Below are 190,404 nucleotides of genomic sequence, written 5' to 3' on the forward strand. Positions count from 1 at the left end.
TTTCTTAATTTTTGGACCTATGCTTTAACTTAATGACATTGACCATTCGGTAGCCCTTTTGTTATTAAACTATCGTGTCCCGACTACTGAAAGGCCGCAGGACATGATTATGCTAACAGTAAAAACGGCAAACATGCTGTTTCTTTGTTATTGATGCACGAATTACTTTTCATCCATATTTGCTTGTATAACGTCCATCCAATTTGGATTATGCATCATTTCCGAAGAATCCCCATAAAATGCCTTCATGGCTTCCCGATCATCAAGCAGCTGATATCTCAACCAAGCCGTCAAGTAACCTCTATGATTGCCGCCATTTCCTTCAATCGCTGTATGAGCTGCACCTTTTGCCATCCCCATCATAACAGGCGTGCTTGCGTTAGTACTATGCAAAGCTAATTGATTCGTTGATACCGGTGAGATTAGAAAATCTCGTGTACCGCCCATAATGAGGAAAGGAACGGTAATACGTGCTGTATCGTACACGTCTTCTGGATCACAATGCTTCAAATTTGGAAGAGCGATGGATACAACCGTCTTAATCAACGATCCACTTACATAGTTGGTATGAGCATTAATAACCCCAGTAGACCCTTGAGAATGTCCAGCTACACCAATATGTTCCATTTGTATTTTTTGATAAAATAAGCTGTTTGCTAGTTGGTTTTCATTTCTCAAATAATCAATAGCCTCCACAATTTCTTTGCCTGTTCCTGTTGTCTTGCTATAGGAATCTATTACAATGAATCCCCAGCTAGTAAGATGAGTTAAGAGCTCATCATAACGATCTGGCGTGGCATCTGTTCCATTTCCCCAAGAAATAATAGGATAGGATTCGTCTCCTTGAAATGCTGGGTAGTATATTCTAAATAAAGCCTCTCCGCTTGTATTCTTAATTTCTTCTACCTTTACTTGATAGCTTCCTTGCTGTGCATACCGCTGCTCAATGCTCCCTTCTGCAAGTTCTGGTACATTAGAATGAATGATTATTTGCATGAAAATTGTTATTGGAACTGCAACGATAAGGACTAAAGCTGACAACCAAAAAATCCACTTTCGTTTTTTCAAAACCGACATACACGTGACCTCTACGATAGTCTATAGGTTTCTCTATCGTTTTCTCTTATAAAATATGAAACTAAAGGGATATACGTGAAAGATGTAGTTATGTTTCATTATACATGATGCTATATTGAAATCATGTTTGGGTTCCTGGTAGTGTACGTTCATACCCGCCGATATGCTTTTTTCTAGCAGATTCAGCGGTTCCGAAAAATTTTACTTATAACAAAAAAAGCCGCTATTTAAGCGACTTTCAATGTTTATATGTTCTTGTCGTCTATATACTGTTTCGATTGCTCTACTCCTTACTTCATTTCAGCTACGCTAACAGCGACCTGTTCAATTTGACTGCTGCTTAGGGAACCGTCAGGGGAGCTGATCGTCACCGTCCGGTCGTTCAGTTGGAAACCCAGCAACGGCGTTTCGGAAGGCGTATACCACTTCGCGCTAACACCGTTAGACAGCTTAACCTCCTTGGATATATACCCGGTGGAATAATCCCGTGGCGACACATTCACTGTCATATGCTTATAGATCAGATTGACTCCATCGCCCGTAGCTGCTGCTTTAACGTAATTGTCATTTTTGGCCATTTGCTGTGGAGCATAGGCCGTCTCAAAGGATTCAAACTTGGCGTATGCCTCTTTAATGGCCTTGATCTGTGCTTCACTGTAATTGATGGTCGTCCATTCATTTGCACTGCTTTCGCCATCATGTTCCGTCTCCAGCCGAATCTGCTGGCTAGCTGCATCGAACTCTACATCAATACCAGCCAGGTTAGAAATGACCCGCACCGGCAAATACGTCGTATTCTGATAGGTGATCGGCACCAGCTTTTTGCCGTTACTGTCTGTCAAAGACTGATCCGCACCATTTACGATGAAGGTAATGCCGTGATTCAGATAAGCATTGATCTTCTCCAGTTTGCTTCCAGCATACACGCCGGCGGCTCCCGATAAAGTCATTCCCAATACGATGGCGGTCAATAGTGTTTTTTTCACAACGAATCTCTCCTTTTTTTGAACCATATCATTTTTTGAAATCCACAACATGCGTAACGATTAGCTTTTCTTTATCGTCCACGGTAATGCCCAACCTCGTGCCCGAAGGGTTCCAGCTCAGCGGGTATACCGGATAGTACGATAACCCTAGCGGTGATACCTTGCCGGAGATTGTATCAAAGATATAGATCCCATTCATGCCACCCTGATCCTCGGTATAAACCGCGAAGGCCAGCTTGGAGGAGTCGGGGGACCATGACTGATGGGACAGTAAATCGCCCTTGCCGATCAACAAACCTTGTACATGACCACCCGTATCGTAGATGAGTAGGCGCGAGTCTTCCTGCCCGCCGCTTCTTGAGGTGGAGACGGCAATCCGCTGACTGTTAGGCGACAGACTCAAAGTGGAGACATCCTTTGCGAGCAGAGTTGGCCGGGATTGTGTTGGGGTGAAGCTCTTCATACGACCCTTGGCATCGGTGTAATAAATCTTCCCGTTGCCCGCAGCAAATTCGGTGAAGTTCTCTACATCAGGATCCTGAAGCTCAATCTTCTTCCGGGTACCATCCACAGATATGTTCCATATCTCGCCCCGGTCCTTCATCGAGCCGGCGGCAAGAACATAGAAGTCATTATTAATCCAGCTACCTACTTCCATATAATTGTCGAACACGACCTTATGCCGCTCCCCTGTAGCCATATTTTTGATCTCGTTCACGGCCTTATATTTGTCCTTCCAGGTCTGAATGAAGCTGTATTTCCCATCCGGCGATAGATAAGATTTGATGACTTCTCCCTGATCCGCTCCTGTCTGTTCCTCGGTGCTCAGCCGCTCACCAGTTTCCAAATTAACTAGAAACCTATGGTAGCTAAATTGCGCTTCCTCCGTCGCGGTGGCCTGTTTCTCTACCGTGGTGACTTGGATCTCCAGTTCGTAGTCCGAGAACCATTTCTCGATATTAGCGCCATTCATCTGGTGTATGCGTTGCACGGCAATTCCCTGCTCAGCAGGCGGTTTTCTCTCTTTGACTACTGTCAGTTCACGTTTTCCTCCTGTCGCCTCAGAACCGGATTGGTCAGTTGTATCCGGCGTGCTACGCACCTGTTTACTACCTTCCTGTTCTGCATCACAGCCGAATAAGATACCAGTAGATAGCAAGGCCATGGCAATTAGACCGGCGATGTATTTCCCTTTGTTCATCAGGACCTCCTGCTCACAAAAATTATTCTGACCCGGGCCGCGGTTGTTCAAAGCTTCCCATGGCCTTTATTATAGAGAGACAATATTGCATAAGCATATCCGGCTTGTAACGAACTTGTAAACAACTCAGAAAGTCGGCATTGTCTTAATCGCGGCGAAAAGCCCGGATGATCACTCATTCCGGGCTATATCATTTGGTTTATATGTTGTCCATTCCGTATTAAAGGCATGTAGTAGTAGCTCCACCCTGAGACGTGACCCGTCAGGTCCTGTCTCTACAAGCTGTACAGTTCCGCCTTGCTTCTTGATCAGATTGTGAACTAAGGCTAACCCAAGTCCAGTTCCGCCGCTAGCTCTTGACCGGTCTCTACTGACCGTATAGAACGGATCGAAAATTCGGGATATGGCTTCCTTCGGGATACCGATTCCTGTATCGGCAACCTCTATGATCATCCGGAGTGCTCCGTCTGCTGACTCCGCGATGTAGTTCAGTAGGTGAACTTGCCCGCCTGGACGGTTATATTTGATCGCATTGTCCAGCAAATTGAGCATGATGTGCATCACGTTCTCAGGATCGGCCCACACTTCACCTTCAACAAGCGAAGTATGAATCGTAACCCTGCAGCTGTCCGCTTTCCCTTGCAGCCGGGCAACAGCTTCCTCCAGTAAGGGATATAGCGAAACCGCCTCCGCCTGTGTCTCAAACTCGTAAACGTCCATCGCTGACAATTGTAGTGCCTTCTCCACAAGACTGTACAGTCTCTGTGCCTCCGCATGGATGCGTCTTCCGGCATCGTCCAGCAAGGTAGGATCATCGCTGTACATCGTCAACAGGTCGGCGTAAGCAATAATCGAGGTTAACGGTGTCTTCAACTCATGGCTGATATTGCCGATGAACTGCTTTTGCTGCTGCTCCAATTCTCGTAGCCGCTCCACCGTTTCAAGGAGCTTTTGCTTTTCTCCATACAGAGCACCGACAGACGTGGAAATGCTGATGCTCATCTCATAGATTCCTTGTGCAAGCTCGCCTAGCTCATCCTTTCTGACTACCGAAGGAGCTGATAGATAATCGCCTTGACCAATTTGTAATGCCGCTCTGTTCAACCGGTCAATGACATTGACCTGCCGGAGGACATACAAGTAACCGATAAGGAAACCGACACCCAGCACGGTGGCACCGGCAAGAAGAAACAACTGGCGAATTCGGGCGTAAAAAGTATTTTGCTCGGCGAGCGAAGCATGAAACTGGACCGTGCCCAGCCGCTGCTCGGCATTGTACAGGGGAGCAAGGAACAACAGCTGATCCCCTTCGGTAATGTATGCCGACTGGCCCTGAGCCGTAAATTGCAGAGCATCCTGCACATCGGCACGAGGTTGAAACGGTAGCGAGGTGCCGGCAAATGAGCCATCCACCGTATACAGAGTTACTGCCATAGCGCTCAGTGCGCCCAAATCCACGGCCAGCCGTTGACCCGTCTGCATCATAAATTGATCCGACGGAATTCTACTTCCGGTCAAGTATTCCTCCCGCACGCGCAGATTGGCCGCTTCTGCCTGTCGGGTAAAAGATTGCTCCAGCATCGTCCGCTGGTTCTCCCGGATGCCACTCAGTACAAGCACGCTCAGGCAGGTTACGATAAACACGAGCAGCAGGGCGAGTAACAACGACATTTTCCCCTTCAGGCCCAGCCGAAATTTGCCGCCCATCTATGGTGACCCCGTACTTTTATAACCAATGCCGTAAACAGTTTGAATGAGTCCGTGGTGATTACCCAACTTTTTGCGCAGCCGCTGCACATGAATGTCCACCGTTCGGGTGCCACCCGTAAAACCCATATCCCACACTTTCTCCAGCAGAGCTTCCCGTGAATAGACCCGCCCCGGATTGCGCATCAGCAATACCATTAGATCAAATTCCTTCGGCGTTAAATCCAGCCGTTCGCCTTGAATATAAACCTCGCGGCTGAATAGCTCTGCGGACAATTCTCCCAGTCTCAGCACATCTTGCTGCTCCTGTTTCATTTGTTGGACATAATCTCCCCGGCGTGATAGTGCCTTGACTCTGGCCAGCAGCTCCCGCATATCAAAGGGCTTGGTCATGTAATCGTCAGCGCCTAGCTCTAATCCTAACACTTTATCGACAATATCGTCTTTGACAGTCAGTAACAGAATCGCTGGTCGCGGCCGACCATCCAGCTTGCGGCATACGTCATAACCGCTTAGACGCGGCATCATGACATCGAGCACCATCACTGTGGGCTGAAACGTCTCCACCTTGTCCAGCGCTTCCTTGCCGTCCGCAGCCATCTCGACCTCATACCCTTCCCTACGTAGCGCATAAGCTACAGCCGCCCGGATGCTGCTCTCATCATCTACCACAAGTATTTTGATCATGAACATCTCCTTGCATGCTTTGTACCATGTATTATACCAAACAAGAAGAAACGGTTGCACGACCCTTAATCTCCACGAACCAGACTTGAACCTGCCCGTTCATTAGTATAAAAAAGGCTACCACTCGGTAGCCCTCTTGTTATTAAACTATCGTGTCCAGTTAGTTAATAATTGCTCACTGTATATTAATCTTGATATATAGTCCAATCGTCAAAATTCAAAGTCAAAAACTTAATTTCCTGCTCATAATGAGATAAATGACCTTCTTCAATCATTTTCACAAAAGCTTCCTCTCCATTAGCTGCGCCTTGAGAAAGCGTTGCACACAAAGCTTGAAGGCGCTCAATAACCCACTGCTTTAGATTATCCGGGGCTTCCATACCATAATTTTCGAAAAACAGAGCAATCCGACGCCGCCGATTTCCAGCATGTAGATCGGGACTATAGGACACAGTCGCCGCATCGGGTGGAGCTGGCTCGAAACTGGCAAGCGGAACGGTTGTGTAAAGTGTATACGCGATATCCCAAATACGAGGGCCGGGACTTGCCATGTCAAAATCGATGAGCGCCATTGGATACTGGTCTTTAAAGACAATATTATACGGCGCCGCGTCGTTATGACAAACGACTTCATTTATTGCTGGATCTGGATAAGCGTTTTTTGGTATTGCTTCGGAAGCAAACCCTCGTGTTGCATCGTGGAATTTCCTCTGTAATTTCGCTATTTCTATAAGCGAAGCATCCGACCATATGTAAGGTGATATATCCGGATAATCATTTCCAGGAACCTCACCTGGGATAAAAGTAAACATTTCGCGCCCCTGTTCATCCTTGCCGAGAAAACGCGGGGCGTTGCAGAACCCGCTTTTTTCCAAATGAAGCAAAAGATCATTTACATACGAATTGTTGGTAGCACTTCGGCGAATGGTATCGCCTACTCGCACAACCTTGTTAACATTCCCGCCTGGTAGCACTTCTTCTATTTCACTCATAATACGTCCCTCCATTTCATAAAGGTATTTCTCACGATCCACCACCACGATCGTTCCCTTTAAATATCATCCGTTCAATTAAACAAGCACTGCCCATTAGAAAATAAATGTACCATAAATTCACTATTGTTTGTTGAAGTTAACTGCCAGTTAGTTAAACAAAAAAAGGTTGCCGAAGCAACCGCTATTCCACTATCGAGCTGCATAAAATGGCAGCCTCCTTTTATTTGTGTCAGTTTATATTTTTCGTTACACGTATTTTGCGGATTCGCTGTTTACCTACTTCCTCCACTCTAAACTGATAACCGTTGTACTCGAATTCTGATCGTTCCTGTTTTGTTGGAATACGGCCAAGTGTCCCGATGACAAAACCACTTAAAGTGTCGTAGTCATCTTCAGGAAAGTCAATTAATAAAATATTCTTCAATTCATCTAAGTGGAAAGTACCTGAGAACACATAGGTCCGTTCATCCACCTGCACATATTCAGCTTCATCTTCATCATGTTCATCAAAAATAAGTCCAACGATCTCTTCAATCAAATCTTCCATGGTAACGATACCAGCAGTCCCCCCGTATTCATCTAGGACTACCGCCATATGTACCCTGTTTTGTTGAAGTTCCTCCAGAAGCTCATCTGCTTTTTTTGATTCAATTACAAAATAAGGAGTCCGTATGACCGATTTGATATCCCATTCTTCTTGTTTGTTAGACACGATATATCTAATCAGATCCTTGGCGTGCAGAATCCCAATGATGTCATCGATCCCTTTTTCATATACAGGAAATCTAGTGTACTGCTCAGAAGCGACAAGATTGATGGCTTCAGCTCGCTGAATACCAGAATGAATCGCAATCATATCTACACGGTGTGTCATCAAGTCAGAAGCTGTTTTATTATCAAAATCAAAAAGATTATGGATGATCATCCGTTCACTTTTCTGTATTGTACCTCTCTCCAAGCCAGCATCAACCATCATACGGATCTCCTCTTCCGAGGCTTCTTCCTCTTCAGCATTTGGATCAACACCGAATAGTCGAACCGTTAGATTAGTAGATGCAGTCAAAAACTTCACAAAAGGAGAAACAGCAATAGATAATACATTTAGCGGAATGGCTACGATCATCGCAATTGGTTCTGCCTTCTGCATAGCCAGACGTTTGGGCACCAACTCGCCAAATACCAACGTAAAGTAAGACAATATTAGTGTAATCACGATTACGGACAAGGTGTCCAACAGATCAGGAGAAATCGTTACACCCAGTGAGAGTAAATAATCCACCAACACGTTGGAAAAACTGTCTGCTGCAAAGGCACTGGCTAAAAACCCTGCTAAAGTGATCCCAATTTGAATAGTGGCCAAAAATCCACTTGGTTCGGACACTAATTTATCAATGATAATTGCTTTCCGATTACCCTGCTTCGCCATAATTCTTATCTTATTTTCATTAATTGAAATTAAAGCAATTTCGGATGCAGCAAAAAAAGCATTTACCAAGATGAGAACAATCAAAATGATGATATTAAACGCCAATATAAGTCTCCTCCTAAGATGACAACAAGATGACAACAAGATGACAACAAATTCCACATAATTGTACATATTATGCACATTATTAATCTTCTCTAAATAATAATATAACTAATCATTATAACTAATTTCAAATTAAAAGGTCATTTTTATAAAAGATGTCGATGAACATCTAAGCCCATTTGAAGAAAGCATTTGCGATATGAAATGAAGGATACTAATTCTGATTATGTAGCCACTATACCTGGTCTAAGTACACCAAATAAGAGAGCTGCCCCTAGCACGGATTCCATTAGGTATAGGTTCTATAGGTTCTTGTTCTCTTACAGTTACAAAAACCCACTGATTCATTTCTGATCAGTGGGTTTAAACTTGATTTCCTCGGTTATTTTCTTTAACTTCGATCAAATTTAGCAGATACTATCGTTTTGTCCCAATCCACATATATGGTATATGAGCCAGGCTCTAAATTCGAAAACGTTTTTGTATCGGTGTACTCTTTTCCAGGCTCCAATTCGATGTAGTCTTTAATTGGAACTCCGCCTTCTTCCGCGAGTTGGTCATTCATTAGCAGCTTATAACTCGCTCCTCCAATAACAGTAACTTTTTTATCGCTTTGATTTTTAAAAGTATAAGTTATTGTTGTATCTGAGTCTATATTTACTACCTTAATGGAACCAACTAAATCAGGTAAAGACTCAGTTGTTGTCTTTGCACATCCAGTAAAAATCGTAGCCATCACTAAAACTAACATTAAGAGGAAGGCACGTATTTTCGTCATTAAATATCACCTCGTCATACTATGACGACAACTTCTATGAAATAGTTTCGAATGAATCATCATTAGCGACGGATATCATTCATCTACTTAAATACTTGCCTGTAAGTGAATGTTCTGCGCTTAGAAGTTGTTTGGGTGTGCCTTCGAAGATGACTTTACCACCATTTTTACCGCCTTCGGGCCCCATATCTATGATCCAATCGGCGTTTCTGATGACATCCAGGTTATGCTCGATCACGATAACTGTATTTCCGGCATCTACCAGACGATTCATGATATCCAGCAAATGAGTGATATCCGACATATGAAGTCCGGTCGTCGGTTCGTCCATGACGTAAATACTTCCCTGTTTATGCAGTTCGCTAGCCAGCTTGATGCGTTGGCACTCACCGCCTGATAGTGTGCTGAGCGGCTGACCGAGTGTCAAATAATTCAGTCCCACGTCACTCATGGCCTGAAGCTTGCGCACAACTTCTTTAATATCAAAGAAAGCGAGTGCTTGTTCAATGGTCATCTCCAGCACATCGGCTATTGATTTCCCGTTCAACTTGTAAGCGAGTACCTCTTCTTTGAAGCGTTTGCCGCCGCATACTTCGCAGGTTGTTTTTACACTATCCAAAAAAGCAACATCGGTATAAACAGCACCTAGGCCCTGACAATTTTCACAAGCACCCTTGGAATTAAAGCTGAACAAGCCGGCGTTCACTTTGTTGGCGGATGCAAAGGCCTTGCGCACATCGTCCATGATGCCCGTATAGGTAGCCGGATTCGAACGAGTCGAGACACCGACAGCAGACTGGTCGATCACAATCGCATCGGGATGCTTTTGCAAGAACACATCGTTGATTAATGTGCTTTTTCCGGAACCAGCTACGCCTGTCACTATAGTTAATACTCCCGTTGGAATATCGACGCTAACATTGTTCAAGTTATGCAGACTAGCGTTCACGACGGATAGTTTACCCGTGGCCGCTCGAAAATGCTCCTTAATCGGCATCGCTTGCTTCATATGATTGCCCGTCAGAGTATCTGACTCTAGCAGGCCAGAAAAGCTACCTTCATACATAATAGTGCCGCCACGGCTCCCGGCATAAGGACCGACATCGACGATATGATCGGCTACTTGTATCACATCGGGGTCATGTTCCACGACAATAACCGTATTGCCTTTATCGCGTAGTTTTTGTAGTAATTCATTAAGGCGATGTACATCACGAGGATGCAAACCAACGCTCGGTTCATCAAAAATGTAGACTACATCCACAAGGCTGCCACTTAGATGTTTGACCATTTTGACACGCTGGGATTCTCCACCGGATAAAGTGTCAGTTTCACGGTCAAGACTTAGATAATCCAAACCAATATCAACCAAGTGCTGCAGTCTGTCCGTCAATGCTTTAACTATAGGCGCTGCTACTGGATCTTGAATATCCTTTATTACCCCGATCAACTGGCCAACCTCCATGGAAGAGAGCTCAGCAATATTGTTACCGTTGATTTTACAGCTCAGAGTCGCTTGGCTGAGGCGAGCACCGTGGCAAAGGTGGCAGGGTCCTTCGATGATAAACGGCTCCACCTTTTTCTGGGTGCGCTCCGACATCGTTTTGACATCACGCTTGATGAACTTGTTGGTAAACTTTTCGATGAAGCCTTCCACTGTAATATTGATGGTCTTCCCGCCGAACTGCGTCCCCACTTTTTTTGCTTTGCCATACAGCAGTTCTTCTAGCTCCTCTTCGGAAAAATCGCTCAGTTTCTTGTCGGTATCATAGGAACCGGCCTGCACAGTCATGGTCCAATCCATGCTGTTCACCGCAGCGTCCGGCAGCATGATTGCCCCTTCATTCAGCGACTTTGACATATCTATCGCTTTACTCATGTCTACGCCTAGACTGCGACCGATCCCGTTGCAATCGGGACACATACCTTGCGGATCGTTAAAGGAGAACATGTTCGCTTGTCCAATGTGTGGCTTACCCACGCGGGAGAAGAGAAGACGGAGAATGGGTGAGATATCTGTAATCGTACCCATGGTCGAATGAGCACCGCCGCCTAAGCGCTTCTGATCGACGATCACGGCCATACTCAGGTTTTCGATCGCGTCAGCATCCGGCTGCGGTACACGCGGTAGAAAGGTGCGGACGAACATGGTAAAGTTTTCGTTCAGTAGACGCTGGGATTCGGCAGCGATGGTATCGAAAACGATCGATGATTTGCCAGAACCGGATACGCCAGTAAAAATAGTGATTTTGCGCTTCGGAATGCGTAAAGATACATTCTTAAGGTTATTCTCCCGTGCGCCACGGATTTCAATATATTCTTGGGTCATTAGATATCTTCCTTTACTCATACGGTTATTGTTCCAACACCTTTTCAAACTGGGCCCTCTCCTAAATATTATTACCTAGGGGCAACCGTTAATTTCACAATGTTCTTAAAGTATGCGACTTTGCGGACATAACACCCTCGCGTGTGATTTCTTAATTCGATATCATTTTAATTTAGTGTGACTTTCATCATAGGACGCCATTTGGTGTCGAGTCAACATCTTTATTAAAGTTCACATGTGTACTAGTCTCCCCAATAATGGGCACAATCGGAGTAATAACCTCTTACAATTCAAATAGAGCAATAGCTTAGAGCCGGATATTCCGGAAGCAATTGCTCATATATAAGATTAGCTTAGATCTGAATAATCCGTCATTGCTTTTAGGGATACGGTTATATTAGCAATTATCGAGATGTTTAAGCAGGTGTTTCAATTGTTGTATACCCTCGCATTGGGTAGTTATGATTGAATAAAGAATAGGTTTGAGTTCTGGGCAGATATTAAACTGCAGTGCGTTATTTGACATTCTTACAGCACCCTCATGGTGAGGAATCATTTCGCGTACAAAATTGGCATTTACACCATTGGTTACATGAACTGATCCCATTTCATAAAACATCGTTTGCGCTATCTTCTCGAATCTTCTCATATAATTAGATTGTTCGAAATCTTTATTCGTCAGCATTCTACATTTAGACTGGATAGATTGCATATTAGAGATACTTTTGGTTTGGGCTGAAATAATATTTGTAGTGATACTCTGTACTTCAAGATTTGTTGTGTACTTTAGTATATTCTTAGACATCTCAATCGCTGCTAGATGATGGGGAATCATCTGCTGAATAAAGTTTTCTGAGATACTATGCGTAAGCTGTACACTGGTCATCCTTCTAATCATGGTGTTGAGGATATAATAGTAAGTATTCAGGTAAGCTTGTGTCACATTGCTTAGTTTGTAGCTTCTAACCATTAGGTTTTTAACTCCTTTTTGGATAGTGTATGAGAAGTGCTATGGGTATGCTCCTAGGATTTGTTGAGCTATCGGTTTCGACTTGCACCGTTAGTAACATAAAAAAGACTGTCAAAGTGACAGCCTTGATCTTCATTTCTAGCACCTGATTGCTTAATGAATTGAATCCATTAACTCGAAGAAATATTTCGATTCATGAGTTTTATTAAGACTATACCAGGCATCTAATGTTTTTGGTGATAACACACCTAGAGCTTTCAAGACGTGTACTGAAAATTCTAACGGAGCTACACCAGACGCCGTGATCATTTTTCCATCGGTGACAGCAGACTCCATTTTGTAATACTTTTCGCCCGTGTACGTGGGACAGACCATTTTAAGGTATTCCAGATCATTGCTAGTATGCAGGCGTGAATTGAGCAATCCTATCTGGGCCAGTCCCATTGTAGCGCCACAAATAGCTGCAACCAAAATATCTTCTTTTAAGCACCGCTCGGCGAATTTTAAGATGGGTTGGTGAATGGTTTCTGTCCACGTCTCTCCACCCGGTAAAATCAATGCATCATTGGTTTCAATGTTGCACTCATCTAGTATGATGTCAGGCAATATTTTCAACCCGCCCATTGTAGTTACAGGGCTCTTTTCAATACCCACAGTAACAATTTTTGATGGGGATAGCCCCTTTTTAAAATATCTTCCCGAGTTTAGTTCGGCAGTTAAATAGCCTATTTCCCAATCTGCCATCGTGTCAAACACATATAGATATACCTTGTTATTCATCTGCAAGTTCTCCTTATTTTTCAATTCATCAAGTGATTCCATCCATTCATCCATAGGTAATCAATGATCATCATCATTATAAAAAAACTTCACTGACATCTGCTGTCAGTGAAGTTTCTAAAGTTGATAATATTCCATTAACTCCGACGCAACGGCAACAAGTTGTTTTTTTAGACTCTGTGGTTCGATTACTTGAAGCGATTTTCCATAGGATAGGAGAAAATAAGGGACATAGTTGTGAATGGTTTCTTCCTCAAGTAAAAAGATGGCTTGATTTGCTGTCCGCTCTTTCAGATGATGCCCCAAAAACCAATGCAGGCATAAGTCATCCAATGCCTCTGCCCTGCCTCCGATAACTAAAGAAATTAATCCTTCCTTGCCCTCTAAATCAGGTAACAGATTTCGCATAAAAAATTCACGGGCCGAAAAAGCTTCGGAACGCTTAAAGCTAATCTGGGTAAGCGTGATTTGTAGTATCCGATCTACCCGAAAGCTGCGAATCTCATTTCTTAGGTGGCAAAATGCAACAATATACCATTTATTGTTCCAGTAAACCATGCCATAGGGGTCTATCAACCTAGTCTTGGGTTGTTCTTCACGGCTCGTGCGATAATCAATTTCTACTGAGAATTCGTTTGCTACTGCCTGCTCCAATTCCGCTAATACTGGCTGATCAGAGGGGTCTCCCATGCGATTTATAACATCAAATCCTGCTAAATGACGGTTAAGTATACTTTCTTGCTCCTGATTCGAATACATTTTCAATTTTGATGTCGCATTGTCTAATGCTTCACTCAAAGGGTATCCGGCTTCTTTTGCAAACACAGCAGCATGAAGAAGTGCCTTTTTCTCTTCAATATCAAATAGCAAAGGCGCTCTGATAAAATTATTCAGCAAGCTATAGCCGCCATTATGACCTGCATCGGATATTATAGGCACACCACTGGCACATAGAGCATCAATATATCGATAAACTGTCCTTATATTTATTTCTAACTGTTCGGATATTTGTTTTGCTGTCAATTTCACGCCCGAATTCAGCATCCATAAAATTGCTAACATATTATCGTTTTTTGGCATGACATGAACCCTCATCTTCTATAAAACTTTTATATATTTGGCTCAAAACCAAAATCAGCGGTTGATGTCTCGTAGAGGGAAGCAGCATTACGTTTTGGAGGATGTTACCATCACTGTTAAAGGAGGATTTCCTAAATTGAATATCATATGGTAGAAATCCTCCTTTAAAGGTGAACGCTTCGCTTGTTCACATTCCTCCAAAACTCCACTGTTGTATTCGTAATGTCAACCACAGATTTTTTGACTGAGCCTAATATTTTATAAAAAATATTATTAGTCACTATCATAGCATAGCTACTAACGTATACGAACCTTGTCGCCATCCTCCAGCGGGATCAGAATTCTTAAAAATCTAACGTTTGTTGACTATAGTATCAAGTTTGTTATCTAGAAGCATCTTATGCTCCTCTTATACAATGAATGTAACAAGTACATTACAAGCGATAAAACACCATAAGGAGTGACAGATATGAGCTCTAAAGCCGAACAAAAAGAAAAACGTAAGCGCTTACCTTTCCGTTGGCACAAGCAGGATACGGAATTAACCCTCTTGGCATTACCGACGACGATTTGGTACATCCTGTTTTGTTTCTTGCCAATGTTCGGGATTATTATTGCCTTTAAAAACTTCAGAATTAGCGGCGGATTCTTAAGCAATGTGTTTAACAGTCCATGGGTAGGATTCAAAAACTTTGAGTTCCTATTCAAGTCGAATGACGCTTGGATCATTATTCGAAACACCATTGGCTACAATATTATTTTTATCATACTAGGCATTGTGCTTCCCGTTCTGTTCGCTATTATGATCGGACTACTCCACAGCCGCAAAGCAAGTAAAGTTTATCAGACGATGATGTTCCTCCCCTACTTCTTATCTTGGGTTGTCGTATCTGCAGTCGGTTGGGCGTTCCTAAGTTTTGATAAAGGGATTATCAATTCAATGCTCGTCAGTATGGGCGGTGATCCTATTAACTGGTATATGGAACCATCGTACTGGCCATTCTTTCTGATTTTCTTAAATGTCTGGAAAGGAATAGGCTATGGAATGGTCATTTATCTAGCAACCATCACAAGCCTTGACAGCACATATTATGAAGCAGCTATTATTGATGGCGCTTCCATTTGGCAGCAGACGAGATATATTACATTGCCCATGCTCAAGCTAGTTATCGTCATGATGTTCATTTTGTCAGTTGGACGTATATTCTACACCGATTTTGGTCTGTTCTATCAGGTTACACGAGATTCCAACTCTCTGTTCAACGTGGCTACCACCATCGATGTCATGGTCTATAAACAATTAAAAACCGCTACCGTAGGGATGGCATCTGCAGCTGCCTTTGTTCAGTCCGTATTAGGTTGTGCAACTATTCTGACCGCTAACTGGATCGTACGCAAAATTGATTCAGATAGCGCGATGATGTAAGGAGGTATGACGATGAGAATTAAAACTACTACTTACGACTCTGGTCTTGACAAATTTAACCGTACTAGCAATGTCACGAACCTCTGTTTCAATTTGGTATTTATCATTTTGGCGCTGATCTGCGTCATCCCTGTAGTTGTTGTTCTCTCTATTTCACTTTCCAGTGAGGCCTCCATACGGGAGACAGGATATCATATATTGCCGACTGTCCTGTCAGGAGAGGCTTACGGCTATATTGTTAAACAAGGATCGATGATTCTACGAGCGTTCGGCGTATCCGCACTTGTTACAGTGGTGGGTACTATACTCGGTGTATTCCTTACCACCTCCATGGGATATGTAATTTCTCGCCCAACATACAAACTGAAGGGCTTTCTAACCTGGGTGGTATTCATCCCCATGGTATTCAATGGCGGGCTGGTATCCAGTTACTTCATTAATTCAAATCTATTAGGACTAAAGGACAGCGTCTGGGCACTTATTCTACCGCTGGCTGTCTCTTCATTCAACGTCATCATCTGTAAAACCTTCTTTAAAAGTACGATTCCCGATGGGCTGATAGAGTCTGCTGAAATTGATGGTGCGAGCCAGCTACGAATCTTTTTCTCCATCATACTACCTATCTCCTTACCGGTAATTGCTACAATTGGACTGTTTCTCTGCTTCGGTTACTGGAATGACTGGTTCCAATCGATGCTTTATATCGACAACCAGAACCTATATTCTCTGCAAGCACTACTTAATAGTTTGATGAGCAATGTTGATGCACTCGCAAAGAATGCCGCAAGTATGGGGGTTAGCTACGCATTACTCGTCGCAACAATGCCGAAGGAATCTGCCCGCATGGCTGTAGCCATTCTCATTGTTCTGCCTGTAGCTTTCGCCTACCCTTTCTTCCAGAAGTATTTTATTTCTGGACTAACGATCGGCGCTGTCAAAGGATAACTACGAAATAAGCCAAGCTTGCTTGGTTTATGATAGATCACCGTAGAGTTATTACGGTGGCATAACTTACTAAAAGGGGGAAATGGAATGAAAAGATCTTTCAAGTTCATCTCTACACTGTGCGTACTGACACTAATGTTGACCGCTTTAGCAGCTTGTGGTGGTTCAAAGAATGCATCTACTACAGATGGATCTACGACGACAAACAACACACCAAAGGAAACCACAACAGACAATAAGGAAATTCCGACTTTGGTCTGGTGGACCATCGGCGGTCAAGTACCGAATAACTTCAGCAAAGCAGTTGAAGCCATGAATGAATACACGGCCGAGAAAATTGGTGTGAAAATTGACATCAAGGTAGCCAGCTGGGGTGAATGGGACACCAAAATAAATACCATTGTGAATACTGGCGAACCATTCGACATTATGTTCACAAACAGTGGTAAATACAGTAAGCAAGTGGCTATGGGTGCTTTCGCCGATATCACTGATCTAGTTCAAAGTGAAACACCTGACTTATACAAAAGTATTCCTGAAAAGGTATGGGAAGGTACAAAAATTGGCGGCAAGTATTATTCCGTTCCTACCTATAAGGATTCAGCCCTAACACAGTACTGGGTATTCGATGATAAATATGTGCAAAAGTACAATATTGATATCAACAATATCAAAACACTGCAAGATCTTGATAAGCCTTTGCATGATATGAAGGCTGAAGGCAAGAACTTCTACCCATTGCCAATGACACAAGGTGAAGGCTTGAATGGTTTCTTTAACGAATATGACGATTTAACACTAGGCTTCGCTCCAATTGGAGTAAAAGCTGACGATGCATCACGTACGGTTGTCTCTGTTCTCGAGCAGCCTGATGTTATTAACAACCTCAAACTCTTGCATCAGTGGTATCAAGATGGCATCATCAATCCTGATGCTCCGACTAAAACGGAGAACGACAAAGGCAGAGCATTCTTTGCAGCTCAGGCATTTCCAGGTGCAGAAGTAAGCTGGCAAATCAATGATGCTGTTGATAAGTATGTTATGTTCCAACACTATGGACCTATTTATACAACGAGTACAATTCAAGGTTCCCTAAATGCGATTTCTGCTAATTCCAAATATAAAAATGAAGCTATTAAGTACCTTGAATTAGTCAACACAGATCCAAAATTGCGCAATATGCTAGCATTTGGTGAGTTAGGTGTAGATTACCAAAGTATTGATGGTGAAAAGGTAATCGAGCGTATTTCTGATACTTGGCCGCTAGCTGCCTACACACAAGGTACATTCTTTGATCTAGCGGTTACAAAAGGTGCTCCTGTAGATCAGTGGGAACAGGTTAAGAAACTGAATGATGCAGCGACATCTTCCTCTATTCTTGGTTTCGCATTGGATGTTGCCGATCTTCAGACAGAAGTGGCGAATTGCCAAGCAGTATGGGATAAATACAGATATGAACTCATTACAGGGGCATCCGATCCGGAGAAAATGGTTCCTAAAATTACAGCTGAATTAAAGTCCGCAGGTATGGACACGATTATGAAAGCTGCTCAAGAGCAAATTAATAATTACTTCAAGTAAGATTACATTCATGAGCATCCCCTATTGATTCACTCGATATGGGATGCTTTTTACTTACTATCTATGAAGCTATGTTTAATCATGTTAAAGTGGTATAGTAAACGCTTACTTTAAGGCGACCTACTGTAATTGAGGTGTCCTATGAGCTCTTTTTTGCAAATCAAAATTTATCGTCAAAAGTTTATTGCCTATATCATCTTCGTCGTGATCATTGGAATCACGCTTGGCATTCTGACCGTTGCAATGCTACTGAATCAATGGGTTGCTGATTCCCGTATAGAGGCTACTAATGCTTTCGCTGGTGTAGAGAATGAGCTACAGTATGATGCAGACCGAATTGAGGCATACATGCAGCGTATATACTCCAATCATAGTCTAGTGGATGATGCTCGTAGCTTTCTAAGCAGCAGTGCTGAAGGCTACTTAACCAATAGACTACAAAACAGCCAATTCTCACAGCCTTTGGTATCCTTCCCAGAGGATATTAAAACCTACTTGTACAGCTGGGCGCAAGGTGAAATTACACAGATTAGTCTACATACCAACCAGTATGGAAATGTCGTACGATTTAACGATAACGGAATTGAAAGTTTCATGTTCGGTCTTCCCAATACGGATGAAGTTTTTCACGATACAATTCTAAAGGGATTCGTATATCGCAAGAAGCTATCGGATGTAGCGCAGGGCTCTCAGGAATTCGGTGAGCTACGTTTCTTGGTCAGTAGTGATCAAATCTTCAAGTCTATTCAAAATTATCGATTGGGTAAGGCTGCTGCAGTCAGTGCTTCTGGTGACGTATATTTAATCGGGAATGATCAGGACCAAGACTTGATGGAATTGTCCCGCCAAGCTGCGGCAAGTGGACGCAGTCATGGTTTTATTTCAAGAGGTCTTTTTAAGCAAAAATATTTTGTTACCTTCCCCTCCACCAAGTTCAATTTCAAATTCGTTAGCATTATTGATTTATCTATGTTGATTAGTCAGCATGCTAGGATGCTTCAAACCATCTTTCTGATCGGATTAGCGACTATGATAAGCGTACTTCTACTTATTGCGTACAATTTACGTGATGATGCTCTCTTCCTTCATCGTATTATTCAATCGATTGGTCGCGTGAAAACAGCCAATTTTACACTTAATCGCCCTGCTCGTTATCGTCGAAATGAATACGGCATGATCGCAAGAGAATTAGACGATATGATTCAACAATTAGAGAAGCATATACGTAACGAATATTTACTAAAGCTGAAACAGCAAGAAACCGAAATGAAAGCTCTTCAGAACCAAATTAACCCCCATTTTCTTTACAATACATTAGAGGTTATCCGCTCCACTGCCCTTGTTAACCGGGATAGGGACACAGCTGACGCAATTGCTACTTTAGGATCGCTCTATCGTGAAATGGTCAAAAAGGAGAATATTATTTCTATTGCAAGTGAGCTGGAATTACTGCAGAAGTACTTAGAGATTATGGAGTTTAAGTATCCAGAACGTTTTTATTATCAAGTCAATGTAGAGCCTGCATTACTTAGGCTCCCTACCGTGAAATTTTGGATGCAGCCTCTGGCAGAGAATTTTTTCCTCCATGGGTTTAGCGCTAGTAATGAATTTAACCTCTATATAGTAAATGGCTGGGAAGCTGAAGACCATTATGTATTAGAATTTGTGGATAATGGGCGTGGTATTCATGAAGAGCGTTTAAAAGCAGTTCGAAGTACTCTCTCTAACAATGATGATACTTCATCCAAGAGTATCGGGTTACGGAACGTCAACACGCGACTTCAATTCTTCTATGGGAACAGTTTCTTTATGAAGATTGAGAATAATAATGAAGCTGGAGTCAAGATCTCAGTAAGGATTTCAAAAGAGGTGACCTTAGAATGTACAAACTGCTGATATTGGATGACGAACCTCAGATTTTGGAAGGGATGAAGCGCATCCTAGACTGGGAACAATACGGCTTCAGTGTAATCGAAACCTGTGAATCTACTGAGGAGGCCATCTCCAAGGTTGTGGAGTTGATGCCAGATGTCGCAATTTTTGATGTCTGCGTTGGCAAGAATCTTGGATATGATGCGATACGCAAACTCAATGAGCTCCATATCCCTACGAAATATGTTATTATGAGCGGCTATAGTGAATTTAAGTATGCCCAGGAAGCTCTTCGCTGTGGAGTCAAAGACTATCTACTTAAACCTGTAGAACGTACAAAGCTACAGGAAGTTATTGAGAAGATTATTGTTGAAGATCTGGGTGGTACGGTAGGTAACATTAGTAGCGAGCGTTTGAAGAAGGATCCGGTACTGGATGTTAGTTATGACAACATATCCAAGCTAGTCAACCGCATTCTGCTGATGATCAAAACGGAATATGCTCAGAATATTACGTTGAAATCAGTAGCAGAGCGTTTCCAGATGAACAGTACCTACCTAGGACAATTATTTCTTAAAGAAACCAAAATGAAATTTTCGGAATACCTAATGGCTTACCGAATGCTTCTTGCCCAAGAACGAATTCAATCGACAGGTGAGAAGATTTCTTATATCGCTTATTCCGTTGGTTATAACAATCTCAATTATTTCTATACTCACTTTCATAGCTTCTTCGGCAAATCCCCCTCTGACCTGCGGGGAAAAGGTTAACAACGAACTCGGCAGAAAGGAGAATATATCGATGAAAACGCACCTTAGACACAGATATATCTTCATGATAATCAGTCTTATACTGTTAATCACAGCGAGTATGACCGGTTGTTCCCTAGAGTCCAATAAGAACAATGATGTTACATATGTTGGTGACACTGTAAATCTGATTTATTACACAATTGGAGAGCCCGATAAAGATCTGCGGCTCGTAAATGATAAAATCAATGAAATCATGGCTCGTAAGATTGGAGTTACGATTACCTATATCAAGGTTGGATGGCAAGAGTATGAAGATCGACTGAATACGCTTATATCCGCAGGAAGTTCTTTCGACATTGCTTTTGCACCCAATTATCCAAGCACCGCTGTGCGTGGGTCATGGCTTAAACTTGATGATTACCTTACAGGTCTGGGTAAAGATTTGTACGATAGCGTAGACCCAACATTTTGGCAAGGGGTACGTATGAACGATGGAAGCATTTACGGTGTACCTACCAATAAAGAGCTGTCCGTGCGTGATCATTGGATGTACCCTGCATCAATAGTGGAAAAGTATAATATCGACATTACCCAATACAATACCCTGGAATCGCTCGAACCGCTGCTCCGGATGATTCAACAGGAAGAGCCTTCATACTTGCCCATGGAATTGGATCGAGATTCGCATAATTTCTTCGCTCTCTATGGCTACGAATATATTGTGAACAATAAAGTTCCCTTGATGGTGAAATCACTGGACAGGGGCGCTCAGGTAGTAAATATCTTCGAGACAAAGGAAGCACGGCAAGTATTAGACACTTTACGTCATTATTATAAGGAGGGCTTCATCAACTTGGACGCAGCACTGCGGGAGCCTGGAGGACTTAAGCGTGGGGATAAAGTATTCTGGAAGTCCTCTGGTGGTGGTCCACTCCCTGAAACTTCTTGGAGTAAGGATCGCGGCTACAAGATTGTATCGACTCCCGTAACCCCCACTGTCGTCACTACGGAATCAGTCCGTGGAGGAATTATGGCTGTTAATGCTAACACGAAACATCCCATTGAATCAATCAAGTTTCTGAATCTACTTAATACCGACCCTGAAATAAGAAACTTATTTAATTACGGTATTGAAGGAGTGCACTACAACCTAGATGAACAAGGACAAATAGCCTTAATTCCTAGTAAAGATAGCAACGGCGACTTGATCCCGAATGCACCAGCGAACTATACCGGGGTACAATACACACAAGGGAACTGGTTTATCCTAAAAACCATGGGCGGTGATAATCCGGAACCCCTCGATAAATGGGATCAATTCCGTAAATACAACGCTGAAGGTATCAAGTCCACCGTGCTCGGCTTCACTCCTGATCTATCCAAGATGACCGCCCAAACCGATAACATCCAGATGATTTGGAAGAAATACTATCCAAGTCTCATGACTGGCTCAGTCGATGTAGACACGATCCTCCCCCGGTTTAACGAAGAGCTAAAGCAAGCAGGCATCGACGAGGTACTTAAGGAAGTGCAAACGCAGTTGGAAGTGTGGCGGGATCATAAATAAATTGTGCCTTCTTCTTTGTTAGATCGTTACAATTTTCACCTTAAATCAATCGTTTTTATTATTTTTGCTGGAACGCCTGCAACAACAGTATTGGGCGGAACATCTTTCGTGACGACAGCGCCGGCGGACACGATCGAATTTTCTCCAATCGTAACACCAGGCATTACCATCGCACCTACACCTATCCATGCGTTTTTCTTGATTACGATAGGTGTAGATATAGTAGATCGTCTTTTAGCTGGATTCAGAGGGTGGTTAATTGTAATCAAATTCACTTTCGGTCCAATTAGTACATCATCTTCTATCGTTATACCGCCTCTATCCATAAAAGTACAAGCGTGATTGATAAACACATTTCTACCTACTCTGATATTTTTGCCAAAATCCGTGTAGAAAGGCGGAAGAAGATCAAACGTGTCATCGACTTGTACTCCCGTCAACCTGGAAAACAATTTTCTGATCTCTTCCGCTTCATGGTATGAGTTGTTCAATTCTGCGGTAATTTTTTGTGCTTGGTTAATTACATCTCGAATTTTATGATACCCTGGATCCTCCAGCGAAATTTGTTCGCCTGATTTATCACGTTCAAAGATATCTTCTGACTTCATTTTGTTTGATCTCCCCTTGATTTTGAAATAGATAAAAAAACCTTTCTAATAGCTCATATATAGAAAGAGATTGACGGAATTTTTTTATGATCAAAAAGTTCCGTCAGTCTCTTTAATTTGTTATAAATTCACTTTTTCATGTTGCTAATCTAGGTAAAGGACGAATTCGTATTTATTCCCTGTTAACTGATCATGATAGAATACAATTTTACGATTTAATATATCCAAGTTTTGTTGCAATGCCTTAATTTCTTGTTCTACGAGATGCTTACGCTGTTCAAGTAGATCCAGCCTTTCAGGAATCGTATCGTCCCCCATTGCACGCCACTGGGTATACTGTTTTAACTCTGTCATCGTCATACCGGAATTTTTCAAATGAAGTAGGAATTGAACCCAACCAATATCATGATCCGTATATTCCCGTAAATTATTTTCATTTCGATGAGGAGTAAGTAATCCTTCCATTTCGTAGTATCGGAGCGTGCTCTTGTTTACTCCGACGATTTCTGCAAATTCGCCAATTGAATAAGTCATGCTCCTCACCCCGATTAGATCATTTGCTTCGTTGGACGAATCATGATTTCGCTAACTGCCACAGTCTCAGGTGTGCTAATTGCATAGGCTATAGCATCTGCGATATCGCTCGATTTTAATCCGAAACCTTCTGTGCTTTGATTATTCTTCAACCACTCTTGAGTTTCAAGATCTTTCGATGTTAGATATAATTCGGTATCCACGGCCCCTGGAGAGATAATCGTGCTTCGAAGATTATTCTCACGTTCTTCTTGACGTAACCCTTCCATGATGGCACGAACAGCAAATTTAGTTCCACAATATACAGCAGAACCCGGATATACGACATGTCCAGCTATAGAGTCCGTCGAAATGATATGGCCCGATTGTTGTTTTTTCATGACAGGCAGAACGGCAGCTATGCCATTCAGTACACCCATGATGTTGATGTCTAACATTTGACGCCATTCATCAAAACGTGATTCCGACAGTGGCGCAGTTGGCATGACTCCAGCATTATTGAAAAGAACATCTACACGACCATATTTTCCAATTGCTAGATCGATTACGGCTTGGACTTCCTCCTTGTTAGATACATCCGCAACTAGATATGAAATTTCAGCATTTGGTAATGATTGCGCAAGTGCTTTTAAACGATCTTCACGACGGGCTGCAATGACTAATCTTGCCCCTTCTTCTGCAAGTTTCTTGGTGGTTGCTTCACCAATTCCACTTGACGCCCCCATGATAACAACAACTTTTCCTTCAATAATTGCCATGATGATTTCCTCCTTGATTTTGGATTCAGTTACACTTTACAACTTGAAGTTAACTTTAAGTCAATCGTTAAAAACCAAATAATCTCTTATCGATCGAATACCTACTTTGGCTGGAGTTCAGCCTCTCGTTCTAGCAATTTCCCGTCGTAGTCTTCAATTTTTCCAGCTAATCTTTGAATTGTTTTGTCAATCTGTATTCTTTTTTGTATTTGTTTTTCTCTTTCGTCAATTAGGATTTTTTTGCGAGCCTCTATGGTATGATTTCCTTCAATAAATAGTGTTGTATATTCAATTAATGCCTCTATCGTCAAACCCGCGTCTCGCATACATTTGATAAATTCAATCCAGTTGATATCATCCTGGTCATAATCACGCACGCCACTTTCTTTACGGTTAACCGGTGGAATCAAGCCTACGCGTTCGTAATATCTCAGTGTCGCAGCTGTTAACCCAAACTGATTTGCCACTTGCGTAATATTCATTATCTTCACCTCTCTTATCTCTTGCCACTCTATCACTTAAAGTTAACTTTAAGTCAATGTTAGACAATTCCATATTGCTGGATATGATTTATTCATTATGACTTGCGTTAAAGTGTACTTTAAGGTCTATACTTCGTCTTGAACATATTAAACAAGGTGGAGGTAATAAATCTATGGCTGAAAAACAAACAGCGGGACGAGACCTATTAGGAGAATTTGCACCAAAATTTGCTGAGTTAAACGATGATGTCTTATTCGGTGAAGTTTGGTCTAGAGAGAAGGAATTATCTCCTCGCGATCGCAGCATGATTACAGTCTCAGCATTAATTGCGGGAGGAAACTTCGAACAATTAACTCCACATCTTCAAAAAGCGAAGGCAAACGGAGTGACAAAAGAAGAAATTGCAGAGATCATAACACATCTTTCGTTCTATGCAGGATGGCCTAAAGCATGGTCCGCATTTAACATCGCTAAAGAGATTTATAAAAATTAAAAAGAAAGTAGGAATTAAAATGAAGAATACTGAATTAAGCAACAGTACCATCTTTCCGCTAGGACAAAAAGTCGAAGCGAATTTTATTGGGGATGCTTACTTGCAAATGGTGTTTACCGATGCAGCTCCACTTAATGCTCCGATCGGGAATGTAACCTTCGCTCCAGGAGCTCGCAATAACTGGCACTCTCATAAAATTGGGCAAGTTTTGATGATTACTGGTGGTGAGGGTTGGTATCAAGAAGAAGGAAAATCAGCTCAATTGCTCTTACCCGGAGATGTAGTAAATATCCCGCCGAATGTTAAGCATTGGCATGGCGCTACAAAAGACAGTTGGTTTGTACATCTAGCCATTACACCGGGAGAAACAGAATGGTTAGAACCTGTTGATAGCGAACTTTATAATAAATTATAAGAAAGAAACGCATCGAGTCTATGGATTCGATGCGTTAATCTTTTTATATGATTATCTTAACTATTGTTTTGTGAACCAGGAGCACAAAGCTCGCGGCTCTTTCTTCTCAGTGAAAAAATATTATATAATGATGAAATGAACTAAAAGGGGGACTATCATGGAAGATAAAAAAGTCCACGTCGATTTAATTGCGACAAAAAAATATATTTATCTCCCCTGCGAATTTGTTTGTTCTAATCTAAAACCAGAAGAGCAAAATGCGGAGTACGGTGCCTATATATTTAAACTGAGTGGTCTCTCGATTCGTTTTCGAACTGCCAAAATTACACCAACGAAAATAGGTCAATTCGTTACTCTTTGGGAAAGAGTGGGCAAAAGACCTATCCAGCCTTATGATGTTTCTGCTCCGATCGATTACTTTGTTATTAGCGTAAGACAAAATGATCACTTTGGACAGTTTGTTTTTCCCAAACACATTTTATTTGAAAAAGATATCTTATCAAAAGACGGAAAAGGTGGAAAAAGGGCTATACGAGTCTATCCACCTTGGGACAACCCGGTGAGTCTTCAAGCTCAAAAAACACAAAAATGGCAATTGGAATATTTTTTAGAAATCAGGGCGAACATACCTGTGGATCTAAACCGAGCTCGACTGTTATATCGTTAAAAAGCAAAAGAAGCCGAGTCGGCTTCTTTTGTTCCTTAGTGGCAAAAACACTTGGTATATCAGTGGTAGCAATTAAAAACTCACTCTTCTATATACTCAATTTTTGCTGAAGTATAACTGCCAGTTCTTCGACTGTATCCCAAACAATTGGACGGATATCTTGTAGTTGTACAACAAGTTTATCGGCTTCGCTGCTATTCACGGTCCATATCACGGGTATGTTCATTCCGAGCGCATAACCAGCCGCAAAATATACCCCTGGAGATTGCCCGGTAAGATCCGCAATAATCAGCTTATTGTCCGCGATAAGCTCCAAGGAATAATCTTCGTGACTATGAGTTTTTGATTGTGTAAGTAAGCGTGGAAGATAACCACATTGCTCTATTCTTGGTAACAACCCTTCTTGCCAATCCATGCGTAAATCTTCATCATCTGACATGAGAATCATACATGGTTTTAATTTGTTACCTCCGGCACTTGCGACGGCTACACGCCATCCCTCATCCGTAAGCTTATAGGTTACGCCTTCCCTGACCAATAGCTTCTCATTACTCAGCTTATCAATGATATATACTAGTTCTTGTAGACTTGGGGAGTACGTCAAGTTATAGTTCCTAGAGAGTGGTTGAATGACAATCGGTTCCCCTGGACCTTTGGAATGTCTGTGCAGATACTGCAGTAGACGGTTTCCTTTATCTTCAATAGTCACTGGTATTTCCGGAGAATTCACAATGGATTCCAAATCATTAGCCGTTATAGTAACCTTTTCATCACAATCTGTCAGCTCTCGTATATATGCCGATACTACATGAAGCATTTTACGTTTCTGTTGATGCGGCAGCAAATTAATAGGTTTGTAACTGTCTCTCAGTAGGGTGTAGAACCTGCCGGGCGAACAGGAACAACCTAAATATCTATCGTAATCGCCTTCCGGTTCTATCGAAACAATCTCATCGCAGAATAAACAGTGTTTCTTAATCATGACAAGTCTTCACCTCTTTTAAATTGATATCTCTCTACCTTACCAATATTTTTCTAAAAAGTAGACATGAAGATATTTCCTGTTGCGCTCGAACTAGTGCGTATGTTCCAAGACAAAAAGTCCTTGGCAAACGTGCCAAGGACTACTCTGCTTTTATTATATTTCGAAAATTGTGTTAGGGAAGATCTTCCCCATGAACTCGTCGTGCAAAATCGACAAATTGGAACTTATCCAACCTATGTCTTGATTCTGTAAACTGAAATAGTGTAGTGTTTTCTAGAAATACATAGTTTTTGACCACAACAATGTGGTTGAAATCGTGTAAATCCAGCAGTCTTCGATCTTCAGCTGTAACTTCCTCTACAGAAATTTCTTTCTTCGCATAACTGATTTTTAATTGAAGCACTCCCTCTAAATACTCATAGATTGAGTGACTGGCAATTTCCTCGCTTAACTGTTCAACAATGGATGATAGAAAGTAATCCTTGTCTAAGATGATCCGTTCGCCTTCAATCTCTCTCGCCCGGGTTACTCTCCATACAGGCTCATTTGCAGGGATGTGAAGTTGTCTTGCGACTTCAGCATTTGCTGGTACCCGTTTGACCTCATCCACATGGGTTTTCGTATCCCAACCAAACTTCTTGGACATTTGCTTGAATGAGATGAGTCCGGTAATCGGGAAGTCCATTCGTCCAATGTCCAGCACATAAGAGCCTTTCCCTCTAACTTTATGAATGTATCCATACTGCGCCAGCAAATTTAGCGCCTTGCGTACGGTCTCTCTAGAAGTGCCGTATTCGACTGTAATATCATTTTCTGAGGGCAGCTTGGTCCCGGGAACCAATTGTCCTTTTTGAATCTTGTCAGAGTAATCATTAAAAATCTGTAAATAAATGTTTTTATTCAATGTAATCACCCTACTCATTCTAACATGTATTTAGCATAAATCCAGCACACCCGTTGCTAAATACGCGCTAGATGTAAGGATCAATACAAATTAATCTTTTAGGTAAACTTTCAATATAACATCCTTATCGCTTTGTAGCTGAGATGGATCCAGCACTTCGACTCGCTCTATTCGATCCTGGCCATCCGGCAGAATAATTGGTGTAATTAAAGGGTAACCGGCATTCGTAATCACGTCACGGTCAAATTCCAAGAGAAGCTGACCAGCTTTGACTTGATCTCCGGTCTGAACGTGGGACGTGTATCCTTCCCCTTTCAGCCCGACGGTATTAATACCAACGTGTATCAGAATTTGAATTCCGGTCTCATGCTCTAGGATGACAGCATGTTTACTTTTAATTACATGAGCCACGACACCATCAAACGGTGCAACAACCTTTCCATCCTCAGGTTCGATTGCAATGCCTTGTCCCATCGCTCCACTGGCAAATGCCGGATCAGGCACTTTCTCGAGTGTCACTCCATTTCCTGATAAAGGAGCTTTAATATATAAAATCGATTTTTCGTTATCTTCTTTTGTAGGAATAACTTGTTTAATGGTCTGGTCCGGCTCAGGCTGACGATTTGAATTTTTCTTTGTCTCGGTATCCAATTTTTGTCCATTGTCTACTGACTTATTAACTTTCCACTTGCCGTAAATTACCGTTGCAATGAATGGTACCACCAGTACGATGGCCATCCCCAGGAAAAATACACCCCATTGATTTGGGAAAATAGAAAGGAATCCTGGAATTCCGCCCACACCAATCGAGGTGGCACGAACATGGTTGATGGTCAGCAGTACACCTGCTATAGCCGAACCGATCATACCAAAGACAAACGGAAACTTATGTCTTACATTTACACCAAAGATAGCTGGTTCTGTAACGCCTAGAAAAGCTGAGACCGAAGAAGTAACGGCTAGACCTTTACTTTTCTGCTCCTTGAATACGAACATCATAGCCAGCGCCGCTGCACCTTGCGCGATATTGGATAGAGCAAGCATCGGCCAAAGGAATGTACCTCCTTGGGAACCGATCAATTGAACGTCTACAGCCAGGAATGTATGGTGCATACCTGTAATAACGAGAAGGGAGTACAATCCTCCATAAATTAAACCACCAAGTGCTGGTACAACATCAAATATATACACCAACCCTGTTGTGATGGCGTTTCCAGCAGCAAACGTAACAGGTCCGATCACAGTAAATGCAAGAAAACCAGTTATTAGTAAAGTGACAGGTGCTACAATTAACAGTTTGATTGAGTCTCGTACCCTTTTATTCAGGAAGGTTTCAATTTTAGCCAGAAAATAAGCCGATACCAGGACGGGAAGAACTTGGCCTTGATATCCGATTTTATTTATTTCGAAGCCAAACAGATTCCACACTGGTACCGATCCATTGGTCTTCGCTTCAGCATAGCTGTAAGCACTTAACAAATCAGGGTGAACAAGAATAAGGCCTAGCACGATTCCCAACAAAGGACTGCCACCGAAACGGACGACAGCTGACCATCCAATAAGGGCAGGTAAAAATGTAAAAGCTGTACTTGCAATAGTATTGATTATTGAGGCAATATCTGCCCATTGGGGATAGACCTGTATCAATGATTTTCCTGCGAAAAAAATACCGGAACCGGTCAATATATTGTTAATTCCCAGTAGTAAACCGGCAGTAACGATGGCAGGCAAAATTGGAATAAATATATCGGACAGCGTTTTGATAGCTCGCTGGATCGGGTTTTGTTTGTTACTTGCGAGATTTTTTACATCGTCCTTAGATACTCGTTCCGCTCCCGTAATTTGAATCAATTCTTCGTAAACCTTATCAACAAGACCTGGCCCGATAATGACTTGGTATTGACCTTGCGTAGAGAAATGTCCCTTGACCAAATCATTGTTTTCTAGCGCCGCTTCATCGACTTTGCTTTCGTCTTGTAGTGCAAAACGCAGGCGAGTAACACAATGCGTGGCCGCTTCAATGTTCTTTTTCCCGCCGATGGCTTCAATGATCTTCTCTACGTTTTTTTTATTAACTTCCATTTACCTCACTCCTCTGCATGAATTTTCTCGATAGTTAACGAATGATCCACATAAAAGCTGCATATGGGCTAAGTGTAATCTGCTGACGAAGTATTTTTTCTTCACCTGTGTTTCCGATTAAAAGCTCGATGCTTTTGTGACCAATGCTTTGCCAAAGCGAATCCGGCAATTCAAACGAAGCCTCGTCACCGCTGAAATTTGACATGACAATCAGCAATTCGTTCTCATTGTTGCGGATGTAGCTATAGATTTGTGGATGGCCACCATCGAAACGCTGATAATCTCCATCCGTAAATACCTGAATGTTTTTGCGGAAGGAAATCAGTTTACGGTAATGATGGAAAACCGAGTCTGGATCTGATAATTGTTTCTCCACATTCAATAGTGGGTAACGTTCATCCACCTTTATCCATGGAGTGCCAGTTGTAAACCCGGCTTGCGGACTGTTGTCCCAAAGCATAGGTGTACGAGAGTTGTCTCTAGAACGTTCCTTGATGATGGCAAACGCCTCTTCTGCTGTTTTGCCTCTCTCCTGCAAGATTCGGTACATATTAGTGGATTCAATATCCCTGAATTCACTCATATCCTTCCACTTCGGATTGGGCATCCCGATTTCTTCACCTTGGTAGACATACGGTGTCCCCTGTAAACCATGAAGAGTGGTCGCTAGCAGTTTTGCGCTTTCGACCCAATAAATATCATCATTCAAAAAACGTGACAATGCTCGTGGTTGATCATGATTGTTGAAGAATAGTGCATTCCAACCTCCGCCCTGCTGTATTCCGATTTGCCAATCGGTAAGCAAACTTTTGAGCTGCTCGAAGTCATAAGGCATGAGTTCCCATTTGTTGTTATTCGGATAATCAACCTTCAAATGGTGGAAGTTGAACGTCATCGAGAACTCCTTCTCTTTTGGATTCGAGTAGCGGATGCATTGTTGAAGAGAAGTAGATGACATTTCGCCAACCGTAACGATGTTATAAGGCGTGAAGACCTTTTCATTAAGCTCTTTAATATACTCGTGAACACGGGGCCCATCCGTGTAATGAATACGTCCGTCACCAGGAGCGATTGAACCGTCATCATTAGGAAACTCTTGATTTTTAGATATTAGATTGATTACGTCCATGCGGAAACCTTTGACACCTTTTTGAGCCCAAAAAGTCAGTAATTTAACAACTTCTTCTCTGACCTTCTCGTTCTCCCAGTTCAAATCAGCTTGCGTCTTATCGAACAGTGTGAGGAAATATTGTCCTGTGGTCTCGTCGTACTGCCAAGCAGGACCTCCAAATTTGGACTGCCAATTGTTAGGGACTCCGCCATCCGGTGCCGGATCTCGCCAAATGTAATAGTCACGATATGGATTATCTTTCGATGATCGAGAAGCCTTGAACCATTCATGCTCTGTTGATGAATGGTTCACCACAATATCGATCATCAGATGCATGCCTCGCTTTTTTAATTCCTGTACCAACTCATCAAAGTCTTCCATGGTACCAAAATCAGGATTGATACGACAATAATCAGCTACGTCGTAACCGTTATCATTTTGGGGACTGACATAGACTGGTTGCAGCCAAACAATATCGATACCCAACTCTTTCAGATAATCAAGTTTGCTAGTTAAACCTTTGATATCTCCTGATCCTGTACCTGTAGTATCTTTAAAGCTTTTAGGATAAACCTGGTATACAGTTGATCCTCTCCACCAATCATGTTGAGTTAGAGTGTTCACAGTGAATTTCACCCCTAATTAATTTAAATATATCTTGTATATACAAGTAAAATGATTTTAACCCTGTATATACATGTTGTCAAATGGATTTTCTACCAATCTATTATCCATCAAATCAAACTTATTGATATTTTACCCCTATCTCATGTTTTTAAAGCTGCCGCTCTGTTGGAATTATCTCTACAAATAAAAAAGCCGCTATAGTAGCGACTTTAAATGTGTGCATGTTTGTGTCATTCGACCGATACCCGTACTAAGTTTTCCTTGATGCTAAAAGACCATTTCGCCTCATTAAACCACTAGTTTCAGAGATATACTCACCTTAAATAAGTCACCGTCTGTTTTAATATCAAGACTGCCTTCATGAATGTCGACGATTGATTTCGCAATGGCTAGCCCAAGGCCAGAACCTTCGGTATGACGCGAAGTATCTCCACGTTTAAACCGTTCAAACAGCTCATCTATATTCTCACTAAGCTCATATTTCGATACATTCTTAAACGTAATCATCACCTGAGTGTCGAGTCTACGTACGGTAATATAAACGCGCGAGTTCTCTAACGAATATTTCAGGACATTTCCAATTAAGTTATCAAAGACACGCCACAGCTTTTTCCCATCTACTAAGGCGTAAACTGGCATATCCGTGTAAGTAATCCGGAATTGCAGACTGGACTCTTGAATAGTGTCATCATATTCCGCTAGTGACTGTTGTAGAAGCTGAACGAGATCCACTTTTTCCAAGGTCAATTCCATATTTCCACTGGCCATTTTCGAAACTTCAAATAAATCATCAATTAACAGCTTTAATCGCTTGGATTTCATATCAATGATTTCGAGATAGTCTAACCTGTCCTCATTCGATATCCCTTCCGTTTTTAATAATTCTGTATAAGTAATAATAGATGTTAGTGGTGTCCTTAGGTCATGACTTACATTGGTAATTAACTCTGTTTTAAGTCGTTCGCTCTTTGCCTGCTCATTCTGTGACGTCTTTACCCCTTGCTTTAACACGTTGATATTGCTAGCGAGCATTGCCAGAACAGATTTCCCTGACACCGGCAGATCCTCCCCTAGATTTCCAACAGCCAATTCATTCGTTTTATTTACGATCCGGTTAAAATGTCCAATACTTTTGATCAATACCACAATAATTGGAAGCCCTATGAACGCGAGCAATAATATATATATTAAAAGAAAAAATGGATCTGCGATAATCATGATCGCTGCAAAACCTAAACCAAAAACTGTAGCTAATACAATAAACAGCTGCATGCCCGTGCTTGTATTCAGAAAAGCGTCTTTCAGACTACGTTTTACTTTATTGAAGAGCAACTTTATACTCTGTCCTGTTTTATAAAAGAGCGCCTTTTCCCATACTTTCTTTACATTTTTCCGATCCTTAAATTCTAAAGTAAGTAATTTCCCTTGGACAAGGGTAAGAAACCAAAGGACCGATCCAACTGCCATACAGGTAATTATATCCCGACCGTAAACAAATGGATTTTCAATGTCATAAAAGATTTGTTCATTAATAAAAATCAGAAAGATAGCGGCAAAAAATCCTATGATAGCGAAGAAAATAACTCTCAAGTCTAGGGGAACCTTATTATAATAAGCCCTCCATTTTTCAATTCCAGCGAGAATAACTTTCGCTTTTTTCAGAAGATAGAAACACAAAATAAGAACGACGATGCTGGCTAAGGAATACATCCACCATATGATTTGTTTCTGCTTGTAACGTTCGTATTCGATCATAGCCCAGTTTGATGAGGACAGGGATTTAGATACTGCAATCTGTCCTTCGAATGGAATAAAAGAATTTTCCAGTTCATCAAATCCTGCAAAGCTATAATACATCGAATAATTACTAGGTATAGAATAATCGGTAATATACAACATATTGTTAGGAGTCATAAAGTTTTTTACTGATTCTTCATCTGATTCGTTCAGATTTGTATAGAATTTTCCGGTTGCACTGTTTTCAAAATAGAAATATAAAGCTTCTTTGTATTTCAAATATTCTGGACGGTAATTTTCTCGTTCCTTGTAGAACTCCTCTAATATCTGTTCTTTCTCCTTTATAATCTTTGCTAAAACATACTCATCACTCTTGAATACATTGATAATATCGTCTATTTTCTCATCTCTCTCCTCAAGGTAGATATCCGCAGCCCCTTGGTTCTCCATTACTAATGCTTGCTGAATAAGATCTTCGTACTGAGCATTTATGTTCGTAATTTGATCAGTTAGATACCCAGAACGATAACGATGCTCATTAATTTCATCTTCAGTGACAATTATTGATCTTTTGGCTTCCTCCAAAGTGATATTATTTAGCTCGAATAAGTTTAAATCTCCAGTGAATCGAGCGAGCACGTTTTGAAATTCAGAAGTGTGGAAATAGTCCCGCTGAATATAATTGTTACCGAAAGTAACAAAGGATACGATCCCGCTTAGGCCAAAAGTAAACATGATAGCCCAAGCAGCAATGACGAATTTATTTTTCCATTTTGTAGCCAATTCCCCATACCACCTTTAAATATCTTGGATTTTTCGGATCAATTTCAATTTTCTCGCGAATTTTTCTAATGTGGACGGCTACCGTATTTTCTGCGTTATAGCAAGGCTCGTTCCATACCCTTTCATAGATTTCACTGATCGAGAACACCCGGCCGGCGTTTGTTATTAGTAATTCGACAATTCTAAATTCAATCGGAGTAAGCTTCACAAGGTCTCCATGAACTGTCACTTCTTTTGCTGATTTGTCTAATGTAAGCCCATTTAGATCAATTATTTTTTTGATACCTTCATATGTACCGAGAGTAATATACCTTCTCAACTGGGATTTAACACGGGCTACGAGCTCCATTGGATTAAACGGTTTTGTTACATAATCATCCGCTCCCATATGGAGGCCTAATATCTTATCTGCATCCTCACTTTTTGCACTCAAAATAATGATAGGAATATTCTTCTGCTCACGAATTTTATATGTAGTCGAAATCCCATCCATATTGGGCATCATAATATCTAATATAATCAGATGGACTTGGTGTTCATTAATAATTTCTAAAGCTTCCATCCCATCCTTTGCTTTTAACACCGTAACTCCTTCATTTTTCAAGTAAATCGCTATGACGTCCCGTATTTCCTTTTCATCATCCACAACAAGTACATTAAAATCTTCCATTTCTCAACCTACCTTCCTACTGCGATACTTCCATAGTTTAATTATAGAACGAAAGTCTTAACAAAGATTTATGATAATAATGAAGAACTTCTTAATATTTCTTGTTAACAATACAAAAAAAACCTCCAAGGTATCTCCATATCTTACGACATGGTTCCATTCTCTTGAAGGAGTTTTATTAAATCGTATATAGATTTATAAAGAAAAGCACGCTGTAAATTGCTCTCTAAAGAGGTTTGCCTTTCTGGCAGGATGATTTAAATGAGCGAATGTTTGCAAGGTTAGAGATTTACAAACACCCTCGGCTTTCCGGCCGACCGTGACAATTTTAACTTCTGGAAAGATAATTAACACTTGTTTTAAGATCTCCATCCCCCAATTAAGTTCTTCACGAGTCGGAGGACGATTCCCCTCAACCTCGTCTGTCGGATGAAGCGGGAAAGCATTCCATAAGACCGGGGGCTTGGAAAGTGAGTTTATGGACCCCCATATTATTGTGGATGAAGCCTCAGCTTTATTTCCGTCAGCAATAAATTGGGTATTAGGAAAATGTTTGTTCAGGCTGCCATCCATGATAAGTCGTTGAGATGTAAAGGGTATTCCTGTTTTTACGCAGCCGTGGATACCTGGAGCTTCACCGAGGAGCATCCATTCTGGATTATGTGAGTTTAACGCTTTGAAATACTTCTTCAGATTCTCCTGCTTTATTGGCGAATCTACATAAAAATTACCGACATTTTTGAAGTTATTCTTCGAGACTAAATGCTGAATTAGGGTTTGAAGTCGTTTTTCGAAGATCTCCTCTTCATGAACCTCCGGGTGAAGCCGATCATCCCCCTGCGGAGAATACCCCTTCTTACTATCAATACGAAGATCTACGTCCCTCTTAAATTCGATCACTTGCTGCTCGTTTTCCACACGATATTCCCCCTCTCCTTTATTAATATGAGGGGGAGATATTAAACATAACAAAGGAAAATAGATCGTCCTAAAACGATCTACTATATATCACGGAAAAAGGTTCATTAGATGCTTAACTGTATGTGATTTTATTAGAATATATTAACTTTACATATTATGGTTTAAATAATACAATTTAGTAGTCATAAATTAAATTCTAAGGGGAAATTATCTATGAAACGTCATTTCAAAGTAGCACTTCTGCTATCTATCATGCTACTTTCAATTACTGGTTCCGCCTTTGCTAAAGATGTAGTAGTTCTAAACATTACTCCTGCACCATCTGTTATCATATCTAATGAATTGACTGTTGTTTCTGACACCATTGAGGTTAATAATCTACAAAGAAACGTTACAATTTCAAGAGACTTTGCAGCAAGTGAGAATATTCCCGCATCAATTATCTATAATAAGGACTACGGAACCCTAGGTAAATGGAGTGGCATTCTATTCAGAACAAATTCCCCTGCTCCTGAACCCACTATAGGTGATGGACTTAGATTTTATTACTCTGGTACCCTTTATAGGAACGCCGACTAATAATTACGCATAAACGCTCTCATCGATTTTCGCCGAATCGTATTGATTAAGCTTTCGGACTGCCCCACGCGAAAGTTTCAAGTTCACGGATACGTCGAAGAATATCTTCTTGGGTATTCATCGAATGATTCTCGCTTTTCTGCAACTGCATGATTTTCTCCTGGAGTGTTCTAATAATCTGGTTATAGAGATCATAATCCTTAATGATTATATCCAAGAACTCATTAACCTGGTTTTGATCATATCCACGAAAAGTGCTTTCAAAAATTTTGTCGTGTATCTCCTGGAAGGTAAGCTTAATCCCCATTTCTCTTGGTTTAAGAGTTGCGATTTTTTCAAATTCCATCGAACAGAACATCCCCTTTAAAAGACTTGTGATATCTCAACATCCATATAGAATTTATTGTTATCAATAGTAACTCGTTCTAGCAATTCGACAAGAGGATCTTAATTCCTGCAAACTTTGATTTACTTATATATCAGCAATAATAAACGCATCTGTTTTCGGAATAGATGAAAATTTCCTCGATAAAAACTGTACATAAATAGGATGTACGGTATAAAAGGAGTATATGTATGTATAACCTAGTAATTTAAAATTAGCGTTATCCAATGTTGTTTATCATGCCTCTTTATATTGGTGTTTTTATGCTAGTTCATAGTGGTTATTTTGTGTTTGCCGCCAATTCGACAAGCAGCACTAGAGCTTCATGTTAGTTTCATCACCGTAAAGAAAGCTTGGGAAGAACTCGAGCGAAGTGGTTTGATCAATACATTATCAGGTAAAGGTTGTTTTGTAGCCAAGTTCTCATCCGATGAAATGCTTCAAATGCGTAACGAAATGATCTTAAAGCAAAGCGACGTTTCATACTACAAATCCTTTGGCCTCACCCAAGATGAAGTTTTTGAACTGTTGAAAAAGAATTATTAACCGCCTACCCGATACATTCTCATGTGAGATCAATAAATTGGATTTCCTGCAAGAAGCGGTGTAGCATTAACACCGGTTGCACCCGTGAAGGAAGTTTCCGCGGTTCGATACGAATAGCGGTGAATGGAATGGAAAGCTCTCGTGAAGGGAGCTTTCTTTCATTGGTTACCCCTTTGGCTTTTGAGATTTTTCAACGTTACCTATTTCGTGACCGAAATTGGGATTGCAGAACGTGATGACAAATCTGTAGGCTTACGCATTTTGCTTCCATTAGAAAGTTATAATAACTTTGCCTTGTGAATGACCAGTAGAAACTTGATGTAATGCCTTATTAATGTCATCAAATGTATAAGTTGAATCAATTGAAGTTGTAATATTCTCATTTTCAATAAGACAAGTAATCTCTTGTAACTGTCTTCCATTGGCTTGCACAAATAAAAAGTGATATTCTTTGTTATCTCTAGCTGCTAATCGGTCTAAACGAGCACCCACTAAACCAAACAACATTTTTTTCCACATTGGAAAATTATTTTCAACGGCGAAGCGATAATTTGGTAAGCCTTTCAATGATACTAATTTTCCTTGAGGTTTTAAAATATCAAGTTCAGTTTTTATTTCATTTGTACCCAAGGTGTCTATAACATAATCTATATTGGATAGAACCTCAGCATAGTTTTCCTCTTTATAATTTATAAATTCATCTGCCCCAATCGACAGTGTACGTGATCGACCTCTTTCACTGCCACTTGCAATAACGTATAACCCCATTGATTTAGCAATAGGGATTGCCATAGCACCGAAGCCGCCGGTTCCCCCAGGAATAAATAGCTTTGCATTAGGCTGAGCATTTAATACGTCCTTCAATGCTTGATAAGCTGTTAATGCAGTAAGGGGAACCGCAGCCGCTTCAACAAAGGATAAATTTTTAGGCATTTTAGATATAGCGTCATCTTTGACCGCCACATATTCAGCAAAAGCTCCTATTTTATTCACTGGCAACCTTGTATAAACTTGGTCGCCAACCTGAAAATCAACAACATCTTTACCAACTGCCTCTATAACACCAGATAGTTCATTGCCTAATGTTAATGGGAAATCATAATCAGCAATCATTCGGATACTTCCATTCAAAATAAGAATATCTAAAGGATTTACACCTGCAGCTTTCACTTTAACGAGTACCTCATGGTTATTGATTTCTGGTATTTTCACATTATTGATTTCCAATTGTATTTCTTTTGAGTATTTCTGCATTTGAGCAGCTCTCATGTTCTTTCAGCGTCCTTTCTACTTAAAAATCTTATGGCGTACAATTTTTAGTTGTACGCCATTTCTGGATTCACTTATTCTTACTGCTGTTGAGAATTTAATTCTTCCATTTTAGGATAGTCTGTATAACCTAAGCTTCCGTTACCTGCGTATAATGTTTTAGGATCAACTTCATTTAAAGGAAATCCCTTTTTAAGACGTTCCACTAAATCCGGATTAGCTAATGACCAGATACCGACTGGCACTACATCAGCAGTCCCGTTATCAATATCTATACTAATATCGTCAAGTGCCCGTCCTGCTCGATTAACCAATAATGGATTTGTCCAAATCGAACGAATTTTACGTAGCAGTGTTTCGTTCCCTAAATGCATAACATGGAGGTATGCTAAATTAAACTTAGCTAATTCTTTTACAAGATGGAGATAAACCTCCGGTCCTTGTTCGCCTTCATTAATCCCACCAAGAGGTGTTCCTGGTGAAATACGGAAGCCAGTTCTTTCTGCTCCAATTTCTTCAACGACTGCTTTCGTTACTTCGATTGCAAAGCGAGCACGGTTCTCCACAGATCCTCCGTATTTATCGATTCGTTTATTCGAATTTTCTCCAATAAATTGATTGATTAGATAACCGTTGGCTCCATGAATTTCAACCCCATCAGCACCTGCCTTAATAGCTGCTGCGGCTGCTTTACGGAAGTCTGCAATAGTATTTCGAATATCTTCTTCACTCAGCTCTCGTGGGACGGGTATTTCCTGCATTCCTTTAGCAGTAAACATTTCTACACCAGGTGCGATCGCAGAGGGTGCAACTGCTTGACGATGATGCGGAGTATTGTCGGGGTGCGAAATTCGTCCCACATGCATTAATTGTATATACATAAACCCATCTGCTTCATGCACTGCATCCGTAACCTTTTTCCAACCTTCTATTTGTTTTTCAGTATAGATACCAGGTGAATTTAAATAACCTTGTCCATCATCAGATGGTTGTGTACCTTCACTAATAATTAAACCCATAGATACTCTTTGAGCATAATAAAGGGAGCTTAATTCTCCCGGTGTACCGTCCTTTTCCGCTCTACTACGTGTCATAGGTGCCATTGCTAAACGATGAGGTAATTCCATATTTCCAATTTTAGTTCTACTCCACAATTTGTCCATTTTGTACACTCCTCTTTAAATTAAGTTAGCATCGAAATTGTCATTAAGAAAGATATGGGTATAGTGCAGGAACGCCCCCTGCAAGTCCACTTTGTATCTTTCGGCTGTCGTCATCAGCAATAATTTCAAAGCTGCCAGATTCTATGCCATCAACAGCTATTTTTGCGATATCTGCAGGGTTGGATTTTGGAACTTCTAAGCTGCTTGTCATATCTGTCTCCATAAAGCCCACATGTAATCCTGCTACTCTTATATTATGAGGATACAGATTTAGACGTAAATCGTTAGTCAATGCCCACTCTGCAGCCTTTGCAGCTGAATAAGCACCCACAGTTCCTGAACTAAACCAAGATAATGCGGAAAGAACATTCAATATGGACCCTCCCCCATTTTTTTCTAGTATCGGTGCAAAAGTACGAACCATGGATAATGTACCGAAGAAATGCGTATCAAACTCCAAATGTATTTTTTCTACATCATCGTCCAGCAAAGAGGCGCCAGTCGATGATCCTGCATTGTTGATTAAAAGCGTAACATCCTTAGCGAGGATAGCAGCTGCTGCAACTTCTTGAGGGTTGGTAATATCAAGCTTTACAGGTGTAACGCCTGGAATATCAATGGTCTCCGGATTTCTTGCGCCAGCATAAACTTTGGCCCCTCTGGATAGAAGTTCAAGGGTGAGATGGCGGCCAAAACCTCGGTTTGCTCCAGTCACAAATGCGACTTGTTCAGAAATTTTCATTTTATTAACTCCTTTTATTCATTGTTTGAGTGCAAATCCTCATAAAACTAAGCAAACTGTGACTCACTTTTTTAAAAGTTATAGGTATAGAATATTCTTACTATATGGGAATGATCATTCTAAAATACACACAAGAATAGATCATTCATGAAAGTACTTTAGCAAGGAAAGAAATACGTTTTGAGAACGATCATTCTAAAAAACACAAAAGAATGACCCTTGTAAAGAGAGCTTTAAACAAGGCAAGACTCAATTATGAGAACGTTCATTCTAAAATATGCATAAGCAAATTACTTATAAAAGTTTAATGGATAAATCGGCTATACGGTGTAACTTTTCTTTAGGTATGGTAGTTCTTGTCATTACCCTTAACCCAACACAAACAGCATGCAGATGTTCCGCTAGATCATCGGCATTATAATCCGAGTTAAATTCTCCATCCTGCTGGCCCCACAGAATAATATCTTTGAGCAGCTGCTCTGATAATGTGAACGATTCAGTGGACTTCAAATCCACATCGGCATCGCGCATTGCCAATTCCACCGCTGAATTCACCATCAAACAGCCTGAGGGTGAATCTTCTTCACCATATATCATGAAACTAAAGATAAGCTGAAGTGCCTCAGTTGCAGTCTTAGAGCGTTTAACTTCACCCGTAAGCTCAGCATTCACTTTATCGCGAAATCGGTCCATTGCTTTCAAAAATAGCGTATGCTTGTCGCCGAATGTGTCATATATACTTCTTCGATGAACTCCCATATGCTCAACAAGATCTGTCAAAGATGTCTTCTCGTAACCCTGTTCCCAAAAAAGCTTCATCGCCCTATCTAATACTACGTTCTCATCGAATTCTTTGCTTCTTGCCATTCTTCTATTCCCTCCCTAATAGTCAATATAACATATTGAGAACGATCGGTAAAGAAAGACTCGCTATACATCAAAATGAGCCGATTGCAATGGCCGCTGCTTTCCTTTGTTATTCAACTATCCTTGCCCGTTGAGAAAAGGGCTACCACTCGGCAGCCCTTGCTCTGTTGAACTATCGTTACCCGTTAGAAGTGTCCCTTTATCCTATAATTTGGAAATCCCGCTTGGTATTATGCCTGTGTGTTGAATGGTACGAATCTGAGAAGTTGTTATCCGGAATCCAACCAGAATAAACGACGAGGTTACATTGTTAAAGTTAAAAGCTCGTAAGTCTGAGATGTTCTGGCTACCACGGAAAATCCGAAAATTCCCTGTAAAGTTACGGCCTGAAAAGAGTACTAATGTAACTTGACTAGGAATTACAACATTTCTTAGCCGAAAACTGGAGATGATGTTGTTAAAACCGAATAATCCCAGATTTGAAACTGCCACTCCTCGCCTAAATGTTAGACTTCTTCTAGTAAAGTTAAAACCCGAGAAAAAAGTAACTCTAACATTTCGATTAGATATTAATCCCATTCCTTTCACTCTCCTATACATAAGATAGTAACAATGTATGAATTGGTTAATATATTTGCTTGGACTTATACTATTAATCTGGAACTCTTCCAGATATCATATCCTGCCCAATCGCAACGCGGCTTCCAGTACATGTCTGCCCTAAAGCATAGCAAAAGCGATGGATCCGTTCCATCGCTCGTTGAGTTAGACCGTATATATATTCGCCAATGGCGCTTGAAAGTATAAATTATTTCTGAGACCCTAATCCAAATTATATTTTTTTAGTTAAGGGGAATAAAATACAATCTTTAATTGTCTCACTATCTGTCAAAACCATCAATAGACGTTCAATTCCGAATCCCCAACCAGAAATTGGAGGCATTCCATATTCCATAGCCAATAAGTAGTCTTCATCCATTTCCATTGCTTCTAAATCGCCACCACTTTTCAGAGTGGCTTGTGTCTCTAATCGTTTTCTCTGTTCAACAGGGTCCACTAATTCTGAATACGCATTGATAATCTCTGCACCATTGACTACTAATTGGAATCGATCTGAAATTTCTGGACTGTCATTATTTGCTCTTGCTAATGGTGATAGATCAATAGGGTGTTTGATTAAAAATGTTGGTTTTATTAATTGTGGACGACACATTTTTTTATATAGAAGATCAATAAAGTTCCCTCTACCTAAAGTCTCGATATTCTCATGTTCTAAATAAATATCTTTTCGTTTTGTTTCTCTATATAAGTCATTTACATTTGAATACAAATCAATATCGATGCCCGTATCTTTTAGAATTAAATCTCTAAATGAAACAACGTTCCACTCTAATGAAAAATCAATTGTTTGTCCTTGTATTTTAATTACTGTTGTATTAAATGTTTGTTTAAGAACATATAAAATCATTTCACGCATGAGTGCCATTGTATCTTCATAGTTCCAATAAGCTGCATAACCTTCAACCATTGTAAATTCTTGAAGGTGTTGAGGGCTGACTCCTTCATTTCTAAAGCATTTTGCAAATTCAAATATTTTTGTAAAGCCGCCTACAATTAGTCTTTTTAAGTAAGTCTCTGGTGCAATTCGCAAATTCAATTCCGTATCTAACGAGTTATGATACGTTCTAAATGGGCGTGCTAAAGCACCCGAGGAAGTGTGTTGTAACACAGGTGTTTCCACCTCTAAGAAGTTTTTTTCTTCTAAGAATCTACGAACAGCACGCACTAACTTTACTCGCATTAACATACGATTTTGTGTTTCTTTTGTCATCATTAAATCTAAATAACGTTGTCTATAACGTGTGTCTATATTGCTTAATCCATGCCATTTATCTGGTAGTGTGTGTAATGCTTTCCCAAGAAAAACATAATTTTCGATACGAAGCGTTTTTTCATTTGTTTTCGTAGAATACATATTTCCTTCTACACCAATAAAATCACCTATATCGAAAAAGTGGATGAAATCATTATAAGCCTGCTCCCCAACCTCTTCTTTTTTCAGAAGAAGTTGTAAATTACCTTGTATGTCTGAAATTGTGATGAAACTAAATTTATTAAACTGACGAATCCCCATGATTCTTCCTGCAACTAGAACCCCTGATGTCCCATCCTCAAGTGAAGATGCTTCGTAAAGTTCGTAATTTCTCGTAAATCTTTCAGGATATACTGGAACCCCCTGCGATCTTAAAGACTCTAATTTTTCTATTCTAAGGGTTGTTTGTTCATTACTCATTCTTATCCACTCCAATTTTTATAAGCTTATTTTCGCTTGTAAATTCGCGTATATACTTCTAAACGACAAAAAAACTCCCACCCCCAAGATTCTTCATCTTGAGGACGAGAGTTATTAACTTCGTGGTACCACCTCAGTTTGTTGATAAGTTACCATACCAACCTCTTCGGGTACGGCAATTAAAATAATTGATTATACCCTATCTCTTTAACGGGAGATCCCGTCGCAGCATCACTAAGAACGTTCTTAGATCCGTGCGAAGCTCCAAGCCCTTTTTCATTAAGATCATTATTACTCCTTCCCACCTACCGGAGCTCTCTGGAAATAATTAATCAAAATTACTCTTCTCTTCATAGCCGTTTATTCTATATTATATAATTTAAAACATTTTAGCCTAGAAAAATAGTTTAGTCAATTTTGGCTACGTTGTATAGATATTATTCGACATCCTGCTAGTTTACTGTTACGCTTCCTTCCCGCCATGATTTACATTCGTTTCAGCAAACCTACCCGTTAGCGTAACAATCAGGCACGTAGTTTATCATTCGTTCTTCTCATATATGTCAGCTTAGGTGTTTGAATCTTTGATTAGATCGTCGCAGAAAGCCGCAACGTCACTGCCTGTTACTTCGAACACACCTTTCCCCAAGACCGCTCCCTCTTCAAAAAGATCAATAATCCCCGAGAGCAAACCCGTCCAGTCGGTTAGTTCAACAGTGCCGACTTTAAAGAGATATTTTTGAATTTCTTTATAAACAATCTGATAATCTTGCGGGAGCGCTTTGACACGCGACACATGCGCTCGCCACTTTTTTTTGCCTACGATGATATCGTTTATGCTCATTTTATCCTCCCTATTTACCTAATTTTTTGGCGATATTATTATTGAGTTGCTCGCGCCACTTATCGCGATAAGACTTTGCCCCTTCTTCACCAGCCAGCGCTGAACAGAAGCCTTTGATATCGTCACCTAACACCTCTTGAACACGCTGACCGTCAGCCGCAGTTTCTTCGAGCAGCCCAAGCACACCGTCAAGAATTGGCATGAGGTTGCGACCGGTGAAATCTGAGTACGAAAAAAGATTGGTATTAATTTCGGCCCATGCCGTTTGATAATCAACTGGCAGCTTTTTGACTCGAGATTCAAAAATTTTAAAATCTTTAGTCATGTCGTTGCCCGTGATTTTTTCCCAAAAATTCATTATATTTCCTCCTTTAACTCGTTAATTTTTGATGATACGAACTCCCACTTTTCCCAGAACCTCAGCAGTTCCTCGCTTCCCGCGTCGTTAATCGTGAAAAACTTTCGCGGCGGTCCCATATCGGAGGGCTTCCTGGTGATCTCCACCAACTTGTTTTTTTCAAGCCGGATTAGGATGGTGTACACCGTTCCGTCCACAATATCTGTAAATCCGAGGGCATTCAGCCGTCGTGTGATTTCGTAACCATAGGTTTCTTGGCGACTTATAATTTCAAGGACACAGCCCTCAAGGACCCCTTTGAGCATTTCAGTTAGGTTTTCCAGCACACTCACCTCTTTCTATTCTGTATCACTGGTATGCAGTAATACTTACTACCGCTATAAAGTAACACTTAGTAGCTGATTTGTCAATAACGTTTACTCCGACACGACTCTTACATTTTCAACTTTCCTGCCAGTTTGTTAAATCATCGATCATCGAATATATTCTTAGCCTATTCAATAACACAAATGTTCCTACATAAATAAAGAAAAGCCTGATTTATCAAGCTTTTCTTCACTTCATTGCGTTATGTTCGCACTTTTATGTCATGTCATTGGACATCTAATGAGCATACCACTACGGCTTCCTGCGATATATGTTTTAATTGGTTCTTTTCCACGTCCACCACTCCACATCAAAAAAATCACCACTTTTGAAACGTTAGTATTAAATGCTTCTTCTTTGTTATCCCTAACGAACATCTAACCATACAGCACAACCATCATGAATGTGAAGTTAATGGAATTAAGAAATGCTTTGTTCCACCGTCACATGTCGGACGAACAAACAATGTATCATCACTCTCTGTTATGAACTCAGTTTGAAGGTTCTCATTATCGTAATCTGGTGTAAAATAAAAATGAATAATCTCTGTGTCAGCAGAAACTATACTGTTTAAAATTATATCGTAATCAACTTTTTGTTTGCTGATGATATCAAAAATATGAAGATGTTTATCATCCTGCTTAAAAATTACAATGGTATCAACATCTTCGATATAATAAATCGCATCATTAAATGCTAATATGAAGTAGAACATCAATAGATGTTCATTATTCTTCACACCCATTATTGAGGATACAGGTGTTCTTTCCACAGCAAACTGCTCCATCATTCGGAAATCGACTGTGTTATCCGTATCTAACATACGTATCGAATGTGTAGTTGCCGTTTGTGCTTTTAGATCTGACTTGTTTAGTGAGAAGCTACTTTCTTGCACTGTTCCAAACCCAAATCTAGGATAAAAATCTAGAACCGATTCATTCGCAAATAAGTAAATAATGTCGAATTCTTGTTCATATTTCTTAATAATATGATTCATCAGCTTCCCTGATAAGCCTTGGTTACGGTAGTCGGGATGCGTCATAACTGTACCCACTTGAATGGCTGTGTACTCTTTACCATTAGATACAAATTGCATTTTGTTTATGGAAGCATTTGCGATCACTTTATCTCCATCAACGTATGAATAACATATATAATTGTCGTTCCAGCATCCTTTTTCATACCATTTTTTGAAATCCAGTCCAAATACTATTTTAGCCAATTCATTAAAGCTTTCCTTATATGTTTCTATGTCCTTGTAGTCACTTACCAATTGATAATCAGTCATATAAACCTCTCACAATTTCTTTAGTTTTTGTTAGCCACTTATCAATGCTTATAATATGACCTCCTATCAAGTATACTTTCAATTTGTTCCGCCATCAAAGACTTTAATCTATTCTTACTCTGAACTCCCTCCGCAAAATTCACATGATAATACGTCATTATCCCCCCCATTGTTTCACACTTGTTTTCTAACAAAACCCGAAAGTCATAATTAAAGTTCAAAACTAAAAAGAACCAGGTCGTATGACCGGGCTCTTTTACATTTGCGATGACCTTATCGCCATCAACGTTTGAATTACTTATATGTTCAATGTGCTTGTAGTCACTTACTTAGTGATGTTGAATCATCTTTAAGAAGCTTCTTGATCGTGAGTCCGAATAAAACACAGCAGGTCAGTGCCGCACAGAAATCCGCAATCGGTTCAGCAATAATAACCGCATCAGTTTTCGGACTAATAAATGTGGGAAGCAAGTAAACCAATGGAATAAGCAAGATAATTTTACGCAAGATCGCAATGAAAATAGAAACTTTAGCTTGTCCCAGGGCAATAAAAATCTGCTGGAAGGCAAGTTGAATACCATAAATACATGTGCCTAAGAAAAATATCTTCATTAATCTAGCTGTCAGCTCAATAAGTTCAATATCATCAGTAAAAATCATAATGGGAATCTCCGGTATAAAGATGGCTACTCCCCACATGACCAAACCAAAAGCCGCGCAAAAAACACTACTATATTTAATAGTAGATTTAACACGAGCAAAATCGCGGGCTCCATAGTTATAGCCAATAATAGGCTGTGCCCCTTGTGCAAAACTAGATAACAGAAGCGCAAATATTTGCATAAGTGTTCCCAAGATCCCCATGGCTGCTATATAGAGATCACCCCCATATTTACCGAGAGATGTGTTAAATACAATTTGGATTAAACTTTCGGTCGACTGCATAATGAAGGGTGAAAGTCCCAAGGCTAGTACACTTGTCACTACCTTTGGGTTAATCCGCATATTGGCCAAGCGCAGGCGCATATGGGCACGTTTGGAGGTTAAAAACCTCAATACCCAAATAGCTGAAATGAATTGTGCAATAACAGTAGCCAGTGCTGCACCCTTGATTCCCATATTCATCCCAAAGATGAAAACGGCGTCGAGAATAATGTTTACCACTGCCCCAACACATATCGTGAGCATGGCTGTTTTAGCATAACCTTGTGCTGCAATGAATGGATTCAGTCCCATAGATACGAGTACCGCTACTGTGCCGATTAGGTATATGCCTAAAAAATCGTTAGCAAACGGCAATGTATCTGGGCTTGCGCCAAATAGTGTTAAGAGTGGTGACTTAACGATGAGAAAGACAGATGTAATAATTACGGATGCAATTAACAACATTAAGAAACAACTACCTAGCAGTTCTTCTGCTTTTTTATGTTCGCCTTCACCCATCTTTATGGAAGCTAAAGGTGCCCCGCCAACTCCGATTAGTGACGCAAATGCTGTAATCACCATGATAATTGGAAAAGATAATCCAATAGCCGATAAGGCTAGCGTTCCATTTTCAGCCATTCTTCCGACGAACATTCGGTCAACTAGACTGTACATGGCATTTATCAACTGCGCAACGATGGCAGGAGTAGCCAGTAAAAAAATTAACTTGGGAATACTTTCGTTCGCAAAACGATCATTCATATGAATTTTCATTACAATGGTCATCCTTATTCACTGTGACTTGAAATCATTGCTAGGAGTTGTTGTGCTATACAGCTCCCCATTTGCCACGAATACTCTCAGCCTCTTTAACCATTCTATCTATCAGCTCGGCGACCGTAGGAATATCGTGGATCATGCCCGTCACTTGACCAGCCCAACCAAAACCGTCTTCTTTGATGCCATCATAAATCCACCGCTTATTGGCTTCACCGCTAATATAGTTTTTTAGCGCCTCATAGGTAGGTGTCACACGTTCAATTGCGAGAATATTATCGATGAAGTCGTTTCGCAACACCCTGGCTGGGGCACCGATAGAACGTTTGATCACCGTTGTATCTGACTCTGAACTCTCTACTAAGGCCATTTTATAAGAATCCGAAGCATCCACACATTCTTGGGTAGCGATAAAGCGCGTGCCCATTTCGATTCCTTCCGCTCCAAGTGCATGGGCGGCCATCCATCCGCGGCCATCTCCGATACCTCCCGAGGCAATGACTGGGATTTCTACCGCGTCGACGACCTGAGGTACGAGCACCATCGTTCCAACATCGTCACGTCCTAAGTGTCCCCCACCCTCTTGTCCGACAACAATCACAGCAGATGCTCCAAATTGTTCTGCTTTTTGCGCTTGTCGGCGTGAAGAAACGAGTACAAGTGACTTTATATCCGTGGGCTGCAGTAGCTCTAAAATTGCAGTAGGGTTCCCGCCCGTAATGGTCACAACAGGTACTTGTTCATCTATTGCAACTTGTACCCGATCCATATAGTTAGAACCATACATACCAATGGCAAAGTTAACTCCGAATGGCTTATCAGTTAGGGTACGAGTACGCTGAATTTCTGCGCGCAAGGCCTCTGCGTTTGGGAGACTCATCGCTGTAACTTGTCCCAATCCACCAGCATTCGAAACTGCAGCAGCAAGGTCTGCATAACCTAAATAGGCAAGTCCACCTTGAATAATAGGATATTTTATTTGTAATAGTTCAGTTATTCGTGTTGTCCACTTCATCTTTATCTCTCCCTATTTTCTTTATCGGTAGATGGTTCGAAATATATGGGATAATGGTTGGCACATCTTTCATTAAATATAGCCCGGCAATGATAGCAACTTGTTGTGTTCATGTACTCGTGAATCGTTAATTCCTTGTGGCAATTACCGCAAAGAATAGCCAATTCGTCGAACTGATCTTGTGTCCAACGCTCGATACAATGATCTGCGTGTTCTTCATGGCATTTGTAGCAAGGATAGTAGCGATTGCAGCATTTAAACTTAATAGCAATAATATCTTTTCCTGTATGATAATGAACACATCGTGTTTGATTATCCACGACAGATCCAAAAATGTCCATCTAAATTCCCCTCATATTTAATAATAGTAGGCTCACCGTAATTAAAATGAGTATTCCCCCTACTTTATAATCGATTTGCTGAAATTTCAATGGCCTAAAAGTAGTCCGCCCCTTGCCATTCCCATAAGCACGCGCATCAATAGCATAAGTCAGTTGTTCGGCGCGTTGAGTGATCGTGAAGAGTAAAGGAATAAGAATCGGAACATAAGCCAATATTCGTTTCGGTAGCTTTAAAACCGTAATATCATATCCCCTAGCCTTTTGTGCTAGCAGAATCCGATCAAGCTCCTGCACAATGGTTGGAATAAATCGAATCGCTATTACGATCATTAAAGAAAACTGCTCTACAGGTACGTGTAATTTGGATAACGGTGCTAGTAACTTTTCTAGACCATGGGCTAGCGATAACGGTTTTGTGGTTAATGTTAATATAGAGGCGAGTAAAATAAGTAACATGATACGCCAGACGATACGTATCCCATTGTACAGCCCTTCCACTGTCACCTCAATGAATGACCAGGACCAAATGACGGTTCCTTTCGTGGATACGACATTATATATAAAAGTAAAAATCAATATAAACAAGATAGGCTTTAACCCTCTCACAAAAATGTGAAATGAGATTTTGGATAGCAATAATATGCTAACAACGAAGAGAGTTGCGACTACATAGCTAATGAACGATTCTAGCGTTAGGAAGCTTAGCATGATCATGATCATACTTATAATCTTTGTCCGAGGGTCCAGACGATGAAATACTGAATTTGTCTCCACATACTGTCCAATTAATACGGTTTTCGCCATTTAGAAGCTCCTTGATTGCAAGAATGGCCGCACTTGTTCGATAATAACCTGCTCCCTACAACTTGCAACTTCAATTGTCTGGCCGGATAGTTCCTCCACTAACTTCAAAAGTTGCAGAGGTTCTGGTAGTGACAATCCGACTTCTTCCAGTAATTCCGACTTCTCTAGAAACAAAGTGTTGGTGTCATAATGTCCCATTAATTGTCCTGCGTGTAATACCATGACTTCATCCGAATATTCGGCAACATCATCCATCTGATGAGAAATGAAGAGAATGGTGCGATTATCTTGTTTCTGCCACTTTTTTAGCAGCTGTAGTAGAGCCGTTCGGCTTACTGGATCAAGACCTGCTGTAGGTTCATCTAAAATAAGCAGTTTGGGATCCATCATCAACACCGAAGCTATAGCCACACGACGTTTTTCGCCCCCGCTTAATTGGAACGGCACCAATGGAAGAATATCCTTGGTCAGACCCACTTGCGGCAGAATTGTCTCAATTAATTTCGCTATTTGCTGATGTGGATACCCTTGTAGCTTCGGAGCAAAGGCCAGCTCTTTGAAAACCGTTGTTTCAAATAATTGATGCTCCGGATACTGAAAAACATAGCCTATATTAGGAACTACCTTTAATTGTCCTTTGGCATCCTTATGAATAGGTTGCTGATTAATCAAATATTCTCCCTCTATGTTGGGAATCAGACCTTTCAGCACTTTAGCGAACGTAGACTTGCCTGCGCCCGTTTGTCCAATGGCGGAAATCCATTTGCCTTCTTGAATCGTACAGCTGACATTATGCAATGCCACCCGATCGACGTAGTTCACGCTCACATTACTTAATTGATAAACCATTCAGAAGAAATCATCTCCTTCCAATTTGCCATGAGTGGCGTCTTTAGTTGGAGCTTGTGATGTAGTCTCACTGCAAAGGGCAGTTCTAATTGATATTCTGTAACGGGTACTGTTTCAAAAAAGGACAATGGATCTCCATCAAATTCATTTCGTCCTTCATGAATGAGTAAAATACGCTCTGCAGATAGCACTTCCTCCATATGATGGGTGATGTGAATGATGGTCATGCCCTGAGTATGTAGCTCATGCATAATGGACAGCACCTGTTCCCTACCCTGTGGATCAAGCATGGAAGTAGCTTCATCAAAGATAATCATCTGAGGTCGCATGGCTAGTATTGCTGCAATAGCAACACGTTGCTTTTGACCACCGGATAGCTGATGTGGCATGGCCTCAAGGTAATCCTCCATCTGAACAGCTTGTAGTGCATAATCCAATCGGCTGCGCATTTCCTCTCTTGGCACACGAATATTTTCCAATCCAAAAATTACCTCATCCATAACTGTTGTAGTAATGAATTGGTCCTCTGGATTTTGGAATATAAAGCCTATTTGTGTATGGATCTTATCAAGGTCTACAGAGTTTGACGTATCTAGACTCTTAAATTTCACATGGCCTTCCTTCGGCAGTAGCAATCCGTCCATTAGCTTAGCAATCGTGGACTTGCCACATCCATTTGCTCCGACAATCGCTACAAATTCACCTGACTCTATTGTAAAGCTCATATCCTCTATGACAGGCAGTCCTTTTTTATAATAAAAATGGACGTGATCGAATGTAAGCATGATTCATCTTCCCTTCTGGTGCTGCCATGTCCCAAAAAATTCCTCGACGCTATTTGCGGAAAAGGCGGGTGTAGGCTTTTGCCACTTTGTCACCTTCGTACCGTTTACACCAAATATTTCACCTGTTAAATCCGGATCCGACTGTTCCAGCAGCAAGGCCACGAATCTAGCGACATCGTCGGGACTACCCACTTTCCAGAACTCGGGGAACGGCTCATTGCGGTTGGCGTACTTTTCTTTCACATGCTCGATGATAGGTCTGGTCATATCCGTTAAAGCGGCAGGGGCAATGGCATTCACTCTTATCTGATTGTGCTGTAGCTCGGCTGCTAGCGTCCACACGATACCGAGTATTCCGGCTTTGGCTGCGCTGTAATTCACTTGCCCAACGGAACCGGTCAATCCGGCAGTCGAAGTCATCAATAGAATGTCCCCACCATTGTGCATATGGGGTAATATCCGCTGAATACAGTAGAAGGCGCTATTTAAATGCACGTCTAGTACAGATTGCCACGCATCATCCGACATGTTCATCATTTTATGGTCATGCAAATTTCCGGCGGAATGAATGAATACATCAATACATCCATACTTTGCTATTATAACATCCACCATCGCCGTGACCTCTGACGGATCTGCCACATTGGCAACGTACCCGTTTGCCTCACCACCAGTTCGCTGAATCTCCCGCACAACTTCGTCGATTAGCGTTTGATTCATGCCGTTAACAATCACCTGATAACCGACTTGCCCAAGCTGTATGGCAATGCTGCGACCTATTCCCCTAGTCGCTCCTGTAATTACGGCTACTTTATTCATCACTGCCTCTCTTTCACTGAAAAATCTCCCAAAGCGATCACCTCGCCAGATTCTACTGTAATGGTCACTTGAATCGTGCTGTCACAGACTTCAAAGTCAAAGATCGCAATCGAATCTACTAATAGTGCCTTTTGGAATTTCATGCTATAAGATGAGATCCATTGTGATGGATGCTCGTTTAAATACATGGATTGTGCTAGCCCCATGATATACATGCCATGCGCGATAGGTTGCTTGTAGCCGACCTTGGCTGCGGCTTCAGCGTTCAGATGAATAGCAGCCGTGTCTTTAGAGACATCGGCGTATTGCCGGATCGCCGCAGCTGTAATTCTTTTATTCATACACCATCACCTACAGAGATTAATACGGTTTCCGCTGTGACAATGAGATCACCATCATACATACAAACAAGGCTATGAGTATACAATGTTAGCCCTCCTTGTCTGCCTGTTTTTTTCTCCACGCTCGTTAAAGTTAATTCACAGTCCAAAGTCATACCCGCTATAATCGGTGTCTCATAGGAAAAATGCTGCGAACCGTGAATCAAGGGTTCAATTTTGACCAGCCATGGAATATCGAATTCCTGCCAAAAAATAATGGGCATAGTTGCAGGTGCAATCAGATGTCCATTGATTGTCTGGATTGGCGCTTCGATACTTTGCGCATAGTGCGAAATCCATTCGGCTGTGATATAGAGCTGATGCCTGACCCTATTCATTCGATGGCCTCCACTAAGGTGGCGAGACCTATTCCTCCGCCAATACCTAGTGTTGCAAGACCTCTCTTATAAGGTTTATGTAGCATCTCTGAACATAATCTCGTCATTAAGATGGCTCCTGAGGCACCATAAGGATGGCCAATAGCAAGTGCACCACCTCCAAGATTGACCTTTTCCTCTGAAATCTGCAGCTCTCTTAATGAGGCTAATACTTGCGAAGCAAAGGCTTCATTAAACTCTACTATATCTAGATCTGCAATCGTCAGAAGCTGACGTCTTAGAACCTTGTGAACAGCTGGAACGGGACCCATGCCTAAATAATGCGGATCTACACCTGCAACCTGAGCATCCACCACACGTAAAATAGGTTTTAGTTGGAGTGCCCGGCATTTCTCAAGGGTCATGATGAGAACAAGAGCCGCCCCATCGTTAATAGGACACGCATTGCCAGCAGTTACGGTACCCTCTTCCAGAAAGATTGGTGACAGTTGTTGCAGCTTTTCCAAGCTAGTATTAGCTCTTGGACATTCATCGACGGTAACCCACTCACCATTCACTTGAACAGGAACAATTTCTTGCTGAAATCGGCCCGTTTGCTGGGATTCAAGCGCTTTTTGATGGCTCCTTAAAGCATATATATCTTGTTCTTCCCTTGAAATCGTATATAGTTTGGCAACATTCTCCGCCGCAATGCCCATATCGGGATCACCATAGGAGCTCGGAGTGAAGGGAGCGCGCGTGTAAAGCTGCGGTACACCCATTAGCGTCAGTGGCTTGGCCATTTTCCATGGTGCACGACTTGTACTTTCAACACCACCTGCTAAATACACCTCACCTGCGCCACTTTGAATGAGTCGTGCTGCTATATTGATAGCTTCTAGGCCCGAACCGCACTGCCGATCGATCGTAACACCTGCCACTGTGACAGGTAGCCCTGCTTCCAGCGCAGCAACCCGTGCAATATTACCACCTGGACCAATGACATTGCCTATGATGACATCATCAATCAAGTCTTTTGGTAATTTCGTATTTGCTACGATATCCTGAATAAGAACTGCTAATAATGCCTCCGGCTCAAGAACGCTTAATAGGCCACCCATCTTCCCAATTGGCGTACGTTTAGCCATGACAATGACAGCCTCTGTCATAGGATCACTCTTTTCGTGTAGTCTTTCATTGCCTGACGTGCCAATTTACCACTACTTGTATAGATGAACTCATCCACCGTGATAAGCTGCTTCGGGGCTTTGTAACTAGCTAAATACTGGCGACAGTAATTCTTTATTTCTTCTATAGATAAGCGCTGCTTACCGTTCCACTTCACGAGTGCCGTTACCTGTTCACCCCAGTATGTATCTGGCATTCCAAATACCATCACTTCGTGAATTTCCGGAATCTGTTCTAGCACCGCCTCTACTTCCTCGGGGAAAATATTCAGGCCACCTGATACCATTCTATTTTTAGCTCGACCGGCCATATACAAAAATCCATCATGATCCATAGAGGCATAGTCTCCAAGCATGAGCCATCCATCTCGAAAAACAGCTGCTGTTTCTTCAGGTAGTTGATAATAGCCTTTGAACATCATATCACTACGAATGTATAGCTGTCCTATACGGCCAGTGGGTACCTCCTGAAAATATTCATCACGAATCGATATTTGTACACCAGGAAAGGGCTTGCCTACTGAATTCGCCTTGTCTTCGGAACGAATATCTAAATAACTGATATAGCTCGCTTCAGATGAACCGTAATATTCATATAACTTTGCCCCGCCAAATACCTCCTGGCATCTATTCTTCGATGCCTCAGACCACTTCCCGCCCGAGCTAATCAATGCTTGAATTTGCGTCTGATCAGGGATGGCCTTCTTCATCAACGCTTCAATCATGGTTGGTACGACAAACAAAACAGCAGCTGGGATCTGCTCGCACAGCTGCAATACCTTTGATGCATTAAATTGATTAACTATATGAAAGGTCGCACCACTGTAAAGGCTCTGCATTAAGGTAAATAATGATAAAGAGTGAACCAATGGACCTGGGGCTAAAATATGCTCCATGTTGTTCAGTTGGAAGGCTTCCCTCGTCGCCTCAAAGCTTTTGATCCACGATAAATGTGTGCGCATATACCCTTTTGGCATACCCGTTGTTCCTGAAGTAAAACCAATAAATAATAATTCATTGGTGTCATCTATTTCAGCTTCTGGTTTTAAAGTATCTAGCCAGTTGTCATAGGAACCTATTTCTTCATCAGAAAAGGTGAAAAGTGAGATTCCACTATCCTGATTAATTAGAAACTCTGTAAATGTATTCTCTGTAAAAATCATTCTCGGCTGACACTGCTGTAAAATAGCGTTGATTTCTGTTGCACTCCATTTTGGATCCAAAGGAATGGGAACGCATCCTGCATAGATGGCTCCCAGAAAAACCTCCACGAATTCGATACGGTTCGTCGATAAGATAACTACCTTGTCATGGATGAGTCCATTTTGTTGTAATCCTTGTGCTATCTTTTTCATCTTCATTACCAATGACGAATAAGTATTGCACACTTGGCCGTCGGATAAGGCAACTTTGTCAGGCTGTTGCATTGCATACCGTAGTAAAGGTTCTACTAGATTCATTGCTTATCACACCTATTCAAAATTTCATTTACTATGAGTTATGCACTTTTTCCTCAATTGGGCTGATGCCTTTTAATTGTACTGCAATCACGGCAGCGATAATGGCTTTGATACAATCTCCAGGTAAAAATGCGATAGCACCCACAAGTCCGGCCCACACAGATGTATGTGTTATGAGAGCCATGACTGGAGCACCGATTAAGCTAATAAGTAGCACACCAAAAACCACATTAATGGCAATAACTTTCCATGTTTTTAACCTAGACCAAACCTTTTCTGTCATATATCCGATGCAAAAAGCGGCCACTGGCCAGCTTAGTAAGTATCCAGCAGTCGGTGATACTAATACAGCAAGACCTCCACGTCCTCCAGATAATAACGGTAAACCTAAAGCGACTATTACAATAAATAAAATTATGCTAAGCGTACCCGTCTTCTTTCCTAAAAAGCATCCCGCCAACATAACACCTAGTGTTTGTACGGTAATGGGTACTGGAATAAATCCTAGTGGAATCGGTGGAATCATACCTAATACCCCTAAAAATGCAGCAAATAGCGCAGCAAACACCATATCTTTTGTCTTCATCTTGTTGACCTCCATTGTTTATAATACTGTAATATTTAATCCCTACAAGAGTCGACGTCTATGTATTAGCTAATATGATAACTTGATATTTGTTTATTGTAAACCTGTATTTTATTTGGTGGTTAACAATAAAACAAGACAACGGTAAACGAGCATACAATTGATCGCATCACAACAAAAAAACCGTGATAATCACGGCCGTTTCTAGTGGGTTTTAACCTATTAGGTTGAGGAATCTGTTCCTCTAGCAATGAGCTTTTCTTAATCTTTAGGGTTCATTTCCGCTATAGATTCTCTTAATCTCTTAGGTAGATTGTTGACAACCAAATCGTAAGAGTGGTCAATCATGTCATAGACTTCCGACTCAGACAAGGAACCATCGATCATAACTGTATTCCAGTGCTTCTTGTTCATGTGGAACCCAGGTCGAACTGCCTCAAGTTGCTCTCTCAAGTTTGCCGCAATCACGGGGTCACATTTAAGGTTCAAGTGAAAATGATCCCCTTCATCCTCAAAAATAAGTGCAAACATTTTACCCGCAATTTTGATCACCATTGGATTGTCTCCAAAGGGATACTCTTTAGTTGCTCCGTTCTTCTTTAAACAGTAATCTATGATACTATTCTTCAAATTGGCCCTTCTCCTCTAGAAATTATAAATTTTTGTCATCCGACAATTGAATTGGAGGCTCACTGTTCACGGCTGAATAATCATGCCCTTGAAGATTGTATTATCCATTCTTCTAATTCAGGAATCATATCTGCATAACCTCTGAGTTCGTATATCGTTCCTATCACTTGTGCTGTTCCCAACTGCTGTTCGGCTTCATCTGTACACTCAATCCATAATGAACGCTTTAAGTTATATTCTAGCCATCCTAATTTCCCTATGAAACCATTATCAAAGATAACTTTCCAATCTGCATGAAGTGTTCCATATATACTTTTATATCCTCTTATAAATGCCATGAATTTCTCTTTGTCCATATTTCCTTCTGCATTTTTAGACCAGTACATTGCTGTCTCGATCATTTCAACCATTGCATTCATAAATCCAGCTGCTTCCCAATCAATAATCATGGGGTTATCGTTATGCCACATAACATTTTTGGGATCTAGATCTCGATGACTTATAATACTATCTGCTGCAAGGAGCCTAGCCGATTGATTTGCTTGCACAGTCCAATTGTCAAGATCATCAATGATTTCAAATAGGTGTTTAACCCACTCCGAGTCATTTTCCTGTCCTTTTTGCAGGTAGGATCTCCAAGCTGTTAGCTGAACATCATCTGAAAAATCATGAACCAATTCTAATTTAGAATAATCAGATCTATGTATTTCCGCAAGAATTGCACCGATCTTTTCACAGTGATATATATTGATCTCTTGAAGTTTCAGACTTCTACCCTCTACCCAATGAAACACTAGATAGAACTGACCTTCTATTTCATGAATGGATGTACCATTAACATGAATTGCAGGAAGTGCATTGATTTTCTTCGCTGCAATATTAGCGATTCGTTCTGCATTGATATAGTTCTGCATTGCCTCAGGTCTAAGCATAATCTGAGGGTTCAATGCTTTAATCGCATATTTCCCCAGCGTGGTTTCAACTGCGTACATTCGGTTTAAGAGTCCCCCCGAAATCTCTTCAGGTACACCAATTATCTCACCTAGTTCTAGAGTATTACACAGTTTTTCGAATTGTAAATTATACTGTACATCGCTCATTTTTGGTTTCCCCTTTAGGTTATTCAAATCAACAGACTAATTAATGATTTAATTTTTAGCTCAGTTAGGCTGGGTAATATATTGTCATACTTAAACGAGTTAAGGTTTCCCCAGTATTATAATAAGTGTGAGGTCTGTCTGCCTTAAATCTGATGGAGTCACCTTTTTTTATGGTATATTCACATTCATTCAAATGGATAGTTACTTCTCCTTCAAAAACAGTAATAAATTCCTCGGTGCCTTCTCTATGAGAATCAGAGCTTAATACCCCCTCTTTTTCGATTTCAACAGAGTAAATTTCAAAACGTCTATCCTCATGGAACGGAAACGAGGGATACACTCTACACCTTCCACTGTCTTCAGACAATACTTGGATCTCATCTCTTAAAATAACTTTAATATCAGGTTGCGGATTATTTATTAGGGACGTAAAGGAAGTCTTTAATCCATTAGCTATTTTCCAAATCGTCGTAAGAGTTGGGCTAGACTCGCCTCTTTCAATTTGCCCTATCATAGTCTTACTAACTCCACTTAATTCAGAGACCTTCTCTAAACTTAGTTTTTCCTTCTCTCTAATTGCCTTTAAATTTTTAGCGAGAATACGTTGAATTTCTTCCATAAAATCACTCCTACCTCATTTACAATATAGCGACCTTTATGTACAATATATAGCATTACGTTATACTGTCTATTTCAGTCATTATAACATACAACACGATTAGGAGGTCCGATAGTGCCATTATTTTCATTTTTGTTATTTGTTTTTGTTACCAGCTTTACTCCAGGTCCAAACAATATCATGGCGATGGCGTTTGCGAACAAATATGGATTAAAAAGAACAACCACATTCTGTTTAGGAGTCGGTGTCGGATTTTTTGTTATCACATTATTATGTGTTATTTTTAATCTTTTGCTTAAGAATCTAATGCCAATGATTGAATTTCCTTTGACCATTTTTGGCGTAGGTTATATGTTATATCTGGCTCTAAAAATACTTACTAGTAAACATAATGAAGACAGCAACGAGGAAGGTAATAAAAACTTTTTCTTAATAGGTACGTTGTTGCAATTTGTTAATCCGAAGGGTATTCTTTTTGGCATTACAGTAGTAGCAACCTTTATTCTTCCCTATTACACTTCATATTTTAGCTACCTTGTCTTCTCACTCTTCTTGGGAATTGTCGGTTTAATGAGTACATATAGTTGGAGTCTATTTGGTTCGAGTTTTCAAAAGATCTTATCGCAGTTCCGACAACAGTTTAATATTATTATGGCGGTGTTATTGGTATATAGCGCTATTTCAATTCTTTTCAAGTAAAGAAAAAAGGCAGTAACATTTTAGGGCTTAACCCATAATCAGTGTTTGACGGATTCAAACATCATTCTAAGGGAACTAGCAGCCCTTAATTTAAGTTTTGAGGGTCACAACAAATTCTAACGGAACTGAAAGACCTTATTCCTTCCAAATGAGCCCTAATGCATGAATAATGATGAAATAACGTCTGCTGGTTCCGTTACAATCCAGAATAGTGGAATAAACCGCAAATAACATCTCTGAGTTCCGTTACAGCGATTCGCAATCACATTCAATTGTTGGCCAAGCGCTAATTTTGCCTTTGAGCCCATTGTATCTTACTTATTTTGGTTATTCAAAAAAGGATTGATCTTATTAAATATAAGATCAATCCTTTTCTATGGGAAGAATAAAATTAGTTTATCAGTTCAGTATTCACAAACCCGCAACATGCTGTTGCAGCTGTTCTAACGTAACTCGATCAATGAATTTCTTGAATTTTTCTTTACCTTTGGCATTGGCCTTATAGTAATTAATCAATGTTGTCACAACGGGAACGAGTTGGTCTTCGGTTAAGCCAGATACAAGAGATTGAGCGATTGAAGTCTTAAGGCCTTTGGGTTCACCACCAACAAAAACCTCATAGGTATTTCGCATTTTGACAACGCTAATGTCTTTCAACAAAGGTTCACTCGTCCCAAGTGCACAACCAGCATAACCAATCTTAAGTGGCATTGGTGTTTCAATGCCTGCTATGGACTGATTTAATCGCTGTGCTACCTCCAGACCTGCTTCCTCAGCCCCCTTGCAAAAATTACAAGCGATTAAGCTTTTGGTCACAAAACCCGCCGGATATACTTCAAGGCCTGAACGCTCGAGCTGTGCTGTAATCAACTCTTGTTGATCAAGGTGAACTTCCAAATAAAGCTGTTTAAAAGGTGTCATTTCTATTTTCACATTCGTACCTAGGGCAGCTCCGATTGTAGCAAACTGTTCTGGCGTAAATAGACTTCCTCCCACCTGGATTGGAGGGGCTACTGCAATTTTCGTTATTTCTCCCATAACTACTCCCCTCTCAGTAGATGATTAGTTACGAATCTTCACACGTTGTAAACGAAGTGCATTAAGAACAACGGAAACCGAGCTAAGCGCCATAGCTGCACCTGCTACCCACGGAGCCAAGAAACCAAGCGCAGCAATTGGAATACCAAGTGTGTTGTAACCAAGTGCCCAGAAGAGATTTTGCTTAATATTAGTCATCGTTTTACGACTCATAAAGATGGCGTCCGGGATGCTGGATAGATCGCCACGCATCAAAGTTACATCCGCAGCTTCCATAGCAACGTCCGTACCCGTGCCGATTGCCATCCCAATATCTGCTGTAGCAAGGGCTGGAGCATCGTTGATCCCATCACCGACCATGGCAACTTTCTTGCCTTGGGCTTGTAATTTTTTCACTTCTTCCGCTTTGCCTTCTGGAAGAACTTCAGCAAGTACATGATCAATGCCAACCTGAGACGCGATCGCCTTGGCCGTCCGTTCATTATCTCCGGTGATCATGATGACCTTTATACCCATTTCCTTCAACCGGCTGACCGCAGCCTGTGAGGTTTCTTTAATAGTGTCTGCGACAGCTACCATACCCATGTACTCTTTATCTACGGCGACAAGCATCGCTGTTTTTCCGGATTCTTCTAAAGTAGACATTATGGTATATGCATGTTTTGCATCTACACCATACTTATCCATGAGACGTCTTGTGCCAATTAACAACTCTTTACCTTCTACAATCGCTTTGATCCCATAACCCGGAATGGCTTCAAAGGATTCTGTCCCTGGTAGGTCAATATTTCTTTCCAGAATGCCAGCAACAATGGCTTCTGCGAGTGGATGTTCAGAGTTTTTCTCTGCTGCACCCACAAGTCTAAGAAATTCTGTTTCGTTTCCATGGGTCAAAACATCGGTAAGTTCGGGTTTGCCTTTTGTTACTGTACCTGTTTTATCCAAAATGATGGTGTCAATCTTATGTGTTTGCTCTAAATGTTCCCCGCCCTTGAACAGAATTCCTAGTTCGGCTGCACGGCCGGAACCAGCCATAATAGAGGTTGGTGTAGCTAGACCGAGCGCACAAGGACAAGCGATAACTAGAACTGCGATTGCTTTCTCCAAAGCGCCTGCAAAGTCACCCGGTGTTACGATGAAAAACCATACTAAGAATGCAACTACAGCGATCCCAACAACAATAGGTACAAAGATTCCAGAGATGACGTCGGCTACCCGTTGAATAGGAGCTTTGGAACCCTGTGCTTCTTCAACCACTTTAATGATCTGCGCGAGAGCTGTTTCTTTACCCACTTTTGTTGCTTTAATCCGTAGCATCCCGTTTTTATTAATCGTTGCTCCAATAACGGTATCTCCAGCTTTCTTTTCAACAGGGAGACTTTCGCCTGTCAGCATAGATTCATCGATCGACGATGTGCCTTCCAGAACTTCGCCATCCACAGGTACTTTATTACCTGGACGAACAATAACAATATCGCCTGCAACAACATCTTCTACAGGAATACTTAGTTCTTGGCCCTCACGAACAACCAAAGCTGTCTTAGCTTGGAGACCCATCAAGGACTTAATAGCTTCTGATGTCCGGCCTTTTGCCAGGGATTCGAACAATTTCCCCATTAGAACCAGGGTAATCAGTACAGCACTCGTTTCATAATACATTTCTGGTCCGTGATGTGCGTTACCGCCTTCAATGGCCCAAACAATGGTCAGGTACAGGCTGTAAAAGTAGGCCGCTGAGGTTCCTAGTGAAACCAGAACATCCATGTTGGCACTGCCGTTACGTAGCGCTTTATATGCACCGACGTAAAACTGTCTTCCGATATAGAATTGAACCGGTGTTGCCAATATTAATTGGAACCATGGATTCATAAAGAGCTCCGGTAACCATACCCATGAAGTGAACGAAAAGTGGCTCACCATCGCCCACAATAACGGCAATGAAAGAATCGCGGAGACCAGAAGTTTACGCTTTTGTCTGGAAAGTTCTTTCTCACGTTGTTGTGATGGATCACCTTGTTCTTGCTTAGGAACGGCTTTGTATCCGAGCTTCTCCACCCGCTTCTGCATATCGGACACCGATACTTCAACTGGATTAAATTCGACACGTGCGACTTCCATCGCAAAGTTAACGTTAGCTGTGTTCACACCAGGTATTTTGTTTAACGTCTTCTCGATTCTCGTTGCGCAGGCTGCACAGGTCATACCTTCCAGTTGCAAATCTACAGTTTCTTTTGCCGTACTATAACCCAGTTTCTGAATACTCGCTTCCATCTTACTAACATCAACTTTACTTGGGTCATACGTTACTGTGGCTCTTTCCATCGCAAAGTTAACGTTGGCGTCTGTTACACCTTCTAGTTTGTTCAAGCCTTTTTCAATACGACTTGCACAAGCAGCACAAGTCATCCCTGTGATCTGTAGTGAAGTTTGTGATTGTCCCGTTTCAGTAGTTGCCATTCTATAAACACCTCGTTTTTTTAGACTTCGTATCCCTGTTCTTCAATAGCTCCCTTGATTCTATCTATAGTTAGCTTGTTTTCGTCGAATTCTACAGTAACAGTGTTATTCTTGAGATCTACTCTATTCTTAACTCCAAGTATTGTTAAAGCACCTTCGATTGAGTTGACGCAGTGTCCGCAAGACATTCCTTTTACACTTAGCACTACATTTTGCATGGACCATTTCTCCTTTAACTTGAGATTTTATTTTATAAAGACCTTTCTGATTAAGATAAGATACAGCGTGAACAAGTGGGTAAGTAAGCCACATATACTTTAGTGTCAACGAGGACGTTCACCGTTTCTCATCTCTACCGTAAATTTAGTATACCCCCCTACCCTATATTATGTCAAGTTTTAATAGCAAAAGTACGTCCTTACTTTCATCAAGCCCATTATATTTGTATACCCCAAAATGAGCTCACTTATCATGTGCAGAGAAAAAGCGATACCGTGCTCGAACCTTGATTCGGAAGCAAAATCAGCATGAATTATATTTGAATCAAACAAAAAAAGGATTCTTCCGAACCCTTTGATGTGCTGCATTATTTTATTAATTTTTTTATGGTCACAAGTAACTCATCAATAACTTCGTTCTCGCCATCCTGAATACGTTCGATGACACAACTCTTCATATGATTCTCTAACAGGAGTTTTCCTACACCGTTCAAGGCTGATTGAACGGAAGAGATTTGATTAAGCACATCATCACAATAAGTGTCTTTCTCAATTAATCCCTTTAGCCCTCTAACTTGTCCTTCAATTCTGTTGAGCCGGCTGATTAAATTGTTCTTGGTAGTTTCAGAATGATGACTTTTACGTATATCAGAGTTACATGATCCGTGCTCCCCGGTTAAATCTTCCATGCAACAACAACTCCTTCCGTCATATATAGATTATACTATAGCCCCCTATGCTATACAAAGTATATCTACCATGTACGACAAACTTATTAACGGTCCCGATTAACAATATAATTCAATAGGTGTTTCAGAAACACGATATTCCGGGGGATCTCTTGCAATGCTTCCATAGCTAGGCAGTAGTGTTCCCACATTTCTTTCCTGGCACCCTCATGACCAAGAATGGAGACAAAAGTTGAATTGTTATTTTCAACATCCTGGCCAATGGGTTTACCTAGTACGAGATGATCTCCTTCCAAATCAAGCAAATCATCCATAATTTGAAAGGCTATTCCTGCGTGATAGGCAAATTTTTTCAATGATGCTATTTCCGTCTCATGAACCTTAGCGAGAATGGCAGGCATAACTAGAGAAGCCTCAAACGCAATTCCAGTTTTGTAGAAACATATCGTATTCAATTGCTCTAGTGTCAATGTTTTTCCTCTAGAATGCAAGTCCATTTCTTGTCCCATACACATATCTCCTGCTTTCTGGGACGAATATTTAATCAGGGCTAAGACAGTTGTAGCATCGAACTCATTGAGGGATGATTGTTCTTCAATCGCCTTCTGAATCAGATACAGTCCGGTTAATTCCGCAGTGGCACTATTATGAACCTGATGCAGTGTTGGGCGTCCTCTTCGTGTAGACGCATTATCTTGCGATGGAAGATCATCAAAGATCAAAGATGCGGTATGCATATACTCTACTGATCTCAGAAGCGGCACAATCGCCGTAGGATGTAAGCCATATTCGTTAACGGCCATGACCCAAGTCAATATGGGACGTAGACGCTTTCCATCCCCTTCAAGACTATAATTTGCTGCATCGATAAGCGATTCTCTTATTGGAGCAATCCCGTTATACTTGGGAATCTGCAATTGGAGGTTGATTTGATGTCGGACTGTTTTGACCGTATCGGCGAAGGTTTCCTTCTCTTTCCGATTGTTTCTAAGAACGGACACCACCTGGTCCCGAAGCAGTTTATCGAAGAAATCCACGTCATCCGCTTTTTTAACCATGCGCTGGATGAGACGATTGAACTCCGGATTTCCGGAAGCAAAGATCTCCATGATTTCATTATACTTTTCAATCCCTAGACGTTGCTTACAACGTTTTAGACCGTTGATCGCACGATCCAGTACCACCTCACGGGTCTTAGCATTGGAGTGGTACACCGTATGGATCAAATGGGAGATGACAGCCCAGTATAATTCAAAAGGATTGATTAGGTCAGAGCGCTGACCACGATATTTTAAATAATAAGTATAAGGTGTTACAGCCCCGTCTCTCATATCATCAAACATATCCGCAAAATCATCAGCTAACTGGTTATAGATGCCATAAAAGAATGTACGCTGTTCAAAGCTCTCATCCTCAGGTGCACTCATAACAGAACGTACAATCAACCTCGAAGAAGAGGACTTTAAAATGATAGGTATATAAAGCTCTTCATTGGTGTAACTCGCATTCGATAGATCCTTAACACGGTCGATATCCTGAGAATGAAAAAACACGTAAGACTGCTCGAAAAATGTATGCAGCTTATCCGGTGGCTGATAGCTCTTAATATACTCAAAAGCCTCTCGAAGCTCTGAGTGTACATAATGTATAAACTCCTTGTTATCTCCATCCCACTCTCCTATTTCCGGTACCGTTCCAGTGAGAATCGCAGTTTCAATCATACGGGAATATTGTTCTTTCTCCGCAGGATGTAAGACCCCAGAATCCAGAAGATCGTCAATAAAAGGATAGGTAAGTCCATAGGAATACCCCAGTCGGATGGCTTCATCAAGTCTCAGGGCGCGTTCCGCAGGTGATATGTTAGCATCCATCTCTTCAACCACATGTAGAATAACTCCGATAATGATTTTGATCAGTTTGCGCTGGGCATGCTCTGCATTCATTTCCTTCGGGAGATGGGCAGATACTTGCTTAAGTTTATTTATCACCCAGATTGTGGCGTTTTCTACACCTTCCTTCTGTGCCCATCGATATACCCCAGCCAAACTTATATAATCAGGTTGGTCACCTTCATTTGTTCTGGTGGACCGAATTAAGTGTTTTTTTACATCGGCAACTACACGCTGAATCCTGATCTGTGTATCAGAAGAATCCAGAGCTTTGCCTAGATCCCGCATGTACATATAGGAAACACTTCGATCCAAGTATCCATCTAATTTTCCGGTATAATTTAGCCATTGAATATATCTATGATAATCCGTAGAATCAGGTTGTCTCTTTCCTCTCGAGAATAAAGATAGCAATGAATGATGAGAAATATGGTCTCTTTTCCACAATTGAATATCTTCTGTTAACGTAGGTACATAAGTCTTTGTGATGACCTGATCATAAAGTAATGCAAAATACTGAGCTGCCTTCTGCTCAGCTTCCCGATACCATGTATCGGCATGTTCTGTAAATACCACATTCATACGATGGATTACCTCAACTTTTAGTTTTATTTAAAATGTATTCATTAAACACGCAAGGGTTTCTCCAGGGGTGAAAAATGATTCAAATTCAAGCAGCACAAATTCATCGGCTCATGTTCTTATCTTTATACGTAAAAGAATCTATTGGGTTACGCAAATGTAACGAAGTTAAGTTGTTAAAATTATACTATTGAGTTGCGTATTTCCTTAATCATCCATTTCTTGAACAAATAAAAAAAAGGAGCCACGAAACATGCTCCTCAACTTTAATTGAAATGGTTCACTCATGCTCTCCATCCATGTGAATACTCGTTCCCGAAACCATGAGATCAAGTGCAAGACTCTGTAGTCCATATAAATAATCTTGCATCCAATTACTTAGCGTAAGTTCTGGTAGGTGTTCGGTGGGAATATAAGTGGCACTCCTGTTAGTGATTTGATTAAGCATAGACTCATCTACTTCATCGGAATGAAAAATAATGGTCCGAGGGTTAAGCATAGCGGTAAATGTAACTACCATCCGACTAATAGCATCTATTTCCTGCTCTTGTTGAAGATTTGTTTTGTCTAATTCTGTTCTTCTCTTTAATGAGTCCCCAAAATTCCGGTCATCATACTGAGGCACGAAAGCAATCTCCCCTGAGAAAAATGAATTACCTCGTATTACATCGCCATTGACGATAATACCGGCACCAGGACCATTTTGTCCGAGATACAAATAGACTAGTGACGGATTATGCTCAATTTTATTGTTATTGCTATATCCGAGAACTGCCGCATTCATATCGTTCTCTACGACAACAGGAATAGAGAAACGCTCCTCAAAATATCCTTTCAAATCAAAATGATGAAACTGCTCATAGTTCGGTATATAAATGATTTGCCCATCCTTGACTGAGGCAGGAACGCCGATTGCGATTGAACTAATCTTGGGGTGTTTCTCTATAATTTCCTCAATATGCTTAGTAACGTCTGATGCATCTTCCATCAATAAGCTTGCTATCTTCCCCTGGTCCTTCAATTCTCCCAAACAATTAAAAACAGTATAATTCGTTTCATTTTTCTCTAAAAATATGGCTAAGCCCAACATAAATTCAGGATTGTAGCGATATCTCTTTGCTCGTCTGCCACCGTTAGAATCATCCATACCAGCTAAAATAACTTCCCCATCGTCCTCCATTTGGGACAAGAACTTGCTGATGGTCGGGAAACTGATGCCTAACTTTTGACTAAGCTCAACTTTCGTTGAACTTCCTAGCTCTATAAGAAGGGTTCGTATACTTTGGAGGATGACTTTTTTCATATCTTTAGCGTTTATTAGTAGATCATTCATAAATGGTATCACCTCATTAAGCAACTTATTTAATATGTTTAATATGTTGACAAGATGATACCAGAAATTGATTTTAGAAGCAACGAACATAACACGGTCCTTTATTCAGCATGTTTACTAATGAACCTCTTTGCCACTTCGCCTGCTGCTATCGGAAGTTGCATCCAGACATAAGCATGGATAGATTTTTCTATACGCTCAATTTCATATATATCCAATAGACTAGCGAACGTATGTAGACTCTTTCTAATTTTCTCATCCTCCCATTCTTCTTCGCCAGGAAGGAACAGAACAGGACATTGTACCTTTTCGTAATATTGCTCAAATTTCACATCCCAGTATTTATGAATATATTCGGTTCTAACATGGTTCAAATAGCAATATGTAAAATTACCGTCTTTCATCTGTTGAAGATTGTTTTCAAAGTAAGCTAAGAAATATTCATTCCATAATCCTTCTTGAACAAATTCTTCTCGTTCTTCCTCGATGTACTCGTCTTTAGTTTTAAAAACACGTTCAATTCTTTCGGCTAATTGAGCCCGTTGAACTTCTTTGTTCTGTTCGATCTCATCCTCTGTACCATTAAATAACCCATGTTCTCCAAATTCATTACATAGAGCGCCTTCACAAATAAGGGATTTGACCAGTTCTGGATGTGAAGCAGCTAAACTAAGACCAATCTCAGCCCCCATTGAGCTACCTACAATATGACAGTGATCTACATTTAATCGCTGCAACAATATATAAATGTCATTAGCCATATCATCAATATGATATCCAGTTAAAGGCTTGTCTGATTTGCCATGTCCTCGAAAATCCGGCGCAATTACACTGTATTTGTCTGCAAATTGTGGGATAATTCCTTCCCACATATTCAAATTCCCACCACTAAAGTGTAGAAACAAAACAACTTCCTTATAATCTAATGAATACTTTACATTAATCCCTATATGTTCTAGTTTGATTATTTCCTCTTTCATTTTCTTTGCCCCCCGGGTGCTATTGATGCATACTCTATTCATCCGAAACTAATTCTCTAAAGTTTTTACAATTCCTGCTTCTACTCTGCTTGTACATGTTCTTGTTCAGCTAAAGTGCCTGTTAACTGAATAAAGAGGCTGCCACGTGGCTGCCCCTTTCATTATTGAAATATTATTCTATTAGCGAAATAGAATGGTATGGAATCATCGCTGTCTTGCTATCGATACCAGAGAGAAACTCAAAGTTCTACCTTTTGCAGAGATGCTTTTGAGGACCCTTTCCTCTTCCACAACGGCAATAATTGCGGTGCTGCAATTCCGATCAGAACAACGATAATTCCGACCCAGCGTAGTGCTGAAACATCCTCTTGTAGCACTAAGACTGAGGCAACTACAGCTGCTGGTAATTCCGTTGCCCCTAGAATCGTTGCCAGACCTGACCCGACTTTTGGGACTCCGATAGAAAAGAAAATGACAGGTATAATGGAACCCAACAATGCTAACGGGATACCAAACTTCCACAGTCCATTTGGAATAGCTCCATCGTAAATAAATGAAGGTGAGAACACGACTAACACTACAATCAATGCACTAGTCAACATGTACAAGCTTTTGTTAATCACAGGTACCCCAGTAGCTACTCTTCCACTTACAAAGATATATAAAGCAAATGTCACAGCTGACACTAACCCGCAAATAATACCGCTAGTCGTTATTTCACCTTCACTTGGCTCAAAGACGCCACCTGCCAATAGCGTTCCGATGATGAGTATTACAATCGATATACACTTATCTCGGCTCGGAAAGGTTCTTTCTACAACGGCCTCTAGAATAACTCCAATCCAAGTAAATTGGAACAAGAGTACAACCGCGATCGACGCGGGCAATTGTTCGACGGCTAACCCGTAGAATATACCTGTTAAACTGATGGTGATTCCAGCGCCTAATAGAGAAACACCTGCTTTTAAACCCAATCTTCTACGGGAAAATAATAAAACCATGAGTAGCAAAATACACCAACCAAAAAAGTATTGTGACCCAACTAATTCCTGCATCGTAAACCCATCTTTAAATCCTAGCTTCATAATCGTAGAGAGAACTCCATAACTAATGGCACCTATTAACACTAGTGCAGCATATTTCAACATCCTAATATTCATCATGAACCACTTCCCTTTCTGTAGATACCGGTTGTGACATAAGAAAGCCCCTTGTCTTATAACGACAAGGGGCGAATGAAACCAAAGAATACATCTCTGACAAAATTCCGCCACTCTATCCAACTGGATCGAGTTTGAGTTATTAACTTACTAGAACCTAAACACAGAAATTTATTATACGATAGCTTACATAGATAGGTCAACTTCATCTTTATAATACCGTTTTTACTCCAAACCCTATTAACATTACTCCGGTAGATTTTTGAAACACGTTTTGAAACCTAGGCTTTTTGAGCCACTTTTTCACATGGTCTAATAGGAACACTAAGATCAAAAACCATCCCACTGCTATTAAAGTAAGGATTAATCCTAAAACAATCAGTTGTTGATTGGTGTCTCCTTTAAGATCAATGAATTGAGGCATAAATGTGATGTAGACCAAAACGGTCTTAGGGTTAAGAATATTACTGATTACTCCTTGTAAATAGGATTCCTTAGAATGATTGTGAGATATCTTTTCCAAAGAAAGCTGACTATCTGCTTGAACATCCTCAAATGAAAGTGTACTTTTAGCAAAAAAAGATCTTATTCCAATGTAAAACAAGTAGGCTGCTCCCAAATACTTTATAGTATTGAAGAGAACTACGGACTGGGCAATGACAACTGATAAACCGAGAACAACAATAATTGTCCAGAAGGTAAGACCTGTCGCCATCCCGAGTATCGTATAACGTCCGGCCTTTGCGCCGTGGTTGAGTGTATTTTTCATTATAAGTACCGTATCCGTACCGGGCAACATAGACATCATTAGGGCCATTAAGATATATGCTAGTAAATTATCCATCTTGCTCCTCACTTTCAAAGATTCTCATATATTGTTTTGGTGTTAACCCAACTTGTCTTTTAAAGAATTTGGTTAAATGACTTTGATCACTAAATCCTGTTAAGAAGGTCACTTCAATTGGCTTTATACCTTGTTCCAATAGCTTCTTTGCTTGATTTACTCGAATCGTTTCCAAATAGCTGTTAGGTGAGATTCCCATTTTTCTGGTGAAAGTCCTTAGTAAGTGATATTTGCTCCATCCGGTTAGGTCACTTAAATCATTAAGCGTAATTGTCTTCGTGTAATTTTCCTCCAAGTAGTTACACACTGTATTGATTTCATAAGAGGGTTCAGACGCTGTTGGAAGGATCGTAAGGTCAGATTGCGTTTGAATGAGCTCTTCCAATAAGTATAAAAATAACTCCTCCTTCTTAAATCCACTCTCTTTGTTTGAAATTTTTATATGTAGCTCTTTTAAATTAGATACAACTTCGCTATGATATAAAACGCTTTGTTTGAAATAAGGAAGATTCTCATGACCCGTAACTTCCAACACTGCCTTTTTCATTACTTCTGGCTTTACATTGATGCAGCGATAATCCAATGTTTTGCCATCGATCTGCTCGCAGCTATGTGTATCAAGCGGGTTGAACAATAACAAATCTCCTGGATTAATGATGTATTCTTCACCTTTGCACACTAAATAACGTTGCCCTGCTTCAATAAAGCCGATCACATAATATTCATGGAAGTGAGCAGGAAACTTTTGCATGATTCCTTTAAATCGATAAGCTTCGATGTCTAAATCAGAATCAAGATGAACCGTGCGGATTTCATTTAACATTTACCTACTCTCCTATGCTGTAATGACAATTCTAAAAATACCATTTATGATTAAACTTTTCTTGTATGATATTGCGCTTTCGCTTTCAACACAAAAAAGTGGCAGTCTAAAACATTATAGTTTTAGACTACCACTTTGCTATGCTTGGAATATACCTAATTTGGTATAGACCGAATTAAGTCCTAAATAACACTCAATTATGCGCTTGTTTTCTCAAGTAATTGCATAGTTGTGATACAAGTGTTGTCGTCTTTGAACGTGGAAATCTCGGACTCCGCCGTTTTTCCGTCCTGCTCAATCGTTACACGATACTTTTTGTCACGTGGGAGCCATAGATCGATAAATCCGTTAGCTTGGGATTTCATAGTTTGGTCTAATATCACGTTGCCTTCCATGTCGTCGACGGATACTTTAAACTCTTTCTCCACCATCTCTCCTTGACAGCCAGTCAAACTGTGGATTGCACAAGGATGGGTTTCTGCAACATACGGTGCGATGGAGACAAAAAACTCGTCTTCAGGTAGGTCATAGGTTTTCGAGCTTCCGGTGTCAGCGTTCACGATAAGTTGCTCAGATGTGATGGATGCAGATTGGTCTTCTATGTTGCCCACACTATAATCATTTACCAATTGTTTAATCTCTTGCACATTAATTGCGTTAGAAGCTTTTTTTTCATTGCCTCCGCCTCCAACAAGCATGTACGCCCCTACAGCAACAACAACTAATCCAGTTGCCATCAAGATTTTTTTTCTCAACTTGCACTCAGCCCCTTGTCTCTTTCATATCCTATCTTCCACTTTCTCTAGTATAACTAGTATAACCAAGCTAGTACAACCAATAAACTGGGCTGAATAGTGAAATATGTTTATATAAGGAATATTATTATATGTAGACGAGCTTATCCGAATTGGTTTTTGGATTTGTTTATTCGTCTAAGGATACACTTCTAACAAAAAATGTAGCCAGCAGTCCCAGCAGTAAGCAACAAGCTAATGATAAAAAAGTAAGGATATAGTTTCCCGTATTGAGTAACTGTACGGCTAAGATTGGCCCTATGGTAGCACCCATATTCACAACAAACGCATAAATGGAAAGCGCCGCACCTCTTACTGGACCGCCTAGTTCACCAATCAGTGAAACCAACGAAGGGATTGCTACTGCAATTCCAGATACAAATACGATGCTCATCACAATCATAAACACCATGTTTGTAACGGTTCCTAATAGGGTCAATCCAACAGCCGATAGGATTAATGCGCTTCTAAGTACAGATATCACGCCAAATTTCCTGATCAACCTACCCGAAAATAGAGACATCAGCATCCCAAAGATTCCTACTGAACGCACATATAATATTTGTTGATTCGTGAATCCGTAATGAGAACTGCTTAAAAATTCCCCCAATGAAGTGTACATACCTACAAAGGAAAGCAGCATGACCAATGCGACAACATATGCAAACCACAGTGACTTTTGTCCCAACGTCTTTCTCATTTGTTTAAACGCATCTGCAACACGGATCCCATTCGCCGGAAGGTTTGGTATAAAGAAAAAAATCAGTAGTGATAGTATAAAATAAATCGCCGCCAAAATTATAAACACATATGGCCAACCTAAATGAGAATTCACAAAGCTGCTGAACACCTGCCCGATAATTCCGGCCGTAAGAAAGCTTGTACTCATACAGCTTAGTGTAAAGACTCTCTTATTTTGCGGGAACAATTCTACCACATAGGATAGTACTACGGGAGAAAAGGTTGCTGCTGCCAGGCCTTGTATTCCTCTGAAAAGAATAATGAAGAACAAACTGCTTTGAAACCCAAGAAAGAAAGTAACAATTGTTAATGCCGTTAATCCCACAAGCATGATTTTTTTTCGACCAAAACGATCTGATAATGGACCAAACACTAAGCATCCAACAGCGAAACTAAACGTAAACGAGCTACTTACCCATAATGCACGCCCCTCTGAAACTGCAAAATCCATTGAAAATACAGAGATTAAGGGTATTGTAATATAGACACTGGACATAATTGCTAATCCTGAAAAAAATAATATTAATGTTATGAAAGCATAATTTTGTTCTCTTGAATGTAACTTTAAAAAATTCATTTAACTATTCCACCTTATTAATTTCTTATATTCCAGTTTTACAACCATTTGAAGATATTGAAGATTCATTATATCTACAATAGAGATAAAAAAACACTTTATGTATGTAGCGAATCCTCTCTTTCTTTCAACATAAAGTGGCTCAGCTTAAACAAGTGTTTTCTTTTGGGCCAGGTCCACCAATTTCGTGTTTTTGAGATGCCGCTCCATTTTCTCTTCCGCTTCCTTCATTGCTGCTTGAATCAAGCATTCGTCGCCGTGGACAAAATTACATTCAAATAAGGATGCAGTACCCTCAATGGCGTGGATGATGTCCAACAACGTAATCTCGTCTTTTTTGCGGGTTAACCTATAACCTCCGTTGGCTCCGGAAATCGACTCGATCATGCCTGCTTTTACAAGCCTCGTCAAAATTTTGGAAAGATAGGTTGGTGAAACGCCTTGTGATTCAGCCAACTGCTGAACGCCTACCGGCTTAACCGGAGAACCTTCAACGAGCATGAGCATAGTGTGCAGAGCATAATTCGTCGCCTTTGTAAATTTCATCGTTAGTTTCACCTCAATCAAGGATTTAGTATATCTATAATATCTTTGAATCTACTTTTATGTCAAGTTGTTTCATTCATTTTAATTAGGTATTTCGCATTAATCTCTTTTAATATTATTTCTTTCATCTCATTAAACATAATTCCTCCTCTTAAAGTCGATAGTATTTGATTAACTATTCTCCATACAAAAGGAGTTACCTTCTTCAACAACTTATCCGTTGAGCCTAACTTATGTTCCTTTCATTACGTTTGATTTGGTGATTTTTACTTTTATCATAATCACTAAGAACGCAAACACTGCAAACATGATTCCGCTCCAAATGAGTTGATGTATTCCTAAGTGAGAAATAAACCATCCACCAATAGAAGTCCCTATAGTAATCCCGAGATTGGAAAATGAGATAAACAAGCTGTTACCGAATTCGGGAGCTTCTTTCGCCTCATTCGTTAACCATGCTTGACTGATAATGAGTCCGCCGGAATGCACTATCCCCCAAATGAGCACGATCATAACCGTCGGAATGAAATAAGAACCTAGATAATAAACGAATAAGTAAGTCACAGCATATAGCAGAGGAAACATGATTACGGTCTTTGTAATACTTTTATGCAAAAGGCTCCCAAATAAAAAGTTCCCAAAAATCATGATAATACCAAAGGTCATTAACATGATACTAATCCATGACCCGTTCATATGTGTTACTTGTCCAAGATATTCAGCAAAGTAGCTGTACACTGAAAACATAGCTGCAAAGATAAAAATAACGGTCACAATATTTAACCACAATTGAGGTTTGCGTAATATACCAAGCTGCTTACCATAAGACATTTTTTCCTTAACTGGCATGGAAGGAAGCCAAGTTAGGATCCCTACAAAGGCAATTATACTTACCACTGCTCCAAACAGGAATGCGACTTCTAACGAAATTTTGTCCGCGAGATAAGAGGTCAAAGGAACACCAAAAGCAAATCCAACCGTTATTCCGGCGAAAACCTTGGTGACCGCGTTGGTGCTCTTTTCCGGAGGGACAAGTTGAACTGCTGTTACAAGGGCAACCGAAAAAAAGACGGGATGAAAAATAGCAGGGATAATCCGAAAAATTAGCATCACATCGAACATGGTCGTATAGGCATAAACAATATTTGAAATCGCAAAAATAAACACAGCGGTTAATAGAATAGCTTTACGATTAATACCGGAAGCGAGTAGTGTTAGGAATGGACCTGAAATGGCAACGACTAAAGAAAATATACTTACGAGCCATCCGGCCTGTGAAGTCGATATATTAAATTTTTGAGTAACCTGAGGGAGGACACCTATAATCCCCATTTCAGTTGTGATAATGCCAAATACGCCAATAGCCAGAATAACGATAAGTAAAGGGTTAACCTTTTTCATTTTTAATGTAATCCTCCATTATATATACATATACAGATTTATAGATGCATTATCGCAAAAAAAAGTACCTCCTCCCTGTTTATAGTTTCTTTTGGATGTACTCGGAAAATGCCTGTATAGTCTCTTCGTTCCGGCGATAGTACGTCCACTTTCCAATTCGCTCTGATTCCAGCAAACCAGCTTTTTGCATAGTCAACAAATAGCTGGAGATAACAGACTGTGCAAGTCCTGCTTTAGACTGAATATCTCCTACACATACTCCAATTTGAAAATTGAGGCCTTGTTGTAAATAAGGCTGTTCATCAAAGAACTCCTCTGGATTCTTTAACCATTGCATAATTTGACTACGAGTCTCGTTAGACAAAGCTTTATAAATCAATATAGGTTCCATACAAATCATTATATCTATTTTTCTAGATTTGTAAATGTAAACTGAAAATATATAAGAATATCAACCATTAATCCGCAAATAGTTTCGCATACGGATTTTCGACTTTATGTTCGTTGCTGATCTTACCTACGTTATTCATCACATAATATTGATAGAAATGGTTTGAGAAACTCAATGATTCCGATGCTTTATCCATAAATAGATCTGATGCCTGCTCACTTAATTGGTCCCCTGTCCAAAAATAATGTAACATGAGACGATTCTGGTTATACGGATGTTTGATAATGTAAGCTCCGGATTGATTATTCTTATTCATGATATCCCGCCATTTAAAATCGACTGTATCAGCACGTTTGATGATTCCGGACTTCAAGGCTTGTATAAATCCATTCGTATCCGGTTTGCCGATTACAATGACATTGCTATCCCCTAAATCCTGTCTAAGCTTATTTTTCAATACATGGCGTTCTGTTATAACTGTTGGTTTTAGACCCGCTAATTGCATAAAGCCTTGAATCTGGTTGAGCAGTTGATCCTGTTGTTTTTTTGTATGGTCCGATATCTGACCGTCGCTCATGATAATCGTTAGTGCCTCGCCCTGCAACGTTTTATCGATTATTCGGCTCATCGTTTCAACTGGCACCTCTGGGAACTGGACAAACACCGAATGGTATATTGATTTAAATTGTTCGTGCATATAAGCGGCTTCCTCGTCCGCTGTTAGACGATATTCAGGCCTCAAAGAATAATTAGGGTTGCGCAAATCTGCTTCCCAATTGTCCCTAACCTTTTTACCCGCTTTGTTCTCAATGATCTGCAGTAGTCCGTCAATCGTTGCATTTTTGTATACGTACTGGTCAAAATATGTTTGCATCAATTCATCAAACTTCTCTTCTCCAAGCGTACGATACAACTCATAGATGGCTTGTCTACCTTTCTTATAAAAAATGGCGTCGGGAGAATCCCCTACCGTATCATTAGTCGAAACAATTGGACTATCTAACGATACTTCATCGAATTGGATCAACTTAAATCCATTTAATGGAACTTCCTGTTTTTCATAGAAATAAACCATAGAGTAATCGGCAAATCCTTCATCCAGAAATGACTCCGTCTCCGAATCATTTCCAATTAAGGAATGAAACCATTGATGTGCAATTTCATGGACAAATGCTGAATTGTTCGCAATATCAGGTTGCCCTTGGATCATACCCATTTGAATCATTCGCGAAAATTCGACAGCGACGCCTTCAACATACGATTCAACAATTCTGAACTCTGGATAAGGATATTTACCATACTTTTCGCTGAAGAAGTCTATGACCTTAAAGGCTTGATCAATATATTGATCAATAATCTGCTTTTTGTCTTTCTGATTCTCAAAGTAATAGTATTGAACTGTCAGACCGTCTCGAGTAACACTTTCCACTTTAAAATCCGGACTCGCGAATAAGACAAATTCTCTCGTGTTATTCGCAGTGGCCGTTACCGTCTTGCGTCCCACTTCGGCTTCCTGTACGGTCAGTGCTCCAGGCATGGAAACCTGATAATCGGCGGGAACATTCAAAGTTACCTGGTAATCTGCAGAATCATAATAGTCGGATTCAAATGTAGAGCTGTAAGGTGTTTTGTTCCACGTATGCTCTGTGGGGTCATAGACCGAGAGGACAGGAAACCAATGAGCTCCGTTGATAATATTTCTATAGTAGGACAACCGCTGCGAACCATAAGGAATTTTCACTTCAAAATCAAGCTCCAGCGTGATGGATTGCCCGGGTTGCAATGCTTGACCTAATCTAACAGTAAGTGCCTGATGTGTATTATCAAACTTCAATAGTTTACTTGACGACTTCACAGTTTTAATGTCAATACCACCTAGGAAATCCTCCGGTTTCTTATCCGGATTCTCTGCTGCTATTCGTTTATTTGAACTTTGGAACATACTTGACTGTGTATCTTTTGAACGATTTGCATCTGCAAAGGTGTGAAATACAACATTGTCTAATGTATCTTTCGTATTGTTTCGATAAGTCACGGTTTCTTTGCCGGTTATCATCATCTTCTTCTCATCAAGTCTTGCATCTACTCGATAGCGTGCAAGTTGATGGATAACCGCATCTGCTTCAACTAATAAATCATTCTGTAGTGTTGGACTTTCCGCCATTGCTATCCCTATTCCGGATACAGGGCCAGCTGTTAACGCGACAACAAGACTGCTAGTAATCATGTACCTGGGTAATGCATTTTTCCAATGTTTAAGTTTATTCATGTTGCTCCTCCTAAATGTAAGTTCAAGTGTGTAATAAGACAAGTATAAAGCTCTTACCTTACAAGGGATTAATTGGAACCTTACATTAACCTTAAAATAGAAGCAGTTAACTTACTTATCTCCTTATGATCTCATCGATCCTTACATTAGGATTTGTATATCTCCCTTTCTTTTCAGTTTCTTTCCCATATTGAATTGCTCTCACAGGGCAATAATGCACACATGCAAGACAGAGTGTGCAACGCTCTCCCCACTGTGGTTGTTCATCCACTTTAATGTTGTTACAATTACAAACCCGTTCACAAGTACCACAACCAGTGCAATTATCATTTACATGAAACTTTGTAGTATCAATGGGTTTTTTATTAAACATAGGATTTATAATGCCGGTTAATAGCCACGGAAAAGCACCTTTATCTACTTTAAATTCTCCCGTTACTCCTCGCTCAATAGCTTGGTTGATCCGCTTCAAGGTTTCGACTGCCTCTGTAAGCTTTTTGCTCTCCATCTCTTTTGAATCTACGTCGCCCATAAGAATGAAGTTATTTGGCATTTTGACTGAAAATCCGCTGTGTAACTTTATATCTTTTTTGCGTAAACAATCCTTCATAACTTTCATCGTATTACCAATGCTACCTCCACAAGTTACTAGAGAGAAAACATAGTTTTCACGGTAATTAATCAACTTAAGTTTCTCAATAAACTCAAGTACAATTTTGGGAGGTCCCCATGAATAAATAGGATGTACAAAACCAATGATCTCATTGTCCTTCAGAGTATATTCATTGATTTCATCACCCTTGTTTTCAGCGGTAGATATTGAAACTAACTCCTCGCCCGTATGAAGAGCGATCTGTTTAGCAGCGTATAACGAGTTCCCTGTTCCCGAAAAGTAAAAAATCATGTGATCATCATCTCGATTCCTGTGAAATTATTCCTGCGCTTCGTCAAGCGCGTCTTCTATTGCTTTGAGATACGCTTTAGAGGTAAGAGTTGCACCACTTATAGTGTCCACCTGTAGCGACTGCTTCTGGATCACCCTACCGAACAATTCATCTGTGGAAGCTGACGACTGATTCTTCGCATGCTCTAATAGCTTAATATCTGTAACTTTGCGCGAAGAGACGGTTACCTGGACTTTATTTGCCCTCCATTTGTACTTGCCACCCTCGTATTCTCCAACATACGTGCCATCATGAAGCTGTTTGAAATTTACCGATTTGATAGGGAGATTTTTTGCTTCACTACGTTCTCCTGCAGTAAAGAGAAACGCCCCTCCTAAACCTGCTACTACAAGAATCACCGGTACGATAACCATCGGACGAATTCTTATAATCCCATAGGTTCACTAAAGGGCCGATGGTAACATCAAATAATCCTTCACTATATCTTGAAAATTCAGTAGCACGTGATAGCACCTCATATGTATCAAGGCTCAGTGCTACACGATTAATGCCTGCAGACTCGTTAATCCTGCTTATCTCGCTTCCGGGTATAAAGCAACTGAGCATTTTTTCTAGTCGTACGGACTCCTCTTTTACAGCTCTAAGTGCTTCTTCAGCATGTTCACCGAACACTCTATGTGTCATCTCTGTTCCCATCCCAAAGTTCATCGACTGTGCTTCCACGGCTGTGCTCATTGTTAGCTCTCCTTTCACTTGCAGCCCATTCATGCCTCTGTTCAATTCGTGTCATTTTGTAAAAAGCTTACCTACGATTGATATATGATCTATAGATTATTATGTGAATGAATATAAATAAATTCATTCATAATAAGTCAAAATATATAGGCAAAGAATAATTGCCTATAATGATTTTATTTGCGAGAAACAGTTAAGCCATTCATTACAAACTCGGCCATGTATTCCATAATATGCGGGAAATGTTCGACCCCAATTTCCTCCTTATGTGTATCCATATTGATAATCGCCGTAAAAAAAGCCATTATCAGCTCAATATCAAGATCATCCCTTATTTTCCCTTCTGTCTGCCATTGTTTGAACAACTCCACAAAACTACCATACATGAAATCAACCTTATCTATTCCTTTCTCTTCGCGGTATTGCTGCTCCAACTTTCCAAAGACGTCTTTGTTATACCATTGTCTTAATATCGGATTTGAGTTCATACCCGTTATATTTAATGCTATTAACTTCTTGAGTAACTTTAAAGGATCATCATTTAAGTCAATGGAGTCCATGATGCTTTTCTTCAGCTTCACGTTTTCTTCTAGAAAAATCTCCATAAACAACTTCTCTTTAGATGAGTAGTAATTATAAAATGTACCTACTGCTATACCTACCTCTTTTGTAATGTTTGATACGTTGGTATCTTTAAATCCTTTGATACTGAACAGTTCTTTCGCGTTATTAAAAATGGCCAGTTTTTTATCTTCCACGTCGTTGCCCTCCGTTTACTAAATCTACTGTAATTTATAGAAATTAACTTATAACTCCAGAAAATGAACGAATATTTTTTTATTCATTCAGATTGTAGCATGGAATTTCCTTTCTGTCATTATGACGAAACAGAGTACCTCCCAGTTATCATTAATAAAATTTTCATGTGCATGGTCGAGAGGAATAAATCTCTTGAAGCCAGGAAATCTTAAAGGCAATACTTCATAAAAGTCCTGAGGAGGTTGGTATATGATAAGAATTATCGTGTTAGCCGTATTCATACTGCTAACAGGTTGTACTTCAAATAGCGATATGTCAGCAAAACAAGTGGCTCCAGAACCAACAAAATCGAATGTTCAGGCTCATGTTAATAAACATAATGCTACACAAACTACGAATAGTACACAGGCATCATCAACAGCAACATCGAGAACAGGCAATTCATCTTTTAAGGCGAAAGGAATACCTTCAGACTTTTGGGATCTGATTAAATCCCCGGCTGAAAATCCAGTTAATCAGACACCTACCAATAATACTCCAGAAAAGGTACCCTCTCCCACTGATAGAACAGATCAGGCACAGGGTGACACAACAAATTCTTCTATCTTTGCGCAACAGGTTCTGAATTTAGTTAATCAAGAAAGGTCCAAAGCAGGACTCGGTTCCTTGAGTATGGACGGAGAATTATCAAAAATGGCTATGGCCAAGGCTCAGGACATGTATAATAACAACTACTTTGATCATAATTCACCAACCTATGGATCTCCCTTTGATATGATGAAGGAATTTGGGATTTCCTTTAATTCAGCTGGTGAAAATATTGCCAAAGGCCAATCGACTCCTACACAGGTTATGAAAGATTGGATGAATAGCCCAGGGCACAAAGCCAACATTTTGAAGAAAAGTTATACTCATATCGGTATTGCTTACTATAATAATGCATGGGTTCAGGAATTCACTGGATAATTGCTATATGGGATGTCACTAAACATCAACAAACGGAAAAGCATCTTTTCAAGCTGATGAAGCTTGGAAGATGCTTTTTTGATGTCACTAGCCCAAATAAGTACGGGTAAACTGGAATTTTCGACAAAATATCGGTATGATTAGACAAGATTAGACAAGATCATACAAAGGAGTGGAACAAGTATTTATGAAAAAGAAGTATGTAGTATTGCCATTAATTCTCTTGATATCTGTTGTTCTCTTGCTAAGTGCCTGCGGTAAGAAGGACACGTCTGTAACAGACCAAACGGCGGGGAATACGACAGAACAGACAACACCTGTTGAACCGACACCAGAACCAACACCAACTCCGACAACTACACCAGAACCAGAAACACCAACTGAAACACCAACACCCATGAGTTGGGACAACCCTCCAGCAATGGAAATCGAAAGTGCTAAGTCCTATGAAGCTGAAGTCACGACGTCTAAAGGAACCTTCACCATCGAACTATACGCTAAAGACGCTCCAAAGACAGTTAATAACTTTGTCTTTTTATCTAAACAAGGTTTCTACAACAACGTGATCTTTCACCGTATTATTGAATCTTTTATGGTTCAGACAGGGGATCCAGAAGGTACTGGTAAGGGCGGTCCTGGATACTCGTTCGAAGATGAGAAGACAACTTATCAATATGAGCCTGGAATTGTAGCTATGGCAAACGCTGGAGCAAATACGAATGGAAGCCAGTTCTTCATCTGTACAGGTGAGGATAGTGCCTCACTGAATATGCAACCGAATTACACCATCTTCGGTAAAGTTACGGATGGAATGGATGTCGTGAAAGATATTGCTGCTACCCCCGTCGAAGCAGATATAAGAGGTGAAATGAGTTCACCAACTGAAACCATTCAGATTAAGGAAATTAAGATTACAGAGAAATAGTACCCTAATGGTTATTGGAATAACAAAAGGCCTCGTTACCCTATTATGGGTTCACGAGGTCTTTTGTTATTCCAAAGGTTACCGTGTAAGTTTATTATTGAGATCGGGCCACCGAAATCCAAGATCATCTTAACTAATGCTCAATTTATCAAGAGCTTGTTGTTCACTCGACAAGAAAAATATGTCCTTCCCTTTGTTGCACTCATAGATAAAGTCTTTGAAATTCTTACTTGAATACTCAGAAAAATCACCAACGATTGCAATTTTTACGTGATAGTTTATAAACTTTTGTATTATATCTCCTGCGAGTCGTGTTGATAAGTTGAAAAAATCCTCGTGGATGGCTGATTTATTCATAATAATTCGATTGCAGCCAGTTTCATAATTTACGGTTGCAATCAAATCCAATGCCGACTGAACATCCGTTATCAGTATTTCACTGCTACTTATAACGGCAATTTCTATATCTTTCTCTTTGATCTTAGTTATTTCCATACTCATCCTCCAATTAACCTTTCGTCATAATCCTCACAAATCTTGTTTCTTCTGATAGATGACTTCTTCATAATTAAAAGTCTGATAAATATCTTGGCTGGTGTTGGAAAAGATTGATTCTTTATGACCGAGACACAAGAACCCACCCCCACGGAGACTATCTAGAAATAATTGATGTACACGATTCTGCAAACCTTTGTTGAAATAGATCAGTACATTACGGCATAAGATCACATGAAAAGCTTGGAAAGATCCATCCGTAGCCAAATTGTGTTTTTCAAAAAAAATCGATTCTACCAGTTGCTGCGAAATATAAGCAAAATTCTCATCTGTAGAATAATAGTCTGAAAGATTCCGCCTACCACCTGCCAGTAAATAATTACGGTTATAAACCTTCATTCGCTGTAGAGGGATTTTACCTTGCTTGGCTGTCTCGATAGCTTCCAGACTCATATCTGTTGCATAGATCTTTGCTCGATCTAACAACCCTTCTTCACTTAATAAGATTGCCATGGATAACGCTTCTTCACCCGTAGCACAACCCGCATGCCAAATATAAATTTGTTTGTAATCGAGGAGTTTAGGAACGACTTCTTTACGAAAAGAATGAAAAAATGAAGGATCCCGAAACATCTCTGTTACTTGAATTGAGAAATCACTAAGAATGTCAGTTATGAACTCTGGTTCATGAATAAGTTTGTTTAGTAATAGGGTCAAGGTCGGCAGCCCTTCTTTAGTCATACGCACCTTAAGACGACGATGAATATGATTAAGGCTATAATTTCGAAAGTCATGTCCAGTTAACTTATAGAAAGTCTCCACAAACAGATTCAGTTCGAAACGGTCTGTTTCTGATAGTTCAAGTGAGTCATGACTCTGGGCTGAAGGTTGATTTGGATTATCGGCCGTCATGATTTACTCAACCATACACGCATTATAGTAAACAGTTGTTCAAGATTTAATGGTTTACTAATAAAGTCCGAAGCTCCAGCTTCTAGACTTTCCATGCGATCCTGAATCATCGCTTTTGCAGTAACAGAAATGATAGGCAGTTCTGTTCGAACATTGCGAATAATTTTTATTGCATCTAATCCGTTCATTCCCGGCATCATAATATCCATGAGTACAATGTCAAAGTCCTGTTTATGAATCAAATCAATAGCCTGCTGTCCAGTGTGAGCTGTAATAACATCCATCCCTTTACTTTTCAATGGCGGGGTTAAGGCAAGTAGATTGCGTTCATCATCATCAACAATAAGTACACGTTTGCCTTTAAATAGAGGCGAATATACTTCAGATTCATAAGAAAGAGGTTGGATGGTCTCTTCTTCAACTTCAGAAGTGAGTTCCTCTTTCGCTGCAGCTACCATATCTAGGTTTACATCAGTTAGAAGATCAAGTTTGCTGTTGTTAATCGGAAGCATTACCGTAAATGTGCTGCCTTCGTTTTCCTTACTATCTACGTAAATGGCACCTCCCAAGAGCTTCACAAGTTGCCGAGATATAGAAAGACCTAACCCAGTTCCCCCATACTCTCGTTCAATCGTTCCATCGGCCTGATGGAAAGCTTCAAAGATGCGCTCCAAATGAGCTGCTGCGATACCAATTCCTGTATCCTTAACTATAAAACAGATCGTCTCTTGTGGAAGATTACTATCCACTTTACACACCGATTTGTCATTCACAGATTTCTGGATTCGAAACTCTACGCTGCCTTTGTTGGTAAACTTAATCGCATTAGAAATCAGATTTTTGAGAATTTGCTGTAATCTGCTTTCATCCGTCACTATGAGATTCGGAAGATCCGGTTCTATAATAATATTGAATTCTAACTGTTTTTTCTCTGCAAGTGAAGCAAAATGCTGGTTCATTATATGTGGAAGCTCCGTTATGTTTACGGGTTCCAGCACAACATTCATCATTCCCGCTTCAACTTTGGAAAGATCCAGAATATCATTGATCAAGTTCAAAAGATCCAGTCCACTCGAATGTATATATTTTGCGTATCCTAGTTCTTCTTCATTCAAATTTCCATTATTATTTTCTTCTAAAAATTGTGAGAACAAGAGCATACTATTCAGCGGAGTTCGGAGTTCGTGCGACATAGTAGCTAGGAATTGAGATTTGTAGTTTGAATTAGATTTAGCTTGCCTTGCATATTGCTCCATCTCAATACGGGAATTTTCAGCTTCTATAGATTTCATCAGGATGTAATGGTTCTGTTCTTCTAATTGGTTATTTACACTTCGTAGCTCTTCGGATTGAGTTTCGAGTTCTTCAGCATGAACCTGAAGCTCTTCATTCAGATGACGAGATTCACTAAACAATTTTTGAATTTCCATATGACTCAATACACTTTGCACAACGGCTCCAAATGGCTCAGCAATTTCTTTGAGAATCATTTTGTCCTTTGTCGTAAATTTATATAAGGAGGCAATTTCCAAGACAGCTAACGTTATACCTTGGAACACAATAGGCATGATATAAATAGAATGGGGAGAAGTCTCTCCTAATGCAGAATCAATCTTTACATAGTCCGACGGAACCGTATCTAACTCAATAATTTTTTTATCCTTTGCGCTTTGCCCTACTAACCCTTCACCTAGCAGGAAGCAGTTCTTACCTATGGAGCCAGTTTCTCCAGCATAGGATGCTGTTTTGATATACATGCATGAATTATGTTGTTCACTCTGGATATATATAGCACCATATTGAAACTCAATAATAGTAGATAACTTTGCAAGGAAACGTTCGGAAAGTTCCACGGAATCTTTAATTTCATGATACATAGTGCTCATATCCCCAACTTGATTCAAAAGAATGCTCTGTTGTTGATGCTCTTCCAGAAGCACATTCGTAGCCTTACCTAGTTCTCCGATCTCATCTTGAGTTTTTATTTGAATTCTTCTACCGGAATTTCCTCCTCCGCTAATTGCGATTTCTTGTATAGCAGTCATAATGTCCTTAATTGCTCTTACAATCGTCTTGGAAGTTACATAAGCACTGATTAACGATAAAACAATGAGCAGGAAGCCAACCACATATAAATAAGTAACAAGCATTTTGTTATTCTGATTTTGTGCTGAGATTCGAGCTGAGGATAACTCATTTTCGATATCTCGGAAGCTGCCCACTTGAGCACGGATATTATCAATTTGCTTAATGCCTACATTCTCATTAAAAGACTCGGCGATCAGTTGCTCAAGATTTGCTCTTTTGAGTTCAATTATGGGGTCACCATTTGTTGTTATCCATTTAGCAATATGACTGTGTATAGACTTAAGATTTTGAATTTGCTTTGGATTGTCAGCTACTTCGTCCAATAACAAGTTATATGTATCTTCCCAGTTCAACCTCGCTTGTGTATATGGTTCCAGATAAATATTATTACCTGTAATTACAAATCCACGTTGTCCTGTCTCCATATTAATGACATGCGCTTCAAGTTTGTTCGTCAGGTCGGAGATATCCCGATCATGTTGGGTAATCATTTTGATCTCAGCTTGCATAGCGGAGATTCTGTAATGTATCATCCCAATTGAAGCAATTAAGAAAATGATTACTATAAGATACCCCACCAATATTTTCATCTGTAAATTCCATTTTATCTTTAGCACGAAAGTTCCCTCACATTCATTAATAATATAGCAAGAAAAGATAGAATAGATTAATGCTTTCTATATATTAACAGTTATATCTAGATTTCAAAATAGCTACTTTGCAGTTGTAAAAAAACTCCCTACTCGGTTGTTATACCGATGTAAGGGAGTTCTTTGGTGTTCACTAACCATTGCAACATAAGATATGAATTATTTCACCAACCACAATGCAGGAACGTTTGAGGGTTCCCAACCAAGCAGGGAAGTATGCGGTTGGCGGCAAACGTAGGTTTTGCCAGCATAAGTTACTTCGTCGTTGACTTTGTAACTGACATTAGGAGCCCAGGCTTGCGCGCCACCTTGTGCATCGGTTGTAACACTGATATTTACACCGGACGAAACATTACCAGCAGCATCCTTGGCTTTGACTGTGAACTGGTAGCTTGTATTTGCTGTCAGCCCGCTAATTGATGCGGTAGTTCCAGTCACATTGACGGTATTCGTTCCATAAGTAACTGTATAACCTGTAACGGCAACATTATCTGTAGAAGCAGTCCAGCTCAAGCTGACGCTAGTTGAAGATTTGGAATCTGCTACTACATTCGTAGGAGCCGTTGGTGCTTGCGTGTCAGGAACTGGCGGACTCAGGGCATCCAAATAAGCGCGGTGGCTGTTAGAAAATTCAAAGTTGTTGAACTTATCCCAGTTGATGGACCATGTCATCACACCACGTAAATCAGGGTAACCGGTTGTACTACCGCGCGTTGTGTAGCTGGACAACTGTACACCTTTGATCAGGGCATCGAGTGCTTTTTGCACTTCGGCTACAGATGTGAAGCCACCCCCTGCATTAACATTGGCTGGTAAACCGAGCACCACTTGATCCGGACGAAGTGCAGGAAAGAAACTGTTAGAATTTTTAGCAACTGGGAAGCCAGTTAATAGCATATCTACCATAGCGACGTGGAAATCAGCAGTGCCCATATTATGGTATTGATCGTCAAGTCCTGTGATCGGACCGGAGTTATAATTCTGTACCTGTAGCCAATCGAGAATATCTCTTGTCGCATAGATGACAGGTAGATATGCACCTGCGCGGTTATCACAGCTGATGCAGCTACCACCATAAAATGAATAGCCGAGCTGTACGAAGAAAGTTTCCGGCGCCATCGTCAGGTAGAACTTATCCGTACCAAAGTGATCGTTAATCGTACGTAGTGCCGAGATTAGGTTGACGATGACCGGCGTAGTCGGGTTTTTGAAGTCACTATCCCCTGAATTCAAGAAAAGCGAGTGCCCTTCAAAGTCAACATCCAGACCATCAAAGCCATATTTCTCAATGATTGCTGTTACGGAGTTTACGAAATTATCGCGGGCTGTCGTGCTAGCAAGTTGAACTTGACCGTTCGCACCGCCGATGGATATAATAACTTTTTTTCCTTGGTTTTGCAGGTAAGCAACGTCTGATTTAAAGTCAGCGTCGGTGTATGTGTAAGGGGTGAACCCGATAGTTCCATTGGAAACACCGGATATAGGTTCAGCGAATGATACGTTGATGACATCGAACTTAGTGGAGACGTCGCGTAGCTTGATGAACCCTGAGCCGTTATCGAAATTGTGCCAGTAACCTACAATGGTCTTACTGGATACAGCAGCATGAGCTTTCGGTATGCTATTCGCCAGAAACTGAGGGAGTGACAGAATCAGAACTGCAATCAAAATGATAATCCATGGCTTGCGGAACGCAACACGGTTGACGATCATTCCTGATTTTCCTCCTTTAATAAAGAAAGGATAGCGTTTACAAAAATCTTTGTTTCTTGGCTGGTGCTACGCGGCTCCCCCCTTCTTCACTTTCTTGATTACCTGGTGAGTTGACGGACACGTCTTTCATACTTAGATCGTTTTTCTTACACCTTCATTATCAAGAAAAGGTGATCCGCGCATAAGGGATAAAATATTATAAATAGGGATATATTCCTCTAATATTGATTACCATAAAAAATGCACCTTCTAGAATTTCATCGGTTTGCCTCATAGGTTTCTCCAATGTCTATTCTAAAAGGTGCACTATTAATTGACATTAATATCGAAATCTTGATTGAGTGATACTTAAATTTGTAAGCAATGCCCATCACCCACTGCAGTTACAACCGAGCCGAGCATCATCTATGATGTTAGAGTCCTTCTGCCAGAATTCTTTTCAAAAACATACCCGTATATGAGTTTGGAACTTCCGCTACCTGTTCTGGGGTTCCTTCAGCTACAAGTTGGCCTCCAGATGCGCCCCCTTCTGGGCCGATATCGATCACCCAGTCGGATTCACGAATGAGTTCCAGGCTGTGCTCGACAACGACAACGGTATTACCCGAATCGACCAGCTTATTCAGTAAAGTATGCAGCTGTTTGATGTCAGTCGGATGAAGGCCAGTTGTTGGCTCATCTAATAAATAAAGCGTATGGTTTTTGGTCGGTTTACTCAGCTCTTTCGCCAGCCTAATACGCTGTCCTTCACCTCCGGATAAGGTTTTGACCGATTGACCCCATTTAAGATAACCTAGCCCGACCTCACAAAGCATCTCAACGAGGCCCGCAATCTTGTTCTCCATCTTGAAGATCGGCAGACTTTCCTCCACCGACATATTCAGAAAATCCGAGATAGAGTAGCCTTCATACTTCACCTTTAAAACCTCATCAGTAAACCGTCTACCCTTGCAGTCATGGCACTTTACTTCTAGATCGGGCAAAAAATTCATGTCTAATGACAAAACACCCAGCCCCTGACATGTTTCACAGCGCCCACCTGGTGTGTTAAAGGAGAAATGTTTCGATGTCAAATTTCTAGCCTTGGACTCAGGTAATCCGGCGAACAGATTGCGCAGATGTGTAAATACATCGGTATAGGTTGCGACATTAGAGCGCTGGATTCTCCCCATGGGTGATTGGTCAAAGATCACTATATTCCCGATATGCTGAAGTCCCGCAATCTCCTTACATCCCTCTTGCTCATGTGTTTCCGCGTTCCCTTGCGCAAGAATATCAAAGACAAGTGTTGATTTACCTGAGCCGGAAACTCCTGTTACTGACACAAGACAGCCAAGTGGAAAGGAAACTATCGGGATATCAACATTACGAGCTTGTGCCTGCCGGATCGTGATCTGCTGCCCGTTCCCCTTTCTACGGACATGCGTTGGTTTCGAGAGACGCTCTTCTCTCAAATAGGCTCCAGTAACCGAAAGCTCGCTCTCCATCAAATCCTCAAGGCTACCTTCGCCCACAACAGTCCCTCCGTGCAATCCGGCACCTGGACCGATATCAATAATATGATCGGCTGCGCGCATCATCTCATTATCGTGCTCGATAACAAGGACGGTGTTGCCCAAATCTCGCAACTGTTGAAGCACCCGAATAAGACCGACCGTATCCCGTGGATGAAGACCCGTCGTCGGTTCATCCAAGATATACAGTACACCGGTCAGGCCTGAACCAAGCAGTGAAGCGAGCCTTAGCCGCTGTGTTTCACCACCGGACAATGTTACCGTCTGCCGGTTCATAGACAGATAACCAAGTCCAACATCCATAATCCGTTTTAACCTTGTAGGCATCTCTTCAAGGATCGGCTGTAGTAAGTGAAGACCTTCGGTAGGGAGTGCTGCCTGCAAACCTTGCGTCCACTCGAATAAATCACTGAGCGACCATTCCAGTACTTCTGAGATGGTTGCACCAGCAACTTGTACAAGTCGAACTTCCTTCTTCAACCTAGCGCCAAGACATTCGGGGCAAAGCTGTTGATGAAAGAAGCCTCCTTCTTTCTCCTGAGTTCCTGCCTCCCCCTCTTTCTCTTTGTAACGCCGCCATAAACCTGGAATGACACCTTCAAACTTAGTTCCCTGAACCGGCTTTACATCAGGATAATGGCGCTTGAATGCCTCACTTTCGACACCATAGTATAGTAGATCTCGTTGAACCTCACCTAAATCCTTCAATGGCTGATCTGGGTCAAAGTCACAACCGAAATGTTTACCGGCAGCCACCAAGATACGAATCTGAATATCGCGATGAACGCGTTCAATGAGGCAACACCACCGTCACGTATGCTGAGCTCAGGATTGAATACTGCAGCTTCGTTAATAGTCGCCACATGCCCAAGCCCACTACATGCTTCGCAAGCCCCTTCTGGCTTGTTGAAGGAAAAGTGCGCCATATCAAATTTCTCAAGCTCTAATTTACAATGTGGACAGGATACCGTCTGACGCTCTAGATATTCATCTTCCTCTGAAAGCGCACCATGGGGCTCAAAAGAAGGCGGAATCCTTCCGCTACACGACGGGCAAATCCGCTCGCCCAATCTGGCAAAGATAAAACGGACAAATGTATAAATATCTGTCACGGTCCCAACCGTCGAGCGCGGATTACGATTAGTGACATGCTGCCCAACGCTAATAGACGGGGATAATCCTTCAATAGAATCGACCTTGGGTTTCCCAATGGTATCCGCCGCCATTCTCATCGAATCCATATATTGTCTCTGGCATTCCCGTTGAAGTGTATCCATAGCCAGCGTTGACTTGCCAGAACCCGACGGTCCTGTCAGGACAACTAGTTTGTATTTAGGAATTGATAGTGAGATATTCTTTAGATTGTTCTCCCGCGCTCCTTTAATAACTATGGCTTCTTTCACAAAAAAACCTCCTTATAACATATCCTTTTGCAATTTATTAATGAATTCGATAGAATAAACTTTATTAATTACTCGTTGATCAAATATCTTTATTATCTAATATCTCGACCGTCAAGATATTCACATTTTAAGAGGAGGTATTCCCTTTGTCAAGCGAACAAACAGGTCAAACTATGGATCCACAGGAACGTTTCACCACACTCATGCGTGGACTGGGAACCCGAACGATATTGTATCAGCAAAATGTAGCTTCCTCTCTCGGGCTATACAATAATGATTTTATATCCGTGGATCTCTTATACGAAAAAGGTCCTATCACCGCTGGGGAGCTATCCAAATTAACTGGACTAGCTACGGGTAGTATTACCGCATTAGTGGATCGACTTGAAAAAATCGGTTATGTTCGTCGGCAGAACGACCCCACTGACCGTCGTAGAGTGATTATAGTACCAGAATATGAGTCTAAAGAAGAGATCAAAAATACGTATGAGCCGCTTAACAAAGCAATGCTTGATCTCATTTCCTCTTATACGGCTGAAGAGCTTGATCTCATTACTCAATTTTTGGGCAAAGCATGTACGGTCTTAGATGAGCAAATTCATGATCTCAGTACAACTACACGCAATAAATCTAATTCTTAAACCTTATCTACAAACTTAAAGGACGGTATCCTAAGAGTCGATTGACTTCGGGATACCGTCCTTTTTATGCATAGTTATAATTAACGTTCCTCTTCCCGGTCCTAATAAGGGAAATCGGTCCAGTCAATTTGTGTGGTCGTGCCTTCCATCCAATCGCCACGAAGAATCGCATATCCTATGGAGTCATGGATCCTTCCATCCTCTGAAGGCCAAGATTGACGGTGCACGGCTTCTTTCACAAAACCAGCGTTATGAAACGTCTTGCGCATGGCAAAGTTGTCGGCGCGTGTATTGCCTTCGATACGGATTTTGTCATCGTAATTCGTGAAAATATACTCAACTAGCTTTTTAACAGCTTGTAAGCCGTATCCTTGCCCGCTATGCCGCTCTCCAATTCGAATATCAAACAACGGCGTTGGATCTTCTAGATCGTAGACCCGAAGCAAGCCGACCTTATCCGAGTCATCTTTGATGATCCAGAACGTCTTATGTTCGGTACCTGAATCATATCGTCCATTCTCGATCTGTTCGCGCGCGGTAGTTTCCGTTATTGTCGCGGTTCCATGGAACGGCCACACCTGTCCTGTCAGGAACGCGATCAAATCAACGGTTTCGTCCACATATGGTTGTAAGCTTATCGTCATGCCAAACCCTCCAACTTTCACTTATTGAATATACTTATCACTTACCAGATCTCCAGCAATCGCCTCAGTTGGAATGACAAACTCTACGGATCCCATATAACCTGGGGCAACATCATACTTATTGAACACGATCACGAGTTTGCCATCGCTATTGATATAGAAGCTTTGATCTTCTGCAATCGTCTTAAATTCCTCGGTCGGCGGAACATCATCGTCGGTCTCCGAGAGCCAGTAAACTTTGTCCGGATCTGCTTTCATCTGTGCCTTCATTTGCTCTTTAATATTGTCGCTGATCCGCTCGATATATTGATTGTCTTTAAATAGCATAGGTAGAGTAATGAGGATCTGGTTCTTCTTATCAATCGTATCAAATGTAACTACCATGGACGATGAGCCTACAGTTTCAACAACATATCTGCCGATGGAGAAAATACGGTCATTGTCAGTTTTTACTTCATAATCAGTATCCAGGCCTAAATGACCTCCACCTTGTTTCTTCAAATCATTCATTTCTGCCTGAAACTTGTCGTAGAGTGCCTTGTTTTCGCTCAAGTACTTATTGTTTAATCCAAGTTCAAGGGCTTTGTTATCCATATTTGTAATAGCGGGAATCTTAATATTAGCATCATAATTTGGTTCCTCTACAATGTATTCTCTGAAAGTTAGTACTTTGATGATCCGGTCCACTCCCGGAATAGAGGACAATGCGTTCGCCACTGATGTACTGGCATTGATTGCAATTAGGAAAATAAGGGCCGCCGTACCGGCGCTAGCAAACCATTTATACTTTGTTCTCTTATTTCTATTTCGCTTAAGGGATTGTTGAATAGACCTACTCACGATCATATCTAGTTCTTCTGGAATAGGTACCTCTTGATACTCTTTCTGTAGCTGTTCTATGTTGTTATTCATTTTACGTTATCTCCTTTGAGGTGTCATCTTTCATTCTTACTCGCAATAACTGAAGTGCTTGATACAACCTAGTTTTTATCGTATTTACGTTCTCGTTAAGCACCTCTGCTACTTCCTCAATCTTCAAATCTTCAAAATATCTGAGCACGATCACACTTCGGTATTTCACCGGCAAATCTTCGAGTGTCCTTTTTAAATCCATATCCGAGTACACATCCTCTGTTCCCGGACTATAGGTTTCAATCATCTCATGGTCCATCGTGTCGACCTTCTTATTTCTGCGCAAAAAATCAAGTGATGTGTTTACGACAATTCGGTAAAACCAGCTTTTCATAGCAGCAGGATTCTTTAGTAGTTCTATATGAGTCATAGCTTTATAAATGGAGTCCTGTACGATATCTAGCGCATCGTCTTTATTCCTGACATAGCTGTATGCGAGTCGGTATACATTTTCTTTATTTTCGGTGATACAGCGCGTTAGTAAATTCTCTGTTTTCCTATTCAACATGTTCGACAATCCTTCTCTATATAATCTTTGATGTTGTAACAGGTGTAAGACGTATGGTGGGCATGAAAAAGTTTTGTGAACTATAAAAAAGTTATGGTTTCACTTGCTCCATGGCCTTTACAAGAATAGAGGCGTAATACTCGGCACCTTCCCTTTTAAGATGCACGCCATCTTTATAAAAGTAATCGTCCTTCCCCTTACTAGCTGAGTACCAGTCTACTATCGTAGTGTTACTAAATTCACTGGAAACTTTTGCGATATCAGCGTTCACGGTATCCTGCCATTTGCGAGGTACACGAGTATTGATCAGAAGAATCTGCTCTGCATCACGAAGGGAATGAAGTACTTTCCGTAATTGCTTCTTATTAAAAGCTCCGTTGGTTCCTAGCTCAATAATAATTCGGTTTCCAAGTTTTCCTTGTTCTTTAAGTCGGTTAATTATTTCGGGAGCGTGCGACATCTGCCTTCCTACCTTACCGTCAATCACAATGCCCGGAAGCATTTTGTCCAGAAAAGGAGCTGCATCCAAGATGACAGAATCTCCAATAGCTGTAACACCCTTTCCCGATTGAATGTTTGTGTCCGCAGGTTTCTTGTCTGTAGCTTCAGTCGTGTCATGGACTACAGGAAGTGTGGAAGGTTCCTCGGGTTCCTTCTCTTCTTTTATATTTGGTTTTACACTAGGTTCTGCTGTTCCAGCTTGATTTGATATCTCTTTATGTTCATCCTTCACGTTCTGGGGCCCAGTACTTTCAAACACTGGCTCAGATTCTGGCTTGAAAGATAGGAAACTACTACATGCGATGGGAATAAGTATTAACGGAATAACAGCAATGAGGAACACCGGTCGGAAACCACGGCGCCGCGTCGTGATCTTTGTTTGTCTCATCGCTTTGAATGATCCCCGTCGTATTGGTTCCTCCACATACTTGTAGGACAATGCCGCAAGGAGAAAACTAGCAACTAACTGAATTATGATGCGAAGAACATGGACTCCGTCTGTAATTCCGTTTGGACTGGTCAGAATAATGACGGGATAATGCCAAATGTATAAGCTATAAGACCGAACTCCGATCCACCGCAAAGGTTTACAGCCCATAATCCATCCCAAACGACTGGCCGGATGGGCGAGTACCGCAATCACTACCGCAGCTATGAAAGATAATAATACAAACCCTCCGCGGTAAAGTGAATCAGCAAACTCGTTAGTTTGGTAGATTAGTATTATCAATACAAAGAGTCCAAGTCCCCCGAATAGATCCAGTGCAAGGCGTTCAGTTCCAGATACCGTAGTTTGAAGTTTTTGACTTGGCCATAACACGGCCAGGGCCGCGCCAATTAGTAGGGCAAATACGCGGGTATCTGTACCGTAGTAGACTCTACTTGGATCTGTACCTGGTACGTAAATTAAAGCCATGGCTAAAGCCGAGGCAGCTGCAGAAACGAGGATAAGTCCGATGAGTTTACCTCGCCGTGGGGCGAATTTCAACCCTATTAAGAGAAGTAGCGGCCATAGGATATAAAATTGTTCCTCAATCGCAAGCGACCAAAGGTGCCCGATCGGCGAAGGCGGACCAAAGCTCTCGAAGTAAGATACCTTGTGGAATATAAGCCACCAGTTGTTGACATAGAATAGTGAAGAAATGAAGTCTCCCTGTAGCGTGTGTAATCTCGAAGGGTCCACTACTAAGAGCCACAAAGCTACGAATAGCAGCATGCCTATCATGGCTGGCAGCAGCCTGCGTGCTCTACGAATCCAAAAGTCTAGCAGATTAAATCTCCGGTGCTGCTCCCAGTAATTAATAATTTGGTCGGTAATGAGATATCCCGAGATAACAAAAAAGATCCCGACACCTAACAGCCCACCCTGAGCCCATTTTAAATTCAGATGATAAGCGATGACGGCGAACACCGACAAAGCCCTTAGTCCATCCAGTCCTGGCATATAACGCTTACCGCTTGCAGATTGTAAAGGTAAAATACTCTCTCTCATGCGTTGATTTCTGAACATCCTCATGTTGTCATTCATTTTGATTCCGTCCTTACTCTAAATTTGTTGTATATAGGCAGGACGCGGTGAAGACAGCAAAAAGTTCTAAGGATTCCAGTGGAATATTATGTGAAACGAAAAAAGCATCCACGCAGGGATTACTCTGCGGGATGCCATTACTTACTTAGAAATAGTTCAACTTATATAAAAATTAGTGCTGCACTTCAATCTGCAAAATATCAGAAACAAATTGGACAGGCACATACAGCATGTTCTTCTTAAGTGTTGGCGCGGCACCCAACGTTTTGGGAGCCATTTTTGCAAAGAAATAAGAATCCTTACCGAGGGTAACACTCGTCCATTGCGCACCCTTTTTCACTTCTGCTGTTTTGGTCGTCTGGTTCCATTTCAAATCATAACTAAGTTGATTAACCACGTCTCGCAAGGACACCATTGTGATACCATCCGTATTCGTATAATTCGCAACTTTCTTCAAATCAAGCTTGGTGGCGCCTTCCGGTTTGGTCACTGTTGTAGAAATATCCTGCAGGCTGAAACGGAACTCCGGTGAACCCACGTAGCCTGGAGCGATGCTGTATTTAGGGAATACGATAACTAAATCACCTTTTTCAATGTAGAACGTCTGCTCTTCGCTAGTCCCTTTGTACTCTTCAAGGAAATACTTATCAGGATCTTCTTTTAGTTTCGCAAGAATGTCTGCATCGAGCTTCGCTTTATAATTGGCCCCTAGCAAGTCAGGGAGTGTGACGCGTTCTGCTTCAGCTGTATTCTTCACATTATAGGTGTCAATCCGCGGCATACTGGTGCCACCTTCTGACCCTTCAGTTATAATCTCAATCGAAATAACTCCTTTAGGACTACCTGTTCCATCAGACTTGAGGTTATAAGTAATGTAGAGGTCGTATGGATTGAACTCTTGATGATTGGCTTGTGCTTTTTTTGCAGTTTCCGCAGCAGCCTTTTCCCATTGGGCCAAATCCTTTTCAGCATGGGACAAAATGATGTCATTCAGCTCTTCCTGATATTTCGTATCCAGCATGCCAGTCAGTTGCGGCACTTTGATATTCGTGGTTAAGTATTTACTCGATGTTGTAAGTACTTGTTCTTGAATTTTAACGCCGGAAATTGTAGGAGCTACATTTTGTACAGGGGCGGAAATGTTCTGCGCTGTTTGTGAAAATGTCATAGCATGAACGGGTAATGCCACCGCACTCACTCCCATTATTGCTGCACATCCCACTGCACTCATTTTAATTAGATTCATTTTCTTCTGTTTCATTTCTCTTCAGCCTCCATAGCTTTATATTTGTGTCTATCGATCACACTCATCTGCTAGGACGAAGCAGCATAGCTAAAAAGTTTGATTTATATATAGAAATCAAAAAAGCCCGCATACCATCATGCGGGTTTTAGTAGAATTGTCTCCATCATGTGTTTCACATGCTTAATCCATTCCGTGTTCTTTGCGAATTTTGTACAACCCTTGAAGCAGTAGTTCTGATGGATCTCGATTCACCAGGAAATGCGTAAATAATAGATGTAGCGGAAATGCACACACGTTATTGCCTTCCCGTATCACCGGAAATCCTGCTTCGAAGACAGGGCCGTGCTCTTCATTCCAGTCGAGACCCGCATGAACTTGCTCTGGAGCGAATTCTTCTCGAACGGCCTCTATCATTTGCGGAATCAACACTTTGTCGATGAGTGCTTTGGCTTCATCTTCACCTACAGGTGGTTTAGGAAGCGCTTTTCCACCTTTGACCTTCATCAACTCGAAGAAAAATGAAGCCATCCATTCAGCCGGATTACTGCCCGACTGGAATTGTGAAATCAATTCATGTAGAAGAAAACCACATGCATACCCATCATTCGAGTCATCCTTCACATGATAAACAAAGATCGGACCGTATTTATCATGGTTTAACACTAGCGCATCAACTTCGTCAAAGTGCATTTTCAAAGCCGTAAGACCGTTTTGATGAACAGCCTTGATCAGCTCAGTCAATTTTTCATCTGTATTATTTGATTGACTGTTGTTGTCTTCTTCGTTCGTTATCTCATTATTCATCGTTATCCTCACCCGCTTCCATCATATCATTCGAGTATTTGAACAGTCTAGTCCGGCTTAAAACTTGACAAAAGACAAACCTATTTCTAAAATGTTAATTATCTCGATGATCAAGATACTTGAAATATAAGATTCTCGAAACGATGTAATTATAGTGTGATTAGCGTTAACATTCGAATATAAATCGCAGTACAAATTTTAGCTGAAAAGGGTGAATAATAATGGCAGTACTAGTTCTATACGCTACAAAATCAGGAGCAACTGAGCAATGTGCAAAAGTATTATCAGCGGAACTTTCGGATTGTACCCTTTGCAATATCGCTGTAGACAAGCCCGATATTGAATCTTTTGATCAAATTATTTTAGGTGCTGGAGTACGGGATGGAAAAATATACAAACCAATTCGTGATTTTATCAAAAAAAATCAAACCGAGTTGTTAAAAAAGAGTATGGGCTATTATATTTGCAACGAAAAGCCTAAGAAAACGGAAGAAATAATAGAAGACAATATTCCTGTTGATCTAAAAAAAGCAGCGATCTGTATTGAATCATTTGGAGGATATAAGGCCTACGCTGCACCAAAAGAAGGAACAGATCAGTTGAAAGGGATTTTCATAGATAGAATAAAAGTCTTCTCGAAAAGTTTAAATAAGTAACTTCAACAAAAAGCCGCTAATCGCTTGGAAACCCAAGTACTTAGCGGCTTTTATACTTTTATAGTTAAAGACCTAAATCCACTGCTGAGGAGTGGTTATGAATGTTACTTAAGAACCTCTACGGTTCCTTCCTTCATCGTAAAAAATCCATTGTCAACAAAGGCTAAGATTCGACTTACGCTTACTCCAGTTTGATTCGAAAGATCTAGTACAATGGTATCCGGGTGAACCTCAACAATGCGACGTACTTTCTGATACATCTGCTCACAGCTGGGGCACATTTTTATGGTATTTTTTTCGGTTAAGTTTCCACAAAAATCACAAATTTGATAATTTCCCATGTTGTCTCCTTAGGTATGTGTCTCTATGTACCACTTATGTACTATCTATCATGACTACTATGAATCATTATACCTGTATTTAGCAAACACTGCTATATATAGATTCTTTATTCTCACTCGTAAAAACGATACTTTCGCCCGATATTCATTTTAAAATAGCTCTAAGAATAGACTTTGAATTTTGAATCCCCTATAATATTAAAGGATAATTCAACAAAAATACGAACATTAAGGTGTAATTTATGACAAAATATACGCAAGTATTCTTAGGAACTGCTTTTTCCTCTAAGACGCCTAAAGAAGTACAAATTCTAAGAGATTATCTTTTCTGTGTGAATGCGGACGGTATGATCGAACAAACCGTTGCTCCAGAAGATGCTGAGTATCAAACGTTACTTGATGCTTACCAAGGGAAAGAGAACTTTCATCGTTTAGCCGAAGGTCAGTATATCTTGCCTGGATTTGTGGATTTGCATGTTCATGCACCGCAATGGGCTCAATCTGGAACAGCTTTGGATATTCCGCTCCATGATTGGTTGAACACATACACGTTTCCAGTAGAATCGAAATTTTCTGATTTGAATTTTGCCCAAGATGTCTATCAAGATGTCGTAAGCACCCTGCTCGCAAATGGAACCACAACTGTACTTTATTTCGCAACCGTGCATAAAGAAGCAAGTATATTGCTAGCCAAAATTTGTGCTGAAAAGGGACAACGCGGTTTGGTTGGGAAAGTAGTTATGGATCATCAGGACAACAACCCTGAATACTATCGTGACCAAGATACTGAGACTGCATTAGCGGATACAGAGGAATTTATTATCGCGATCAAGGAGCTAGCGAAGTCAACGAAACAAGGGGTCTATCCTGTCGTCACTCCGCGTTTTATTCCAAGCTGTACCGATGAAGCATTACAAGGTCTAGGAGAATTAGCTACAAAGTACGATACTTACGTACAATCTCACTGTAGTGAAAGCGATTGGGAGCATGGCTACGTACAAGAACGTTACAATAAGAACGATGCGTTTGCTTTAAACGATTTTGGTCTCTTACGTGATAAGTCCGTTATGGCGCATTGCAATTTCATTAATGATGCTGATGCCGATCTATTCGCCGAAACGGGTACTGCGGTTTGCCATTGTCCCATCTCCAATGCTTATTTTGCTAATAGCGTAATTCCTATCGCACATCTACATGCTAAAAATGTTGAAATTGGTTTAGGATCCGATATCTCTGGTGGTTTCTCACCGAGCCTCTACGATAATGCCAGACAAGCAGTCATCTCCTCCAGAATGCTGGAAGACGGTGTGAATACGAATCTTCCTGCTGAAGAACGTGGTGTTCCAAATTCACGTATCACCATTAACGAAGCGTTCTATCTCGCAACAGCCGGAGGCGGTGAAAGTCTTAGCTTACCGATCGGCCGCTTAGAAGCGAGCTACGCATGGGATATACAAATCATTGATACGAAATTAGCTTCTGCAAAACTGCCTATTTACCAGGCCAATGAAGACTTACTTGATGTCTTCCAGAAGATCATGTATCTTGCCCGTCCTGAGAACATTCGCGAAGTTTGGGTACAGGGTGAGAAAGTTCATTCTCGTATGTCTTAACATCAATCAATATGACCTTTATTAGGCCTTCAAGAGGTGACTTCTGAATCAGGAGTCATCTTTTTTTGTTCGATAGTTCGGTTCAAACACAAATGACCCGTAAGAGGGGTACTTTTTTCAAAGTTTCCATCTTACGGGTCACAGTTCAGGATAGCGATCTAGGCTTTCTTTATCATCTACGCAGCAAGTTATTTATTTGAAATTTTCATAACAAGGTTCTCGCTGTTGGAAGATCTTTTTCTGTTCTTGATGGATTCAGGAAGCAACATAAGCGCCGGGAGTAGCATTGGCAGAAAGATAAAACAAAGTACAACCAGACCTACGATCGTCGCCACCGCCAATTCTATAAGCAAGATTAGGCCTGATGGAGCCAACGTTGCGAGAGTCCCCCCTAGTATAATCATAGCTGAGATAACGACACCTCCCACATGTTTCGCTGCGTGGATTATCGCTTCACCTGTTGGCAAATCTTCATGTTCCTTATATCGCATCATGAGGAAGATACTATAGTCCACCCCGACCGCTACAATGATGATGAAGGAGAAGAACGGCACGAAGGAGGATACCCCATCTGCTTTGATGATATATTCAGCGACGACATTCGATGCCGCCATGGCAACATAATAAGAAGCTAACAATGACAGGACAATATACACGGACGTCCAGAACTTCCGAATAACGAATAACAATACCAGGAATATACCAGCAATGATAATAATCGCCGTACTGCTGAACGATTCTACCTGTGCAGCATTCATATCATATGTCGTTGAACTCGGTCCTGTGGCACCGAATTTTGCGCCTGCCAGTACCGTTCCATTCAATCCAGTTGTCATCGTATCGTTGATTTTCTCGATTGTCTCCATCGCTGCCGGAGAATACGGATCAAGATCCAAGATGACAATCCACTTCGTAATGGTCCGGTCCTGTGACATGAAATTATTTAATGAACCTTTGAAATCCTCACTCGTTAAAGCTTCACGCGGAATAAAGAAGGTCTTGGACGAATTTAATTCGGTGATGAAATTTCCTGTCTTATTTAGACCATCCGAAATATCCCCTAAACCGTCTCCGCTTTTGCCTAGTCCGTCTTTTAATTGCGTCATACCATCGGACAGTTGGGATAACCCGGTTGAGAGCTTCTGTTGTCCATCTTTAACTCCAGCAAGGCCTTCATTCAGCCTCTTCATATTTGTAGCAATCTCACGGTTACCTGCAGCGCCCTCCTTAAGACCTTTCACGAGCGCATCCGCTCCTGAGGATAAGGCTGCAAGACCATTCGTCATTTGGGTCTGCGCCTCTGCTATCTGCTGTAACCCTTGGGAAGCCTTGGCGAAGTTTTCATTCAGCTGCGTATAATTTTTGTTCAGCTCTTGGAAACCTCCAATAATCTGTGCCATCCCAGATTCAAGTCCTGTACCCGTCTGTTTCAGCGTCAGGTAATCTGGATCTTGGCCCAAATCGCTATACTTGGCGCCCAGCCCTCCGATTAACCCATTCATTCCGGCAAGCCCCTGCTGAATAGCCGGTAATTTACTTTCCAACTGAACATAACCATCGCCCAAGGTGTTGTAACCCAGGTTCAATTGCGTCATGCCGTTACTTAATTTCGAAGTTTCCGCAGCAACGGCGTTAAGACCCGTCTCGAGACTTTTTATGCCATCACGAAGTTGTGCTGCACCGCCCGCCCCTTGGTCGATACCTTGCGTCACTTGATTGATCGCATCGGTAATTTGGGTATAACCATTTTGTACTTGACCCGTACCCGAGACGAGTTGGTCTACGCTCGAGAAGTCCGGGCTAACCAATTTGTCTTGCATTTGCAAGATGCCGTCCTGAATCTGATCTACGCCGTCTTTCGTGTCATGTATGCCATCCGCGACTGTCTCTGTCTGCGAACTAATATAGAACTCATCAATCGGCTCCGATTGCGGTTGGGTCACACTTGCGACCATTTTCACGCCATCAACTTCTTTTAATTTATCCGTTAATTTATCGACGACGGCCAAGGACTCGTTATTATCCATAGCTTTATCACTCTGAGCGACAACTGTCGTCGGCAGAGCCTGACCCCGGCTGAAGTGCTCAGCTACGATATTAAAGCCATGCGTCGATTCGTACCCATCCCCCAACTCTTTTATTTGGTCGAAGGAGAGCTTCTGCCCACTGGACAGCAGAACTGGAATCATCATGATCACGATGATACCTGTGGTCAGCACCGGGTATTTGACCGCTGTAGATGTCATCTTCGCCCAGAGTTTGTTCTCCTTATGCCCAGTCACTTTCTTTGTCGGCCAGAATAATTTATTTCCCAATGTCTTCATGATAAACGGCGTTAATGTCATGATCTCAAGTAACAGAATGACAGCCCCGATCGCAACGACATTAGCCGATTGATAGATCCCGAAGGTTGAGAAGCTTAAGCCTGCGAATGCGATAAAGACCGTTAAAATACTATAGACTATGGTCTTCCCTGCCGTCTTATAAGTTGAAATAATAGCTTCATCCGTTGATTTGCCATGTGCAAGCTCTTCCTTGAACCGATTAAACAAGAGAATGTTGTAGTCGGTCCCAATCCCGAACAGAATCGCAATAAGTAGCATTTGTGTCAAGCTGGTCAACGGGAAATGGAACTTGTCGATGAGTTGGGCTGCAATCCCCATCGAACATAGATAGGTAATCCCCACCGCAAACAGCGAGACGAATGGGATGATGACAGAGCGAAACATAATAATTAATACTACAAGAATAAAGATAACGGTCAGAATCGCACTCTTCTCGACGCCTTTCTCAGATGCCTTCAGATAATCGTTCTGAATGAATTCCTCACCGGTCAAATAGAAGGGTACCTTTACGTCCTTCAACGTTTGATTGAACTCTTCCTTGATATCTTCGATTTCGCGTTGTTTCTTATCTAGGCTAAAACTTGCCATTATAGTCGTCTGATCCTCAGATATGAGGGAAGATTTCGCATCTGGCATGGAGAACGGATCCAGCATATCACCGACACCGAGCTCAGTTTGATGAGACTTGATACTGCCAATACCCGCCTCAATCTGTTGCATATCCTGATCCGTCAATTTATCCGGGTTGTGGAACACGATGATGTTGCTCGTACCGTTGGTTGGATGCATCTTATTCAAGATCGAAGCTGCAACCTTCGACGGGCTGTTTTCTTGCAGCGGATCTTGACCTCTTTGACGCAGAATGGCATTCACATCCGGCTGGAACACGGCTAGTACGATCGTGACCACCAGCCACAAAGCGAGAATACCCCAACGCCATTTAATAACCTTGTGCATGCTTACAATCTCCTCTCTACTTTTCCCTATCCATTAATTCCCACAGATAATGAACAAGCGTTCATTATTAGTCCAAAAAAATTAAATTTATATATTTAATCTTGAAATAATCCCTGCACAGTATACTCGCAACAATTCGTCTACCAATTGACGCACAGTCTCTCCATCCTCATGATCGCGCAAAATAATACATACGCCTTCAATTAAGGTTCCTGCTAGCATGTGAGCCAGATTACGCTCTTCAATCATCGCTTGATCCTGCTGATCTTCCCCGGGAATGAAGACCTTCATCAGAATATGGGCTGCCAATTGAATCAACTCCTGCTTCACAGGTTCATACGAAGAGCCGCTGCTCAAATTCAACAGAATGCGAAGCTCCACATTCGATTCTTTGAATAGTTCAACGATCGTACTTTCTACTTTACGGAGATAATCAAGAGGGTTGGTGGTATTTATCACACAGTAGCTATCGTCAAAATCATCTTTGATCTCCATAAGATATTGAATGAACTTCTCATAGACTGGATGAATCAACTCTTGGAAGAGATCTTCTTTATTCTTAAAATATCGATAGATATTACCTGGTGTGATCCCCGCCAAATTAGCAATCTGCCGCATAGAGGCGTTGGAATAACCATGCCGCATAAACTCCGACAAGGCCGCTTGAAGAATGCTGTTTTTTACTTCATCTTTTAAATATTGCATCAATGAACACCCGTTTACTTTTGTTTTTTTTATTATACTGAGCTCCTGCGGAAAATACAACTCCGACTTTGTCAAAAAAAACACGCCTTAGTTTAATCAGCGTGTTTTTAACATGTATCTTGCCCGTCCTGAGAACATTTGCGAAGTTTGGGTACATGGTGAAGGTCTTTTCTTTGTTATTGTCATTGATCCATCCCCAGAGTATCTTTAATTTGCGGAATAGATAGTCCTTTTGCTTTTAGTTCTTTAATCAAAAGAATACGCGCTACAGTTACTTCTCTGTTATATCTGCGTGTCAGATTCTCTTCCGCCTGTTCGAAAGGCAGCATACCTTCTTCGGTGTAAAATTTCAGTGTACTATATCGTGAATCCGTGAGCCGCACTAATTCGCCAATGGATACAAACTCTGAGTTCAATATAGTCTCCATGGAACGTTGTCTTGACATATGATTACCAACTCCTTTAAATTGGGCGCCTAGGTACAAGGCGCACACCTTGAATTGGTACTCTCATCATAACGAAATGCGGAGCTGCTTCGTAAACTACATTATCTATTTTAATTGTCGAAATCGATCCCTTCTCTAACACTGTAACTTCATGCCCGTAGGACACTAACCGCTTTATTACTTCATTTAGTCTTTGAGTGGAATTGGTAAACCAAGACTCCGTCTCAATAAAGACAGCTTGCGAGCGCTCTAGCATGGGGAAGAAGAAATTGATACTGCTACCCACGTACGTCATCGCAAATTTTTTCTTCATTCGAAGGAATTGTTTGATTCCTAACTCGAGTCCATGTCGAATTTGAATCGGGAACAATGATTTAGCTAGTAAAGAGCTTTGATAAAATTCATTCATTCTTGAATTTACCTTCTCTAACTCGTTCCGCGAGAAGAAATCATGCATGCATCCACATTCTCTAAGAAGCCAAAGCATACAAATGATCTCATCTGTCACTAAACCCTCTTCCAGAATTTCTGCTCGAATATTCTCTGTTGTCCTTGTGTATGCCTCAATATTGCTGCGATATTCTTTGATTTCTACACCTGATGAATCAAAATACATATCGCTCCCCAAAAGGCTAGGGATTACTTCAAGTAAACCCTCTTCCATTAGTGAATCTGATATGGCATGTTCAAACTTCTTTAATTTTTTATTAGAAAGCTTGGAAGCCCTTGTCAGCCACCATTTCAGTTCACCCTCTACCTGATCGTTTTTGCGCAGTAAAGGTTTTAAAATTGCTTCTCTATAGAGTATGGGACGAGATGAATCAAGCACATCATTTTTTAATACTAATTTATTCTCCGTTTGTGCAAAACCACCGTCTAAGTAGACCTCTAAAATAACAGCTGCTGCCATACTACGAAGAGCTACTTTCTTGACTGTGGTCATATGAAGACTGCTTTGTGCATTTAACGCCATTAATGAAAAACTTTGTGCTAATTTTAAATCTGTCATAACAATCCACCCCATTCATGTTTTTATTCAACCGGGTTAAGTAGCTATATTATGTGGGATAATTTGGTTGTTACTTACTACTTACTACTTATCACTTACTACTTAAGATATATACCTTTTGCATAAATATGTCAATGGGTAGTTCCTTTAAACATAGAAAAACCCTCTAAACACTTTGAAATATTTGTGTTTAGAGGATTCTTTGGTTATGAACCGGATACCGTTACTGCTCATGTATAACTAGCGTGTGGATCGTCGGATTTGCGTGCGGGATGTGCGTTACGGACATGAGGGCCGTTATTGATGAATAAAATGGCTTTTCTGGCTTTTTGCGGACATGAGGTACCTTATTTGCGTAGTTCGCCCCCGTTTACCGGTGATTTGAAGGCAATAACGGATCTCATGTCCGATAAATGCTCTATATAGGCGTTTTTGTCACACATAACGGATCGTATGTCCGTTCATATAATCAACTAATGGTTGAGGGCAGCCAACGCGACTGCCGATTCTGCACACTGCCACTGGATGTGTGCGACTGTCGGTTAAACGAGTGACTGACAGTTTGGCGCGTGATGTTACTGGTGTAGCTTGTATCGCCTTCATCAAAAATCATACTCTGCATCTTTCGCTGCCCTAATCTTAACATAGGCATCAACTAGTAGTACGGTATCCTCTACTAATCGTTCCATGCGGAAGATAACATCATCATTTATAATTTCTTTGCGATGGAAGTCCTTTTCTTCTATAAATACATAAGTAGGAACAATATGCGCCTTCATGTAAGCCAAAATTGGCTTCAGCTGTTGTTCCACCATTAAATAATGTTTGGCCGTACCCGCTGTTACAAGCATACTGACAACCTTATCACGGAACGCATTGACAGGTAATAAATCAAAAATGTTCTTGAGTGTCGCTGGTATAGAGGCTTGAAACACAGGTGTACCAATAATAATCGCATCTGCAGCCATGATCATTTCGGTTACAACCTTAGTATCGCCCTCATATTCCCGATAATCACGTCCATCACTAAAAACCATTTCATATTCAGCAAGGTCAAGTAAAGTAATGTCTGCGTCTGGATATTTTTCTCTGGCTATTTGGAGTGTGTAATCCATCGCTGTTCTTGTCTTTGAACCGACGTTAGAGCCTGAGATTCCTACAATTTTCATGCTGATCGCTCCTTATTTTTTAGCTGTATGTTTCTTAATCGCAGGCATAATTTCAGTTGCAATCAATTCAATGTTTTTGGCAATCTTATCGAATGGTACCCCGCCAAAATCAATTTGTGCCATAAAACGTTGATGACCATATAATTCATGTTGATAGAGCATTTTTTCAATAATTTGTTGTGGGCTACCCACCATTAGCGCATCGCGATAATCAACGGATTGTGCAAACTGTTGTTTTGGATACCCGCCACCACGTAATGCCTGCATACCCGTATCAAGATGAGGATAATACTCACGAAGTGCATCCTGTGTATTTTCAGCTGTATAGAACAGACTCGTTGTTGCAACGGGTAAAGTTGCAGGATCATAGCCACTTTGTTCTGCTGCCATACGGTAAGCATCAACCGAGGTCTTAAAGCTAGTTGCAGGACCACCAAGTGTTGTTAGCATCATAGGTACGCCGGCGTATCCAGCTTTAATCGCACTGGCAGGTGGTCCACCCACTGCACGCCATAGCGGCATATGACCATTTTGAGGTTGCGGTAAAATACTTGCATTATTGAGTGATGCCCGGAATTGGCCTTCCCATGTCACTTTTTCCTCGTTATTTAGCTTCACTAGAAGCTCCATTTTTTCTTCAAATAGTTCTTCATAATCACGAACATCATAACCGAGTAAGCTGTATGCACCTACACGTGAACCACGTCCAGCGACAATTTCGGCACGTCCCCCTGAGATCAAATCAAGTGTGGCGAAATCCTCATACACACGAACTGGATCAGATGTACTTAATACAGTTGCTGAGCTAGCAATCTTAATATTTCTAGTTGCTTGTGCAATTGCCCCTAATATGACGGTATGTGCCTGTGTTGTAAAGTGCGTTTGATGGCTTTCGCCGACAGCAAATACATCTAGCCCAGCCTCATCAGCAAGCTTACTTGCTTCGATCAATTCTTTAATACGCTGTTCAGCGCTAATCATTGCACCTGTGTGTGGATTAGGTAAATGATCCCCGATCGAATATAAACCGAATTCAATTCCTTTATTTACATCAATACGATATTGTTCCATATAATATCTCTCCCTTTTGTTAACTCGAATTTTCAATTAATCTAGTGGTGTTAAATTTGCTTCGATCTCTGCACGTCGTTCTTCTAAAAATGGTGGTAAATCTAGTTGTTTACCTAGCTCTTCGACCGTTGAATCTGCGGTGAATCCAGGACCATCCGTTGCAATTTCAAATAAAATACCGTTCGATTCACGGAAATATAAGCTTTGGAAGTAAAAACGTTCTACAATCCCTGATGAGTGGAAGCCACGTTCCTTAACGACACTATCCCAATAGCGCAACTCTTCTTCGTTCTTAACACGGATGGCCAAATGATGAATACTTCCTCTTCCCGGCTTCTCACTTGGACCTTCTTGCTGTTTGATGACAATCTCACCAAATGGCTGCCCAGCAACAGATTGATAAATCGCTTCTTGATCCGAGTAAGCCACTTCTACATAACCAAACATATCTTTTAATGTTTTCGCTAAGCGATCTAAGTGACGTACGGTAATCTCAACTGTACCCATCCCCAAAATGCGATGCTGTTGCTCAATAATAGAGCCTTCCCATCCCATCCATTGCTCAGGAACCTCTTCGTCATTGTTATTTATCAAGATCATGCGTAGGCCCTCTGAATCTTCAAAATGTAAAGCATCTCGGCCAGCATATGTTGTAATATCACCATGCTTAACATCTAATGATTCAAACCGTTGTTTCCAGAATCCTAAGCTTTCATATGAAGGGACAAGTAAACCGATTTGTGTGATTGCATTTGTGCCACGAATGGTACTTCCTACTATCGGCATTTCAAAGAACGACAATTCTGTTCCCGCACTACCTGTTAAATCTCCATAAAATAAGTGATACATGGAAGGATCATCTTGATTGACCGTCTTCTTCACTCGGCGTAATCCTAATACCTTTTGGTAAAAATGATTATTCAGTTTAGCGTCTTTAGTGATCATTGAAATATGATGATGTCCAGGTATTGTATACATGATTGTTCCTCCTATTGGTTTTAACTTGATTAGTCAATTGATGAAGCAAAAAAATTATTGCGGTGGTATTTCTTTTGTTTGGCTATGTTTATGGACGCGCTTCATTAGTGAGTATAGTGTTTCTTGTTCTTCTTTGTTCAATACTTCATCAAAAAAGGACGATTGAAAAGCAAGTTGCTCCGGCATTGCTTGCTCTAATATGGATTCAGCTTTTGCTGTGAGGCTAATCGTTTTTGTTTTCCAGTCTTGCTTACGTACGATATATCCTTCTTTCTCAAGGCGTACGAGCATACGTGAAATACCACCTTGTGTAACCGTCGCTTTGTCAGCTAGCTCCATTTGCGTGAGTGGCTGATAAACGCGAATTTGCACAAGTACATCAAATTGAGCCGTTGTTAAGTCAAATCGTTTCAAAAATTCATTCGACATCTGGTTACTTTGGTTCGTAAAACGGATTAAGCGTAACCAGATTAACGAACCTAACGTATTATTACGCATTTCGTTTTCCTCCCCTTCGTTAACCTTGTTATCACTTTACTACGCAATTGATAAAAAAGTAAGTTACTAAAAGCTCTTCAGATAAGTCTGAAGAGCTTTACATACAGAGCAGCGCTTATTAAAGTAACTAGGAAAATGAAGCCAAACACCTCAATCGGTCCTAGCCAAGATGAAAGGAAAATCGTCAGCGGGGCAAAAAATCGCCCAATGGAATACTGCAAGTTAGATGCCCCCATATACTGTCCCCTTGCATGTTCAGGTGCATAATCACTAACAAAACTCTGTGTCACTGGAGAGCGAGACAACTCCCCTATCGTAAAAATGAAAGTAAATATAAATAACAACCATATATTAGTGGTTAAACCGATCAAAAACATACCCAATCCGAACAATACAGAAGATAAAATAAATACATTTCGGTCACTCCAATGTTCAAACCATTTCGTTACGGGTATGACTAATAGAACAAACATGAGGCCATTTAGGCCAAGCATCCACCCGAATATCTCCGAATTGCTTAGAGAAAAAGACCAGTTCTTAAGCGCAAATAATGTTTGGGCTGGTACGTATTCCTTAACGTACGTGGCAAGATACATATCAAGCTGCATGAAAGCAACGGTAACCAAAATACCTGCCAAAATATATATAGCAAAAACTTTATCTCGTAATATAAGTCCATAGTTATGCCATTGTTCCTTGAATACTTTGGACATTGTGTACGATTCATGCGGAAGTATGGCCTTCATCGGTAATGTCTCTCTAATCTTCCATAAGATCACAAGAGAATAGATTAGCGTAACGAGAGTACAGGTCCATAGAAGTTCAATTCGATGATGAATGAAGAATATAGATCCAAGCAGCGGCCCAAATACAGCACCAATATTTTTACCCGTTACAAAAGTAGCGAATACCATCCTCCGATCTTTCTCTGGCGTAATATCAGCTACCATTGCAGAACTGGCTGGCGTGTAGATCGAACCACCGAGTCCTACTCCGATATAAGCGATATACTCGATCCATTGAGACGAAGAAAGGGCAAATAAGGCAAACATGGCTGATTGCATGAAAGCTCCAAGCAGCATGGTGGGTCGACGGCCTACTTTATCAGATAAATAACCACCAAACAAACCACCAATGATGCCTACTAGAGGGATCACTGTCATTAACATACTCGCTATAGTTTTGCCAAAAGCATCACTAAAAAACAAGGTCATGAAAGGGAAATACATCCAGAAGAGCATGTTAAATAACGTTTCCCCCATCAGCCTTATTTTCAGATTAAGATCCCATTTAAACCAACTCAACTTAGGTAGTCCTCCTGTTCTCAGCTTCATTGTATAAAAGAAGAAACGAAAAGAAAATATTGTGAAAAAGCGAGGACTAATAATATATCATAAACTTCTAACTTTTCAAGATAATTAATTGAATTTTACATACTCGCAATGTTGTATCTTACTAGAGTAAGTGAACAACAAACGGCAGCCTTGGACGAGAAAATTATGTCCTTGGCTGCCGTTTGTTTTATTGATCTGACTTGGTTTTTATAATTTAGTGAAACGGACACTTATTCAAAGAAAACACCCGGATATTCTACAATTCCAGTTACCCCAGCAAGTGCCTCTTCCTGTAACTCCAATGCCATAAACGCTTCATCAGGTACTTCGAATGGAGCCTGGATTCCCCAATTGGATGCAGCTTTGAATCCGAATTTCGGATAATATCTTGGATGTCCAAGTACGACAACAGAGCTATATCCTAGTTCTTTAGCTTTCTGTAATGCTTTAAGAATTAACATTTTTCCTACGCCTTTGTTTTGGTACTCCGGCAAGACAGCAACAGGAGCAAGTGCAAGTGATTCTACACTTTGAATGCCACTAACAATTTTTATTTTAGATAACAGAATATGTCCAACGATTTCAGTGTCATTCTCATTAGTAGCTACTAATGATAGTTCTGGGATAAACACATCTGCTTGTCTAATTCGAGCGACTAACTCTTGCTCCTTTTTATCGCTAATCTCCATATCCGCAAAAGCACGCTGTACGACTTCTTCGGTGATTTTATAATCTTGAAGTTGCTCTTTTCTAATAGTTATGTTCAAGTTGGTTCACATCTCCTAATTCGAAATAGCTTGTCTTACCTGCATTTTAACATATTTAATCTTCCACAATTACTCCAGTAAAAATCTTCTCAGCATCCTTATCATTCGGAATAACTATTGTTTTAAGTCAAAATAGGTTTTTCTAGCTGTTATGTGTAATATTAATTTGTATATGGTTTGCAAAAAGTAATGAGGAGTTGAGATCAATGATGAAGTGTGTTGTGGCAAAAAAACCGGGTGGCGTGGAGCAACTTGAAGTGGTAGAGCTACCCAAACCCACACCCGCAAAAGGTGAATTACTAATACAAGTTCACGCTACAGCGTTAAATCGTACGGATATATTAATGCGTGAAGGTAAAACAGGTTATGTAGCAAATCCGATTATTGGTGTTGAAATTGCGGGTACCGTAGTTGAAGTAAACGGAGACAGCCCGTTTTCTATAGGAGATAAGGTAATGGGACTTGTCAATGGTGGTGCTTATGCCGAGTATACAGTTATGCCGTCCGATCGTGCCATGATGATTCCTGAATCTTTTACTTTTGAAGAGGCAGCCGCTATTCCAGAAGTATTTCTTACTGCATATCAGACTCTGATTTGGATCGGTCAGCTTCAAGAACATGAGACCGTCTTAATCCATGCAGGTGCTAGCGGAGTTGGGACAGCTGCTATTCAATTGGCAAAAAAACTGTGTAAAGCCAAAGTTATCGTTACCGCTGGTTCCAAAGAGAAGTTAGATTTCTGTCAATCACTTGGTGCCGATGTCCTTATTAATTACAAGGAAGAATCTTTCGATACAGAGGTACATCGCGCTACAGATGGCAAAGGTGTGGAACTGATTCTAGATTTTATCGGTGCAAACTATTGGGCAAAAAACCTAGCAAGTCTAAAAGTGGAAGGCCGTTGGGTCCTTATCGGCATTCTAGGCGGAGGTACAATTGAAAAGGTTAATTTATTTGACTTGATGTTAAAAAGAGTTCAACTAACAGGAACTCTATTAACGCCAAGAAGCGATGAATATAAAGCCCGCTTAACGAATGAGTTCATCACCATCGTCACTCCTTATTTTGAACGAGGCGAAATAATCCCTGTTGTTGACAAGGTATATCCACTTGAAAAGGTTGGCGAGGCTCACACGCGTATGGAGGAAAACCACAATACGGGCAAGATAATCCTACAAGTGCAAGAATAGTTATATGGTGTCATAAAACTTAAATGTTAGATAAGGGAATTGGATGCGTCCGGTTCCCTTTTCGTATTTGAACAACTACAAATGCCTCCTCTTATACAACGAGGTAATTTGGCCCGCTATGTATTCAGAGCTATACTGAATGCCATCCTCAATCCACCACATAATAATCCCCAGTAGTGAAGATGCAATGATATCAACTGAAACTACATCCCTTGTGGATTCAATGTTTCTCGCGATTCTACGCGCCTCTATTGTGCTTTTAATAAGGTTAAATAAGTGTTTTTTGAATCCTTTTTTCTCAACCAGTACCGCAAAAATTTTCCGGTAATCATAAATATAATTTAAAAATGTTATCAACTGTTCCTGCTCGAGGATACTCTTTTCATGTAATATCGGTTCTATTTTCATCGATAGGTCATCAAATATTTCATGTACGATCTGCCGTAACAAGTCGTTAATATCCTCATAATGCAAATAAAACGTTGCACGATTTAGTTCTGCACGGTTCGCAATTTTTTGAACGGTCAACTGAGAAACTTCGAGATTTTCGGCTAACAATGAGAAAACGGCATTCTTAAACATTTTCTTTGAGCGAATGGCACGTGGATCTTCTTTCTTTTTTGTAGACATTTCTTCCCTCTATTATCGTTTATTTTTCACTTCATTAACGAATTAACTAATTCTGTCGATTAGTCAACATTTTCAAAGTAATTGTAGATAGGTATTTTTCTAAAATACTGATAAAATATATTTTATTGACACTCTGTCTAAAAAGCAATGAAAAGAGGACTTACTCCATGGGGAAAGACAAAAAGAAAATTAACAATGGGATATTACTAGCGATTTTAATCTTTGGTTGTTTCTTATCCACATTGAATCAAACTCTATTAAATATCGCATTAAGCAATTTGATGGATGTATTTCATGTAACGGCAACAACAGTACAATGGATTTCAACGGGTTTTATGTTGGTCAACGGGATCTTGATTCCGATTACAGCATATCTAATGAAACGCTTTACAACGCGTCAACTATTCTTAAGTGCTATGCTATTCTTATTAATCGGTTCGATTATTTGCGCAGTGGCGCCAAACTTTAGTGTGCTATTGGCAGGACGGATGATTCAAGCTGCCGGTGCAGGAATTATTATGCCACTCATGATGAGCGTCGTACTCACTATTTTTCCAGTCGAAAAACGTGGTAGTGCAATGGGGCTCCTTGGACTGGCGATCATTTTCGCTCCTGCCATTGGACCGACTCTTTCGGGATTTGTCATTCAATATCACTCTTGGCGCTGGTTGTTTATCGGCCTAATACCGCTTGTCCTTATTGTCATTCTTTTAGCTTATAAATATTTAGTGAATGTTTCCGAAACGTCTAAGTCGAAGCTCGATGTGGTGAGTGTTCTTTTATCAACATTTGGATTTGGCTTTATTTTATACGGTTTCAGTAGTGCAGGTAGCAGAGGTTGGGACGACTTATTTGTGATACTTACATTGGTTATTGGTATCGTTGTAACGGCGCTCTTCTGTATTCGACAAATGAAGTCCGATGACCCACTATTAAACCTATCGGTGTTTAAACATAAAGTCTTTACTTTAACGTCTGTTATTAACGTATTAATCACGATGATGATGTACGCTGATATGATTTTATTGCCGATCTATTTACAAAAAGGTCGTGGGTTCACGGCATTTGATGCAGGGCTTTTATTATTACCAGGCGCACTCGTGAATGCGTTTATGTCACCCGTTACGGGTAAATTGTATGATCGTTTTGGTGCGAAGCCGCTGTTTATCATTGGTTTACTGTTTATTATCCCATCCATGTGGGCCGTAACAGATTTATCTGTAACGACAACGTATATGTTTTTAATGATTCGTACGATTTGCCTTCGAATTGGATTAAGCTTCATTACAATGCCACTCAATACGGCCGGACTAAATGCGCTACCCAAACAACTCGGTATGCACGGTTCAGCTGTGAATAATACCGTTCGGCAAATTGCAGGAGCGATAGGCACTGCTGTTGTGATTACAATATATACAGCACAGGCAACAAGCCATGCTGCTACAGTGATGCACAGTAATCCTTCCACTACTCCTGAGCTCCTTAAAACCCTTGCTTCCATTTTAGGTGCGAGTGATGCCTATTATTTCATGATGATCTTAGCTGTTATCGCACTTGTTATCACATTATTTATGCCTAAGAAAAAGAAGTCAACGATGCAAGAACAAGCTTAATTTAATCTATGTTTGCATGGAAAAATGGCTCATAACCAAAACGATGCTTAACGAAATAAAACTGGGAATAAAGTTAGTTCTTGTCGAGCACTGATTTCATGGATTCGCCGGAAAAGGCAATCGGTTTTACGAGGACACTGAATTGATCAGATAAATAAATATTAGACTCATTACACTTAATTAAAAACAGCGATAGTCATGGACAAGAAAATAAAGTCCTAGACTGTCGCTGTTTTATTGAGCTAACGTCTCCGTTAGCGTAATGACCTGCGTCATCATGTCCATCAGTGAGCTGGACCACCTTTTTGAACATCGGCAGCCTCGACATTCTATGTTCCAATAACGTGTTTGCAAAGCTTATTCAGTTGTGTTTACCTCAGCAAGCTCACCATCGGCATAACGGAACAATTTCTTTGCATCATCTGTCCCCGACTGGATCAAGGTCGAACCGTCTTGTTCCACCAACGTGGTGTAGACGTTCCCAAGCTGCTTGACCACGTCGGCCATCTCGAAATGGCCTTGGGTCCATTGGTAGATCAGCAAGTACGACGGGATGCTGCCAGCTGCTGAGACCGCCATCAAATCAGATTTCCCATCGCCATCAAGATCCACAATTTTGGGCGTCCCCATGGTGAGCAGGTTCAACCATCGCTTGGTTTCCGCGTCGTATCCGATAACTTTAAGTTCAACGTATGCCGCGCCCATGTCTCCAGAGATGAGCAGTTCATTTTGTCCGTTACCTGTGAGGTCGGAGGCTATTAGCTCGTTGATCCCCAACAGACTATAAGAGGAAGCCAAGCCGATGCTATAAGATTGCCCTTCGTCGATTAAGAAAGCGTAGACATCATGCGAATCGGTTCCTTGATAAAGCTTTACCAAGACTTTCTTGCCATTGATTTGTAGCTCTAGCTCTGTGCCCTTTAATTCTTTTAGCCCTGCCTCAGGTTTTTCTGCTGGCAATTCGCTTGTCGGAACTGCGGCAAATTTTAGCTGAGTGGCATATTCGATAACATTATCTCCTTTTTGGCTTACGTCTGTTTTCGCATTCGTTAACGCGCAACCGCTAATCAGTAAAATAACCGCAAGACCAACTAATGACCATTTGGTGGAGTTCTTAGTAAATGAAGTAATCATAATGAGTCTCCTCTCTAGAGCTTTCTTGTTGTCCGAAATGCTTGCAGCGTCTGCTGTCGAACAGAAATTTTAAATGTCTCCAGCAGTTTGATGATCGTGAAGGCGTAGTCTTTTGACTCCGCAGGATTGATGCGAGATAAGGCAAATGCATCGCATGCAATTTCCTGATCTTCACGCATCCTCAAACAATAGGTATACCAAAGGAGCGAATTGAACCAATGGAGCGAAAGAAGCACACTCATGGGAGATTAATCCTACTCTACGCTAAATTCAAGCCTAACCCTACCTTTACATTCCGAATTTACGATACGAGTTCAACAGCCCGTGGTAATATCCTTTCGTATTCCTTATGTAACACATAATGCTGGACGCCTCTCGAAGAGTTAAGGGCTTCCCTGGCGTGCTTGACCGCAGTTTCGATGCAGCCAGCTTTGAGTTCAATTTCCGTTAGCAGTGCTGATCTCATCCAAGGCTTCTTGATGGATTCAAGACGTTTTCGAGCCTGAGCACTCTCCCCGTCCTCCAACAGTAGAATCGTTTCGTAATATGTCCGGTAATCAGAATAGCGGATGTACGGTAAGGCTTCTTGAACTGCAGTCATATCTTTGCGATAAACGCCGTATGCCGCCTTGTACGATGCCTGTGCTGCTGCCTGCTTATATTTGCTCATAAGCTGCTCCATAATCGTTCTTGCTTCATCCTCAAGTCTGTTAGCAAAAACATAATTAATATAGAGTCCAGGCGTGTTTTTCTGACTGCGTAAAAAGGATTCCACGCGGTCCACACGCTTTTCCAAAGCTAACGGATAAATAAATCGGATTATAAAAAAAATCAGGGTAGCCATCACAGCAGTTCCTACTATCAAGACTGACGAATACCCATCGATTGCCATGAATAAAACCACTACGAACAAGACGAAATAAAATGAAATTTTCCACCAAAGTTGCTTCAATATAAATCTCCTTTTAAAACGTAATTAGATAGTTTGAGGAAAAGAAACAGCGAGGTTCCCCAATTCTCCCCAACCTTATATTCACCTTATCTAAGGTATTCGGCGAATGATTAAACTATCCTGCCCGTTACGTTAGTTGAGAAAAGGGCTACCACTCGGCAGCCCTTGCTCTGTTGAACTATCGTTTCCTGTTACTTCAATAAGGATGTGCTTTAAAAGTAATCGGGGATATCAAGTGATATGGAGTTGGCCTCGTCAACGGAGGTAGTTCAATTAAATCTCGATATGTTTAATTACTTTAGCAGGATTCCCACCAACAACTACATTATCAGGTACATCCTTTGTCACCACTGCACCAGAGGCAATAACCGCATTATCTCCAATCGTGACACCAGGATTTATAACTGCGCTTCCACCAATCCAAACATTATTACCAATCGTTATAGGCTTTCCATACTCTGCCCCTGAAGTACGTTCAAATGGGTTTAGCGGGTGCGTAGCTGTATAGATTTGTACGCCTGGTGCTAGAAAACAATTATCTCCGATTCGAACTTCACACACGTCTAGGATGACACAGTTGAAATTGGCATAAAAATTGTTGCCGACATGGATATTGTAACCATAATCGCAACGAAACGATGGTTCTATGTAAAGGTCACCAGCCGCTGAACCAAAAAGCTCTTTGAGAAGTTCCGTTCGTTTGTCATGTTCCGTTTCCGTTGTTTGATTAAATAAACGACTCAGTCTTCTAGCGTTCTCACGATCTTTGGTTAATTGTGGATCTGCGGCGATATATAGTTCTCCGTTTAACATTTTTTCTTTCTCGGTCTTGATGTTCATTTCCAACTTCCTCTCTCATGCTCTGTATTCATTTTATCACTGATTAGTGTTCTTAATTCAAGTAGGTCATCAATGATTGCATCCGCTTGTGCAAGCTCGTCTTCTTGGGAAAAGTCAAACCGACAGCCAATCGCCATCAAGCCATTGCTTTTTGCAGCATGGATATCAGACAGTCTATCCCCGACCACTGCAGCATGCTCGATGTTATATTTATTTAGAATAAAGTTAACTAGATCAGCCTTATTCTGTGTTTGTATCTGCTGAATACTGAAGGTTTCAGTGACCCATACATCAAAATTATAATAATTTACGATGGCATTCAGATATTCGACTTGTCCATTACTTGCGATAAAGATGGAGCTACCTGTTTCTTTCAAGTAATCGAAGACCTCGCGGACATGCGGATAGAGGGCACCGTTTCCATTGTTAATATTTGCAATTAATTTATCATGGAAAAATTCGTTTGCCCTTTGTCTGATCTCATTTGAATGAGTCGGTAATAACGTTTCCCATACTACGGGTAGAGGAACGCCCATAATCTCACGATATTTTTGAAGAGGCGTTTCGTTAGACCACTCATTTAGAGACGTCAAATACGCAAAGGTTTCATCTAGAGCCAACTCTAAGATTTTGTTCGTCTGAAACAGCGTTCCATCCATATCGAATATAAGTGATGAGGGCATTTTAACTTCTCCTGATTAGTTGTTGTTATCTCTCTTTTTAATTTGATAGGTACATCTTTGTCCGCCATCGGCAAGGCATTCCGTACGTTTGACTTCCGCATTGCCTAGTAACGATTCAAATAATTGTAATTCGCACCCACAAGCCTGTTGATATTTCGTAGCGACTTGTTCAATCGGGCAATTGTGTTCCTGAAGCACAAACTCACCCTCATTGATCTGCTCCCACTCAGCCATGTACCCATTTTCGTTCTGAATGTTGGCGAGATTTGAAACACGATCAGCAAAGTCCTGCCCTTGCATGTGGCTATCGTATTGCTTGACCATCTTATTCTTACGTCCTTCAAAAACCTGCTCAATGCCCACTTCGCCAAAATGATCTTCAATCTCTTCTAATAATTCAAGCGAGAATGTTTGATATTTAACAGGAAAGAAGCCTCTGGAATGATCGGTTAGGCAATAAACAGCCGTTGGTCTGCCCATGGATTGCCTGATCTTCTTGGAAGTAATGTGATTATCCCGTTCTAATGATTGAATATGACGGCTAACAGCCATAACCGTTATCCCCAGTGCTTCCGAAAGATCCTTGATACTTAACTCACCTTTAGTTTTTAGAAGCTGCATAATGTATTCTCTCGTCGAAAGCTTACTTTGATCGATTGGCGTCATGATCCTCACCGTCCCTGTCCAATCTCAAATCTATCGTGAATTGTGCAACAATGACATTTCCTGGAAGAGACGCTGGGCTTCTATTTTATCGTTTGTCATCTGTGCAATGAGTGGTTCCAGACCCGAAAATTTGATTTCCCCACGTAAATATTTTAAAAATGAAACAGTGACGGTTGCTCCATACAAATCCCCTGAGAAATCAAGCAAATAAGCTTCGATCAAATAACCAGTCCCATTTACGGTAGGACGATATCCGGCACTAATGAGTACGTTCCAGTTTGTTTGCCCAAAGTTTCCATCATGGATCTCTACAGTTCCCATATAAACCCCTGGTTTAGGAAAAACATACGAATCTGTTCCTCCCAAATTAATCGTTGGAAAACCAAGCTCCCTACCCAGTTTTTTACCGTGTATCACAGTTCCAGTAACCGTATAAGGTCGACCTAATCGGGCTTGAATAGCTTCCATTTCCCCGTCCGCTACTAATGAACGAATCGTACTGCTGCTGACTTCACTTCCGTTTTCCATGATCAAAGGTACAACCGTTACGGATACATCGATTTGAGCGCACAATGATTTGAGTTCTTCCGTGCTGGACTCACTACCCTTGCCAAAATGGAATCCCTCTCCAACCACGATCCGCTTCACATTTAATTTAGAAATATGATCCAAGATAAATTCTTTAGCTGAAATTTTCGCATATTCTTTTGTGAACTTCACGAGGTAGTATCGATCAACACCGAATTCTTTTAAAATCCGCAATTTGTCATCTTCCGGTGTGAGTTTCTTCTCGAAGTTTGGATCCTGTCTCAGCACCCACTGTGGATGCTCGGAAAAACTCAATACGGCGAGCTTATCCTTCTCCGCCATAAATTCTCTTGCTGTTTCAAGGATCACTTGATGGCCTTTATGAAGTCCATCAAATTTACCAATTACAAGGACAAGAGAGTCTGAATCTATGGGTGGGGTTGATGTAACTTCAATGATCTCCATGTATATCCTCTCCACTTCTATCTCAATTCGTAGGGTCTTCACCAATAATGATGACTTCTGTCTCTAAATCGATATCAAAATTCTGTTTCACCGTATTCTTAATGAGTTCTATCAAGTCAATGTAATCCTGAGACGTAGCATTATTTACATTCACTATGAAACCAGCGTGTTTCGTAGATACCTCTGCTCCGCCAATTCGCTTACCTTGTAGGCCACAGTCTTGAATCAGTTTACCAGCAAAATAACCCGGTGGACGTTTGAAAACACTGCCACATGAAGGATATTCTAAAGGTTGTTTACTTTCCCGCGCCTCTGTGAATTCCTTCATTTTCACTTGTATCATTGCAAGGTCGGCTGGTTGTAGAGCAAATTCAGCTTCGAGCACGATATAATTTTTCTCAGAGATAATACTCTTTCGATATCCGAATGATAAATCTTCCTTGGATAAAGTTAAGAGTTCCCCTTCTTGAGTCATGATCACTGCTTTAACTAAGACATCTTCTATCTGCCCACCATAGGCGCCAGCATTCATAAACAATGCACCACCAACCGTTCCGGGGATGCCACAAGCAAACTCAAGTCCAGAAAGCTCTTTATCCAATGCATATCTAGATACCTCTATAATTGAAGCACCAGCTTGCGCATAAATGGTGTGATTTTCGCTACGGATTTCATTAAATTTATTTAGATTCATTGTAATACCGCGCAGGCCACCATCTTTTACAATGAGATTAGCACCATGTCCAAGTAGGGTAATTGGAATATGTTCTGCTCTCGCTGCTTGAAGAATTGCGCCGATCTCATCATACGTGGACGGAGTAATGAAGACATCAGCACTCCCCCCTAACTTTGTATAGGCATGATTCTTAATCGGCTCAGCAAACTTGATATCCAGAGTCGGCAGCTTTTCTTTCACATAATTATGGAGGTTGAATTCGTTATTCATTAAGTTCTTTCCCTTCGATAGTTATCATCGGATTCATGAATTATACAATTATTAAGAGTTTACGAAAAAGTATGCGGATACCTTCAAACGTTCAATGACCGCATGCCTGAGTTCTTCTGATTCAACCGTTTCTTCGAGTGCCCTACTCATGCATGATAACCAAGCATCGGCATGATCACGAGTGATAGTAAAAGGCATATGACGTGCTCTCATCCGAGGATGTCCGAACACCGACGTGTACAAATCAGGACCACCAAAAAATTGGCTCAAAAACATCTCTTGTTTCTCCATAATGGAGTCAATGTCATTCGTGAATAAAGGAGCTAATAAAGGATCTTTCTTCACCTTAGGATAGAAGGATTCAACAACCTTACGTATCCCTAGTTGCCCGCCAAGTTCATCATATAATACCATGGGTACCCCCTATTAGTTCGTTTATAGTTAAACATTATATACACTAATGTTTAAAAAGTATATAATGTAAATCTTTGTCCCAGCAATAGAAAAAGAACCGAAAAATCGGTTCTCAATTCATAAGTTCGATTGATGAACATGAAGTAGTTCTCTATGTTGTATAATCTTGAACAAGCTGCTGAATTGCTTGTTGTACATCGCCTTGAAATAAGCCGCCATGATAGCATACGAGCTGTTCGATGTCATAGTCGAGCAATAGTTTAACGGAGCGGAGCGCCTCATCTAAATCATCTGCAAATTGGGGGTTGGCGATACCGAGCTTCTCTTGCTCGATGACGACCACGTCTCCCGCGATTAAAGTTTTACTTGAAGGCAGATATAACGAAATATGACCGGGTACATGTCCAGGTGTATGAACAATTTCGATGCCACCGCACCAAGGGAGTATCTCACCATTTGTGACCGTCTGGTCTACTCGAACGGTTTCGACTGCCTTTAAGCTGTCCATAAACTGTTGTACATATGGTTTTGCCTCTGCAGGAAGTTCATCAAACGTGGACTCTGCCTGCTCAAGTCGGATAACTTTTTTGTCTCCTTCAATATAAGGCACTTCCATTTCATATGCGATAATCTGAATATGTGGATACGTCCGTTTTATTGCTGCAAGCGAACCGATATGATCAATATCATGATGGGTCACGATCAATTTTGTAATCGAATCTAGTGTGATATCGTATCGATTAACTGCTTTTTCAAGTAGGCTCATAAAATTAGGATACCCGCAGTCAACAAGAATCGTATCGTGCTCATCTTGAAGCAGGATCGGGGTTATGATCTGTTGTTGTCCGCTATGTTCGAACTCGATATCGAGTAGTCGAAAGTCGCCCATATGAAGTCCCTCCTGTTATCCAACTAGTTTTATATTAGATTAATGTAGTCGTTCATTTTTGTAAATGGAATCGGAAATATGAATTGATGGTACCCATATTCTGTAGTAATATTTAATAGCCTTACTTTAAGATGAATTAAGGAAAGAAGGATATAGATATGACTGACACTCTTGTACTTTCTGGACCTTCCCCAGATAGCGATTCGCATAGTCTACGTGCTGACTGTGAGAAGTGCTTTGGATTGTGCTGTGCTGCACTGCCTTTCGGGGCTTCAGTAGACTTCGCAATTGATAAAGCCGCCGGACAACCCTGCCACAACCTTCAACCCAACTTCCGTTGTGGTATACATACAAAACTCAGGGATCAGGGCTTTCGTGGTTGCACCGTTTATGATTGCTTTGGTGCGGGACAAAAGTTATCCCAATTCACCTATAACGGACAAGACTGGCGTCAAGCTCCTCAATCCGCGAAGCAAATGTTCGAGGTGTTCCCTACCATGTGGCAACTCCAAGAGCTACTCTGGTATTTGACTGAAGCATTGGCTTTGGATGCAACCCAGTCGATACACAGCGACTTGAGTGCCACGCTTGAAGAGACAGGAAGTCTCACTTTCCTCAGTCCTGATGCCCTACTGGCATTGGAAGTGACAGCTCACCATGCAAAGGTTAATACTTTGCTTCTTCGGACAAGCGAACTCGTTCGAGACGAAGCACGTCGCCAGTATAAGAACATTTCAGGACGTCAGAAGTCGTTCGGCCGAGGGGCAGATCTTATTGGAGCCAAACTCAAAGGTGCCGATCTTAGAGGGGCTAACTTAAGAGGGGCTTACCTTATTGCCGCTGATCTCAGAGGAGCCGATCTTAGAATGGCTGACCTTATCGGAGCTGACTTCAGAGACACGGACCTTAGAGGTGCCGATCTCTCAAATAGTATCTTTCTCACCCAATCTCAACTGGGCGCTGCAAAAGGCGATGGGCAGACAAAGTTTCCAAAGTCACTCTCTCGCCCAGAACATTGGTCCTGACGTATAACATAGCGTTATAAAGAGATGTCCTTGTTCTATCGATCAGTTTCAGTGAACCGAATTCTTTGGACCCTATCGTTTGATGGATCAAATTCAATATTGACGTAAACACCAAACTCCTTGCCCTCTTTGTTTACAAGCCATAGTTTGAATCTCTCTTCAGATTTTTGTGAGGTCAAATCAGTGCGACCCAAATGCTTATAATCGAGGATGGTCGCCTGGTAACGTTTTTGTGTTTCTTTCACTGCAAGGGCACCCCATTTTGCGTAATCCGGGGCAGCTCCTACGGATATTGTTGATGCTATGAGCAGAACTAGTAGGGAAATCATAACTTTTCTCATATCTGGCACCTACCTGGAAAGAATTTATTTGTTCTAATTATTCCCTATAAGTTCCGCTAGTACACTAAAACAGAACATTCCCGTAACAGAAAAAAAAGGCTGCCACATGGCAGCCTTTTCGATGTTTATATATCGAGCACCAGCATTTTGACTTTATCCAGAGATCCGCCTATTGTACGTGCTCTTCTTCAAATGCCAGCTTAACAATGGGTTATTCTTTCACCCCACCCAGCGCTACGCCCGCGATAATATAACGGGATAACAGGAAGTAAACTACAAAGAGCGGTAAAGCCGTCAAAGCCAGCCCCATGTAGATTGAGCCGAACTCAACCCTGTAAATATCACCTCGAAGCAAGCTTACCATGATCGGCATCGTATATTTTTCCTTCTGCGTCAGCAGAATCAGCGGCATGAACAGGTTGTTCCAATTGGCCACAAAGGCAAAGATAGCCTGCGTCGCCACTGCTGGCATCATCAGCGGCAAGATGATCCGGTTGAATGTGGAGAATTCACCAGAACCGTCTACGCGTGATGCTTCCACAATCTCTAAAGACAGAGTTGCAAGAAGGTATTGACGCATGAAGAACACTACTGCCGGCGCTGCAATCGCGGGTAGAATCAGTGGAAGAAAGTTGTTTGTCCAATGCAATTTATACATGAACTGATAGAATCCAATTGCGCTTGCCTGTGAAGGAATTAACATCACACACATGATGAAGGTGAAGAATGGCCCGCGCAGTCTCCAGTTATAGGTCACAAGTCCATAAGCTGCCAAGGACGAGAAATAGACTGTACAAAGGGTTGCAGCACTGGAAATGATGAACGAATTCAGGAACCCTTGAATTGGATCGAAGCTCTTGTCGAGCAACACTCGCAGGTTGCTCATCATATGGGTCGAAGGAAGCAGCGAGAGACCACTTTGGATTTCCGGTGTAGAGCGTGTAGCATTTACAAACATGATCCAAAACGGAAGGATGCTGAGCACCGCCAACAAGATGCAGACGATATAGATAATCGTCTTAATTATCTTTCGATTGGCGGTTCCACTTTTTTGTATTGTCGCCATATGTTACACCTCCCGCACGGCTGCTTGGGCAGCCTTTTCAGTTCTATATTTCTTTTCCGCTTTTTTCAATTTTGCTGCGTCGCGGTCGCGCATCAGGTAGAACAGCAATCCAGACAATATCGCCGCGATCCCGAACATGAGCATGCTCGCCGCTGCAGCGCGATTATACATAAAGCTGCCCTTGAACGCTTGCCCGTAGATAAACATGGATGTGGTTAGCGTGGAGTCGTCTGGTCCGCCCAGAAGGAAAAGTTGCGGAATATCGAACATGGTCAAGCCACCAACCATCGATGTAATCAGTGTAAAGAGCAATATCGTACGCAGACTTGGCAGTGTAATACGGAAGAAGGTTTGAATTCCGTTTGCGCCATCGATCGCTGCAGACTCGAAGAGAGCGGGATTTATGCCCATCACACCTGCAATAAGGATAATCATGGTGTTTCCGTACCACATCCAGAACTGGATGAACGACACAATACCTCGCGCTGTCGTCTTATCCTGAAGAAAGAATATTGGAGCGTCGGACCATCCCAGCGTTTGAAACAAACTGTTTATGGGACCCATAGGATAAGAAAACATAGTACTGAAAAGTATGGCGATCGTACTCGCAGTGATAATATTGGGCATGTAGAGCAGAACTTTGAACACGCCTTGTCCCTTAATGTTGAGGCGTCGGTTCGTGAACCATGCAGTCAGCAAGAGCGCGAGAACCATCTGGGGAATAAAGTTGGTAATCCAAAGTAACCCCGTGTTGAACAGAGACTTCCTGAACGAGGGGTTATCAAAAATGAGATCTTTGAAGTTTTGAAAAGGATTCTCCATAATATGGATTGGTTTTGGTATTAATCCCTTCATGTCGGTGAACCCGATGACAGCGGTATATAAGATCGGATACAGCGAGAAAATCAGAAATGCTAGGACAAACGGAAAGGTAAAAATATAGCCATATTTCGAATAGTTGACACCTTTGCGGCGCATGCTCTCTCACCTCATTAATTGATATGAAGGGGCGGGAATACCCGCCCCTTCAGCTCCTACTTATTCGCTATCGATGTCAAGTTGGTCTTTGACTTGTTGCTTGAATGTTTCAATCGCTTTGTCACGATCTTTGTTGCCCGCAGTGTATTCGCGTACTTGATCGCGCCATAACTTGTTAATCGTTTCGTCGTATTGAGTCAAGTTCTTACCGGATGCGTTGGCATTGGCCGGAACAAAGATGTCGAATATGTTCTGTCCGCCAACCAATGGTAATTCGCCGTTAGACTTATCCATGACAACGGAGGAAGCAACGCTGTCCTTCGCGCCTTGCTCGCCATCTTTCATCGTTCCGTTAGCCCAGTAGTACTGGAGGCCAGTTTCAGAAGTATCGAGCGTTACCCACTTGATGAAGTCCGCAACAGCTTGTTTCTTGGCTTCGTCCTTGACTACGTCTTTGTTAGCGAGTAACCAAGTTCCTCCCCAGAAGAAGCCTGTTGGTGGCTCAGTAACTGCCCAGTCACCATTTGTATCTTTTGCATTATCGCTTAACGTATAGTTAATGAGCCAAGCAGGACCGAAGAAACCGAATACCGGTTTGACACCTGTGCCGGACATATCGGCGAACCATCCTTCCTGCCAGTCTTGTGTATCGTTGTGATAGCTATTATCTTTCAGCTTTTTGGAGAGATCAAGGAACTCTTCGCGCTTAGGATCGATATGAAGCTTTCCATCGACAATCCAGCCTTTGTCAGAACTGTTCTCGATCGCGTGCCAAATATCTCCGTCTCCAGAAACTATGCCATATCCTTTGGCTTTTAGCTTTGCAGCTGCTTCGTAGAACTTATCCCAGCCAGGTCCCACTTCAGTTTTAATCGTTGCCGGATCGTCCGTTCCAAAAACATCCTTGGCAATCGATCGCCGATAGATGAAAGATCCGCCGGTCGCCTGATAGCCAAGACCTTTCAGATTACCGTCTAAACTTCCGATGTCAACTGAGTATTGGGCGATGCCAGCGTCCTTTACCATTTGGTCGTCAAGGCCCAGGTCAGCATAGTTGGCAGCATAGGAGGATGCATCACCTTGTGTATACTTGAGTACGAACGCAGCTTCAGCTGCATAAATGTCCGGGGCATCTTTGCCGCCACCGGCTAGGGCCTGATCAAGAGCCGGTTGATAAGCTCCATCGGTGGTTGCGACAATCGTGGTTTTGAACTCCACATTCGCGTCGGGATGAGTTTCTTTATACTTTTTGGTCATGTTCGGAATCTCGTCCGTGAAGCTCCAGAGATTGATGGTGACTTTCGAATCACTTTTTGCTGGCTCCGCGGCAGTGTTAGTTGATGGAGCTTGACTTGAGTTTGAGCTGGATGAGTCTGTGTTTGATTTCCCACCACATGCAGTAAGAACAGATGACATCACCAGTATTGCAGAGAGTCCGACGAAAATACGTTTCATACCTTTCATGCGTTTCATACTTAACCTCCCCTTTTATATTGATTCCTCGGTTTTATGTAACCGCATACATAATTATAGATCCAATGATCCATTCGCATAAGGAACCATTCTTTGGGGATACTTCCACTATTTTTGGGTTGTGTTCCTTGGAATCCGTTAGGAACTTATACTTTCTTTAATAAAAAAAGACACCAAGGGATCTCTACCTTGGGGTCTCAATTATCCGTGACATTACCTTTGTTTACTTACCCGCTTTTAGGGCTTCATCCTGTTTCTTGATGAATTCTTCCGGAGTGACCGCTTTGCCGAACAACGCCTGAACCTGATTAATGTGCCTACTGGAAGCGGCTGGCTTCATCTGGGTATCTAGATAAAGGGTTACTTTGTTGGCCTTGTTCAATTCGTCTAATAGATCAATGAACATTTGCGGGAGCTTGATGGCCGCGGTATCTACTTTGGTAGCGGGTATTACACCCGCATCAACAACGGAATGCTCTCCCCATTTCTGAACGAAGAAGCTGACGAAACTTTTAGCCTCCCGAGCATACTCAGAATGTTGAGAAACAAACAATCCTGTCCCTGGACCACCAACCCAATCATCAACATTGCCTTTGCCACCTGCAACCGTCGGGAACTTGAAATAACCTATCTTGGCTTTAAATTCTTCGGATACGTCCTCAGCGGTCGTGTAATTAGGCAGTTCCCAAGTACCTATGGCGTACATGGCCGAATTCCCGTTCATAAACTGTTCTTTGGCTTCGTCATTGGATAAACCATTATATCCTTTGATGAATGTGTTCAGGTTCACCAGCTCTTCTACTTGTCTTGCAGCCTCAAGCAAGGAAGGGTCTGTGAAGTCCTGGTTCACAACGGCTTTATCCAGTAGGTCCGGTCCCCCTATACGATCAGCCAAGTACATGTACCAGAAGGAAGCCGGCCAACCGTCCTTACCGCCAAGTGTAACGGGGGGAACTCCGTTATCGTTCAGCGTTCGGATGATCGCTTTCAGATCTTTTAAGGTTTGGGGAGGCTGTAGATCATATCTCGAAAATATTTCTTTGTTATAATAGATCGGAACAATGTTTAGTTCGACCGGGAGAGCATACGTCTTGCCATCAAATGAATACGCTTCGGTCGTGCCAGCTACGAATTTCCCATTCAACTCGCCCTGCAAAAGATCGTCCATGACCGCAAACTTGTTTCCCTTAACATAGGGATCCATGAAACCGGCTGCCCAAGTGAACCCGATGTCCGGCAGATCATTGGATGCGGCAAGCACCCTCAGTTTGCTCTTGTACTGTTCATTTTCAAGTACTTCCGTCGTGATGGTGATATTCGGATTGGCTTCTTCAAACTCACTGATGATTTCTTTTACCATTTTGTTTTGCGCGGAGTTGTTGCCATCTGACCATAGATGCATCATTTTTAAAGTTATTTTCTCACCGTTACTCTTGGAACTGTTCCCTTCGTTGCCGCCGCAAGCGGTCATTATCAGCAGCAAGACCAGGAATACGGCACAATATACTACGATTCTCTTCGTGGGTATCCCCCCTTGTCGAGTCATTATTGGATATGGCCATCCATACCGTTCCTTTTGGATCGATACTGTCCCGGACTCATCCCATCGTACTCCTTAAACAGTTTGTTAAAATATTTTACGGTCTGATAACCGGTACGACTTGCAATTTCCGCTATGGGCAGATTTGTTTTCAACAGCAATTCCTTTGCTTTCTGCAATTTTCTACGAGCGACGTATTCGCTGAAGTTCATCTGGCATTGCTCTTTGAAAAGCGAACTGAAATAACTCCCGTTCAGATGTACATGCCCAGCGACTTCCTGCAGGCTGATCGCCTCCTCTATATGCATTTCCACATAGTGCATCGCCTGGCGGACCGGATCGCTTAATGCAGCTTCTTCTTCCCTTATGGCCATCAATTGCGGATCAGCCATCTTCCGCATGAAGACAATATGTTCTTGCTCTTCCCCTGCCTTTAGAGCATCCTCTACGGATGCAATCAGCTTTTCTCGGCTGGCTGGCTTGAGTAAATAGTCCACTACGGACAAATGAATCGCTTGCTGGGCGTACTCGAACTCGGCATGGCCGGAGATGAGAATAACGGATGGCTTACGCTGGATTCTTTTCTCCCTCATTTGGCTTATTAAAGCAAGCCCGCTGATTTCCGGCATGCGTATGTCCGTTATCATAAGTTCCACGGGAATCTCCTCAAGAATTTGCATAGCGGCGACCCCATTGCTTGCCGTGAGGATCTCATATTGACCGGCTGCCCATACCTCAAGTATTTTCTTCATTCCTTCTCTCGATCTCAGTTCATCGTCGACGATAAGAATCATTCGGCTCCTCATGGCTTTTTGCCTCCTCGGACAGGAATTTGGATACTGATACGAGTGCCCTTGCCCTTCCGGCTATCAATGGATAATACCGCGCTCTGCTCATTATTAAAAAACAGTTGAAGTCTCCTCTGCACATTGGCGATTCCCACGCCGGAATCTTTAGACGAAGACACTTCCCCGCTTTCCAGCCCTTCCACAAGGGAGCGCAGCTTTTCCTCATCCATTCCCACACCGTTGTCCTCCACCGTAATGGCAATCCGTTCTCCGTCGCGCGCGACCGTCAGCCTTATCCAACCGGGTTCAATTTTACTCTCGACTCCATGCAATACGGCATTCTCCACGAGTGGCTGCAGCAACAACCTGGGTAGCTCTACATCTGCAAATTCTGGAGGAGCCTCGATTTCCCAATCTAGGCGGTCTTCAAATCGCATCTTCATAATGAGCATATATCGCTTCACATGCTCCAGTTCATCTTGCAGCTTCACCCATTCCCCTTTACTCGGCCCAGTGATGGTATACCGAAATAAATCAGACATGGCGACAACATACTCGGCCAGTTGATCTTGATCCTTGTCCAGTAGCGACCAGTACAGAACATCCAAGGTATTAAACAAAAAATGTGGATTGATTTGAGCTTGAAGTGCCTTTAACTCGGTGTGACTCCGAGATAACTCTTTCTCATAAACCAACTGGATCAGCTCATTGATGTTATCGATCATTTTGTTATAGGAATAATTAAGTTCCTTAATTTCCATGGTGGACGATACATTTTCGATGGGCTTCAGAATGCCGAGACGGGTACCTCTCATGGCTTTGATCAGCTTAAACACTGGCCGGGTAATTAGGGTAGACAGAAAAAAAGAAAGTAAGATGAATAGCAAAGTACCCATGATGGCCGATACGACAATGGTCGTCCGCAAGACCGATATGCCTTTGGTGATGACGTTAACCGGCGTTAAGATGAGCAGCGTCCATCCAGATACGGAAGACCGCTGTTTGACGACGATAAAGGACCTGTTACCGATGGAAGCAATCTGATCATTGGAACCCTCCAGAAGCATCGCCGCTGTCTTTTCTGAAATGGTGTTATCGTTGGACGTGATCAACTGTCCGTCGGAAGCGAGGAGCAGCACTGTTTCCGCTTCCCCTTCCCCAGACACTGAGCTTTTCAGCGCAAACTTGCTGCGATCTAAGCGGATGAGCAAATACCCGCCAGTCGTGAAATACCTATCGATGATGCTGATTTGTCGAATCGCTAAAAGTGATGTGGAATCGAGCGGGTCGATTCCGAACCAGACGAGGCTTCCTTCCTTCCTCGTCGCCAGTTTAATCCAGTCCTCAGGCACCTTATCTCTCAGGCTGCTGCCATCGAGAGGGTACAGCACCGCCCCGTCTTTGTTGTAAAGCTCAACAGATTTGATGCCATCCGTGTAGATTTGGACCAGATTGATAATAGGTGGCAGCGCCTGTCGTTCCGCAAAGGTAGCCGGTTGACCTTCTAAATCCCGTAAAAGCAGTTGCTGTATATACTCGTTTGTCGATACCAGCGTCGTTAGAGAATTGATCTGTTCGAGAATTCCCTCAAGGCGTCCATTAGCCTGAATCGCAGTTTGCTGAATATGCTTCTCTGCGTTGTTCTTGAGCAGCGTCGAGACCGAATGGAATGTAATCCCCCCGACAAAAATCAGAATGATCAGCATGACAGCGAGAAATCCGAGAAGCATTTGATTCCGCAGCGTATTGAAATTTAACCTGGGTAGTATCCGCCGCACGCAGTAGCTTCCTCCCTTCTTCATGGGATTATGGAACGATCACCCGCACCACTATGTAAGGGCTTTCAAAACTTCCTGCAATTATATTAGCATGTTTACTAATTATCCGCTAAGGAATAATTGTGGAAAGCTGTGCTAGATTCCCTGTATCCTCATTGGATTAATCCAATAAGGATACAGGTATTGTCAACACAACTTACCAGTTCTACGATAGCAATTTCATCTCCTGCAATTTGTCGAAAATCAGTTGGCTAACTGAAGATACATGGTTTCGATCACTATAGTTTAGCCAAGCCAATTCTTCTATCTCAGCAGCAGGATTTAATTCTCCTTCAAATTCCGCAGCATAACAAGTCATTTTTACTATAACGCCTTCCGATTTACCGTGTGCACCAGCTTCGAAAGTTCCAAAATGCGAGATGGTTTCGCTCTTGATCTGTACAGATAATTCTTCTTCTACTTCTCTCACAAGCGTGTCGCTATCCGTTTCGCCCGGCTCCCTTTTGCCTCCTGGTATATAATAGAGATCTTTGCCCTTAGAACGAGCACATAATAGCTGACCATTTTCAACGTGTATCCATGCGATCTTATCTATAGTTGTTGTCATTGAATTCTCCACCTTTATAATAATTATTAATTTATAGCCTTACTTGCTTTCTTTGAAGACTGCTGGACTTTTCTTGCGCCACCAAATTTAAATACGATGACACCTCCGACAATAACCAACACACCAATCAACTTGTTGAGGGTAAATGGAACTTTCTCTACACCTAACCAACCTAACGAGTCCCATAATAATGCACAACCAAGCTGTGCTGTCAGAACTATAGAAATGGCATACGTTGGACCAAGTAACTTGATTCCATTGACCATACATACAACCACTCCAACTCCAATCAAACCACTGAACCAGAACCAAGGCTGCATGTTTTGTAAGGCAAACATTTGCTTACCTTCAAAGATAAGACCCAGCGTCAGTGAGGCAACGAATCCCAAACCCAACACTAAGGTAGTTGTTGACCAAGACCCTGCATGTACATTCACTTTATTGTTGAAAATATTTTGTAAACCGACCAATGAACCCGCGACAAACGCTAATAATAGGCCAAGAATCATATCCGTTACTCCCCTATTTTAAGATTAGAATTTTGTTAATAGATATTACGACTTGCCAATGCACTTAATCCTTCACGATCCTTAACCACGATATACTCCCTATTGCGCTCAATGAGGCCTGCTGCACTAAGCTTTTGGATGACCCGATTCAGATGTCTGTAGCTGGTTCCAATTAAGTTCGATACATCCGTCAAACTAGATGTGCTTAACTGCCCTCTGAATAAAGCATTGGATTCGTCAAAAGAGACAGACAGTATATAACTAGCCAACCGGACTTCCACCGGATGCATCAAATTAAGACTAAAGGAATTGGATTTGATCAAAAATTTACGTGTAATGATGTCCAACAAAAAATTAAGTAGCGGAGAATAATCACTACTGAATTGCTTCAGCCAGCGATAATGAACACCAATCATACAGACAGGCGATACCGCCTCAACAGTATTGATAATATCGATCCCCTGAATGTATTCAATGTCCCCGATCACCTCAAGCGGTGTTTTAAAAGAGATCACCAGTCTTCTGCCTTCTGCAGATTGGTTATAAATTTTTATTTTCCCCTTAACAAGTACATAAAGGTGCTGTGATGGTTCGCCTTGGGAGCAAATGAGTTCCCCTTGATCAAAGCTGTACAACGATAAGTGCGGTATTAATGGTTCATTAAATATGGACTCGATATGATGCGATTGTATGTAAGAATGTAGTAACTTCCGGTCTTGAATTTCTTTCATTGCTTGGTTTCGCCTCCAGCTGTCAAGAGTCATGTCTACTGATTAGTTTATCAAAATTTTATTATCACTACACCAGCGATCATCATCGCGATTCCAATGAATTGCGGAAGCAGCATCTTCTGCTTCAATAAGCCAAACCAGCCTTTAGTATCAATTAAGAATGTCATACATAGCTGAGAAATCATCACAGTCGATACAGTTAAGGTAACTCCAACATGTTGAATAGCGGTAACATTAGAGAATATAATGACAGCCGCAAAAGCGCCACCCGCAAGATATAACGGCTTCACTTTGTTCAAACCTTGCCAATTTTTCTCTCTCACAACCATTAGAATTAGAAAGGCCGCAACAAATCCGGTAAACTGGGTTACTGCCGCCGCTTGCCAAGTTCCAATATCTTGACTAATCCGAGCATTTGCAACACCTTGCAAGGTAATAAAGGCCCCGCCTAAAAACGCAAATAAAATCCCTCTCATGACTTCTCTCTCTCCTCTATTTAGCTGTGTCTTAATTAAATGATATATCTTATCGTATGGAAAGGACATATGTCCTCAAGGAACGGAGCTTAACGAAAACAAGGAGCAGTTGCCATGGGCAAACTGCTCCTTGTTTGATTCAACTATCATTAAACCTAGAGCGAGACAGATTACTGCAATCTAAGCCCTTTGCGGATTTTTTTCTTTCCATATAACTGTTATACCGAAGCCAATGACCATAATGACAGCAGAGAAAAGATACGGATAGTGGATGTTTACGTCAAATAATATTCCACTCATGGCAGGCCCACCGATTGTACCTAAACTCGTGTAAGTTGAGTTCATTCCCGCAACAAATCCCTGCTCTTTCCCAGCTGTTTTTGATAAAAATGTAGTCAATGCTGGACGAAGTAAATCAAAAGCGAGGAAGAGGAAGCAAGTTACCGCTAGCACTGCCAAAAAGCTAGAGATCATAGTGGATGCCACGGCTAATACCCCACCGATATTTAAAAAGCATTGAATCAGTTTCTTTTCACCTAGCTTATTCACCGTTTTCTCAAACATAAATACTTGAGCAACAACGCCGAAGATTGAGCTAATTGTAATAATAGTTGCAATGTTCTTTGGCGTGAAGCCGAATTTATGATCAGAAAATAAGCTAAAAACAGTTTCATAGGCTGATAAACCGAAAGATAGAACAAATATAATGATAAATGGAATAAAGTAAAGCGGATTAAGTGATTTTTTTAGATCGCTTATAAAGTTTGTTTGCTTTGTATTAGCAGAAATTTCTGCTAGCTGATTCTTTGTTAGCGGCTCCTTTAAAATAAATACAGATGAAATCCCTGCTAAAAAGGCAATAGCTGCTGCAAAAAGGAAAGGCATGCGTAAACCATATTCTGCAATAAATCCACCGACGCCTGGTCCAATAATAAAACCCGTACTTATCGCGGCAGAAATACAGCCCATCGCTTTAGGGCGTTCCTGAACAGTTGTAATATCTGCAACATAGGCAGTAACACCTGGCATAATAAAGGCGGCACTTATCCCACCTAGAAATCTTGATATATAAAGCACCGACACATCTGTGCCTAGACCAAAGATAAGTTCTGAAATACCAAAAAGGAATAAGCCAATGATGATGATTTTCTTTCAAGCATCTACGATTCTATGATAAAACATGAAAAGTACTTGAACATTTATAGTATTGATGCCTCTCACACGATAGGCTGGATGATAGATACAAAAAGTGTATTAGCAAATGAAAATGAAACATTCAAATATAATTATCTTTTTACTAGGGTTAGTGAACAATCAAAATACTCAAACTTCAAGCGAGAAAAAGGACTCTATTTAACCGCATATCATAACGATGGACCCTGGAGCGTACATGACACTTATGATCGAATAATAAGATATATTAATGAAAAGAGCATAGAAATAAAGGGATTTTTTTATGAGGATGTTTTGTTAGATGATCTTTCAGTTAAAGATTATGAAGAGTATTTAATTAAGATCTCTGTTCGAATTTCAAAAATGTAAGCTTTTCAAAAGTATCAACTTTCGCCGTAACGTGTCGGAGGACAAGAACATAGTCCCTTGTAGGACAATAACTTGATCCCTTAACTGACTCTCCCTAAATCTAGGCACAAAAAGAAGCCCATAATTTGGGCTTAATCTAATGAATCATGCTTTTTTATGTATGCGTTCACAAGGTTCGAGCTGTAACATTTTTCTGTTCGCAGTTCTCTAGGTAAGGGCGTACTTAACTGGCAATGGTTTGTACACAGAACCGATCTTTATAGTTTATTTGACGGGTAGACTATCATAAAAAAAGTTTATTACCTCACCATGTTACTACTAGTATAGATGTTGTTGCTAAAGAAGATAAACTTGCTAATATTTTCGTGGTAGGCTTGAGTTCAAAAACCCAAAATGGCTTATTTATACAAGATTTTTGATGCTGCCGTCTTATAATTTTTTATCAAAATAAATTAAGGAAATTAATTCAATTCCATGTTGTAGAAACAGCAACATAAATGCAGATAAGATTGCATTAGAAACACTGAGACTAATTTGAAAAGGATTAAATAAATCTACAGCCAATATGATACTAAATACTATTGTAATTAAACCTTGGTACCAATATATCGCTTGGTTCGCCTTATTCTGAATCAATTGCCAGCGTTCATCATTTTTATATTTTAGACTTTTACTAGCTTTGTAAAATACATTACCAAAAAGCCCTACACCTAATACAAACATCACAACTATCATTACTGATTTATAAATCATGATTTATCATCCTCCTTCAGTGTAAATACTTCATTAATAGATACATTAAATACTTTTGCAATTTTGAAGGCTAGCTCCAGTGATGGTGTATATTTATATTTCTCGATGGATATAATTGCCTGTCGTGATACCCCAAGAAGTTCAGCCAAATCAGCTTGTGTCCAATCCTGTACAGCCCTCAAAATTTTAATGCGATTTTCAATCAATGTAATTCACCCCTTACTTAATGTAACTACTTGATTACATTTTTATTGTAATTAAGTAGTTACATTTTGTCAAGCATTGAACTAGGAAGTGTCTGGAAACTCATCATTGTGAAAGCATGCTTGTTTAAGTTTAAGAATCCATGCAGTGTGGGGCACACTAACTGCTTTTTCCCCTATCCTCCTGCGTAGCTTTACAAATCAAGTAGTTTCTCTTCTTTATGGAGAATCCGGCTAATCATCATCATCTTCAGCAGCAACTAGTGAAGTAGCCGCCTAAAGTGTCGATATTTCATCTGAATGAATATTTTACCTGTGCGATTTTACCACCGAAATATGATTTAATAACTATCTAATCGGCAATGAGACTAAGTTCTTGTCCATTATCGGCTAAGGGATCAAGTTCATGTCTCGATCACAGGACAAGAACTTGATCCCTTAAAATAGAAAAACCACACAGGGTGTGATTTCTTAAAAGACTATGTTCTTGTCCTGTGACATAACGACACGAAAAAGCCTGATTTCTCAGGCTTTGATGGAACAGTTTATGTAGATCAATTTATAGGATACTAGTTTACAATTTTTCGTCGATGAATCTGCTTACCTGTGTTATGAAATCATCAATCTTCAAGATCAATGCAAGATGCCCCCCATCAGGCTCCGTAGAGACTTCAGGATTGGTCATCATTTCAGTTAATCCAGCTTTGATACCTTCACTAAAAGTATTGTCATCTTTGGATAATAGATGTAGAACTTTCCCGTCAAAATACGCAAAATCTCTTTTACTCATTCTAGGGATGGCAAGCAAATCGATCATTAAATTACACATATGCCGCTCGCCCTTATTTGTTAATTTACTGAACATATAACGGAAAAACTCAGTCATATAGATTCTTTCATCATCCAGTCCTTCATACATACAACCAGAATTTGATATCACTAACCCATCCACCATGTCAGGATGTCTTTGTGCAATGACTTGGGCAAGGAATCCACCGTGTGACTGTCCCACAAGCACTACTTTTTCCAAGCCAATCTCTCTAATCAATAGCTTAATACTATCAGCAAGTTCCGCATTCGTCTTATAACCACGGGGAAATCAAAAGTAATGACTTGATATTTCTTCTCTAAAACGAATACAAGGTTACAATAGGCTATGGATAATCCCAACCCTCCGACAAGTAAAACTAGTGTCTTCCCTCCCTTACCGGAAAAAGTATATCTGAAGTCTACCCCATTTATTCTCTTAACCAATAATGGATGGGACTTCTGATAGGCCTCAATATGCTGTGCAAAGTTCATAATAGATTCCCTCCTAAAACTCGATCTATGTATCAATTGAACTTTTGACTTTTAATTATCTACAACAAAATAGTTTAATACGGTAACGGTCAATATAACGGCGGAAAGTGCTACATTTTTAGATAAATGAGACAAATGCAAAAGGAGAATTATACATGCTGAATCAGCGTGAACACCCTCTAGTTATCCAATCAAAAAATTGGTTCATTGAGGCATTGCTTAGCTTGTTGCAAGAAAAGCCGTTCAAAGAAATTAAAATCAAGGAAATAGCGGAAAAAGCACAATTGGACTGAAGAACATTTTATCGGATCTTTAAATCAAAAGAAGATATGCTTGATCTGTATTGCGAAATGATAGTTACGTAACATATAAATAAGGTGAAATTATTACCTGAATTCTCACTTCATTCTTTATCAAAAGCCTATTTTGAGTTTTGGAGCAACCATTTGGATTTTTTAGTGCAACTGAAAAAAAACAACCTTTTGTTATTTTTAATGAATAAGCATGAGTGGTTATTAGCTGAGGGTCGTAAGGTAGTTAAACCATACATTGACGAGGAGTCTATAGATCGAAATGGGCGCTATGCCTTAGCTTTCGTTATAGGTGGGTATTGGAGTGTCTTAATTAAATGGGTATCAGAGGGTGCAATTGAGTCTCCCGAGGAGTTGGCATTAATCGTTAAAAGTACATATCGTAAGTAGACAAAAAGGAGCTAAAGAACAGCTCCTTTTGTCATTATTTAATCGCATTAATTATATTATTTCAACTTGAGTTTGGTTTAGCAACTTGATGACATCAAATGGTGTTTCAAATTTATATTTTGCCGGGATTTGCTCAGGATTCTTACAACCCCATAACGCTAACCCAAAATCTACCCCAGCATCTCGTGCACATTCATAATCATATATCGTATCGCCTATATAAATAGAGGTTGAAGGATCAGCACCTGAGATCTCGAGAAACTTTAATAAGGGATCAGGATTCGGCTTGTGTCTCTCCGTATCATCCGCAACGACAATGTGTGTTAAATAGCTTGTAAGGCCAAAGGGTACAAAATCATTTGTGAATTCTTCAGATGTTCTCGATGTTACAATACCTTGAGTGATTTCACTCTCTTGAGCTATATTCATTAAATCATTAATGCCATTAAACACTTCGATGGAACTAGAAAAATCCTTTGTAAAGTAATTCCACCGAGCTTCTGCCATGGGGATACTCATCTCATGAATTCCTAATTGTCGAAGTGCATAAGTTCCAGGGATTCCGAGTGCAAATAACAAATCCTGTTGCCCAAAATCTCTATCATAATCTATCTTAAGCATCTTCTGGAGTGAACTTAATATCGCTAACTCTGTATTAATTAGTGTGCCATCAACATCATAAATAAATGTAGTATACATAATCGATCATCCTCCCATGTATTCTTCGTATTAAGCACATGGTAAAGTATGAAATGGATTTCATGTCAACACTTAGATTTACTTAGATTGATGAACGATGAATAATTCGATAAGGGATATTAACCTTTTGTCTTGATTTCTGGATGACGAGATCAAAAGCTTGTTCTCCAACTTTGATTAATTGATGGTCAACCGAAGAAAAATCTAATGCTATACCAATGGGTTGATTTTCTTGGCCTATAATAGCTAAATCTTCAGGTATATTCATATGTAGGGAACGAGCGTACTGATAAATCCCACCAGCTATTTCATCTCCATTAGCATATATTGCAGTTGGTCTTGCAGGTAAAGCAAGTAACTTCTTTCCAGCAAGATAGCCGTCCTCCATGTTATAGCAATCTGGATAGTACAATTCTGGTCGAAGCTCTCCAAAGATTTCTTTATAAGCAGCTATCGTTTGTTGAGTACTGACGCTTTGCATCCCTCTAGCAGCAGTAAAGGCTACGGTGGTGTGCCCTTTCTCCTTAAGATATTGAAATACTTCAAGATAAGAGGAGTATCTATCTATGTATGCACATCCAATTTCGGGATGTTCCGTGTATTCACAAGAAACTACTTCCCCATATTGCGAATAAGGTATGATGGCTTCCCAGGGATTTGCTCTCGAAGTGATCACGATTCCATCTAGCAATTTATTCTTTAGCATAGAGAGATATTCTATCTCTTTCTCTTTATTGTATTTTGTGGGTAGTACAGTAATCGTATAGCCTTTCTCCACAGACTTATTAAGTGCACCGTGCAACATTTGATCAAACGCTTGATTATTGTTGTAAGGAATGATGAATCCAATCGTTTTGGTTTCGCCGCGAATGAGGTCGATTGCATTTCTATTCGGCGTGTAGTTCATGTCATTAATTACTTTCTGGACTGCTGCGCGTTTGTCTTCAGATACGTATTTATGATGATTTAGCACCCTCGACACAGTCGAGACGGATACACCAGCTATCTTAGCAATCTCGTTAATGTTAGCCATACAGTCCTTCTTTCTAAATGTATATTTATTTCATTTATTATAACTTATTTTGTAAGTTTAACTCGGTGTATTGGTAAAAAAAAGAACCCGCAATCATTGCCGGGTTCTCTGTTAATTATATTTTGTAATAAATCACTTCTTCAACCTGTAAAGTTAAAGCGGTTTAACTTTAAGTCAATAAAAAAATGGATTTACAACTTTATTGCATCTCCCAATTCGTCACTTTAACAATAGCTGCATCTGCACCTTTTAGATCGGTTTCACCTTGGCTGAGTAGAGTGCTCCACTGCTTAACACGATTCTTCCCATTTGGTGCTTGGTTGTAATCATTTGTATCCACAATCAATGTACGCTTCGCGTAGAAACTAGTCATAAAAGTCTTCTCATTTGTGCTAGTTCCGGATTTCTTTAGAAGTCCTTGAAGACTGTTGGAGTCCCCTGTTGCCCCATGATTCAAAGCTGCATCAACAAATGAGCCAATGGTTAAGGCAGTTTTAAATCCCCGTTGGTTTGCTTGCTGTACACTATATTTAATATAGACATTATAGAAGGTTTTCCACATTGCTTCTCTCCATGCTGGGTCGTTTTGCAGGGCGTTAATTTTCTTGATGAAGGCACTATCACTGTCTTTGATGACCAAGATTGAACCACTCATGGAGCCATTAATACCAAGTCTCTTCAATGCTCCGCTAACTGATGGATTAGTTGCTCCCTTTACCTTGTCGTATTCCTTGAATAGATCAGGTCCATCTGGTCCAGTATCATTTGCCCCACCAGTAGTTGCCCCAAATATACCGATAGTAAATCCACGTTTATCCGTTAGTTTCTCGCAATATCCATAATAATTAGTCCAATTAAGATCGTCCTGCTCCGGTTTGTTAACAAGCTTCATAATATTGTTCCATTGCTCACCATCAAGACCTGTATTATCTTTTAAAAATTTGAGTGTTGCCGGAGAAAAGTTGCTATCGGGATTCGTTGCTGCATAACTTTTTGATTGAAAAGGATTAGACAGAAGGCCAAATGAAATAGTAATTACAAAGCTTAGTAAGACCAACAAAGAAAACTTCAATCTCTTTGAACCTGAATTCTGTTTGGTGTTTAACAAATTAATCACTCCTCCTAAAAGTATAAGCGCTTTAACATTTATGCAGCAGGTTTCCTCCCTTCATCATGTCTATTCTACATGCATGGTAATATTTCCTTTTTTTAGATGTTGTTATTTAAAAATATTTTTTTGATCCAGATATGCGAATTCGGGTGATGATGCTCTCTAAAAAAATAGACTCCTATCATGGAAGAAAAAATCCTTTGATAGGAGCTAATTAATAAAGATACTACTACATACTCTGGCTGGACAGATAAGAGATTACGGCAGCTTCTGCTTCATCTAAGTTGTTTACCGTGAAAGCAACCTTCTCGACTCCCTCATATTGATGGGAAGAATGGTTGTACCTTGGATCATAATAATACTCCAGTATCAGCTTCACAGCCTCAGCGAACAAGTCCGCCTGCAAGCATCGTTCGATCTCTATTGCAACCGGTACGTGAATCCGAGATTTGATTGCCCGGAATGCAGTAATATATTGCTCCTTGTATTGTTCTGGTCGATAATCCTCGAGGATTTGCTGCACTCTAGACTCAAGCGGCATTTCAATCCAAATTTGCGTTCCCACTTCTTTCTGCTGAGTCATGAATGACGGCATAACAACTTTTCCAATCCGTGAACTCTCAGCTTCAAATAGAACATAAGGAGAATGCTCCAGCTCGATCAAATGCTCAAGTAGAAGGCTATCAAAGGTTTTCTGATTGTTTGGCTTGAGTCCAATTTCTCCAAATATGGAGCCACGGTGCCCTGCCAACCCCTCCAAATCCATCACGGGATGACCTAATCTCTTCAGGCGATGAAGAAGGTTTGTTTTACCAGTTCCTGTATATCCATGAAAAACATAAGACTTTGGCTTGAAATTGTAGGAATCCAGGTTGTCCAATACCCATTTGCGGTATGCCTTGTAACCACCAACCAGCCGGTAGGCGTGAATATCCATCAAGGAAAGTACGGTTGCTGAAGTACGGCTTCGCATCCCTCCCCTCCAACAGAATACGACCTTGTCTCCTGGTAACGCTCCAAACTCTTTAATAAAAGCTGGTAGTTTGGCGGATACAATCTCCAACCCCCGGTCTTTCGCAGCCTGCACACTGGTCTGCTTATATAGCGTACCAACTTCTGCCCGTTCCTGATCATCGAATAAAGGTATATTCAGACTGCCAGGCAGCGTTGAGTCATCATATTCGGAAGGTGAACGGACATCAACAATTGTCAGCTCTTTACTGTCCTTTAGCATTCTTAGCTCTTCTATAGTAATATCCTGAAACAAAGCTTTCTCTCCTCTAGTTCTGTACAGCGGCGAATAGAAGTCCTCTGATGCAGATTCAATTTATACTTGCTTCGCGGTCACTGTGATCTGCCCAGGATGATCCTTCGTTACTTCACCAATCATGGCGGCTTCTACACCGGCATCTCGAAGTTCCGCTAGTAATTTATCGCTTTGCTCTTCGGCAACAGAGATTAACAATCCGCCTGATGTTACTGCATCACATAGGATGTAACGGCTGATCTGATCCATATGCTCAGGATAAAGGATACTTCCCTCCAAATGAGCAAAGTTATTCTTAGTCCCTCCAGGCACAAAACCTTCTTCAGCTAGTTCCCTTACTCTAGGTAGTAAAGGTACAGCGTCCTGATGAATTATTAGACCCAATCCGCTTCCTTTTGCCATTTCTGAAGCATGGCCGAGCAGACCAAATCCAGTTACGTCCGTACAAGCATGGACATCATAAGGTTCCATAATTTCAGCAGCCGTTTTATTAAGCGTAGACATGACCTGAATAAGACGTGTTGTTTCGTCTGCAGATAATTGATCCTTCTTAATAGAAGTAGTTAAGATACCCACACCGATAGGTTTGGTCAAAATGAGCTTGTCTCCCACGCGGGCTGCTGCATTCGTTCTAACTTTGTCCGGGTGGATAAGTCCTGTAACAGATAAGCCAAATTTCGGCTCTTTATCGTCGATAGAGTGACCGCCTACAAGCGTAGCTCCTGCTTCCTGTACTTTATCTGCTGCACCACGCAAAATATCCGTGAGAACACTTTTATCAAGAACTGAGATCGGAAAAGCTACAATATTAAGTACCGTAAGCGGCTTGCCTCCCATGGCATAGATATCACTTAGAGCATTGGCAGCTGCAATCTGTCCAAATGAATAAGGGTCGTCTACAATCGGCGTGAAGAAATCTAGAGTTTGCACTAAAGCTAGCTCATCATTTAAGCGGTATACACCCGCATCGTCACTAGTATCTGTTCCTACTAACAAATTGGGATTTGGTACAGTAGGTGGGAGACTACGTAGAACCTGACTAAGATCGGCAGGACCTATTTTGCAGCCGCAACCTCCTTTGGAAGATAATGAAGTCAATTTTATTGTTTCAGATTGTGACATATTGGATGTTCCAGCTCCTTTAGTGATATAAAACTACTTATTTAATCTTACACGATGCAATTATTATTGTACAAAATAAAATAGCTCTATACCGTATCGCATATATCAAGGGTTAAAGAAAAGCAGCCGAGAATAATCTCGGCTGTCTCTCATTGTTATTCGCCTGTCTCCGCAAATTGTCTTATCCGCTCACCAACCTGGTCACGGACTCTTTGGAACACGGCCCATTTTTGTTCATCAGTTCCTTGAGCTTTAGCAGGGTCATCAAACCCCCAATGTTCACGCTGCACATGCGGAGGTGTCATTGGACAACGATCGGCTGCATCACCGCATAATGTAACTACTAAATCTGCACGGTTAAGTAGTTCTGGATCAATAATATCTGACGTTTGACCTGAAATATCAATATCTACCTCATTCATCGCCCTAACGGCATTTGGGTTAAGTCCATGCGCTTCTATGCCTGCGCTGTATACATCCCAGTTGTCCCCCAAGTATCTTTTGGCCCAACCTTCTGCTATTTGACTTCGACAAGAATTCCCGGTACACAAGAAATATATCGTCTTCTTCTGCATAATATTATCGTTCGACTCCTTTATGGTTTTATAAGTGAAGGGTCAAAATACTTGCGTTTTATCCAAAGCGCTACGTTAACTAGAGCGATTAATACGGGAACCTCCACTAAAGGTCCAATGACAGCAGCAAATGCAACGCCAGAATCTAGTCCAAACACGCCGATCGCGACTGCAATTGCGAGTTCAAAGTTATTACTTGCTGCCGTAAATGACAACGAAGATGCTACAGGATAAGACGTGCCTGATCTTTTAGACATATAAAAAGATAGTAGGAACATGACAACAAAATAGATGATCATCGGAATCGCAATCCGAACAACATCAAGTGGCAAGGATACAATCAGACCCGCTTTAAGTGAGAACATTAAGATAATCGTAAACAATAAGGCAATAAGCGCTAATGGGCTGATCTTTGGAATAAATACTTGTTCATACCAGTCTGCACCTTTCAACTTGATCCCTACTACCCTTGATAGCAATCCGGCCATAAAAGGAACTCCTAAGTAAATGAATACACTTTCGGCAATTTGCCCCATCGAAATATTCACTTCAGCACCTTGAACTCCGAACCAATCAGGTAATACGGTAATAAACACATACGTGAACACCGAGTAGAACACAATCTGAAAGATGGAGTTGAAAGCGACGAGACCTGCTGTATATTCAGGATCTCCTTTGGCCAAATCACTCCATACCAACACCATCGCAATACATCGTGCGAGACCGATCATGATCAATCCGATCATATACTCCGGCATGTCACTCAAGAAGAGGATCGCCAACAAGAACATTAGAATTGGACCGATAATCCAGTTTTGTACCAACGATAGCAGCAATACCTTCCAATCCTTGAATACCCGCCCGAGCTTCTCATATTTCACCTTAGCTAGCGGTGGGTACATCATGACGATTAGACCGATGGCAATGGGAATGGAGGTTGTTCCTACCTGCATTTGGGACAATACTTCTGAGAAATTAGGTATTATCGCTCCGAGAAGTAAGCCAACCGCCATCGCACCAAAGATCCAAATGGTCAAGTATCGATCGAGGAATGACATTTTTTTTGAAGCTCCTTGGGCCATCACATGTATCTCCTTTTTAAACTTATTACTTCCTACAACAACATTATACATGTGTCATCATATAAGTAAATAATAATATGTTTATATGTTATACATAACTTTATAATCAAAGTTATCAATCACAGACTGAAGCCGACAACTGTTCATCTAGCAAACTAATTTTTGATGCTTGTGAAGGAACATGGATCAGAATGTCTTTGACATAGGGTTTATCCTCAATCGTTAAAGAATAATAAGTCCACTTTCCTTTACATACTTCCTTCACTAAGCCTCCTGCTTTCATCTTTCGTAAATGTTGACTGATGCTTGGTTGCGACATTTGCATCATATCTACGATATTACAAACACATAATTCCTTTTCCTTCAACAGGCCTAGAATCGTAAGTCTAGACTTATCCCCTAGCAATTTGAATGTTTCCGCCATCGTATCTATCGTATCCATGAATGTCCTCCTCCATTAATGATGAGTTCAAAGTCACATGCTTATATAATTGTATTATAATATGTAATCAATTATAAGTCTTTATTGAGTACTTTCCTCAAGTGTTAACCAGTTTTTCAATAGTGAATCGTCCTGTAAATCTAATTCGAATTTAAGAAAAGAAACAAACTCTTTCGTGTCTACTTCTTTGAATTTGTAGAGACTATAATAATCCTGTAAAAATAGTTCCGCTTGCTCCACACCCCCATGTTGTTTGAAGATCTCCCATAAACGATAAGCAGACTGATAGTAGATATAATAACTCCGTGTATCTGAAGGGTATTGATTAAGTGGTAAATTAGAATGATATGGTTCCATATTTGCGAGTAAAGAGAGTTTTAACTCGTTACCTTCCTCTTTTGATTGGAACAAAGCTGTAGCAAAGGTTGTTATCCCTTCATCAAGCCATGCATCATAGTAAGGATCATTATTTATAATCCCATAAAACCATTGATGAGCAATTTCATGTACGACCGTTCTGTTCAACTGAACTAGTGGTGAGCTTACGGTAACGACCCCAGGGTACTCCATTCCTTGATACTCCCCGGTATCATTTACTATGATATCTAACTGTTTGTAAGGATATGGACCTAAATTTTTTTGAAAATATGTAAGAGCCTTCTCTGCTAATAAAGCTACATTTCTGGCTTCAGTCTTACTTTCAAAACCAAAGACACGGATTTCAGTATTGCGAACTTGCATACTACTTACTATAGGTTCTTTTAAAATACCAATAAAAACTTCCTTCACATTTTCAATGTAGATAGAATCCTTATTCTTACTAGGAAAAGTATCGTTTTGATAAGAGCTAACAAACGTAAAGTTATCGGGTATTTCATAATTCAACTTAAAATTACTGTGTGTTGTATGATAGGTTTCTCCGGCATTCGGTATATATTCTTCTTTATTCCAGCCATTACGGTATGTTGGAACCATGGGATACCATTGTGCTAGATAATAATTATTTTTATATGTAGTAAATCTCCATCCTTTTTCGGGCATAGTGAATCTATACTCCACTTCAACATCGGTCTGTCCATTCGGGAGTATTGGTTCATTTAAGGGTATTGCCAATGTATCTCCTATTAATGAGTGCTTAACCGAGACATCATTAAGTTTCACAGAGTCAATTTCAACCGTAGCAGGCTTTTCTAATAGTGGGGACGATTCCTTTGTAAACATATTTGGTATAAAGTATAGCTGTACTTCTGACCAGTCTTCTTCCGATGTATTCGTTATATTAATGTTGGCTTGGACCGTAATGTTTCCTGCCTCATCCATCTTCAAATCGATAGTATATTCACTTTTTGTTCCTGCTGACTTTCCCATAGCTTTATAATCTGTTAAGTCTTTCTTTACAACAATCACATCAACACTTTTATCATCTGGCTTTTTTATCATCCAAGAACATAAATATATGATGAGCACAATGAATACGATCATTAGTTTCTTCCATATACTGATACTAAGCCCTCCTTCATCTAGAAATTACCTAATAATTTCAAATATTCAATCTAGTATTTAAACGCTTCTTGGATAGATTAGTTTACTTTGAACATACCTATCCTCTTAGGAAAAACTAAATGCTTTGAATAAGTAATTTGGGTTTGCTATAATTCACTAGAGGTCTTTAAAACTTTAAATACATAATAAAGGGGAATTCTATATGATAATACAGCCAAAAACACGCGGCTTTATATGCACAACAGCTCATCCTGCGGGATGTGCTAAGCAAGTAGAGAGTCAAATTGAATATGTAAAAGCTCAGAAAAAAATCGACGGACCAGCAAATGTTCTTGTGATCGGGGCTTCTACTGGTTATGGTCTCGCATCTCGGATTACTGCTGCATTTGGTGCAGGAGCAAATACGATCGGGGTATTCTTTGACAAGGCGGCAGAAGGTCAACGTACTGCATCTGCTGGATGGTATAATTCAGCTGCTCTTGAACAAAAGGCTGCTGAAACTGGTTTGAAATCACACAGTATTGTTGGCGATGCTTTCTCAGATGCCATCAAAGAAAAAACGATAGAATTAATCAAAGCTGAGTATGGCACGATAGATCTAGTTGTATACAGTGTAGCTTCTCCTCGTCGTACTCATCCGGTAACAGGAGAAACCTTCTCTTCTGTCATTAAGCCAGTTGAGACTGCTTATTCGAATAAAACATTGAACTTCCACACCGGCGAGGTTTCATTAACCACGATCGAGCCTGCTACAGAAGAAGAAGTTCGCCAAACGATCGCCGTTATGGGCGGTGAGGATTGGAGAATGTGGATGGATCAGCTTCTGGAAGCTGGAGTGCTTGCGGACGGTGCCACTACTGTCGCATACTCCTACATTGGACCAGAGATCACACACCCGATTTATCGTGAAGGTACCATTGGTAAAGCGAAGAATGATCTTGAGCAAACTGCCAATAAACTGAACGACTTGCTTGCTTCGAAGAACGGACGAGCGTTTGTATCGGTTAATAAGGCTCTAGTTACCCAATCCAGCTCAGCTATTCCTGTAGTACCACTATATATCTCAGCACTTTACAAAGTGATGAAAGAAAAAGGACTACATGAAAATTGCATCCAGCAAATGTACCGCCTCTTCTCCGAACATCTGTATGGCAATAACCCTGCTACGGCTGAAAGTAGTAGCTTGATCCGTGTTGACGACTGGGAAATGCGTGAAGACGTTCAAACTGAGGTCATGAAGCGGTGGGATGAACTTCAGTCAGACAATGTTCTTGACTTGGCTGATCTTGAAGGTTACCGTCAAGACTTCTTCCAACTCTTTGGCTTCCATACCGACGGTGTAGATTTTGATGCAAATATTGACCCTTCAGTCGATATTCCGAATTTAGTATAAGTTACTACACATCATTTAATGAATATACAAAAAACAGCCAATCTCTTTTGCGAGACTGGCTGTTTTTGAGTTGTCGATATGAGCTTATTTTCTAGCATGAATCTCTTCATTTATTTGGGCAATTATTTCTTGGATATTTATAGAGCCGAGATCCCCTTCCCCACGCTTGCGAACAGACACGCTATCGGAATTCTTCTCATTCTCACCAATAACGAACATGTACGGAACCTTTTCCAGTTGGGCTTCACGGATTTTGTACCCTAGCTTTTCATTTCGTATATCTACTTCGACCCGAATACCGGCCTCTTCTAGCGATTTCTTTACTTTAAAAGCATGGTCGACATAGTTCTCTGACACAGGCAAAATCTTCGCTTGGACGGGTGCAAGCCACAGTGGGAATGCCCCTGAGAAATGTTCAGTTAGAATCCCTATAAAACGATCAATAGATCCATACACAGCACGATGTATAACAACAGGCTGGTGTTTTTGGTTATCCTCAGCAATATAAGAAAGTTCGAATTTCTCAGGCATCTGGAAATCCAGTTGGATTGTCCCACACTGCCAGCTACGCTTAAGGGCATCTAGAATGTGGAAGTCGATCTTAGGTCCGTAGAAGGCTCCATCCCCTTCATTAACACGATACGAGATGCCTCGGTTCTCTAACACATTTTTCAGGGAAAGCTCCGCCTGATCCCAAAGCTCTGCTGAACCCATGTAATCCTCTGGCCGAGTGGATAATTCGACCTTGTATTCAAATCCGAACACTTGATATACATGGTCGATCAACTCAATGACACGACTTATTTCATCCTCGATTTGTTCTGGAAGAACGAACAGGTGTGCATCATCCTGACAAAAAGTACGTACTCGCATCATGCCATTTAATGCCCCTGAAAATTCATGGCGATGAACTTGGCCAAACTCCGAAATACGGATCGGCAGTTCACGATAAGAACGCAGGCTATTTTTGAAAATAAGCATATGCCCTGGACAGTTCATCGGTTTGAGCGCGAATTTTGTTTCGTCTACATTCGTAAAGTACATGTTATCCTTGTAGTGATCCCAATGTCCTGAATGCTCCCACACCCGATTATTCATCATCAATGGCGTACGCACTTCTTCATAGCCTCTTTGTCTCTGTAATTCACGCGCGAAATCTTCAAGCTCGGTACGGATTGTCATCCCCTTTGGAAGATAGAAAGGCATGCCAGGCGCTTCTTCTGAGAACATAAACAATTCAAGTTCTTTACCTAGCTTACGATGATCTCTCTTCTTAGCTTCCTCAAGAAAATGTAAATGCTCTTCAAGCTGTGCTTTCTTCGGAAATGAAGTTCCGTATATACGCTGTAGCATCTTGTTATTGGAATCTCCCCGCCAGTAAGCCCCTGCTACGTTCAACAGCTTAAACGCTTTGATTCGGCCAGTTGATGGAAGATGTGGCCCTCTGCATAGATCAAAGAAATCACCTTGATCATAAATCGTTAATTCTACATCTTCAGGCAAGTCACGAATGAGCTCCAACTTCAGGGGCTCTTCAAGTTCCTCAAAAGTTTTGATCGCTTCTGCACGGCTAATGACCCGCCGAACTATAGGTAAATTCTCTTGTGATATCTTCTCCATCTCTTTCTCGATTGTGGCAAGGTCATCCGTCGAAAGTGGTTTTTCTATATCGATATCATAATAGAATCCGTCTTCGATCACCGGTCCAATACCGAGTTTCACGGCCTTGTCTCCATAAATACGTTTAATTGCTTGAGCCATTAAATGTGCTGTACTGTGTCTATATATCTCCAGGCCATCACGGCTATCCATCGTAACAATTTCGATGAGACTATCATGCTCAATCGGTTGGTTAAGATCTACCGTTTTGCCGTTTACCTTCCCTGCTACAGCATTTTTCTTCAGACCTGTACTAATTGATTCTGCGACTTGTTCGATTGTGGTTCCTTGAGGATACCTCCTAATTGTTCCATCGTGCAATGTTACGTTGATCTCCATGATTTAGCCTCCAATTCTACCTTAATCCTGATTTTTTGAACGCAAAAAAACGCATCTCGTCCGTAAAGGGACGAGTGCGTTCAGCTCGTGGTTCCACCCAAATTCGACTTACATCGTGACATTCCTTGGCTTCTTAGCCTGGGATGCAGATGCAAAGTCCTTATTAGTATCTCGTAACGGGGATAAGTCGGTGTCGCTTACAACCGTGATTAGATCGACGGGTTCAACGCCACAGCTACAAAGGGGTAAAATCTCAACCGGTTACTGGAGAAGCTCTCAGCTTAACTTCTCTCTCTGGACAGTTCGTGAAGGAAATCATGTCTTTGGTCAGTGCCAAATATTATGTTACGGACTATATTACATAATCTTCTTTGTAGAAGTCAAGGAAAAAATCTCATTATCTTACCTCTGAATGATCTAAGAAGGCATCATAGCAACCGGATATTATTTCAATGTATCTAAGTATTCTCTGATCTGACTTGGGGTTTTTGCGAATTTACTATGCAAATGTGCCAATTTCTCACCATTTTTGAAAACAAGTAGGCTAGGTATCCCCCGGACTTCATATTTTTCCGCAAAGTCTTCAAATTGTTCTGAATCGACGGCGAAAAAATCCTTGTCTGCGTGTTCGGTAACAATATCCCCAATAAAACGATCAAGGTTCTTACAATCCGGGCACCAGCTTGCATCAAATTTCATAACCGTATACCCATCTTTATTAATACTTTCCTGAAATTGCTCTGGGGTCTTAATTCTCTCCATGTTGTTATCCTCCCTAATTGTGTATCTGTATATATAATACCCTAATAACACAGTTTCCTGAACCCTATTTATATATTTTGCAATGCCTTTTGTTACTGAATCGCTGAAAAAAGGTCATTTGATGCTTCACTAAAAGTAGGATGTGTGAACATTCCAGGAGTTTTTATTAACAAAAAAGGTGGCTATCACCTGATGTCGGATGATATCCACCTTCAATATTAATTCGATAACAATTTCTTATACATTTTAATAGTGCTTATGTGCATGCCTTCATGGTAAATGGAGAAGCTGAGGAGTTGTTCTGGCGTTTCTAAAGTCATCCCGGAAGATGTAGTATAAGGTGGATCGGCTTTAACCTGTAAGTTCTGGCTGAGTACTGCACGAATTCGTTCAGGCTGTTCTTGGAGTAGGGTCTTCAATTCATGAAGAGTCGGAACAGTTACGGATTCGGGAAGACTTAACGGAGAAGTGCCTAGTCCGAATTGCTCCTTATAACCGTCAGGCAATTGTTGTGACTGGTTTGAAAAATGAAAAGCCAATCGTTCAAGGACAACATAAACATGCCCCAGATTCCAGCGGATATTATTTCTGAATCCTTCAGGGATCTGGTCGGCCATTTCTTCTGTGATACCATCCAACAATTTTAGAGTTTGACCTCTTACAAAAGTTATCTGCCTGAAAATAAAGTCTTCCATCTTCCTCACTCCCATCAAATTTATTCCAAATTAATTTTAACATGTATTAGTCATTAGTACATTATTACACCCAAAAAAAATTACCCCACCAATAACCACTTTATTCAAAGTGTTCTTAGGTGGGGCAATGTTTAGATTCTAAATTTGATTAATAAGCTAAGCTGAACAATGCATGAATGTGGGACAAGTAACGAATATTACTTGCTTCCTTCATGAGGGATGCAGGCAATCCTTTTAGCGGAGTAGAGTTACCACCGACAATGGCTACCCCATCTTTACGCCCTAAGCTAGCAAGTGTACCTGAGTTAATAGGATTAAATGTTTCAAACGATTTATCATTCAAGAATGCATACAGATTGTAGCCGATCAATTCACCCATTTGCCAAGCGATTTGTGCAGTAGGTGGATACGGACGTCCGTCTGCTGCAAAGTAAACGGCACTATCACCCGCAATGAATACATCCTTGTGCGAAGTTGACTGCAAGAAATCATTTACTGTGGCACGTCCACGGTTTACTTCAAGACCTGATTCGCCAACGAGTGGATTTCCTTGTACACCACCGGTCCATACGAATGTATTCGTCACAATCTTTTGACCGTCTTTTAGATCAACGACATTGCCTTCCACATTCGTAACAGGAAGCCCGGTAAGGAATTGAACCCCACGTTTCTCTAAGCTAGTTGTAGCACGTTCAATCAATGGTTCAGGTAATACCGGAAGAATCTTCGGACCTGCTTCGACAAGTAGGAGTTTAATTTCTTTAGGGTCTACTCCATATCGCTTGGCAAGTTCTGGCATGGCATCAGCAATTTCACCCACGAGTTCAACGCCAGTTAAACCGCCACCACCAATAAGAATAGTTGCATCGGCTTCATCTTTCGTCTTCGCATAATCACGAATACGGTCTTCAATATGATGTTGAATTCTGTTAGCGTCAGCTGCCGATTTCAATACCATACTATTTTGTTCTAGCCCTGGAATTCCAAAATAAGCCGTTGTGCTTCCCAGACCTACGACAAGTGCATCGTAAGTGAGAGTAACGCCATCGGATAAAGTAACTTGTTTATTGTCTACGGAAAAAGCATTCACTTTCGCAATTTTCAGATCGATATCTTTACCTGCAAAAAGCTTAGTAAGCGGCATTGCAACAGCGCGTTCTGCGGCACTACCAGCTGCAAGGCGATGCAATTCAGTAATAATTTGATGCGTAGGAAATTGATTGACTACAGTAACTTTGGCTTGCTCTTTATTTAAATACTTACGTACGGTTAAAGCACTTAACAAACCACCATAACCTGCACCTAAGATAACGATATGTTTAGACATAATGTTTCCTCCGTCCTTACGAATAAGATTTGAATTTAATTATTTGACTTGTTCACGTTCATTTGCGACTTGAAGGTAAGCATTCATGAAACGGAAGAGCTTCTGTGCTTGCGGGTCCTTCATCATTTTCATCAGGCCAAAAATACCAATAGTCTCTTGACTTTCATTGGCACGATCCTTCGCCTCGATAACAGTTGCCGCCATATTTTTGACAGAACCTACGACAGGTCCACCAAGTTCTTTAATCGCCCCTACCGTATCGCTCTTCAATATTTCATCTGAAGCGACTGACTGTACGAAGTCATAGGACTTTGTTAGTACACTTACAAGTTGTGTTATTTGGGGTAACTGTTCCACTAAAACAGTTAACGATTCCTGAACTTCTGGCTTTAAGAGCTGGTCTAAAACATCTAAATGCTCTTTAGTGACAGTTACTTTTGGTGTTTCTTGTTCAGAAAGGATTTGATTGATTGATTCTGACATATCTAACTCTCCTCTGCAGCAGCTTTACTGCATAATAATATTTTTAAAAATGAACCCAATAGTACTATTATAGCATTTTTCGTGTTACATTTGTCACATACTTTTCAATCCATAAGGTTAGTATGTGATTTTTATTACATCAATTATTTATATAAATCTCAAAATACCGCATATCAGCGCGTTTTTTTCTCAGATATCATTCCATAATTTGGTTTGGTGTCGAATAACAGAAACAACAAGTGGCCCTTCCTAATGAATACCGGAAGAGCCACTTGTTGCCATGTACTAACCTGATATAGTCTACATTAGATCAAAATCTCTCTTTTATTTACCTTATGTCCTGACAGGGATTGGTCAAACATATCAAGAATAATTAGAAACCGCTCAGCCTCACGAAATACGTGATCAGCAAGAAGTGGGTGAATAATGCTTTTAATCCTACATTGATCAATCAAATCACTCGCTGTTTTCTTGAAATCTCGTAATGACTTAACTGAAACCTTGTTCTCATCAACGAATTGACTTAATAAAGGTACCGTTTGAGATTGAGGACGCATGGAGCTTAGATCGATCGCTTGAAACACTAACTGATCAAATTCAAGACTAAATTCCCGAGCCTGATCAACTAATTTTCGTTCTGATGGATCGAGTAAATGACCAATGAATTTTGCGTGGTCTGCCATGATTTTTAAGAAAAACAGATTTTCGTCGATGATCGCATCTTGTAATGGCTCTAACTTCCCACGATTCAATTCATCTAGGCGGTTACGGAAATAGTTGGCCTCCCGACTTACATGATCAACTAGCAGTGGGAAATTATTTCCCCCTGGAAGTTTACACTGCAGTATAAGTCCTAGTATTCTTCTTTTGAAAGCCCAGATGTGGGTAGCTGCATTTTGAACTTCGGTATTAAACTCTCTAATGATCTGCGGGTCTGTATCCATTGAAAATGCATACGATCTTCTCTCGATATCCTCAAAGATGGCTTGGAATTGATTCGCCTCCGCAATGAGCTGGGTGTCTTCCGCTCTAAATCCTAATCGCAGAAAAAACGAGTGTTCTTTCATAATCCTTGACCAAAACCGTATTTCCTCTAATGAACGAGTTACAAAGACATTGGACATGAACATTCCCTCCTAGGGCGGCTTTAAACAAATCAACCTTCTTAGAAGATATGGTCTAGTCTTTGTCCAATATGTCAGACGTTATATGCTCTCCTGCTTTAATGCATCGATAATGTTTTCTTTCTTAACTTTAGAGCTGGAGTACAGCATAGCTGAGCTGACTAGAAGGAATACCGCAATAATTACGTATACAATACTTTTCCATGGAAGAGTGAATTCATAATTAAAACTGTTCATGAGTGATCTGTGTACCAAATACATGACGAGAACGCTAATCGGAAGCCCATAAAGCAATGACTTTATCCCATAAAATATACTTTCATAATTAATCATTTTATTAAAACCCTTGGGTGTCATCCCAATTGACTTAAGCATCGCAAATTCACGTTTGCGAAGGGATATGCTTGTGGAGATCGTATTAAAGATATTAGCAATAGAGATCGACGTAATTAATGCGATAAATCCGTAGGTAAATACCGACATCAACATGATCATTTGTTCATCTTGTTGTCTAATTTGAAAAACATTAAGTACATACATATTGCTTTCAACTAATTCTTCGATTCCTTGTTGAGTTGCTAAGGGATTATTACTTTTCAGATAAAAGGCGGTCTGAATGTCAAAGTTTTGCTTATCAATCAACATTTGATTCATAACGGTTTCGGAAACTACAATATTCAATCCACCTAGTCCTGCTGGATAAATCCCCATAGGTAGTTGATCTGTCAATGCAGCAACTTCCACCTTGGTTAAAGGTTTATCTTCACCTGTTTGGTTTTCTACATACGTTAAATCAAGACTTTGGCCAATCTTCGTATATATAGCCTTTGTTTCAACATACTTCTTCGCTACTTCATCTTCATATCTGGTTGTATCAATCACAATTGCATTGAGTTGATTCGGATCTTGAAGATGTTCGTACTTTGCACCAATTGCTGTTGTATAAGCTTGCAGACTTTCATCACTTAGTGCATTGATAATAACGTAGTAAGGATATTTCCCATCTGTAAGTAAACTCTTATCATTTTTAACCATCTCTTGCAATTCAGGTGCGATCACAGCTTCCTCAATTTTAGAGTATGCATGCAGATTTTTAATAACGTTATATTCCGTAATATCATCCAAACTTAAGATCGATTTTAATAATCGATTAGATTTATCAGCTGGTTCGTTATACGTGGATACCTGAATATCATAATTTACACCCTCCTGTGAGAGTTCCAGTGATTTATGCAAGTTGGAGGTGAAAAAGGATACCGCTAGGAACAAAACAATACTGATAATAAGGGAAAACACGGTTGCCTGGTACCTGCGTTTGTTCCTCTTTAAGTTTTTCAGTCCTATTTCTGCTTCGATACCGAATAGTTTACGAACCAATTTGGATGTCTTGACTGCCTTGCCCGTCAGCTTAACATCTGTAGTCTGCCGGATCGCCTCAATTGCAGAGATCTTAGAGGCTTTTCTTGCAGGGAGATATGTTGAAATAAATATCGTTAGCATCGAAACACCACAAGCGATCAATATGGACCATGGTGTAACGATCACAGTTAGCTGTTCTGTTATTCCGAGTGCACCTTCGATAATCGAATTAATAAACAAAAAGGTGATACCAATCCCCACAAGTCCGCTAATAATCCCAATGGGAATGCTGATCAAGCCGATGATAACTCCCTCAAAGAACACGGAATTTCTCTTTTGCCTTTTAGTAGCACCCACACTCGAAAGCATACCTAAGTGCCTTGCACGTTCCGAGACGGAAATAGCGAACGCATTATATATTAATGAAACAGAGCCAATAATAATGACCGCCATAATGATCACCGACATTGACATAATTAAGCCTTGTAGACTGTCATCATTCGTTATGCCATAATAACGCAATAAATCGTTGTTAAATGCTATGGATTGCTTATCTATCTTATTTTCTTGCGCTACATCCTCTGCATGAGAATATAGAGACTTCTTGACCTTATTTAGCACAACTGTCGCATGAACTGTATCGTCCGCACCCATTATATTCTCATCCACATAACTAATGACAGTATATCCAGGTGCCCATGTCGGTTCCCAAGTAGGACGATCTATTATGCCAACAACCGTATAAGTAGCTGTTGTAGTATTTCGTAACGTTTCAGTTAATTCACCATTCTCAGCTTGTAATGAATTATGCTGCACTAATACTTGATCATTACCCTCACTATCAACCCCTAATCGTTCTCCAATATCAAGAGTTAACGTATCCCCGATTTTGTACTCTACTTTGGCCGTTTTCGCAATTTCCTCTGAAATAACAATCTCATCATTAGCTTGTGGGAGCCTTCCTTTATTCAACTTGATCGGAAATTGTTCAAACCCTTGAGTATTATACTCTTTGATAAACAAATAAGGTTTATTGTCATTTTGACTCCCTTTTAAAAGGGAAAATCCACGATCTCTTGAAATGACAAGCTCTTTTGTGGCGTCATCAGCCTTAATCGCTTCAAGTTGAGTCTTATTCACATCTTTGTATAGGACATGCCACTCCCCATTCGTAGCAATGCTTTGTCTTTGCATGAGTCCCATGAAAGAGACACCAAGTGTAGCGACAGCTGTCACCATGGCTACGGAAATAATAACTCCGATAATGGTTATAAGCGTTCGTCGTTTATTTTTCTTCAAGTGTCTTATCGTTAGTTTGTTGACAATATTCATGGACGAATCACCTCGTTATTGGCAATCCTTCCATCTTCAATGGTAATGACTCTATCCGCTTGCAGCGCAATTCGTTCATCGTGAGTGATAACGATTAGCGTTTGATTAAAGGTTTTATTAAACATTTTTAGCAAGTCAATGATCTCACTACTATTCTTACTATCCAAATTACCGGTTGGCTCGTCCGCCAGCATAATAGCAGGATTACTAATTAGCGCACGACCAATCGACACACGCTGCTGTTGTCCACCTGACAACTGGTTAGGCAGATGATTTAAACGATCTTTCAGATTTAGAATCTTCACGATATCAGCAAATTGCTTCTTATCTACCCGATGTTGATCCAGCAACAAAGGAAGCGTAATATTCTCTTCTACCGTTAGGACAGGAATCAGGTTATAAAACTGATAAATCAACCCTATTTGTCTGCGTCTAAAAATCGCCAGTTGAGTTTCGTCTAAGTTATAAATATCCGTGTTATCGACGAATACTTTCCCGCTTGTAGGTCGATCCACACCGCCCAGCATGTGCAAAATCGTTGATTTACCCGAACCAGACGGGCCGATAATGGCAACGAATTCCCCTTTTTTCACTGAAAAGGATACATCATCAAGCGCCTTAACCGCAGTTTCGCCTTTACCATATGTTTTAGATAGATTTTCAATTGTTAAAATATCCATTATATTAGACCTCCATTTTGATTATGAGATCAGTATATCGGTCTATAATGACTTTCAAGTGACTGTAATGTGACTAGATAGTCACTTTATAAAACTTAATACGGAATTGCGTACCTTTTTCCTTCCCGCTCTTCACTTCGATGTCTCCGTTTTGACTTGTAATGATGCTGTGAGACAAGGCAAGTCCTATTCCGACGCTATCCTCACTTGCATTCTTACCTTTATAGAAACGGTTAAAAATATAAGGTATGTCCTCTTTAGGAATTCCTTTACCGTTATCAGCAACGATGATCTCCGTAAACAGGGCATTTTCTGAAAAAGAAATGTTGATTTCTCCACCTACATGAGTGTGCTCTACGCAGTTTTTTAGAATATTGATCATAGCTTCGGCCGTCCAATTGAGATCACCACTAAAAGTGGCGTTATCTTCACCAATAACGGAAAGCTTTTGCTCCTTGATATCCATCGGAATCAGAACAGGTTCTAATGCTCTTTGAATAAGTTTCTTCACTGCGATTTGATCATGCTTAAATAACGCGGTTCCCGCATCGATTTTTGAAAACTTTAATAATGACGAAACGAGCCAACCGATCCGTTCGAGTTGGATACGGATATTGCGTGTGAATTCTCTTCTTTTCTCTACTGGAAGTTCAGGATTACTCAATAGGTCTGCCATCATTGTCATAGAAGTAAGTGGTGTTTTGAGTTGATGAGATATATCCGAAATTGCATTGGTAAGCTCTATTTTTTCTTGTTGTAGTAACGAACTCTGTTCGGAAAGCATCAAAGTCACTTTATAAATATCGTTCTTCAGAATACTAAGCTCACCCTCCTGATTGTCACGCACATCAAGAGAATAATCCCCACCACTAATCTGCCGCAAATAGCCTGAAAGTTTCTCGATTTCACGGTATCTCCATCTCGTAAATACTAGACAGCATCCGATGAGCAAAGTAGAAGTAATAAGAGTAAGTACTAAGGTCATAGGTGAAATTACAGCTGCAATAATTACCGCTACAATACTGATTAAACACATCATGAGGAGAAGCACTCGGTACTCTCTATTTCGTAGCATATCAATCACCAACCTTATAACCTAAGCCACGTACGGTTTTGATGATCGAGGGCTCTTGAGGATTTTCCTCCAACTTTTCCCGTAACCTTTTTATATACACTGTTAATGTATTATCATTCACGAAGTCCCCTGCCACATCCCAAATTTGCTCTAACAACTGATTTCTGGAGAGAATTTGTCCGATATGATTAGCAAAGATAAGTAATAAACGATATTCCAGCGCGGTTAATGTAATCTCATTTTCATTCTTATAAACTTTTCCTTCAAGCGTGTTAATCCGGATATTGTCTAATTCAATGATCGGTTTAGGTTGATTTTGTTTATGGTATCTCCGCAATACAGATTTAATGCGCGATAACAACTCACGAATTCGAAATGGCTTTGTTATATAATCATCTGCCCCCATATCTAGGCCCATCACTACATTGACCTCATCATCCACTGCGGTTAAGAAAATGACAGGGATATCACTCCTTGCTTTCACCATCTTACATAATTCATAGCCACTCCCATCCGGAAGTGATAAATCAAATAAACATAAAGTGAAAGTAACCAGTTCCACTTCGATCACCGCTCTGGCAGATGTAAAGTCATGACAAAGCACGGTCTCAAATTGATCTTGTTGTAGTGAATACTCAAGTCCAGATGCGATTGTTTTATCATCTTCTACAAGTAAAATTTTCATATGAAATGATCATCCTAACTTTCGGTATAGAAATATTGGGTTTGGTTAAATTACACTCATCTCAATACGAGAGGAGAACTTGCAATGAGTAAGAAAATAATCTTGTCTGCCTTCGTTCTACTTATTTGTATTACCATGAATCTAAGTGTTTACGCTAAAACAGATTTACCAGTAACAAAGGATACGGGAAAATGGGCACTCGTGTTAAGCAAAAGTGATATTCCATCGCACCAACCTGACAAATTTAATAGTTACAAACTGACCATCACGAATCTATATCATGAAATTTTATATACTTCGTTCGAACTTTATCGTCCTGATCGGAATCGAAATCTAGAGATGATTATGCTTATGGATCCAGTAAAGTATCGAATTAAATCCTATGAAACAGTTACATTTATTAACTTTAATATAGCTAATTACGCAAATGAAATGGAAGTTGTTATCAATTGGATAGATAAAAATAATAGAAAACATAAGCAAAATATAGTATTTACTAATATCCAATATTAATGTACACGGGGTAGGGCTATCAGAGAATTAGTTAAATTTCTCCTCATAAACGACCTTGCCCTCCTGATCTAATCCTTGAATGGATTTCCAGTGGGAATTTAGATCTTTATCGTTCCATATGAATAAGAACATTCTGTCTTCGTTAATTTCCTGGCTCATTGTGGAAAGCGTTCTTGCCTCTTTATTGTCGACACTGTCAGTTTCTGTATACAAAACGACTGTTGTAATTTCAGGGTCAGATACGTACCCGTAAAACTGTGCTAAAGTAAGCTTCTTATCTCGTTCCGAGACACTCCAACTGTAGGTGAGCGGCTTACTACTGTCGATCCACACACCGCCAACTCCCCCGCCTGGATGCCATCCAAGCCCTCGTTTAATCACTGTATCTGACGAGAACCACTCTTTGTAAACTCCTAAATAAACTGTAGTGTTACCGCCAAAAGGAACTACCTTTACGATTTTTGATGGTCCATAGTGATAACTTCTTTCGGAAAGCTCATGTGCCTTAGTTGGTGTTAAACTTCCCATATATGGGTTATATCCTCTGAAGAATAAGAAAACAAACAGAATAGCAATACACCATTCCACGATAAGAATAACAGTCTTTTTACTCATTGCCCCTCACCATCCTTCGCCAGGGGAATATTTATTTCTGCTTGCCGATCATACCACTCATATTTAAGGGTAATGCTCCCTAAGGGTTCGTTCATTTCGTTAAAAGAAATAAAGCCCGTTTCGCCTCTCCCTGTACTACTACTACTTGAGCTGTGTTGCATAAGCTCTTCTCCATTAGAATTAATTAACTTAATCGCTGAATTTGGAAAGGACCATCCACCCGGATCTTGTTTGCTAATGGAATAGTGAAGGACAGTCTTCTTAGAAGTTAGGTAAAGCTCCTTAGCTGTGAAAATATCCCCATCCATATCTATTTTCTTATTCAATGTATACTTGGTAACGGGTCCATCGTGATTTAATGACTTAATGAATTCTTTGTCACTACTATTCGATACGATAAGACTAACCGCTTGTATAATCAGCAATAATCCGAAAATAACAATAATCGATCTTCTTATGATAGTTCCTGCTATTGCTACAATTCTCATTTGTCAGACTCCTTTGTGAACCGTTTTTATGCAACGATCAACCTAATCACTTCCATAATTTATAATACCATACTTCGGAATTGATCCTTTTCGTATTAGTTGCACAACAAAAAAACCAGTCAAAACATTTAAAATGTCTGACTGGTTATAAATACACTCTATACGCTTCAATTAATCATTTGCCTGCTAGAGCTTGATCCACCTTGTCTTTGAAAAACATTTTTAATAATGGTGGTGTAACCAGCGTTGTTAAGATGACCATAATGACTATGGAAGTGAAATATTGCGGTAACAATAAACCGGCTTGTAAACCTGTTGAAGCGATAATTAGGGCTACCTCTCCTCTACTTACCATACCTGAGCCGATAATTAGTGAAGACTTAGAATTAAACCCGGTTAAGCGTGCGCCTAGCCATCCTCCTAATAACTTAGTTACACATGCAATTATTGTGATAACGATCAAGAACCCCCACTGTTGACCTAACCCCTCGAACGAAACATTGAGTCCAATACTCACAAAGAATACAGGAACAAAAATGGAATAAGCGATCGGTTCAACTTTTTCCTCTACGGTATGTTTATAATTGGTTTGTGAAATTGCAATCCCTGCTGCAAATGCACCGATAATTCCGGCCATTTGTAGAGACTCCGCAAAGTAAGCAAAACCGAAACATATAAACAACGCAGCGGAGATCACCGCTTCTGTGACTCTTAAGGGTGCCATCCATTTCATGACCTTTGGTACGACATACCAACCAGCCAAGAATGTAACAATGAAGAACAGAGCTTTTTTACCTATTAGAAGAGGAATAGAAATGTCATTTCCAGTTCCTACTAGACTCATCATGACCGCAAGTAATATGACGACAAGTACATCATCGATCACTGCTGCGCCAAGGATAGTTGTTCCTTCTCTAGAGTTCAACTTGTTCATTTCCTTTAATACTTGAACAGAGATACTAACTGAAGTTGCACAGAATATTACACCGAAGAACAAGGCGTAGTTTTGACCAAAACCAAAGGCAATTGCAGCGCTATATCCCCCAATGAAAGGAAGAATAATTCCACCAACAGCAACAGCAAAAGCTGATTTCCAATTTTTCTTAAGTTGGTCCAAATCGGTTTCTAAACCTGCAATAAACATCAGAAGAAGAACACCAATCTCGGAAAGTTCATCAATAAAGCTACTATTCCCAATCCAACCAAGTACCGCTGGCCCTAATATGATACCGACAATTAGTTTCCCTAATACAGCTGGTTGACCAATACGTACGGATAAGTCCCCTGCAACCTTTGTGAAAAATATAATTAAAACTAAGTACAGAATGAATTCCATGAGCAAACCTCCAGATGTTGTTGTATTCTTATTGTGTCCTGAAAACCAACAATCATGATCCCCCTTTCGCACATGCCGACAAGTTTAATGTCTTTTTTTGGACAAAAAAATAGAAGGAGCCCTTGGTGACTGGCTCCTCCATAATTACAATTACAAATATGCTGTTGTTGTTATTATAATCATACACAAATATTACGACTGGCGCAAGATCATTACTTGGCGGCTACACAGTTTCTACAAAGAAAACACATATTCACGCGTTATAATTTAGGTTGAAATGAATGACTCAACCTGGAGATGACATATGATTGTTCACAAGTTTAAAAAAGGTGATATCGTCCTAATCGCTGTGATTTTATTGTTTGCATTGATTTTCATGGGTATAAGGTGGTTGCAGGATACAGACCAGAGTTACATTAACGGAAATTACTCTGCAACGATAAAGATAGATAATGAAATTTATAAAACAGTTGAACTCACAACAGAAACACAATATGTAGAAATCAGAAATGATCGCGGGTATGACATTTTGAAAATTCGCGATAATGGAATTGAAGTTGTCGAGTCAGATTGCCCACAAAAGATTTGCTTTACCTTTGGATTGATTACTAAACCGCGTGAAACCATCATTTGTATTCCAATGCGCATGGTTATTGAAATTAACGGAACGCCGGTGGATACAGATAATGAAATTGATGTTATCGTTCAATAGGTGGTATACGAAGTTATAATTAATGCTTTTTCTTGCCCATCATTAATGGCATCAGTATTAGATGGGACAAAGGACAGATCAATAATATTAGGTACGGCATTATATTAGTACTTGTGTCTGTAAGTAGATTTGCTAGGAGTATTGCGGCAAATAATCCAATTGGCAACACGCAACATAATATCATCATCCAATTCCGCTTTTTTATCGGATGAGGTTGGTTCATGTTCCCTTTTTCTTGATCCTTCTTGGTATGATCGTGATTTCCACAGCAATTCATCACTCTTCGACCTCCCTTAGTATCCTATGTGAATTATTGTTTCAATTTCTGAATTTCCTCTTTCATGAGTTCGTTTTGTGCTTTTAACGCACTTAACTCTTCCTGATTCGCTTGCTCTGTTTCTGACTGTTTTGATTTTGAACCATGACCGTGCATTCCTCGCATACCAAACATCATAACTATCATCATTAGCGGACATGCCAGTACAAATAACCAAGACCAATCCATAAGTGTTACCTCCTAAGTAGTACTATCTTCTTGATATATTTATTCTAACTATGGTTTGTGTGGAAATAATGTAGAAACAACGCAGATTGCACGGGCTTTAGAAATCCACAAAAAAAGAAGCACGATTCTTCCGAATCATGCTTCCCTCTTCTGCTACATTATTGATCTTGCTTACATCATGTTGCCTGATTGCATCATATTGTCTGATTGCATCATGTTACCTGACTGCATCATGTTACCTGATTGCATCATATTACCCGATTGCATCATACCTCGTGAATCTGGATTTTTCACGTTGTCGTTACCACGGTCATGGCATGATTGATACATATCGTTCAACTGTTGTTCATTCATATTTGGATGTACTTCTTGCATATGTGGGAGCATGTCCTCAAAATTTCCTTCTGTGTCCTGATTATATCCCGTTGCAAAAACAGCACTGCCAATACTCAATGATAATGCAATCACACCTACAGCTGCTAATACTTTCTTCTTCATCTTAATTGCCTCCTAGATATCATGGTGTCTAATCTATGTTAATTATACTAGGTAAATGTCAAGAAACTATGAAGAACCCTACTTCCCGCTACATAATCTATAGTAATGATATTTCTCATCTTCTATCTCAGTAATCCCAACAGATTCGAAACCGCTTTTTTGTATGACTCTATTTGAGGGAATATTATGAGTTAAGGCTAAGGCGACCAGTTCCTCCACATCGGTATTTTCAAATAAATAATTAACCATGCCCTGTACTGCTTGAGTCGTGTAACCCTTGTTTGAATATTTGTTGGAAATAGCATACATAATTTCTCTGTTCGGTGGTGGTAATTCCTCTTTGATCCCAGAACAACACCAACCGATAAATTCTCCGGTTTCCTTTGATATAACCGCAAGACGTAGACGGAGTTCCCCGATGGCCCCACCTTCTGCTACCGCTTTCAAAAACTGTTTGTTTTCTCCTATTTCATAATTAACGAGCCAATCAAGTCGTTGCTCCTTAGGTGCATTCCAATCGGGCAAAAATTCTAACACCTCGGGTTCGCAAGTAATAGCGTACATTGCATCTATGTCCTCTACTCTATACTCACGCAAAATAATATCTTTACATTCAATCGTAAAATCCTTGTACATTTTCTCTCCCCCCAAATACAAGTCAACGCTTACCTCTTTTAACAATAAGGAAGTATATAACAATAATTATACCGATTAATGCCATGATATATATACAAAATTTCCCGGCATCCCGCCCAAATTGAACCAACGACATGCCTCCAAATGAGTTTGCCGGTACCATCATGCACATCAAGCCCATCGCCATAATTATGATGGCCAGTAGCCACTCGGACTTTTTCACGTATGCTCCCCCTGTTCATCTCGCATAAATCTGATTTCAAAGCGGGTTCCGATACCGATTGTACTGGTGACTAACATCTCTCCTCCTTGTAGTTCTAGCAATCTTTTGGCGATGGATAAACCGAGTCCAGTTCCCCCATGTAGCCTTGATCGAGACTTCTCTACCCTATAGAAGCGTTCAAAGATGAGAGGTAACTCGTCCTCCGGAATACCTATTCCCGTATCTTCTACTGCTATGTATACATAGGTTGGCTCCTCTTGTAAGTAGACATTGATTTCACCTTTCTCCGTATAACGAACTGCATTCTCCAACAGATTGATCAGAACTTGTTCTGTACGAAGTCCATCTCCATAAATCAAGGGAATACTACGACTGATATGTGTATTCAACTGTAATCCTTTATCGTTCGCTTTTAATTGAATTTTACGAACCGCGTTGTCCGTGATCTCCGTAAGATCAATCCATTCCGATGAGAGGCTAATTTTTCCTTCCTCCATTTTCGCCAATTCAAACAAATCGTTCACTAAATGTTGTAAGCGAAGGGATTCCTGGTGAATGATATCGAGATACTGATCTCTCTCTTCGTCTGTATCATATAAGCGATCCTTAACTACTTTTGAATATCCTTCTAGATAAGTAATCGGAGTCCTTAGTTCATGGGATATATTTGCAAAAAACTCCTGTCTTGTATCCCTGTATCGTTGCAGGTCTTCTGCCAAGTTATTGATCGCCTCAGCTAAGGATCCAATTTCATCATTACTGTTAATACTTAATCTCGCATCCAAATCACCCACGGCGATTTTGCGTGTCACATCCCGCATTTGAAGCAACGGTCTTGAGAGAATTTGCGCTATAATCCAGATGATTCCTAAAGCCAAGAGGAATGCTCCGACTCCTGAGAGAACTAATAGTTTGCGGACCGCAGATATCGAGGAATCCATATGCTTCGTCGACGACAATACATACAAAGAAGAAGTGATTTCTTGTTCGCTTTCAGTTGGAATAGGCCTTGCTGCTACGAAGTAACGTTCGCCGTCTTTATTGGTGTACTCGAGACTCACTGCATTACCTGTGAAAAGAGTCTTCACATCCCCAGAACGAATAAAAGAGGTGTCCGATGGATCGATTTCCCCTGAATGGGCTTGAATATTTCCCTTTTCATCAATATATACAATACTCACATTTGAAAAATCTGCGAACTTAAGTAACATCCTATCTGTAGATATATTGGGGGATTCGGCCATCATCGTGAAATGTGTAGTTAGTTCATCAACTTCTGTTCGCTTTTCAGTATTATAAAAATTCGTAAACATACGATCAATGGCCAAACCAAGTGAGGTCAGGACAAGCACAAATACAGACAAGATTACTAGTCCAAGCTTAAATCCAATTCTATTCCTTCTCACTCAGTACACCACCTCGATTAAACTTATATCCAACACCCCATACGGTTTGAATTGGATTATATGGAAGCCCCGCCTTGAGCGCCTTATCTCGAATGTTCTTGATATGTGTATCAATGACACGGAATTCTCCGGCATGTTCATAGCCCCATAACAAACTCACAAGTTCTTCTCTGTTAAATACACGTTGCTGACTCTTAGCAAATGCCAGGATTAAATCGAATTCCTTTTGCGTGAAATCAACCTGAAGATCTTGAATATATACTTCACGAGCTTCTGGCAAAATCCGAATACCTTGAAGCTCTATTGTCGGTTCTTGTAGCTGGACAGAGGAATGTGTAATAGCTGACCGTCGAATGATGGAGTAGACCCGGGCAATAAATTCTTCCGGTTCGAAAGGTTTGGTTAGATAATCGTCAGCCCCAATTCCCAGTCCATACACCTTGTCTTTCGTTTCTGAACGAGCCGTCAGCATCAGAATGGCGACCTGATCATTCTCGCGAATCGCTTTACATACCTGCCAACCATCCATATCGGGTAACATTACGTCTAATATAATAATGTCAAAAGCATGCTTTCCCGCTAGAGATAAAGCTTCATGGCCGTTAGAGGCCTCCTTCACTTCAAATCCTTCCTTCGTTAAATAGATCCGTAATAAATTCCGCATATTCCATTCATCATCTACCACTAAGACTTGAAGTTTTGACACGTAAACACCTTCCCTTAACTATCTTAACAAATAACAATACAATACATTATAGCTTAAATAAACAAACGTCCACAGCGACACTCCAGTGAAAAAGAAAACACGATTCGATTGAACCGTGCTTCTTTCCCTTACTACAGTACACTTGAACTAGTGATGCATACCTGGCATGTTCTCATGTCCTTCGCCTGATTTTGAAACGATTTCTAGCATGTTGTCTATTTCCCCTTGACCTTTGAGGCTAATTGATTTCTCAGATCCAATTAACCATGCATGATTATACGGTCCTTCTGTCGGAGACTGATCATATTTAGGTTGCAGAGACATTACATAATTCATAACCGATTCAGGCATGGCGTCTTTGTCCGTCCAGAGCAGTGGAGCATGTTTTCCTAAATGGGAAAAAGGTGCACCCGCTAAGGCAAAAGCAGGCGTATCGGAATTCACAAACGAAAAGTTGTGCCCAGGTGTAGTAATTCCCCACCCAAAGCCTGTTGTCTTGTCTTTAAACTGTGCAAAGGCTATAGCGTTTGCGTAAGGATCATCTCCTGATATGCGTACGGTTTGACCGTATTGTTGGAGTTCTTTCTCTACCTTTGTCGTAATAACGGACTCTGGACCAAGGATATAAATGTTCGCGTTGCCACCTCTCGTTTGTAGAGCTTCAACCGTCTCTAGTGGGATCTCATCCTTATTCACATAAAGCAATGGTTCAGGCATATGCGCGATCCAATTGATCGCAGGCATGGTATATTCCTGACTCTCCATCGATCCAATGACCACTGAAGAGGGATTCTCTCCTGCTAAATTCGTGTAGTAAGCATCTATAGCCTTGGCTAAGGCGGCTGGATTGTCACCCGTTACCTTATCGATCTTGAACCCAAGGTCTTTGGCTTGATCCTCAACATTCTGATCCAGATCACCAACGAGGATCACCTGAACCCCATTGTTGATTTCCACACCTTTAGGCTGAAGCCGTTTGATTTCACTGGCTGTAGCAGCTGGGATTCCATTCTTAGTCACGAACAAGATTGGTCCATTGCTCGGATGATGAATTAAATCGGCACTAGCCACTGCATTTTGCCAGTTATCCGGGTCGGTAAGAATAATGCTTCCCGGTCGGTTGTCCTTGCTTGTCGCCATCCATAACGATTGGGACACAATCACCGCGGCTTCCACAGGATCGCTTGTATTCACTCGGGTCGTGTTCTTAGATGCAATCCAAGGCTTCACGACTTGAATATTACTCTCTTTGGTTTGTTCTCCAGTGTCGGCAGATTTGTTGTTACTTGCTTTACTTGTACATGCTGATAAAACAAATACAGCGGCGACCGTAACTAATCCAACTTTAAAAGCCTTTTTCATAAATCTCCCACCTCCTGTTTCCTTATGAGTTATCTGTATTTTCAAAATCAGTGACATCTAATACATTTTAACCCTCAATTTTGTGGAAACTGTGTGGTTATATAGAAATTCTCAAGCACTTTTGCAAAAAAAAGCACGCACCGATGAAGTATCGGTACGCACTGTCATTAAAGCTTTATTTTTCAGGATTCCTGCAAATATACGAATAACTTGATTTTCTTCGGTTACGCTTGATTAAGAAAATGCTGAGTTATATTACTCAAATAATCTTCATCATCGCAATCTTCCTTCATTTGAATGAGCATCTTAGCATCCTCACCAATAACATAGCGGAATTGGTTTGTACCATCTGTTGCTGCTTGAAATATAGCCTCAGCAACCAGTTCTGGGGGCGAAGCATAGGTTGGGGATTTTTCCATCTCAGACAATTTTCCCAAAAATGTAGTTGTAAACTGTTTATAGTCCGTTAGTGAATCATCAAAATAGAACTCCATCGATCTTCCACCAAAGTCCGTATGTATTGCTCCTGGTTCAATCAACTTTACTTTTATGTTTTGTGATAACAGCTCATAAGATAATGATTCAGATAAGCCCTCAACCGCAAATTTAGTTGAATGATAAAGAGACATGGTAGGAAAGGTAACTATTCCTCCCATAGAAGAAATATTAATCAGCATTCCTTCTTGATTAGATCTATAATGCGGCAGCATCGCTTTAGTCATATTGATCAAACCAAAAACGTTCACTTCAAATTGCCTTCTAATCTGCTCATCAGTAGCTGCTTCAAGGATTCCCATCGTTCCATAACCCGCGTTATTTAGAAGTACGTCAATTTTACCAAAATGCTGAATTGCTTTGGTTACCGCATTTTGAATCGTTTCTTTTTTCTCTACATCAAGCTTGAGCACTAATACATTATTTAATGGCATGAATTCAATTTCTTTTTCCGGAGTTCGCATGGTTGCAACTACATTCCATCCTCTTTCAGCAAAGTGTCTGACTGTAGCTCTCCCAATTCCTGATGAAGCACCCGTGATAAATATTGTTTTCATTTCATAATTCCTCCTCTAAAGTTTGTTAGCATTAATTTAATTAACACTGCTCTTCTTCTCTTGAGCTAACTTCTCTATGCTAAACAATCCTTGGGCGATCGTCTCAAGTTTAGCCTTATATTCATTTATCCCAATCTGGATACATATGATCTGAGCCGGATGCATTTCATCTCGATGAAGCGAATACCTCTCACTTAATTGATTTAAATTACTTTGCGCTTGCTCTTGTACTTGCTTTAACCAGGCAATCACTTTGTCGTACCCAACAAATTCACCGAAGTAAAGCCTCATCATAAAATCCGACTTTTTAGTACTATCTTCTTCCAGTGGCCCAAGTAAATAAGCCTTGAAACACTCTCGTCCTTTATCCGTAATGTTTAAAACATTTTTGTTAGGCTTACCCTCCTGAAGTACGCCTTCCTTCGTGATCAACCCCTCCTTCTCAAGACGAGTAAGTGTGGGATAGATCGTTCCATAGCTTGAACCATAGAAATATGAGAAAACATCTTCTAGCAACTGTTTTATCTCGTAACCAGTCAACGACTCTTTCATAAGCATGCCTAAAATAACATCCTGACTGTTCAAATCATAACCTCCACTTGAGTATTTAGAAATAATTGTATATCACAATACACACTATATCAGTCTGATATATATCACGTCAATATATATATTTAAAAAAATAGCAGCATCTGGGATCATGTAAGATCCGAGAATGCCGCTGTTTTGATTTTAACTGTCCTATTTTCATACCATACTATTTCGAAATTTCACCTCGCCAAGAGCCTATACCACCTTGCAAATGGTTTAGTCTCGTGTAACCATTCTTGCGAAGGATTAGTGCCGCATTCTTACTCCGCATACCGCTTTTACAATATAAAAAGATATCCTGATCATTCGGTATGTCATTGATATAGTGACTAATTTGAGATAGAGGAAAGTTCTTAGCCCCTGGAATATGTCCATTCTTATACTCACTTGGTTCGCGGACATCAATAAGCATCCGGTCTGAAGATTGTTCAATCTCACGCTGGAATTCCTTAGCTTTTAATGTTCTTAGTCCCTTCGTCGGACCAAACCGAATGTATATAAAAATCAAGAGGAGAACAACTACGAAAATATTATTAAAAATTGAGCTATTCAAATGATTCTCACCCTTTCTTCTACCTTTCACTTCATCGTCTATATGACTTAAGCGCAATATCGGTCATTCATCGCATACAACTGGTTAAAACCTCGACTTTTTAAAAATCGTGCTGCTCTCTTGCTGTTATAGCGACTGCTCGCTAGGATGAGTACTGGTTCCTCTGAAGAAAGCTCCTTCTCCCAGACAAAGGGTAATCGTCCCAAGGAAATATTAATCGAACCTTCTATATGACATTGTGCAAAATCTACAGCGTCGCGGACATCAAGCATTTTCATGGTATTAGTTTGAATTGTTGAAGTGTCTGTAAGTACCTGTTTATCTACAAAAATGAGCTGGCGAACAGGCCAGTTCATTCTTATTATCCCAATTATTACACCGCTAACAAGTAGCAGTAGAAGAATGGGCATCTGTCGTCATCCTCCTTGTAATAAGATGTCCTTGTCCGATCAAGTTCCACGAATCTTAACCTAAATCAATTCATCATTCCAGCTCATAAGTCCACCTGTCATATTTACAACATCAAACCCATGCTCGCTCAACAATTCACAGGCAAGTCCACTCCGTCCACCGCTTCTGCAGACAATGATCATCTCTATATCCTTATCAAGTTCATCAAGTCTTCCTGTCAATTGTCCAAGTGGGATATGCTTAGCACCAGCAATATGCCCATCTGCCCATTCAGCAGGTTCTCGTACATCAATAATTACCGGGGCTTCCCCTATATTTAAACGATTGGATAGTTCTGTAGGTGTGATTTCTTTCGAAATTTGAAATGCCATTGTAATTTCTCCTTTTGTGTGGATCCGTAATATTAATTACCTTAACGACTTTTTACTAGTAACTCAATCGCTTCTTTGACAACTTTGTCAGTATCTCCGCCAGCATCTTGTTCTTCCAAAATGCACTTGTGTAAGTTTTCGGCAACAATTTGTGCCATCGCTTTATCTGCGGCGTTTCTAACAGCTGACAATTGACTCACGACATCTTTACAAGACTTGCCTTCTTCCATTAAACGAAGGACTCCACGCACTTGACCTTCGATTTTTCTGAGTCGGGTTTTCATTTCATTACTATAATTATATTCCATACTTGTCCCTCCCAAATCAGGATACGCATACCCCTATGGGTATAAGATTAAACTTAAATCCGCCTCCTGTCAAATAATTAAACTCACATCGCTTACCGTGAGAGCTTACATTGAACCGAGGCCGTAAATATTGTCCGACAACAAAAAAAGACCGCTCCTGTTGAGTGGTCTCTTACTTGTATGAAGATCGGGCAATCTAGACTACACCTAGATCTCGTAAATATCTCTTTAACACCCTTATTTATCATTCCTTAAATTATGCCGCCTAAACTAGCCCCTTTTACAAATAACCGCTCAATGTTCTTCTCAACCTTAGGATCAGCAATTAACGGTGGTGCTTGATGTGGTTTGGTACGAGCATCAATAATCAAATTATCGCAGCCCCAATGTTTATTCTCATAATAACTATTCACACCATAAATATCATGGGAAGGATTGCTTCGTGTAAATGTAGCCCATAGGAAATTACTAATTGTCGCACTCATAAATGAGCTATCGTCACAAAGAACGATCATCGGACAAGAAGGTATGGCACCTTTTTCGTGAATAGCCTTACTTAATCCGGCTAGTTCCTGCGCTACTTCAGCATAATTAGTAAATTTAGGTGCTTGAAGGACCACGACACCAGGCATTACTAGTTTCGCATTTTCATAACCTCGGATGTCTTTCAATTCAGCAGGAACTTCAGTACACAATTCTCTCTTCTTATCTCCATAAGCGGCAATAACCACTTTACTACCACTATTGATACCAGTCCCTGAATAATCAAGCGTGTCGATTGTCGTATTCGTATAAAAATGTATATCTCGATGAAGATCCAATCGTTCCAAAATGTAGGTTAAGAAATTTACTTCATGATGTGAATCAATCGGTTGATCCTCTTCTGCCGTTATAAATAAATACTTCGCCAAGCTCAGTTGACCTGTGCCTAATATCCGGTTGGCTAACGTGAGCAATTCAGCAGGTTGTTTGACTTTCTGGTAAGGCGTATACCGTTCACTACCTATTGCAAAAAGTAACGGATGCACACCTGCTGCATCCACGGCATGCACTTCTTTGACGCCCGGAATTTCCTGTTTGATAGCATCCCCTGTTAGCTCATGGATAAGCTCTCCAAATGCAGTATCTTCTTGTGGTGGTCGTCCCACAACTGTAAATGGCCAAATAGCATTGGGCTTGGCATACACTTTATGCACTTTCATAACTGGAAAAGGATGCGTGAGGCTGTAATAACCTAGATGATCTCCAAATGGTCCCTCTGGTTTCGTATCGCCGGGATGAATTTCTCCCGTTATAACAAAATCAGCATCGCTACTAATACAGTAGCCATCGACATAATTATAGCGAAAATTACGCCCAGCAAGTAAGCCAGCTATCGTCATCTCGGTTAGCCCTTCAGGTAAAGGCATGACTGCAGCAAGGGTATGCGCGGGCGGTCCTCCTACGAATATGCTCACTTTAAGGGGAGCCCCCAGTTTGTTCGCTTTCTCTTGATGGACTCCGATCCCACGGTGAATTTGATAATGTAGGCCAATATCTTTGTTCATCTCATACTCATTGCCACTGAGTTGAATTCGATACATACCCAAATTGGAATTCATAATCCCTGGGTTGTCCGGATCTTCTGTATAGACCTGAGGTAACGTAACGAAAGCACCGCCATCCATAGGCCAGTGCTGAATCAGCGGAAGATCCGATATTTGGATCTCCTGAGCAGTAACTGGGAGGTTGCCATACTTCTTCAAAGGGAGTGCTTTGAAGGCTGCCAAGCCGTTACCGATATTTTTAAATGGATGTTTGACTGCACTCATTGGATCGTTACGTAATGCCATGACATTCTGTACGGATGTCCATGTTTGGCGGAAGATAAATTTACTGCGCTCAATAGAACCGAAAATGTTGGACGCCGCACGGAATTTCGAACCTTTTACATTTTCAAATAACAATGCCGGACCGCCAGCCTCATAAACTTTCATATGAATTGCAGCCATCTCAAGATAGGGATCTACTTCTTCTTTGATACGAACTAAATGTCCATTCTTCTCTAAGTCGATAATGCAATCTTCTAAATTACGATACATTATAGTTTAGCTCCATTCTGCATACTTGCTGAGATCCCATAAAGGAACACTTCAATGGCTTGTTTATACAATTCAAGTGCCGCCGGCATACTTGACTGGCTTGATACTTGGCTAAGACCAATGAACAAACCTTCAAATATTAGCGCAAGTCCATGTGTATCCTTGTGGTTCGATAATTCCCCACTATCAATCCCTTGTTGGATTAGGTTCTTATTAAACTCGATGTGGGATGCCATTAATGTATGAATACGTTCTTCAATATCATGTTCTTTTTCTTCCTTGTTAAAGAACTCATTAGCAGCTTTGGTGAGTGGATGATTCAAATCCTCTACCACCATATGTTCAGCGAACCCGTAGAGCTTGTCCTTGACGGTCTTGAAATGGGGTTCTTTCTCTTTCCATTTCTCGTTCCAGTCCCGCTCCCATTCATCTATTAGATAGAGGAAAAGGCCCTCTTTACTCTTAAAATGATAATAAATATTACCTTTACTACTTCCCGTTGCATTCACGATATCCTCTATCGAGGTCGCTGCATACCCCTTCTGAACAAATAAAGCACGTGCTGAATCGGCCACCCTTTTCTTGGTCTGCGAGCTTTGCAGTTGTCTCTTATTCATTGCATTCAACTCCGTCCTGGGTGATTTGTTGGAACTATAATATATAAATTATAGTCCAACTCGGAATATATTTATATAAATTGGAACAAAGCTCTCTGCAAACTAAAGCTCTGTAGGTGCTGCTTTCTTATTTCCCTTACCTTTAGCTGCCATAACAGAAAGTCCAAAACAGAGCAGTAGTACAAATGCAGCAGATACGTAAGGGAAGTTGATATTAATATCGAACAAGAGACCGGCTACGATAGGTCCCGCGATATTCCCTAAACTTGTATAGGCTGAGTTCAATCCGGCAACGAACCCTTGTTGTCCTTCAGCCATTTTCGACATTTTCGTACTGATGGCTGGACGTAGAATATCAATGGACAAGAAAACAATGAACGTCACGACCATAATCATCCAGTAGCTGTTCACAAAGAGCGTTAACAGAACAGTCAGACTAGCCATAAATAGACAAACGGAAATAACTTTATTTTCGCCAAAGCGATTCAAAATCCACCCAAAGAGGGTAAGTTGTACTACAGCGCCAGATATAGAGCCAAAGGTAATAATAATGGCAATATCTTTAGGAGTAAAGCTGAATTTATGATCTACGAACAATCCAAAGACCGTTTCATAATTTGCTAAGCCAAATGCCATAACGAATACGATGATCAAACTGAAAAAATACGGTGCCTTGTAAGAATGGATGAGTTGTTTGACAAGACTTTGGGATTTCCCCGAATCCTTCTTCAGCTGATCACGTTGTTCTTGAGTTGTAGATTCAGGCAAAATGAGTGATGTAACTAAGGCAGCTACTGCACCAGCAATACCTGCGCAGTAAAAAGGAACACGTATCCCGAACTCTGCTATAAATCCACCAATACCCGGGCCAATGATAAACCCTGTTGTAATTGCCGCATTGATGAAACCCATTCCTGTGGCTCTTTCTTCCGATGATGAGACATCTGCTACATATGCCATAACAGCAGGCATGATCAGAGCTGCCCCTATTCCCCCCATCATTCTTGAAACAAATAGAAGAAGTGACGTACTAACCAATCCAAACATTAACTCTGAGATGGCAAATATGATCATCCCAGCAACAATGATTTTCTTCCGCCCTAAAGCATCGGATAATCTACCCGCTATGGGTGAGAATAGAAACTGAGTCAATGAGAAGGCAGCTACGAGCATTCCCACAAGACTTCCGTTGATATTTAGCTCCGTCATATACTGCGGCATGACGGGTACAACAAGTCCTATGCCCATAAAGACAAGGAAAATGTTTAGCATTAATAACAGAAGGGCTCCTTTGTTCCTAGTAAGTAATTTCATCGATGAATCCCCCATTATTAAAATTAAATTCGTTTATACTGAACGTTCGTTCTGTGAAATGATATCACATCTTTTGCTGGGAATTCAATAGATATGAAAAGTATATTTTCATAATTGTAATAAGACGCAAAGACGACCGCAGTTTAATAACCGCGGTCTATTACATAAATACAATGCTCTGCTATATCACACCAAGCAACTCGTTAACTTTGAGTATACCCTCTTTATGATTTGGGTCCAGCTCAATGGACTTTTGATAGTGTTGCAATGCTAGGTTACGATTGCCCGAGAGCAAATACATCTCACCGAGACTATTATACAAATTGGACGATTCAGGGAATAACCGAATAGAGAGTTCCAATATTGAAATTCCTTCCTGAAGCCATCCGCTTTCCAACATCATGTAAGCAAAAGCATTAAATTCACCTTCATGAACAAGATATCTCTCCAGGCTAAACTGTTGAATCTGAGTATATTCACTTATTGCAGCTTCAACTCCAGAAGTAATTGTGATCTTAACTAAATGAGACGCTAATGATCTCTTTACATATTGAACTTCTTCGCCAAGTACAATATCTAGAATTGCCTCACAAAGGACTTTATTACCGACAAAATCGGCATTCGTCATAATAGCTATAGCTACTCCATTCTCAGGTAGAAGCAGAAGATTACTCCGGAAGCCGGTGTCCATTCCTGAAATGAGATCTTACGTTACACCCTTTATATTGTCCCAAAAACCATCCAAGTCCAACAAACTCAGACCAGCCTTCATAATAGGTAGGAGCATTTTGAGTCCACATTTCATCATAGCTATTGTTTCCAAGAATCCTTGATCCACCTGACGTTTCGCCCCGATTCAAGTGGGTAAGTGCGTAATTGCACAACTCAACGACATTGGTATATAAAGTGGAACTTGGACCATGGGCACGATGATAAGGAAATACTTCACTTATCTCAGGACCAAACCCTTCTTTTATCCCTAATATATGGGGTGTCGCAAGTTCATTATAAGGAATCTCTTGTAATAAAAACGAACTTTCCAGCATCGATGTTGGAATTAAAATTCGCTCTTTCATATACTGCTCGAACGAGATTCCACTCACCTTGGCTATCACATCACCCAAAATTTCAAAGCCAATATTGCTGTAATAAAATGATTCCTCAGGATCCTTTAAAAGTTTATGATCGTGCATGCTTCTAACATACCTTTCCAGGCTTCCCTCATCATATTCAGGACGATCCCAACCGAAGTCATCCTCATCAGGCATGCCAGATGTATGATTTAAGAGCAGACGAACAGTAACTTGTTGATACCTATCATCTGCCAATATGAAGTAAGGTAAATAAGTGGATACAGAGGCATCCAAGTTAATTTCACCTTGCTCCACAAGCTGCATAATCCCCGTCACAACTAATGTTTTGGATACGGAGGCCATGTGAAACAAGGTGTGTTCGTCGATGGCTTCTCCAGTCTGCACATTTTTTATTCCGAAGCCCTTCGCGTAGATCATCTGATGATCATATACGACACCCACAGCTAATCCAGGAGCGAGTCCATCATGAAAGAATTGAGGTACGATCAGATCCAAGTTTTCAATAATACGCTGTATAGTACTCATTGTATTACCTCCGATTATTTTATTAAATTATCAAATAGCAAGAGATTATTAACTACAATGAGTTATACCAACGGTTTCACGTCCCTTCTGGATTGTTAAATTATAACACATCACTTTACTTTTCTATCCTAAAATATTCCTTTTTTGCGGCTTTTAGTATTGTAGCTTCAAAAAAAACGAAGTACCCCGTCTTAAGGGCACTTCGTTTTTACAAACTTACGAATGAAAGTCTAGACCAGAACGAACTTCTTGGATGTATCCTGTGCGGATAGTAAAATCTCCAAAGTGTTCGCCTTTACGTCGATCTTTGGCATATTGGACAATGATGGGTTGCAATGATTGCAGAATCTCTGTTTCACCAATGTTTTCTTTATACAGTTTGTTCAACCGGTTCCCAGCAAACCCACCACCCAAATACAAGTTGTATTTGCCTGGGGCTTTACCTATAAGGGCGATCTCCGCCAAACCGGGTCTGGCACAACCATTTGGACAACCTGTCATACGAATGACAATATCCTCATCCTGCAAGCCAGCTTCCTTCAGCAGCGGTTCAATCTTATCCAGCAAGGTTGGCAGGTAGCGCTCCGATTCGGCCATCGCAAGTCCACAAGTTGGAAAAGCTACGCATGCCATGGAATTTCTTCGTAAAGCCGAATAATGGATCCCATCGATGAGCCCATGACTCTTTGCTAACTCTTCGATCTTTTTCTTCTTCTGGCTAGTAACTCCCGCTATGATCAAATTCTGGTTTGGAGTAAGCCGAAAATCTCCTGTATGGACCTTGGCAATTTCGCGTAGACCCGTCATCAACTGGTAGTTATCTTCGTCTTTGATCCGTCCATTCTGGATAAATAGCGTCAGATGCCATTTTCCATGGGTCCCTTTTACCCAGCCGTAACGATCACCATTATGATCAAAATGATAAGGCCGAGCTTCCTCAAGCCCCCATCCTAGTCGATTACTCAGTTCTTGTATGAACCAATCGATCCCTCGATCGTCAATCGTATATTTAAACCGGGCATGTTTGCGGACGGATCGATCTCCGTAATCACGTTGAATGGTAACCGTCTTCTCCGCCAATTCAATTACTTGCTCTGGTGTACAGAATCCAATCACTTGACCGATTTGAGGATAGGTCTCTGAATCACCATGCGTCATCCCCATTCCGCCACCTACGCTAACATTGAATCCCTTTAGACTCCCATTTTCAATAATTGCAATTAATCCGAGGTCTTGGGAAAATACGTCAACTTCATTGGCAGGAGGAACCGCTAGACCAATTTTGAACTTACGTGGTAAATACACAGATCCATAGATCGGTTCTTGTTCTTCACTACTCTCTTGACTGTCCACCACCTTCTCGCCGTCAAGCCAGATCTCGTGATAGGCATTCGTCTGAGGTTCTAAATGTTTGCTGAGTCTACTGGCCCACTCGTATACTTCTGCATGTATTTCGGATTGCTCCGGATTCGGGTTACACATCACGTTGCGGTTTACATCTCCACAAGCAGCAAGTGTGGTTAGCAACGAATCATTCACTTCTTGGATCGTCTTCTTCATGTTCCATTTAAGTACACCATGTAACTGAAACGATTGACGAGTGGTCAGTCGAATAGTTCCACTACCATATTGTCCTGCAATTCGGTCCATCATAAGCCACTGATCGGAAGTCACTACACCTCCAGGGGCTCTTACTCGTAGCATGAACTGATAAGCTGGTTCTAACTTCTGCTTCTTCCGTTCATTGCGTAAATCACGGTCATCTTGCATATAACTGCCATGAAATTTCATTAACCGGTTCTCATCTTCGGGTATAGACCCTGTGATTCTATCTTGAAGCACCTCAACAAGCGTTCCGCGGAGGTAATTACTTCTGGTTTTGATATCTTCAACATCGCTATGTGGGGCACTGTTTGACGACAATAAGTTGTTATCGGACATTTAGCTTTCTCCTCTCGTAATCCTCGGAACTAATCATTAGTAAACATCCCGCTGATAACGTTTTTTCTGTTGCATTTGGGTCAAGTATTCCACTGCTTCTGCTGGGCCAAGACCACCCTCTTGCTCAAGGATTGTAATCAGAGCCGCATGTACGTCATGAGCCATCTTATTCTCGTCACCGCATACATACACAACAGCCCCATTTTGCAACCATTGATAAATCTCCTGACTCTGTTCGAGCATTCTATGCTGTACATACACTTTCTTATCCGTGTCACGGGAGAATGCTACATCCATATGAGTTAGCACGCCGTCTTTGAGCCAACGTTGCCAGTCTAATTGATATAGAAAATCGGTGGCAAAATGCTGATCCCCATAGAACAGCCACGTCTTTCCAGTTGCCCCAGCCTCTTCTCGTTCACCTAAGAAGGCTCTGAATGGTGCTACTCCTGTACCTGGTCCGATCATGATGATTGGTGTGTCCCCATTCTCGGGAAGTTTGAAATTATCATTATGTTGAATGTATACAGGCAATGTGTCGCCGGGCTGAATTCTTTCTGCCAGTTGTACCGAGCAAACGCCATATCGATCACGGCCTTTAGCTTCGTATCGCACCGAACGGACCGTAACATGTACCTCATCTGGGAATGCTTGTGGACTGCTGGAAATCGAGTACAGTCGTGCGGGAATTTTGCGCAATTGGGCTACGAATTCACTCGCGTCAACTCCTTGAAGAGAGTAGTCTTCTACTAAGTCCAGTAAATCTCGTTCACTAAGATATGTCCGTAGCTCTTCTTCGTGGTCTACCGCCAGTAACTCCTTCAGTCGAGAGTTTCCTGTAAGTTCAGCCAATTTCGTCAGTAAAGGTTTAGTTAGTACTGTGATTTCAAAATGGCGAAGTAACGCATCTCTTAATGTCCGCACTTCCCCCGTCTTATGTAAAGTAATTTGTTCGTCAGTTTTCCATCCGAACGCGGCAATTAGTTCATCCACAAGCCGAGCATTATTCTCAGGATAGATCCCCAAGCTATCACCGGGCTCGTATTGAAGATTTGATCCTTCTAGAGAGATCTCAATATGGCGAGTTTCTCTGTCCGATCCACGGCCATTCAAGTTTAAATTCTCCAGCACCTCAGCCTGAAACGGATTCGTACGAGAATATTCGGATTCCGCATTCTCCAAGATCCCTACACTACTAACTCCGTTAGTAACTACGGAACCAGTTGATTCCTTTAAAGACCCCAACACTTGATTGATCCACTCCGCAGCGGGTTCGTCAAAATCCACGTCACAATCCACACGCGGAACAAGTTGCTTGCCGCCTAGCTCTTCCAGACGTTTGTCGAAATCCTTACCCGTTTGGCAGAAGAACTCATAAGACGTGTCTCCTAATGCGAGCACTGAATAACGTAAGCCATCTAATTGAGGTGCTCTTTTGCTATTCAGAAATTCGTGGAAAGGAATCGCGTTGTCCGGCGGTTCTCCTTCTCCATGAGTACTGACTAGAATGAGTAGGTTTTGGATTTTCTTCAAGTTATTTGGCTTGAAGTCACCCATGGATGTGAGCACTACCTGAAATCCTTGATCTTCTAGTCTTTTGGACACCTTTTTTGCTAGTCCATGACAATTACCCGTCTGCGATCCGAAGAGAACGGTGACCTCTTTGGAGGTGACTTGCTCATTTGTAGCCGTCGCCGTAACTGGTGCTACAGTGGGCACTAATGTAGCGGAAGCTACTGTTCCCTGTAGAGCAGTAAGATACCCGTTCAACCATAAACGTTGTGACTCTGTTAACAAAGGTAATAAACGATTAAGTAATTCTACTTGCTCCTGATTAAAAGGACTGTTTGTGACTTGGAGTTCCAACATGTTCACCTCTCGCAACTAACTTTATTATTAATTCCCAGTAAATCCATCTAATTAATCTTCTTCTTTGAACTTATCATAGCTGATGTAACAGGTCAATTAGAATGATCTTATAAAGTCTATCAGGATTATTGATAAAGGAACGGATTCTATCTAGCATGATATAATAGAGACACTAGACTATAGCAAAGTGTAAGGAGATAACAATAATGAAGCTGATATCATGGAATGTAAACGGCCTGAGGGCATGTGTTACGAAGGGTTTTGTGGATTACTTTAATGAGGTCCAAGCAGATATATTTTGTATTCAAGAGTCTAAGCTACAAGAGGGTCAGATTAACTTAGAGATCAGCGAGGAGTACGAGCAATATTGGAATTATGCGCAAAAAAAGGGCTACTCGGGAGTTGCTATCTTCACACGAATTAAGCCCCTTTCGGTGCGTTATGGTATTGAAGAGGATCATGAGCCTGAGGGTAGGATTATCACGCTGGAGTTTGACAGTTTCTATCTAGTTAATGTCTACACCCCAAATGCCAAGCGCGATCTGTCCCGACTTGACTATCGTATGGAATGGGAAAATCGGTTCCGGAGTTACCTATTACAGCTAGACGCTCAGAAGCCAGTTATCATTTGCGGTGATCTGAATGTCGCTCATCAAGACATTGATTTGAAGAATCCAGCCTCTAATCGCAACAACTCTGGCTTTACTACGGAAGAGCGCGGTAAGATGACAGAACTCCAAGAGGCTGGATTTGTCGATACGTTCCGTCATTTCTACCCGGATCAGATTGGTGCGTATTCATGGTGGTCCTATATGCCAAAGATTAGAGAACGAAATGTGGGATGGAGAATTGACTATTTCTTGGTCTCCTCTAAATTAACCGAGTCCCTCATCCATGCGGAAATTCATCCCCATATTATGGGTAGCGACCATTGCCCTGTTGTATTGGATATTAATCTGTAATATTAATGTCATTAACTATATGAATTAATTGAAACAAAAATGCCCAAGGAATGATGTTCCTAGGGCATTTTTGGTATTCTCAGGTATTATATCCTCCAGCGATCGAAAGACCTTTTCGCTTTCGTTATGCTTCGAAATCCTAATTCAATAAGTCTTCGACTTGTTCGAGATCGGCTTGATCTTGCTGTAGATCTTCATATGCCCGCTGCAGCGGCTCCTGATTCAAGCTTCCCGCTGCTTGTGACAACGCATTTTCCGCCTTATTAATTGCATTATAGGCATTCTCCACCGTTTCATCACTCGGATGAGATTGTGCTTGCTTCACTGCGCGATGAACTTTTCCTACTGATTGCTGCGCGTCGGCTAACGGACTTTGTGCTTGTAAACTTGAATATGGGTTTTGCATGTCCATCCTCCTCAAGTATGGTTTAGGTGTAATATCAGTACCCATATAATTTGAGTCAGACCGTTAGATACTATACGTCGCATGAATCCAAGAGATCTGGGCAAACTTTAATAAACACATAACACATAGGATTATGGTGAACAAATGCTCCCTCTTCGTTGTTTCATTTTGAATATCATGAGTCTGATAGTTCTGTTCATTGCCATTCCATTAGAGCATATTAATGCTCAAGTCGTTCCTGTCCTCCCCTTGATCATGGAGCCTGAGGTAATATCCATTGAAGTTTATCCCCATCAGCATAAATTAATTGTGATGAAAGATCATCGTCTATATAAGTCTTATAAGGTTGCCGTAGGGGATCCTTCTACTCCGACACCTATTGGTGAATTCCACATCATTTACAAAGGAAAGGACTGGGGAGCCTCGTTTGGTCCACGATGGCTTGGATTAGATATACCTTGGGGAATTTACGGGATCCATGGTACGAATAAGCCCTCTTCCATTGGTCAGCATCTCAGTCACGGTTGTATTCGTATGAACAATCACGATGTGAAAGAATTATATGATCTCATTCCTATCGGAACCAAAGTAACGATTTATGGTCACGTTCTTGGTGAACTCAATCGTGAACCAAGGATACTTGCTGAGGGTGATATTGGTGCCGATGTTCAGTTAATTCAAAGCCGATTGAAAAGCGCAGGGTACTTCTTCGGCAGATGCGATGGGAAATTCCGTGCCTCCACGACTGTAGCGGTTAAACAGTTTCAACGAGATCAAGGAATCATTTCTAATGGTGTAGTTTCGGAAATTATTTATGAGCGTCTAGGCTTAGTTGAATAAAACAACAAAAAGCCGATCACCTTTAGAGGTTGATCGGCTTTTGACTTACAAATTAAAGCATCATTTAGAATACTTTCGTCGTCCATGATTCACAATTCCATGTTTCTGTAACAACATCTTTGTAAAATTCAGGTTCATGGGAAATGAGCAGAATACTACCCTTATATGCCTTAAGTGCGCGCTTAAGTTCCTCTTTAGCATCCACATCCAAGTGGTTCGTAGGCTCATCGAGTACGAGCAAGTTCGATTCACGGTTGATCAGCTTGCAAAGTCTTACCTTTGCCTTCTCACCACCGCTTAGTACGGTGATTTTGCTCTCAATATGTTTGGTTGTTAGCCCGCACTTCGCAAGAGCCGCGCGTACTTCGAACTGAGAATAGGAAGGGAATTCATTCCATACTTCCTCGATACATGTATTGTAGTTGGCATCCTTCATTTCCTGTTCGAAATAACCAATGTCAAGGTTCTCTCCACGGCGAACAGATCCCTCTAACCCTTGAATTTCTCCTAAAATACTCCGTAGCAATGTTGTTTTACCAATTCCGTTTGCTCCGACAAGTGCGATCTTTTGACCACGTTCCATACGGAGGTTAAGCGGTCTGGATAGTGGTTCTTCATAACCGATGACGAGATCCGTAGTTTCGAATACCATTTTGCCAGATGCTCTAGAGTACATGAAGTTAAACTGTGGTTTAGGTTTTTCCTTGGCAAGTTCAATAACATCCATTTTATCAAGTTTCTTCTGTCTGGACATCGCCATGTTACGGGTCGCCACACTCGCTTTGTTACGGGCTACAAAGTCCTTCAAACCCGCAATTTCTTGCTGTTGGCGTTTATAGGCAGATTCCAATTGCGATTTCTTCATTTCGTAGACCTGTTGGAAATAGTCATAGTCACCAACATAGCGGTTAAGCTCCTGATTCTCCATATGGTAGATCAGGTTAATAACGCTGTTCAGGAATGGAATATCATGAGAGATCAGAATAAATGCATTCTCATATTCTTGCAGATAGCGAGTTAACCATTCGATATGCTGCTCATCGAGATAGTTTGTCGGCTCGTCCAAGAGCAGGATATCAGGTTTTTCGAGTAGCAACTTCGCTAGTAAAACCTTTGTACGCTGTCCACCACTAAGATCGTTGACGTCTTTATCCAATCCAATGTCGGTAATACCAAGTCCACGTGCAGTTTCATCAATCTTAGCATCGATCATATAGAAATCCTGGTTAGTCAAAGTATCTTGAATCGTTCCAACATCCTCAAGCATTTGCTCAAGTTCCTCTGGTGAGACGTCACCCATCTTGCCGTACATGTCATTCATCTCTTGTTCCATGTCGAACAGATATTGGAATGCCCCCTTCAGGACATCGCGGATCGTCATACCTTTGTTAAGCACTGCATGCTGATCGAGATATCCAACACGCATGCGTTTGGACCATTCGATTTTACCCTCATCCGGTTGAAGTTTGCCAGTAATGATGTTCATAAAAGTGGACTTACCTTCACCGTTGGATCCAATGAGTCCGATATGCTCCCCTTTGAGCAGGCGGAAGGATACGTCATTGAAAATGGCGCGATCTCCAAAACCGTGACTTAACTTTTCTACATTTAATATACTCATGAATTGACACCTTTTCTGTTTGATATTTTCTCGTTATATTATAAGCGTAATCAGCTGAATAACTCAATCCTCACTCCATTTTAAATTAAAACACAAACAGGAGCGCTGAGCACCCCTGTTTGTGTTTTTAATTGATTGCTATATCCTTTTATAGACTATAATCAAATATTAGGCCAATATTTCATCTATTCGTGTCAGTTCCTCATCTGTAAAGGACAGATTGTTAATGGTTCCTACCGCATCTTCGATTTGACTGACTTTACTTGCCCCGATCAAAGCAGAAGTGACTTTACCCCCACGGAGTACCCAAGCCAGCGCCATTTGAGAAAGTTTCTGTCCACGCTCTGCAGCCAGTTCATTAAGCTTAGTAACTTTCGCTAGCACCTCATCTGTCAGTTCATTCGAGTTCATAAATACGCTAGGCCCTGCAGCTCTGGAATCCGGCGCTATTCCATTTAGATAACGATCCGTCAGAATCCCCTTATGTAGAGGTGAGAACGCGATCGAGCCGATTCCTTCTTCCTCTAAGGTTTGAAGTAACCCTTGCTCCGGTCCACGTCCCATCATAGAATACTGAGGTTGATGGATAAGACAAGGCGTACCGAGTCTCTTGAGAATTCGAGAAGCTTCAATTGTCATTTCAGGCGAATAGTTTGAAAGTCCAACATAAAGTGCTTTACCCTGACGAACTAGCAGGTCAAGTGCTGCCATGGTCTCTTCAAGCGGAGTATCCTGATCCGGACGATGGTGATAGTAAATATCAACATAATCAAGTCCCATTCTTTTCAAACTTTGATCTAGGCTAGCGACTAAACTCTTCTTAGATCCCCATTCCCCATATGGACCTGGCCACATGTAATAACCTGCTTTGGTCGATATAATTAATTCATCACGGTAGGCGCCAAGATCATCTTTTAAAATTCTGCCGAAAGTTTCTTCTGCTGAACCAGCGGGTGGACCATAGTTATTAGCTAAGTCAAAATGCGTGATCCCTAGATCGAATGCTCGTCTCACCATGGCTCTTCCATTCTCATACTTATCTATACCACCGAAATTATGCCATAGTCCTAGCGAAATAGCGGGTAGTTTAAGGCCACTATTCCCACATCTCCGATATGTCATCATTTCGTATCTCTTATCATCTGCTACATATACCACATTCATCACTCCTCTATACTGAATAAATACATTGTATAGATAGAACGTAGGATTTCCCATAACTAAAGGGATGTTAAATATGGATTAATGTCTGATTTTCACGTTGATTGTGCTGATAATTACTTGGTGGCATTCCCTTTACCTTTTTAAACATTCGAGAGAATAAAAGAGGGTCCTGATATCCTACAGATCTTGCTACCTCACCCACCGTATATTTACCTGTGCCCAGTAATTCACACGCTTTGTTCATACGATAATGCATCAAGTATTCGCGAGGCGGTACATCGAGTGCCTTTTTGAATAATACGCTAAGATGCTTACGGTCTATCCCCATACTCTCTGCATGATGGGCTAATGAAATATCCTCACAAAAGTGAGCATGTAGAAACTCCAGCGTCTGGTGAACGTACCGATCTTGCCCCCGCGACATACTCATTTTAGGTAAATTATTCTGTGTCGTCTCTATCCATGTTGCCAAAAAATCGTAAAAGATACTACTCAGCCTCAAATCCAAAGCTATCTGTGATAGAGAAGCACTCGATAATTGCTCATATAATGTCGGCATGATTTTATTATCCATAGGAAAAACAGGACTAGTCGGGGTTAGATAGGTACGGCTCAATAATTCGGGGACATCCTCTCCTTGAAATCCAATCCACGAATATGTCCAAGGATCAGCATCATCCGCTTCATAATAATAAACAACGTCAGGAATGATTAAGAATCCTTGTCCGGCTACAAGCTCAAGCGTATCTGCACCAACTCGCACAATACCTTTTCCTTTATGAATGAAATGGATTTTGTATACGTCCCTAACTCCGGGTCCGACGGTATGCCCTGGAACACAATCTTCCTTTCCCCAAAAAAGCAGATGAATAGAGGCCGGATTGCCCTCCAAAGGGCGAAATGGATTACATTGAAAATGGCTCATAGATTGTAGTTCCCCTTTAATTTCATATACATCTGTCCTGAAACGATCCTATTTCTTTGACTTCTTTAAATCTTCTACAATAGTGCGAAATGCAGTAATATTCTCGTAGCTATCTCCATAGAAGTTCGCATCCGCAGATGTCTTAACGATGACTACTTTTTCTAATTGATTCACATAAGTATATTGACCGCTCATACCAATCGCTACAAACTCAGTGCCGTTGTTGTCCTTCGGATACCACCATTGATATTGATAACCGAAGTCTGAACTTGCAACACCTGGTTGGAGGCTGTCACGATCGGGATGCACAGATTCTTGAATCCACTGCTTAGGAATGATCTGTTGACTCCCCCATTTGCCATCATTAATATATAATTCACCGAGTTTTGCAAAATCTCTTAAGGTTGCACTAAGGAATCCAAAAGATAGATCATTCCCACGCATATCCGTATTCCAATAAGCATTGCTCTCCATACCAAGTGGTTGCCAAAGCTTCTTCTCTAAATATTTGTCAGGCTGAAGTCCCGTAGTCTTGTGAATCAACATTCCGAGAACTTGTGCATCCACACTTTTATATTTGAATGTTCCTGGTTTACTCTCAGAGGTTACTTTAGCAACGATTTGAGAGGCTGGCATATTAAAAAAGAAGAGTGCAGGAATCATTTTACTAACATCTGAGCTTGGATCCGCATAATCTTCATTGAACTTAGCCCCGCTGGACATTTGTAATACCTGTTTGATCGTAACCCCTTTATACGCTGAGTTGGATAGTTCGGGCAAATATTTCGTCACCTTATCATTCACACTATTAATCTTCTTATCCTGAATCGCAATACCAATCAGAGCTGATAAATAGGGTTTCACCATAGACCAGGATGTATTGTTGGCTGTCATGCTGTTTCCAAGATAGTATTCTTCATGGACGATAGTTCCGTTCTTAATAACGATAAATCCCGTAGTTTGAGTTTGTTCTAGTAGTCCAATTAATTGCTTCTTCTTGCCCTCATATGTGTAGGTTAGATTCTTTAGAGGTTTGATGTTTTCTTTGAATTGATAGGGTGTGTTGGATGCTTTGATTATAGTACTTGGTAGAATCGTATTCATAGAACGGAAATTCTGGGCGCGGTATTTATCATCAAACAGCGTCAAGAGTTTGGTAATATCATACTTTGGAAGATTATTTACTTTGACAAGGGCGGGACTTGGGGTAGCAGATACAGTTCCAGATACAGTTCCAGATACAGTTCCAGATACAGTTCCAGAGCCAGAGCCAGAGCCAGAGCCAGTTCCAGTTCCAGTTCCAGTTCCAATTAGAGTACTAGTTGCTGTTCCAATACCATCTCCCCCCGCCCATGCGGATGTAGTGAGTGTTGTAATTATACCCAGGGTGATCGTCAACGCTACAAGCTTCTTTGTCATGCGCTGTTCTCTCTCCTTAGTTCAATTTGCCAAAAAAACAGAATACTGTATGAGTTATGTATTTAGAATGCGTTACGTTAACACTATTCTTGCTAGAAACAATACTTTATCTGGGAACCTCTACTCTTGCTGGAAACACTACTTTCCTGGGATACCTCTACTTTAGCTGGAAATGCTCCATGTATTTTACCACTTTATCTAATCGTACTTTGATTAAAAGGATTTCCTCCCGCTAATATCAGCATATTGTCCAATAATGAGGAAATATCGTTAGTTAACTGTAGATTTAGAACTAGAATAAAAAGTGGACACCTCGATAAGAGAAT

191 protein-coding genes, 3 pseudogenes and 1 other annotated feature are annotated in these 190,404 nt (G+C 40.8%); of the genes and pseudogenes, 28 read left to right on the forward strand and 166 right to left on the reverse strand.

What is annotated here, in order from left to right; all coding sequences use genetic code 11:
- Positions 1-162 precede the first annotated feature (162 nt).
- The 12 genes from EJP82_RS13985 to EJP82_RS14040 all read right to left on the reverse strand — a co-directional run bounded on the left by EJP82_RS13985 (position 163) and on the right by EJP82_RS14040 (position 14,121).
- Positions 163-1,077 (reverse strand): poly(ethylene terephthalate) hydrolase family protein, encoded by a 915-nt coding sequence (locus EJP82_RS13985; protein ID WP_127192689.1) that lies wholly within the window; start codon positions 1,075-1,077, stop codon positions 163-165.
- A 290-nt stretch (positions 1,078-1,367) separates the two neighbouring features.
- Positions 1,368-2,090: a stalk domain-containing protein gene (locus EJP82_RS13990; protein ID WP_170220188.1), complete on the reverse strand. Its 723-nt coding sequence runs from the start codon at positions 2,088-2,090 to the stop codon at positions 1,368-1,370.
- A 1-nt stretch (position 2,091) separates the two neighbouring features.
- Positions 2,092-3,228: a TolB family protein gene (locus EJP82_RS13995; RefSeq protein WP_246054140.1), complete on the reverse strand. Its 1,137-nt coding sequence runs from the start codon at positions 3,226-3,228 to the stop codon at positions 2,092-2,094.
- Between the two features lie 207 nt (positions 3,229-3,435).
- Positions 3,436-4,971 (reverse strand): sensor histidine kinase, encoded by a 1,536-nt coding sequence (locus tag EJP82_RS14000; RefSeq protein WP_127192691.1) that lies wholly within the window; start codon positions 4,969-4,971, stop codon positions 3,436-3,438.
- The gene (locus tag EJP82_RS14005) at positions 4,972-5,658 is read right to left on the reverse strand and encodes a response regulator transcription factor (RefSeq protein ID WP_127192866.1); all 687 of its coding nucleotides are present in this window, start codon (positions 5,656-5,658) and stop codon (positions 4,972-4,974) included.
- Between the two features lie 185 nt (positions 5,659-5,843).
- Entirely contained in the window at positions 5,844-6,650 is an 807-nt protein-coding gene (locus EJP82_RS14010; protein ID WP_127192692.1) for a phosphotransferase, read from the reverse strand.
- A 232-nt stretch (positions 6,651-6,882) separates the two neighbouring features.
- Positions 6,883-8,184 (reverse strand): hemolysin family protein, encoded by a 1,302-nt coding sequence (locus EJP82_RS14015; RefSeq protein ID WP_127192693.1) that lies wholly within the window; start codon positions 8,182-8,184, stop codon positions 6,883-6,885.
- Positions 8,185-8,575: 391 nt separating this feature from the next.
- Positions 8,576-8,962: a hypothetical protein gene (locus EJP82_RS14020; protein WP_127192694.1), complete on the reverse strand. Its 387-nt coding sequence runs from the start codon at positions 8,960-8,962 to the stop codon at positions 8,576-8,578.
- 79 nt (positions 8,963-9,041) lie between these two features.
- Entirely contained in the window at positions 9,042-11,291 is a 2,250-nt protein-coding gene (locus EJP82_RS14025) for an ATP-binding cassette domain-containing protein (RefSeq protein WP_127192695.1), read from the reverse strand.
- A 397-nt stretch (positions 11,292-11,688) separates the two neighbouring features.
- Positions 11,689-12,261: a DUF305 domain-containing protein gene (locus tag EJP82_RS14030; RefSeq protein ID WP_127192696.1), complete on the reverse strand. Its 573-nt coding sequence runs from the start codon at positions 12,259-12,261 to the stop codon at positions 11,689-11,691.
- Between the two features lie 153 nt (positions 12,262-12,414).
- Positions 12,415-13,041, reverse strand: coding sequence for a type 1 glutamine amidotransferase family protein (locus EJP82_RS14035; RefSeq protein WP_127192697.1), 627 nt, complete (start codon positions 13,039-13,041; stop codon positions 12,415-12,417).
- 117 nt (positions 13,042-13,158) lie between these two features.
- Positions 13,159-14,121, reverse strand: coding sequence for a helix-turn-helix transcriptional regulator (locus EJP82_RS14040; protein ID WP_127192698.1), 963 nt, complete (start codon positions 14,119-14,121; stop codon positions 13,159-13,161).
- A 469-nt stretch (positions 14,122-14,590) separates the two neighbouring features.
- Here EJP82_RS14040 and EJP82_RS14045 point away from each other — a divergent pair, with 469 nt between their 5' ends.
- From EJP82_RS14045 to EJP82_RS14070, 6 genes are all read left to right on the forward strand, one after another.
- Positions 14,591-15,547: an ABC transporter permease gene (locus tag EJP82_RS14045; protein ID WP_127192699.1), complete on the forward strand. Its 957-nt coding sequence runs from the start codon at positions 14,591-14,593 to the stop codon at positions 15,545-15,547.
- Positions 15,548-15,559: 12 nt separating this feature from the next.
- On the forward strand, positions 15,560-16,492 hold the full coding sequence (locus tag EJP82_RS14050; protein ID WP_246054142.1) for a carbohydrate ABC transporter permease: 933 nt from the start codon (positions 15,560-15,562) through the stop codon (positions 16,490-16,492).
- Between the two features lie 87 nt (positions 16,493-16,579).
- Positions 16,580-18,073 (forward strand): ABC transporter substrate-binding protein, encoded by a 1,494-nt coding sequence (locus EJP82_RS14055; protein WP_127192701.1) that lies wholly within the window; start codon positions 16,580-16,582, stop codon positions 18,071-18,073.
- Positions 18,074-18,214: 141 nt separating this feature from the next.
- Positions 18,215-19,969, forward strand: a complete 1,755-nt coding sequence (locus EJP82_RS14060; RefSeq protein ID WP_127192702.1) for a sensor histidine kinase — start codon at positions 18,215-18,217, stop codon at positions 19,967-19,969.
- Positions 19,954-20,715 (forward strand): response regulator transcription factor, encoded by a 762-nt coding sequence (locus EJP82_RS14065; protein ID WP_127192703.1) that lies wholly within the window; start codon positions 19,954-19,956, stop codon positions 20,713-20,715. The genes EJP82_RS14060 and EJP82_RS14065 overlap by 16 nt, the downstream gene beginning before the upstream one ends.
- A gap of 31 nt (positions 20,716-20,746) precedes the next feature.
- Positions 20,747-22,264 carry an ABC transporter substrate-binding protein gene (locus EJP82_RS14070; RefSeq protein WP_127192704.1) on the forward strand — a complete coding sequence of 506 codons (1,518 nt, stop codon included), beginning with the start codon at positions 20,747-20,749 and terminating at the stop codon, positions 22,262-22,264.
- 35 nt (positions 22,265-22,299) lie between these two features.
- On the opposite strand, the gene EJP82_RS14075 is transcribed toward EJP82_RS14070, so the two are convergent.
- The 4 genes from EJP82_RS14075 to EJP82_RS14090 all read right to left on the reverse strand — a co-directional run bounded on the left by EJP82_RS14075 (position 22,300) and on the right by EJP82_RS14090 (position 24,646).
- Positions 22,300-22,872 (reverse strand): sugar O-acetyltransferase, encoded by a 573-nt coding sequence (locus tag EJP82_RS14075; protein ID WP_127192705.1) that lies wholly within the window; start codon positions 22,870-22,872, stop codon positions 22,300-22,302.
- 144 nt (positions 22,873-23,016) lie between these two features.
- Positions 23,017-23,406 carry a MerR family transcriptional regulator gene (locus EJP82_RS14080; RefSeq protein WP_170220189.1) on the reverse strand — a complete coding sequence of 130 codons (390 nt, stop codon included), beginning with the start codon at positions 23,404-23,406 and terminating at the stop codon, positions 23,017-23,019.
- Positions 23,407-23,420: 14 nt separating this feature from the next.
- Complete coding sequence (locus tag EJP82_RS14085; protein ID WP_127192707.1) at positions 23,421-24,164, reverse strand: SDR family oxidoreductase; 744 nt, start codon at positions 24,162-24,164, stop codon at positions 23,421-23,423.
- 101 nt (positions 24,165-24,265) lie between these two features.
- Positions 24,266-24,646 (reverse strand): MerR family transcriptional regulator, encoded by a 381-nt coding sequence (locus EJP82_RS14090; RefSeq protein ID WP_127192708.1) that lies wholly within the window; start codon positions 24,644-24,646, stop codon positions 24,266-24,268.
- A 173-nt stretch (positions 24,647-24,819) separates the two neighbouring features.
- Here EJP82_RS14090 and EJP82_RS14095 point away from each other — a divergent pair, with 173 nt between their 5' ends.
- From EJP82_RS14095 to EJP82_RS14105, 3 genes are all read left to right on the forward strand, one after another.
- Positions 24,820-25,140, forward strand: a complete 321-nt coding sequence (locus EJP82_RS14095; RefSeq protein WP_127192709.1) for a carboxymuconolactone decarboxylase family protein — start codon at positions 24,820-24,822, stop codon at positions 25,138-25,140.
- Positions 25,141-25,159: 19 nt separating this feature from the next.
- Positions 25,160-25,555, forward strand: coding sequence for a cupin domain-containing protein (locus EJP82_RS14100; RefSeq protein WP_127192710.1), 396 nt, complete (start codon positions 25,160-25,162; stop codon positions 25,553-25,555).
- A 157-nt stretch (positions 25,556-25,712) separates the two neighbouring features.
- Positions 25,713-26,222 (forward strand): MepB family protein, encoded by a 510-nt coding sequence (locus EJP82_RS14105; RefSeq protein WP_127192711.1) that lies wholly within the window; start codon positions 25,713-25,715, stop codon positions 26,220-26,222.
- An 88-nt stretch (positions 26,223-26,310) separates the two neighbouring features.
- On the opposite strand, the gene EJP82_RS14110 is transcribed toward EJP82_RS14105, so the two are convergent.
- The 7 genes from EJP82_RS14110 to EJP82_RS14140 all read right to left on the reverse strand — a co-directional run bounded on the left by EJP82_RS14110 (position 26,311) and on the right by EJP82_RS14140 (position 36,039).
- The gene (locus tag EJP82_RS14110; protein WP_127192712.1) at positions 26,311-27,204 is read right to left on the reverse strand and encodes a hypothetical protein; all 894 of its coding nucleotides are present in this window, start codon (positions 27,202-27,204) and stop codon (positions 26,311-26,313) included.
- 175 nt (positions 27,205-27,379) lie between these two features.
- Entirely contained in the window at positions 27,380-28,111 is a 732-nt protein-coding gene (gene treR, locus EJP82_RS14115; RefSeq protein ID WP_127192713.1) for a trehalose operon repressor, read from the reverse strand.
- Between the two features lie 90 nt (positions 28,112-28,201).
- Positions 28,202-30,193, reverse strand: a complete 1,992-nt coding sequence (gene treP, locus EJP82_RS14120) for a PTS system trehalose-specific EIIBC component (protein WP_127192714.1) — start codon at positions 30,191-30,193, stop codon at positions 28,202-28,204.
- Positions 30,194-30,227: 34 nt separating this feature from the next.
- Entirely contained in the window at positions 30,228-31,928 is a 1,701-nt protein-coding gene (gene treC, locus EJP82_RS14125; protein WP_127192715.1) for an alpha,alpha-phosphotrehalase, read from the reverse strand.
- A 291-nt stretch (positions 31,929-32,219) separates the two neighbouring features.
- Entirely contained in the window at positions 32,220-34,451 is a 2,232-nt protein-coding gene (locus EJP82_RS14130; protein ID WP_127192716.1) for a sensor histidine kinase, read from the reverse strand.
- Complete coding sequence (locus tag EJP82_RS14135) at positions 34,429-35,121, reverse strand: response regulator transcription factor (RefSeq protein WP_127192717.1); 693 nt, start codon at positions 35,119-35,121, stop codon at positions 34,429-34,431. The genes EJP82_RS14130 and EJP82_RS14135 overlap by 23 nt, the downstream gene beginning before the upstream one ends.
- 195 nt (positions 35,122-35,316) lie before the next feature.
- Positions 35,317-36,039, reverse strand: a complete 723-nt coding sequence (locus EJP82_RS14140; RefSeq protein ID WP_127192718.1) for a uracil-DNA glycosylase — start codon at positions 36,037-36,039, stop codon at positions 35,317-35,319.
- Positions 36,040-36,255: 216 nt separating this feature from the next.
- Here EJP82_RS14140 and EJP82_RS14145 point away from each other — a divergent pair, with 216 nt between their 5' ends.
- A complete protein-coding gene (locus EJP82_RS14145; RefSeq protein WP_127192719.1) occupies positions 36,256-36,621 on the forward strand; it encodes a hypothetical protein in 366 nt (121 codons plus the stop codon).
- A gap of 46 nt (positions 36,622-36,667) precedes the next feature.
- Here the strand turns inward: EJP82_RS14145 and EJP82_RS14150 are convergent, their stop codons facing one another.
- Positions 36,668-36,967 (reverse strand): DivIVA domain-containing protein, encoded by a 300-nt coding sequence (locus EJP82_RS14150; protein WP_246054144.1) that lies wholly within the window; start codon positions 36,965-36,967, stop codon positions 36,668-36,670.
- Positions 36,968-37,294: 327 nt separating this feature from the next.
- Here EJP82_RS14150 and EJP82_RS14155 point away from each other — a divergent pair.
- A pseudogene (locus EJP82_RS14155) lies at positions 37,295-37,552 on the forward strand (GntR family transcriptional regulator); the annotation flags it as partial.
- Positions 37,553-37,822: 270 nt separating this feature from the next.
- On the opposite strand, the gene EJP82_RS14160 reads toward EJP82_RS14155, so the two are convergent.
- The 24 genes from EJP82_RS14160 to EJP82_RS14280 all read right to left on the reverse strand — a co-directional run bounded on the left by EJP82_RS14160 (position 37,823) and on the right by EJP82_RS14280 (position 59,335).
- A complete protein-coding gene (locus EJP82_RS14160; protein WP_127192721.1) occupies positions 37,823-38,821 on the reverse strand; it encodes an NADP-dependent oxidoreductase in 999 nt (332 codons plus the stop codon).
- An 80-nt stretch (positions 38,822-38,901) separates the two neighbouring features.
- On the reverse strand, positions 38,902-39,984 hold the full coding sequence (locus tag EJP82_RS14165; protein WP_127192722.1) for an alkene reductase: 1,083 nt from the start codon (positions 39,982-39,984) through the stop codon (positions 38,902-38,904).
- Between the two features lie 43 nt (positions 39,985-40,027).
- A complete protein-coding gene (locus EJP82_RS14170) occupies positions 40,028-40,726 on the reverse strand; it encodes an SDR family oxidoreductase (protein ID WP_127192723.1) in 699 nt (232 codons plus the stop codon).
- 294 nt (positions 40,727-41,020) lie between these two features.
- On the reverse strand, positions 41,021-41,593 hold the full coding sequence (locus EJP82_RS14175; protein WP_127192724.1) for a TetR/AcrR family transcriptional regulator: 573 nt from the start codon (positions 41,591-41,593) through the stop codon (positions 41,021-41,023).
- An 832-nt stretch (positions 41,594-42,425) separates the two neighbouring features.
- Complete coding sequence (lysS, locus tag EJP82_RS14185) at positions 42,426-43,886, reverse strand: lysine--tRNA ligase (RefSeq protein WP_127192725.1); 1,461 nt, start codon at positions 43,884-43,886, stop codon at positions 42,426-42,428.
- A 97-nt stretch (positions 43,887-43,983) separates the two neighbouring features.
- Positions 43,984-44,249, reverse strand: a binding site (T-box leader).
- Positions 44,250-44,454: 205 nt separating this feature from the next.
- Complete coding sequence (locus EJP82_RS14190) at positions 44,455-44,730, reverse strand: DUF1048 domain-containing protein (protein WP_127192726.1); 276 nt, start codon at positions 44,728-44,730, stop codon at positions 44,455-44,457.
- 10 nt (positions 44,731-44,740) lie between these two features.
- Positions 44,741-45,088, reverse strand: a complete 348-nt coding sequence (locus tag EJP82_RS14195) for a DUF1048 domain-containing protein (RefSeq protein ID WP_127192727.1) — start codon at positions 45,086-45,088, stop codon at positions 44,741-44,743.
- Positions 45,088-45,393: a PadR family transcriptional regulator gene (locus EJP82_RS14200; protein WP_281278199.1), complete on the reverse strand. Its 306-nt coding sequence runs from the start codon at positions 45,391-45,393 to the stop codon at positions 45,088-45,090. Before EJP82_RS14200 ends, EJP82_RS14195 begins: the two co-directional genes overlap by 1 nt.
- A gap of 458 nt (positions 45,394-45,851) precedes the next feature.
- A complete protein-coding gene (locus EJP82_RS14205) occupies positions 45,852-46,742 on the reverse strand; it encodes a GNAT family N-acetyltransferase (protein WP_127192728.1) in 891 nt (296 codons plus the stop codon).
- 321 nt (positions 46,743-47,063) lie between these two features.
- Positions 47,064-48,440: an MATE family efflux transporter gene (locus EJP82_RS14210; protein WP_211350111.1), complete on the reverse strand. Its 1,377-nt coding sequence runs from the start codon at positions 48,438-48,440 to the stop codon at positions 47,064-47,066.
- A gap of 55 nt (positions 48,441-48,495) precedes the next feature.
- A complete protein-coding gene (locus EJP82_RS14215; RefSeq protein ID WP_127192729.1) occupies positions 48,496-49,458 on the reverse strand; it encodes an NAD(P)H-dependent flavin oxidoreductase in 963 nt (320 codons plus the stop codon).
- A gap of 2 nt (positions 49,459-49,460) precedes the next feature.
- Positions 49,461-49,799, reverse strand: coding sequence for a CHY zinc finger protein (locus EJP82_RS14220; protein WP_127192730.1), 339 nt, complete (start codon positions 49,797-49,799; stop codon positions 49,461-49,463).
- The gene (locus EJP82_RS14225; RefSeq protein ID WP_127192731.1) at positions 49,800-50,603 is read right to left on the reverse strand and encodes an energy-coupling factor transporter transmembrane component T family protein; all 804 of its coding nucleotides are present in this window, start codon (positions 50,601-50,603) and stop codon (positions 49,800-49,802) included.
- Entirely contained in the window at positions 50,604-51,452 is an 849-nt protein-coding gene (locus EJP82_RS14230; RefSeq protein WP_127192732.1) for an ATP-binding cassette domain-containing protein, read from the reverse strand. It abuts the gene before it with no gap.
- Entirely contained in the window at positions 51,437-52,237 is an 801-nt protein-coding gene (locus EJP82_RS14235) for an energy-coupling factor transporter ATPase (protein ID WP_127192733.1), read from the reverse strand. Before EJP82_RS14235 ends, EJP82_RS14230 begins: the two co-directional genes overlap by 16 nt.
- Positions 52,238-52,240: 3 nt before the next feature.
- A complete protein-coding gene (locus EJP82_RS14240) occupies positions 52,241-53,056 on the reverse strand; it encodes an SDR family NAD(P)-dependent oxidoreductase (RefSeq protein WP_127192734.1) in 816 nt (271 codons plus the stop codon).
- A complete protein-coding gene (locus EJP82_RS14245) occupies positions 53,056-53,397 on the reverse strand; it encodes a MaoC family dehydratase (RefSeq protein ID WP_127192735.1) in 342 nt (113 codons plus the stop codon). Before EJP82_RS14245 ends, EJP82_RS14240 begins: the two co-directional genes overlap by 1 nt.
- A complete protein-coding gene (locus tag EJP82_RS14250) occupies positions 53,394-53,774 on the reverse strand; it encodes an FAS1-like dehydratase domain-containing protein (RefSeq protein ID WP_127192736.1) in 381 nt (126 codons plus the stop codon). Before EJP82_RS14250 ends, EJP82_RS14245 begins: the two co-directional genes overlap by 4 nt.
- Positions 53,771-54,922: a thiolase family protein gene (locus tag EJP82_RS14255; RefSeq protein ID WP_127192737.1), complete on the reverse strand. Its 1,152-nt coding sequence runs from the start codon at positions 54,920-54,922 to the stop codon at positions 53,771-53,773. The genes EJP82_RS14250 and EJP82_RS14255 overlap by 4 nt, the downstream gene beginning before the upstream one ends.
- The gene (locus EJP82_RS14260; RefSeq protein ID WP_127192738.1) at positions 54,919-56,400 is read right to left on the reverse strand and encodes an AMP-binding protein; all 1,482 of its coding nucleotides are present in this window, start codon (positions 56,398-56,400) and stop codon (positions 54,919-54,921) included. Before EJP82_RS14260 ends, EJP82_RS14255 begins: the two co-directional genes overlap by 4 nt.
- A gap of 31 nt (positions 56,401-56,431) precedes the next feature.
- On the reverse strand, positions 56,432-56,986 hold the full coding sequence (locus EJP82_RS14265; RefSeq protein ID WP_127192739.1) for a biotin transporter BioY: 555 nt from the start codon (positions 56,984-56,986) through the stop codon (positions 56,432-56,434).
- Positions 56,987-57,247: 261 nt separating this feature from the next.
- On the reverse strand, positions 57,248-57,616 hold the full coding sequence (locus EJP82_RS14270) for an MmcQ/YjbR family DNA-binding protein (protein ID WP_127192740.1): 369 nt from the start codon (positions 57,614-57,616) through the stop codon (positions 57,248-57,250).
- 80 nt (positions 57,617-57,696) lie between these two features.
- Positions 57,697-58,716, reverse strand: a complete 1,020-nt coding sequence (locus EJP82_RS14275) for a phosphotransferase (RefSeq protein ID WP_127192741.1) — start codon at positions 58,714-58,716, stop codon at positions 57,697-57,699.
- A 64-nt stretch (positions 58,717-58,780) separates the two neighbouring features.
- The gene (locus EJP82_RS14280) at positions 58,781-59,335 is read right to left on the reverse strand and encodes a helix-turn-helix domain-containing protein (RefSeq protein WP_127192742.1); all 555 of its coding nucleotides are present in this window, start codon (positions 59,333-59,335) and stop codon (positions 58,781-58,783) included.
- 114 nt (positions 59,336-59,449) lie between these two features.
- Between EJP82_RS14280 and EJP82_RS14285 the strand changes: the two genes are divergently transcribed.
- Positions 59,450-60,034 (forward strand): LysE family transporter, encoded by a 585-nt coding sequence (locus EJP82_RS14285; RefSeq protein WP_127192743.1) that lies wholly within the window; start codon positions 59,450-59,452, stop codon positions 60,032-60,034.
- Positions 60,035-60,445: 411 nt separating this feature from the next.
- Here EJP82_RS14285 and EJP82_RS14290 read toward each other — a convergent pair whose 3' ends face one another.
- The 20 genes from EJP82_RS14290 to EJP82_RS14385 all read right to left on the reverse strand — a co-directional run bounded on the left by EJP82_RS14290 (position 60,446) and on the right by EJP82_RS14385 (position 81,164).
- Positions 60,446-61,072, reverse strand: a complete 627-nt coding sequence (locus tag EJP82_RS14290; RefSeq protein WP_127192744.1) for an NAD(P)/FAD-dependent oxidoreductase — start codon at positions 61,070-61,072, stop codon at positions 60,446-60,448.
- A 24-nt stretch (positions 61,073-61,096) separates the two neighbouring features.
- Entirely contained in the window at positions 61,097-63,529 is a 2,433-nt protein-coding gene (locus EJP82_RS14295) for a heavy metal translocating P-type ATPase (RefSeq protein ID WP_127192745.1), read from the reverse strand.
- Positions 63,530-63,549: 20 nt separating this feature from the next.
- Positions 63,550-63,747: a copper ion binding protein gene (locus tag EJP82_RS14300; protein WP_127192746.1), complete on the reverse strand. Its 198-nt coding sequence runs from the start codon at positions 63,745-63,747 to the stop codon at positions 63,550-63,552.
- Between the two features lie 368 nt (positions 63,748-64,115).
- The gene (locus EJP82_RS14305) at positions 64,116-64,436 is read right to left on the reverse strand and encodes a metal-sensitive transcriptional regulator (protein ID WP_127192747.1); all 321 of its coding nucleotides are present in this window, start codon (positions 64,434-64,436) and stop codon (positions 64,116-64,118) included.
- Between the two features lie 86 nt (positions 64,437-64,522).
- On the reverse strand, positions 64,523-66,907 hold the full coding sequence (locus EJP82_RS14310; RefSeq protein WP_211350112.1) for a polyprenyl synthetase family protein: 2,385 nt from the start codon (positions 66,905-66,907) through the stop codon (positions 64,523-64,525).
- A 280-nt stretch (positions 66,908-67,187) separates the two neighbouring features.
- Positions 67,188-68,240, reverse strand: a complete 1,053-nt coding sequence (locus EJP82_RS14315) for an ROK family transcriptional regulator (RefSeq protein WP_127192749.1) — start codon at positions 68,238-68,240, stop codon at positions 67,188-67,190.
- 101 nt (positions 68,241-68,341) lie between these two features.
- Entirely contained in the window at positions 68,342-69,220 is an 879-nt protein-coding gene (locus tag EJP82_RS14320; protein WP_170220190.1) for an alpha/beta fold hydrolase, read from the reverse strand.
- Between the two features lie 239 nt (positions 69,221-69,459).
- Positions 69,460-70,380, reverse strand: coding sequence for an EamA family transporter (locus EJP82_RS14325; RefSeq protein ID WP_425464347.1), 921 nt, complete (start codon positions 70,378-70,380; stop codon positions 69,460-69,462).
- Positions 70,381-70,591: 211 nt separating this feature from the next.
- Positions 70,592-71,224 (reverse strand): LysE family translocator, encoded by a 633-nt coding sequence (locus EJP82_RS14330; RefSeq protein WP_127192751.1) that lies wholly within the window; start codon positions 71,222-71,224, stop codon positions 70,592-70,594.
- The gene (locus EJP82_RS14335; protein ID WP_127192752.1) at positions 71,217-72,047 is read right to left on the reverse strand and encodes an AraC family ligand binding domain-containing protein; all 831 of its coding nucleotides are present in this window, start codon (positions 72,045-72,047) and stop codon (positions 71,217-71,219) included. Before EJP82_RS14335 ends, EJP82_RS14330 begins: the two co-directional genes overlap by 8 nt.
- Before the next feature lie 197 nt (positions 72,048-72,244).
- Positions 72,245-72,784, reverse strand: coding sequence for a CueP family metal-binding protein (locus EJP82_RS14340; protein ID WP_370877684.1), 540 nt, complete (start codon positions 72,782-72,784; stop codon positions 72,245-72,247).
- Positions 72,785-72,971: 187 nt separating this feature from the next.
- Positions 72,972-74,159, reverse strand: coding sequence for an MFS transporter (locus EJP82_RS14345; RefSeq protein WP_127192754.1), 1,188 nt, complete (start codon positions 74,157-74,159; stop codon positions 72,972-72,974).
- Positions 74,160-74,306: 147 nt separating this feature from the next.
- A complete protein-coding gene (locus tag EJP82_RS14350) occupies positions 74,307-74,705 on the reverse strand; it encodes an Rrf2 family transcriptional regulator (RefSeq protein WP_127192755.1) in 399 nt (132 codons plus the stop codon).
- A 231-nt stretch (positions 74,706-74,936) separates the two neighbouring features.
- Positions 74,937-76,106: an MFS transporter gene (locus EJP82_RS14355; RefSeq protein ID WP_127192756.1), complete on the reverse strand. Its 1,170-nt coding sequence runs from the start codon at positions 76,104-76,106 to the stop codon at positions 74,937-74,939.
- A gap of 79 nt (positions 76,107-76,185) precedes the next feature.
- Complete coding sequence (locus EJP82_RS14360) at positions 76,186-76,497, reverse strand: ArsR/SmtB family transcription factor (protein ID WP_127192757.1); 312 nt, start codon at positions 76,495-76,497, stop codon at positions 76,186-76,188.
- A 67-nt stretch (positions 76,498-76,564) separates the two neighbouring features.
- Positions 76,565-78,766: a M1 family metallopeptidase gene (locus EJP82_RS14365; protein ID WP_127192758.1), complete on the reverse strand. Its 2,202-nt coding sequence runs from the start codon at positions 78,764-78,766 to the stop codon at positions 76,565-76,567.
- Between the two features lie 115 nt (positions 78,767-78,881).
- Positions 78,882-79,670, reverse strand: a complete 789-nt coding sequence (locus EJP82_RS14370; RefSeq protein ID WP_127192759.1) for an EFR1 family ferrodoxin — start codon at positions 79,668-79,670, stop codon at positions 78,882-78,884.
- A 27-nt stretch (positions 79,671-79,697) separates the two neighbouring features.
- Entirely contained in the window at positions 79,698-80,084 is a 387-nt protein-coding gene (locus EJP82_RS14375) for an FMN-binding protein (protein WP_127192760.1), read from the reverse strand.
- Positions 80,011-80,439 (reverse strand): FAD:protein FMN transferase, encoded by a 429-nt coding sequence (locus EJP82_RS28860; RefSeq protein WP_127192761.1) that lies wholly within the window; start codon positions 80,437-80,439, stop codon positions 80,011-80,013. The genes EJP82_RS14375 and EJP82_RS28860 overlap by 74 nt, the downstream gene beginning before the upstream one ends.
- 143 nt (positions 80,440-80,582) lie before the next feature.
- Positions 80,583-81,164: a TetR/AcrR family transcriptional regulator gene (locus EJP82_RS14385; protein ID WP_127192762.1), complete on the reverse strand. Its 582-nt coding sequence runs from the start codon at positions 81,162-81,164 to the stop codon at positions 80,583-80,585.
- Positions 81,165-81,414: 250 nt separating this feature from the next.
- Here EJP82_RS14385 and EJP82_RS14390 point away from each other — a divergent pair, with 250 nt between their 5' ends.
- On the forward strand, positions 81,415-82,131 hold the full coding sequence (locus EJP82_RS14390; RefSeq protein ID WP_127192763.1) for a CAP domain-containing protein: 717 nt from the start codon (positions 81,415-81,417) through the stop codon (positions 82,129-82,131).
- A gap of 187 nt (positions 82,132-82,318) precedes the next feature.
- The gene (locus tag EJP82_RS14395; RefSeq protein WP_127192764.1) at positions 82,319-83,056 is read left to right on the forward strand and encodes a peptidylprolyl isomerase; all 738 of its coding nucleotides are present in this window, start codon (positions 82,319-82,321) and stop codon (positions 83,054-83,056) included.
- A 129-nt stretch (positions 83,057-83,185) separates the two neighbouring features.
- Here EJP82_RS14395 and EJP82_RS14400 read toward each other — a convergent pair whose 3' ends face one another.
- From EJP82_RS14400 to uvrA, 5 genes and pseudogenes are all read right to left on the reverse strand, one after another.
- Complete coding sequence (locus EJP82_RS14400; protein ID WP_127192765.1) at positions 83,186-83,551, reverse strand: DUF4180 domain-containing protein; 366 nt, start codon at positions 83,549-83,551, stop codon at positions 83,186-83,188.
- Between the two features lie 33 nt (positions 83,552-83,584).
- Complete coding sequence (locus EJP82_RS14405) at positions 83,585-84,463, reverse strand: CheR family methyltransferase (RefSeq protein ID WP_127192766.1); 879 nt, start codon at positions 84,461-84,463, stop codon at positions 83,585-83,587.
- Positions 84,460-87,168 (reverse strand): response regulator, encoded by a 2,709-nt coding sequence (locus tag EJP82_RS14410; protein WP_127192767.1) that lies wholly within the window; start codon positions 87,166-87,168, stop codon positions 84,460-84,462. Before EJP82_RS14410 ends, EJP82_RS14405 begins: the two co-directional genes overlap by 4 nt.
- A 192-nt stretch (positions 87,169-87,360) precedes the next feature.
- On the reverse strand, positions 87,361-88,914 hold the full coding sequence (locus EJP82_RS14415) for a carbohydrate-binding protein (RefSeq protein WP_127192768.1): 1,554 nt from the start codon (positions 88,912-88,914) through the stop codon (positions 87,361-87,363).
- A 413-nt stretch (positions 88,915-89,327) separates the two neighbouring features.
- Positions 89,328-91,831 (reverse strand): annotated as a pseudogene (uvrA, locus tag EJP82_RS14420) (excinuclease ABC subunit UvrA).
- A gap of 173 nt (positions 91,832-92,004) precedes the next feature.
- Between uvrA and EJP82_RS14425 the strand changes: the two are divergent.
- On the forward strand, positions 92,005-92,472 hold the full coding sequence (locus tag EJP82_RS14425) for a MarR family winged helix-turn-helix transcriptional regulator (RefSeq protein WP_170220196.1): 468 nt from the start codon (positions 92,005-92,007) through the stop codon (positions 92,470-92,472).
- Between the two features lie 101 nt (positions 92,473-92,573).
- Here EJP82_RS14425 and EJP82_RS14430 read toward each other — a convergent pair whose 3' ends face one another.
- The 6 genes from EJP82_RS14430 to EJP82_RS14455 form a co-directional block, all read right to left on the reverse strand.
- Positions 92,574-93,116: a GNAT family N-acetyltransferase gene (locus tag EJP82_RS14430; protein ID WP_127192770.1), complete on the reverse strand. Its 543-nt coding sequence runs from the start codon at positions 93,114-93,116 to the stop codon at positions 92,574-92,576.
- Between the two features lie 21 nt (positions 93,117-93,137).
- The gene (gene rsiV / locus EJP82_RS14435) at positions 93,138-94,028 is read right to left on the reverse strand and encodes an anti-sigma-V factor RsiV (protein ID WP_127192771.1); all 891 of its coding nucleotides are present in this window, start codon (positions 94,026-94,028) and stop codon (positions 93,138-93,140) included.
- 1 nt (position 94,029) lies between these two features.
- On the reverse strand, positions 94,030-94,536 hold the full coding sequence (locus tag EJP82_RS14440) for an RNA polymerase sigma factor SigV (protein ID WP_127192772.1): 507 nt from the start codon (positions 94,534-94,536) through the stop codon (positions 94,030-94,032).
- Positions 94,537-94,627: 91 nt separating this feature from the next.
- Positions 94,628-96,565: an acyltransferase family protein gene (locus EJP82_RS14445; RefSeq protein ID WP_425464345.1), complete on the reverse strand. Its 1,938-nt coding sequence runs from the start codon at positions 96,563-96,565 to the stop codon at positions 94,628-94,630.
- Between the two features lie 172 nt (positions 96,566-96,737).
- Positions 96,738-97,826 (reverse strand): stalk domain-containing protein, encoded by a 1,089-nt coding sequence (locus tag EJP82_RS14450; protein ID WP_127192773.1) that lies wholly within the window; start codon positions 97,824-97,826, stop codon positions 96,738-96,740.
- A 165-nt stretch (positions 97,827-97,991) separates the two neighbouring features.
- Complete coding sequence (locus EJP82_RS14455) at positions 97,992-98,615, reverse strand: hypothetical protein (protein ID WP_127192774.1); 624 nt, start codon at positions 98,613-98,615, stop codon at positions 97,992-97,994.
- A 221-nt stretch (positions 98,616-98,836) separates the two neighbouring features.
- Here EJP82_RS14455 and EJP82_RS14460 point away from each other — a divergent pair, with 221 nt between their 5' ends.
- Positions 98,837-99,271: a flavodoxin domain-containing protein gene (locus tag EJP82_RS14460; protein WP_127192775.1), complete on the forward strand. Its 435-nt coding sequence runs from the start codon at positions 98,837-98,839 to the stop codon at positions 99,269-99,271.
- Between the two features lie 104 nt (positions 99,272-99,375).
- Here EJP82_RS14460 and EJP82_RS14465 read toward each other — a convergent pair whose 3' ends face one another.
- On the reverse strand, positions 99,376-99,612 hold the full coding sequence (locus tag EJP82_RS14465) for a hypothetical protein (RefSeq protein ID WP_127192776.1): 237 nt from the start codon (positions 99,610-99,612) through the stop codon (positions 99,376-99,378).
- 242 nt (positions 99,613-99,854) lie between these two features.
- Here EJP82_RS14465 and guaD point away from each other — a divergent pair, with 242 nt between their 5' ends.
- Complete coding sequence (gene guaD, locus EJP82_RS14470) at positions 99,855-101,225, forward strand: guanine deaminase (protein ID WP_127192777.1); 1,371 nt, start codon at positions 99,855-99,857, stop codon at positions 101,223-101,225.
- Positions 101,226-101,413: 188 nt separating this feature from the next.
- On the opposite strand, the gene EJP82_RS14475 is transcribed toward guaD, so the two are convergent.
- The 11 genes from EJP82_RS14475 to EJP82_RS14520 all read right to left on the reverse strand — a co-directional run bounded on the left by EJP82_RS14475 (position 101,414) and on the right by EJP82_RS14520 (position 112,504).
- On the reverse strand, positions 101,414-104,527 hold the full coding sequence (locus tag EJP82_RS14475) for an MMPL family transporter (protein ID WP_127192778.1): 3,114 nt from the start codon (positions 104,525-104,527) through the stop codon (positions 101,414-101,416).
- An 87-nt stretch (positions 104,528-104,614) separates the two neighbouring features.
- Positions 104,615-105,232 carry a TetR/AcrR family transcriptional regulator gene (locus EJP82_RS14480; RefSeq protein WP_127192779.1) on the reverse strand — a complete coding sequence of 206 codons (618 nt, stop codon included), beginning with the start codon at positions 105,230-105,232 and terminating at the stop codon, positions 104,615-104,617.
- 182 nt (positions 105,233-105,414) lie between these two features.
- Positions 105,415-105,678, reverse strand: coding sequence for a helix-turn-helix domain-containing protein (locus EJP82_RS14485; protein WP_127192780.1), 264 nt, complete (start codon positions 105,676-105,678; stop codon positions 105,415-105,417).
- Between the two features lie 16 nt (positions 105,679-105,694).
- Positions 105,695-106,687, reverse strand: a complete 993-nt coding sequence (locus EJP82_RS14490; RefSeq protein ID WP_127192781.1) for a hypothetical protein — start codon at positions 106,685-106,687, stop codon at positions 105,695-105,697.
- Positions 106,688-107,122: 435 nt separating this feature from the next.
- Entirely contained in the window at positions 107,123-107,293 is a 171-nt protein-coding gene (locus EJP82_RS27970) for a hypothetical protein (protein ID WP_170220192.1), read from the reverse strand.
- Complete coding sequence (locus EJP82_RS14495) at positions 107,290-107,856, reverse strand: NADPH-dependent FMN reductase (protein ID WP_127192782.1); 567 nt, start codon at positions 107,854-107,856, stop codon at positions 107,290-107,292. The genes EJP82_RS27970 and EJP82_RS14495 overlap by 4 nt, the downstream gene beginning before the upstream one ends.
- 12 nt (positions 107,857-107,868) lie before the next feature.
- Positions 107,869-108,927, reverse strand: coding sequence for an LLM class flavin-dependent oxidoreductase (locus tag EJP82_RS14500; protein ID WP_127192783.1), 1,059 nt, complete (start codon positions 108,925-108,927; stop codon positions 107,869-107,871).
- A gap of 36 nt (positions 108,928-108,963) precedes the next feature.
- A complete protein-coding gene (locus EJP82_RS14505) occupies positions 108,964-109,905 on the reverse strand; it encodes a ring-cleaving dioxygenase (RefSeq protein ID WP_127192784.1) in 942 nt (313 codons plus the stop codon).
- A gap of 54 nt (positions 109,906-109,959) precedes the next feature.
- The gene (locus EJP82_RS14510) at positions 109,960-110,403 is read right to left on the reverse strand and encodes a MarR family winged helix-turn-helix transcriptional regulator (RefSeq protein ID WP_127192785.1); all 444 of its coding nucleotides are present in this window, start codon (positions 110,401-110,403) and stop codon (positions 109,960-109,962) included.
- Between the two features lie 77 nt (positions 110,404-110,480).
- A complete protein-coding gene (locus tag EJP82_RS14515; RefSeq protein WP_127192786.1) occupies positions 110,481-111,707 on the reverse strand; it encodes an MDR family MFS transporter in 1,227 nt (408 codons plus the stop codon).
- 260 nt (positions 111,708-111,967) lie between these two features.
- Entirely contained in the window at positions 111,968-112,504 is a 537-nt protein-coding gene (locus EJP82_RS14520) for a GNAT family N-acetyltransferase (protein WP_127192787.1), read from the reverse strand.
- 209 nt (positions 112,505-112,713) lie between these two features.
- Here EJP82_RS14520 and EJP82_RS14525 point away from each other — a divergent pair, with 209 nt between their 5' ends.
- Positions 112,714-113,694: an NAD(P)H-quinone oxidoreductase gene (locus EJP82_RS14525; protein ID WP_127192873.1), complete on the forward strand. Its 981-nt coding sequence runs from the start codon at positions 112,714-112,716 to the stop codon at positions 113,692-113,694.
- Positions 113,695-113,769: 75 nt separating this feature from the next.
- On the opposite strand, the gene EJP82_RS14530 is transcribed toward EJP82_RS14525, so the two are convergent.
- Positions 113,770-114,324 (reverse strand): TetR/AcrR family transcriptional regulator, encoded by a 555-nt coding sequence (locus EJP82_RS14530; protein ID WP_127192788.1) that lies wholly within the window; start codon positions 114,322-114,324, stop codon positions 113,770-113,772.
- A gap of 167 nt (positions 114,325-114,491) precedes the next feature.
- Between EJP82_RS14530 and EJP82_RS14535 the strand changes: the two genes are divergently transcribed.
- A complete protein-coding gene (locus tag EJP82_RS14535) occupies positions 114,492-115,937 on the forward strand; it encodes a DHA2 family efflux MFS transporter permease subunit (RefSeq protein ID WP_127192789.1) in 1,446 nt (481 codons plus the stop codon).
- Positions 115,938-116,294: 357 nt separating this feature from the next.
- Here the strand turns inward: EJP82_RS14535 and EJP82_RS14545 are convergent, their stop codons facing one another.
- From EJP82_RS14545 to EJP82_RS14590, 10 genes are all read right to left on the reverse strand, one after another.
- The gene (locus tag EJP82_RS14545; RefSeq protein ID WP_127192790.1) at positions 116,295-117,071 is read right to left on the reverse strand and encodes a hypothetical protein; all 777 of its coding nucleotides are present in this window, start codon (positions 117,069-117,071) and stop codon (positions 116,295-116,297) included.
- 14 nt (positions 117,072-117,085) lie between these two features.
- The gene (locus EJP82_RS14550; RefSeq protein WP_127192791.1) at positions 117,086-117,313 is read right to left on the reverse strand and encodes a M56 family metallopeptidase; all 228 of its coding nucleotides are present in this window, start codon (positions 117,311-117,313) and stop codon (positions 117,086-117,088) included.
- 59 nt (positions 117,314-117,372) lie between these two features.
- A complete protein-coding gene (locus EJP82_RS14555) occupies positions 117,373-118,023 on the reverse strand; it encodes a hypothetical protein (protein ID WP_127192792.1) in 651 nt (216 codons plus the stop codon).
- Positions 118,024-118,296: 273 nt separating this feature from the next.
- Positions 118,297-118,863 (reverse strand): sugar O-acetyltransferase, encoded by a 567-nt coding sequence (locus tag EJP82_RS14560; protein WP_281278198.1) that lies wholly within the window; start codon positions 118,861-118,863, stop codon positions 118,297-118,299.
- Positions 118,860-119,546 carry an HAD-IA family hydrolase gene (locus tag EJP82_RS14565; protein ID WP_127192793.1) on the reverse strand — a complete coding sequence of 229 codons (687 nt, stop codon included), beginning with the start codon at positions 119,544-119,546 and terminating at the stop codon, positions 118,860-118,862. The genes EJP82_RS14560 and EJP82_RS14565 overlap by 4 nt, the downstream gene beginning before the upstream one ends.
- Before the next feature lie 15 nt (positions 119,547-119,561).
- Positions 119,562-120,212, reverse strand: a complete 651-nt coding sequence (locus EJP82_RS14570) for a helix-turn-helix transcriptional regulator (RefSeq protein WP_127192794.1) — start codon at positions 120,210-120,212, stop codon at positions 119,562-119,564.
- Positions 120,213-120,242: 30 nt separating this feature from the next.
- Positions 120,243-121,205, reverse strand: coding sequence for a bifunctional riboflavin kinase/FAD synthetase (locus tag EJP82_RS14575; protein ID WP_127192795.1), 963 nt, complete (start codon positions 121,203-121,205; stop codon positions 120,243-120,245).
- Positions 121,206-121,227: 22 nt separating this feature from the next.
- On the reverse strand, positions 121,228-122,151 hold the full coding sequence (gene murB / locus EJP82_RS14580) for a UDP-N-acetylmuramate dehydrogenase (protein ID WP_127192796.1): 924 nt from the start codon (positions 122,149-122,151) through the stop codon (positions 121,228-121,230).
- Between the two features lie 51 nt (positions 122,152-122,202).
- Positions 122,203-122,565 carry a globin domain-containing protein gene (locus EJP82_RS14585; protein ID WP_127192797.1) on the reverse strand — a complete coding sequence of 121 codons (363 nt, stop codon included), beginning with the start codon at positions 122,563-122,565 and terminating at the stop codon, positions 122,203-122,205.
- A gap of 151 nt (positions 122,566-122,716) precedes the next feature.
- A complete protein-coding gene (locus tag EJP82_RS14590; protein WP_127192798.1) occupies positions 122,717-123,454 on the reverse strand; it encodes an MBL fold metallo-hydrolase in 738 nt (245 codons plus the stop codon).
- 158 nt (positions 123,455-123,612) lie between these two features.
- Here EJP82_RS14590 and EJP82_RS14595 point away from each other — a divergent pair, with 158 nt between their 5' ends.
- Entirely contained in the window at positions 123,613-124,479 is an 867-nt protein-coding gene (locus EJP82_RS14595; RefSeq protein ID WP_127192799.1) for a pentapeptide repeat-containing protein, read from the forward strand.
- 35 nt (positions 124,480-124,514) lie between these two features.
- Here EJP82_RS14595 and EJP82_RS14600 read toward each other — a convergent pair whose 3' ends face one another.
- From EJP82_RS14600 to EJP82_RS14655, 12 genes and pseudogenes are all read right to left on the reverse strand, one after another.
- The gene (locus EJP82_RS14600) at positions 124,515-124,820 is read right to left on the reverse strand and encodes a DUF3889 domain-containing protein (RefSeq protein ID WP_127192800.1); all 306 of its coding nucleotides are present in this window, start codon (positions 124,818-124,820) and stop codon (positions 124,515-124,517) included.
- Between the two features lie 211 nt (positions 124,821-125,031).
- Positions 125,032-125,886 carry a carbohydrate ABC transporter permease gene (locus EJP82_RS14605; protein ID WP_127192801.1) on the reverse strand — a complete coding sequence of 285 codons (855 nt, stop codon included), beginning with the start codon at positions 125,884-125,886 and terminating at the stop codon, positions 125,032-125,034.
- Positions 125,887-125,889: 3 nt separating this feature from the next.
- Positions 125,890-126,864 (reverse strand): carbohydrate ABC transporter permease, encoded by a 975-nt coding sequence (locus tag EJP82_RS14610; protein WP_127192802.1) that lies wholly within the window; start codon positions 126,862-126,864, stop codon positions 125,890-125,892.
- 60 nt (positions 126,865-126,924) lie between these two features.
- Positions 126,925-128,337 (reverse strand): ABC transporter substrate-binding protein, encoded by a 1,413-nt coding sequence (locus EJP82_RS14615; protein ID WP_246054148.1) that lies wholly within the window; start codon positions 128,335-128,337, stop codon positions 126,925-126,927.
- A 223-nt stretch (positions 128,338-128,560) separates the two neighbouring features.
- Positions 128,561-129,883 (reverse strand): extracellular solute-binding protein, encoded by a 1,323-nt coding sequence (locus EJP82_RS14620; protein ID WP_127192803.1) that lies wholly within the window; start codon positions 129,881-129,883, stop codon positions 128,561-128,563.
- Positions 129,883-130,683, reverse strand: a complete 801-nt coding sequence (locus tag EJP82_RS14625) for a response regulator transcription factor (protein WP_127192804.1) — start codon at positions 130,681-130,683, stop codon at positions 129,883-129,885. The genes EJP82_RS14620 and EJP82_RS14625 overlap by 1 nt, the downstream gene beginning before the upstream one ends.
- The gene (locus EJP82_RS14630) at positions 130,680-132,443 is read right to left on the reverse strand and encodes a sensor histidine kinase (RefSeq protein WP_246054150.1); all 1,764 of its coding nucleotides are present in this window, start codon (positions 132,441-132,443) and stop codon (positions 130,680-130,682) included. Before EJP82_RS14630 ends, EJP82_RS14625 begins: the two co-directional genes overlap by 4 nt.
- 205 nt (positions 132,444-132,648) lie before the next feature.
- Entirely contained in the window at positions 132,649-133,050 is a 402-nt protein-coding gene (locus EJP82_RS14635) for an NUDIX hydrolase (RefSeq protein WP_127192805.1), read from the reverse strand.
- A gap of 26 nt (positions 133,051-133,076) precedes the next feature.
- Entirely contained in the window at positions 133,077-133,559 is a 483-nt protein-coding gene (locus tag EJP82_RS14640; RefSeq protein ID WP_127192806.1) for a DMT family transporter, read from the reverse strand.
- A 35-nt stretch (positions 133,560-133,594) separates the two neighbouring features.
- A complete protein-coding gene (locus tag EJP82_RS14645) occupies positions 133,595-134,290 on the reverse strand; it encodes a Crp/Fnr family transcriptional regulator (RefSeq protein WP_127192807.1) in 696 nt (231 codons plus the stop codon).
- 50 nt (positions 134,291-134,340) lie between these two features.
- Positions 134,341-134,766, reverse strand: coding sequence for a DMT family transporter (locus tag EJP82_RS14650; RefSeq protein ID WP_127192808.1), 426 nt, complete (start codon positions 134,764-134,766; stop codon positions 134,341-134,343).
- 180 nt (positions 134,767-134,946) lie between these two features.
- Positions 134,947-135,918 (reverse strand): annotated as a pseudogene (locus tag EJP82_RS14655) (MFS transporter); the annotation flags it as partial.
- Between the two features lie 18 nt (positions 135,919-135,936).
- On the opposite strand from EJP82_RS14655, the gene EJP82_RS14660 reads away from it, so the two are divergent.
- Positions 135,937-136,308 (forward strand): MerR family transcriptional regulator, encoded by a 372-nt coding sequence (locus tag EJP82_RS14660; protein WP_127192809.1) that lies wholly within the window; start codon positions 135,937-135,939, stop codon positions 136,306-136,308.
- A gap of 429 nt (positions 136,309-136,737) precedes the next feature.
- On the opposite strand, the gene EJP82_RS14665 is transcribed toward EJP82_RS14660, so the two are convergent.
- From EJP82_RS14665 to EJP82_RS14680, 4 genes are all read right to left on the reverse strand, one after another.
- Positions 136,738-137,061, reverse strand: a complete 324-nt coding sequence (locus tag EJP82_RS14665; RefSeq protein WP_127192810.1) for a hypothetical protein — start codon at positions 137,059-137,061, stop codon at positions 136,738-136,740.
- Positions 137,058-137,267 carry a helix-turn-helix transcriptional regulator gene (locus EJP82_RS14670; RefSeq protein ID WP_127192811.1) on the reverse strand — a complete coding sequence of 70 codons (210 nt, stop codon included), beginning with the start codon at positions 137,265-137,267 and terminating at the stop codon, positions 137,058-137,060. The genes EJP82_RS14665 and EJP82_RS14670 overlap by 4 nt, the downstream gene beginning before the upstream one ends.
- A gap of 571 nt (positions 137,268-137,838) precedes the next feature.
- Positions 137,839-138,294, reverse strand: coding sequence for an alpha/beta fold hydrolase (locus EJP82_RS14675; protein WP_246054152.1), 456 nt, complete (start codon positions 138,292-138,294; stop codon positions 137,839-137,841).
- Positions 138,295-138,308: 14 nt separating this feature from the next.
- Positions 138,309-138,566 carry a hypothetical protein gene (locus EJP82_RS14680; protein WP_127192813.1) on the reverse strand — a complete coding sequence of 86 codons (258 nt, stop codon included), beginning with the start codon at positions 138,564-138,566 and terminating at the stop codon, positions 138,309-138,311.
- 155 nt (positions 138,567-138,721) lie between these two features.
- Between EJP82_RS14680 and EJP82_RS27975 the strand changes: the two genes are divergently transcribed.
- Together EJP82_RS27975 and EJP82_RS14685 are read left to right on the forward strand one after the other, a co-directional pair.
- Positions 138,722-138,859 carry a hypothetical protein gene (locus tag EJP82_RS27975; RefSeq protein ID WP_170220194.1) on the forward strand — a complete coding sequence of 46 codons (138 nt, stop codon included), beginning with the start codon at positions 138,722-138,724 and terminating at the stop codon, positions 138,857-138,859.
- A gap of 153 nt (positions 138,860-139,012) precedes the next feature.
- Entirely contained in the window at positions 139,013-139,267 is a 255-nt protein-coding gene (locus tag EJP82_RS14685) for a hypothetical protein (RefSeq protein ID WP_127192814.1), read from the forward strand.
- 51 nt (positions 139,268-139,318) lie between these two features.
- Here EJP82_RS14685 and EJP82_RS14690 read toward each other — a convergent pair whose 3' ends face one another.
- The 9 genes from EJP82_RS14690 to EJP82_RS14730 all read right to left on the reverse strand — a co-directional run bounded on the left by EJP82_RS14690 (position 139,319) and on the right by EJP82_RS14730 (position 148,080).
- On the reverse strand, positions 139,319-139,966 hold the full coding sequence (locus tag EJP82_RS14690; protein WP_127192815.1) for an HAD family hydrolase: 648 nt from the start codon (positions 139,964-139,966) through the stop codon (positions 139,319-139,321).
- A gap of 82 nt (positions 139,967-140,048) precedes the next feature.
- Positions 140,049-140,999: a LacI family DNA-binding transcriptional regulator gene (locus EJP82_RS14695; protein ID WP_127192816.1), complete on the reverse strand. Its 951-nt coding sequence runs from the start codon at positions 140,997-140,999 to the stop codon at positions 140,049-140,051.
- 199 nt (positions 141,000-141,198) lie between these two features.
- Positions 141,199-142,107, reverse strand: a complete 909-nt coding sequence (locus tag EJP82_RS14700) for a chitosanase (protein WP_127192817.1) — start codon at positions 142,105-142,107, stop codon at positions 141,199-141,201.
- A 232-nt stretch (positions 142,108-142,339) separates the two neighbouring features.
- On the reverse strand, positions 142,340-143,377 hold the full coding sequence (gene mnmH, locus EJP82_RS14705) for a tRNA 2-selenouridine(34) synthase MnmH (protein WP_127192818.1): 1,038 nt from the start codon (positions 143,375-143,377) through the stop codon (positions 142,340-142,342).
- A gap of 60 nt (positions 143,378-143,437) precedes the next feature.
- Positions 143,438-144,499 (reverse strand): selenide, water dikinase SelD, encoded by a 1,062-nt coding sequence (selD, locus tag EJP82_RS14710; protein WP_127192819.1) that lies wholly within the window; start codon positions 144,497-144,499, stop codon positions 143,438-143,440.
- A 155-nt stretch (positions 144,500-144,654) separates the two neighbouring features.
- Entirely contained in the window at positions 144,655-145,074 is a 420-nt protein-coding gene (arsC, locus tag EJP82_RS14715) for an arsenate reductase (thioredoxin) (RefSeq protein ID WP_127192820.1), read from the reverse strand.
- A gap of 20 nt (positions 145,075-145,094) precedes the next feature.
- Positions 145,095-146,156, reverse strand: coding sequence for an ACR3 family arsenite efflux transporter (gene arsB, locus EJP82_RS14720; protein WP_127192821.1), 1,062 nt, complete (start codon positions 146,154-146,156; stop codon positions 145,095-145,097).
- 115 nt (positions 146,157-146,271) lie between these two features.
- Positions 146,272-146,598, reverse strand: a complete 327-nt coding sequence (locus tag EJP82_RS14725) for an ArsR/SmtB family transcription factor (protein ID WP_127192822.1) — start codon at positions 146,596-146,598, stop codon at positions 146,272-146,274.
- Between the two features lie 81 nt (positions 146,599-146,679).
- Complete coding sequence (locus EJP82_RS14730; RefSeq protein WP_127192823.1) at positions 146,680-148,080, reverse strand: M1 family metallopeptidase; 1,401 nt, start codon at positions 148,078-148,080, stop codon at positions 146,680-146,682.
- A 223-nt stretch (positions 148,081-148,303) separates the two neighbouring features.
- Between EJP82_RS14730 and fabV the strand changes: the two genes are divergently transcribed.
- Complete coding sequence (fabV, locus tag EJP82_RS14735) at positions 148,304-149,494, forward strand: enoyl-ACP reductase FabV (RefSeq protein ID WP_127192824.1); 1,191 nt, start codon at positions 148,304-148,306, stop codon at positions 149,492-149,494.
- 84 nt (positions 149,495-149,578) lie between these two features.
- Here the strand turns inward: fabV and thrS are convergent, their stop codons facing one another.
- From thrS to EJP82_RS14785, 10 genes are all read right to left on the reverse strand, one after another.
- Positions 149,579-151,492 carry a threonine--tRNA ligase gene (thrS, locus tag EJP82_RS14740; protein WP_127192825.1) on the reverse strand — a complete coding sequence of 638 codons (1,914 nt, stop codon included), beginning with the start codon at positions 151,490-151,492 and terminating at the stop codon, positions 149,579-149,581.
- A 444-nt stretch (positions 151,493-151,936) separates the two neighbouring features.
- Entirely contained in the window at positions 151,937-152,254 is a 318-nt protein-coding gene (locus EJP82_RS14745; protein ID WP_127192826.1) for a thioredoxin family protein, read from the reverse strand.
- Positions 152,255-152,472: 218 nt separating this feature from the next.
- Complete coding sequence (locus tag EJP82_RS14750) at positions 152,473-152,949, reverse strand: DinB family protein (RefSeq protein WP_170220195.1); 477 nt, start codon at positions 152,947-152,949, stop codon at positions 152,473-152,475.
- A 148-nt stretch (positions 152,950-153,097) separates the two neighbouring features.
- Positions 153,098-154,276 carry an NAD(P)/FAD-dependent oxidoreductase gene (locus tag EJP82_RS14755; RefSeq protein ID WP_127192828.1) on the reverse strand — a complete coding sequence of 393 codons (1,179 nt, stop codon included), beginning with the start codon at positions 154,274-154,276 and terminating at the stop codon, positions 153,098-153,100.
- Positions 154,277-154,315: 39 nt separating this feature from the next.
- The gene (locus EJP82_RS14760; protein ID WP_127192829.1) at positions 154,316-154,759 is read right to left on the reverse strand and encodes a helical membrane plugin domain-containing protein; all 444 of its coding nucleotides are present in this window, start codon (positions 154,757-154,759) and stop codon (positions 154,316-154,318) included.
- A gap of 305 nt (positions 154,760-155,064) precedes the next feature.
- A complete protein-coding gene (locus EJP82_RS14765; RefSeq protein ID WP_127192830.1) occupies positions 155,065-155,883 on the reverse strand; it encodes a DUF2935 domain-containing protein in 819 nt (272 codons plus the stop codon).
- An 81-nt stretch (positions 155,884-155,964) separates the two neighbouring features.
- Positions 155,965-158,574, reverse strand: a complete 2,610-nt coding sequence (locus tag EJP82_RS14770; protein ID WP_127192831.1) for an FtsX-like permease family protein — start codon at positions 158,572-158,574, stop codon at positions 155,965-155,967.
- Positions 158,571-159,254, reverse strand: coding sequence for an ABC transporter ATP-binding protein (locus EJP82_RS14775; RefSeq protein ID WP_127192832.1), 684 nt, complete (start codon positions 159,252-159,254; stop codon positions 158,571-158,573). Before EJP82_RS14775 ends, EJP82_RS14770 begins: the two co-directional genes overlap by 4 nt.
- Before the next feature lie 73 nt (positions 159,255-159,327).
- Positions 159,328-160,329, reverse strand: a complete 1,002-nt coding sequence (locus EJP82_RS14780) for a sensor histidine kinase (RefSeq protein WP_127192833.1) — start codon at positions 160,327-160,329, stop codon at positions 159,328-159,330.
- Position 160,330: 1 nt separating this feature from the next.
- Complete coding sequence (locus EJP82_RS14785) at positions 160,331-161,014, reverse strand: response regulator transcription factor (protein ID WP_127192834.1); 684 nt, start codon at positions 161,012-161,014, stop codon at positions 160,331-160,333.
- 84 nt (positions 161,015-161,098) lie between these two features.
- Here EJP82_RS14785 and EJP82_RS14790 point away from each other — a divergent pair, with 84 nt between their 5' ends.
- Entirely contained in the window at positions 161,099-161,527 is a 429-nt protein-coding gene (locus EJP82_RS14790) for a hypothetical protein (RefSeq protein WP_127192835.1), read from the forward strand.
- Positions 161,528-161,554: 27 nt separating this feature from the next.
- On the opposite strand, the gene EJP82_RS14795 is transcribed toward EJP82_RS14790, so the two are convergent.
- From EJP82_RS14795 to EJP82_RS14805, 3 genes are all read right to left on the reverse strand, one after another.
- Complete coding sequence (locus EJP82_RS14795; RefSeq protein ID WP_127192836.1) at positions 161,555-162,142, reverse strand: DUF5044 domain-containing protein; 588 nt, start codon at positions 162,140-162,142, stop codon at positions 161,555-161,557.
- Positions 162,139-162,630, reverse strand: a complete 492-nt coding sequence (locus tag EJP82_RS14800; RefSeq protein ID WP_127192837.1) for a hypothetical protein — start codon at positions 162,628-162,630, stop codon at positions 162,139-162,141. The genes EJP82_RS14795 and EJP82_RS14800 overlap by 4 nt, the downstream gene beginning before the upstream one ends.
- 175 nt (positions 162,631-162,805) lie before the next feature.
- Positions 162,806-163,966 carry a cation:proton antiporter gene (locus EJP82_RS14805; RefSeq protein WP_127192838.1) on the reverse strand — a complete coding sequence of 387 codons (1,161 nt, stop codon included), beginning with the start codon at positions 163,964-163,966 and terminating at the stop codon, positions 162,806-162,808.
- A gap of 304 nt (positions 163,967-164,270) precedes the next feature.
- Here EJP82_RS14805 and EJP82_RS14810 point away from each other — a divergent pair, with 304 nt between their 5' ends.
- Entirely contained in the window at positions 164,271-164,678 is a 408-nt protein-coding gene (locus EJP82_RS14810) for a NusG domain II-containing protein (protein ID WP_127192839.1), read from the forward strand.
- A gap of 19 nt (positions 164,679-164,697) precedes the next feature.
- Here EJP82_RS14810 and EJP82_RS28865 read toward each other — a convergent pair whose 3' ends face one another.
- The 21 genes from EJP82_RS28865 to EJP82_RS14910 form a co-directional block, all read right to left on the reverse strand.
- Positions 164,698-164,955: a hypothetical protein gene (locus tag EJP82_RS28865; protein WP_425464348.1), complete on the reverse strand. Its 258-nt coding sequence runs from the start codon at positions 164,953-164,955 to the stop codon at positions 164,698-164,700.
- Positions 164,956-164,988: 33 nt separating this feature from the next.
- Positions 164,989-165,183 carry a DUF2933 domain-containing protein gene (locus EJP82_RS14815; RefSeq protein WP_127192840.1) on the reverse strand — a complete coding sequence of 65 codons (195 nt, stop codon included), beginning with the start codon at positions 165,181-165,183 and terminating at the stop codon, positions 164,989-164,991.
- Positions 165,184-165,354: 171 nt separating this feature from the next.
- Positions 165,355-165,681 (reverse strand): hypothetical protein, encoded by a 327-nt coding sequence (locus EJP82_RS14820; RefSeq protein ID WP_127192841.1) that lies wholly within the window; start codon positions 165,679-165,681, stop codon positions 165,355-165,357.
- Positions 165,682-165,759: 78 nt separating this feature from the next.
- Positions 165,760-166,317 (reverse strand): GNAT family N-acetyltransferase, encoded by a 558-nt coding sequence (locus EJP82_RS14825; RefSeq protein WP_127192842.1) that lies wholly within the window; start codon positions 166,315-166,317, stop codon positions 165,760-165,762.
- 22 nt (positions 166,318-166,339) lie between these two features.
- A complete protein-coding gene (locus EJP82_RS14830; RefSeq protein ID WP_127192843.1) occupies positions 166,340-166,540 on the reverse strand; it encodes a hypothetical protein in 201 nt (66 codons plus the stop codon).
- Positions 166,537-167,946 carry a sensor histidine kinase gene (locus EJP82_RS14835; RefSeq protein WP_127192844.1) on the reverse strand — a complete coding sequence of 470 codons (1,410 nt, stop codon included), beginning with the start codon at positions 167,944-167,946 and terminating at the stop codon, positions 166,537-166,539. The genes EJP82_RS14830 and EJP82_RS14835 overlap by 4 nt, the downstream gene beginning before the upstream one ends.
- Complete coding sequence (locus EJP82_RS14840) at positions 167,933-168,652, reverse strand: response regulator transcription factor (protein WP_211350113.1); 720 nt, start codon at positions 168,650-168,652, stop codon at positions 167,933-167,935. The genes EJP82_RS14835 and EJP82_RS14840 overlap by 14 nt, the downstream gene beginning before the upstream one ends.
- 147 nt (positions 168,653-168,799) lie before the next feature.
- Positions 168,800-170,014, reverse strand: coding sequence for a cell wall-binding repeat-containing protein (locus EJP82_RS14845; protein WP_127192845.1), 1,215 nt, complete (start codon positions 170,012-170,014; stop codon positions 168,800-168,802).
- Positions 170,015-170,238: 224 nt separating this feature from the next.
- Positions 170,239-171,066 (reverse strand): SDR family oxidoreductase, encoded by an 828-nt coding sequence (locus EJP82_RS14850; RefSeq protein ID WP_127192846.1) that lies wholly within the window; start codon positions 171,064-171,066, stop codon positions 170,239-170,241.
- 36 nt (positions 171,067-171,102) lie between these two features.
- Positions 171,103-171,651, reverse strand: coding sequence for a PadR family transcriptional regulator (locus EJP82_RS14855; protein WP_127192847.1), 549 nt, complete (start codon positions 171,649-171,651; stop codon positions 171,103-171,105).
- A 172-nt stretch (positions 171,652-171,823) separates the two neighbouring features.
- Positions 171,824-172,210, reverse strand: coding sequence for a rhodanese-like domain-containing protein (locus EJP82_RS14860; protein WP_127192848.1), 387 nt, complete (start codon positions 172,208-172,210; stop codon positions 171,824-171,826).
- A 47-nt stretch (positions 172,211-172,257) separates the two neighbouring features.
- Positions 172,258-172,620: a rhodanese-like domain-containing protein gene (locus tag EJP82_RS14865; RefSeq protein ID WP_127192849.1), complete on the reverse strand. Its 363-nt coding sequence runs from the start codon at positions 172,618-172,620 to the stop codon at positions 172,258-172,260.
- A 60-nt stretch (positions 172,621-172,680) separates the two neighbouring features.
- Positions 172,681-172,992 carry a rhodanese-like domain-containing protein gene (locus EJP82_RS14870; protein WP_127192850.1) on the reverse strand — a complete coding sequence of 104 codons (312 nt, stop codon included), beginning with the start codon at positions 172,990-172,992 and terminating at the stop codon, positions 172,681-172,683.
- 41 nt (positions 172,993-173,033) lie between these two features.
- Positions 173,034-173,300, reverse strand: a complete 267-nt coding sequence (locus EJP82_RS14875) for a metal-sensitive transcriptional regulator (protein ID WP_127192851.1) — start codon at positions 173,298-173,300, stop codon at positions 173,034-173,036.
- A gap of 251 nt (positions 173,301-173,551) precedes the next feature.
- The gene (locus tag EJP82_RS14880; protein WP_127192852.1) at positions 173,552-175,381 is read right to left on the reverse strand and encodes a UbiD family decarboxylase; all 1,830 of its coding nucleotides are present in this window, start codon (positions 175,379-175,381) and stop codon (positions 173,552-173,554) included.
- Entirely contained in the window at positions 175,381-175,998 is a 618-nt protein-coding gene (locus tag EJP82_RS14885) for a TetR/AcrR family transcriptional regulator (protein WP_127192853.1), read from the reverse strand. The genes EJP82_RS14880 and EJP82_RS14885 overlap by 1 nt, the downstream gene beginning before the upstream one ends.
- Positions 175,999-176,100: 102 nt before the next feature.
- Complete coding sequence (locus tag EJP82_RS14890; RefSeq protein ID WP_127192854.1) at positions 176,101-177,312, reverse strand: MFS transporter; 1,212 nt, start codon at positions 177,310-177,312, stop codon at positions 176,101-176,103.
- A 181-nt stretch (positions 177,313-177,493) separates the two neighbouring features.
- Positions 177,494-178,003 (reverse strand): tetratricopeptide repeat protein, encoded by a 510-nt coding sequence (locus EJP82_RS14895; protein ID WP_127192855.1) that lies wholly within the window; start codon positions 178,001-178,003, stop codon positions 177,494-177,496.
- Positions 177,981-178,931 carry a serine hydrolase domain-containing protein gene (locus EJP82_RS14900; RefSeq protein WP_127192856.1) on the reverse strand — a complete coding sequence of 317 codons (951 nt, stop codon included), beginning with the start codon at positions 178,929-178,931 and terminating at the stop codon, positions 177,981-177,983. Before EJP82_RS14900 ends, EJP82_RS14895 begins: the two co-directional genes overlap by 23 nt.
- A 216-nt stretch (positions 178,932-179,147) precedes the next feature.
- A complete protein-coding gene (gene cysI / locus EJP82_RS14905; protein WP_127192857.1) occupies positions 179,148-180,872 on the reverse strand; it encodes an assimilatory sulfite reductase (NADPH) hemoprotein subunit in 1,725 nt (574 codons plus the stop codon).
- Positions 180,873-180,908: 36 nt separating this feature from the next.
- Positions 180,909-182,738 (reverse strand): assimilatory sulfite reductase (NADPH) flavoprotein subunit, encoded by a 1,830-nt coding sequence (locus EJP82_RS14910; RefSeq protein WP_127192879.1) that lies wholly within the window; start codon positions 182,736-182,738, stop codon positions 180,909-180,911.
- Between the two features lie 209 nt (positions 182,739-182,947).
- On the opposite strand from EJP82_RS14910, the gene EJP82_RS14915 reads away from it, so the two are divergent.
- The gene (locus EJP82_RS14915; RefSeq protein WP_127192858.1) at positions 182,948-183,703 is read left to right on the forward strand and encodes an exodeoxyribonuclease III; all 756 of its coding nucleotides are present in this window, start codon (positions 182,948-182,950) and stop codon (positions 183,701-183,703) included.
- Positions 183,704-183,842: 139 nt separating this feature from the next.
- Here the strand turns inward: EJP82_RS14915 and EJP82_RS14920 are convergent, their stop codons facing one another.
- On the reverse strand, positions 183,843-184,109 hold the full coding sequence (locus tag EJP82_RS14920) for a hypothetical protein (RefSeq protein ID WP_127192859.1): 267 nt from the start codon (positions 184,107-184,109) through the stop codon (positions 183,843-183,845).
- A gap of 144 nt (positions 184,110-184,253) precedes the next feature.
- Between EJP82_RS14920 and EJP82_RS14925 the strand changes: the two genes are divergently transcribed.
- Positions 184,254-184,949, forward strand: a complete 696-nt coding sequence (locus tag EJP82_RS14925) for a L,D-transpeptidase family protein (RefSeq protein ID WP_127192860.1) — start codon at positions 184,254-184,256, stop codon at positions 184,947-184,949.
- Between the two features lie 64 nt (positions 184,950-185,013).
- On the opposite strand, the gene EJP82_RS14930 is transcribed toward EJP82_RS14925, so the two are convergent.
- The 4 genes from EJP82_RS14930 to EJP82_RS14945 all read right to left on the reverse strand — a co-directional run bounded on the left by EJP82_RS14930 (position 185,014) and on the right by EJP82_RS14945 (position 190,078).
- Positions 185,014-186,570 (reverse strand): ABC-F family ATP-binding cassette domain-containing protein, encoded by a 1,557-nt coding sequence (locus EJP82_RS14930; RefSeq protein ID WP_127192861.1) that lies wholly within the window; start codon positions 186,568-186,570, stop codon positions 185,014-185,016.
- Positions 186,571-186,738: 168 nt separating this feature from the next.
- Positions 186,739-187,734, reverse strand: a complete 996-nt coding sequence (locus EJP82_RS14935) for an aldo/keto reductase (RefSeq protein WP_425464346.1) — start codon at positions 187,732-187,734, stop codon at positions 186,739-186,741.
- A gap of 67 nt (positions 187,735-187,801) precedes the next feature.
- A complete protein-coding gene (locus EJP82_RS14940; protein ID WP_127192863.1) occupies positions 187,802-188,659 on the reverse strand; it encodes an AraC family transcriptional regulator in 858 nt (285 codons plus the stop codon).
- Between the two features lie 48 nt (positions 188,660-188,707).
- Positions 188,708-190,078 carry a serine hydrolase domain-containing protein gene (locus tag EJP82_RS14945; protein ID WP_127192864.1) on the reverse strand — a complete coding sequence of 457 codons (1,371 nt, stop codon included), beginning with the start codon at positions 190,076-190,078 and terminating at the stop codon, positions 188,708-188,710.
- Positions 190,079-190,404: the final 326 nt, after the last annotated feature.

Origin of the sequence: Paenibacillus anaericanus, from assembly GCF_003994475.1 — a bacterium.
Lineage (GTDB): Bacteria > Bacillota > Bacilli > Paenibacillales > Paenibacillaceae > Fontibacillus > Fontibacillus anaericanus.

Bases quoted from the DNA above. Each gene is read 5' to 3' on its own strand.
- EJP82_RS14510 (WP_127192785.1), bottom strand. From the start codon at position 110,403: ATGCGTAATAATACGTTAGGTTCGTTAATCTGGTTACGCTTAATCCGT.
- EJP82_RS14865 (WP_127192849.1), bottom strand. From the start codon at position 172,620: ATGCCCATTCTTCTACTGCTACTTGTTAGCGGTGTAATAATTGGGATA.
- EJP82_RS14900 (WP_127192856.1), bottom strand. From the start codon at position 178,931: ATGAGTACTATACAGCGTATTATTGAAAACTTGGATCTGATCGTACCT.
- EJP82_RS14100 (WP_127192710.1), top strand. From the start codon at position 25,160: ATGAAGAATACTGAATTAAGCAACAGTACCATCTTTCCGCTAGGACAA.
- EJP82_RS14300 (WP_127192746.1), bottom strand. From the start codon at position 63,747: ATGCAAAATGTAGTGCTAAGTGTAAAAGGAATGTCTTGCGGACACTGC.
- EJP82_RS14525 (WP_127192873.1), top strand. From the start codon at position 112,714: ATGAAGTGTGTTGTGGCAAAAAAACCGGGTGGCGTGGAGCAACTTGAA.
- EJP82_RS14085 (WP_127192707.1), bottom strand. From the start codon at position 24,164: ATGGCAATTATTGAAGGAAAAGTTGTTGTTATCATGGGGGCGTCAAGT.
- EJP82_RS14350 (WP_127192755.1), bottom strand. From the start codon at position 74,705: ATGAAATTTACAAAGGCGACGAATTATGCTCTGCACACTATGCTCATG.
- EJP82_RS14465 (WP_127192776.1), bottom strand. From the start codon at position 99,612: ATGGGAAATTATCAAATTTGTGATTTTTGTGGAAACTTAACCGAAAAA.
- EJP82_RS14945 (WP_127192864.1), bottom strand. From the start codon at position 190,078: ATGACAAAGAAGCTTGTAGCGTTGACGATCACCCTGGGTATAATTACA.
- EJP82_RS14245 (WP_127192735.1), bottom strand. From the start codon at position 53,397: ATGAATAAAAGAATTACAGCTGCGGCGATCCGGCAATACGCCGATGTC.
- treP (WP_127192714.1), bottom strand. From the start codon at position 30,193: ATGGAAGTTAATAAAAAAAACGTAGAGAAGATCATTGAAGCCATCGGC.
- EJP82_RS14280 (WP_127192742.1), bottom strand. From the start codon at position 59,335: ATGGAAGAAATTCAACGTATTCTCGCTAAAAATTTAAAGGCAATTAGA.
- EJP82_RS14620 (WP_127192803.1), bottom strand. From the start codon at position 129,883: ATGACTCGACAAGGGGGGATACCCACGAAGAGAATCGTAGTATATTGT.
- EJP82_RS14345 (WP_127192754.1), bottom strand. From the start codon at position 74,159: ATGAATTTTTTAAAGTTACATTCAAGAGAACAAAATTATGCTTTCATA.
- EJP82_RS14870 (WP_127192850.1), bottom strand. From the start codon at position 172,992: ATGGCATTTCAAATTTCGAAAGAAATCACACCTACAGAACTATCCAAT.
- arsB (WP_127192821.1), bottom strand. From the start codon at position 146,156: ATGGCCCAAGGAGCTTCAAAAAAAATGTCATTCCTCGATCGATACTTG.
- EJP82_RS14000 (WP_127192691.1), bottom strand. From the start codon at position 4,971: ATGGGCGGCAAATTTCGGCTGGGCCTGAAGGGGAAAATGTCGTTGTTA.
- EJP82_RS14055 (WP_127192701.1), top strand. From the start codon at position 16,580: ATGAAAAGATCTTTCAAGTTCATCTCTACACTGTGCGTACTGACACTA.
- EJP82_RS14025 (WP_127192695.1), bottom strand. From the start codon at position 11,291: ATGACCCAAGAATATATTGAAATCCGTGGCGCACGGGAGAATAACCTT.
- EJP82_RS14305 (WP_127192747.1), bottom strand. From the start codon at position 64,436: ATGGAAGATTTAACCGGGGAGCACGGATCATGTAACTCTGATATACGT.
- EJP82_RS14750 (WP_170220195.1), bottom strand. From the start codon at position 152,949: ATGGAAGACTTTATTTTCAGGCAGATAACTTTTGTAAGAGGTCAAACT.
- EJP82_RS14355 (WP_127192756.1), bottom strand. From the start codon at position 76,106: ATGAAAAAGGTTAACCCTTTACTTATCGTTATTCTGGCTATTGGCGTA.
- EJP82_RS14565 (WP_127192793.1), bottom strand. From the start codon at position 119,546: ATGCCCTCATCACTTATATTCGATATGGATGGAACGCTGTTTCAGACG.
- EJP82_RS14845 (WP_127192845.1), bottom strand. From the start codon at position 170,014: ATGAAAAAGGCTTTTAAAGTTGGATTAGTTACGGTCGCCGCTGTATTT.
- EJP82_RS27975 (WP_170220194.1), top strand. From the start codon at position 138,722: ATGCTGAATCAGCGTGAACACCCTCTAGTTATCCAATCAAAAAATTGG.
- EJP82_RS14020 (WP_127192694.1), bottom strand. From the start codon at position 8,962: ATGACGAAAATACGTGCCTTCCTCTTAATGTTAGTTTTAGTGATGGCT.
- EJP82_RS14035 (WP_127192697.1), bottom strand. From the start codon at position 13,041: ATGAATAACAAGGTATATCTATATGTGTTTGACACGATGGCAGATTGG.
- EJP82_RS14615 (WP_246054148.1), bottom strand. From the start codon at position 128,337: ATGAAACGCATGAAAGGTATGAAACGTATTTTCGTCGGACTCTCTGCA.
- EJP82_RS14495 (WP_127192782.1), bottom strand. From the start codon at position 107,856: ATGAAAATTGTAGGAATCTCAGGCTCTAACGTCGGTTCAAAGACAAGA.
- cysI (WP_127192857.1), bottom strand. From the start codon at position 180,872: ATGTCCGATAACAACTTATTGTCGTCAAACAGTGCCCCACATAGCGAT.
- EJP82_RS14005 (WP_127192866.1), bottom strand. From the start codon at position 5,658: ATGATCAAAATACTTGTGGTAGATGATGAGAGCAGCATCCGGGCGGCT.
- EJP82_RS14190 (WP_127192726.1), bottom strand. From the start codon at position 44,730: ATGAGCATAAACGATATCATCGTAGGCAAAAAAAAGTGGCGAGCGCAT.
- EJP82_RS14530 (WP_127192788.1), bottom strand. From the start codon at position 114,324: ATGTCTACAAAAAAGAAAGAAGATCCACGTGCCATTCGCTCAAAGAAA.
- EJP82_RS14590 (WP_127192798.1), bottom strand. From the start codon at position 123,454: ATGGGCGACTTTCGACTACTCGATATCGAGTTCGAACATAGCGGACAA.
- EJP82_RS14390 (WP_127192763.1), top strand. From the start codon at position 81,415: ATGATAAGAATTATCGTGTTAGCCGTATTCATACTGCTAACAGGTTGT.
- EJP82_RS14935 (WP_425464346.1), bottom strand. From the start codon at position 187,734: ATGAATGTGGTATATGTAGCAGATGATAAGAGATACGAAATGATGACA.
- EJP82_RS14695 (WP_127192816.1), bottom strand. From the start codon at position 140,999: ATGGCTAACATTAACGAGATTGCTAAGATAGCTGGTGTATCCGTCTCG.
- EJP82_RS14150 (WP_246054144.1), bottom strand. From the start codon at position 36,967: ATGGAATTTGAAAAAATCGCAACTCTTAAACCAAGAGAAATGGGGATT.
- EJP82_RS14110 (WP_127192712.1), bottom strand. From the start codon at position 27,204: ATGATTAAGAAACACTGTTTATTCTGCGATGAGATTGTTTCGATAGAA.
- EJP82_RS28860 (WP_127192761.1), bottom strand. From the start codon at position 80,439: ATGAATGGGCTGCAAGTGAAAGGAGAGCTAACAATGAGCACAGCCGTG.
- fabV (WP_127192824.1), top strand. From the start codon at position 148,304: ATGATAATACAGCCAAAAACACGCGGCTTTATATGCACAACAGCTCAT.
- EJP82_RS14395 (WP_127192764.1), top strand. From the start codon at position 82,319: ATGAAAAAGAAGTATGTAGTATTGCCATTAATTCTCTTGATATCTGTT.
- EJP82_RS14805 (WP_127192838.1), bottom strand. From the start codon at position 163,966: ATGGAATTCATTCTGTACTTAGTTTTAATTATATTTTTCACAAAGGTT.
- EJP82_RS14820 (WP_127192841.1), bottom strand. From the start codon at position 165,681: ATGAAGAAGAAAGTATTAGCAGCTGTAGGTGTGATTGCATTATCATTG.
- EJP82_RS14095 (WP_127192709.1), top strand. From the start codon at position 24,820: ATGGCTGAAAAACAAACAGCGGGACGAGACCTATTAGGAGAATTTGCA.
- EJP82_RS14200 (WP_281278199.1), bottom strand. From the start codon at position 45,393: ATGCTCAAAGGGGTCCTTGAGGGCTGTGTCCTTGAAATTATAAGTCGC.
- EJP82_RS14545 (WP_127192790.1), bottom strand. From the start codon at position 117,071: ATGATTACTTCATTTACTAAGAACTCCACCAAATGGTCATTAGTTGGT.
- murB (WP_127192796.1), bottom strand. From the start codon at position 122,151: ATGAATAACGAATTCAACCTCCATAATTATGTGAAAGAAAAGCTGCCG.
- EJP82_RS14425 (WP_170220196.1), top strand. From the start codon at position 92,005: ATGGATCCACAGGAACGTTTCACCACACTCATGCGTGGACTGGGAACC.
- EJP82_RS14265 (WP_127192739.1), bottom strand. From the start codon at position 56,986: ATGAAGACAAAAGATATGGTGTTTGCTGCGCTATTTGCTGCATTTTTA.
- EJP82_RS14215 (WP_127192729.1), bottom strand. From the start codon at position 49,458: ATGAAGTGGACAACACGAATAACTGAACTATTACAAATAAAATATCCT.
- EJP82_RS14550 (WP_127192791.1), bottom strand. From the start codon at position 117,313: ATGAGTGTGCTTCTTTCGCTCCATTGGTTCAATTCGCTCCTTTGGTAT.
- EJP82_RS14890 (WP_127192854.1), bottom strand. From the start codon at position 177,312: ATGAAATTACTTACTAGGAACAAAGGAGCCCTTCTGTTATTAATGCTA.
- EJP82_RS14445 (WP_425464345.1), bottom strand. From the start codon at position 96,565: ATGAATGACAACATGAGGATGTTCAGAAATCAACGCATGAGAGAGAGT.
- selD (WP_127192819.1), bottom strand. From the start codon at position 144,499: ATGTCACAATCTGAAACAATAAAATTGACTTCATTATCTTCCAAAGGA.
- EJP82_RS14135 (WP_127192717.1), bottom strand. From the start codon at position 35,121: ATGGAAGATTTTAATGTACTTGTTGTGGATGATGAAAAGGAAATACGG.
- EJP82_RS14195 (WP_127192727.1), bottom strand. From the start codon at position 45,088: ATGAATTTTTGGGAAAAAATCACGGGCAACGACATGACTAAAGATTTT.
- EJP82_RS14915 (WP_127192858.1), top strand. From the start codon at position 182,948: ATGAAGCTGATATCATGGAATGTAAACGGCCTGAGGGCATGTGTTACG.
- EJP82_RS14690 (WP_127192815.1), bottom strand. From the start codon at position 139,966: ATGTATACTACATTTATTTATGATGTTGATGGCACACTAATTAATACA.
- EJP82_RS14075 (WP_127192705.1), bottom strand. From the start codon at position 22,872: ATGAAGTCAGAAGATATCTTTGAACGTGATAAATCAGGCGAACAAATT.
- EJP82_RS14880 (WP_127192852.1), bottom strand. From the start codon at position 175,381: ATGTATCGTAATTTAGAAGATTGCATTATCGACTTAGAGAAGAATGGA.
- EJP82_RS14310 (WP_211350112.1), bottom strand. From the start codon at position 66,907: ATGAATGTGGTATTTACAGAACATGCCGATACATGGTATCGGGAAGCT.
- EJP82_RS14585 (WP_127192797.1), bottom strand. From the start codon at position 122,565: ATGGTATTATATGATGAACTTGGCGGGCAACTAGGGATACGTAAGGTT.
- EJP82_RS14325 (WP_425464347.1), bottom strand. From the start codon at position 70,380: ATGAATATTAGGATGTTGAAATATGCTGCACTAGTGTTAATAGGTGCC.
- EJP82_RS14850 (WP_127192846.1), bottom strand. From the start codon at position 171,066: ATGAAAACAATATTTATCACGGGTGCTTCATCAGGAATTGGGAGAGCT.
- lysS (WP_127192725.1), bottom strand. From the start codon at position 43,886: ATGAGTAATGAACAAACAACCCTTAGAATAGAAAAATTAGAGTCTTTA.
- EJP82_RS14160 (WP_127192721.1), bottom strand. From the start codon at position 38,821: ATGAGAGCTGCTCAAATGCAGAAATACTCAAAAGAAATACAATTGGAA.
- EJP82_RS14290 (WP_127192744.1), bottom strand. From the start codon at position 61,072: ATGGGAGAAATAACGAAAATTGCAGTAGCCCCTCCAATCCAGGTGGGA.
- arsC (WP_127192820.1), bottom strand. From the start codon at position 145,074: ATGCAGAAGAAGACGATATATTTCTTGTGTACCGGGAATTCTTGTCGA.
- EJP82_RS14235 (WP_127192733.1), bottom strand. From the start codon at position 52,237: ATGCTTACATTCGATCACGTCCATTTTTATTATAAAAAAGGACTGCCT.
- EJP82_RS14680 (WP_127192813.1), bottom strand. From the start codon at position 138,566: ATGAACTTTGCACAGCATATTGAGGCCTATCAGAAGTCCCATCCATTA.
- EJP82_RS14430 (WP_127192770.1), bottom strand. From the start codon at position 93,116: ATGACGATAAGCTTACAACCATATGTGGACGAAACCGTTGATTTGATC.
- EJP82_RS14060 (WP_127192702.1), top strand. From the start codon at position 18,215: ATGAGCTCTTTTTTGCAAATCAAAATTTATCGTCAAAAGTTTATTGCC.
- EJP82_RS14575 (WP_127192795.1), bottom strand. From the start codon at position 121,205: ATGGAGATCATTGAAGTTACATCAACCCCACCCATAGATTCAGACTCT.
- EJP82_RS14225 (WP_127192731.1), bottom strand. From the start codon at position 50,603: ATGGCGAAAACCGTATTAATTGGACAGTATGTGGAGACAAATTCAGTA.
- EJP82_RS14665 (WP_127192810.1), bottom strand. From the start codon at position 137,061: ATGATTTATAAATCAGTAATGATAGTTGTGATGTTTGTATTAGGTGTA.
- EJP82_RS14040 (WP_127192698.1), bottom strand. From the start codon at position 14,121: ATGCCAAAAAACGATAATATGTTAGCAATTTTATGGATGCTGAATTCG.
- EJP82_RS14765 (WP_127192830.1), bottom strand. From the start codon at position 155,883: ATGTCCAATGTCTTTGTAACTCGTTCATTAGAGGAAATACGGTTTTGG.
- EJP82_RS14320 (WP_170220190.1), bottom strand. From the start codon at position 69,220: ATGAAAGAGGAAATAATCAAACTAGAACATATAGGGATTAATGTAAAG.
- EJP82_RS14810 (WP_127192839.1), top strand. From the start codon at position 164,271: ATGATTGTTCACAAGTTTAAAAAAGGTGATATCGTCCTAATCGCTGTG.
- EJP82_RS14745 (WP_127192826.1), bottom strand. From the start codon at position 152,254: ATGGAGAGAATTAAGACCCCAGAGCAATTTCAGGAAAGTATTAATAAA.
- EJP82_RS14485 (WP_127192780.1), bottom strand. From the start codon at position 105,678: ATGTCAAGACAACGTTCCATGGAGACTATATTGAACTCAGAGTTTGTA.
- EJP82_RS14505 (WP_127192784.1), bottom strand. From the start codon at position 109,905: ATGTATACAATACCTGGACATCATCATATTTCAATGATCACTAAAGAC.
- EJP82_RS14940 (WP_127192863.1), bottom strand. From the start codon at position 188,659: ATGAGCCATTTTCAATGTAATCCATTTCGCCCTTTGGAGGGCAATCCG.
- EJP82_RS14595 (WP_127192799.1), top strand. From the start codon at position 123,613: ATGACTGACACTCTTGTACTTTCTGGACCTTCCCCAGATAGCGATTCG.
- EJP82_RS14415 (WP_127192768.1), bottom strand. From the start codon at position 88,914: ATGATCGTCAACCGTGTTGCGTTCCGCAAGCCATGGATTATCATTTTG.
- EJP82_RS14260 (WP_127192738.1), bottom strand. From the start codon at position 56,400: ATGAATCTAGTAGAACCTTTACTACGGTATGCAATGCAACAGCCTGAC.
- EJP82_RS14335 (WP_127192752.1), bottom strand. From the start codon at position 72,047: ATGTTAAATGAAATCCGCACGGTTCATCTTGATTCTGATTTAGACATC.
- EJP82_RS14885 (WP_127192853.1), bottom strand. From the start codon at position 175,998: ATGAATAAGAGACAACTGCAAAGCTCGCAGACCAAGAAAAGGGTGGCC.
- EJP82_RS28865 (WP_425464348.1), bottom strand. From the start codon at position 164,955: ATGAATTGCTGTGGAAATCACGATCATACCAAGAAGGATCAAGAAAAA.
- EJP82_RS14790 (WP_127192835.1), top strand. From the start codon at position 161,099: ATGAGTAAGAAAATAATCTTGTCTGCCTTCGTTCTACTTATTTGTATT.
- EJP82_RS14340 (WP_370877684.1), bottom strand. From the start codon at position 72,784: ATGGCAACTGGATTAGTTGTTGTTGCTGTAGGGGCGTACATGCTTGTT.
- EJP82_RS14785 (WP_127192834.1), bottom strand. From the start codon at position 161,014: ATGAAAATTTTACTTGTAGAAGATGATAAAACAATCGCATCTGGACTT.
- EJP82_RS14480 (WP_127192779.1), bottom strand. From the start codon at position 105,232: ATGCAATATTTAAAAGATGAAGTAAAAAACAGCATTCTTCAAGCGGCC.
- EJP82_RS14105 (WP_127192711.1), top strand. From the start codon at position 25,713: ATGGAAGATAAAAAAGTCCACGTCGATTTAATTGCGACAAAAAAATAT.
- EJP82_RS14570 (WP_127192794.1), bottom strand. From the start codon at position 120,212: ATGACGCCAATCGATCAAAGTAAGCTTTCGACGAGAGAATACATTATG.
- EJP82_RS13985 (WP_127192689.1), bottom strand. From the start codon at position 1,077: ATGTCGGTTTTGAAAAAACGAAAGTGGATTTTTTGGTTGTCAGCTTTA.
- EJP82_RS14050 (WP_246054142.1), top strand. From the start codon at position 15,560: ATGAGAATTAAAACTACTACTTACGACTCTGGTCTTGACAAATTTAAC.
- EJP82_RS14165 (WP_127192722.1), bottom strand. From the start codon at position 39,984: ATGGACAAATTGTGGAGTAGAACTAAAATTGGAAATATGGAATTACCT.
- EJP82_RS14500 (WP_127192783.1), bottom strand. From the start codon at position 108,927: ATGGAACAATATCGTATTGATGTAAATAAAGGAATTGAATTCGGTTTA.
- EJP82_RS14080 (WP_170220189.1), bottom strand. From the start codon at position 23,406: ATGACTTATTCAATTGGCGAATTTGCAGAAATCGTCGGAGTAAACAAG.
- EJP82_RS14315 (WP_127192749.1), bottom strand. From the start codon at position 68,240: ATGAATGATCTACTAATAAACGCTAAAGATATGAAAAAAGTCATCCTC.
- guaD (WP_127192777.1), top strand. From the start codon at position 99,855: ATGACAAAATATACGCAAGTATTCTTAGGAACTGCTTTTTCCTCTAAG.
- EJP82_RS14780 (WP_127192833.1), bottom strand. From the start codon at position 160,329: ATGCTACGAAATAGAGAGTACCGAGTGCTTCTCCTCATGATGTGTTTA.
- EJP82_RS14535 (WP_127192789.1), top strand. From the start codon at position 114,492: ATGGGGAAAGACAAAAAGAAAATTAACAATGGGATATTACTAGCGATT.
- EJP82_RS14730 (WP_127192823.1), bottom strand. From the start codon at position 148,080: ATGATCGTATTCATTGTGCTCATCATATATTTATGTTCTTGGATGATA.
- EJP82_RS14825 (WP_127192842.1), bottom strand. From the start codon at position 166,317: ATGTACAAGGATTTTACGATTGAATGTAAAGATATTATTTTGCGTGAG.
- EJP82_RS14560 (WP_281278198.1), bottom strand. From the start codon at position 118,863: ATGAACATCAAGACCGAGAAAGAAAAAATGTTAAACGGAGAACTATAT.
- EJP82_RS14220 (WP_127192730.1), bottom strand. From the start codon at position 49,799: ATGGACATTTTTGGATCTGTCGTGGATAATCAAACACGATGTGTTCAT.
- EJP82_RS14925 (WP_127192860.1), top strand. From the start codon at position 184,254: ATGCTCCCTCTTCGTTGTTTCATTTTGAATATCATGAGTCTGATAGTT.
- EJP82_RS14895 (WP_127192855.1), bottom strand. From the start codon at position 178,003: ATGGACACCGGCTTCCGGAGTAATCTTCTGCTTCTACCTGAGAATGGA.
- EJP82_RS14360 (WP_127192757.1), bottom strand. From the start codon at position 76,497: ATGGAACCTATATTGATTTATAAAGCTTTGTCTAACGAGACTCGTAGT.
- EJP82_RS14275 (WP_127192741.1), bottom strand. From the start codon at position 58,716: ATGAGCGATGTACAGTATAATTTACAATTCGAAAAACTGTGTAATACT.
- EJP82_RS14365 (WP_127192758.1), bottom strand. From the start codon at position 78,766: ATGAATAAACTTAAACATTGGAAAAATGCATTACCCAGGTACATGATT.
- EJP82_RS14230 (WP_127192732.1), bottom strand. From the start codon at position 51,452: ATGGTTTATCAATTAAGTAATGTGAGCGTGAACTACGTCGATCGGGTG.
- EJP82_RS14205 (WP_127192728.1), bottom strand. From the start codon at position 46,742: ATGACTGATTATCAATTGGTAAGTGACTACAAGGACATAGAAACATAT.
- EJP82_RS14255 (WP_127192737.1), bottom strand. From the start codon at position 54,922: ATGACAGAGGCTGTCATTGTCATGGCTAAACGTACGCCAATTGGGAAG.
- EJP82_RS14625 (WP_127192804.1), bottom strand. From the start codon at position 130,683: ATGAGGAGCCGAATGATTCTTATCGTCGACGATGAACTGAGATCGAGA.
- EJP82_RS14635 (WP_127192805.1), bottom strand. From the start codon at position 133,050: ATGACAACAACTATAGATAAGATCGCATGGATACACGTTGAAAATGGT.
- EJP82_RS14440 (WP_127192772.1), bottom strand. From the start codon at position 94,536: ATGTTGAATAGGAAAACAGAGAATTTACTAACGCGCTGTATCACCGAA.
- EJP82_RS14725 (WP_127192822.1), bottom strand. From the start codon at position 146,598: ATGGATACGATAGATACGATGGCGGAAACATTCAAATTGCTAGGGGAT.
- EJP82_RS14170 (WP_127192723.1), bottom strand. From the start codon at position 40,726: ATGAAAATTTCTGAACAAGTCGCATTTGTGACTGGAGCAAACCGAGGT.
- EJP82_RS14455 (WP_127192774.1), bottom strand. From the start codon at position 98,615: ATGAATAATGAGATAACGAACGAAGAAGACAACAACAGTCAATCAAAT.
- EJP82_RS14065 (WP_127192703.1), top strand. From the start codon at position 19,954: ATGTACAAACTGCTGATATTGGATGACGAACCTCAGATTTTGGAAGGG.
- EJP82_RS14240 (WP_127192734.1), bottom strand. From the start codon at position 53,056: ATGAATAAAGTAGCCGTAATTACAGGAGCGACTAGGGGAATAGGTCGC.
- EJP82_RS14145 (WP_127192719.1), top strand. From the start codon at position 36,256: ATGAAACGTCATTTCAAAGTAGCACTTCTGCTATCTATCATGCTACTT.
- EJP82_RS14370 (WP_127192759.1), bottom strand. From the start codon at position 79,670: ATGATTTTTTACTTTTCGGGAACAGGGAACTCGTTATACGCTGCTAAA.
- EJP82_RS14640 (WP_127192806.1), bottom strand. From the start codon at position 133,559: ATGATTCTTGGCCTATTATTAGCGTTTGTCGCGGGTTCATTGGTCGGT.
- EJP82_RS14660 (WP_127192809.1), top strand. From the start codon at position 135,937: ATGATAAAACATGAAAAGTACTTGAACATTTATAGTATTGATGCCTCT.
- EJP82_RS14210 (WP_211350111.1), bottom strand. From the start codon at position 48,440: ATGAAAATTCATATGAATGATCGTTTTGCGAACGAAAGTATTCCCAAG.
- EJP82_RS14030 (WP_127192696.1), bottom strand. From the start codon at position 12,261: ATGGTTAGAAGCTACAAACTAAGCAATGTGACACAAGCTTACCTGAAT.
- EJP82_RS14775 (WP_127192832.1), bottom strand. From the start codon at position 159,254: ATGGATATTTTAACAATTGAAAATCTATCTAAAACATATGGTAAAGGC.
- EJP82_RS14875 (WP_127192851.1), bottom strand. From the start codon at position 173,300: ATGGAATATAATTATAGTAATGAAATGAAAACCCGACTCAGAAAAATC.
- EJP82_RS14800 (WP_127192837.1), bottom strand. From the start codon at position 162,630: ATGAGAATTGTAGCAATAGCAGGAACTATCATAAGAAGATCGATTATT.
- EJP82_RS14070 (WP_127192704.1), top strand. From the start codon at position 20,747: ATGAAAACGCACCTTAGACACAGATATATCTTCATGATAATCAGTCTT.
- EJP82_RS14460 (WP_127192775.1), top strand. From the start codon at position 98,837: ATGGCAGTACTAGTTCTATACGCTACAAAATCAGGAGCAACTGAGCAA.
- EJP82_RS14375 (WP_127192760.1), bottom strand. From the start codon at position 80,084: ATGGTTATCGTACCGGTGATTCTTGTAGTAGCAGGTTTAGGAGGGGCG.
- EJP82_RS14650 (WP_127192808.1), bottom strand. From the start codon at position 134,766: ATGAGAGGGATTTTATTTGCGTTTTTAGGCGGGGCCTTTATTACCTTG.
- EJP82_RS14475 (WP_127192778.1), bottom strand. From the start codon at position 104,527: ATGCACAAGGTTATTAAATGGCGTTGGGGTATTCTCGCTTTGTGGCTG.
- EJP82_RS14090 (WP_127192708.1), bottom strand. From the start codon at position 24,646: ATGAATATTACGCAAGTGGCAAATCAGTTTGGGTTAACAGCTGCGACA.
- rsiV (WP_127192771.1), bottom strand. From the start codon at position 94,028: ATGAATAACAACATAGAACAGCTACAGAAAGAGTATCAAGAGGTACCT.
- EJP82_RS14045 (WP_127192699.1), top strand. From the start codon at position 14,591: ATGAGCTCTAAAGCCGAACAAAAAGAAAAACGTAAGCGCTTACCTTTC.
- EJP82_RS13995 (WP_246054140.1), bottom strand. From the start codon at position 3,228: ATGGCCTTGCTATCTACTGGTATCTTATTCGGCTGTGATGCAGAACAG.
- EJP82_RS14930 (WP_127192861.1), bottom strand. From the start codon at position 186,570: ATGAGTATATTAAATGTAGAAAAGTTAAGTCACGGTTTTGGAGATCGC.
- thrS (WP_127192825.1), bottom strand. From the start codon at position 151,492: ATGGAGATCAACGTAACATTGCACGATGGAACAATTAGGAGGTATCCT.
- EJP82_RS14770 (WP_127192831.1), bottom strand. From the start codon at position 158,574: ATGAATATTGTCAACAAACTAACGATAAGACACTTGAAGAAAAATAAA.
- EJP82_RS14250 (WP_127192736.1), bottom strand. From the start codon at position 53,774: ATGAATAGGGTCAGGCATCAGCTCTATATCACAGCCGAATGGATTTCG.
- EJP82_RS14610 (WP_127192802.1), bottom strand. From the start codon at position 126,864: ATGCGCCGCAAAGGTGTCAACTATTCGAAATATGGCTATATTTTTACC.
- EJP82_RS14920 (WP_127192859.1), bottom strand. From the start codon at position 184,109: ATGCAAAACCCATATTCAAGTTTACAAGCACAAAGTCCGTTAGCCGAC.
- EJP82_RS14600 (WP_127192800.1), bottom strand. From the start codon at position 124,820: ATGAGAAAAGTTATGATTTCCCTACTAGTTCTGCTCATAGCATCAACA.
- EJP82_RS14405 (WP_127192766.1), bottom strand. From the start codon at position 84,463: ATGACGGCCGATAATCCAAATCAACCTTCAGCCCAGAGTCATGACTCA.
- EJP82_RS13990 (WP_170220188.1), bottom strand. From the start codon at position 2,090: ATGGTTCAAAAAAAGGAGAGATTCGTTGTGAAAAAAACACTATTGACC.
- EJP82_RS14645 (WP_127192807.1), bottom strand. From the start codon at position 134,290: ATGAAAGAAATTCAAGACCGGAAGTTACTACATTCTTACATACAATCG.
- EJP82_RS14760 (WP_127192829.1), bottom strand. From the start codon at position 154,759: ATGTCAGAATCAATCAATCAAATCCTTTCTGAACAAGAAACACCAAAA.
- EJP82_RS14400 (WP_127192765.1), bottom strand. From the start codon at position 83,551: ATGGAAATAACTAAGATCAAAGAGAAAGATATAGAAATTGCCGTTATA.
- EJP82_RS14450 (WP_127192773.1), bottom strand. From the start codon at position 97,826: ATGAAACAGAAGAAAATGAATCTAATTAAAATGAGTGCAGTGGGATGT.
- EJP82_RS14605 (WP_127192801.1), bottom strand. From the start codon at position 125,886: ATGGCGACAATACAAAAAAGTGGAACCGCCAATCGAAAGATAATTAAG.
- EJP82_RS14175 (WP_127192724.1), bottom strand. From the start codon at position 41,593: ATGGCAAGAAGCAAAGAATTCGATGAGAACGTAGTATTAGATAGGGCG.
- EJP82_RS14755 (WP_127192828.1), bottom strand. From the start codon at position 154,276: ATGTCTAAACATATCGTTATCTTAGGTGCAGGTTATGGTGGTTTGTTA.
- EJP82_RS14815 (WP_127192840.1), bottom strand. From the start codon at position 165,183: ATGGATTGGTCTTGGTTATTTGTACTGGCATGTCCGCTAATGATGATA.
- EJP82_RS14295 (WP_127192745.1), bottom strand. From the start codon at position 63,529: ATGGCAACTACTGAAACGGGACAATCACAAACTTCACTACAGATCACA.
- EJP82_RS14490 (WP_127192781.1), bottom strand. From the start codon at position 106,687: ATGACAGATTTAAAATTAGCACAAAGTTTTTCATTAATGGCGTTAAAT.
- EJP82_RS14010 (WP_127192692.1), bottom strand. From the start codon at position 6,650: ATGAGTGAAATAGAAGAAGTGCTACCAGGCGGGAATGTTAACAAGGTT.
- EJP82_RS14795 (WP_127192836.1), bottom strand. From the start codon at position 162,142: ATGAGTAAAAAGACTGTTATTCTTATCGTGGAATGGTGTATTGCTATT.
- EJP82_RS14330 (WP_127192751.1), bottom strand. From the start codon at position 71,224: ATGGATAATTTACTAGCATATATCTTAATGGCCCTAATGATGTCTATG.